Source organism: Mycobacterium sp. M26, from assembly GCF_001494595.1.
Taxonomy (GTDB): domain Bacteria; phylum Actinomycetota; class Actinomycetes; order Mycobacteriales; family Mycobacteriaceae; genus Mycobacterium.
The window spans coordinates 1574918-1802866 of sequence record NZ_LN929907.1 but is presented as its reverse complement, the minus strand read 5'-3'; the positions used below and the strand labels follow the sequence as shown (position 1 = coordinate 1802866).

Here is a 227949-nt window from a genome sequence, read left to right as displayed (position 1 = left end):
CGTGGGCGGATGGCGGGAAGACCGTCTGATCCGTCAAAAGTCCCCCCTTTAAACCACGGATTTCGCGGTCGTGTAACCGCTAGGAAAACAATTCCGCACATTCCGCGCGCATCTGCCACTGAAACCGTACTCTCGTCTAGTTCCACTGACGCGGCGTTTAAGCAGGAGATGCCATGAGCAAAGGCGAGCTCGCGCTCGACCCCGGTGCGGCCGGGAATTCCAACGCAGTAGAAAGCAAGGGCCTCAAGGGCGGCGCGCTCGGACTGTTGTCCAGCATCGTCGTCGGAATGGCGTCGACCGCCCCGGCCTACTCCCTGGCCGCGACACTCGGCCTCGTCGTCGCCAGCGGCGGCGCACTGCTGGCCGGCGTCAAGGCCCCGGCCATCGTGCTTCTGGCGTTCATCCCGATGTACATGATCGCCGTGGCCTATCAGGAACTGAACAAGGCCGAACCGGATTGCGGCACCACCTTTACCTGGGCCTCCCGCGCCTTCGGTCCGCTGGTCGGCTGGATGGGCGGCTGGGGCATCATCGCTGCCGACGTCATCGTGATGGCGAACCTGGCGCAGATCGCCGGCTCGTATTCGTTCACCTTCGTCGGCGGTCTGGGCTGGACGTCGGTGGCCGACCTGGCCAGCAGCACACTGTGGTCCACGGTCGCGGGTGTCATCTGGATCGTCGTCATGACCTACATCTGCTACCGCGGTATCGAGGTCTCGGCGCGGTTGCAGTACGCCCTGCTCGGCATCGAGATGGTCGTACTCGTCGCGTTCTCGGCTGTCGCTCTGTTCAAGGTCTACACCCGGCAGGCCGAGACGTACTCGCTCATGCCGTCACTGTCCTGGTTCTGGCCCGCCGGCCTGGACTTCACCACCGTGATCGCCCCGGCACTGCTCACCGCACTGTTCATCTATTGGGGCTGGGACACCGCGGTGGCGTGCAACGAGGAGTCCGACGACCCGGGCACCACGCCGGGCCGGGCCGCGGTGATCTCGACCTTCCTGCTGCTGGCCACCTACGCACTGGTGGCGGTGGCGGCCATCGCCTTCGCCGGCGTGGGTAAGGAAGGCATCGGCCTGGGCAATGAGGAGAACGCCGCCGACGTGTTCGCCGCGATCGGCCCGGATCTGTTCGGCGACAGCCTGTTAGGCAAGTTCGCCCTGTTGCTGTTGGCGGCGTCCATCCTGACCTCGGCATCGGCATCCACGCAGACGACGATCCTGCCCACCGCGCGTACCACGCTGTCCATGGGCGTCTACCGCGCGCTGCCGACATCGTTCGCCAAGATTCACCGCACCTACCTGACCCCCACGACCTCCACGATCGCTATGGGTCTGGTGTCCATCCTGTTCTACGTGCTGTTCACGCTCGTCAGCCCGAACCTGCTGTCGGCGCTGATCGGCTCGGTGGGCCTGATGATCGCGTTCTACTACGGCCTGACCGGCTTCGCGTGCGTGTGGTTCTACCGAAAGGACCTCACCAAGAATCTGCGCGATTTCGTCATGCGCGGGGTCGTGCCCCTGCTGGGCGGTCTCGCCCTGCTGGTGATCTTCATCTACGGCCTGATCCAGTACGCCAAGCCGGACTGGCTGGTCGACGATGACGGCAACAACGTGACGATCTTCGGGTTCGGCGCGGTGGCCGTCGTCGGTATCGGGGCACTGGTGCTCGGCGTGATCCTGATGGTCGTCTGGTGGCTGATGTCGCCGGACTTCTTCCTGGGCCGCACGCTGTCCCGGCGCTCCAGTGCCGATCTGGTCCTCACCCCGGCCACCGCGGTGGAGCCGACACTCGGCCTGCCGGACTCCGGTGACATGCCGACGGTGATCGCGCCGGACCTGTCGAACCTGCCGCCGGGTGAGACGGCCGTCAACCCCGAGACCGGTGAGGAGTTCACCAAGGGGCCGCAGGCCTAGTTCCTTCCGGCGCCGAGCGTCACACCAGAGTGACAACCGCCGCCGAGCGTCACCCTCGGGTGACGTTCGGCGGCGGTTTTCGTGCGCTCAGCGCAACGTGAAGATGGTTCGGTGCCAATCCTTTTGGGCCACACCGGTGATATCGCTCATCACGTGCTTGATGGTGAGGTACTCCTCGAAGGAGTAGTCACTCATGTCCTTGCCGAAGCCCGAGGCGCCGACGCCGCCGTGCGGCATCTCGCTGATGATCGGGATGTGGTCGTTGATCCACACACAGCCGGCGTTGATCTCGCGCGAGGCACGCTGGGCGCGGTAGACGTCGCGGGTCCAGGCCGAGGCGGCCAGCCCGTACTCGGTGTCGTTGGCCTGCCGCAGCGCGTCGTCGTCGCCGTCGTGCGGCCGGGCCACCAGGACGGGGCCGAAGATCTCGTTGCGGTAGACCTCGCTGTCCTCGGTGACGTCGGCGATCAGCGTCGGCAGATAGAAGGAGCCGGGCAGATCGGGCACCTGGCCACCGGCCACCACCCGGCCACCTTCGGCCGGGGCATTGGCCACCATGGTGGCAACCCGGTCGCGGTGCATGCGCGAGATCAGCGGGCCCATGTCGGTGTCAGGGTCCTGCGGGTCGCCGACGACCATCTTGCTCATCAGCTCCGCCACGCCCGCCACGAAGTCGTCGTAGAGGTTGCGCGCGACGATCGCCCGGGTGGCCGCCGTGCAGTCCTGACCGGAGTTGATCAGCGCGCCCGCCACCGCACCGTTGATTGCGGCGTCCAGGTCGGCGTCCTCGAACACCACGAACGGCGCCTTGCCGCCGAGTTCGAGCTGGGTGCGGTGGCCATGCACGGCCGCCGCGGCCATCACCCGCCTGCCGACGGCAGTGGACCCGGTGAAGGTGACGACGTCGACATCCTTGTGGCCGGCCAGCGCGGTGCCGACATCCGGCCCGGCGCCGGTGACGACGTTGAAGACACCGTCGGGCAGGCCGGCCTCGGTGGCCAGCCGGGCCAGGGTCAGCGTGGTCAACGGAGTGAGCTCGGCGGGCTTGATCACCACCGAGCAGCCGGCGGCCAGCGCGGGCAGCACCTTCCAGACCGCCATCTGCAGCGGGTAGTTCCACGGCGTGATCGTGGCGACCACACCGACGGCCTCCCGACGGATCGAGGAGGTGTGGTCCCCGGAGTACTCCGCGGTGGCCTTGCCTTCGAGGTGGCGGGCGGCGCCGGCGAAGAAGGAGATGTTGTCGATCGAGCCCGGAACGTCGAACTCGGTGGCCAGCCGGACGGGCTTGCCGGTTTGAGACACCTCCTCAGCGGCGATCTCTTCGGCATGGGCTTCGGCGAGTTCGGCCAGCTTGGCCAATACCGAGGAGCGCTCCACCGGGGTGGCGTTCTTCCAGCCGGGCAGCGCGGCCCGCGCCGAGGCCACCGCGGCATCGACGTCGGCCGCCGTCGCCAGGGCCAGTTCGGCCACGGTGTCGCCATTGGCAGGATTGATGACCTGATGGGTGGTTCCGCTGGTAACAACGGCGGCGCCATCGATCCAGCTACTGGGCACAATTCTGGTCTTGTCAGAGGTCCGTGCAGTCACACGGCAACGGTAACCGACCGAGTGAGGCTGTGCTACGCATTCCCGCACTCAAGGTGGGTACTGACGACCAATTTCATCGATCCCGTTGCCTAAAACAACGGATTCCGTGCACAATCATGGGCATGCGTGACTCGGGTGTACCGACCAACCGGTTTCCCGTCCGCACCGTCGGGTCGGGTGCGGCAGCGTCGGCCCAACTCGACGAGATGTCCAAGGCCATCATCGAAAAGTTGCAGCAGGACGGGCGGCGATCCTACGCCGGTATCGGCAAGGCCGTCGGTTTGTCCGAAGCAGCGGTGCGACAGCGCGTGCAGCGTCTGATCGACTCCGGGGTGATGCAGATCGTCGCGGTCACCGATCCGATGCAACTCGGATTCGCCCGGCAGGCGATGATCGGCATCCGCTGCACCGGCGACACCACCAAGGTCGCCGACAAGCTGGCCCAGATTGATGCCGTGGACTACGTCGTGCTCACCGCGGGCACCTTCGATGCGATTGTCGAAGTGGTGTGCGAGGACGACGCCGAGCTGCTCGAGCTGCTCAACACAGAAATCCGCGCGGTACCCGGCGTGACCTCCACGGAGACGCTGGTCTACCTGAAACTGGTTAAACAACAATACAATTGGGGTACCCGATGACAGCATTGAGCGAAGACGTGACGGCGGAACTGTCCGCCAAGGCGGACCGACATCTGTGGGGTCACTTCGCCCGCCATGGCCACGGCATCACGCCGCCGATCATCACGCGAGGCGAAGGCTGCTACATCTACGACAGCCACGGCAAGCGCTACTTCGACGGCCTGTCGGGCCTGTTCGTGGTGCAGGCCGGCCACGGCCGCAAGGAACTCGCCGAGGCGGCCGCCAAGCAGGCCGAGACCCTCGAGTTCTTCCCGCTGTGGTCCTATGCCACGCCGCCGGCCATCGAACTGGCCGACCGGCTGGCCAACTACGCCCCCGGTGATCTGAACCGGGTGTTCTTCACCACCGGTGGTGGTGAGGCCGTCGAGAGCGCCTGGAAGCTGGCCAAGCAGTACTTCAAGCTCACCGGCAAGCCCGGCAAGTACAAGGTGATCTCCCGGGCCATCGCCTACCACGGCACTCCGCAGGGCGCGCTGGCCATCACCGGCCTGCCCGACTTCAAGAAGCCGTTCGAGCCGCTGACCCCCGGTGGGTTCCGGGTGCCGAATACCAACTTCTACCGCGCACCTGCGCCGTACGACACCGACATCAAGGCCTGGGGTCAGTACTGCGCCGACCGCATCGCCGAGGCCATCGAGTTCGAAGGCCCCGAGACCGTCGCGGCCGTCTTCCTCGAGCCGGTGCAGAACGCCGGTGGCTGCTTCCCGCCGCCGCCCGGATACTTCGAGCGGGTCCGCGAGATCTGCGACGAGTACGACGTGCTGCTGGTCTCCGACGAGGTCATCTGTGCCTTCGGCCGGATCGGCTCGATGTTCGCCTGTGAGGACATCGGCTACCAGCCGGACATGATCACCTGCGCCAAGGGCATGACGTCGGGCTACTCCCCGATCGGCGCGATGATCGCCAGCGACAAGCTGTTCGAGCCGTTCAACGACGGCAAGACCACCTTCGGGCACGGCTACACCTTCGGCGGGCACCCGGTGTCCTCGGCGGTGGCGCTGGCCAACCTCGACATCTTCGAGCGTGAGGGCATCAACGACCACGTGAAGACCAACGCACCGGTCTTCCGGGCCACCCTCGAGCAGCTGCTCGAGCTGCCCATCGTCGGCGACGTCCGCGGTGAGGGCTTCTTCTACGGCATCGAGCTGGTGAAGGACAAGAACACCAAGGAGACGTTCAACGAGGACGAGAGCGAGCGGCTGCTGCGTGGCTTCCTGTCAGCGGCGCTGTTCGAGGCCGGCTTGTACTGCCGCGCCGACGACCGTGGCGACCCAGTCGTGCAGCTGGCCCCGCCGCTGATCTCGGGTCCCAAGGAGTTCAACGAGATCTACGAGATCCTGCACCGCGTGCTCGGCGAGGCCAGCCGGCTGCTGTGAGCACCGCCGGCAAGCCCGCGATCGATCCGGTTCGGTGGCAGCCGCCACCTGTGACGCCGCTGCCCGAGTTCGGGCCGGCCGACCTGACGATCGTCGGGCTGCCCGGTGATCAACCCGAGGACATCGTCGTCGACGCGGACGGCGCGCTGTGGACCGGTCTGGTCGACGGCCGCGTCGTCCGCATCGACCCCGATGGCGGGACGACGACGGTCGGAACGACGATGGGCCGGCCGCTGGGGATGACGGTGGCCCGCGACGGCCGGCTGCTGATCTGCACCAGCCCGGGTGGACTGGTCGCGATGGATCGCCACACCGGCGACATCCAGGTACTGGCCGACTCGGTGGGCGGAAGAAAGCTGAACTTCTGCTCCAACGTCACCGAATTGCCGGACGGCTCCATCTATTTCACCGAGTCGACGGCGAAGTTCACCTTCGAGTACTTCAAGGGCGCGATCTTCGAGTCCCGCGGCGACGGCGGCCTGTTCCGGCTCGACCCGGACGGAACGGTCAGCACGGTGCTCGACCACCTGTACTTCGCCAACGGCGTGACGCCGACGGTGGACTCCTCTGCCTTGGTGTTCGCCGAGACCCAGGCCCGGCGGCTGTCGAAGTACTGGCTGAGCGGACCGAAGGCGGGCACCGTCACTCCGCTGGCGACGAATCTGCCCGGGATGCCCGACAACCTGTCGACGGGTGCCGACGGGCGGATCTGGTGTGCGATGGTCTCGGCGCGCAATGCGGCCGCGGACTTCCTGTCCCCGCGTTCGCCGAAACTGCGGACGCTGTTGTGGAAGCTGCCCGACGGGCTGCAGCCGCAGATCGTGCCGACGGTGTGGGCGGTGGCGTTCGACCCCGACACCGGGGCTGCTGTCGCGGGGGTGCATATGAAGCACCCGAGCTTCGGTCTGGTCACCGGGCTGGTGGAACGCGAGGGTCGATTGTGGCTGGCCACGATCGGTCATCCGGCGGTCGCGCACTGCGCGCTGCCAAGCTAACAATTGCATCAATAACCACACCAGTCACAGCGCGGCTCCCGGGTTTCGGTGGCGCAATCCCCTACTCTGCGAGTCGATGGCGACCACGAGAATCCTGCTGCGCAGCGCTGCCGCGCTGGCTGCGGCCGTCTGCGTCGTCGGCACGCCCGCGATCGCGTGGGCCGAGCCGAACGCGGCACCGGACCCCAACACCTGCCCGTACAAGGTGACGACCCCGCCTGCCGTCGACTCCTCCGAGGTGCCCGAGGCCGGTGACCCGCCGCTGCCGCTGCCGGTGCCGGCCAAGCCGGTCGGCGGTGACGCCCTGGCGAGCTGCGGGGTGATCGTCGCCCCGAACACCCCGCCGGTGCCGGGCGATGTCTCGGCCGAGTCGTGGTTGGTGGCCGACCTGGACACCGGCGAGATCATCGCCGCCCGCGATCCGCATGCCCGTCATCGCCCGGCCAGCATCATCAAGGTGCTCACCGCCATGCAGGCGATCAACGAGCTGCCGCTGAACAAGATGGTCGAGGGCACCCAGGACGATGCCAACGCCGAGGGCACCCGGGTGGGTGTCGACGTCGGCGGCCGCTACACCGTCAACGATCTGCTGCATGGCCTGCTGATGCACTCAGGCAATGACGCCGCACACGCGCTGGCCGCCCAGATCGGCGGAATGGACACCGCGCTGCAGAAGATCAACGTGCTGGCCCGCAAGCTCGGCGGTGCCGACACCCGGGCGGCCACCCCGTCGGGTCTGGACGGGCCGGGCATGAGCACGTCGGCCTACGACATCGGGTTGTTCTACCGATATGCCTGGGAGAACCCGACTTTCGCGTCCATCGTCGCCACCCAGAAGTACCCGTTCCCTGGGCATCGGGCCAAGCCCGGCGAGGATGCCGACCATCCGGGCTATGAGCTGGAGAACGACAACCAGCTGCTCTACAACTATCCCGGTGCGCTTGGCGGCAAGACCGGCTACACCGATGACGCGGGGCAGACCTTCGTCGGTGCCGCCGAGCGCGACGGCCGCCGTCTGGTGGCGGTGCTGCTACGCGGCACCCGTCAGCCGATCGCGCCGTGGGAGCAGGCTGCGCGTCTGCTGGACTACGGGTTCGCCACCCCGCCGGGGACGACGGTCGGCAACCTGGTGGATCCGGATCCGTCGCTGAAGCCGCCGAAGCCTGATGAGGATGCGGTCAAAGCGACTGCAGCGCCGCTGATTCCGGCCGCCGACGCGATGCCGGTGCGCATCGGCGTTGCGGTGGTCGGCACGGTGATCGTGTTCTTGCTGATCATGGGTGCGCGCTCGATCAATCGGAAGCCGGTACGGGGGCGGTAGTCGGCTGGGGCGCGGCGCATTTCGCGGGTGGCGCTGTCGGTGCCCACCTTCGAGCGACTCCGCGGATATCGACCACCCGGCACTCGAAAGCGCGAGATTATACCCGATCAAGCCTCGCAGATCAGTTCGAGCTCGTGGCGACGGCCTGAAGTCAAGCCGACCGCGGAACCTCCGGCTTCGAAGCCCTGGCGGGCATCGAGCAGGGCGATGCCTCTGCACGTTGCACCCGGATGGGGTGTTCACATTCTGAACAGGCAGGCGCGCTCGCACTCCGACACGCGTCGAGCCCATGGCGGGATTTCACAGCTCGGAGGCCTGGCGACATTCCGGTACCTCCCGAAGCCCTCCCGAGGGCGTTTCGGCAATCCTGCGATGAAACCTTGGTGTCCTGGCTCTATCGACTGACTCGTCATTCACCCGTAGCGTCTTGACAACCGGTTTTCATCTGGCATGATTTGGACCATGAACAACAAGCAGACCGCCGATGCGGCGGGAGGAACAGCACACACGATTACGAAGCGGCTCCGAGAGCGCGGGGTCCACCTGATTGACCTGGAAAACCTCGTCGGATCGGGCCATGTCACAGAGGTGGCCGCATGCAACGCTCGTGCCATGTACTTCGCCACCGGGGTAGTGGCCCTGGGCGACCACGTGATCGTCAGCACTAGCCATCACAACCTCTTCGTGGCTAAGTCTGTGTGGGGCGACGCTCGGGTTGTAGCGCGATCTGGTCGCGATGGCGCCGATCTCGCGCTCCAGGAGGTGATGGCGACCGAGAATCTCCACCAGCGGTTTGGGCGCTGCCTCTTGGCCACCGGGGACGGCGGGTTCGCCCACCCTGTTGCGGCATTGATTGCCCTCGGGCTGCCAGTTGGGGTAATTGCGCCAAGGGATCGGCTGTCCCGCGCACTCAAATTGGCTGCGTCTGCTAGTTGTGAGATCAACTTCATCCCATCCGACCTCAACACATGGAGTGCATCTTGACCGGGCCAACGATTCGGATGACGGTCAGCGATATCGCGGAACTCGCCGGCGTGCAGCGGTCCACTGTCTCGAACTGGCAGAGGCGTCACGACGAATTCCCCGCACCTCTGCCGGACTCGCCACCCGGGCGACCCCAGTTTGACGCTGCTGCTGTTCGCGATTGGCTGGCCAACCGCTATCCGGACAAGGTGGTAGGCAACGACCGCGCCGGCGAGCTCGTCCGGAACTGGCGGTACACCACCAATGATGTGCAATGTGACGATGCAACGGATCCGTTGACGCTGCTGATCGCGGCAATCCAGGGTGAACGCATCACTTACTGGGATGGTCCCTACGACGAGCGCTACCCGATAACGATCGGTGCGGACAGCCTTGACACCAAGATTCGCGCCACCAAGTCCCAGGCAGGGGCAATCCGCGAGTTCCTCGAGACGGAGATCAGCGCCGACGTTGTCGACAAGGCAGCGTTAGTCGAGCGCGCAGCGCAAGAGTTTGACGAGCTCGATCGTTGGCGACGCACTCCTGAGGCGTCCTCAGCCCAGCGGAACTTGCATAGTCTCTTGGCAGGTCTGGTTCATGAACAGTCGACCAGCGTACTCGACTTCGCTTGCGGGACAGGTGCCCTCTTGCTCGCGACAGGTCAGAAGCACCCAGCGGTGGAACTCGTTGGAATGGAACCAGACTTCGTGAAGGCGTTCATAGCTGATTCCCGATTAGCGCAACGGGCCAATACCGAGATTGTGATCGACGCTGACATCCTTGAAGTCGACACGCTTGAAGGGCGCACGTTCGATGCTGTCGTCAGCATCCCCCCATTTGGACAAAAACTGGAACTTGGAAACGAGAGGATGCGACGATTGCCCCTTGGGCCCGTCCGAGGCTCTGCCGATGCCGCATGGCCGCAACTCGCGCTACAGGCACTTTCGCCAGACGGCGAGGCATTTCTCGTACTGCCGCACAGTCTCGCCTCTGAAGACCGTTCTGACCAGTTCCGCCGCGCGCTGATTCAAAGAGGTCTGCTCGCAGCAGTAGTGACCCTGCCGTCGAATGCCCTTCCTACGAGCAAAAGTGCGCCCCACCTATGGATTTTGTCCAATCGGCGTGAGCCAGTTGCAAACGTTCTTTTCGCTGACTACTCGACGTTGAACCCGTCGGACGCCGACGGGTATGGCGACCTAGCACACACGTTGTGCAATTGGCTCGATGATCCGTCCAGCCAGACCGTCCTTCCAACCGACGATCCACGTTTTGTGGCTGTCACACCCATCAAATTGCTCGGGCCGACAGTGATCCTCGACCCGCAGTACTGGTGTGCTCACGTTGCTACGCCCACATCGGCACCCGAGCTAATTGAGATGGTCGAGGCCGCTGCCGCCACCCTTGACCAGGCTCGACAATCCGTCTTGGCGGCAGGCATTCCAACATCTCGCCTTGTGCCTGATCGTGCCGCGATAGTCACCGTTCGCGAGGCACGAGAAGACATGTGGGTCAAGATGATCCGTAGGGGTGCAGGTCGTCGAGACCACAAGTCAGCGCTTGACGACGTCGCGGGGACCGAGCCGCCCAAGCTACGGATTCAGGACGCCGACTTGATGTGGCGCGGCGAGGACGGCGTGATGCGTTACGCCGACGCGAAGGCGAGCCCCGATCCGCACAGCCAGAGAAATCTTGTAGAGCCAGGTGACGTTCTGGTGTGGGCGACCCCCGATCGGCAAGTCCGTGCCACCGTATCTACCGTCGGCGGCTTTGTTCCTTCACACGAGATCACTGTTCTACGTTGCGATCCGGAGAAACTGAACCCCTACTACCTTGCCTTGAGCCTGGCCGCTGGTCGCAACAGTGTTCACATCACTGCATCAAACACGCCGGGTCTGCGCCCACTGGACCTTTCGTTCCCACTAATTCCAATGGAACAACAGATTCAGCTCGCCAACCACGCACAAGCCGTATACCGTCTTCAGGCGGCAGCCCAGACCGTCGCCTCAGCCGCAGCGGCTTACTGGCAAGCACTTGCCGACGCTACCGGGTCGGGATCAGTTGGGACTTCGATCCCAGGGCCGGAGGAATGATGACCAAGTTTCTCAATAGTGCTGAATGAGAAGGGAGCCGGGCTGCGACTCGGCATGAAACGCCTTGGGGTGGGAGCAGGCAGGCACGGTTTAGGACGCTAGGGCCTATCCCCAAGGCTCGGGACAGGATCCAGCTTGGGGCTCGGGTCGGTCGGCTCCGATCGTATTCTCCCGGCGCTGTCTGCCGGGACCAATGTCCAGGCATTCCATCCACGGTATTGGTCCTTCTAGGCGTTCTCATCCTTGATGTGTTTTGGGCCCGAGGCCTGCCTGTTCGACAACCTTGCCGGATCCGGCCCTGATGGCGCTCACTACTCAAAGAGCTGAAAGGCGAAGCCTCCGACTTCAGCCGCCACCTCCCGGCGTAGCGGCCCAGAAAGGGCGCGCGTTCGAATCTGGGAAGCACGAGACGACTCAGCCGCTATGCGCCACCGTTGGGTCCATTCCACAACCGCGTTCGATGTTGCGATTAAGCATCTCGTCTACCGATCTGGCACGAGCGTTTGAGTAGCTCCTCAGTAACTCCCATGCATGCACCCCGCCGACTCGACGGCTCCAACGACGGTCGCCCTGCACTGACGCAGCAGATGCTGAACCCAGCGGTTAACTCAGAGCGGGCGCGGAAACAATATGCGAGGTGCTGTCCCGAAATTCTTCCCGAATACCCAACGGTCCTGCGCTATCCAGAAGGGGCAATTCGGGACCCATCCTTGTCGGTGGGCCGGAGTACGGTTTCACCCCAACACCTAGAACGTCAGAGGGGATCACATGAACGACATTGCCGCCAGCATTGAACAACCGCACCATAAGTCCACCGCTTCTGGCCGTTATCGCACGTTTCTCCTTACGGTTCTCACCGTGGCGGCAGTCGCGGCTGTTGGCCTGCTCGGCACTTTAACGTGGTATGCAATCACCGACCACATGGCTGATGCCGCAGCAAGGAAGATAGAGGTCGACAATTCGGCACTAGCCAAGACTGTGACAGTCGGCCTGCAGAACTTGATTGACACCAACGAGTCCACGATGGACGGTCACTTTCGGTATGAACAGGACCTCACGCTGTTCCAGGTGGTACCCGGCGGCAGCGAATACCGTGGATTGGTAAACGCGAGATCAGACAAAGGTACCGAAGTGCCGGTTGAAGTCACGGCGTACGCGGACACGGTCAACGGCCCCTTGTTCTACGAAATAGATCCATCGTCGAACATGCGCCTAGCGCAAATTGCCGAGAAAGAGCACCCGAAGACCTGCTCCGCCTACCAAGACTGTTAGTCATCGAATGCGCGACCGACTATCGCCGAGTAGCCGTTCACTCAGAGGGACAACGCCAAGAGTCGCTCGGAGGCGGGCAACATTGTTGTCCCCCGGAAGAACCGCCGACCCCTACCTTCCCCGCCAGAGCCGCGAAAGCCCCAGCGCACCAAGCGCACCCACTCCCGCAGCCCCCAGCCACTGCCGCGTCGAGAGCCCCTCGTCGGGGCCGACCCGCGGGGTGATCACTGCCGGCGCGGGCGCCGGCACCGGCTCGTCGCGCAGGTTCTCCGCCGACGTCGCCGCCCACGCCGTCGAGAACAGCAGCAGCCGCGCGGTGATATAGGCGAATACCATCAGGCCCAGCACCGGGCCGAACGTCGCCCCGGCCGGGCCGTGCACCACCGACCGCAGGTAGATCGAGGCCACCTGCTTGAAGATCTCGAAGCCCACCGCCGCAATCAGTCCGGCCTGCACACTCGAGCGGAAGCTGATCGACTCCCGCGGCATCCGCGCGATCATCCAGGTGAACAGCAGCCAGGACACCAGCCACGACATCACCAGCGACACCGCCCGCAGCACCCCACCCAGCGCGGTCGCATCCGGCACCCCGAACCAGCCCAGCACCTTCTCCATCAGCGCGGGGTCGGCCAGCGCGGTCAGGCCGACCGTGATCGTGATCGCCAGGAACGTCGACAGCAGCACCAGCAAGTCCTTGAGCTTGGTGCGCACGAAGTTGTCCGGGTCGGCCCGCTGATCCCACATCTGGCTCAGCGCCTCGCGCAGATTCGCGATCCACCCCAGCCCCGCCCACGCCGCGGTCGCCAACCCGATCACACCCACCGAGGTGCGCGAGTCGATCGCCGAGTCCATCAACCCGATCAGCTGCTGACCCAGCTCACCGGAAACCGTTGCCTTGATCCGGTTTTCGATCTCCGTCAGCAGGTGCGGACGGCTGGCGAGCATGAAGCCGGCCGCCGCGAAACCCACCATCAGCAACGGGAACAGCGCGAAGATCGTGTAGTAGGTGATACCCGCGGCGTAGAAGTCGCCCTTGGACTTGTCGTAGCGCTGCTGGGCGCGCATGACGTGGTCGAACCACCCGTAGCGGGCCCGCAGCCGGTCGAGGATGCCCGGTGTGGCCGGGTCTGCCATGCCAGCCTCCCGCGGGGATTACGAACTTGTCGGCAAAAACCCTATCCGCTCGTATACCCGTCCGATGGTCTTGGCAGACACCTCGCGGGCACGCTGCGCGCCGACGGCGAGGATGGCCTGCAGTTCGGCGGGATCGGCCAGCAGTTCGTTCACCCGCTGCTGGATCGGCGTCACGTACTCGACGACCGCCTCGGCGGTCTCCTTCTTCAGGTCCCCGTAGCCGCGGCCCTCATACCCCGACACCAGGGCGTCGACGTCGACACCGGTCACCGCGGACTGGATCGACAGCAGGTTGGACACCCCCGGCTTGGCCTGGACGTCGTAGCGGATCTCGCGCTCGCTGTCGGTGACCGCCGAGCGGATCTTCTTGGCCGACACCTTCGGGTCGTCGAGCAGGGCGATCAGCCCGGCGTCGGCGGCCGCCGACTTGCTCATCTTGGCCGTCGGGTCCTGCAGGTCGTAGATCTTGGCGGTGACCTTCGGGATCATCGGGTCCGGGATCACGAAGGTGTCCGGGAAGCGGGCATTGAACCGCTGAGCGACGTCGCGGGCCAGTTCCAGGTGCTGACGCTGATCCTCGCCTACCGGCACCAGGTCGGTGTCGTAGAGCAGCACGTCGGCGGCCATCAGCACCGGATAGGTGAACAACCCGACGGTGGTGGCCTCGGCGCCCTGCTTCTGCGACTTGTCCTTGAACTGGGTCATCCGGGAGGCCTGCCCGAAACCGGTGAAGCAGCCCAGCACCCACGCGAGTTCGGTATGGGCGGGCACATGGCTCTGCACGAAGATCGTCGCCCGCGCCGGGTCGATGCCGAGCGCCAGATACTGCGCGGCAGTGACCAGGGTGCGCTGGCGCAGCGTCTCGGGATCCTGCGGCACGGTGATCGCGTGCAGGTCCACCACGCAGAAGTAGGCGTCGAAGTCGTCCTGCAGATCCACCCACTGCTTGATCGCGCCGAGTGCGTTACCCAGGTGCAGGGAGTCGGAGGTCGGCTGGACGCCGGAGAAGACGACACGACGCGGTGAGGTGCTCATGATGGATCAATCCTGTCACGAGCCGTTTCGCGGCTAGCATCCTGCTCGTGCGCGCACTGGCCGTCCTGTTGTCGTCGTTGGCGTTGGTTCTGGCCGCGTGCGGGGGTGGTGGCGAGGCCAAGCGGCCGGCGTCGACGGCCGTGGTGATCGTCTCCGGCGGTGACGCCACCAGCCCGTTCACCACCCCGGATCAGGCCTGCGCCACCGGGCTGGCCGCGGGGAATTCCGACACGGCGCTGCGCGAGTACCTGCTCGGCAAGGGCTACACGGTCTACACCTCACCGGCGATGGCCGGCCGCGGACAGGTCGTCGACCAGACCGGCTTCGGCGCATTCGGGGTGTGCCCGGTGACCCTGCCGGAGAACATGACCGTGAATTCGACCGGCAGTATCGACACCGCCGGCGAGCACCTGGCCCGCTTCCTGAACTGGCTGCACACCGACAAGGGCGTTAACGAAGTCGACTTCGTGGCGCACTCGATGGGCGGGCTGTATTCGCGCGCCGCGATCCGGGTGCTGACGACCACCAACTCACCGGTGAAGGTGCGCTCGCTGACCACAATCGGCACACCCTGGCAGGGCTCCTACCTGTCGGACTACGCCAACGGGCTGCTGCCGCTGACCGACTGCCTGGGCGACAAGCTGTGCGAGACGGGCATGAAGAGCATGGCCGACGAGGTCAAACGACTGATGGCCGGCTCCGGCCGCGAGGTCAACCAGGCTTATCTGATGGGCAAGGACGGCTGGAACGAATTCCAGTCCGGTGTGCTCGACAAGACCCCGGTGGTGCTGATCGCGGGCAAGAAGTTCAACCCCCCATCCAGCAGCGCCGGCAAGATCAACCCCGCGGTCTGGCCCAACGACGGCATCGTGGCGTTGCAGAGCGCGCTGGCGGTCGACATCGGTGACCCGGTGCTGCCGCACCGCCGCTGCTACACCTTCGACGACACCCACTCGATCTACGTCTCCAACGCCGCGGGACTGGAGTGGAAGACGGCGCTGACGTGGGACCCGCAGGTCTTCGACGTGGTGCGCGAGGCCATCGAGAATGCCCCGAAGGCTCTCGACGGGCCCAATCGGGAAGGCTGCCCGAGCTGATGCGCCGCCTCCTGATCGCGGCGGCCTGCGCGCTGCTGCTGGCCGGCTGCGGCGACAAGGCCACCACCACAACCCGGTCCGACCCGGCGCACGCCGTGGTCCTGGTGTCCGGACTGGCCAGCGACAGCCCGTTCACCACTCCGGAGACTGCCTGCACCACAGGACTTTCCGCGGGCAGCGCGGACACCGCGCTGCGCGAGTATCTGCTGACCGCCGGCCGCACGGTCTATACCGCACCCGCTCACGCCGGCCCCGGACAGGTGCGCAACCAGACGGGTTTCGGCGCCTTCGGATCCTGCCCCGCTCCCCTGCCCGACACCATGACGATCGACAGCACCGGCAGCATCGACCTGGCCGGTGAACACCTGGCCCGCTTCGTCGAGTATCTGCATAAGGAGAAGGGCGTCAACGAGGTCGATCTGGTCGGCCATTCGATGGGCGGGCTCTACGCCCGCTCGGCCATCCGGGTGCTCACCGCAACCGGAGCACCGGTGAAGGTCCGCTCTCTGGTCACCATCGGAACACCCTGGCAGGGTTCGTATCTGGCGGATTTCTCCGACGGCACCGTGCCCTTGGGCGCGTGCGGGGGCGACCAGTTCTGCCAGGACCAGATGCGCGGCTACGACAAGGACATCGCGAAGGTGTACCCGTCGGGCTCCGCACACGAACTCGGAGCCGATTACCTCAAGGGCTGGAACACCTTTCAGTCCGGTGTCCTCGACCCGATTCCCGTGACCCTGATCGCCGGTACCCGCTTCGCACGCCCCGGCGATCCGGTGGTGTGGCCCAATGACGGGATCGTCGCGCTGCGCAGTGCACTGGCCGCCGATGTCGACGATTCGGTGCTGCCGCACCGGCGCTGCCACTCCTTCGACGACACCCACAGCGACTACGTGTCGATGGTCAGCAAGCTCCCGAAAGAGACTGCGCTGCCCTGGGATCCGCGGGTGCTGGATGCGGTCGCCGCCGCGGTGGACAACCCGTCGATCGACGGCAACAACCGCGAAGGCTGCCCGGCCTAGCCGAACTCGACGGTCACCGGCGCGTGGTCCGACCAGCGCAGCGCGTAGGCGGCCGGCTTCTCCACCCGCCCCGTCACCGTGCGGGCCGCCAGGCTTTCACTGGCCAGGTGGTAATCGATCCGCCAGCCCGCGTCGTTGTCGAACGCCTTACCGCGCCACGACCACCAGCTGTACGGGCCGGCCACCTCGGGGTGCAGCCGGCGCATCACGTCCACCCAGCCGGAGTCCATCACCTCGGTCAGCCACTGCCGTTCGCTGGGCAGGAAGCCCGCCTTCTTGACGTTGGCCTTCCAGGCCTTGATGTCATTCTCGGTATGGGCGATGTTCCAGTCGCCGCAGATCACCGCGTCGCGCCCGTCGGCGGCCAGCTCGCTCATCCGCTTGGCCATGCCGGACATGAACCGTTCCTTCTCCAGCTGGCGATCGGTACCGGCTTCGCCGGTGTGGACGTACACGCTGCCCACCGTCACGTCGGCGACGTCGACTTCGAGATAGCGGCCATGCAGCTCGAATTCGGTTGCGGGCAGCCCGATCCGGACCGCAGAGAACGGCGTCCGGGACAGCACGGCGACACCACTGCGCCCTTTGAGGTGCGGGGCCGCGGACGCCAGGTGCCAGCCGTCGGCAGTCGCCGGCGCCAGCGCCTCGGCCAGCTGCTCGTCGTCGGCCCGGGTCTCCTGCAGGCACACCACGTCGGCGGTGGTGTCCGACAGCCAGGCCAGCAGGCCCAGGTTCTCCGGTGAGCGCTCACGCACCGCGGCGCGCACCCCGTTGACGTTGATGGTCGTCACGATCACGGAGAAAACCTACCTTGCGATACCGGCGGTATCACCTTACGGTCGGGGTATGGCACCACGCGAGCCGATTCATCTGGGGGCAGGTCAGCCGATCCTTCTGCTCCATCCGTTCATGATGTCGTCCTACGTGTGGAAGGACGTCGCGCCGACGCTGGCCGGCACTGGCCGCTACGAGGTGTTCGCGCCGTCGATGGCCGGGCATAACGGTGGCCCGGCGACCCGCTCCTGGTTCCTGGACACCGCCACGCTGGCCGACCATGTCGAAGCCCAACTCGACGAACTCGGTTGGGACACCGCCCATATCGTGGGCAATTCGCTGGGCGGCTGGGTGGCCTTCGAACTCGAACGCCGCGGGCGGGCCCGCACCCTGACCGCGATCGCCCCGGCCGGCGGCTGGCACCGCTGGTCACCGGTCAAGTACGAGATCGTCGCCAAGTTCGTCGCCGGCCTCCCGGTCTGGCTGACCGCCCTGCTGCTGCGGGAGCGAGCGCTGAAGCTGCCGCTGGCCCGTCAGGCCGCGAGCGTGCCGATCAGCGCCACCCCGGCGGGTCTGACCGACACCGAGCTCAACGCGATCATCGACGACGTCACCCACTGCCGGGCCTACTACCAGTTGCTGATCAAGGCGCTGCTGCTACCCGGGCTGATGGAACTCACCGAGACCACGATCCCGACCAACCTGGTGATCTGCGAGCGCGACCGGGTGCTGCCGCACCCGCGGTTCACCAAGCACTTCCTCAAGCACATCCCCGCCATCGACGAAGTGACCACTCTTGATGGGGTGGGCCACATTCCGATGTTCGAGGCACCGGAACGCATCGCGGATCTGATCGCCGGCTGGGTCGACGCGCACACCCCACCGGTGCAGCGCGCCGACGAGCGCGGCGCCTGACTCAGCCCTGCGCGGCCTCCAGCGCGGCGTTGAACGTCTTGCTCGGCCGCATCACCGCGGCGGTCTTCTCCGGGTCCGGGTAGTAGTAACCACCGATATCGGCGTGATTGCCCTGAACCTCGTTGAGCTCAGCCACGATCGCGTCTTCCTTGTCCGCCAGCTCCTTGGCCAGCGGGGCGAAGTGTGCGGCGAGTTCGGCGTCCTCGGTCTGCGCCGCCAGTTCGGTGGCCCAGTACAGCGCGAGGTAGAACTGGCTGCCCCGGTTATCCAGCTCGCCGGTCTTGCGCGACGGACTCTTGTTCTCGTCCAACAGCTTTCCGACCGCGGTGTCCAGAGTGGTGGCCAGCACCTTAGCCTTGGCGTTGTCGGTCTTGTTGCCCAGGTCCTCCAGGCTGGCGCCGATCGCGAGGAACTCACCCAGCGAATCCCACCGCAGGTGGTTCTCCTCCACCAGCTGGCTGACGTGCTTGGGGGCCGAGCCACCCGCACCGGTCTCGTACATGCCGCCGCCGGCCATCAGCGGCACGATCGACAGCATCTTGGCGCTGGTGCCCAGCTCCAGGATCGGGAACAGGTCGGTCAGGTAGTCGCGCAGGATATTGCCGGTCGCCGAGATGGTGTCCTTGCCGCGGATCAGGCGCTCCAGGGTGTACCGCATGGCCCACACCTGCGGCAGGATCGTGATCTCCAGACCCTCGGTGTCGTGGTCGGCGAGGTAGGTCTTCACCTTCTTGCGCAGTTCGTTCTCGTGCGGACGCTCGTCGTCGAGCCAGAACACCACCGGCATCCCGGACAGCCGGGCCCGGGTGACGGCCAGCTTGACCCAGTCCCGGATCGGCGCGTCCTTGACGATCGGCATGCGCCAGATGTCGCCTTCTTCGACGTTCTGGCTCAGCAGCACCTCACCGGTCTCGTTGTCGACGATGTCGGCGACGCCGGCTTCGGGGATCTCGAAGGTCTTGTCGTGGCTGCCGTACTCCTCGGCCTTCTGCGCCATCAGCCCGACGTTGGGGACGGTGCCCATCGTCGTCGGGTCGAACTGCCCGTTGGTCTTACAGAAGTTGATGACCTCCTGGTACATCCGGGAGAAGGTCGATTCCGGGTTGACGGCCTTGGTGTCCTTGGTGCGGCCGTCGGCGCCGTACATCTTCCCGCCGAGCCGGATCATCGCCGGCATGGAGGCGTCGACGATGACGTCGGAGGGCGAGTGGAAGTTCGAGATGCCCTTGGCCGAGTCCACCATCGCCAGCTCTGGGCGGTGCTCATGGCATTTGTGCAGGTCTTCGATGATTTCTTCGCGCTGCGAGGCCGGCAATACCTCGATCTTGTCGTAGAGATCGGACAGACCGTTGTTGACGTTGACGCCCAGTTCGTCGAACAGCGCCTGGTGCTTGGCGAAGGCGTCCTTGTAGAAGACCTTCACCGCGTGGCCGAACACGATGGGGTGGCTGACCTTCATCATGGTGGCCTTGACGTGCAGCGAGAACATCACGCCGGTCTTGTAGGCGTCCTCGATCTGCTCCTCGTAGAAGTCGATCAGGGCCTTCTTGCTCATGAACATGCTGTCGATGACGTCGCCCTCGTCAAGCTTCACCTCGGGCTTGAGCACGATCGTCTCGCCGCCGGCGGTCTTGAGCTCCATCCGCACACTGCGGGCCTTGTCCAGCGTCATCGACTTCTCACCGTGGTAGAAGTCGCCATGCTTCATCGTCGCGACGTGGGTGCGCGAAGCCTGTGACCACTGGCCCATGCTGTGCGGGTGCTTGCGGGCGTACTCCTTGACCGCCTTGGGGGCGCGGCGATCCGAGTTGCCTTCGCGCAGAACCGGATTCACGGCACTGCCGAGCACCTTCGCGTAGCGGGTCTTGATCTTGCGCTCGTCGTCGTTCTTCGGGTCGTCCGGATAGTCGGGCACGTTGTAGCCCTTGGCCTTGAGCTCCTTGATGGCGGCCGTCAGCTGCGGCACCGAGGCGCTGATGTTGGGCAGCTTGATGATGTTGGCCGCCGGGTCCTGGGTGAGCTCGCCGAGTTCGGCGAGGTTGTCGGGCACCCGCTGCTCCTCGGTGAGGTAGTCACCGAATTCGGCCAGGATGCGCGCGGCCACCGAGATGTCGCTCGACTTGACGTTGATCCCGGCCGCCTCGACGAAGGTGCGCAACACCGGCAGGAAGGCGTACGTCGCCAACAGCGGCGCCTCGTCGGTGAGCGTGTAGATGATGGTCGGCTGCTGGTCGCTCATGTGCTGTTCTCCAGGCGTCGTCTTCAGTCAGTTGTCGGTAGCGGCTATCAGTATCGCGTCGCTCCCGACGCTACGTCACAGTGCTCAGCGCATCCGCGGAGAGGTCTGCGTCACACTGCCCGCTCCGGTAACCCGCTGGCCAGCTGTCCAGCCGGTGCGATAATCTTGTCCACGGTCATGAGTGCCAGCGTTAAGCCCCGGCTTGCTGGCCGGCAACCCTCCAACCGCGGTGGGGTGCCCCGGGTGATTGACCAGGTTGAGCAGCCGCAACCGGCTGCACGGCAAGCGCGGGTCCGCGACACGACGGGCCCCGGATACAGATAGGGGCTGTTCTGTCGTGAGCACACCTGACGAAGACCCGACCGCAAACTGGTCTTTTGAGACCAAGCAGATCCACGCCGGGCAGACCCCGGACGCGGCGACGCACGCCCGGGCCCTCCCGATCTACCAGACCACCTCGTACACGTTCGACAGCACCGACCACGCGGCGGCGCTGTTCGGGCTGGCCGAGCCGGGCAACATCTACACCCGGATCATGAATCCCACCCAGGACACCGTCGAGCAGCGCATCGCCGCCCTGGAAGGCGGGGTGGCCGCGTTGTTCCTGGCCTCCGGGCAGGCAGCCGAGACGTTCGCGATCCTCAACATCGCCGCGGCGGGCGACCACATCGTGTCCTCGCCGCGCCTCTACGGCGGGACCTACAACCTGCTGCACTACACGCTGCCCAAGCTGGGCATCGAGACCACGTTCGTCGAGGACCCCGACGACCTGGACTCGTGGCAGAAGGCGGTCCGGCCGAACACCAAGGCGTTCTTCGCCGAGACCATCTCCAACCCGCAGATCGACATCCTGGACATCCCCGGGGTCTCGAAGGTCGCCCATGACAACGGTGTGCCGTTGATCGTGGACAACACCATCGCCACGCCGTACCTGATCCAGCCGATCGCCCACGGCGCCGACATCGTCGTGCACTCGGCCACCAAGTACCTCGGTGGGCATGGCACCGCGATCGCCGGTGTGATCGTCGACAGTGGCAACTTCGACTGGACTTCGGGCCGCTTCCCCGGCTTCACCAGCCCCGACCCGAGCTATCACGGTGTGGTGTTCGCCGAACTGGGCGCCCCGGCGTATGCGCTCAAGGCGCGGGTGCAGTTGCTGCGCGATCTTGGCTCGGCGGCCTCGCCGTTCAACGCCTTCCTGGTCGCCCAGGGCCTGGAGACGCTGAGCCTGCGCATCGAGCGCCACGTGGCCAACGCCCAGAAGGTCGCGGAGTTCCTGGCGAACCACCCGGCCGTGGTGTCGGTGAACTACGCCGGGCTGCCCAGCTCGCCGTGGCACGAGCGGGCAAAGAAGCTGGCGCCCAAGGGAACCGGCGCGGTGCTGTCCTTCGAGCTGGCCGGCGGGGTTGAGGCAGGCAAGGCGTTCGTCAACGCCCTCACGCTGCACAGCCACGTCGCCAACATCGGTGACGTGCGCTCGCTGGTGATCCACCCGGCCTCGACCACCCACCAGCAGCTGTCCGCCGAGGAGCAACTGGCCACCGGCGTGACCCCGGGCCTGGTACGGCTGGCCGTCGGCCTGGAGGGCATCGACGACATCCTGGCCGACCTCGAGCGCGGGTTCGCCGCCGCAGCGTCACTGTCCGCGGACGCCTCCGCCCCGCGGGCCGTGGCGGCCCTTTGAGGGAGCCGGACGTGACCATCTCTGATGAGCGAACTGTGACGCTGCCGGCCGAGGGCGAGATCGGCGTCGTCGACATCGGCCCGCTGACCTGTGAGAACGGCGCCGTCATCGACGACGTCTCGATCGCGATCCAGCGCTGGGGCGAGCTGTCCCCCAACCGTGACAACGTTGTGGTCGTCCTGCACGCACTGACCGGCGACTCCCACGTCACCGGGCCGGCCGGACCCGGCCATCCCACCCCGGGCTGGTGGGACGGAATCGCCGGGCCGGGCGCCCCGATCGACACCAACCGCTGGTGCGCGATCGCCACCAACGTGCTGGGCGGCTGCCGCGGCTCCACCGGGCCGAGCTCGCTGGCCCGTGACGGCAAGCCGTGGGGCTCGCGGTTCCCGCTGATCACGGTGCGCGACCAGGTCGCCGCCGACGTCGCCGCGCTGGCGGCCCTGGGCATCACCGAGGTCGCCGCCGTCATCGGCGGGTCGATGGGCGGTGCGCGGGCCCTGGAGTGGATGGTCGGGTATCCCGAGCAGGTCCGCGCCGGGCTGGTGCTGGCGGTCGGGGCCCGGGCCACGGCCGACCAGATCGGTACCCAGAGCACCCAGATCGCGGCCATCAAGTCCGACCCGGACTGGCAGGACGGTGACTATCACGGCACCGGCCGCAGCCCGCAGATCGGGCTGGAGCTGGCCCGCCGGTTCGCCCACCTGACCTACCGCGGTGAGGTCGAGCTGGACACCCGGTTCGGCAACGACGCGCAGGGTGGCGAGGATCCGCTGACCGGCGGCCGCTACGCGGTGCAGAGCTACCTGGAGTATCAGGGCGCCAAGCTGGTCAACCGGTTCGACGCCGGAAGCTACGTGACGCTGACCGAGACCCTGTCGAACCACGACGTGGGCCGCGGCCGCGGCGGTGTGGCGGCGGCGCTGCGGAACTGCCCGGTGCCGACGGTGTGCGGTGGGATCACCTCCGATCGGCTCTATCCGCTGCGGCTGCAGCAGGAGCTGGCCGATCTGCTGCCCGGCTGTGACGGTCTCAATGTGGTCGAGTCGATCTACGGCCACGACGGCTTCCTGGTCGAGACCGAAGCGGTGGGCGAGCTGGTCCGCCGGACGTTGGATATCGCCGACGGGCACGGGGAACGCCGGCGGTGACCGAGTCACGGCGCCAACGTTCACTGTCATTCGGGTCCGAGGCCGCCGCCTACGAACGGGGTCGCCCGTCGTATCCACCGGAGGCCATCGACTGGCTGCTCCCGGCGGGCGCGCGTGACGTCCTCGATCTCGGAGCCGGCACCGGCAAGCTGACCACGCGGCTCGTCGAACGCGGACTCGACGTGGTCGCCGTCGACCCGATCGCCGAGATGCTCGAGCTGCTGAGCTCAGCACTGCCCGACACCCCGGCCCTGCTGGGCACCGCCGAACAGATTCCGTTGCCGGACAACAGCGTTGATGCGGTGCTGGTGGCCCAGGCCTGGCACTGGTTCGACCCGGAGCAGGCGGCGGCCGAGGTGGCGCGGGTGCTACAGCCGGGCGGCCGGCTGGGTCTGGTGTGGAACGTGCGCGACGAACGGTCGGGCTGGGTCAAGGACCTGGGTCGCATCATCGGCCACGAGGACGTTCACTTCCACGAGGCCACGACGCTTCCCGCCCCGTTCACCGATGTGGCCCGCCACCACGTCGAGTGGACGAGCTACCTGACCCCGCAGGCGTTGATCGACCTGGTGGCCTCGCGCAGTTACTGCATCACCTCGCCGACGGAGGTGCGCACCCGCACGCTGGATCAGGTCCGCGAGCTGCTGGCGACCCATCCCGCGCTGGTGAACTCGACCGGTCTGGCACTGCCCTACATCACGGTGTGCATCCGGGCCACGCTCGGCGGCTGAACCCGCGCCGAGCGGCCACTTACGACACGGAATGTCGCGAAAAGCGTGACGCAGGTGGCCATTCGGCCGGGTTACGACGTGCCCAGCGGGTCGATGGTCGAGGCCACGTACATCATGATCACGCTCAGCGTGGTCATGGTGGCGAAGTCCAGGCTGCGCGAGCGCACCGCCAGCAGGCCGGCACGGTCCTCGGAGAGCACCAGCCGCAGCGCGGCGGCCACCCCGACCGCGATGCCGATCAGCAATGACCCGCGCCGCCAGAAACCCGCCGCTACCAGCACGAACGCCAGCAGGAACACCGCGAACACGCTGAGGATCGGCCACTGCGACCGCACCACGCGCCGGGTGAAGGCCACCGCCTCGTCGCGAGTCGGCAGCCTGCGCTTGGCCCGAGCCGTCACCGGGCCCCTTCGGCGGCCTCGACGACGTTGGTCAGCAGGAATGCCCGAGTCAGCGGGCCCACCCCGCCGGGGTTGGGCGAGATGTGTCCGGCGACCTCCCACACGTCGGGGTGGACGTCCCCGGTGAGCTTGCCGTCGACCCGGCTCACCCCGACGTCGACGACGGCGGCACCCGGACGCACCATGTCGGGTGTCAGCATGTGCGGCACCCCAACCGCGGCCACGATGATGTCGGCCTGCCGGGTCAGCGACGGCAGATCGCGAGTTCCGGTGTGGCACAACGTCACTGTCGCGTTCTCCGAGCGACGGGTCAGCAGCAGGCCCAGCGGACGGCCGACCGTGACACCGCGGCCGATGACCACCACGTGCGCCCCGGCGATCGGCACGTCGTAGCGGCGCAGCAGGTGCACGATGCCGCGCGGGGTACACGGCAGCGGAGCTTCCTTGCCAAGCACCAGCCGGCCCAGGCTGATCGGGTGCAGACCGTCGGCGTCCTTGGCCGGGTCGATGCGCTCCAGCGCGGCGTTCTCGTCGAGGTGTCGGGGCAACGGCAGCTGCACGATGTAACCGGTGCACTCCGGGTTGGCGTTGAGTTCGTCGAGGGTGTCCTCGAGCTGCGCCTGACTGACGTCGGCGGGCAGATCCCGGCGGATCGAGGTGATGCCGACCTTCGCGCAGTCGGCATGCTTGCCCCGCACGTAGGCGTGTGAGCCGGGGTCGTCGCCGACCAGGACGGTGCCCAGTCCCGGGGTGCGGCCAGCGGCGGTCAGCGCCGCGACGCGTTCGGTGAGGTCGACGAAAATCTCGTCGCGGGTGAGCTTGCCGTCCAGGGTGATAGCGACCACGGACCGTATTGTTCCATTGAGCGAGCAACGGGCGTTGACAGCACCAGCGCGTACGTGTTGAGCTGCGGATATGACCAGTGCGCCAGATGTGTTCAGCCCAGCCAAGCTCGGCCCCATCACGCTGCGCAACCGCATCCTCAAGTCGGCCACCTTCGAGGCCCGCACCCCCGACGACGTCGTCTCCGACGACCTGATCCGGTTCCACCAGGCCATCGCCGCGGGCGGTGTCGGCATGACGACGGTGGCCTACACCGCGGTGAGCAAGGGCGGGCGCACCAACGGCGGCCAGATCTGGATGCGCCCGGAGGCGGTCCCCGGCCTGCGCCGGCTGGCCGATGCCGTGCACGCCGAGGGCGCCGCGATCAGCGCGCAGATCGGGCACGCCGGGCCGGTGGCCAACTCGCGGTCCAACAAGGCGCCCGCGCTCGCGCCGGTCCGCTTCTTCAACCCGCTGGCGATGAAGTTCGCCAAGCACGCTTCACGTGACGACATCAACGATGTGATCGCCGCACACGCGGCGGCTGCGCGGTATGCGATCGACTCCGGCTTCGACGCCGTCGAGATCCACCTCGGCCACAACTATCTGGCCAGCTCGTTCCTGTCGCCGATGATCAACCGGCGCTCCGACGAGTACGGCGGTTCGCTGGAGAACCGCGCCAGGGTGGCCCGCTCGATCGTGCTGGCGGTGCGCCGCGAGGTCGAACGCCTGGGCGCGGCACCGATCGCGGTGACCGCCAAGCTGAACATGGCCGACGGGGTGCGCGGCGGGATCCGGATCGAGGAATCGCTGCAGACCGCCAAGTGGCTGCAGGACGACGGCGGTCTGGACGCCATCGAACTGACCGCGGGTAGCTCGCTGCTCAACCCGATGTACCTGTTCCGCGGCGACGCCCCGGTCAAGGAGTTCGCCGCCGCGCAGAAGTGGCCGCTGAACTGGGGCATGCGGATGACCGGCACGAAATTCATGCGCGAGTACCCCTACGAGGACACCTACCTGCTGCGCGACGCCCTGCAGTTCCGCAAGGAACTGACCATGCCGCTGATCCTGCTCGGCGGGATCACCAACCGCGAGACCATGGACCGCGCGATGGCCGACGGCTTCGAGTACGTGGCGATGGGCCGGGCGCTGCTGGCCGAGCCGGACCTGCTCAACCGGATCAAGGCCGACGGCGACGCACACACCGTGAAGTCGCTGTGCACGCACTGCAACAAGTGCATGCCGACCATTTACTCGCGGACCGTCTGCGTGGAAACGGGCGCTCCCGCCTGACGGGCGAGCCGCGGCGCTACCGATACAGTTGGTGGCGATGAGTCGACCAGCCGCACCCGCGCTGACCGTTCAGTACGACGGGTCGGAGCGCACCTTCGCCGCAGGGCACGACGTCGTGGTTGGCCGCGACCTTCGTGCCGACGTCCGGATTGCCCACCCGCTGATCTCCCGCGCCCACCTGGTGCTGCGGTTCGACAACGGCCGCTGGATGGCGATCGACAACGGCTCGCTGAACGGCATGTTCGTCAACGGCCGGCGCATCCCGTCGGTCGACATCGCCGACGGGATGACTGTCAACGTCGGCAACCCTGACGGCCCGGTGATCCGCTTCGGCGTCGGACGGCACCAGGGCTCGGTGGGCCGCCCGCCGCAGACGTCGTCGGTGCGGATGTCCGCCCCGCCGTCCTCGCCGTCGTGGCCGGCCAACCCCAGCCAGGGCCCGTCGACCGCCAACGCCTGGCCGCCGCCGCGGACGGCGCCCACCTATCAGCAGCCGCCGGCGTATCCGACCAGCGGTTCACGCGTGCAGCCGGCGTATCCGACGCGGCCGCCCACCGCCTCCGGTCCGGTGGCGCCACCGCCGGCCGCCGCACCGACGCAGATGCGTCCGGCCGAGGGCAAGCCCGCCGGATCGTCGAACCTGGCCACCTCGATGCTGAAGATCCTGCGGCCCGGCGGCGCCCCGGCTGAGGTGCCGCCCGGCGCGGTCAAGATCGGTCGCGCCACCGACAACGACATCGTCATCCCCGATGTGCTGGCCTCGCGGCATCACGCCACGCTGATCCCCACCCCCGGCGGCACCGAGATCGCCGACAACCGCAGCATCAACGGCACCTTCGTCAACGGCACCCGGGTGGATACCGCGTTGCTCAACGAGGGTGACGTGGTCACCATCGGCAACGTCGACCTGGTGTTCGCCGGCGGCACCCTGGTGCGGCGCACCGAGACCGAGGCGGCCACCGCAACCGGCGGCCTCGACGTGCGCGGTGTGACGTGGACGATCGAGCACAACAAGACGCTGCTGGAGAACATCTCGCTGACCGCACGCCCCGGCACGCTCACCGCGGTGATCGGGCCGTCGGGTGCAGGCAAGTCGACGTTCGCCCGTCTGGTTGCCGGCTACACCCATCCAACAAGTGGCACAGTCACTTTCGAGGGTCACAACGTGCACGCCGAGTACGCCTCGTTGCGTTCCCGGATCGGGATGGTGCCGCAGGACGACGTGGTGCACGGCCAGCTGACGGTCAACCAGGCGCTGATGTACGCCGCCGAACTGCGCCTGCCGCCGGACACCACCAAGGAGGACCGCCAGCAGGTGGTGGCCCAGGTGCTGGCCGAGCTGGAGATGACCAAGCACGCCGACACCCGGGTGGACAAGCTGTCCGGCGGTCAGCGCAAGCGCGCCTCGGTGGCCCTGGAACTGCTGACCGGGCCGTCGCTGCTGATCCTCGACGAGCCGACCTCGGGTCTGGACCCCGCGCTGGACCGTCAGGTCATGACGATGCTGCGCCAACTGGCCGACGCCGGCCGTGTGGTGCTGGTCGTCACCCACTCGCTGACCTATCTCGACGTGTGCGATCAGGTGCTGCTGCTGGCGCCGGGCGGCAAGACCGCCTTCTGCGGGCCGCCCAGCCAGATCGGCCCGACCATGGGAACCACCAACTGGGCCGACATCTTCAGCAGCGTCGCCGGTGATCCGGACGCCGCCTATCAGCGCTACCTGGCGCACACCGGGCCGACTCCCCCGCCGCCGCCGGTGGAGAAACCCTCCGATATCGGCGAACCCACGCACACCAGCCTGCTGCGCCAGTTCTCGACGATCGGGCGCCGACAGCTGCGGCTGATCATCTCCGACCGCGGCTATTTCGCGTTCCTGGCGGTGCTGCCATTCATCATGGGTGTGCTGTCGCTGTCGGTGCCCGGCACCGTCGGCTTCGGGGTGCCCGATCCGATGGGCAACGCCCCCAACGAGCCCGGCCAGATCCTGGTGCTGCTCAACGTCGGCGCGATCTTCATGGGCACCGCACTGACGGTCCGCGACCTGATCGGCGAGCGGGCGATCTTCCGCCGCGAGCAGGCGGTCGGGTTGTCGACGACGGCGTACCTGCTGGCGAAGGTGTGCATCTATGCGGCGTTCGCGATCGTGCAGTCCTCGATCGTCACGGCGATCACCATCGCCGGCAAGGGCGCACCCACGCAGGGCTCGCTGACGTTCCTGAGCCCGACGCTGGAGCTGTTCGTGGTGATGGCCGCAACGACGGTGACCGCCGCGATGGTGGGCCTGGCGCTGTCGGCGATGGCGAAGTCCAACGAGCAGATCATGCCGCTGCTGGTGGTGGCGGTAATGAGCCAGCTGGTGTTCTCCGGCGGGATGATCCCGGTGACGGGACGCCTTGTGCTCGACCAGTTGTCGTGGTTCACCCCGGCCCGCTGGGGCTTCGCGGCGTCGGCCTCGACCGTCGACCTCATCAAGCTGGTGCCGGGACCGCTCACCCCGAAGGACCGGCACTGGGAGCACACGGCGTCGGCCTGGTGGTTCGACATGGCCATGCTGGGCGCGCTGTGCGTGGGCTATCTGACGTTCGTGCGCTGGAAGATCCGGCTCAAGTCCGCCTAGCGTTGAGCCAGAACTCACGCACAGGATCTGCGAGTGACCCTGTGCCAGAGTTCTGAATCAACGCAGATGCAAGCTGCTCGTCAGCCGCTGTTCATCAGGCACCCCTAGGGTGCCGCGCATGACGATGAAGACCGTGATGGCCGCCGCAGCAGTGGGACTCGCGTTGGCGCTGGCGCCGGTGGCCGCCGCCACGCCGACCGATCCGACCACCGACACCTTCGGCGGGTGGAACCGGTTGATCGACAACGACGGTGCAGTGATCACCGTGTGGCAGATCAGCGGCCTCAAGCCGAGCACCGACACCATTCCCGGTTACCCACTGGCCGGCAAGCTGTGGGAGGCTACCGCCGCGGTGCGCGCCGCGAAGGGCAGCGTCACGCCGATCATTCCGGACTTCAACGCCCGCTCGGCCAACGGCACCAACTACCCCGTGCTGTGGCAGGCGGCCACGCCGACCGGTATCAGCGGCGCCACGCTGCCGCAGGGCGGAAAATCAACCGGCAAGCTGTACTTCGATGTGACCGGGCCCGCCCCAACGCAGGTCGTCTACAACAACGGCGCCGCCGACCTACTGGTCTGGAAGTAGATCAGTAGACCGTCAGCGCGGCGGGCATACGATCGGTAGGACGCACAGATCCGACAGGATGTTGCCGACCGGGCCCAGAATCGGTCCGCCTGGTCCACCCGGTCCGTTAGCACCCGGCCCACCCGGCCCGACAGGCTTCGGCGGACCAGGTGGGGCCCACCCGGCCCACCTGGTCCGCCGAAGCCTGTCGGGCCGAATTCGCCGGGGCCGCCCCGGTCAAATCCGCCGGGTCCACCCATCCCCATCCCACCGCCACCGGGACCGCAGGGCATTCCGGGCGCGCACATGCCGGGTGGTTCCGCGTGCGCGACGGCGGTGGTGCCGCCTGCGAGAAGAGCGGTACCTGTTGCCACCGCTATGCCCGCTGCACCGAGTATCCGAGCCGTCATTCTGTTGTGGGACATCACTACTCCTCATTTCTCCTGATGGGGTTATTCACCGTGTTGCGCCGAGGTCGCGGGGGCGAAGGTCGCGACGCTCGACCACGTGGACGGCGCAGGCGCGGGAAACGGCGAAACCTGGGCTGACGGTGAACATCCCATCAACGGAAGAGCCAGCCCCACACAGCAGATGACGGGACCGACCGCGCGAACCAACTCACCTGATAGCACCGCACGCTCCTTGACCTTGCAGACCGGATCTCGTCTCGACGCTATGACCAGGCTCTATGTCCGCACTATCAACGACTTAGCAGCGCGATGTGAAACCGGGAATCTGTCCTGCGGGTCAATTACGCACGCGGGTAGCGCATTTCGCGTCGTCCGGTAAGAACCGGGTGGGTGTCGGCCTTACTCGCCGGTGACATCCAGGCCGTGGGCCACGGCGAACGCCAGCGCCTGAGGCACGTCGATCTTCGCGCCGCGGCACTGCGCGGTGGTCCACAATGACGCGTCGATCCGGGCGCCGCGCAGGTCGGCCTGCTCCAACCGCAGCCCGTTGGTCCGGGCCCCGGTGAGGTCGGTACCGCGCAGCACGGCCTTGCGCAGGTCGGCCTGGACCAGGCCCGCTTCCCGCAGCCGACTGCCCGACAGGTCCACCCCGCGCAGGTCGGCACCACCGAGCACCGCCAGCGTGAAGTCCACCTCCTCGAACACCGCCGGACGCAACCGGCAGTTCTCGAACGTCGAGCCCAGCATGCTGCAGTGGCGGAACGTGCTGTGCCACAGCGTGCTCCGCAGGAAACGGCAGTTGCGGAACGCCGAGCCCAGGTGGGTGGACTCGGCCAGGTTCGCGCCGCCGAAATCGCATTCGGTGAACACCACCCGTTCGGTGTGCAGCCCGGACAGATCCTCGTCGCGGAAGTCGTGACCGACGAATTCCTGATCGGCCCAGTGTGGCATCGCTGCCTCTAGGAGGCGCTCAGGCTGGCCAGGGCGTACTCACTGACCACGATCAGCGCGTCGGTGGCCGACTTGCGGTCTCTGGCGTCGACGGTGATCACCGGCGTACTGTCCGGCAACGTCAGGGCCTTGCGCACCTCATCGGTGGGATACCTTGGCGCACCGTCGAATTCGTTGATCGCAATGAGGAACGGTAGCTTGCGGTGTTCGAAGAAGTCCACAGCCGGGAAGCTGTCTTGCAGGCGGCGGACGTCGACCAGGATGATCGCCCCGATCGCACCGTGCACCAGGTCATCCCACATGAACCAGAACCGGCGCTGCCCGGGCGTGCCGAACAGGTAGAGCACCAGGTCGCTGTCGAGGGTGATGCGACCGAAGTCCATCGCCACCGTGGTCGTCGACTTGCCCGGCGTGGCCTCCAACGCGTCCACCGCAGCGGAGGCGTCGGTCACCATGGCTTCAGTGCGCAGCGGCATGATCTCCGACACCGCCCCGACGAACGTGGTCTTTCCGGCGCCGAACCCACCCGCGATGACGATCTTCGTCGAGGCGGCTGCGCGCCCCTCAGAGGGCTCGTAGGCCACGCAGCGTCCTTCCTATGAGTTCACGGCGCTCGTCCACCGAAGAGCGATCGGTCAGTGTTGTGTGTACCCGAAGATATCCCGACGTGACCAGGTCACCGACGAGGACCCGCGCGACACCGAGCGGCAAACCCAGTTTCGCCGAGATCTCGGCCACCGACAGGCTATCGGCACACAGGTGACAGATCCGGCCGCGGACATCACCGGAGGGCCAGTGATGCGCCTGCGCCGAGCGCAGCGTCTCGATCGGTGCCTCCAGGGGCAGTTCGACGGTGGTATCGGTGCGGCCGGACGTCAGCGCATACGGACGAACGAGGTTGGCCTCAGCCTCGGGTGACGGGCGCGGGTCCATGATGCGTCACGACGGCTGGGGGGCACGACGCGACGAGGAGACGACGTTGCCTACTCGCTCGACCAAAACTGCCATCTCGTAACCGATTTGGCCAATGTCACAGTTCGGCGCCGCCAGGGTGGCCAGTTGCGAACCATCACCGACCCGCATGACCAGCAGGTAGCCACCGGCCATCTCGACCACCGACTGCAGCACCTGGCCGCCTTCGAAGAGTTGAGCCGCACCGGCGGCCAGACTGGCCAGCCCGGAGGTGACGGCGGCCAATTGCTCGGCCCGCTCCCGGGGCAACTGCTCACTGGCCGCAATCAGCAGACCGTCAACCGAGACCAGCACCGCATGCGACACCCCGGGAACCTCGCGGGCGAAGTTGGACACCAGCCAGTCCAGCGAGTTGTTCTGCGCGCGTGGCGGATAGGTCATTCCTGGTCTCGTCCGTTCTCGGTGGCACCGGATTGGGTGTTGGCACGGGCGGCTCGGACACCGCCGAAGTGACTGCTGAACGAAGCGCGGACGGCGTCGGGGTCGCGGCGGGGAAGCTCAGGCGCCGCCGGCGCGGGAGGTACCCCGTTGGCCGCCACCGGCACCGGCTCGGCCGCCCCGGGAACCAGCCGCGCACCGGGCTCGCGCACCGGCAGACCGTGCTCGGTATGCGTCGCCACCGGCACGTTGTCCACCTCGCCTGCAGTTGCCCAGCCGTTGTCCCACACCGACTTCCAGTCCTGCGGCACCGCCACGGTCTTCGGGTCGACCAAGAACTCCGAGAGCATCTTCTGGTAGATGAAGTCGGTGTCGGTGTCCTCGGCCTCCGGGGCGGCCAGGTCGGCAGCGAGCACGTCGAGGCCACCGATGTCGATCGGCGTCTCTTCGAGGTCCTTCTCCGCACGCTCCCGCGAGGTGAAGAACGACGAGGTGTTGGTCGGATGGTCGTGGTCGGCCGCCGGCGTCTCGTCGGTGCCCTCGGCGTCGGTGAACCACCGCGAGGGTTCGGGTTCAGGTTCCGGCTCCGGCTCAGGCTCGGGTGCTGGTGCGCCGGTGATGCCGCTGGATCCCGGCGAGCGCTGCGGCAGACCGGACGGGCCGACGGCGGGTTGATCGCCGATCACCGGGGCGGCGAAACGTGCGGCCTGAGCGTCCTCGTCGTGGGTCGGGGGCTCGACGCCAGGCCCGAACGGGCGGGCATCGGGACCGATCGGCGATGCGTGCTCGAGCAACTCCGGGGGCAGATAGAGCTCGGCGGTGGTCCCCGAGGATGGCTGGCCGGCGATGGTGTTGCGCAACCGCACCACCATGCCGTGCATGTGGGCGAGCCGGCCGACGACGAAAAGCCCCATGTGGCGGGTGTTGTCGGGGCTCACCTCGCCGCCGGCGTGCAACCGCATGTTGGCGATCCGCAAGTCGGCGTCGGTCATGCCGATGCCGTCGTCGTGCACCTCGATCAGGACGCCGGCGTTGCTGGTGTGCACCGCGGTGACCCGTACCGGTGAGATCGGCGGCGAGTAGCGCAGCGCGTTGTCGATCAGCTCGGCGAGCATGTGCACCGCGTCACCGGAGACCCGGCCCACCAGCGCGGAGTCCGGCACGGTGCCGATCTCGACGCGCTTGTAGTCCTCGACCTCGGAGACCGCACCGGTGATGGCGCTGGCCAGGGGCAGCGAGTCGCGCTGGTCGCGGGAGACCTGCGCGCCGGCGAGCACCAGCAGGTTGGCACCGATGCGCCGCATCCGGGTGGCCAGATGGTCGAGCCGGAACAGGCTCTCCAGCCGCTCCGGGTCCTTCTCGTTGCGTTCGAGCCGGTCGATGAGCGCCAGCTGCTGGTCCACCAGGGAGCGGTTGCGCCGCGACATCGTCTCGAACATGTCGTTGACCAGGATCCGCAGCCGGGCCTCGTCACCGGCCAGCAGCAGCGCCTGAGTGTGCAGTTCGTCAACGGCGTGCGCCACCTGGCCGACTTCCTCGGAGGTGTAGACCGGCAGCGGCTCGGGCTCGCGTTCGTCGCCGGCACGCACCCGGGCGATCTCCTGCTCGAGGTCGGTATGGGCCACCTTCAGCGCGCTGTCGCGCAGCGTGCGCAGCGGCCGGATCAGCGAGCGGGCCACCAGGAACACGACGATCAGCGCGATCACGAACACGGCCAGGATCAGCAGGGCGTCGCGGATCGCGGCGGTGCGGCGGTCATCGGCGAGCGCCTGAACGGACTTGGTGATCTGCCCGGTGGTGCCGGTGATCACCTCACCGGCGATCTTGTCGGTGGCCTGCAAGGACTGGCGCAGATCGAGGTTGCCGACCAGGACGGCCTCGGGGTTGGACATGATGCTCATCCGGCGCACCATCTCGCCCTGCAGCACCTTGGCATCGGGCGATCCGACTCCGAGCACCTCGCTCATGCCGAACAGCGTCGACGGTTCGGTACCGGCCAGCGTGATCATCGAGGTACGCAGTTCCGGCTCAGCCAGATCACCGCCCTGCTCGACGAGAAGTTCCTGCATGAACATCTGGCCGCGGGCGCCGACCGCACGGCTCAGACCCTGGGTTTCGGCGCGCAGCTTCTCGTCGTCCAGCCGGACCGACCCGTTGATCGCATCCTCGGCGGTCAGCAGGATCGGCGCATAGGTGGTGATGCGCTCCCGCAGCCCGATCTCGTTCGACGAAACCGCGCCGAGCAGCTTCTGGCCACCGGCAAGGATGTTGGTGACGCCGGTTCGGACGTCGGGGGCCACATCGGTGTCGTTGAGTTTCTTCTGGAGCGAGGCCTTGGCGTTTCCGAAGGAGTTGGTGGCCGTCGCGGTGTCGCCGTTGGAGGAGTACGCCACCAGCGCCCCTTCCAGGGCGGCCAGGTAGTTCTCGATCGACGGGATCATCTGCACGCGGTCGGCGGCCAGTTGCAGGTCACGCGCCGAGTTCAGCCCGGCGTAGACCCGCGCCCCGCCGAAGGCCAGGGCCAAGGCCAGCGGCACGGCGACGATCGCAAACACCTTTGCGCGCACCGGCCAGTTACGCAGGGACCATCGCGACGGCCGCTTGATCGGCGCAACCGGCGGCTGATCAGGACCCGGCGGCTCCTGCCCCACCCCGTCCGGGGTGGCGAACATGGTCATCGCACGACGGCCGGGCTAACGACCGCTGCACAACTATTCAGTGTTCTCGCCTGCTTCATTCGGACTTCCTGGTCATCGCTTACCCGTGGCATGCCGACGAGACAGCGAATTACGCCTGGCAATTCGTCGAGTATGACAGCGTTGGTCCAGCTTCTCCATAGTCGTTACTGAACAGAGAGGTTGCCCCGAAGCGCACATGACGCTTATCGGGGTGGTGAGCAAATTGCGCTGCGGCACAACTGAGATCATCATCCGATGTTCCTGGTGATGTTTTACCAGCCGCGTATCGCACCGAATACCGGCAATGCGATCCGGATGGTGGCGGCCACCGGATGCGAACTGCATCTGGTGGAACCGCTGGGTTTCGACCTCTCTGAGCCGAAGCTGCGCCGGGCCGGTCTGGACTACCACGACCTGGCGTCGGTGACCGTGCACCCCGGACTCGACGCGGCCTGGGCCGCGGTCGACGGAGCCCGGGTGTTCGCGTTCACCGCCCATGCCACACGGTCGTTTGCCGACGTCGACTACCAGCCGGGCGACGTCTTGCTGTTCGGGCCGGAGCCGACCGGGCTGGACGAGGCGACGCTGGCCGACCCGCACATCACCGACCGGGTGCGGATCCCGATGCTGGCCGGGCGGCGGTCATTGAATCTGTCGAACGCCGCCGCCGTGGCCGCCTATGAGGCGTGGCGGCAGCACGGCTTCGCAGGTGGTGTCTGAGCCGCCGGAGGGCAGGGTCAGAAATTCACTCCCGCTTTCACGGCTACGCCGAGGCTGAAGTTATCGCGCCAAAGTGCGAGTGAACAGCACGATAACTACAGCCTCGCAGTAACGAGGGATAGCGCTACCAGGTATCCCAGTGGGTCAGCTGCTCGGCGGGCAGTCGCTTGGCCGGCTTGAAGCTGGTGCCCTTGGTGTAGGCGATCGGGAACAGTCCGCCCTGGGTGTACTGCTCATAGGGAATCCCGAGCAGGTCGGCGGTCTTCTTCTCGCCCTCGCCGATCAGGTGCAGCGTGGTCCACGCGGTGCCCAGACCACGGGAGCGCAGCGCCAGCATGAAGCTCCACACGGCCGGCAGCAGCGAACCCCAGAACGAAGCCTGCATCCCGGCGTCGGCACCCTCGGTGCGACCCTCCAGGCACGGGATCAGGAAGACTGGGGCCTTCTCGAGGTTCTCGTTGAGGTAGACCGCCGAGGAGAGCACCGCGTCCATCTGCTGGTCGCGGATGTCCCCGCGGACCGGCTTGGGCAAGTCGAGATACGGCGTGGCGGTGGCGCGGTAAATGTCGGCGATGGCCTTCTTCTTCGCGGGATCCTCGACGAAGACCCACTGCCAGCCCTGCGCGTTGGATCCGGTGGGTGCCTGCAGCGCCAGGTCCAGACATTCGATGAGAACCTCGCGCGGCACCGGCTTGTCGAAGTCGAGCCGCTTGCGCACCGATCGGGTGGAGGTGAGGAGTTCATCAGCGGTCAGATCGAGTGTCATGTCTGGAGACTACATTCGGGTTCATGGCCCCCACCGCCTAGTTCGCGGCCTCCGCGAGCGTGCGTGAACTGCCCGGCGGATCGGCGTGTCACGGTGCCGACACGCACGCTCGCGGCCGTGGTTAGCGGAAGTCCCTAGAGCGTGAACTCACCGCCATGGTGATGCGGCCCATCCGCTCGGCGATCACGGTTACCGCCCCGGTGGCGTTCTGCACCTGACCGCGAATCACCAGGGCTGATGCCGTCTGCGCGAGCTTGCGGTGCCGGTTCCACACTCCCGGGGTGCACAGCACGTTGACCATGCCGGTCTCGTCCTCGAGGTTCATGAACGTCACCCCCTGGGCGGTGGCCGGGCGCTGACGATGGGTCACCGCCCCGGCGATCAGCACCCGGCTGCCGTCGGGAATGTCGAGGAGCCGGTCGGCGGGAATGACGCCCATCGCGTCGAGGTCCTCACGCAGGAACTGGGTGGGATAGCTGTCCGGGGACACCCCGGTGGCCCACACGTCGGCGGCGGCCAGCTCCACCTCCGTCATCCCGGGCAGCGCCGGAACATGCGACGACGACCCCACCCCGGGCAGCCGATCGGGCCGCTGGGTGGCCGCCGCACCGGCCGCCCACAGCGCCTCACGCCGGGTGATCGCAAAGCAGCCCAGCGCGCCCGCGGTGGCCAGCGCCTCGGTCTGCGGCACCGAAAGCTGAACGCGCCCCGTCATATCCAGCAGTGACGCGTACGGACCGTTGACCTCGCGTTCGTCGACGATGCGCTGGGCCAGGTCATCCCCGATATGGCGCACCGCGCCCAGGCCCAACCGCACCTCCAACCCCTGGTTCTCCAGCGTGGCGTGCGCCAGGCTGGCGTTGACGCACGGGCCATGCACGGTGACACCGTGGCGGCGGGCGTCGGCGACCAGCGACTGCGGGGAGTAGAAGCCCATCGGCTGGGCGCGCAGCAGGGCAGCGCAGAACGCCGCCGGGTGGTAGAGCTTGAACCACGAGGAGTAGTACACCAGTGAGGCGAAGCTCAGCGAATGACTCTCGGGGAAGCCGAAATTGGCGAACGCCTCCAGCTTCTCGTAGATCCGGTCGGCCACCTCGCCGGTGATACCGTGTCGCTGCGCCATCCCGGCGTAGAACCGGTCCCGTAGCCGGCGCATCTTCTCGGTGGACCGCTTGGAGCCCATCGCCCTGCGCAACTGATCGGCTTCGGCGGCCGAGAACCCCGCACAGTCCACCGCCAATTGCATGAGCTGCTCCTGGAACAGCGGCACCCCCAACGTCTTTCGCAGTGCCGGTTCCATCGACGGATGGTCATAGACCACCTTCTCCAGCCCGTTGCGCCGTTTGATGTAGGGGTGCACCGAGCCGCCCTGGATGGGCCCGGGCCGGATCAGCGCGACCTCCACCACCAGGTCGTAGAACACCCGGGGCTTCAGCCGTGGCAGGGTGGCCATCTGCGCGCGGGACTCCACCTGGAAAACACCGACCGAGTCGGCCTTCTGCAGCATCTGGTAGACCGCGGGATCCGACAGGTCCAGCCGGGCCAGATCGACCTCGAGACCCTTGTGTTCGGCGACCAGGTCGATGCAGTAGTGCAGCGCCGAGAGCATGCCCAGGCCGAGCAGGTCGAACTTCACCAAACCGATTGCCGCACAGTCATCTTTATCCCACTGGAGCACGCTGCGGTTCTCCATCCGGGCCCACTCCACCGGGCACACGTCGGCGATCGGCCGGTCACAGATCACCATGCCCCCGGAGTGGATGCCCATGTGCCGGGGCAGGTTCTTGACCTGCAACGCCAGGTCGATCACCGATTCGGGAATGTCCTCGACATCGGGTGAATCGGCCAACCCGTTCCACCGACTGATCTGTTTACTCCAGGCGTCCTGCTGACCCTGAGAGAAACCGAGCGCACGGGCCATGTCCCGCACCGCGCTGCGTCCCCGGTAGGTGATGACGTTGGCGACCTGGGCGGCGTAGTCCCGCCCGTAGCGTTCGTAGACGTACTGGATGGCTTTCTCGCGCAGGTCGGATTCGATGTCGATGTCGATGTCCGGTGGCCCGTCGCGGGCCGGGGACAGGAACCGCTCGAACAGCAGACCGTTGGCCACCGGGTCGACGGCGGTGACCCCCAGGGCATAGCAGACTGCGGAGTTGGCCGCCGATCCGCGGCCCTGGCACAGGATGTTGTTGCGCCGGCAGAACTGGGTGATGTCATGCACCACAAGGAAATAGCCCGGGAACGTCAGTTGGGCGATGACGGCGAGTTCCCGCTCGATCTGGGCGTAGGCCTCCGGCGCGGCCGATCGCGGCCCGTAGCGCTGGGCGGCACCGAGCATGGTCAGCTCCCGCAGCCAGCTGTCCTCGGTGTGGCCGTCCGGCACGTCGAACGGCGGAAGCCGCGGGGCGATCAGAGCCAGCTCGAACGAGCACTGCTCGCCGAGATCGGCTGCGGCGGTGACCACTTCGGGGTACTCGAAAAACAGCCGGGACATCTCGTCACCGGAACGCAGGTGCGCCCCGCCCAGCGGGGCCAGCCAGCCGGCCGCCTCGTCCAGCGACTGACGGGCCCGGATCGCCCCCATTGCCATGGCCAGCCTGCTACGCCCGGGTTCGGCGACGTGCGCAGCGGTGGTGGCGACCACCGTCAGACCGAACCGCGGCGCCAGCGCCGCCAGCGCGGCGTTGCGTTCGTCGTCGAGCGGGTCACCGTGATGGGTGAGTTCGATACTGATCCGCTGCGCTCCGAACCGGTCGACCAGATCAGCAAGGGCCCGCTCGGCGGCTTCCGGACCGCCCGTCGAGAGTGCCTGGCGGACATGGCCTTTGCGACATCCGGTCAGAATGTGCCAGTGCCCGCCAGCGGCCTCGGCCAGCGCGTCATAGTCGTAGCGCGGTCTGCCCTTCTCCCCGCCGGCCAGATGCGCGCGGGCGATCTCCCGCGACAGCCGGCGGTACCCTTCGGGTCCGCGGGCCAGGACCAGCAGATGCGGGCCGGGCGGATCGGGATCCTCGGTGCGGGGGGTGTTGCTCAATGACAGCTCGGCACCGAACACGGTGCGCATGTCGAGTTCCTTGGCGGCTTCGGCGAAGCGCACCACACCGTAGAGACCGTCATGGTCGGTGAGTGCGACGGCCCGCAGGTCGAGCCGCACCGCCTCTTCGACGAGTTCCTCCGGGGTGCTGGCCCCGTCAAGGAAGCTGTAGGCCGAATGCGCATGCAACTCGGCGTAGGGAACCCGCGACCGCAGCGAGGATTCGACGGCCGGTTCGAAGGGCTGCCGTTTTCGGGACCAGGCCGGGCTGTCGCCGCCGTCGGCGTGCGGCTCCCCCAGCGACATCCCTGAGCGGCGCGGCTTGCTGTTGAGCACCCGCTCCATCTCGCCCCAGCTGGGCGGGCCGTTATGCCATCCCACCCCGCCAGCCTAATCGAACATATGTTCTAACGACAGGGGTGCGGGGAATCTCTGCGCGAATCTCCCACTTCAACCTATAGCGACCAGGGGGGCTTGCGGCAAGGCCGGGGTCGTACCGCACACTCGCTGATCACACGAAAGAAAATGAGGGGCATGACGTCGCAGGCGCACGATCGTGAACTGGAGTCCGAGCAGACCTACGTCGCCGGTCTCTATGACCGGCTCGACGCCAAGCGCAGGCGGGTCAAGGCCCAGTACCGCGCCGCACTGGGTGGGCCGATCGACCTTCAGGACGGCGGGACGCTGGTGGCTCGCGACGCGGAGGTTCGCACGCTGGCCCAGGCGGCGGCGCGGTTGGACGTCGCTGACCACGGCCTGTGCTTCGGACGGCTGGACGCCCTGTCAGGTGAGCGGCTCTACGTCGGGCGCATCGGGATCTTCGATGAGGACAACGACCACGAACCGCTGCTGATCGACTGGCGGGCACCGGCGGCCCGGGCGTTCTACGTCGCCACCGCCGCCAGCCCCGAGGGTATGCGACGCCGGCGCCAGTTCCACTCCCTCGGCCGACGGCTGGTCGATTTCACCGACGAGGTTTTCGGCCGCCCCGACCCGGACGCCGGTGACGACAACCCGTTCAGCAGTGATGCGGCACTGCTCGCGGCCGTCAACGCGCCCCGCGGCGAGGGCATGCGCGACATCGTGGCGACCATCCAGTCCGAACAGGACGAGATCATCCGGCTCGATCACCCGGGCGTGCTGGTGATCGAGGGCGGACCCGGCACCGGCAAGACGGTGGTCGCGCTACATCGCGTCGCCTATCTGCTCTACACGCAGCGACAGCGCATCGAACGGCACGGAGTGCTCGTCGTCGGACCCAACCAGGCGTTCATGAATCACATCAGCCGGGTGCTGCCTTCGCTGGGCGAATCAGAGGTGGTGTTCATGACGGTCGGCGATCTCCTGCCCGGTCTGCACGTCACCGCCGAGGACTCCCCGGATGTCGCTCGCATCAAGGGTTCTCGCGCGATGCTCGACGTTCTCGCGGCGGCGATCGCTGACCGCCAACGGGTGCCCGAGCAACCATTGGAGATCCCGCTGGGTGATGTGACGATGCAGATCGCCGCTGACACCGCGGGGTGGGCGATCGACGAGGCCCGCGCCAGCGGGCTGCCGCACAACGCCGCTCGTGCGGTGTTCCGTGACATCGTCACCTACGTCCTGACCGAGCGCGGGATCGCCCGGATCGGCCGCGGCTGGCTGACTCGTGACAACCGCGACGCCTGGGAGAAGGTCAGGGCGGACCTGCTCGCCGACCTCGAAGACAACGAGCGGTTCCTCGCGGCCCTCGACCAGCTCTGGCCGGTCCTCGAGCCGCATGAGCTGCTGGCCGAGCTGTATGCCTCGCCCGAGCGGCTCCGCGCCGCCGGTGCCGACCCGGCGCTGTGGCGGGAAACCGGCGACGCCTGGACAACCTCGGATGTGCCGCTGCTCGACGAATTGGTCGATCTGCTGGGCCGCGACAAGGCGGCCGACGATGCCGCCGCACAGGCACTCAAAGAGGAAACCGATTACGCCAGAGGCGTTTTGGAGAACATGGTCGCCCACGAGGATCTCATGGACGACGAAGACCACCTGCTGGCGCAGGATCTGATCGACGCCGAGGGCCTCGCCGAACGCTTCACCGAGCGCGACTACCGCGATCTGGCCGAACGCGCCGCCGCCGACCGGGATTGGACCTACCGGCATGTGGTGGTCGACGAAGCCCAGGAACTCTCCGAGATGGACTGGCGAGTGCTGATGCGCCGCTGCCCGAGCCGGTCGTTCACAGTGGTCGGCGATCTCGCGCAACGTCGTTCGATGGCCGGTGCCACCTCATGGGAGCACATGCTGGAGCCCTACGTCCCGGGCCGGTGGGTGTACCGGCCGCTGTCGGTGAACTACCGCACCCCCGCCGAGATCATGGCGATTGCCGCTGACGTGCTGGCCGACTTCGCACCCGATGTCCAGCCGCCGGAGTCGGTGCGCAGCTGCGGCGTCGCACCCTGGTCCCGCCAGGTCACCGAGGCGGAGATGTCCTCCGCCATCGCCGAGTTCGTCGCCTCCGAAGCCGACCGCGAGGGCACCGCCGTGGTGATCGGGCCTCCGGATGTGCCAGGGGCGGTGGCGCCGTCGGAGACCAAGGGGCTGGAGTTCGACTCTGTGCTGGTGGTGGAGCCGGACCGCATCCTGGCCGACGGACCGCGCGGGGCTGCCGAACTCTACGTCGCGCTCACCCGCGCCACCCAGCGGCTGGGTGTGCTGCATCAGCGGCCGCTGCCGACAGCACTGTCCGGGCTTGTGGTGCGATGAGTTCCGGCGGCGCATCTGGTCAATACCTGTGATGCCCGACAGTGAGGAGCCCGTATGTCCGCCCTGCCACCCGTCGTCGACCAGCAGGCCTGGCGTGCCGCACTCGATGACCTGCGCGCCCGCGAGAAAGCCGCGACCCGTGAACTCGACGCCATCGCCGCCCAGCGCCGCCGGCTGCCGATGGTCAAACTGCCCAAGTACGTCCTGATCGGACCGGACGGACCGGTCAGCCTGGCCGAGGTGTTCGACGGCCGCTCCCAGCTGATCGTCTACAACCACATGTGGACCGACGGGGAGCAGTGGCAGTGCCCGGGCTGCACCGGCTTCACCTCCCAGTTCACCCGCCTGGAGTTCCTGGACAACTACGACGCGCGCTTCGTGATCGTCACCAACGGGCCGATCGAGGAGGCGCTGGCCTACAAGAAGAGGGTCGGCAACCAGATGGACTGGTATTCGTCGTCGGAAAGCTCGTTCGGCACTGACGTCGATGCCGCCCCCGGCGAAGGTTTCGCGGTCAACGTTTTCCTGCGCGACGGCGAAACCGTCTATCGCACATGGCATACCAATGGCCGCGGTACCGAGCAGCTGAGCCACTCTTTCGCCTTGATCGACGTACTGCCGTACGGCCGGCAGGAGGAGTGGCAGGACTCCCCCACCGGCTGGCCGCAACGGCCGACCTACTCCGGCTGGGCGGATTCGCCGACCATCGCCGCCGCCTACGGCGACGGGAGCTGAGGTCTACGCTTCACGTGTGAGCGAGACATCGGGGGTTCCCGAACCCCAACTGCATCCGGCCGAGCCGCACCACGGCGCCATCGGCAGCAGGCTGAACTGGCTGCGCGCCGGCGTGCTGGGCGCCAACGACGGCATCGTGTCCACGGCGGGCATCGTCGTCGGTGTCGCGGCCGCCACCGTGGAGCGCGGGCCGATCTTCACCGCGGGTATCGCCGGGCTGGCGGCCGGCGCCTTGTCGATGGCCGTCGGCGAGTACGTCTCGGTCAGCACCCAACGCGATACCGAGAAGGCGCTGCTGAAAAAGGAGCAGCGCGAACTGGACACCCAACCCGCCGCGGAACTCGACGAACTGGCCGCGCTCTACGAGGCCAAAGGTCTCTCGCCGGCCACCGCCCGCACCGTGGCCGAGGAACTCACCGACCATGATGCGTTCGCCGCGCACATCGACATCGAGCTCGGTATCGACCCCGACGACTTGACCAATCCGTGGCAGGCCGCGATCTCGTCGGCCATCGCGTTCACCGTCGGGGCGATCCTGCCGCTGCTGGCGATCCTGTTGCCGCCGCCGTCGGCACGCATCCCGGTCACCTTCGTCGCCGTGCTCATCGCGCTGGCGTTCACCGGCTGGATCAGCGCCCGCCTGGGCGGCGCCGCCGTGGGTCGCGCGATCCAGCGGGTGGTGATCGGCGGCGCGCTGGCCATGGCGATCACGTTCGGCATCGGCCACCTCGTCGGCGGCGTGGTCGGCTAGCTGTCGGCGCGACGGCGCCGCGATCAGTTCACGTATTCGGCGACGCCGTCGTCGAGCACAACGCGGCTGTTGGAGCCGTCCGCTGCCGCAGCCTCGGTGCGGTAGACGGCCTTGCCCGCCTCGGTGCGCCAGATGGACGTCGTCAGCGTCTCCCCCGGGAAGACCGGGGACGAGAACCGCGCGGCGACCGCCGTCAGCTTCGACGAGTCGTTACCCGCGAGCTCGCCCAGCAATGCCCGGCCGGCGAAGCCATATGTGCACAGCCCGTGCAGGATCGGCGTCGGGAAGCCGGCCATCTCGCGGGCGAACCACGGATCACTGTGCAGCGGGTTGCGGTCCCCGGACAGCCGATAGATCAGCGCCTGGTCCTCGCGGGTGGTCATCGCGACGCGGGCATCGGGCTCCCGGTCGGGGAACTCCGGGGCCGGCGGGCGCTGACCGGGCTGGCCGCCGAAGCCGCCGGCACCACGGATGACGGCCGTGGACAGCGTCTCGACCACCAGTTCGCCGGTGGCGGGGTCGCTGCCCTTGCCGCGCAACATGATGATGCCGTTCGTGCCCTCGCCCTTGTCCTGGATGTCGGCCACCTCACCGACCACCGACAGCGATCCCGACGCCGGCAGCGGCTTGTGCAACCGGATCTCCTGCGAGCCATGCAGCAGCATCCCGAAGTTGAACGAACCGACCTTGCCGACGGCGGCGAATCCGGTGCAACAGATCACCGCGAAAGTCGGCAGCACCTGCTGGGCGATGTCGTGGCTGTTCTCGGTGGTGTAGGCCAGATCGTCGACACCGGCGCCCACGCCGAGCGCGTAGAGCATGGTGTCTCGCTCGGTCCACTCGTAGAGATGGGGTTCGGTCACCGCTCCGATTGCGGTGGGGTCAAGTGCCATTGCGCCGCTCCTGAGTTCTTCGATGAAGGACTCAATAGTCGCACTACCGAAAATCTCGCACGCCAAAGCCACCGACAAGGCAGGCTATTGGCATGCAACGTTCGCGTGTCCGATCTCTTATCGCGGTCCTCGCCGCATTGATGGCGGTCGTCCTCGTCGCCGGCTGTGGCTCGTCGGGGCCCAAGGAACGCACGATCACCCTGACGTTCATCCGGCATGCGGAGTCCCAGGCCAACAAGGACGGGATCATCGACACCTCGGTGCCCGGTCCGTCACTGACCTCGGCCGGCGAGCAACAAGCCAGCGCTCTGGCCAACCGGCTCAAGGGCAATGACTACGACGGCATCTACGCCTCGGAGATGGTCCGCACCCAGCAGACGGCGGATCCGATGTCCAAGGCGCTGGGCGAGCCGGTCAATGTCCTGCCCGGTCTCAACGAGATCTCCGCGGGCTGGTTCAACGGCGAGAACATGGACAAGGCCGCGGCGACCTACATGGTGGCGCCAATGGACTGGGTGCGCGGCTTCACCAACTTCTCCATCCCCGGTTCGGTGAGCGGCACGGAGTTCAACGGCAAGTTCACCTCGGCGGTCCAGCGGATCTACGAGAGCGGTGACAACAAGCCTGTCGCGTTCTCCAGCGCCGCCTCGATCATGTTGTGGACTCTGCTGAACGTCCGCAACGCCAAAGACAGCCTGGCCATGGACCACCCGCTGCCCAACACCGGCCGCGTGGTCGTCACCGGCAATCCCGTCATCGGGTGGACGCTCGTGGATTGGGACGGCATCACTCAGTTCTGAAAATTCAGCGTTCTAGGATTCGGCGTGGCCAACTTCAGCATGCCGCTGCGCGTGCGGTACGTCGAATGCGATATGCAGGGCCGGGCGTTCAACGGCCATTACCTGACCTGGATCGACATGGCGCACACCGAGGCGCTGAGGGAGCTGTTCGGGGGCATCCAGGTTCTGGTGGACCGTGGCATCGACGTGGTGGTCGCCGCGGCCGAACTGCAGTTCCGGATGCCGGCCGGCTTCGACGAAGACCTGGTCGTCGAGGTCACCCTCGACCAGCCGGGCCGGACCTCGCTGCGCAGCACCTACGTCATCCGGCGCGGCCAGGACGTGGTGGCCGAGGCGACCATGATCCATGTCTGCGTCGACGCGACGACGTTCGAGAAGCAGCAGTGGCCGGACTGGTTCCGCGACGAGATGGCCGCCGCATCTTGACCCAGGCCTGCGGGCCGACCACGATGTCCCCATGCGCTATGTCGTTACCGGCGGTACCGGGTTTCTTGGACGCCGGGTCGCAGCCCGGCTGACTGACGTCGACGACGCTGACGTGCTCGTCTGGGAGACCTTCTCCGGCGACGACCCCGGCCCCGTGGATCACGTGGTGAACTGCGCTCCGGGGTGCACCGAGGAGGCCGTCGAGCTGGCCCGCGCGACGGGGGCCTGCCTGCACCAGGTGTCCTCGATTGCGGTGGCCGGCGATTTCCGCGGCCAGTACACCGAGGACGACTTCGACGTGGGCCAGCAGTTGCCCACCCGGCACCACCGGGCCGCATTCACCGCCGAACAAGTGGTCCGCAGCTCCGGTGTGCCGTTCCGGATCTACCGCACCGGCGCCGTCGTGGGCGATTCGCGCACCGGCGAAACTGATCGCATCGCCGGACCCTTGCACTTCTTCCCGGTCCTGGCCCGGCTGGCCACCCTGCCCTCGATCACGCCGATCCTGTTACCCGATATCGGTCGTGCTCATGTGGTGCCGGTGGACTACGTCGGCGAGGCGGTGGTGAAGCTCATGCACGTTGACGGCCACGACGGCCGGACGTTCCACCTCATTGGCGAGGACACCATTGGCCTGCGTGACGTCTATCGCGCGGTCGCGCGCGAGGCGGGCCTTCCGCCGCTGCGGGGTTCGCTGCCGCGGGGTGTCGGGGCGCCGTTCTTGGGCGCGCGGGGCCGGGCAAAGGTGTTGCGCGACATGGCCGCAACGCAGCTCGGGGTGGCCCCGGAGGCACTCGACATGGCCGATACGGCGGCAGAGTTCACCGCCGATCACGCCCGGGAAGTGCTGAGCGCCAAGGGTATTGAGCCGCCCCCCTTCCGATCGTACGGCGCGGCGCTGTGGCGCTACTGGGCCGCGGAGCTGGATCCGAGCCGCGCGCGTACCGGCGATCCGGCCGGTCCGCTGGTGGGCAGGCACGTGATCATCACCGGGGCGTCCAGCGGCATCGGGCGGGCGTCGGCCGTGGCGGTGGCGCAGCGCGGTGCGACGGTGTTCGCACTGGCCCGAAACGGTGCCGCACTCGAGGAATTGGTCGACGAGATCCGCGCTGCGGGCGGTCAGGCGTATGCGTTCAGCTGTGACGTCACCGACGACGAGTCGGTGGACAGCACCATCGCCGAGATCCTGGAGCGCTTCGGACATGTCGACTACCTGGTGAACAACGCGGGCCGCTCGATTCGGCGGTCGGTAACGGCGTCGACCGATCGGATGCACGACTACGAGCGGGTGATGGCGGTCAACTACTTCGGCGCGGTGCGAATGGTGCTGGCACTCCTGCCGCACTGGCGGGCACGGCGTTTCGGGCATGTGGTGAACGTCTCCAGCGCCGGGGTCCAGGCCCGCAACCCGAAGTACAGCTCCTACCTGCCAAGCAAGGCCGCCCTGGATGCGTTCGCCGATGTGGTGGCCTCTGAAACCCTTTCGGACAACATCACCTTCACGACGATCCACATGCCGCTGGTGAAGACCCCGATGATCGAGCCATCCGGGTGGCGTAATCCGGTGCCACCCATCAGCGCCGAGCACGCCGCGGCGATGGTGGTCCGCGCGCTGGTGGACAAACCGGTGCGCATCGACACCCCGTTGGGCACCCTGGCTGATGTCGGCCAGTACTTCACCCCGAAGCTGGCCCGGCGAGTGCTGCATCAGCTCTACCTTGGCTACCCGGACTCCCCCGCCGCGCGCGGCGAGACCCGGCCGCAGCTCGCGGCCAATCCCACCCGCCCGCGGTCGCGCCGCCCGGCCGTACGGGTGCGTGCGCCCCGGCCGGTCAAGCAGGCTGTGCGGCTGGTGCCCGGCGTGCATTGGTGAGGTGGCGCCTGGCCGCCCCGTGAAAACCCGGCCGGTATCGTTACCGCGGTGACGACGGGCGAGGACACCGCAGCGCGGCTGCCCGTGTTCGCCGATGTGGACACCGGCGTGGATGACGCGATGGCGCTGGTCTATCTGCTGGCCAGTCCCGATGCCGAACTCGTCGGAATCGCCTCCACGGGCGGCAACGTCGACGTCGACCAGGTCTGCCGCAACAACCTCGGGCTGCTGGAACTGTGCCGAGCCGGTGACATCCCGGTGTCCCGGGGAGCCGGCGAGCCACTGGCCGACACCATGCGCACCGCCGAGGACACCCACGGCCCGGCAGGCCTGGGCTATGCCGAGCTCCCCACGCACGGCCGCGAACTCACGTCGTATGACTCCGCCGAGGCCTGGGTCCGGGCCGCCCACGCCCGGCCCGGTGAGCTGATCGGTCTGGTGACCGGACCGCTGACCAACCTGGCGTTGGCGGTGCGCGCCGACCCGCATCTGCCGACGCTCCTGCGGCGGCTGGTGATCATGGGCGGATCGTTCGACTATCGCGGCAACACCACACCGGTGGCCGAATGGAACATCAGCGTCGATCCGGAGGCCGCCGCCGAGGTGTTCGCCGCGTGGGGGCGGGCTGTGGAGGCGAATGCGATTGAACCGCATCAGCTTCCGATCGTGTGCGGGCTGAACCTGACCGAGAACATCGCCTTGACCCCGGCGATCCTGAGCCGGCTGGCCGGCGCGGCTGGATCGTCGACGGTGGCGATGAGCGTGCTCGATGCCCGGGGTACCCGATCGGTGGCCGACAATCCGTTGATCCGGGCACTCGAGGACGCGATGCGGTTCTACTTCGAGTTCCATTTCGATCAGGGCGAAGGCTTTCTGGCGCATCTGCACGACCCACTGGCCGCGGCGGTGGCCTTGGACCCCGGTGTTATCGCCACTCGGGCGGCGACGGTCGATGTGGAACTGACCGGCACGCTGACGCGGGCGATGACGATCGCCGACTGGAGCCGCCGCTGGGGCCGGGAACCCAACGCGCACATCGGTGTTGACGTGGACCCGGCAGCGTTCTTCGACCGGTTCATCGAACGGGTCGGACCGTTCGCCCGGGCGCAGGGTCATTCGTAGACCCCTTCCAGATACCACCGGCGCTGCCGGTAACACAGCAGCAGCGCAATGCCCGGTTCCTCCCCGATCAGCACCTGTGCCCGCGCCGTGCGCCCGGGGCGGGACTGCTCGGCCTGGTCCCACCACCGCTCGTCGACCGGCCACGGCCCGGCCCACCACCTCAGCTCGCCCCGGTACTGACCGTCCAGCTGGGCCGGTTCCGCGGTGAACATTCCCCGCGCGGTCACTGTGACCGGATTGCCCTGCGCATCAAGCAGTTCCACCGGGTCGTCGAGGATGACCGTCGGGGCGGGGTCGGGCAGCCGGCCGGGCCAGGGCCGATCAGGATCGGCCCGGGGCACCTGTTCATCGCCGAGTGGAGTCAGCGTGATCCGTTCGGCCGGACCGCGACCGCCAGACAGCATCGGCAGCTGCACGGCTTCCTGGCCGAGGAGACCTTGTACCCGGACCAGGGCCCGGCGGGCCCGCAACCGGTCCTCCTCCCCCACCCCGCCCCAGAGCGGAAGCTGAAGCGCCTCGGCGGATACGACTTCCACCGGCTGCAGCCGCAGCAGCGTCACCGGGGCATTCGGCCGGTCCTGTTGTCTGCGCTGATTGAGCCAGCCGTCGAGCTGCCAGCGCACCCGGTCGGCGGTGGCGTCCTCGGTCAGCGGTTCGGCGCATCGCCACACCCGGGTCAGTTCCCCGCCGTTGGCGGTGACGGCATGGATGGCCAGCCGGGTGCACCCGACACCGGCGGACTCCAGGCTGCGGTGCAGAGTGGCGGCCAGTGTGCGACCGGCGAAGGCGGCGGCATCGACTCGGTCGATGGGTGGGTCGCAGGTGAGCACGGCATCCAGTTCGGCCGGTATCTCACGGCCCGAGGGTCCGCGTACCGGCTCACCGCGGACCAAGCGGTGAGCGGCCACCGCGTCGGCGCCGAACCGGGAGGCCACATCACTGCGGGACAGCTCCGCGAACTGTCCGAATGTGCGGATCCCCATGCGCCACAACAGGTCTGCCAGGTCACCACGACCAGGACCGGACAGGCTCGGCTCGGCAGCCAGTTGCCGGATGGACAGTGCCGAGAGGAACTGCGCATCTCCGCCGTGGTCGATCACCCGGCCGGCCTTGGCGGCGAACACCGCGGTGGCCAGCTGGTCGGCGATCCCGACCTGGCATTCGGCACCGGCTGCGGCGACGGCGTCGACCAGCCGTTCGGCGGCCTGCTGCTCGGAGCCGAAGTAGCGGGCCGCGCCGCGCACCGCCAGCACCAGCAGACCCGGCCGCAGCACCTCAGCCCGCGGCACCACCTCGTCGACCGCGGCCGTTACGCCCTCGAAGAAGCGAGCGTCGCGCGCCGGGTCGGCGGCCACCACATGCAACTGCGGGCAGCGGGCCTGCGATTCGCGCCGCCGCAACCCGCGGCGCACCCCGGCCGCGCGCGCCGCCGACGAACAGGCGATCACCCGGTTGGCCAGGGTGACCGCCACCGGTGCAGTGGCCTCCAGCCCTGCAGCCACCGCCGCGGCCACCGCCGGCCAGTCCATGCACCAGATCGCCAGGACCCGGGCGGTCACATCAGCCGGTCCTGGATCGAACCGACCGGCCACTGGCCCGGACCGACAACCGCACCCGGCTGATCCGCCCGCACCCGGCCACCGGGACACCGCTGCGCCCGGCGGTCACCTCATAGCCGCGCACCCGGGCGTCCAGCCGGATCGAGGCGCCCTGCCAGTCCCCTCGGGTGATAACCAAGGTGCAGCCCTTCTGCCGGGCCCGGGCCACGACCGCCCGCGCACGGGTGGCACTCACCGTCCGGCCGGCCAGGCCGAGGACCACCAGATCCATCCCGTCCATCAACACCGCGGCCACCTCGACCGGATCGGTGCCCGGGTCGGGGACCACCGCGATCCGGCTCAGATCCGCCCCCATCTCCGCGGCGGCGAGCAGGCCGAAATCCGGTACCCCGACCACCGCCACATGACCACCGCCTGCCGTGACCGCCGCGGCCATGCTCACCGGCAGCGACCGGGCTCCGGAGACCACCGCCACCGCCCCGCGCGGCAACCCACCGGGGAGTAGGCCAGCCAGCGATTCAGGGATCGGCAGCAAACTTTCCGACGCCTGAATGACCTCGTCGGCATGCTCGGCGGCCCGGCGCGCGACACCCACCTTGCCGGATACCGCCGCCATCTGCTTGCGCAGCTGTTGTAGCTGCTCAGCGCGGTCAAGCGGGTCTTTTTCCTGGGCAAGCGCCGCCGTCATCGCCCACCTCCAGCTGCGATCGAGATCCACTATGTTCGAAAGTATGTTCGATACTGTGAGTAAACACCCACCCACCGACAGCGTCAAGCGATCTTCAGCCCTTCACGAACGTCGACTTGATGTCGTCACATCGACTGATTCGCGCCAACAACTCGACGTTCGCGCGCAGGATTGAAGGATGAACACCGAACAGGCCGACAAGATCGCACGCGGGACGGGCTTCGTCGCCGCGCTGGACCAGAGCGGCGGCAGCACTCCCAAGGCGCTCAAGCTCTACGGCATCGCCGAGGACGCGTACTCCGGAGACGAGGAGATGTTCGACCTCGTGCACCAGATGCGGACCCGGATCATCACCAGCCCCAGCTTCGACGGTGACCGCATCCTGGCCGCGATCCTGTTCGAGATGACCATGGACCGCGATATCGAGGGCCGTCCCACCGCCGACTACCTGTGGAACGTCAAGAAGATCGTGCCGATCCTGAAGGTCGACAAGGGCCTGTCCGCCGAAGAGAACGGTGCTCAGGTGATGAAACCCATTGGCGGCCTGGACGATCTGCTGGCCCGGGCCGTGGACAAGGGCATCTTCGGGACCAAGATGCGCTCGGTCATCAAGCTTCCCGGCGCCGGACTCGACGCCGTCGTCGACCAGCAGTTCGAGGTCGCCGGTCAGATCCTGGCCGCCGGCCTGGTGCCGATCATCGAACCCGAGGTCGACATCCACAGCGCACAGAAGGCCGCCGCTGAGGACCAGCTCAAAGCCGCCATCATCGATCGCCTCGGTGGCCTGGGCGACGGCCAGCAGGTGATGCTCAAGCTCACGCTGCCCGACACCGACGACCTCTACCGCGATCTGGTCGACCATCCGAACGTGATGCGGGTGCTCGCGCTCTCCGGTGGCTACACCCGCGCCGAGGCCTGCGAACGGCTCTCCCGCAACCACGGTGTGATCGCCAGCTTCTCGCGCGCGCTCACCGAAGGTCTGACCGCCCAGCAGAGCGATGACGAATTCGACAAGACCCTCGATGCGGCGATCGCTGAAATCGACGCTGCCTCAAGGACTTAATTGGAGTTGAGACCGCACTGAGAGCGGCGAATTCGGCGCCGGATCGCTCTCAGTGCATCTCAATGTGACCGCTACTCCCACTCGATGGTGCCGGGTGGCTTGCTCGTGACGTCGAGCACCACCCGGTTCACCTCGGGCACCTCGTTGGTGATGCGGGTGGAGATCCGCTCGAGAACCTCATAAGGCACCCGGGTCCAGTCCGCGGTCATCGCGTCCTCACTGGACACCGGCCGCAGCACGATCGGGTGACCGTAGGTACGCCCGTCGCCCTGCACGCCGACCGACCGGACATCGGCCAGCAGCACCACCGGGCACTGCCAGATCTGCCCGTCCAGGCCCGCCGAGGTCAGCTCCTCACGGGCGATCAGATCCGCCCGGCGCAGCGTGTCGAGCCGGCCCGCCGTCACCTCACCGACGATCCGGATACCCAGCCCCGGGCCCGGGAACGGTTGGCGCGCAACAATATCCTCCGGCAACCCGAGCTCACGGCCGACTGCGCGGACCTCGTCCTTGAACAGCAGCCGCAGCGGTTCGACGAGCTTGAACTTGAGGTCGGCGGGCAGACCACCGACATTGTGGTGGCTCTTGATGTTCGCGGTGCCCGCGCCGCCACCGGATTCGACGACGTCGGGGTACAGCGTGCCCTGCACCAGGAAGTCCACCGGGTGGCCGTCGGAGTCACCCTCGGCCAGCAGGTCGCGCACCGCGCCCTCGAAGGCGCGGATGAACTCGCGGCCGATGATCTTGCGCTTGCCTTCGGGATCGTGCACACCCGAAAGTGCTTCCAGGAAGCGCTCTTCGGCGTCCACCGTGACCAACCGGGCGCCGGTGGCCGCGACGAAGTCGCGCTGCACCTGGGCGCGCTCGCCGGCCCGCAGCAGGCCATGGTCGACGAACACACAGGTCAAGCGGTCGCCGATCGCCCGCTGCACCAGTGCGGCGGCCACCGCGGAGTCCACCCCACCGGACAGCCCGCAGATCGCCTTGCCGTCACCGATCTGGTCGCGCACCTGCTCGATGAGCGTCTCGGCGATGTTGGCCGGCGTCCAGACCGCGCCGATGCCGGCGAAGTCGTGCAGGAACCGGCTGAGCACCTGCTGGCCGTGCGGGGTGTGCATGACCTCGGGGTGGTACTGCACACCGGCCAACCGGCGCGACCGATCCTCGAAGGCGGCCACCGGCGCACCGGAGCTCAGGGCGACGACCTCGAAACCCTCCGGGGCCGACGTCACCGCATCGCCGTGGCTCATCCACACCGGCTGCTTCCCGGGCAGGCCCGAATGCAGCTCGCCACCAAGGACTTCCATCTCGGTGCGGCCGTACTCACTGGTGCCGGTGTGCGCCACGGTGCCGCCGAGCGCCTGAGCCATCGCCTGGAAGCCGTAGCAGATGCCGAACACCGGCACGTCGAGGTCGAACAGAGCCGGGTCGAGCTGCGGCGCGCCCTCGGCGTACACACTGGCCGGCCCACCGGACAGCACGATCGCCTGCGGGTCCCTGGCCTTGATCTCCTCGATCGTCGCGGTGTGCGGAATGACCTCGGAGAACACCCGGGCCTCGCGGACGCGGCGGGCGATCAACTGGGCGTACTGGGCACCGAAGTCGACCACCAGGACAGGACGAGGGGATTCAGCTGTCACTGCCCCAGTCTAGTGGCGACGGTCCGGACCAGCCGCCCGGTCGGCCGAAGGTAGCCTTCGGCCATGAAGAAGGTGCTGGCTGGCCTCACTGTCGGCGTCGCGGCGCTGGCAGGGCGGCGCTACTGGGTGACCCGCGAGGCGCTGGCCGCGGTCCCCCCGGGCTTTCGCAATCCGCTGCTGCTGCTGTTGACGATGGACGTCAGCGCCCGCGCGCTGCCGTGGTCCCGACGGCTTTACGGGTTCAGCACCAAGCCAGGGCCGGGTGTCACCGTGACGCAGCGGCGTATCGACGGGCGGGTGCCCGCTTTGGTGTTCACCCCCGACACCCCCGTCGAGCGCCGGCCGGGGATCCTCTACATCCACGGCGGCGGCATGATCATCGGCTCGCCGGAGAGTGAGGCGATGGGCAGCGGGCGGCTGGCCCGCGACGTCGACGCCGTCGTCGTCTCACCGGACTACCGGCTGGCGCCGGAACATCCGTTCCCTGCCGCCCTCGATGACTGCATGGCAACACTGCACTGGATGCGCGACAATGCCGATGAACTCGGCATCGATCCGGACCGCATTGCCGTCAGCGGATCCAGCGCCGGTGGCGGACTGTCGGCCGCCGTGGCCCAGCGCGCCCACGACGAGGGAGTCCATCTTCGCGCCCAGGTGCTGGTCTACCCGATGATCGACGACCGCACCGCGCTGCGCGACGACCATTACGGGCGGGGCCGCTTCCTGTGGACCCCGGCCTCCAACCAGTTCGCCTGGACGGCCTATCTGGGCCGTCCGCCAAGGGAATCCGACGCTCCGGACTACGCCGCACCCGCACGTCGGGATAACCTGTCCGGCCTGGCCCCGGCATGGGTCGGCGTCGGTGATCTCGACCTGTTCTACGACGAGTCGGTCGACTACGCCGGGCGGCTACAGGCCGCTGGGGTCGAATGCACGCTCGTCACGGTCGCCGGGATGTACCACGGCGCCGACGGGCTGGCCGCCAAACATCCGTCGATGCAGGACTTCCGGCGCGGGGTGGTCGACCACCTGCGCCGGTACCTCAGCCCGCCGAATTGACCGGTGTGATCGGCAGGTGACGCAGTCCGCCGGGCGCGTCGACCGGGACCACCGGGTTCTTCGGTGCGATCGGCTCCAGCCGCCGGTAGGCCTGCCCCTGCCCCGGCCGCTGATCATCCTCGCCGCGGTTGGGCCACAGCGAGGTGGCGCGCTCGGCCTGAGCGGTGATGGACAGTGACGGGTTGACGCCGAGGTTGGCCGAGATGGCCGCGCCGTCCATGACGTGCAGCGTCGGGTAGCCGTACACCCGCTGATAGGGGTCGATCACACCGTGCTCGGCGGTGTCGCCGATCGCCGCACCGCCGAGGAAGTGCGCGGTGAGCGGGATGTTGAACAGCTCGCCCCAGGTGCCGCCGGCCACGCCGTCGATCTTCTTGGCGATGCGCCGGGTGACTTCGTTGCCGACCGGGATCCAGGTCGGGTTCGGCTCGCCGTGGCCCTGCTTGCTGGTGATCCGGCGCAGGCCGAGCACCCCACGCTTGGTGTAGGTGGTGATCGAGTTGTCGAGGTGCTGCATCACCAGCGAGATCATGGTGCGCTCGCTCCAGCGTCGCGGTGAGAGCATCCGCAGCATGCCGCGCGGGTCCTCCCCGGCGTTGAGGAACAGCTGCTTCCAGCGCGGGACGTCGCTGCCCTGTGGGCCGGGTCCGTCGGTCATTAGGGTCTGCAGCAGGCCCATGGCGTTGGAGCCCTTGCCGTAGCGGCACGGCTCGACGTGGGTGTCCGGGCTGGGATGGATCGACGAGGTGATGGCCACCCCGTGGGTGAGGTCCAGGTCGGGGCGGGCCTCCAGCCGCCCGGCGCCGACGATGGACTCCGAGTTGGTGCGGGTCAGCACACCGAGCTTGTCGGAGAGCTTCGGCAGCTTGCCCGTGTCGCGCATCTTGAACAGCAGGTTCTGGGTGCCCCAGGTGCCGGCCGCCAGGATCAGCTGTCCGGCGGTGAATGTGCGAGCGCTCTTGCGGGCCCACCGGCCGGTGCGCACGGTGTGGATCTCCCAGCTGCCGTCGGGCCGCTGCTGGAACCCGGTGACCGTGGTCATCGGAAAGACTTGTGCCCCAGCCTTTTCCGCCAGCCCGAGGTAGTTCTTGACCAGGGTGTTCTTGGCGCCGTGCCGGCATCCGGTCATGCACTCGCCGCATTCGATGCAGCCGGTGCGGGCCGGGCCGACACCGCCGAAGTAGGGGTCCGGCACCGTCTTGCCCGGCGTCTTCTCGCCGCCCGGCCCGAAGAACACTCCAACCGGCGTGGGGGTAAAGGTGTCGCCGACGCCCATCTCGTCGGCCACTTCCTTCATGATGCGGTCGGCGTCGGTGAACGTGGGGTTCTTGACCACGCCGAGCATGCGCTGGGCCTGGTCGTAGTGCGGCATGAGTTCGCCGCGCCAGTCAGTGATGTTCTTCCACTGCGGGTCGTTGAAGAACGGGTCCGGCGGAACGTAGAGGGTGTTGGCGTAGTTCAGCGAGCCGCCGCCCACCCCGGCGCCGGCCAGGATCATCACGTTGCGCAGCAAATGGATTCGCTGGATGCCGTAGCAGCCCAGTCTCGGCGCCCACAGGAACTCCCGCAGCCGCCAGGAGGTCTTGGCGAACTCGTGGTCGGCGAAGCGGCGGCCGGCCTCCAGAACGCCGACCTTGTAGCCCTTTTCGGTCAGGCGCAGCGCGCTGACGCTGCCGCCGAAACCCGAACCGATGATGAGGACGTCGAAATCCGGTTCCATGCCGACCAGTATGAACTTACTGGCCAGTAACCACTAGGTAGGCGACCCTAAGTTCACCCGGCCGTCAGAACTCAGCTGCCGACGGTCAGACCGACCTTCTGGAACTCCTTGAGGTCGCAGTACCCGGCCTTGGCCATCGACCGGCGCAAGCCGCCGACCAGGTTCAGCGAGCCGAACGGATCGTCGGACGGTCCGTTGAGCACCCGATCCAGCGACGGCCGCTCCCCGACCGCCACCTGCAGCAGCGCGCCGCGCGGCAGCGACGGGTGCGCGGCGGCCGAGGGCCAGAACCAGCCGTCACCGAGCGCCTCGGCCGACGCGGACAGCGGGGTGCCGAGTACCACCGCGTCAGCGCCGCAGGCGATGGCCTTGGCCAGGTCACCAGAGGTGTGGATGTCGCCGTCGGCCAGGACGTGAACGTAGGGGGTGCCGAGTACCACCGCGTCAGCGCCGCAGGCGATGGCCTTGGCCAGGTCACCAGAGGTGTGGATGTCGCCGTCGGCCAGGACGTGAACGTAGCGCCCGCCGGTCTCGTCGAGGTACTCGCGGCGCGCGGCGGCGGCGTCGGCGATCGCGGTGGCCATCGGCACGCTGATGCCGAGCACCTCGTCGCTGGTCGTCACCCCGGAGGTCGAGCCGTAGCCCACGATCACCCCCGCCGCGCCGGTGCGCATCAGGTGCAGTGCGGTGCGATGGTCCAGCACACCGCCGGCGACCACCGGAATGTCGAGTTCGGAGATGAACGTCTTGAGGTTCAGCGGCTCCCCGTCGTTGGCCACCCGCTCGGCGGAGATGATCGTGCCCTGGATGACCAGCAGGTCGATCCCGGCCGCCACCAGCGTCGGGGTCAGCAGCTGGGCGTTCTGCGGGCTGACCCGCACGGCGGTGGTCACCCCGGCCTCGCGGATTCGCGCCACGGCAGCGCCGAGCAGGTCGGGGTCCAGCGGTGCGGCGTGCAACTGCTGCAGCAGCCGGATCGAGGTCGACGGCTCAGGCTCCTTGGCGGCCGCCTCGATCACCTGGGCGACCTTGGCCTCGACGTCGGCGTGCCTGCCGATCAGGCCCTCGCCGTTGATCACCCCCAGACCGCCGAGACGGCCCAGTTCGATGGCGAACTCCGGCGAGACCAGCGCGTCGGTCGGGTGCGCCACGACGGGGATCTCGAAGCGGTAGGCATCCAACTGCCAGGCCGTCGAGACATCCTGCGAGGAACGGGTGCGACGGGACGGGACGATGTTGATGTCGTCGAGTTCGTAGGTACGGCGGGCTGTTCTGCCCATGCCGATTTCAACCATGTCACGCATCCGGTGGACCCCTAGCGGGCGTAGTAGTTGGGAGCTTCGACGGTCATCGTGATGTCGTGCGGATGGCTCTCTTTGAGACCCGCCGCGGTGATCCGGACGAACTGGGCGTGCTGCAGCGCTTCGATGCTCGCCGCACCGGTGTAGCCCATGGCCGCACGCAGACCGCCGGTGAGCTGATGGATCACGGTGGCCAGCGGGCCGCGGAACGGCACCCGGCCCTCGATGCCCTCGGGCACCAGCTTGTCCTCGGAGAGCACGTCGTCCTGGAAGTAGCGGTCCTTGGAATACGACTTGGCCGCGCCGCGGCCCTGCATGGCGCCCAGCGACCCCATGCCGCGGTAGCTCTTGAACTGCTTTCCGTTCACGAAGATCAATTCGCCCGGCGCCTCGGCGGTGCCCGCCAGCAGCGAGCCGAGCATGGCGGTGGAGGCGCCCGCGGCGAGCGCCTTGGCGATGTCACCGGAGTACTGCAGACCGCCGTCGGCGATCACCGGCACCCCGTGCGGTGCGCACGCGGCGGTGGCTTCCAGGATCGCGGTGATCTGCGGGGCCCCGACGCCGGCGACGACGCGGGTGGTGCAGATGGAGCCGGGGCCCACCCCGACCTTGACGGCGTCGGCCCCGGCCTCGACGAGGGCGGCCGCCGCGCTGCGGGTGGCGACGTTGCCGCCGATCACCTCGACGCGGTCCCCGACCTCGGCCTTGACTTTGCCGACCATCTCCAGCACCAGGCGGTTGTGGGCGTGTGCGGTGTCGACCACCAGCACATCGACACCGGCGTCGGCCAGCGCCATCGCGCGGTCCCAGGCGTCGTCGCCGACACCGACGGCCGCCCCGACCAGAAGACGGCCGTCACTGTCCTTGGTGGCCAGCGGGTGCTGTTCGGTTTTGACGAAGTCCTTGACGGTGATCAGTCCGGTCAGCCGGCCGTGGCCGTCGACGATCGGAAGTTTCTCGATCTTGTTGCGGCGCAACAGTCCCAGGGCCGCGTCGGCGCTGACCCCCTCCTGCGCGGTGATGAGCGGCGACTTCGTCATCACCTCGGAGACGGGCTTGCTCATGTCGACTTCGAAGCGCATGTCGCGGTTGGTGATGATGCCGACGAGTGAACCCTGGGCATCCACCACAGGCAGGCCGGAAATCCGGAACCGGGCACACATGGCGTCGACCTCGGCCAGGGTGTTCTCCGGCGAGCAGGTCACCGGGTCGGTGACCATGCCGGCTTCGGAGCGCTTGACCATCTCGACCTGGCCGGCCTGTTCGGTGATCGACAGGTTGCGGTGCAGCACGCCCATCCCGCCCTGGCGGGCCATCGCGATGGCCATCCTGGCCTCGGTGACGGTGTCCATGGCCGAGCTGACCAGCGGCACCCGCAGCCGGATCTTCTTGGTGAGCTGGCTGGAGGTGTCGGCGTTGGCGGGCACGACGTCCGAGGCGGCCGGCAGCAGCAGCACATCGTCGAACGTCAGGCCCAGCATCGCGACCTTGTTCGGGTCATCACCGCCGGTGAAGACCGGGTCGTCGACCAGGCCTGACAGACGCGCGGCGAGGCCGTCGATGCGGCCGGTGCTGCCTTCGGCAATGGACATCGGTGAGGCCCCCATCAGCTGGCGGAATGAGAGCCCCATCCTATCGGCTCGGGGTTGCGTTCCCTGGCGCGATACCCGCCGTGCTGACTAGTGTGGAGGCGTGCGCGACCACCTTCCACCAGGCCTGCCGCCAGATCCGTTCGCCGACGACCCGTGCGATCCCTCTGCGGCGCTCGATGCACTGGAGCCCGGCCAGCCTCTGGACCCCCAGGAGCGCGCCGCGGTGGAAGCCGATCTCGCCGACCTTGCGGTCTATGAGGCCCTGCTCGCCCATAAGGGCATCCGCGGGCTGGTGGTGTGCTGCGACGAATGCCAGCAGGACCACTACCACGACTGGGATATGTTGCGCGCCAACCTACTTCAGCTTCTCGTCGACGGCACGGTGCGACCGCACGAGCCGGCCTATGATCCCGAGCCCGACGCCTACGCCACGTGGGATTACTGCCGCGGCTACGCCGACGCCTCACTGAACGAGGCAACCTCGGACTACGACGGCTTCCGCTGACGTCACCTCAGGCGTGATCAGCCGGCGCCGCTCTGGCTGGCTCCACTCCCCCCGAGCTGGGGCAACACCGGCATCGGCACCACAGTGGTGGTAATCACGATTTGCGGCTGGGTCTTGGGCGCCTGAACCGCCGTGGACGGCACCGTCGCGACGGCACTCGGAATCGACGCGGCCGGCGGTGCGGTGATGGCGGGTGCGACCGTGGTCGGAGCTACCGCCGTCGGTGCTGCCGTGGTCGCCGACTGCTCTACCAGCACCGATGTAGTGGTCGCCGCAGCCGGTGACTGCGCGGCCGCGGCCGCACTGGTCGTCGTGGTGGTCGCGGCGGGCGCCGCCGTCGTGGTCACCGCAGTCGTGGTCGTCGGCGTGGTACCGGCCGTCGTGGTCGGGGCGGCGGTGGTCGTCGACGGCGCTGACGAGGTGGTCGGCGCCGAGGACGTGGTCGGCGCGGCCGATGTGGCGGTCGTGGGCGGCACCGTCGTCGTCGGTGCGGTCGTCGTCGACGACGGCGAGGCCGGCGAGGTGGTTTCAGTGCTCGACGTCGGGGTGTCCGACGGTCCCGGACCACCGACCGCGCTGGACTCTCCCGGGGTGGTCGAGATCGTGATCGGCGGCAGGGTCGGCACGCTGGTCGGCGGTACTTCCGGGCCGTCGGACGGCGTCACGACCGCGGGCACCAGCTCGGTGGCCGACGGCGGCACGGTGAAGGTGATGCCCGGCGGGACCGTCGCCTCCGGGTTCTTCTCCACGACCTTGGCGGCCAACTCGTTCCACTGCTCGAGCACCTGCTGCTTCTGCGGCGCGTCTGCGACTCCGGCCACCTGGTTGTTGACCTCGACCAACTTGGCTTGGGCCGCTGGCCAGTCGCCCTGCTCAACCAGCTGCTGAACCTGTTTGAGCTGTTCGGCGGCGGAGGCGAGGGCGACCTGGTCCTCGCGGACATTCGTGGGCTCGCCGAACAACATCGTGTGCAGCCCATAGAGCGCATCGCCAGGTCCGGCGCCGTAGACGACAGCACCGAAGCCGCCGACAGCCAGCACGCCGGCCGCCGCGGCGCCGACGATGCTCAGGCCGCGTCGGCTGCGTGCCGGACCGGAGGCGCGCTGGTTGCGCTTCTCGACGATGCCGGCGTTCAGCGCGGTGACTGCATCGCGTTCGGTGATCAGACCGGTGGCCGGGGGCCAGCGCATCTCGTCGCGCCATTCCCCGAGCAGCGACGCCAGCATGGCATCGCCCTGGTCCTGGGGGGCCACCGGACGGCCGGTGGCCAGGGCCTCGATGAACTGGTCGCTGCGCACGATGGCGTCCAGCGACGGGTCGTCGTTGCGGGAGTTGCGTCCGAAATCAGGCATAGTCGGCACCGCCTGTCGCGGTGATCTCGGTTTTCAGCCTGGCCAGTGCCCGGTGCTGGGCGACCCGCACCGCACCCGGGGTGCTGCCGACGGCGTCGGCCGTCTCCTCGGCGGACAACCCCACCACGATGCGCAGGATCAGGATCTCGCGCTGTTTCTCGGGCAGGATCTGCAGGAGCTTGTTCATCCGCTCCGAGGTATCGGCCTGGACCGCCATCTGTTCGGGACCCGCTTCCAGCGAGTACCGCTCCGGCACCACATCAGTGGGGTCGGACTTGTTACGGGCCGCGGCGCGGTGAGCGTCGGCGACCTTGTGGGCAGCGATGCCGTACACGAAGGCCAGGAAGGGGCGACCCTGATCCTGGTAGCGCGGCAGCGCCTGAATGGCGGCCAAGCAAACCTCCTGTGCGACGTCATCGGCTGAGAGGCCCACTCGCTCCGTGGTCCCCAGGCGAGCCCGGATGTACCGGACCACGATGGGGCGAATGGTCTCTACCACTTCCCGGAGCGCATCCCGACTACCGGCCACAGCCTCAGCAACGGCGGCGTCGAGACGATCTCCTGGAATTGTCATCGACGGCGATATCTCCAACGTTACGAAGCGGGCTCTACCTGGCAGCCATTGAGCTAGACAATATCGGCCCAGCCTGGCGATCGGGCGTTAGCCGGGGCACCACTGACCACCGCGCCGCGTGATCGTGGCGGCACATTCGTCTCGGATTGCCGAGACTTGCTGTGACGTAAGCGTTGTACTTCCGATATCGAAAAGTAGACACGCCAGAGCCCAGCGCAACGGGACCAGTCCGTGGGTCAGCGTGTCGTCCAGCGCCGCATCAGCGACCGCCCGGGAGCGCTCCGGCAAGCCCGCGCTGCAGAGCGCGGCGGCGAGCACGACATCGCTTTTGACGCGGTGCCGGCGCAGCGCCGGCAGGGCCGCCTCGGCAAGCTCGACCCCGTGCTCGGCATGGTTCAGCGCGTCGGTTCCCCGGCCGCCGGCCATGGCCAGTTCGGCGCGCACCCACGCCAGCCGGATCGCCAGCCGCGGCGGCCACGCGTCCGCTCCGTCGAGCGCAGCGGCGGCACGGTCGAGCAGGACCTGGGAGACGGCCAGCCGACCCACGCCGAGGGCGTCGGCCGCCAGTCCGACAAGCGCATCGACGCGCGCCTCGAGGGTGTGCGGACTGTCGTGGGCGACGTGCGCCAGTGCCAGTGCCCGTCCGTCCCAGCCGCGGGCCAGCCGGTGACCGCCGAGCTGACGCAGGAATGAGGCATGCGTACTCATGGCCAGAGACGCCAGCGGTCCGGCCGGCCGGATGCGGCGCAGCGCATCGAGGTCGGCGCGGGCGCCGCTGTAGTGACCTTGAGCGCCGGCGGCGACAGCGCGCAGCCACAGCTCCTCGGGCGTGTGCGCGGTGGGCAGCGGCCAGCATTCCGGATCGCGGCCGAACGCCGCGGCGGTTAACGTGGTGGAAGTCATCTGGGGGCGACGCTATCAATCCGAACCAACAAAGACGTCAGTTAACAGTTTGTGGTCCCCGTGTTACGTGCATGTCAACTACCTATAGATCGCTAGGAAATCCCGGGCGCGCCATCCTGGGTAAATCACGGAAGTGTCACATCGGGCCTGGCGGAGTTAGCACCTCACCCGGCGCCGGTGGGTCGCAATGATGAACGTGATGTAAATTCTCAAGCTGCTGTTATGTGATTGAGCACATGACGCGGCTATTGACTCGCTTTGCAAGCCACCCCTAATTTTGTGGGCACGAGTAGTCATCGGCGACAGGCTCGGATCGGTTCCACAACTCACGCGTTCGAAAGATGCGCGGGGAGAGGGGTTTTCCAATGCCACAGCCGCAGCAGCTACCCGGCCCCAACGCCGACATCTGGGATTGGCAGATGCAAGGACTTTGCCGGGGCGTCGATTCGTCCATGTTCTTCCACCCTGATGGTGAGCGCGGCCGCGCCCGTGCGCAGCGCGAGATGCGCGCCAAGGAGATGTGCCGGCGCTGCCCGGTGATCGCCCACTGCCGTTCGCACGCACTGTCCGTCGGCGAGCCCTACGGCATCTGGGGCGGATTGAGCGAATCGGAGCGCGAACTGTTGCTCAAGCGCGGTATCCGTCGCACCGCCTGATCACAGCAAACATCACAAGAGGCCCATCCCGACCGGGGTGGGCCTCTTGCTGTCACACGGGAAGCGTTGTCCCCGTCTCCTTCTCGGCGAAGGTCCAGAGCCGACGGGCGTCGTCGTAGCTGCACGCATTGCCCGACCGTCCGGCCAACGTCGGTCCGCCCTTGAGGCCGAGCCGGCTATCGATTCCGACGTAGCTGCCGGGCGGGATCGGCTCGCTGATGCAGTACAGCGTGGTCGCAGCACCGGCGTCGATGTCGTTGCCCAACCGGTTGGCCGCCGACTGCACGATGGTGTGGAAAGCGGCCATCACCCGCTTGTCGGAAACATTGGACAGATTGGATGCCACCCAACCCGGGTGGGTGAGCTGACTGATCACCGGCGAGCGCGCCACCCGTAGCCGCCGGTCGAGTTCGAGCCCCCACAGCATCACGGCCAGCTTGGAGCGGGCGTAGGCCGGGAACGACGACCACGTGCTGGTCCGCAGGTGCGGGTCGTCGAACGCGAAGGTGCCCTGTTTGTGACCGTCGGATCCGACATTGATGATCTGCTTGCGGACGCGCTCGAACAGCAGATTGGTCAGTGCGAACGGGCCGAGGAAGTTGGTGCCGAGCATCGTCTCGAAACCGTCGACCGTCTCGCTGCGGGTGGTGGTGACGATGCCGGCGTTGTTGATGAGGATGTCGACGTCACCCTCGAACAGGCCGGGGAACGCCCGCACCGACGCCTGGTCGGCGAGGTCGAGTTTGACGACCTCGGTGCTCCCGCCGATCTCGGCGGCGCGCTGAGCGCCGAACTCGACGTTGCGCACGGCCATGATGACGTGTGCGCCCGCCCGGACCAGGGCGCGTGCGGTGGCCAGACCGACGCCGTTGGTAGCACCCGTCACGATGATGCGCGTGCCGCTGAGGTCACCGAGACGGCTGACCGACCATTCCGAAGTCACGCGGCGAGGATAGCTATCGGATGGTTGACACAACAGGCTTCAGCTGATTACCTACGACCAATACTCAGTAATTCCGGTCACATTGCCTAACTTTGCAATGAAGAGGGGCTAATGGAATGAGTGACAGCGCCCGCGAGATCGAGAACCTGATCTACCGCTACGCCGAGCTCCTCGACGGCGGAGAACTCGACGGGGTCGCCGAGCTCTTCACGCACGGGCGCATCACCGCGATGGAAGAGCCGCCGCCCGAAGCGATCTTCGCCGGGGTCGCCGGGGTCCGACGGATGTACGGCATGGCCACCCGCCTCTATGAAGACGGCACACCCAAGACCCGGCACCACACGACCAACGTCCAGATCTACGTCGACGAGGCAGCCGACCGAGCCGAAGCCCGCTCCTACTACAGCGTCACCCAGGCGACACCCGATCTGCCGTTGCAGATCATCGTCACCGGCCACTATCGCGACACCTTCCATCGACTCGACGGACAGTGGTGGTTCGACACCCGGATCATGTTCGTCGACCAGGTCGGCGACACCAGCCATCATCTGAAGTTCTGAGGGTCGTGAGCACGCCATTCGATGTCACCGAGCTGACGGCGCAGGCACAGCGCAAGGAAGACCTGCAGGACTGGGGCCCGCTGAGCTTTCACACCCCTCTGACGGTGCTCGCCCACAGCTATGCGACGGCCGATCTCAACGACGTCGGTGTCCACATCCTGCGCTCCGGTCTGGTTCACAGCCTGCGGATGCGCCTCCGTGCCCAGGAGTGGTTCCGGCGACACCCGAAAATCCTGGACGAGAAGATCGTCGCACCGATCGTTGTCGTCGGAATGATGCGCAGCGGAACCACCCTGCTTCAGCGACTGCTGGCTGCCGATGACCGATTCCACTGTGCCTACGGCTGGGAAGTGGTCGAGGTTGCCCCAAAGTTGGACCACCAGTGGTCCCCTCAGGACGACCCCCGGATCGCGATCAGCGAGAAACGCGAAGCCGTGTCGCGGGAACTGACTCCGGAGCTTTTCGCCATCCACCCGATGCACGCCCGCGAACCCGAAGAAGAGATCGTCTTTCTCTCGGACGCATTCCTGTCGCACGTCCCGGAGTCCGGCGCCCACGTACCGGAGTACCGGGCCTGGATCGACACCCAGGACTTCACGCCCGCTTACACCTACCTTCATCGGATGCTGCAATTCCTGCAGTGGCAGAAGCGGCAGTGCGGCCGGACCGCGCAACGATGGGTGCTCAAATCTCCCGCGCACCTGGGCTACCTCGACGTGCTGCGGGCCCAGTTCCCGGATCTGCACATCGTCCACATGCACCGTGATCCCCGGGACACGATCGCCTCCGGAGCCAGTCTCAACGCCACGTTGCACGCGATGCACTCCGACCGCGTGGACCGCCGCCAGGTCGGCGCCGAGTGGCTCGAGAGGATGGGCTGGACCAATGACCGCGCGATGGCGGTGCGCTCGCAATGGTCCGACGAGTCGTCGCGCTGCACTGATATCGAATTCATCGACGCCGTGGCCGATCCCATCGGCCAGGTGAGCCGCGTCTATGACGCGATCAATCTTGCGCTGAGCGCGTCCGCCGAGGCCGCCATGCGCCGCTGGCTAAGTGATCGACCCCGTGAGACGAGTCGACCGCCCTACGCCGCCGCAGACTTCCAGCTCAGCGATAGCCAGATCAACGAACGATTCGCCACCTACAACGCCCGGTTCCGTCCCCATGCAGAGAGTTCGAGGTAACGACGATGTTCACCGACGCAGATCATCCGGTAGCCACACCCTCCCAACATGAACAGGAGTTGGCGGCCCTCGATCTCATGGAACACCCGACGGTGCGCGCGGCCTACCAGCAGGTTGCCGAAAACTGGCTCGGCCGCGCCAAAGCATCAGAGGCAATGCGTGGCGTATTCGACGATGCCTTCGCCGAAGTCATGTTCTCGGCGGCGGTGTGGTCGTCGAATCAGGACAAGCTGCGACCGAAAGTCACCTGCATCACCCGCCTTGGTCACCCCGTGGGTGGGCGTGCGATTCCTGGATCACGTTGGGGTATCGACAATCCCGACAGCGTGTACCGCGTCATCCCGATCTCGGGCGACGAGCGCTACGAGATCAGGGGCCGGGTTGGCAAGAATCGCATGACTGAGAACTACTTCACTCTCTGGGACGCCAATATGGGCACTGTCGCGGTCCTCAACGGCCGCACCATGGAGGTCGATTCCGACGGATCGTTCGTCATCACAGTCGATTCCGACCCGGCAGATGATCGGCCGAACCATGTTCAGACCACTGCCGCGGCCCACGAGTTCTACATCCGCGACGTGCTGTTGAATTGGGGCGTCGACGACCCCAACCACCTCACCGTGGAGCGGCTGGGTGGAACACCGGGCACCCCCGCCCGCACGCTGGACGAACAGGCCGACGCGACGGCCGAGATGATGGCCTACTTCGCCAACTTCACCGGCAAACTCAGCCACGGCGTCTACAAGATGCCGCCGAACCACTTCAATCTCGCCTGGTCGGCGGACAAAGTCGGTGCGATGCGCAACCAGGTGTATGTGATGGGTCGCTTCGACCTGGCGCCCGGTGAGGCCTTTGTCGTCGACGTCAGCGACGGCGGCGCCGAATACTTCACCGTTCCCCTGAGCAATATCTGGGGTACGACGTTGGACATCGTCGACCGCACCGGCAGCCTCAACAAGGCCCAATCGGTCGCCAACGACGACGGCACCTATACCTACGTCATCTCCCCCACCGATCCCGGCGTCGCCAACTGGATCGACTCCGACGGGTTGCGTGAAGGAATTCTGACCCTGCGGATGGCCGAGTTCGGGCCGGAGGGGCCGACTCCGGATCTCGGCGCACGCGGACAAGTCGTTGCACTGGACAAGCTCGAGCACGAGGTGCCTGGTCTTCGTCGCGTGTCCGAGCGGGAGCGTGCCGCCGAACTCGCCAACCGTCGCGCAGCGTATCTGCGCCGGCTTCCGGAAGGGACGAACTGATATGAGCCGCTGGTTGATCACGGGGTGCTCCACCGGAATCGGGCGTGAAATCGCGCAGGCGGCCCTGGAAGCAGGACACTCTGTCGTGGTGACCGCGCGCCGTACCGAGACGGTGGCCGATCTGGTCGACGGGTTCGGCGACCGCGCGGTCGCCGTGCCGTTGGACGTGACGGACAAGACGCAGATCGCCGACGCGGTCAAGGCCGCGCACGACGCGTTCGGCGGAATCGATGTCCTGGTGAACAATGCCGGCAACGGCTACCTGTCCGCCGTGGAAGAGGGTGAAGACGACAAGGTCCGAAAGTTGTTCGACACCAATTACTTCGGCGTCGTCGACACGATCAAGGCTGTCCTGCCCGGCATGCGTGCCAACGGATCCGGCTACATCGTGAACATCTCGTCGATGACCGGTCTGGTGGCCAATCCCCCGAATGCGTACTACTCCTCGACGAAGTTCGCTCTGGAAGCGCTGACCGAGGCGTTAGCCCAGGAGGTTAAGCCATTCGGCATCAAGGTGAGCGCTGTCGAACCGGGCGCGTTCCGCACCGATTGGGCGACCCGCTCAATGTGGGAATCCGGCGCGCCGATCAGTGAGTACGAAGACAATGTCGGTACCCGCAAGACTCTGATCAAGGAGTTCGCGAACCATCTGCCCGGTGACCCCCGCAAGGTTGCCGAAGCGGTGCTGATGTTGGCGGCGCTCGACGAGCCGCCGCTACGACTACTTCTCGGTCGTGACGTCCTGAAGGCGGTGCGCGACAAGATCGCAGCGCTGTTGGCGTCGATCGACGAATGGGAAGCGGTCACCAAGAATGTGAACTTCCCACCCGGGCAGTAGAACGGGCATGCCCGATGACCGTCTCGAGCCGGCGCGACCCTTGAATGAGCGACGGTGCGCGTCCCTACGCCTGCAGCGGCTCCAGTTGGTCGGTCGGGATCGATCGCTCCAGCATGCCGTAGGTCGTTTCGCCGTCCCATGTGTAGCGCGCACCGGCTTGTTGCAGTGCCGGGAATGTCCAGTTGGCCATTGCCTCTAGCTTCTCGGGGGACACGCTGCGTGGGTCGGTGATGTCATGGGTGGACAGAACCGTCTGCCCCTCGATATGCACAACGCCGCGTGCGGTTTCCAGCACCACCGAGACATCCTCACCGAGCGGTTGCAGTCTGCGCAGCCACGGTGCGTCGACGACGCGGGCTGGGATCAGTGCTCCGTCTCCGGCGAAGACGTAACCCTCGTTGAAAGTCGGTTGACCGTCCGGCCGCGGCGGATAGGCGATGTACCCGAAACCACGGCCGCTGGGAAACAGCGCGGATTGCCAGCAGTGCCCCCAGAACCCTTCCAGCTTGCGGATGCCCTGCCGCTTAATGCGTAATCCGGTACCGGTGAAGGCATTCTGCTCGGCGCCGACACTCAGCGTCCCGGTAGCGCGGAAGAGCTGCTCGTAGCGCGGTCCCCCCATGAGATCGCCGGTTATCGAGCTGTTCAGCGACTCGGCGGCGTCAGCTTGTAGCGACCCCTGAACCCAAGGCGGCGCAGCGAGCGTGGCCTGCACCTCAAAGCGCACGTCGGCCATCGGCCCAGTCTTACGGCCAGCGACCAGATCTGCTGAGCTGGTCTGCACCAGAGAACCATCGAATACCATTGTCCACGTGTCGAATTCGCGGACACAGGTGAAGGCCAGCGGGCCAGCGCCGAGCACCCGTGGAGCGCCGTCGATTCCGGCAGCGGGAAGACTCGGGGCGTCGTCGCGAATGCGGAACACTCGTCCGTCGGGGAAGGCCACGTTGACCTGCACCGAGTGGGAGTGCCAGTTCGCCCCCACCGCCTCGATGCCAACTCTCGGGAATCCGAGTTCACCTCGATCGTCGAATACCCAGAAGCTCACCGAATCGCGCATCAGTGGATCCGTGGGTGCGGCGTCGAACGTCAACTCCCGTGTCGGATCGATACCACCGGTCAAATCTATTGCCATAGAAATTCATTCACCCTTCTGGACGGCCGCGCTGCCTGGTCCAGGCCTGCGCGTGGGCTGCATAGTCGGCGAAAAGGGGCCGGATTAGCTCGGGATTCAGGCCGAAGCTGTCCGGATCAGCCGCCGAGCGTGGTTCACGGTTTTGCGCGTTGTGCGTCCACCATGCGCGCATTCCAGCGTCGAATTCATCAGTGACCGGGCGTCCGAGCCATGCGTACAGCGCACGCACTTCTGCGATCGGGTCCTGCGCCATCGTGCGAAAGTCGATGTCGAAGAACCGATCATCGGCCCCCTCGTCTCGGAAGGCCACCGCCCGATTCATTCCCACCGACCACTGATAGGCGTTGAGCTCCCCTAGGTAGCGCCGATCCACATGATCGGTGAAGCCACCGACGATATCGGCGTAGACGTCGGCTACCGAGACGAGAACATCGGTGGGATCACGATGGGTCATGACAAACCGGGCGTCCGGGAAGACCCGGGCAAGGTATGTCAGGGACAGCACATGGGCTGGCGACTTCAGCCGCCACGGTCGACGCGGTTGCCCCCACTGCAACAGCTTGAGCACCCGGCGCTGATAGACGTAAGTGGAGGTGAAATCGGCTTGTTCGACCAGCCACTGCGAGTAACTGGGGATCTGCGCGTAGGCCTGGAAGATCTGCGAGGTGAAGTCCAGCGCCATCAGGTCGAGGCATTCCATCGGCCCGTTGGGGTCGGCGGGCACGTGGTGGCGGCTGCCGGCCATCACTTTGGTCACCCCGGGCGGAATGCGCGGGTCATCACCAGCGACGGTCGACGGCGGTGGACACGGTTGCGCGGCTTCCCAGCTACGGAGGTAACGAATCTCGGGATCCTGAGCCAGAAGGAACGACAACGCCGTGGATCCGGTGCGAGGCAGCCCCAGCCCGAACAGGACCGCGTCGAGGGGTTCGTCATCGATTTCGGGGTGACGGCGGTACCAGTCCTCCACCTGCAGCCGCTGACGCAAATGTCCGACGATGCGCGGGTAGACGAAGGCCTCACCCCGCGCGTTGAGTCGCGCCTCCGCGCCCAATGCGCTGACGAGAATGTCGAGTCCTTCGCGAAAGGCATCGTCGCCGAAGTCATCGAGGCCTGTTTTGTCCCGTGCGGCGCGCAACAATTCGGCGGATGATGCCACGCAACCTCCTTCGGACAATTCGAGACAGTACACTGTCATCAATATGAGTAAGCAGTCAAGGGGCGAATCCCGCCGCCCATACGACAGCTCGGCTCGGCGCCGCCAGGCTGAGCACACACGCGACCGGATCATCGCCGCGGGGAGCGAACTCGTGCACGAGTACCGGACATGGGACTGGCGCGATCTCACCTTCCGCGCTGTCGCCGAGCGTGCCGGTGTCGGTGAACGCACCGTCTATCGACACTTCCCCACCGAACGCGAATTGCACGACGCGGTGATGCGCCGGCTCGAGGACGAAGCCGATATCTCCTACGACGACGTCGATCTGACGAACCTGACCGACACCACTGCCCGATTCTTTGCCTCACTGCAACGATTCACCATTGACGAGTCCGTTCGCACACCATCGGATCCCGTTTTCGTCGGCGCCGACGAGCGTCGCCGCCAGGCCCTACAGCGCGCAGTGGCCTCAGCTGCGCCCCACTGGACCCCGGGGCAAGTACGTACGGTCGCCGGCCTGCTCGACGTGCTGTGGAATCTTCCCAGCTACGAGCGACTTGTTGGCGCCTGGCGCTTGTCCGCTGCCGAGGCATCGGACTCGCTGACCTGGTTGATCGACAAAGTCGTCGCGGCTATTCAGTCCGACGACGCACCCAAGGCCGGGCTCTCACGATTCGAATCTGGCACATGACTGGACAAGCCGCCCCGAGAGCCGGCCGGGTTCAGCACCGACACCTCATGGCCGCCGAACGCCGAATTTACTGTGGTGGAGGAGTTTACGGCCATCTCGGTGGGCGCTTCTCAATGAAGGCCTGCACACCCTCCAGTGCGCAGGGGTCCATCATGTTGGCGGCCATCGTCGCACCGGCGTCGTCATACGCGGCGGCGATGCCGGTTTCGATCTGGCGGTAGAACAACGCCTTGCCCACCGCGAGGGCTGCACGAGGTTTGGCCACGATGCGTGACACCAGCGCGCCAATGTCGTCATCGAGCGCCTCGGGGTCGGCCACCCGATTGACCAGCCCGAGTTCTCTGGCCTGCTCGGCGTCGACGAAATCACCGGTCACCAGCATCTCGAACGCGGCTTTACGAGGGACATTGCGCGACAACGCAACTCCGGGTGTGGAGCAGAACAGCCCGACGTTGATCCCGCTGACCGCAAACCGGGCAGCACGGCTGGCTACCGCCAGATCGCACATCGCCACCAGCTGGCAACCGGCGGCGGTCGCGATGCCGTGCACCCGGGCGATCACCGGCACCGGCAGGCGCTGGATCGCGAGCATGACCTCCGTGCAGTCCGCGAACAGCTGCTCGTAGTAATCCAACGACGGCTCGGCGCGCATCTCCTTGAGGTCGTGTCCGGCGCAGAACGCTTTTCCGGCGGCGGCCAGGATCACGGCGCGCACGGTCTCGTCGGTGGCGAGCGGCGCGAGCCGCTCAGCCAGCGCGGCAAGCATCGCCTCGGACAGCGCGTTGAACGACTGCGGACGGTTCAGCGTCAGCGTCACCACGCCGCGGTCGTCACGCTCATGGCAGACCAGCGGTTCGTCGGTCACGACCGTCGGCTCTTCACCAGTCGGACGATGCCATAGGTGACTCCGCCGGCGACCGCGAGCACGCCTAGCCAGGGCAGCAGCAGACCGAAGAGCAGAATCGAGTCGCCGGCCAGCGAGACCAAGGCGTCCCAACCCCGGTGGACCTGACCGAAGAAACCCTGATACTTGTCCGGCGCCGGCCCACCGATGGTCTGGGCGATGAACGTGACATTCAGTGTGCTGTAGGCGATCTGGTCGCCGAGCGCTTCGCGCTGGGCCCGCAGGCTGTCGAGCTCGGCCTGCCGTTCGGAGAGTGCGCCTTCAGCTTTGATGAGGGCGTCGGGGTCTTTGGCGTCGCGCATGATCGCCAGCAGCCGGTCGACCGAGGTCTGCAGCGCCTTGATCCGGGCGTCCAGATCGGCGCGCTGCGCGGTGACGTCGTCGGTGGTGACTTCGACGCTCTCGACGGTCCCGAGCGACTTGAGGTCTGCGATGACCTCGTCGAGCTTGGCCGCCGGAACTCGCAGCACCAGAATCGTCTGAGCCCTGCCGGTTCCCGACCCGGCATCTTCGGAACGCCTGTCGACGCGACCCTGGACGGCGTCGACGGTCGCGGTGGCCTTGTCGGCGGCTTCGCCGGGATTGGTTACCCGCATGGTCATGGACGCCGTCTTGACGACGTCGCGCTGGACGGGGGTCGGCGGAGCCTTCGGTCCGCCCTCCGGCACCGGCGCCTGCACGGCATCAGCGGGAGGGCCGGCGGGAATCTCGGGCGGCCGGACCGGCCCACCGGTACAGCCGGTGAGCACCACCAGCGTTGCCAGCGCGGCCAGCAGCCACGTTCCGATCCGCAGGATGGGCGAGGTCCGGTCCATCTAGCCGAATGTAGCGGGCAGCGCGGACTGACGTGGACGTTAGAATTCTGCCGATCAGTTCGGGAGGGAGCTTTCGCCAATGATGCGTTCACTCGCGGTTGGGGCGGCTGCGTGCGCGGTGAGCGCCGCGTTGACCATCGGGCTCGGCGCCGGGGTGGCCGCGGCCAAACCCGTCGGCGACCGTCATCACCGCCCGGTACCCAGCAAGGTCGATCCCGGCGGTGACACCGACGAGGCGCAGCTGAGCCACCTCCAGCACCTGACCAAAGATCAGAACGGCCGCAAGCAGCTCTGGGACTATCTCCGCAGCACGATCTAGGCGCGCCCTTCGCGGGATCAGGCCGGAGCCGTTTGCATGGAGCCCAGGTAGTAGGTCTCCTGGCCGCTCGGGTATCCGCCGCCATCGGTGGCGATGTGCACGTGGTCGTAGTGGTTGGCGGTCTCGTTGCCGTAGTCGGCGGTCCAACTCGGCGCACCGATGCCCGGGTAGTAGCCCTGCCGCCAGATGACGTGCAGGACGCCCCAGCGTTTGGCGTTGGCCAGGGCGTAGCCGGCGATCTGGTTGCCCAGTTCGATGCCCTCTTTGGTGTGGTAGTTCGGGATCATGACGTCGACGGCCAGACCGTTGGGATGCCACTTCAGCGGATCCTGGCGGTAGCCGTACATGGTGTTGATCTCCAGGAACATCACGCTGATGGCGCGGGCCACCCAGATGGTGTGGATCTGGAGATTGTGTTCGTCGACATCACCAGGTGGCAAAGCGAACTGAAAGCTGGCGGCATCGGCGACGGGGGCGCTGGCGGCGAGCAGCTCAGCTTCGGCGGGGGTGGCCATGTTGGGCGGCGGTGCGGCCGGGGCAGATGTCGGCGAAGCGGCCGGGGTGGCGGCGTGGTGCGAGGTCTCATGGCTCTGGGCGTAGAACATGGCGGCGGAGACGACGACGGACAGCCCGGCCGCCAGCCAGCGACCCGCGTTGCCACCCAAGACTTTCGCCACGGGCAGCAGCTTACTGCTGCGGCGCGTGTGCCCGAGCACCCTTCAGCGATACGCGTCGCTGCGCTTGGCGACGACGAAGACGGTCACCGAATCGGCATCGTCGTCGACGGAGTAGACCACGCGGCACTGCCCGAGGCGCACCCGCCAATCATTCTGGCTGCCAACGAGTTTCTTGGCGCGGGTAAACCGCTGCTCGTCAGCACTCGCAGGCGAGGCCGTCGCCGTCGCGGTCCTGAGGCGGGGTGTAGATCGGGCTGTCGGAGGGGATGTCGCAGTAGCCCGCCGCCTTGGCTTGCGTGCAGTTCTTGAACGGCATGCTGGGCTCAGCACTGGCCGGCGCGGCGATACCGATCGCCATGGCGCCGAACGTGGACGCTACGAGAACCCCGACAACTCGATACACAACTACTCCCCGTCATACACAAGACCGACTGGACAATATGACGATATTGGAGGTCACCCGTATTCAGACCAAAAGTCGGAAATTGGGGCGGGCGTCGAGTGTGAATCGCCATACGCGGCCGGCGGCGTGTCGCGGATGAAACCGCACACTGGCGCAGGGGTCTAGAGACGAGTGTGGGGCTTATGCACGCAGATCGTCGAGATCGCGTACATAAGCCCCACAGTCGAGGCTGCGCTACTACTTAGTGCGCGTGGCCGTGGTGATGGCCGTGACCGGCGTGCTCGTCGACCTCGACCGGCTTGTCCACGACAGCAGTCTCGGTGGTGAGCACCATGCGGGCCACCGACGCGGCGTTGAGCACCGCGGAGCGGGTCACCTTCACCGGGTCGATCACACCGTCGGCGATCAGGTCGCCGTAGCTCAGCGTCGCGGCGTTGAAGCCGTGGCCGGCAGGCAGCTCGGAGACCTTGCTGACCACGACGGCCCCATCCAGCCCGGCGTTGGTGGCGATCCAGAACAGCGGGGCCGACAGCGCCGAGGCGAAGACCTCGACACCGAGTGCCTCGTCACCGGACACCGACGCCCGCAGCGAGTCCAGAGCCTTGCCGGCCTGCACGAGGGCGCTGCCGCCGCCGGCGACGATGCCCTCCTCGACCGCGGCCTTGGCCGCCGCCACCGCGTCCTCGACACGGTGCTTGCGCTCCTTGAGCGCGGTCTCGGTGGCTGCACCGACCTTGATCACCGCAACGCCGCCGGCCAGCTTGGCCAGCCGCTCCTGCAGCTTCTCGCGGTCCCAGTCGGACTCCGAGGCCTCGATCTCGCTCTTGAGCTGCTTGACCCGGTTGTCGATGGCCTCAGCCGTGCCGCCACCGTCGACGATCACGGTGTCGTCCTTGCTGACCACCACACGCCGTGCCGAGCCCAGCACCTCCAGGCCGGCCTCCCGCAGCAGCAGACCCACGTCGGGGTTCACCACCTGGCCGCCGGTGACGATCGCCAGGTCCTCCAGGAACGCCTTGCGGCGATCGCCGAAGAAGGGCGCCTTGACCGCAACAGCCTTGAGCGTCTTGCGAATTGCGTTGACCACCAGGGTGCTCAGCGCCTCGCCCTCGACGTCCTCGGCCACGATCAGCAGCGGCTTACCGGCCTGGGCCACCTTCTCCAGCAGCGGCAGCAGGTCGGGCAGCGAGCTGATCTTGTCGCGGTGCAGCAGCACCAGCGCGTCTTCCAGGACGGCTTCCTGGGAGTCGAAGTCGGTGACGAAGTAGGCCGAGATGAAGCCCTTGTCGAAGCCGACGCCGTCGGTGACCTCCAGCTCGGTGTTCAGGGTCGAGGACTCCTCGACGCTGACCACACCGTCGCCGCCGACCTTGGTCATCGCCTCGCCGACCAGTTCGCCGACTTCCTCGTCACGCGAGGAAACGGTGGCGATCTGAGCGATACCGGTCTTGCCGGCCACCGGAGTGGCCGCGGCCAGCAGCGCCTCGGAGACCGCGTCGGCCGCACGGCCGATACCCGATCCCAGCGCGATGGGGTTGGCACCGGCGGCCACGTTGCGCAGGCCGTGCTTGATGATGGCCTGCGCCAGCACGGTCGCGGTGGTGGTGCCGTCACCGGCCACGTCGTTGGTCTTGGTGGCCACCGACTTGACCAGCTGCGCGCCCAGGTTCTCGAACGGGTCTTCCAGCTCGATCTCACGGGCGATGGTCACACCGTCGTTGGTGACGGTCGGCCCGCCGAAGGCCTTGGCCAGCACCACGTGCCGACCGCGCGGACCCAGGGTCACCTTGACCGCGTCGGCGAGCTTGTCGACGCCGACTTCCATGGCCCGGCGGGCGGTTTCGTTGAACTCAATTTGCTTGCTCATAAGTCCTGCCTTCGCGTCAGCGCGTTCCGCCCCGGAAACCACCAGCGACGAAGGCGGGGTTTCCGGGGCGGTACACGGCTGCTACTTGTTGACGACCGCCAGCACGTCGCGGGCCGACAGGATCAAGTACTCCTCGCCGTTGTACTTGATCTCGGTGCCGCCGTACTTGCTGTAGATGACGGTGTCGCCCTCGGCGACGTCCAGCGGGATGCGCTTCTCGCCATCCTCGTCCCAGCGGCCGGGGCCGACGGCGACGACGGTGCCTTCCTGCGGCTTCTCCTTGGCGGTGTCCGGGATGACCAGACCCGACGCGGTGGTCGTCTCGGCCTCATTGGCCTGAACGAGGATCTTGTCCTCGAGTGGCTTGATGTTCACGGCCACGATGGAGTCCTCCACTGTTAGGGGTGCGGGCCCGGGGCTTTTCCCCGGACCTGTCGGTTTAACCAGGTGTTCGGCATACGTCCAAGCCTTCGCGTCGTCGTCGCGGGTGCCGGCGCAGGGGGTTGGCCGCGTGCCACCTAGCACTCTATACATGCGAGTGCTAGCACTCAAGGGTGACCCTTTGCAGATTCGCCGAGGGCTTAGCCGGTCGCGGCGGCTGACTGTTCGTGAGCCACGCGCAAGTCACCGAAGAAGGCGATGACCAGCGCATTGACCAGGTCGGCCCGCTCCCACTGCAGGAAATGCCCGGCCCCCGGCAGCACCACCGGACCGGTGCGGTTGGTGAAGGCCACCTCGCAGGCGTGCACGAACTCGGGGCCGACGACCTGATCGTCCATTCCGTAGAGAAGCAGGGTCGGGGTATCGACCTTGCGGTCCATGATGGGGGCCTCGCTGACCGCCCTGCCGTAGGCCAGCTGGTAGACCGCCCAGCCGGCACGCAGCCGCTCCTCGGTGGCGAATGGTTCGGTCATGAAGTCGACGTCGGCGTCGTCGAACGTGCCGGGCGAGGCCCACAGCCGGTGGCCGTACATGCCGCCGATGAAGCGGCGCCGTTTGGCCGGGGTATCGAGCTCGGCGGCCAGGGCGTCCGGGGTCTCCCCCTGCAGGCGGCGGTAATCACCGGTCGGCCCGTCGCGCAGCACCGCCGCCGGGTCCAGTCCCGCGGCCACGTAGTCCTCGAAAACCAGCGGCGGCACGGAGTCGAAGAACACCAGCTTGTCGACGAACCCCTCGAACCGGTGGATCAGGTCGATCGCAACGACGCCGCCGACGTCACCGCCCACTACACCGCAGTGCGAGTGGCCGAGCACGTCGTGCACGAGGTGGTAGACGTCGCGGCTGTAGGCGGCGATGTCGTAGACGTCGTCAGCTGACAGGTCGGAGTCGCCATGGCCGCGCAGATCCGGCGCGATCACCTCATAGCCGGCCTCGGCCAGTGCGGCGATATTGCGCCACCAGATTCGTTTGGTCTCGGGATAGCCGTGCAGGAGCAGCAGCGGGTAGCCGCCCTGACCCTCGTGGATGAAGGCCAGCGACAGCCCGTCGCGCCCCGGGCTCGGGGGCACCTCGGCGCGGTGGATGGTGAACGCATCGGGCGCGGGGGTAGCCGGTTGCGCCGGACGTAACCGCAGTTCGTAGTGCATCACCGGTCGAACCGCTCAGGCCCGATGGCGCATCTCCTCACCGGGCTCATCCTTCGCCCGGCTTGTCGAACGCGCGGGGGTCGATGAGCAGGTGATCAGACACGTCGCCGATCATCTCGACGTCAGCGATGCGTTCGGTGAAGTACCAGCCGGTCTCGTCGCGGGCGAACGTGTCGTAGTAGCGGCCGGCCACGATCGGCTGGAATCGCACCGTGTCGGTGGCCTGCACCACCAGGAAGGTCGAACGGGCCGCGGCGGTGTCGCTGTCGAGGTCGACGATCGCGTTGAGGACGAGGTGACGGGTCTTCGGAGTACCGGTGTCGGTGAAGCGACGGGTGGTCATGCCGAACAGCCCGGCGATGTTCTGTGCCCCCGAGACGCTCGGGGTGTTGGGGCCACCGAAGGCCGCCCGGCCCAGCAGCTCGCCGACACCGTCGAAGTCGCCGGAGTCGATGAGTTCGGCGTAGCGGTAGAGCAGTTCGGTGATCTCGAGCTTGTCAGCCGTCGTGCTCATACCACCTGCCCCGCGATCACCGGCAGACCCGGGTCACTTCGAGCATCAAGCGCAGATGGCGATGCGCCCGCGGCAATCAGATGGGCGGCGAAGGAGGCGATCATGGCCCCATTGTCGGTACACAACCGCGGCCGCGGGATGCGTAACGTCAAACCGGCTGCAGCGCAACGCTCTTCGGCGAGCTCGCGCAGCCGGGAATTGGCGGCGACCCCGCCCGCGATCAGCAGGGTGGACACTCCGAGTTCGGTCGCAGCCCGCACGGCCTTGGCGGTCAGGACGTCGGCTACGGCCTCCTGGAAACCGGCGGCCACGTCGGCGGCGTCGTAGTCGGGGTGGCTCTCCACATAGCGGGCCACCGCGGTCTTGAGGCCGGAGAAACTGAACGCGAAGCGCTCGTCCCGGGGGCCGGTCATCCCGCGCGGGAAAACGATGGCCTCCGGGTTGCCGGTGCGGGCCAGGTCGTCGAGCACCTTGCCGCCGGGGTAGCCCAGGCCGAGCAGCCGCGCCACCTTGTCGTAGGCCTCCCCCGCCGCGTCGTCGACGGTGCTGCCGAGTTCGATGATCGGCTCACCGAGCGAGCGCACGTGCAGCAGATGGGTATGGCCGCCGGAGACCAGCAGACCCACGCTCTCCGGTAGCGGACCGTGGTCGTAGACGTCGGCGGCCAGGTGCCCGCCGAGGTGGTTGACGGCGTAGAACGGCACACCCCATGCCGCGGCGTAGGCCTTGGCGGCGGCCACCCCGACCAGCAGCGCCCCGGCCAGTCCGGGGCCGATGGTGGCCGCCACGATGTCGGGCTTGTCGATCTCGGCGGCGGCCAGTGCGCGGCGCATGGTCGGCCCGAGCGCCTCCAGGTGTGCGCGCGAGGCGATTTCGGGCACCACGCCGCCGTAGCGGGCGTGTTCGTCAACGCTGGAGGCCACCTCGTCGGCCAGCAACGCGACCGTGCCGTCACCGTCCAGTCGTGCGATACCGACTCCTGTTTCGTCGCAGGAGCTTTCGATGGCGAGGATGGTCGTCGCCGGCGGGCAGGAGCGCAGCGACTCGGGGTTAGTTGTCATTCCGCGTCCCGTCGCATCGTGTAGGCGTCGGCGCCGCTGGCCTGGTAGTAGCGCTTACGCACACCCATTTTCTCGAAGCCGAGGCTTTCGTACAGGGCGATGGCCGGCACGTTGTCGGTGCGCACTTCCAGATAGACCACCGAGCCGGGATCGATTCCGTCGAGCAGATCGTTCATCATCCGCCGCCCGATCCCTCTGCCCTGGTACGCCGGATCGACGCCGATGGTGTGGATCTCATACTCGAACGGCGGGGTGCGGCCCAGCCGGGAGATCCCGGCGTAGCCGACGAGTTTGTCTTCCACCCGGGCGGCGACATAGCGGTTGTGCCGGGCGCCCAACTCACGGACGAAGGAAAACTCCGGCCACGGATCGTCACCCTCGAAGAGTTGCATCTCCAGCTCCGCACACCGCGCCGCGTCGGTGACCTGGAGCGGACCGTAGATGATGTTCACCGCAGCACGCCTCGCTCGGCGAGGGTCTTGGCGTCCGGCCGGCGCAGATACAGCGGCACCAACGGCTCCGGCTCGGCGGCCCAGTCCGGCACGGCGGTAACGAGTCCCACCGGCGTCGGGTAGGCGATGTCGAGGGTGGGCAGGCCGAACAAGCCCACATGATCGGGAGAGCCGGCTACTGCCCGTACCCCGTCAACCGGCACGTCGGCGGGCGCCGCGACGGCTGGGCCGTCGACGCGGATGCCGTCGCGGTAGCGCGCCCAGTACACCTCGCGGCGGCGGGCATCGGTCACCACCAGCACCTCGCCGGTGGTCAGCACACCGATCGCGTCCAGGCTGCACACCCCGTACACCGGGACGCCGAGAGCATGGCCGTAGGCCGCGGCCGTGGCCATCCCGACCCGTAAGCCGGTGAACGGGCCGGGACCGCACCCGACGACCACCCCGTCGAGGTCGGCCATGCTCAGATCCGCATCAGCCAACGCGGACACCACATTCGGCGTCAGCATCTCGGCGTGTGCCCGGGCGTCGAGGGTGATCCGTTCGGCCAGCAGCGTGGCAACGCCGGTGTCGTCGCGGGACACCACGGCCGCGGTGACCGCCGGGGTCGCGGTGTCGAGGGTCAGGAGAGTGCGGGTCATCGGCGGTTCCATTGCCATGTCGCAGTGCGGATTTCGCTGTCGGGGCGGCGTGCCAGCGTGACGTCCAGGTGATTGTCGGACAAGCGCTCGGCCAGCCCCTCACCCCATTCGACGACGACGACGGCGTCCTCGAGATCGGTGTCGAGGTCCAGCGAGTCCAACTCGGCCAGCAGGTCGGCGCGGTCGTCGTCGAGTAGGCGGTAGATGTCGACGTGAATCATCGCGGGGTCACCGTGCTGGCGGGGCCGGTGCACCCGAGCCAGCACGAACGTCGGTGACGTCACCGGGCCGTCGACGTCCATACCGATCGCAATCCCCTTGGCCAGAGCGGTCTTTCCCGCCCCGAGCGGACCGGACAGCACCACCACGTCACCGGCGCGCAGCTCTTCGCCCAGCCGGATGCCCAAGGAGATGGTGTCTTCCAGGGTCGGCAGTTCGGCGGCGCCGCTGTCCATCCGGGTGTCAGCCACGGGCGCGATCCTTCAATCGGCGGGCGAAGGCCACGAGCTTGGACGGGGTGGCCCGTTCGACGAGGCGCACCAGTGCATCGTTGATGATGTCGGGGTCTTCCAGCTGCACCAGATGACCGGCACCGGGCACGATCACCAGCTCGGTGTCGGGTAGCACCGCGGCCATCTCCTCGGAGTGCTTGACCGGGGTCAGCACGTCGTGGTCGCCGCAGGCGATCATGGTCGGGATGCGGGCCAGTACCGGTAGCGCCGCGCTCTCGTCGTGCACCTCGAGTGCGTGCAGGAACTCCACGAGCGTGGCGATGGGAGTGTCGTGAATCATGCTCTCGGAGAACGCCACAACGCTGGGGCTCATCGAGTCGTCGCCGAACGAGGCGGTGCGCAGGATCGGACGCAGCACCGAGCGTGCCGCCCCGCGGGTGCGGTGCACCAGTTGGGGGGCGTACCGGGCCGCGAAGCGCACCGCCTCCAGCGCCGGGTTCTGCAGGATCTCGCCTATCGGTGAGCGCGGCAGACCTTCGGCGGCCGAGGAGATCAACGCTGCGCCGACGATGCGTGACCCGTAGTGCTGCGGGAACTGCCGGGCGTGGGATAGCACCGTCATCCCGCCCATCGAGTGGCCGACCAGGACGACGGGGCCCCGCGGAACCATCACCTGCAGAATGGTTTCCAGGTCCTGACCCAACTGGGTCACGGTGTAGGTGTCGACGGGCGCGGCGCCGGACTGGCCGTGGCCGCGCTGGTCGTAGAACACCATCCGCACCTGCTGGCCCCACCGTTCCGCGAGCGCTGCGCGCTGGAAATGGAACGATCCCATTCGCAGGCAGAAGCCGTGGGCGAAGACCACGGTCAGCGGCGCGGTGATCGGACCGACTTCGCGGACGACGAGGGGGATTCCGTCATCGGTGGTGACCACGCAGCCGCGGTCAGCATCCAGCAGTGCGAAATCCTCACCGGCATAGGCGTCCTGGATGAATTTGCGATGGCGGAAGGCGCGCGCGGCCGAGACCCCTGCCGCGGTTCCGACGGCGCTGAGCCCGGCGACCCCGGCCATCAGGCCGGCCTTGCGACCCCCACCGAGCCCGGGGTTGTCGGCCTTACGAGCCAGGCGTTCGGCAGTCTTTTCCGCGCGGCGAGCCAGGCGCTCGTCGATGCCCTTGGCCCGCTTGGGCTTCGCCGTGTCGTCGCGATCAGCGGCCACCGGCGTCGACCTCCCGGTAGGTGCGGACCACCCGCCCGCGGGGGCTGGTGACCACCTCGTAGTGGATGGTGCCCAGAAGGTCGGCCCAGTCCTGCGCGGTCGGCTCACCAGATGCTCCGGAACCGAACAGGATCGCCTCGTCTCCTTCGGCCACATCCGGCTGGCCGGGTCCGAGATTCACCACCAGCTGGTCCATGCAGATGCGGCCGACGTTGCGGCGCAGCCGGCCGTTGATCAGCGCGTCGATTCGCCCGCTGAGAGTGCGGTAGACGCCGTCGGCGTAGCCGATCGGCAGCAGTGCCAACGTGGTGTCCTCGTCGGCGATCCAGGTGTGCCCGTAGGACACGCCCTCGCCGGCCTTGACCGATTTCACCATCGCCACTGTGCATTTCAGTGTCATTGCCGGGCGCAGCCCCAGATCACCGAGCTCCGGGATCGGGCTCAGGCCGTAGACCGCGATACCGGGCCGGACCATGTCGAAGCCCAGGTCGGGCCGCGTCATCGCCGATGGTGAGTTCGACAGGTGTGCCACCTCGAAGTCCACCCCGCGCCGTCGCGCCTCGGCGAGCATCTCAGAAAAGCGTTGTGCCTGAAGATCGTTGAGTGGATCGTCCGGGGCGTCGCCGCTGGCCAGGTGCGACATCATGCCGCGCACCCTGATCGCCCCGGACGCGGTCGCCTGCAGCAGCGCCGTCAGCACGTCGGGGTAGTCGGCGGCGCTCACGCCGTTGCGATTGAGACCGGTGTCGAGCTTGATGGTGACCTCGGCGGTGCGGCCGGTGAGTTCGGCGGCGGTCAGCACCTCGGCGACCTGCCGGGAGGAGGACACCGCGACCTGGACGTCGGCGCTGAGGGCCGGTGCGAAATCGGTGCCGGGCGGATGCAGCCACGCCAGCACCGGCGCGGTGATTCCGGCGGCACGCAGGGCCAGCGCCTCGTCGATCGTGGCGACGCCGAGTTCGGCCGCACCCGCGGCCACGGCGGCGCGGGCCACCTGGGGAGCGCCGTGCCCATAGGCGTCGGCCTTGACGACAGCCATGACCTCGGCAGATCCTGCGTGCTCGCGCAGAACCCGCACGTTGTCGGCGATCGCCCCGAGGTCGACGAGCGCCTCGGCACCGGGGCCGGAGACCGCTGCGGGCGTCGACGGGCTCAACGAAGTCGTGTGCATAGGCTCCTCACTGCCGACAATTGTCCCAGAACCGGTCCGATAACCGCCCATCTGGGCGTTGACCTCACGGTTCGGCGCTGGTCGGGCGGTAGAGTCGGCGCTGTGCGGGTGCTGTCGATGGACGACGCGGTACTGGGCAAACGCCCCGATCTGGGCAGTGTGTCCGACCAGCCCGCCCACGCCCGCATCGCGGTCTGGCTGGAGAAATTGATCGTCTCGGGCCGGCTGTCCCCCGGCGACAAACTGCCCGCTGAGGTCGACATCGCCGCGGCCCTGGGGGTGAGCCGCATGACGCTGCGCCAGGCGCTGGGGTCCATCGAAGCCAAGGGCCTGATTCGGCGCAGCCGCGGTCGCTTCGGCGGGAACTTCGTCGAAACACCCCGGCTGGAGTTCGACCACAGCGGTATGCCCGGGTTCACCGAGCAGCTTCGCCGGCTCGACATGGCCGCCGGCGCGCAGGTGGTCAGCGCCGCTACCCGCACCCCCAGCCCGGAGGTGCGCGAGGCGCTGGGGCTCAAGCGGGGCGCGCGCGTGCACGAGATCATCCGGATCCGATCCGCTGACGGTGCACCGGTGCTGCTCGAGGAGACCTACCTGCCGGCCAGTCTGTTCCCCGGTCTGCTGTCGGCCGACCTCACCGGCTCGGTGTACGCGTTGATGGCCGACGAGTTCGGGGTTCCGCTGTGTTCGGCCGACGAGCACATCGAGGCCGCACCGGCCAGCGCGGCCCGCGCCGACCTGCTCGGGGTCGCCGAAGGCGCTCCGCTGTTGCTCGTCACTCGCACCGGCCACGACCGCGACGGGGTGCCGGTGGAGTTCTCGCACGATTACTTCCGGTCCGACCGCACCCGTATCCGGGTGAAGTCATGGGTCGACCGCGACACCCAGGCCCGGGTGGAGACCTCGCCCGCGTCCTAGCGTTTCCGGTCGCGCAGCGCCGGCAGGACGTGCGCCACGAGGTCAGCCGAGAGCGCGGGCACCACAGCGGGCGCCACCGACAACACCGCCTCGCTGGGCGCCGCGCCGACCGCGATGCACCGCATACCGGCGGCCAGCGCACCGCGCACGCCGGGTACCGAATCCTCGAACACGATCACATCCGCCGGTGGGTGACCCAACAGGGCCGCACCGGCCAAGAAGCCCTCGGGGTCGGGCTTGCCGCGTCGGACGTCCTCCTCGGCGACGACGATCTCGATGACCTCCCCGACGGGGCTGCTCGCCAGTACGGCACGCACGTCGTCGCGCTGGGCACCGGTGACGATAGCCATCGGCACGTCGTGCTCGGCGAGCGCCTGCACCAGCCGCACCGTCTCGGCCGTGATCGGGTTGTCCTCGGCTACCAGTTCGCGGTAGCGGCGCTTGCGCAGTTCCAGCAGCGGGTCGACATCCGCTCGGGCACCGGTGATCTGGATGGCCTTCTCGACGATCTCGCGGTCGCTGTGGCCGAGCAGATGGCGGTCGTAGTCGTCCTGCGTCATCTGCCAGTCGAGGTGCTCGGCGAACAGTTCGGCAAAGATCCGAAACAGAATGGGCTCGTCGTCGGACAGCGTGCCGTTGAAATCGAAGATGACGGCGGGGTTGCGCGCGGTGGCCCACGCGGTGATCAGTTCACGGGCCTGAGAGGAAACCGGGTGCGACACGATGCAATAGTCTAGTCTTTTAAACCATGCCGTTCCTCTCCGACTCGGAACTGGATGCGCTGCTCGAGCAGCTACCAGCCTTGGCCGGCCAACCGCGCCGGCTGGAGGAACTGTCGGGCGGCCTGACCAACCGCAACGTCAAGATCACCACCCCCTCGGGGACGTATGTCGCACGCTGTAGCGCCAACACCAAGAACCTGTTGGGTATCGATCGCGACAACGAGTACTACAACAGCAAGGCCGCCGCGCAGGCCGGTGTCGGGGCGCCCGTCGTCGACTACCGGCCCGACCTCGGCATCCTGCTGGTCGGCTTCCTCGAGGGCGTCACCCTGACCAATGCCGACCTGCAGCGCCCCGGGGTGCTGCAGCGGGTGGCGGCCGGTGTCAAGGGCCTGCACTCCGGGCCCCGCTTCCGCGACGACTTCAATATGTTCGAGCGTCAGCCCGCCTACCTGAAAGTGGTTCAGGACAACGGTTTCCGGCTGCCGTCGGACTACTACGACTTCGCCCAGCCATTTGCCGACATCCAGCGGGTGCTGGAAGCCACCGACAACACCACCGTGCCGTGCAACAACGATCTGCTGGCCGGCAACTTCGTCGACAACGGCGAACGGGTGTGGCTGATCGACTACGAATACTCGGGCAACAACGACCCGTGCTTCGAGCTGGGTAACCTCAGCGCCGAGTGCGGGCTGTCCACCGACCAACTCGACGAGCTGGTCACGCTCTACTACGGCCGCCCGCTGCGCCACAAGACCGCCCGCGCCCGCCTGCAGGGCATCGTGGGCAAGTACGGCTGGACATTGTGGGGCTGTATCCAACATGGCTCCAGCGCCATCGAATTCGATTTCTGGGACTGGGCGATGGAGCGCTACGAATCCGCCGTCGCCGAGTTCCGCGGACCCGACTTCGCCCGGCTTCTGCACGACGCACAAGCCGCTGACTGAGTAAGGACACCATGTCGACCCAACAGCTGCCCGACCGCGCCCAGATCGTCATCATCGGCGGTGGCGTCATCGGAACCAGCGTGGCCTACCACCTCACCAAGCTCGGCCACACCGATGTAGTGCTGCTGGAGCAGGGTCAGCTGTCCTGCGGAACCACCTGGCACGCCGCCGGTCTGGTCGGCCAGCTGCGCGCCTCGGAGAGCGGTACCCGGTTGGTGCAGTACTCCACGCAGCTCTACGCCGAGTTGGAGGCCGAGACGGGCTTGACGGCGGGCTACAAGCAGTGCGGCGGGGTAACGGTGGCGCGCACCGAGGACCGCATGACGCAGTTGCGCCGCACCGCCGCCAATGCCGCGGCCTACAACCTGGACTGTGAATTGCTCAGTCCCGAGCAGGCTTTCGAGCGCTACCCGGTGATGCGGGTCGATGACCTGGTGGGGGCGATCTGGCTGCCCGCCGACGGTAAGGCCAACCCGACCGACCTGACGATGGCGCTGGCCAAGGGCGCCCGCCAGCGCGGCGCGAAGGTCGCCGAACACGTTCGCGTGCTCGATGTGCTGACCGACGGCGCCCGGGTGACCGGGGTGCGCACCGACGCCGGTGACATCGAGGCCGAGATCGTGGTCAACTGTGCCGGGCAATGGGCCAAAGCCATCGGTGCGATGGCCGGGGTGAACGTCCCGCTCTACTCGGCCGAGCACTTCTACGTCGTCACCGAGACCATCGCCGGAGTCCATCCGGACCTGCCGATCCTGCGGGACCCGGACGGCTACACCTACTTCAAGGAAGAAGTCGGCGGTCTGGTGATCGGCGGCTTCGAGCCGGAAGCCAAGCCCTGGGTGGCACCGGACAAGATCCCCTACCCGTTCGAGTTCCAACTGCTCGAAGAGGATTGGGAGCACTTCGAGATCCTGATGGAAAACGCCCTGCTGCGGATTCCGGATCTCGAGCACACCGGGCTGAAGAAGCTCTACAACGGTCCGGAGAGCTTCACCCCGGACAACCAGTTCATCCTCGGCGAGGCACCCGAGTGCGCGAACTTCTTCGTCGGCGCCGGCTTCAACTCCGTCGGCATCGCCTCGGCCGGCGGTGCGGGGCGGGCGCTGGCCGAGTGGATCGTCAACGGTGCACCCACCAGCGATCTCACCGGGGTCGACATCCGCCGCTTCGCCCCGTTCAACGGCAACGTCAGCTGGCTGCACGACCGGGTGGCCGAGGTACTGGGCGTGCACTACGAAATCCCCTGGCCCAACCGCGAACTGACCACAGCGCGGCCGTTCCGGCGCTCCCCGGTACACCACCTGCTGGTGGCGGCGAATGCCAACTTCGGCAGCCGGATGGGCTGGGAGCGGGCCAATTTCTTCGCACCCGCCGGCCAGGACCCGGTGATCGAGTACTCGTGGGGCAAGCAGAACTGGTTGCCCTGGTCGGCGGCCGAACAGCTCACCACCCGCAACGCGGTCACGGTGTTCGACCAGACGTCGTTCTCCAAGTACCTGCTGACGGGCCCCGGCGCCGAAGAGGCATTGCAGTGGTTGTGCACCGCCGATATGGCAGTGCCGGTAGGCAAGTCGGTCTACACCGGGATGCTCAACGCCCGTGGCACCTACGAGTCCGATGTCACCGTGACACGAACCGGCGCCACCGAGTTCCTGATCGTCAGCAGCGCAGCCACCACCGAGCGCGATAAGGACCACATCCGCAGGAATCTGCCGCACGCGGCGCAGGCCGAACTGGTCGACGTCACCTCGGCGATGGCGGTGTTCGGCGTGATGGGTCCGCGCTCGCGTGAGTTGCTGTCGACCCTGACCGACGCCGATCTGTCCGACGAGGCGTTCCCGTTCGCCACCAGCCAGGTGATCTCGCTGGGCTACGCCACTGTCCGGGCCACCCGGATCACCTATGTCGGCGAATTGGGTTGGGAACTCTACGTTCCCGCCGAGTTCGCCGTCGGGGTGTACGAGGACCTGATGGCAGCCGGTGAGCGCTTCGGGATCGGCCGCGGCGGGTACTACGCGATCGAGTCGCTGCGGCTGGAAAAGGGCTACCGCGCCTTCGGCCGCGAACTGACGCCGAACGAGAACCCTGTCGAAGCCGGCCTGCTGTTCGCCTGCAAGCTCAAGACCGATATCGACTTCCTCGGCCGCGCCGCGGTGGAGAAGGCCAAGGCCGAGGGCCCGCGTAAACGGGTGGTGAGCTTCTCGGTGGACTCCCCCGAGCCCATGTTGTGGGGCGGTGAGTTGATCCTGCGCGACGGCGCGGTGGCCGGCCAGGTGACCTCCGCCGCGTGGGGCGCGACCACCGGCGCGTGCGTCGGGCTGGCCTACGTGCGGGCCGCCGACGACGCCGTCGTCACCCCGGACTGGATCCGGGCGGGCAACTACACGGTCAACGTCGGCGGTGAGGTCTACCCGATCACGGTGTCACTCAAGCCGATCTACGATCCGGCCAACGAGCGGGTGCGCTGACAAGCCACCTAGTGCGCGAAGTGCTGCTGGTCGAAGTGACCGTTGGGCTTGGTCGCGTCCAGATGTCCAAGGACGGCGTGGAGGTCCTCCCACAGCGAGCGGGCCAGGTCGGCGGAGAACCCTTCCCGGACCACCACCCGCAGTACCGAGACATCCTGCGCCCCTTCCGGCATGGTGTAGGCGGGCACCTGCCAGCCGTAGGAGCGCAGCGCCGCCGACACGTCGAACTCGGTGTAGCCGAAGTCGCCGGAGAGCTTGAACGCCACCACCGGGATCGCCGACCCGTCGGAGATGACCTCGAAGTGCTGGCAGCTGGCAAGCTGATCGGAGAGCCAGCGCGCGGTGCCCGAAAGGCATTGCATCACATGGGTATAGCCGGCCCGCCCCAACCGTAGGAAGTTGTAATACTGCCCGACAACCTGGTTACCGGGCCGGGAGAAGTTGAGGGTGAAGGTCGGCATGTCGCCACCGAGATAGTTGACCCGGAACACCAGGTCCTCGGGCAGGTGATCAGCGTTGCGCCACACCACGAATCCGACACCCGGATACGTCAGGCCGTACTTGTGGCCGCTGACGTTGATCGACACCACCCGCGGAAGCCGGAAGTCCCACTTGAGATCCGGGTGCAGGAACGGGACGACGAAGCCACCGCTGGCGGCGTCGACATGCACGGGGATGTCGAGCTTCTTGTCCTTGGCCAATTTGTCCAGTGCCGCGCAGATCTCGGCGATCGGCTCCAGTTCCCCGGTGTAGGTGGTGCCCAGGATCGCTACCACACCGATGGTGTCCTCGTCGACGTACTCGAGCACCTGCTCGGGGGTGATGACGTAGCAGTCCTCGGTCATCGGGATGTAGCGCGGCTCGACTTCGAAGTAGCGGCAGAACTTCTCCCACACCACCTGGACGTTGGCGCCCATCACCAGGTTGGGGGTGCGGGTCTTCCACCCGTCACCGACCCGCTCCTTCCACTTCCACTTCAGCGCCAGCCCGCCGAGCATCACCGCCTCCGACGATCCGATGGTCGACGCCCCCACCGCGCTCGACGCGTCATCGTCGCGCAGGTTCTCGGCGTGGAACAGGTCGGCAACCATGGCTACACAACGAGATTCGATGGCGGCGGTGGCCGGGTACTCGTCCTTGTCGATCATGTTCTTGTCGAACGTCTCGGCCATCAGCTTCTCGGCCTCCGGGTCCATCCACGTCGTCACGAAGGTGGCCAGGTTGAGCCGGGAGCTGCCGTCGAGCATCAACTCGTCGTGGATGAACCGGTAGGCCGCAGCGGGTTCCATCGCCTCGTCGGGCAACCGCAATGACGGGATCGGATCAGTCGACAGCCGTCCCGTGTACGCCGGGGCGATCGACGGGGAGCGGTACTTGACGTGCGGCATGCTTCCTTCTCTCTACAGTGCGGCGATGGCGGAACGGATATGGGCGAGGATGCGCGACGCGGACGTCGGTACCGAGGCGGGCCCGGGATCGGCGGCTGAGGCGTTGGCGGCGCGGGCATGCACGAACGCCGCCATCGCGGCGGCCTTCGCCGGTGGCAGTCCGGCGGCCAGCAGAGCGCCGATCATGCCCGAGAGCACATCACCGGAACCTGCGGTGGCTGCCCAGGATCCGCCCGCCGGGTTGAGGTAGACCGGCCCGTCGGCACCCGCCACCACGGTGACATTGCCCTTGAGCAACACCGTCGCACCGAAGCCCTCGGCGAGGCGGCGGGCGGCAGCGATCCGGTCCTCACCGGGCGGCGACCCCGCCAGGCGCGCGAACTCCCCGGCGTGCGGAGTCAGCACCGTCGGCGCCTGCCGGTCGGACACCAGGTGCGGGTGGGCGGCCAGGATCGTCAGGGCGTCCGCGTCGACAATCACCGGAAGATCGGTATTGAGCGCGAATGTCACTGCAGCAACGGCATTTTCGTCGGTACCCAGACCCGGACCGACCACCCAGGACTGCACCCGGCCAGCGGCTGCGGCGCTGGGCGCGGCGACGACTTCCGGCCAGTGCGACACCACCTCGGCGGCGGCAGATCCGGCGTAGCGCTTCATGCCGGAGGTGGCCGCCACCGCAGCGCCGGTGCACAGGATGGCCGCACCGGGGTAGGTGGAGGAACCGGCCAGGATTCCGGTGACGCCCTGGCTGTATTTGTCGTCGTGCGGGTAGGGCACCGGCCAGTGAGCCCTGACGTCGGCAGCCTCCAGCGCCAGCACATCGGTGGCCGGCAGGTCCAGGCCGATGTCCACGAGTTCGACGCGCCCGCAGTCGGCCAGCGCATGCACGGGCTTGAGGCCACCGAACGTCACGGTCAGCGCGGCATGAACGGCAGGCCCGGTAATCGCGCCGGTGTGCACGTCGACCCCGCTGGGGATGTCGACCGCGACAACGGGGATGCCCGCTGCGTCGACAGCGGCGAACACCGCGGCGGCCGCAGGCCGAAGCGGACCTTTACCCGAGATGCCGACGACCCCGTCGATCACCAGATCGGTGTCCGCCGCCACGGCGGCGACCACCCGGCCACCGGCGGCGCGAAACGCCGCCAGTGCCGTGGCGTGGGTGTGCTCCGGGTTCAGCAACACCGCCGAGGCGGACGCGCCGCGCCGGCGCAGGAACGTCGCCGCCCAGAGCGCGTCACCGCCGTTGTCACCGGAGCCCACGACGGCACAGATGCGCCGGCCGGCAATCCCCCCGGTCCGGCTCACCAACTCCCGCGCGATCGCGGTGGCCAAGCCGTAGGCGGCCCGCCGCATCAGGACCCCGTCGGCCAGGCTGGCCAGCAGAGGTGCCTCAGCGGCGCGGATCGCCTCGGCCGAGTAGTAGTGCCGCATCGGAACCCAGGTTACGTGCCGAGTCCGGGATATCTGTGGACTCCGACCGGGTACTCGGCCCCCATGAGCGATCCACACCTTCTCCAGGAGCTTCTCGACCTCGAACGCGCCGGGTGGCGCTCGCTCTGCGATTCCACCGGTGACCGGTTCTACGGGGAGCTGATGACCGACGACGCGGTGATGGTGCTGGCCAACGGCGCGGTGATGGACCGCGACGCCGTCGCGGCCGCGCTCGGCCAGGCACCGCCGTGGACGTCCTTCGACCTGTCCGATCCGCGGGTGGTGACGGCAGGCCCGGACGTGGCCGCGCTGGTCTACATCGGCATGGCGCGGCGCGACGACTCCGAGGAACCCTTCGTGGGGGCGATGTCCTCGGTGTATCACCGCACCGCCGACGGCTGGCGGCTGGTGCTGTACCAGCAGAGCGCCGCGGCTACTCGACCGTGACGGACTTGGCCAGGTTGCGCGGCTTGTCCACGTCGTAGCCGCGCGCCCTGGCGACCGCGGCGGCGAACACCTGCAGCGGTACCGTCGACAGCAATGGCTGGAAAAGCGTTGACACGGCCGGGATTTCGAAGAGGTGGTCGGCGTAGGGCCGCACCGTGTCGTCGCCCTCCTCGGCGATGACCACGGTGACCGCACCGCGAGCCTGCACTTCGCGGATGTTGCTCAGCAGCTTGGCGTGCAGGGTCGCGGAGTTCTTCGGCGACGGCATGACCACGATCACCGGCAAATCCTCGTCGATCAGCGCGATCGGGCCGTGCTTGAGCTCGCCGGCCGCGAAGCCCTCGGCGTGCATGTAGGCCAATTCCTTCAGCTTGAGCGCACCCTCGAGCGCCACCGGATAGCCGACGTGGCGACCCAGGAACAACACCGCATGCGACTGGGCGAAGGCCTGGCCGAGCGTGGTGATCGGCTCGACGTGCTCGAGCACCCGGGCCACCTGGTCGGGCATCGACTCCAGCTCGCGGTACTCGCGTTCGACCTCGTCGGGGTACTTGGTACCGCGCGCCTGCGCCAGCGCCAGACCGACCAGGTAGTTCGCGGCGATCTGCGCCAGGAAGGTCTTGGTGGCCGCCACGCCGATCTCCGGCCCGGCCCGGGTGTAGAGCACGGCATCGGCTTCACGCGGAATCTGGCTGCCGTTGGTGTTGCAGATGGCAAGGACTTTCGCCTTCTGCGCCTTGGCATGCCGGACCGCTTCGAGGGTGTCGGCGGTCTCACCGGACTGCGAGATCGCGATCACCAGCGTGCCGCGGTCGAGCACCGGGTCGCGGTAGCGGAACTCGCTGGCCAGTTCCACCTCGACCGGAAGGCGGGTCCAGTGCTCGATGGCGTATTTGGCCAGCAGCCCGGAGTGGAACGCGGTGCCGCACGCGACGATGAAGACCTTGTCGACCTCGCGGAGTTCCTGATCGGACAGGCGCTGTTCGTCCAACACGATGCGGCCGTCCACGAAGTGGCCGAGCAAGGTGTCGGCGACCGCCGTGGGCTGCTCGGCGATCTCCTTGAGCATGAAGTAGTCGTAGCCGCCCTTCTCGGCGGCCGACAGGTCCCAGTCGATATGGAACTCGCGGGCGTTCGCGGCGTCGTCGTTGCCGTCGAAGTCGGTGATCCGGTAGCCGTCGGCGGTGATCACCACGGCCTGGTCCTGGCCGAGTTCGACGGCGTCGCGGGTGTACTCGATGAAGGCCGCGACATCGGAACCCAGGAACATCTCGTCGCGCCCGATGCCGACGACCAGCGGCGTGGACCGGCGGGCGGCGATGATGGTGCCCGGGTCGTCGGCATTGGCGAACACCAGGGTGAAATGGCCCTCCAGCTGGCGCAGCACCGACAGCGTCGAGGCGACGAAGTCACCCGCGGTGGGGCCGTGGTGGTAGGCCCGCGACACCAGGTGGACGGCCACCTCGGTGTCGGTGTCGCTGGCGAACTCGACGCCGTCGGCCTCCAGGTCGTGGCGCAGCGTCGCGAAGTTCTCGATGATCCCGTTGTGGACGACGGCGAACTTGCCGGCCGCGTCCCGGTGCGGGTGGGCGTTGCGGTCGGTGGGCCTGCCGTGGGTGGCCCAGCGGGTGTGGCCCAGGCCAGCGGTTCCGGCCAGCGCGCCGGCGTCGGTTTCGGCGAGCGCTTCCTCGAGGTTGGCCAGCCGGCCGGCCCGGCGGCGCACCGTGAGACCGCCGTGCCCGTCGAGCAGGGCCACACCGGACGAGTCGTAACCGCGGTACTCCATGCGGCGCAGCGCGTCGACCACAACGTCGCAGGCAGGACGATGCCCGACGTAGGCCACGATTCCGCACATGGGTTCAAGGGTAGTGCAGCGCGGGTGGCCCGGAGGGTGGGCTACGGTCATGGGGTGGCCCGGACACGCAAGCTCTTCGCGGCGCTGACTCGTCGCGGTCCGCATCAGGTTTTGCGCGGTGACCTGGCATTTGCCGGCCTTCCGGGCATCGTCTACACCCCGGCGTCGGGGTTCAATCTGCCCGGTGTGGCCTTCGGCCACGATTGGCTCACACCTGTCGACCATTACGTGAAAACCCTGGAGCATCTCGCCTCGTGGGGCATCGTCGCGGCGGCGCCGAACACCGAGCGGGGCCCTGCTCCGTCGGTGCTGAACCTGGCGTTCGACCTTGGCACCACGCTCGACATCATCACCGGGGTCCGGCTGGGGCCCGGTCAGATCAGCGTGCACCCGACCAAACTTGGCCTGGCCGGCCATGGTTTCGGCGCCTCGGCGGCGGTGTTCGCCGCCGCAGGCCTGGCCGGGGCGGGCAAGTCCGCGCCCAAGGCCGCGGCCGCCCTGTTCCCCGCGGTCACCAAACCGCCAGCTCAGCAGCCCGCTGCCGGTTTGAAGGTGCCCGGCTTGGTACTCAGCGCACCCGACGACCCGGAGTCGCTGCGGACGGACGCTCTTGATCTGGCCCAGGCCTGGCCGGGTGCGGTGCTGCATGTGGTCACGAAGGGGAAGTCGGCCGGGCTGGCCGAGAAGCGGCGGTTCTCCCGTGTGCTGGGCCTGCCAGGGTCGGACCGCAAGACCCAAAAGGCGGCGCGGGCCCTGCTGACCGGCTTCCTACTGTTCCATCTCACCGGGGACAAGACGTATCGCGAGTTCGCCGACGCCGAGGCGGTGCTGCCCAAGACGGGGAAACCGGACCCCGAGGCCGAACCGATGACACCCGAGGGGCGGATCGTCGCGCTGCTGAAGTAGCGCCGAGCGGCCACTTACGACACGCATATCGCGATTGTGCGTGGCACAACTGGCCACTCGCGCACCCCATATCGTGCCCCCGCCGACACACCAACCAACCGGTTGGGATATACATCGGTGATGCGTACCGGTGTTTTCCTCGACTATTCGGGCGGCTTCCGCGAAGCCGCCGAGCACATCACCATCCTGGAGAAGGCCGGCGTGAACCTCGCGCTGGTCGCTGAGGCGTACTCCTATGACGCCATCAGTCAGCTGGGTTATCTGGCCGCCAAGACCTCGACGATCGAGTTGGGGTCCGGCGTCGTCCCGATCTACACCCGCACCCCGTCGCTGCTGGCGATGACGGCCGCAGGGCTGGACTACGTCTCCGACGGTCGCTTCCGGCTCGGCATCGGCACATCCGGCCCGCAGGTGGTCGAGGGCTTCCACGGTGTTCCGTTCGACGCCCCGCTGGGTCGCACACGGGAGGTCGTCGAGATCTGCCGCCAGGTGTGGCGCCGCGAGCGCGTGCAGCATCAGGGCAAGAACTACCAGATCCCACTGCCCGCCGATCAGGGCACCGGCCTGGGCAAGGCGCTTCAGCTCATCAATCACCCGGTGCGGGAAAACATCCCGATCCACATCGCGGCACTCGGCCCGAAAAATGTCGAACTGTCCGCCGAGATCGCCGAAGGCTGGCAGCCGGTGTTCTTCCTGCCCGAGAAGGCCGACGATGTCTGGGGCGAGGCACTGCGCGCCGGAAAAGCCAAGCGCGACAGCTCACTTGGCGAGCTCGACGTGATGGTCGGGGTGTCGGTGGCCATCGGCGACAACGTGGAGGACCGGCTGACCTGGGCCAAACCCCATCTGGCGCTGTACATCGGCGGCATGGGTGCGCGGGGGCAGAATTTCTACCACAAGCTGGCCACCCGGTACGGGTACGGCGAGGTTGCCGATCACATCCAGGATCTGTTCCTGGCCGGGCGCAAGGCCGAGGCCATCGCCGCGGTCCCCGACGATCTGGTCCGCCAGGTGTCGCTGATCGGGCCGCGAGGGTACGTCAAGGAGCGCATCGCCGCCTTCGCCGAGGCTGGTGTCACCACCCTGCTCGCCACCCCGGTGACCGCCGACGGCGCCGAATACATCACGTTCGTCGAGGAGTTACAGCAGCTGCTGCCCTGATCGGCGTTGTCACCGAACGCTGTTCATTCGCCGGGCGCAACAGCCGACGCCGCGAAGCCGGGACCACCGGGTGCTGGGGGTCGCTCATTGGCCGACCTGCGGGAGCTCGTCAGCGGCGATCTCGCACGGCGTCGGTTCGTCGTCGGGTTCCGGTTCGGGGCTGGCCGCCGGCGGGTCCGCGGGCGGCGGCGGTACGGGCTGTTCCGCCACCGGCTCCTCGACCGGCGGTGTCACGACCGAGTCGTCGGGCGCGGCATCTGCGGGCTCGTCGACCGGCTCGTCGCCGGGTTCACTCGGTGAATCATCTTGCTGCTTAGGATCATCGGTCTCTCCATCAGGCGAATCCGCAGCGTCGTCGGGACTATCACTGTCAGGCGAGTCGAGGGGCAGCGGATCAGCGGTAGTGCCCATACCGTCTGGCAGCAGACGACCGAGGGTGTCGCCGAGTTGACTGCCGAGCCCCGGGGCGGCCGGTGGTGGTGCGGCCAGCAGTGTGGGCTCCGGCGCGGCGGCGGGCACGGTGACAGGTGCGGACGTCGCGGTGCGCACCGCCGGGCGTGCGGAAGGCGGACCGAGACGGTCGGGGATGGCGAAAAGCACTGGGCTGCAGTCCGCGACCCGATGGATGGCGTCGAGGTAGGCGGACTGCACCGCGGTGGTCGCGGTGCGCATCGCGGTGACCCATTCGGTGCGGATGTCGGCGTCGACGTACGGGACGATCTGCTGGCTGACAAGCTCGCCGGCCTGCTCCAGGCCGGGCGCCCCGGTGGTGACGATCTGCGCCGCCGCCAGCCACTGCGCCCGCTCCCCTGCCCGGCGATCGTCGATCGCGACGGCCGCCCGCACCTTGCCCTCGACGATGCCGAGCAGCGTGTCCCGCAGCCACGCGCAGGCGTCCGCGGCACGGCGTAGGGCCTCGACCACACCCGCACCGCTCCGACAGTGCTGGTCGATGAAAGCCGCTGCCGATGACCGGGATTCACCCTGCCAGGCCGATAGCATCTGTCGCAGGCCATCGTGTTCCAGCCGTAGCGCCTCCTCGGCGGTGTCGGCCAGCATGCGCAGTGCCGCTCCGTCGGCGTCCAGCGCCTCGAGGTCCAGTCCGTCCTCGGTGCCATACCACTGCAGGACCTGTGCGCCGTGCGCGGTGAGATCCGGGTGCCCGTAGCCGACCGCGTGACAGGCCGCCACATAGGTCTGGGTGTCCGACACCGCGGGACGACCTTCGTCCAGCCGGGCGGCCACGACATAGGTCATCGCAGTGCCGCCGCTGCGCTCAGCTCCGCCTCGCGGTAATGCTGTGTCCCCGAACGTAACCCGGCGGCAATCTCGTCGGCGGACCGCGACCATTCGAGGATCCCGGCGCACAGCTGACTCAGCGCGGCATGCAGCCGTTCGCCGCTGACGCCATGCGCACGGCCTGCCGTCGACCCCTGGAAGCGCAGCGCGACACGACGGCCTGCACTGTCCAGGAGACCGGCTGCGGTGGCGAACTGCCGAGCGGCGGCGTCAAGGGCCGCAGCGTCCACCTCTGTGTTGCCCATACCCGTGTATGACGCAGGAGGGCGCCGGTCGGTTCCGTCGCGGCGGAAATCAGCCTTCGGCGCTGACCGATTCGGCCACCCGGACGGCCAGCTGCCGCGCGGTGTCCTCGTCGGCGGCCTCGACCATGACCCGGACCATCTGTTCGGTTCCCGACGGGCGCAACAGGATTCGGCCGGTATCGCCAAGTTCAGCCTCGGCGGCGCGCACGGCGTCCTGCACGGCAGGCGCCTCGGCCACCGTGGCCTTATCCGCCACGGTGACATTGATCAACACCTGGGGCAGGGTCTGCATCGGGGATGCCAGCGCGGCCAGCGACTGCCGGGTCTGTGCCATCCGCGACATCAGCCGCAGGCCGGTGACGATGCCGTCGCCCGTGGTCGCCATGGCGGGCATGACGATGTGGCCGGACTGTTCACCGCCCAGCGAGTATTCCCCGGCGCGCAGTTCCTCCAGGACGTAGCGGTCGCCGACCCCGGTGGTGCGCACGGTGATACCGGCCTCGCGCATGGCCAGGTGCAGGCCGAGATTGCTCATGACGGTGGCGACCAGGGTGTTGGAGGCCAGCTCCCCCGCCTCCTGCATGGCCAGCGCCAGGATCACCATGATGGCGTCGCCGTCGACCACCTGTCCGGCGGCATCGACCGCCAGGCAGCGGTCGGCATCGCCGTCGTGCGCCAGGCCGAGGTCGGCACCGTGGGCGAGGACGGCGGCCTGCAGTTGGTCGAGGTGCGTCGACCCGCAGCCGTCGTTGATGTTCAGACCGTTGGGCTCGGCGTGGATCGCGATGACCCGGGCGCCGGCGGCGTGGTAGGCCCGCGGCGCGGCGGCCGAGGCGGCACCGTTGGCACAGTCGACGACGACCGTCAGGCCGTCGAGTCGGACCGGCGCCGCTGACCGGACATGCTGCAGATAGCGCTCGAGGGCGTCGGTCGCATCCAGCGCCCGGCCGATACCGGCGCCGACCGGACGAAGGCCAGGACCCTGGGCGACCAGTTCCTCGATGCGGTCCTCGGCGGCGTCGTCGAGCTTGTGACCGCCGGGACCGAAGATCTTGATGCCGTTGTCAGGCATCGCGTTGTGCGAGGCCGAGATCATCACCCCGAAGTCGGCGTCGTAGGCGCCGGTCAGATAGGCGACGGCCGGTGTGGGCAGCACGCCGACCCGCAGCGCGTCGACGCCCTCGCTGGTGACCCCGGCGATGACGGCGGCCTCGAGCATCTCGCCGCTGGCCCGCGGATCGCGGCCGATGACGGCCAGCGGGCGCCCGGACCGGGCGGTGACAGCCAGTCGCCGGGCGGCCGCCGCTCCCAGGGCCAGCGCCAGCTCAGCGGTCAGTTCCCGGTTGGCGACGCCTCGGACCCCATCGGTCCCGAACAGTCGACCCATGCGGACAAACCTCTCACAATTACCGCCTCAATCCACAACCGACGAGGTTATCCGCCATCTCGCCGCCAAACCGACATTCGGCCGAGACACGGCGCTGCCCGCACCCCGGGGACCGGGATGCGGGCAGCGTTGGTGCCGGTGAGGCCTAGCGGGTCTCAGCCGCCGACGGCGGGGCCGGCGTGGCACTGGTGCTCGGCGCCGGGGTGGTCGGCGCGGCCGGGCGGTTCTGGCCCGGAGCGGTCTCCGAGTTACCCGGCGAGTTCTGGGTGAAGGTGTAGCTCAGCCCGCCGGTGGCGCTATCGCATGCCGGCAGGGTCTGCACCTGGTTGGTGTCGAGTTCGGGCAGCCGCACCGAGAGGTCCTCACCCGGGCACACGGCGGTGGCTAGCGACTGCGCACCGGCCAGCGACACTTCCTGGATGACGCCCAGCTGCTGGCCGTCGACGCTCAGCGTCACGTTGACCTTGCCGTCCCCCACCACCGACTGAGCCTGCGGAGGTGCTGCGTGCGCGAGGCTGAGGCCACCCGCGACGAGCAGCGATCCACCGAGGAGTGTGCCGGCGGCCGTCTTCGTGATCGTGTTCATATTCGCTCCATTTCTTCCTGTTAGGCAGGGATCCACGAGCTGCGCGAGATTCACACACAGCGCCGAGGAGGACACCGACCCCCCGTAAAGGTCCCGTCTCCCACCTCGGGCAGCCGACCACGCTGTCGGCTCCCTGTGGCGTTGCCGGAGCGCCACCGACTCAAACCAAAACTTAATAATTGGTCCGCCTCGCACCGCTGAACTGCGCAAAGAAGAAGTGAGACAGCGCACAAAAAAAACTCGCCGGGTGCATCCGAAAGGACACACCCGGCGAGCTCGCGTCGAAACGCGCGGCAGATCAGCGCTTGCTGTACTGCGGCGCCTTGCGGGCCTTCTTGAGGCCGTACTTCTTGCGCTCGATGGCACGCGGGTCACGCGTGAGGAAGCCGGCCTTCTTCAGCGCCGGACGATCCTCGGGCTGCACCAGGATCAGCGCGCGGGCGATCGCGAGGCGAAGCGCACCGGCCTGGCCCGAGGGGCCGCCGCCGTCGAGGTGGGCGTAGATATCGAAGCTGTCCACCCGGTCGACGGTCACCAGCGGCGCCTTGATCAGCTGCTGGTGCACCTTGTTCGGGAAGTAGTCCTCGAGGGTGCGGCCGTCGAGGTGGAACTTGCCGGTGCCGGGCACCAGGCGAACCCGCACCACGGCCTCCTTGCGGCGGCCGACGGTCTGGATCGGGCGGTCGATGATGACCGGCTCGCGCGGGGTGCTCTCCACCGGGGCTTCGGTGGACTCAGTGGCCTCGATGACCTCGGTGCCTTCCGGGGTCTCAACGACCTCGGTGACCTCGACGTCGGTCGTCACGTCTGTCGTTTCGCTCACTGGTCCACCTGCTTGATCTCGTACGGAATCGGCTGCTGGGCCGCATGCGGATGATCCGGCCCGGCGTACACCTTGAGCTTCTTCTGGATCTGGCGGCTCAGCTTGTTGTGCGGGAGCATGCCGACGATGGCCTTCTCGACCACGCGGTCAGCGTGCTTCTGCATTTCGTCGCCGAGCGTGCGGGCCCGCAGACCACCGGGGTAACCCGAGTGGCGGTAGGCCATTTTGCTCTGGAGCTTGTCACCGCTGACGGCGATCTTGTCAGCGTTGATGACGATGACGAAGTCGCCACCGTCGACATTGGGCGTGAATGTCGGCTTGTGCTTGCCACGCAGCAGATTGGCTGCTGCGACGGCGAGCCGGCCGAGCACCACGTCGGTGGCGTCGATGACGTACCACGACCTCGTGGTGTCACCCGCCTTCGGCGTGTACGTAGGCACAGCGCTACCTTCTCTTCTTCTCGGGTTAGGTCCCGGTATGACCCGGGTGCCGGTCGGACGCGACGGTCGGGATGAATGTCTCGGCGACCAACACTGACCCGAGACCCCGGCTGACGCCGCGGAGAACCGCGACGTACCGCACGCCAACGAGGCAGCTTACCTGCGGCGATAGACGCAGGTCAAAACGCGCCGGCGCGGTCGTAGGCGACGTTGGCGACGGCCCGGACATACTCGGTGCCGCCGTGGTCGGCCATCGTCGCGCTGATGGTCGCGATCCGCCGTCCGACCCGATCGGTCATGGTGCTCACCGTCAGGGTGCGGCCGTCGACCGGGGGCGAGCGGAAATAGTAAACGCTGAGGTCAGCAAGGGTGTAGGTGTCGCCGGGGCCGGTGTGGGCCTGCCCGGCCAGTGAGCAGACCTCGCCGATGATCGAAGCGATCACCCCGCCCTGGATGGCGCCGAGCACGTTGGCCATCCAGGGTTGCGGTTCCACGGTGACGACGAGTTCGTCGGTGGCGGTCACGCTGAGGGCCAGGAGTTCGGCCAGCGGGCCGCGGGCGAGCTCGCCGCGCCCCAGGGCGCCGAGGATGCGCGGACCATCCCAGCCCGGGTCGATCGCCGAGACCGTGGTGTCCACTGCCGGCGGTTCGGGTATCGGGTCGCTGCGGGTCGCCATCGTGGCGCGGTCCAGTGCCCGCAGTTCGGCGGTGCTGCGACCCACCCTGACGGTGCGCCCGACCCCGGAGCACACGACGTCCTGGTTGCTGTTGGTCACCGTGACCGTGGGGGTTCCGGAGCTGTCGTCGTAGTGCGCCATCGTCGCCGAGGCGCACACCAGGTCACCGACGTGCACCGGGGCACCGGCGGTCAACGCTAGCCAGGACTGCACGGTGGCCACCGGTTCGGAGAACAGGTACCAGAAGGCGCCGCTGGTGGCCGATTCGGCGGTGATCGCGTAAGCCGGCATACCGAGCACGCCGCGGTGGTCCATCAGCGTGGGGTTCAGCAGCTGATCGAGTGCGATGCCGCCCTCGGTGAGCCGTACCGAGCCGATGGTGAAGTGGTTCTGCGGCCTGCTAGCTGTGCTCATCGACTGGCATCCTTGCAGATGACGGAAGGGAAAGCCGATGTCTGATCCCATTGCGCCGTACCAGGACAGCAGCCTGTCGGTGGACCAGCGGACCGAGGATCTGCTGGGCCGGTTGCCGCTGACGGACAAGGTGGGGCTGATGTTCCACACCATGGCCGTGCCGGCCGGCGTCGACGAGGTGGTGCCCCTGTTCGGCGAGCGGACGTTGCGGTCGCTTCTGGACCGCGGCCTGCGCCACTTCAACATCCTGGGCTCGCTGGCCGATGGCCGCGCATTCGCGCAGTGGCACAACAGTGTTCAACGAGCGGCGCTGGCGAAACCGCTGGGTATCCCGGTGACGTTCTCCACCGACCCGCGGCATCACTTCGGTGACAACCCGTTGACGCAGATGATGGCGGGCCCGTTCTCGCAGTGGCCGGAGACGCTGGGGTTGGCGGCCATCGGGTCCGGCGAGCGGGTTCGGGAGTTCGCCGACATCGTGCGCCGCGAGTATGTGGCAGCCGGTATCCGGGTGGCGTTGCATCCCCAGTTGGATCTGGCCACCGAGCCGCGCTGGTCGCGGATCAACACGACGTTCGGCGAGGACGCCGAACTCGCTTCGCACCTCGGTGTGGCCTATGTTCTTGGCCTGCAGGGTGATTCGCTGGGTCCTGAGTCGGTGGCGGCGATGATCAAGCACTTCCCCGGCGGCGGGCCGCAGCAGGACGGCAACGACCCGCACTTCGCCTGGGGCCGTGAGCAGGTCTATCCGGGCGGCAACGCCGACTACCACCTGCGTCCGTTCCTGGCTGCCCTGGACGCCGGGGCCGCGGAGGTCATGCCGTACTACGGGATGCCGGTGGGCACCGACTGGGATGAGGTCGGCTTCGGGTTCAACAAGTCGGTGATCACCGGTGTGCTGCGCGAGCAACTGGGTTTCGACGGGATCGTCTGCACCGATTGGGGGCTGATCACCGACCACCCCGACCTCGGCGACCTCGGGGTGGCGCGAGCGTGGGGTGTGGAGCACCTCGACCCGCCGGATCGGGTGGTGCGGGTGCTCGAGGCCGGGGTCGACCAGTTCGGCGGCGAGGACTGCACCGAGGTGCTGCTGTCGGTGATCCGCGCGGGCCGGATCACCGAGGCGCGCATCGACGAATCCGTGCGCCGGATACTGCGGGTCCCGTTCGAACTGGGTCTGTTCGACCGACCGTTCATCGACGAGGAGACTGCCGCAGTCACCGTGGGACGAAGCGATTTTCGCGAGGCCGGACTGAAAGCTCAGCGTGACTCGCTGACGCTGTTGACCAACTCGGAGGCGCTGCCGTTGACCCGGGGCATGACCGTGTTCGCACCTGAGCTGTCCTCGTTGCACGGTTATGGCGAGAAGGTGGACTCGCCGGCGGACGCCGACGTGGCGGTGCTGCGCCTGAAGGCTCCGTTCGAGCCGCGGTCGGAGGGTATGGCGGCGTTGTTCCACCACGGTTCATTGGAATTCGACGCCGAGGAGGTGCGCCGGGTGCTCGACATCTGCGAGCAGGTTCCGACCGTGCTCGATGTGTACCTCGACCGGCCCGCGGTGCTGACCCCGTTCGTGGCTGCCGCCGCCGCGATCGTCGTCAACTTCGGGGTGAGTGAAACCGCACTGCTCGACGTGCTGTTCGGGCAGGCCGCTCCCCTGGGCACGCTGCCGTTCGACCTGCCGCGCTCGGACGCCGAGGTGGCGGCCAGCCGTACCGATGTGCCGTTCGACACCGCCGATCCACTGTTCCGATTCGGACACGGCCTGCGCTACCCGAAGCGGTAATTCGCTTTCTCCCACGGGAACCGATGTGGTCCGATGGAGGGCATGAATAGCGTCGTGTGGCCGCTGGCCGGCGTGCAGGTGGTGACACCGCGACTGACGCTGCGCTACGTCACCGACGAGTTCGCTGTCGAGCTGGCGATGTTGGCGGCCAACGGTATTCATGACCCGGCCACCATGCCGTTCAGTGAACCGTGGACGGATGTTCCGTCGCCGGAGCTGGAGCGCAACTGCCTGCGCTATTACTGGCGCAATCGCGCCGAGGCCTCGGTGGATAACTGGAATCTCGACCTGGTCGTCGTGGCTGACGGGGCGGTGGCCGGCAACTGCGTGGTCCACGGTGCGGACTTTCCCCGGCGGCGCAGCCTGACGACCGGGTCGTGGCTGGGCCGGGCCTATCAGGGCGCGGGCCTGGGCAAGGAGATGCGGCAGGCAGTGCTGCACCTGATCTTCGCCGGCTTCGACGCCGATGTCGCGGTCACCCGGGCTTGGCATGACAACGCCGCCTCGCTGGCGGTGACCCGGTCATTGCCCTACACCCAGACGGGTACCCGCGAGGAGCTACGACGCGGCTGCCCCGACACCATGCTGGAGTTCGCGATGGTGCCGGGGCAGTGGGCCGCCGCACGCCGCAACGACATCCGGTTGATCGGTGTCGAGGCCGCGCGAGAGCAGCTCGGGACTCAGCGGTAGTCGATGACGATCCGGCCGTCGATCTGGCCGCGCTCCATCCGGCCGAACACCTCGTTGATGTCCTCGAGGCGAGCGGACTCCACCGTCGGGTGGATCAGGCCGCGAGCGTAGAAGTCCAGTGCCTCGGCCATGTCCTGGCGGGTTCCGACGATAGAGCCGCGAATCGTCAAGCCCTTCAACACGATATCGAAGATCGGAGCCGGGAAGTCGCCGGGCGGCAGGCCGTTGAATACGATCGTGCCGCCGCGGCGGGCCAGCCCGATGGCCTGTCCGAAGGCCTGGGGATGCACCGCGGTGACGAGCACGCCGTGCACCCCGCCGGTGGCCTTCTGCACCTCGGCCACGACGTCGGAGGTCTTGGCGTTGACGGCCACCTCTGCGCCAAGGCGTTCGGCCAGAGCGAGTTTGGCGTCGTCGATGTCGACAGCCACCACCCGCAGACCCATCGCCCGGGCATACTGCACGGCGATGTGGCCCAGCCCGCCGATACCGGAGATGGCCACCCACTGGCCGGGCCGGGTGTCGGTGACCTTGAGGCCCTTGTACACCGTGACGCCGGCGCACAGGATCGGCGCGACCTCCAGCGGGTCGACATTGTCGGGGATGCGGGCGGCATAGGCGGAGTTGACCAGCATGTAGCTGCCGAAGCTGCCGTTGACGCTGTAGCCGCCGTTCTGCTGGCTCTCGCAGAGGGTTTCCCAGCCGGTGCGGCAGTACTCGCAGCTGCCGCACGCCGACCACAGCCAGGCGTTGCCGACCTTGTGACCGAGCGCGAGGTCGGTGACACCCGGGCCCAGGGCGACGACGGTGCCGTACCCCTCGTGACCGGGGATGAACGGTGGGGCCGGCTTGACCGGCCAATCACCATGGGCGGCATGCAGATCGGTGTGGCACACGCCGGAGGTCTCCAGCTTGACCAGCACCTCGCCGGGACCTGGTGTGGGCAGGGGAACTTCGCCGACCGCCAGCGGCGCACCGAACTCGGTGACGACGGCGGCGTGCATGGTGTCGGTGTCGGTGGTGGAGATGTCGTTGTCCAGTGTCTGAGTCATGGTGGTGTCCTTATCGTGCGGGTGATGTCAGAAGAAGCCCTGCGCCGTGGTGGCGTAGGAGACGAGGAGGTTCTTGGTCTGCTGGTAGTGGTCGAGCATCATGAGGTGGTTTTCGCGGCCGATGCCGGACTGCTTGTAACCGCCGAACGCGGCGTGGGCGGGGTACTGGTGGTAGCAGTTGGTCCAGACCCGGCCGGCTTTGATGTCACGCCCGGCGCGGTAGGCGGTGTTGCCGTCGCGGCTCCACACTCCGGCACCGAGGCCGTAGAGGGTGTCGTTGGCGATCCGGATGGCGTCGTCGTAGTCGGTGAACGAGGTGACGGCGACGACGGGTCCGAAGATCTCTTCCTGGAAGATCCGCATCGCGTTGTTGCCCGTGAAGATCGTCGGCGCCACGTAGTAGCCGCCGTTGAGGTCGCCGCCCAGTTCGGCGCGCTCCCCACCGGTCAGGACCTGGGCGCCTTCACTCTTGCCGATCTCGATGTAGGACAGGATCTTCTCGAGCTGGTCGTTGGAGGCCTGCGCGCCGATCATCGTCTCGGTGTCGAGGGGATCGCCTTGGCGGACCGCCTTGGTGCGGATGGCGGCCATCGCGACGAATTCGTCGTAGATGTCGGACTGGATCAGGCTGCGCGACGGGCAGGTGCAGACTTCGCCCTGGTTGAGGGCGAACATTGTGAAGCCTTCCAGCGCTTTGTCCTGGTAGTCGTCGTTGGCGGCGAGGACGTCGGAGAAGAAGATGTTCGGGCTCTTGCCGCCCAGTTCGAGGGTGACCGGGATCAGATTCTGGGAGGCGTACTGCATGATCAGCCGCCCGGTGGTGGTTTCCCCGGTGAAGGCGATCTTGGCGATCCGGTTCGACGAGGCCAGCGGCTTACCCGCCTCGACGCCAAATCCGTTGACCACGTTGACCACACCATCGGGCAGCAGATCAGCGATCAACGAGATCAGATACAGCACCGAGGCCGGGGTCTGCTCGGCGGGCTTGAGCACCACGGCGTTACCTGCGGCCAGCGCCGGCGCCAGCTTCCACACCGCCATCAGAATCGGGAAGTTCCACGGAATGATCTGCCCGACCACACCCAACGGCTCATGGAAGTGGTAAGCCACGGTGTCGCTGTCGATTTCGGAGAGCGAGCCTTCCTGAGCGCGGATGGCCGCGGCGTAGTAGCGGAAGTGGTCGACGGCCAGCGGGATGTCGGCATTGAGGGTTTCGCGGATCGGCTTGCCGTTGTCCCACGATTCGGCGACGGCGATCTTCTCGAGGTTGGCCTCGATGCGGTCGGCGACCTTGTTGAGAATCAGCGCGCGCTCGGCCACCGAGGTCTTGCCCCACGCCGGCGCCGCGGCATGGGCAGCGTCCAGGGCGAGTTCGATATCGGCGTCGGTGGAGCGGGCTACCTCGCAGAACACCTTACCGGTCACCGGGGTGCGGTTTTCGAAGTACTGCCCACCCACGGGCGGCGTCCACTGCCCGCCGATGAAGTTGTCGTAGCGCGACTCGAAGGACATCACGGAGCCTTCGGTACCGGGCCTGGCGTACACGGTCATGGCATTCTCCTGCCTGTTCAGACGACGAAATGTGTCGGTCGTCACTCAAGGTAGGGAGTACGGGGTTGCAGCACGGTTGCACGAAACCGTGCAACCTCCGGTGCGGATCAGCCCAAGTCGAGGTCGAGGCCGGCCAGGCGACCGCGGGCCTGTGCCTGCTGCACGGAGCCGGGTGCAGCGCCGTCGTGCAGGGCGCGCCAGCCGTCCCGATCGTCGCGGCCATCCGGGCTGTCCAGCCACCGGCGCAGCGCATCCGGCTGGCCGCAGGCCAGCACCGCGGATCGCAGAGTCATCGTGAGCTCGGTGCGGATCCGCGCCACAGCAGGCGACATCGATTGCGGGAGAAGCGGTCCCGCATAGCGATCCAGCGCTGCGCGGATATCGCCGGCGTCGATGGCCTGATACACCTCGTCGATATCGGTGTCGATCGGCACCAGGAGTCGGTAGGGCCGGGAGTCGATGACGTCGCCGCCGACGACTTTGCGCAGCCGGGACATCTCGGCGCGCACGGTCACCACGTCGAGGTCCTTGTCGTCGAGCAGCATCGCCAGGTGGTCGGCGGACAGCCCTTCGGGGTGGCGGCTGAGCAGCACGAGGATGTCGGCATGCCGGCCGGTCAGAGCCGTCGAGCGCGGGTGGCCCACCTCGTCGGTGACCACCCACCGCGGGCGCTCGGATCCCAGCACCGTCAACCGCGGCGGCCTCGGGGCAGCCGGCTGGGGCGAGCCGGTGAGCCGCAGCAGGGCCAGGTGGTTCTCGACGGCAACGACGGTGGCGCGGACCAGGGCCAATGCCTGCGGCGTGGCGACCCGCGGACCACCGGTGAGGTCGATCGCACCGATCTGGGCTCCGGTGTCGGGGTCGTGCACCGGGACCGCGGTGCAATTCCACGGCTGCACCATCCGGGAGAAGTGCTCGGAGCCCAGGATCTGCAGTTCGGAGTCGAGAGCCAGCGCAGTGCCGGGGGCGTTGGTGCCGGCGCCACGCTCGCTCCAATCAGCACCAGGAACGAAGTTCATCCCCTCGGCGCGCCGGCAGGCAGTGCGGTCACCTTCCACCCACAGCAGGGTTCCGTCAGCCGCAGTCACCGCGACCACCACTCCGGAACCGGCCGCGTCCTCGACGAGCAGTCGCCGGATCACCGGCAGGGTCGGCGCCAGCGGGTGGGAGTCTCGCAGCCGGGCCAACTCGTCGCCGACGGGTGACGGCCGCGCCGCCCGGTCCGGGTCGACACCTTTGGCCAGGCTGCGCTGCCAACTTTTGGCAACGATGGGCCGGAGGCTGGATTCCAGATAGGAGCCGTCGACCTCGCCGGTGACGAACAGTTCATGGACCGCACGCAGCGCCGCTGAAGGCCGAGGGCTCGACCCCCCGCTGGATATTCTGGATGTGCCCATCGGCGATCACACTCCTCGCGCGGCCGCCCCGGCCGTCGCGCGTGCGGCCACCATACGCCATATTTCTGTGCTGCGGGGCCGTGCGGTTCCGGGGCCTCTCCTCCACCGGAACCGCACGAAGTTCAGTACCCGGCGCCTCTCAACCCCACAGCCGGGCGGCGCGCCGGTCGGCCTCGGCGACATCGCAGGCACCGTCACGGACCGCAGCGCCCAGCCGAATGAGGATGTCGTTCAAGGCGGCAGCGGACTGCTGCCAGCGGGCCTGCTCGGCCTGGTAGGCGGTGGCGGCCTCGCGGGTCCACACCTGCTGCAGCGGCGCAATCTGGTGCCGAAGGTCCTCCAGTGCGGCACCGAGGCGGGCCGAGGTCTGTTGGATGTCGGCGAGGACAGTGGCATCGATCTCGGCGAAATTGTAGGACAGGATGGGTTCCACGATTGCCCCTTCTACAGTTCTGCCGTCACATCGCCGATGCGCGCGGCGTGCTGGTATGCGGCCTGCCGCAAAGTCTGTTCACTGTGCCGGACGGTCTCGGCGATGGCCGTCAAGGCTTCTGACAGCCGAGTGGACTCGGTGTTCCACTGCGCAACAACATCTCTGAATCGGGCTGCCGCCAAACCGCCCCACACGGATGGCGGCACGGACTGCATGCGGGCGATGAAGCCGGTCAGCAGAGACCGGATCTCGTCGTTGCGGGCCTGGGTGGTGGCCGCGATCGTGCGCATCATGTCGAAGTCAGTGTTGAGTGCGGTCACCGTGGCATCCTGTCCAATTCTTGATCTTCACAATGGTTTTGACGGCTATGGACGTCGTTCGGTTCCATTGATTTGTCGTGCGGAGGCGATGGCGCGATCGCAGACCGGACCGATGGCCTCGGGGCTGCCGTGCCCACGTTGGCAGCCGATGCTGATGCGGGTGGGGCCGTCGAGAAGCACGAACCAGCGGATCTCACGCCCCGATCGCGTTTCCTGGTAGGTCAGCACCTGCCGACCGGCTCGCCGGCCATCCGGATCGAAGTCGGTGAACACGCCGGGCGCTTCGTGCCTGATCGCCTCGTCGAGCACATGCGCGACCGTGTCGTGGGTCTGGCCCGGGGCATAGGACTGAGTGATGTGCAGGGCGTCGGACGGATCGGTGACGGAGGTGAGTTCCACCCGGTGCGAACCTGGCCCTGCGGTGACGCGGCGTAGCCGCCAGTCCGCGGGAATCTGCACGACGATACGGCCCTCCACCAGGTTCACCGTCCGCCCGATAGGGGCCTCGTCAGGGCGGGCGGTAACGAAGACGACAGCCAGGAGGATCGTCACCGCGACCGCGAAAGCGGCAATCGCGGCCGGTCGCTGTGGGTGCCGGCGCGGAGCCGCGCTCCGGGTATCGGGCGGCAGGGCGGCCGGCACCGAATCTTCGATCCGGTGCAGCTCGGTGGGGATACCGTTGTCAGACAGCATGGTTCGTAGGATCTGCGCCAGATCACCTGCGCCAGGCACCCCGTGCGGGGCATCGATGAGGACCCGGGAGGGGCTGCTGGTGGCCATGATCCGGGCGACGATCGAGGCCGGATCGGCGGGCCCGGCGAGCACGTCGGGTGTGGCGAACCCGCGGCAGATTGCCACCACGTCGGTGCCGAGTTCGATCAGCACTGCGGTAGTCCCGAGCCGGGCAGGTGTCGATCGCGGCTGCGTCGCGACGGTCGCCGCCGCCCCGCTCGCCCACTCGGCGAGCCGGGTGACGCGGCGGGCCGGCCACCAGGAGGGGTGGACGAGTGTGATGGCCTCGCAGGGCATGTCACTCGATGCCGACAGAATGTGCCGCCACAAGTGCTCGACTGATACCGGGCACTCGTCTAGCAGCACCGTGGTGTCGTCGATACCGGCGAGGGCGGCGCAGACCAGCGGGGGCTCGGCAAGATCGTCGCCATGCGGGAGGCGGCGTACCGCCGCCGGTCCGACCTCGAGGACGGTCACGGCGGGCTCCAGTACACCTGAATGCGTTGGGCAGCATCCGCTCTGATCAGCAGACCGCGGCCCGGTGGCTGTGGGGTGGGCCGGTGCCCACCGATCACCAGTCCCTCGTCGGGCGAGCCGCTCATCAACAGCGTGGGGCAGCGATTGTCGCGCAGATGGGTCAGCAGCGGGTCGTACAGCGCGCGGGCAAGACCGGCCCAAGGACGGGCGATGATTAGATGCAGCCCGATATCCGAGGCGTGCGGCAGCAGGTCGCTGACGGCGGCCAGACCGTCGGCACCGGGACCGGCGACCAGGTCGTGGTCGTCGACGACGATGAAGACGTCCGGACCGTCCCACCAGGACCTGGTGCGCAGTTGATCGACGGTGAGGTCGGCGGCCGGAAGTCGGTTGCGCAGCATTGTGAGCAGAGCCGGTAGGGAGTCGGCCAGTGCCGCGGGCGAGAACGCATACCCGTGCAGGTAGGCCGGGTCGACCAGGCCGAGCAGTCCGCGGCGGAAGTCGACGAGGTAGAGCTGAGCCTGTCGTGGTGTGGCACCGCGCACGATATCGAGGCACAGGGTCCGCAGCGTGGCCGACTTGCCGCAGTCGCGATCGCCGACGATCACTAGGTGCCCATCGTGTGAGAACTCCAGGACGGTCGGAGTCAGCTCCGGTTCGCCGATACCGATCAGCACTCCTGACCCGGCGGCGCCGTGGTCGACGACCTCGGCGTAGTCGACGCGGGCGGGAAGGAGCCGCACCGGCGGAGACTGCCAGCTGGCCGGTGCGGTGACGTCGCAGTCCGCGGAGGTGGCGATGGCGAAGTGGTGACCGTCGCGGGTGAGGCCGCGGCCCGGCATCCCGAGCGGGACGAGAGCTGCCTGCTTGCGGTTCATCTCGGAGTCCAGCGGATCGCCGAGACGCAGCTCCAGGCGCGTACCGATCTGATCCTTGAGTCCCGGGCGGATGTCGGCCCAGCGCCCGGCGGTGAGGATGAGGTGCACGCCGAAGGACAGGCTGTGCGCGGCCAGTGCGGTAACCCTGGGTTCGAGCTCGCCGAACTCCTCACGGAGGGACTGCCATCCGTCGATGACGAGGTAGACGTCACCGAACTCGTCAACCCCGCCCGCTTCCCGCGACCGTACGATCGTCTCGACATGCCGCAGTGTTGCGTGCACCAGCTCAGGGTGGTGTCGGGGAGCGACCGTCCCGACGTGCGGCAGGACACGAAGCGCTTCGAGCCCACCGCCGCCGAAGTCGAGGCAGTAGAACTGAATTCGCTGTGGATTGTGTCGCGCCGCCAACGCTCGGATCACGGTGCAGACTGCCTGCGACTTGCCGCTTTGCGGCGTACCGACGATCGCCACGTGCCCGCCTGCGCCGCGGGTATGGACGGTTAGCGGCACGCGGCACTGGTCGAAGGGACGGTCGATGAGGCCGATGGTCGCGCTGAGCTCCGGGTGACCGGCCTGGGTCAGATCGGACAGTCGTGGCGAGCTGGACAGCGGCGCCAGCCAGATCTGCCGGGCTGGAGTTCCCTGGCCGCTCAGCTGGTCGAGGATCGTATCCAGCACCGTGCGAGTGCCTCCGAGGGAGGGCGCAGGATCGGCTGCCGGAACCGAGGTGAACTGCCGGACAACGGCTTCGGACGTCACGGGCAGGGTGTCGACCACCGGCACTCCGAGATAGGTCGTTTGGAACCTGCTCACGCGTCCGTCGCCATCGCGCAGGAACGCCGCGCCCGGCGCGGCGGGAAGGTCGACCGCGTCGGGCACGCCGAGCACCGCCCGGGACTCCGCGGCGCTGGATGTCTTCAAACAGATCCGGTACGACAGATGGGATTCCAGCCCACGCAACCGGCCCTCGTCGAGTCGCTGGCTGGCGAGCAGCAGGTGGACGCCCAGTGATCGGCCCACCCGTCCGATCGTGGCGAACAGATCGGCGAAATCGGGCTGCCGGGCCAGCAGTTCGGTGAACTCGTCGACCACCACGAACAGGGCCGGCAACACCGGTAGCCGCGGATCATCCTGGCGCGCTTGCCGATAGGCGTCCAGATTGACCGCATCGCCGGCACGAGCGAACAGCTGCTGTCGGCGGTGGATCTCACCGGCGAGGGCGTCCTGGGCGCTACCCACCAGGTGGTCGTCCTCGGAAAGATTGGTGATGATCGCCGCCACATGGGACAGGCCACTGAGCCCTCGAAACGTGGCACCGCCCTTGAAGTCGATGAGGACGAGGTTGAGCTCGTCCGGCGGATGCAGGCAGGCCATCCCGGTGACCACCGTGCGGAGGAGTTCGGACTTACCCGATCCGGTGGCCCCGACACACAGACCGTGGGGTCCGTGGCCGCCTGCGGCAGGCTCTTTGATGTCGAGTTCGACGATCTCTCCGTCGGGCGTGCGCCCGAGCGGTATCCGTAGGGCGGTGTGGTTTTCGTGTGCCGGCCACGGCGGTGCCGAGCCGCTCCCGAACCGGGCACCCCAGCGGTGGGCGTCGTCGGCATCGGGACGGGTGGCTCGATAGCGAGCGAGCCAGCGGGCACAGTCCCGCGCCTGCTCGACTGTCAGCGCGTCGGGACGGGCGCACTCCTCGCCGGCCACGATGAGCCGGCCGGTCTCGATGAGGATTGACAGCGCCTCGACGTCAGCCGTCGAACCCATGCTCACAGTGGTCATGGCGGCGCGGTGCCGAGGTGCCCGCCCGTCCGATCGGTCGGTGACCACGAACAGGTGAGGACGGTGCGTGTCAGCGGCAACCGCCTCGAGGTCTTCGGCACGCTCGTAGACCATGGGTGTACCGGATCGGGGATGGCGGGTGTGCGGCAGCCACTTGAGCCAGTCCCACTCGGCACGCCGTGCCGGGTCGACCAACGCCGCAATCAGAATCACGTTGGGCGCGTGCAACACAGCGAGTTGGCAGACCATGGCGCGCATCAACGCCCGTGAGTCCTGCGGCGGGCCGGCGACCGCGATCACCGGGACACCCGTGATGGCAAGGGCGATGGGAACCTCGCCGACGATGCAGTGATGGTGCACCCAACGCCGGAATGCCTCGGCCGTGACGGGATCGAGGTCCGCGGCCGGCGCGGTCGGCGGAAGAACGATGGGACGGCACTGGCGTTGTGCGCCAACACCGATGCGCACGTGCCCGACATCGCGGTCAGCGGCTCGACGCTCCCACATCCGCGGTCCACCGACGAGTGACCACAGCGCGGTCGGCGCCGGATGCATCCAGGTGAGGACGTCCCGCTGGCGTTGTGCGGCCGCGTCCAGCTGGGCACCGAGATCGTCGAGATGCTCAAGATATCGCCGCCGTTGGTCGTCCAGTCGGGCGCTGTCCCGGTCACGCCCGCCGCGCAGGGCCATCGTGAGTGTTGAGATCAGGGCCAACACCGGCAACAGCAGGGTCACCGGACTGACGGTGGCCCCGGATCTGACGCTCCAGACGACTACACCGACCGCCGCGAGCACCCCGACGGCGATCAGTGCCGTAGTCCGGGCTGATCCGGCGACGTGCTCCGGGACGGGCGGCGCCGCGACGACGACCTCGCCGGTGGGGATGGCCGGTGGTGTCAGTCGCGCATCCCCGGTGAACTCGATCGTCGTCGCGAGCATGAACGGACGGTAGGCACCCGGTCGCGTCCCGGCAATTCACCTGTGGACAGCGGAGTTCACGCTCCCCACGGTGTGACTAGCGTCCGCTAAATGGCTGCCATGACCGCAATGTGCCGGGTGTCGATCAGGTCCGAGACAAGCGAAACAGACGTCGAGCTGCCGGCGGATCTGCCCGTCGGCGAACTGCTGCCGGGCATCGCCGATCTCCTCGGCGGGGACTCGGATGCCGGGAGCCTGCGGCTCGCCCGGCCGGACGGGACGGTTCTGGACGTCGCGGCCGCACTCAGGGAATGCGGAGTTCATGACGGGTCTGTGCTGTTCATCATCCGCCCCGATCTCGCGGCTCCGCCGCCGGTCCTGGACGTGTGCGCGACGGTTGCGCGCGCGTCGCAGGACCGTGGCCGTCCCTCACCAGGATCGATGTCAACGGCGCTGGTCGTGTTGTGGTCGGCGATCACCATGTCGGTAGTGATCGGCATGGGCTCGGGTGATAGCGGGTACTGCATCGTCTTCCTTTGCCTAACAGCGCTTCTCGCTCTGGCAGCAGCCATCAGATTGCGTGACCGGCAGATCGTGTCATCCGCATTCGGGGTGATCGCAGCGGCGGTGGCCGCCGCGGCGGCGTGGTTCACCGTTCCGGGAGTGTCCGGGTTCCTTCTGGCGTCGTCGGCACTGGCGGGCGTGGCCCTCATCGGCTGGCGGGCTCTGGACCACAGCGGAACTGTCCTCCTGTCGCTATCGGGTGTCGGGCTGGCCTCGGCGACGATGTCCGCGGCTGTGGTGTCGGGGTGGCTGCCGGCGCCGGCGGCCGGACCGTTGTTGGCGACCAGCGCAGTAACAGTGCTGGCACTGTCGCCGCAGTGGGCGGCTCGCGCAGGCGGACTCACTCCGTCGGCGCCGGCGCCCGATCTCAGGGCCGCCACCGCGAGGGCGCACCCCAGGCTGACCGGCCTGGTCGTGACTTCGGCCGGTACCGCCCTGCTCGGGTCCTCACTCACCGCCGTGTGGGCGGATGAAGCCGGCGCAGCGGCGATCTCCACCGGCGTGCTGTCTCTGGTTCTGTTGCTGCGCAGCCGTATTCAGCGTTCCATCACGGAGTCCTGGACCGTGCGGGGCGCCGCGGCCGGTGCCGCAACGGTGTGCGCAGCACAGCTGGCGATCAGCGTGCCCGGGACCGCCGACTGGCTGTGTGCGGTGATCGCCGCCGCGGCGCTCGCCGCGGTCGTGCTGGGGCCGTCGACGTCGCTCCTCTCTGCTACTGCGTCCCGCGCCTTGGCGGCTCTCGACGTTGCCGCTGGTGCGGCAATGGTGCCTGCCGCATGCGCGGCAGCGGGTGTGTTCCCGGCGCTCGGCGGACTGCTGTGAAAGTCCCAGCGGTGTCGGTGATCGTCGCGCTCGTCGCGCTGCCCTGCGCTCCCCCGGCGTCCGCCGTCGCACCACCGCCGATCGACAGTTCGCTCCTGCCACCGCCTGCGGTCGCCGCTCCGACGGAGCCGACCGAACAACGCACACCGTGCGCGGTGCTCTCGCAGACAGCGCGGGATGTCCGCGCACACCAACTCGATGGTGTCGACCTACCGTCATTGTGGCAACTGACGCGGGGCGCCGGTCAGCGCGTAGCCGTGATCGACACTGGTGTACAACCACATTCGCGGCTCGCCGCGGTAGTGAATGGCGGCGACTATGTGTCGATCGGTGACGGGCGGCAGGACTGTGACGGGCACGGCACCCTGGTCGCCGGAATCATCGCCGCACAGCCCGACGACACGGACCGCAGCGGGTTCGCCGGGATTGCTCCGGATGCCACCGTGATCGCAATCCGCCAGTCGAGCACCATGTTCGGGCCGGTATCCGACCCGTCGGTCCGCGGATCCGGTGATGTCGAGACCCTGGCGAAGGCGGTGCGCACCGCGGCTGACATGGGCGCCTCGGTCATCAACATCTCTTCGGTGGCCTGCGCCGACGGGATGCTCGACGACCGCGTGCTGGGCGCGGCGCTGTCCTATGCGGTGGACGTGAAGGACGCGGTGGTGGTGGCCGCGGCGGGCAATGTCGGCGGACCGGGTCAATGCTCGGGGCAGAACACCGGCGGCCAGACCACGGTCATCTCCAGTCCCGCCTGGTACGACGACTACGTGCTGACGGTGGCCTCCGTCGATAGTGACGGCAATCCGTCGTCGTTCAGCCTGCACGGACCGTGGGTGGACGTCGCTGCGCCCGGGGAAGCGATTGTCTCCCTGGACCGGAGCGGTTCCGGGATCGCCGACACCATGCCCGGGTCATACGGTCCGCAGCCGATCTCGGGCACCAGCTATGCCGCCCCGATGGTCAGCGGCCTGGCGGCACTGGTGCGGGCGCGCTTCCCGCAGCTCACGGCACGGCAGGTGATGGCCAGGATCGAGTCCAGTGCCCACAAGCCCTCCCGGGGCTGGGATTCGGCGGTGGGCACGGGCGTCGTAGATGCTCTGGCCGCGCTCAACGATCAACCGGCACCGTCACCGGCGCCGGCTCCTGCCTCGTTTGACGTGCCTGCCGAGAGCCCCGCGAAGGACAGCTCGGCACGGGGAGTTCTCGGCATGGGTGCGGCGTTGTGTCTGATCGGTCTCGCGGCGGCGGCCTCGACGCGGCTACGGCGTGGCAGTCCCGACGACATCCCGCGCTGCTAGTGCGGCCTGCCTGCTGAGTTCAGGTCCGGCGGGCAGGGCGGCGATGATCGCCCACGGGATGGGCGCCGGCGGATCCTGAAGTCCGATCGCAGCTGCCGCAGCCGAATCCCGCACGGGGAAAACAACTCCCGTATCCGAGATGAGGTAGCGACCCGCGGTGGCGGTGTTCGCCGACACGTCCACGCCGCGGCCTGGCGGGACGGCCACCACGTCGACGTTGGGGCCGTCCCCGTCAGCGGTGGTCACTGGCACGGCAGTGCCGGCCTGCGGCGCTGCCGTGCCGGCGGCGATCCTGACCTGGCCCTGCCGCCAGGTCGCACATACCTCAGTCGGCTGCTCAAGGAGTGCGGGGGCGGCGTCGGGATAGCCGGCTACCGGCAGCGCATCGACCAGCTCGGTGCCGGCGATCACCTCCGGCGACACGGACGGGATATCCGCCCCGGCTGCCGGGTCGGCGAACCGGATCAGGTCGGCGGCAAGCCGTCCAATCCGTTGAATGCCGTTCGGCACAACGACATAGAACTCATCATTGCCGGCCCGAATCGTCCGCAGCACTCCCCCGAGACGCACGCCAGCGACGTCGGCGGACGATCCGGTGATCGTCGGCGGTCTGATCGCCGGGGCTTCGGGAATGAGGGCCAGCAGCGTGGGCGATACCGGTCGCGGGCGCACCCCGTCGAGATGTAATGCGCGTGCTGTCGCCGGGTTGTCCGGGTCGATCCGGGCACGCCGACCGCCGTACAGCAGATACATCGCGCGGTCGCCGTGTGCCGCCGACGCCACCACCGCGGTGCCGGGCTGCAGGTCGGGTGGGCCATCGGCCGCGGTGACGGTGATGGCGGTCCGTCCGTCGGCGTGATCGCACACGGTCCAGCTCTGATCCTGTGGCGCGATCGGCTCGCCCACCGCGTCGGGCGCCCCCGGGATGCCCAACACCGGACCTCGCGAAATGTCCTCCAGTGCAGCGTCGCTGACGAGCCGCGGGGCCACCGGAGCGCCGAGGATGAGCTCGGCGGACACCCGGTTGCTCACCGGTCGCAGTGAGCCGTCCAGGCGCACGAACATCGCCCCGGATTGGCGCGACATGACCAGTTGGCTGTCGCCGGGAATCCCGGGCAGGACGGGGAAGGCGGTGACCACGATCCCGATGCCGAGCGCCAGCATGCATCCGCCGGCCAAGGCACGGCGATGGCTGCGCAGCGGATCCTCACCCGCCGGCATAGGCCGCCCCAGGAGCGCGTATTCCATTCGGCGCCAGAGGAATCGATCACCACTGGATTGCAGGCGAAGGGAACCGTGGCGCCGCACGCACCTACGGTAGGACAGATGCGGTTCGCACGATGTCGGCTCTCAACAGGCCGGTGACCTAACGCCAGCGGGCCCACACGTAGGGCACCAATGCCCGGAGGAAGTCGAGATCGGGCCCCTGTCGAGCCGCGGCGAAGGCTTCCTCGAAGTACTCCTCGGCGACCAGCAGAATGCCCTCGGCGTATTGCCGGGTGAACTCGATACTGCCGTAATCGTCCATCAGGGCCCGGATGGTGCGCACCATCTCGTCGGAGCGCTCCGCGCGGGCCAGGCCCAGGTAGTCGCGCACCAGGTCGCGGTCGGCGCCGGTGGCGGTCGCGGTCAGGTGCACCAGGGTCAGCGTCCGCTTGCCTTCGTAGATGTCGCCGAGAATCTCCTTGCCGTAGGTCTGTTCGTCACCGATGAGGTTGAGCAGATCATCCCGAATCTGGAACGCGGCACCGAAGTGGAAGCCGAACCGGACTATCGGGCCGAGGTCGGCAAGGCCGCCGGAACCGACCATGGCTCCGACCCGCAGCGGGTGGATGGTGGTGTACCAGCAGGTCTTGTGCATGATCAGATTGAGGTAGTCGGCCGGTTGCAGATCGGCGATGTTGTCGTACTGCCAGCCCGCCTCGATGGCCTGGCCTTCCAGCGTCCGCATGGCCATCGTGTCGAACTCGGCCCACACCAGGTCGGCAAGGTCGCGGTCCAACCGGCGGGTGGCACGGCGCAATACCTGGCCCGCAACGACGGCGAGCGCATCACCTGCGTTGAGTGCCGACGCGACGCCATAATGAGCAGCCAATGTCGGCCTGCCTCGGCGTATTTCGCTGCCATCGACGATGTCGTCGTGCACCAGGAAGGCGTTGTGAAGTAGCTCGATGGCCACGGCGAATCCCCATACGTCCTCGAGCTGCGCCCCGAATGCTCTTCCCGCCGAGAGACACAGAGCAGGACGCAGCGCCTTGCCGATCCTTGAGGGATACTCGCGTAGCGGTTCGTAGAGCCAGCGGGACGGCTCGCCGTCGGGCAGCGCGTCCAGCATGGAGCGCCTGATGTGCCGCGCGACATCACGAAGCCGGTCGTCAACCGAATCGACCAGGTCCGAGCGGTCTTCGGTGGCGGTCATGAGGAGGGACGCACGGTGAGCGCCACCGGCAACCACAGGTCCGGGTGTCCCGTCACAACAAGGGTGCCCCGATAGATCCCTGGCGGATCAAACGGTGCCACGTGAATCTTCAGTGCGACACCTCGGCTGGACCGCGCCGGTACGGGGACATCCGTGGGATCGCACTGCGTAGCGGCCGCGGCAATCACGCCACCACTGTGAGAGATCAACTCACCGCAGCGCAGCTGCACCACACCGAAATCCTCACCGGAGTTGTTGTGCAACCAGACTTCCCCAGACGCCCAGCCGTCACCGGTGATGTCCATATCGACGCTGCCCGCCGCCCCACGACCGTCGACGCCCAGAGCAATCCCCGCGCCTGCCCGACCCGCCGACGGTGCAGCACCGAGAAGGAATTGGCCGAACATCGACCACCACGCCCGAGTCAGGCGTTCCAGGTCGGGTCCTGCGCTCTGTTCGCGGCCGGGCGATGCAGTCTCGGCGTGGCCATTGGTGGTGGGCCGCGCACCCGCCTCGACTGCCCGGACAAATCGATCGACCAGTTGACTGGCAGCCCGGAAACCCTCGGCCTGAATAGCACTCAACGCCCTGGCGTTCGCGGTGGGACTGAATACCGAGGCCCACGGCAGATCCGCAATGGCACCGTCGTCGCCGAAACCACCCTCCACCTGGGTTCCTTCCCCGGTATTCACCCGCTGACCGGGCGTGTTTCCAGGTATGCTATGCCTCGATCCGGGCTAGGAGGGGGCGATGGCGCCGCTGCAGGATTTGCTCGCCGTCTACGGGGCGATCGACCAGTCCGTCGTGGCCGCAGATGACCCGCAGTGGTCGGCCCTTGTCGAGAAGTACTTGCCCGGTACCACCGGGCCCGGCCGCCAGGGTTGGTATGCCGAGATTCAGGGGCTGATTCGCCGCCTCTCGCCCGACGGTGCCGAGGTTGACTTCCCGGCGTTCACCGATGCCGTGACCAGTCTCGCCGATACCGTGCGCAAGGTCAGCCCGGTCGCTGCGCTCGATCTCGGCGGAAGCTCATCATCTGACGACCAACCGGAACCGACGGCGGCCGAGTTCGCCGGGGACTGGACGCTGGGCGGAGATGAAGCGCCGGTGTTCACCCCCGCGAACCGGGCGCAGCTGTTCTATGCCGGGGCGGTGTTGAAGGCGCTTCTACCCATTGCCCCACCGGCGGCAGCCATCGCGCTCAACGGGGCACTCCCCGATGCGCTCGATACCTTCCTCGGCTTCGCCGGTGATCCCACCGCAGAGGAACTGGCGGGATTCGACAAGTCCGCGATGACCACCGAGGTCACCCGCCGGATCGACCGCACCCAGCAACTCAACTCACTGCTGTCGACAAATGTGTTCTCCGGCAACGCGTCCTGGCCCACCCTCCTCCTCGACGGGTCCGACGCGATCCGGGCTGATGTGATGGCGGTTCCGCTGGTGTTCGCCGCCGACTCGATGTCGGTGACCGTCGATGGCCAGGCCGCTTCGACGGCCAGTGCGGCAGTGACCGAGATCGACGGGAACTTCTGCGCGGTGCTGCGCACCGACACGACCCGCGCGGGTGTGACCGTAGGCGCCATCAAAGCCATCGTCGATCCGCGCAACTGGGATCAGCTGAGCCGGTTCTTCGTCAAGATGCCCCCGCGCGACCCTGATGCGCGGGGCGCGAGTCAGGTCCTCGAGCATGTCAGCACGCTGCCGGACAAGTTCGTGCTGAAGACGGCACTGAAGTACTGGAAAGAGGATTTCGGCACGGCAGCACAGCCCGCGGACGTCGCCGGAATCATCAACTACGAACTGTCCGACCAGCGTGCGGGCACCGGTGACAGCGGTCTGGTCCTGGTCGACAACGGGTACCTCCACATCGAACCGGCCCAGAGCGCGGACGGTACGCCGGCGGTTCGGGTGCGCACCAGCAAGATGGTTGCCATTCAAGGCTGCAGCGTCACCGCCACCGCCATGCTCATCAACGTGCTCGGCTGGTCGACGATGGGCAACGCCATGTTGTTCGACTCGGCCAAACGGGCGCCGAAGAACTACCAACGACCCCTTGTCGGCTGGAGCACCTCACCCGAGGGCGTGGCGAATGCTGCCCCGGCAGCCGGAAATGCCAACGCGCCCGACCCTGCCAAGCAGGCACCCCAGCTACCCGCAGGCGCACTGGGCGGCCTGATCGGTGAGCTTGCCGGGATGTGGGCCGAAGCCATTACCCAGAGCGCTAACTCGGCCTCGAAGCTTGCCGTCAAATGGTCCAAGAACGAACTGACCGTTGCCGACCTCATCACCGAGAGTTCCCAACTCGGCGGCTTCCTCGCCAGCCAGCCGTGGCGCTACCTCGCCGAAGCCCAGCAACGACTTTCAGTGCCGCCGACCACCGGGCAATCTGACGATAACCCCGGAGGGAAGACACCGTGACGAACCCGAAGACCGAGCAGCTGACCGCCTCGGATCTGATCAAGAGTTACGGCGTCGTCGCGCAGTACTGCGCCGACATCTACGCCCGGATGGCCAACCAGACCGCCAAGGTCATCACCGACGCCGGTGAGGAACTCGGCACCGGCACCTACACGCTCGACGACTACTACAAGACCGTGAGTTCGTTGGCGAACATCGCACTGCTGGGGTGGAGTGAGTTGTTCGCCTCCACCCTGACCGTCGGCGGCTTTCGTACCACGCCGGTGACAACCTGGTCGCCCTGGTACCCGGTGCCCGGTGATCAGAGCCGCGCTCACCGCCTCACCGTCAGCCCGCTGTCCCGCTCGGTGTCCGACGATCCCATTTCCAAGACCCGATTGGGGCTGGAAGCACGCAAAGCCGACGGCTCGGCCGAGCTGTGCGCCGCCTGGGTGCTGCCTGCGGGCACCACCGCGTTCCGGCTGGTGCTCAACCAGGCCGGCATTCATAGCGGATGTTATGCGGGGAAGGCTGAAATCGCGGCGGTGCCGGACACATCGGGTGCTGCGGCCGCGGCTCCAACGGTGCTGGACGTCGAAGTCGACGTGTGAACAGTTCGGACCCGACAGCACCGGACTCGAACGACCGGGCCAGGATCGAAGAGCTGCTGGACCGTGCCGTCGAAGCAGTCAACCAGGGTGATCACGCCGCCGCGAGCAGGCTTGCCGAGCAGGTCCTCGCCGCCGACCGGGACAGTCAGGACGCCGAAGACCTGCTCAGCGCTCCCATCGACGGTGGCGAAATACGGCGCCTGACAATCATGTTCGCCGATCTGGTGGACTCGACGGTGCTGTCCACCCAGATCGAGCCCGAGACCTACCGGTTGGTGGTCGGACGATACCGCGACGTGGTTCGTCAGGGTGTCGAGCGCTATGAGGGCCATATCGCATCGACCAAGGGGGACGGCCTGCTCGCCGTCTTCGGCCATCCCAACGCCCACGAGAACGATGTCCGCCGTTCAGTTCAGGCCGGCCTGGATATCGTGCGCAACGTCGTGCGGCTCTCGTCGAGTGTCCGCAAGAAGTTCGGTTTCGACATCCACGTCCGGGTCGGCATCCACCGCGGGTTGGTCTATCTGGATACCGTCCAGGACGACGTCTACGGCCTCGGTGCCAACCTCGCCGCGCGGATGTGCGGTCTGGCACCGCCGGACGCCGTTGTGGTGTCCAACGCGATCCAGCGGCTGGTCGGAGCCGAGTTCGATCTCGAGGCTCAGCCTGCTCAGCACGTCAAGGGCATCAGCGGTCCGGTCGAATTCCATCTCGTCACGGCCGAGCGACCGCAATCGACGCCGATCGGTAACGGCCCGATTGTCGGTCGGGACGAAGAACTGGCCAGCCTCAGACAACTCTGGACACAGGCTGTGGCGTCCGAGCCGACGCCGCCGGGCATCGGATTCGTCGGTGAGGCCGGGATGGGCAAGAGCCGACTGGCCGCCGCAGCCGCAGGTTTGGTGGACCGGTCAGGCGGAATCACCCTGGAGATCCACGGCTCGCCGTTCCACCGCGAGGTCGGTCTGCACCCGATTCGCGTGCTGCTGGAAACCCGTTGCGGGATAACACGATCGACATCGCAAGCCGAGAAGCTGCGACTCCTGGCATCCGAGATCGCGGCGCGAAGGTTGGATCCGGAAAGCGTGGTGCCCCTGCTGGCACCCGTTCTCGGCATCTCCGAGCAGACCGGATATCAGCCCGCACCTGCCGATGCGGGAAAGCTGTACGCCAGAATCCGGACTGCGGTCTGTGACTACCTCATGAGCTGCGTGGGTGATGGCCCGGGACTTGTCCTGGTCGAGGACCTGCACTGGTTCGATTCGTCGACCCTCGATGTGGTCGAGCATCTGCTCCGTCGCGAGAAGTCAGGCGTGATGCTGATGGTGACGACACGTGATGTCGACCAGCTGCGCACCCTGGCGGAGTCGACCGGCCTGACAACGTTCGAACTGGCACCGCTGAGTGCAGCGCAGACCGACGAACTGATCGACGCACTCCACGCCGGGATGTCGAAGCAATCTCGGGCCGAAGTGCATCGCCGCTGCGATGGCGTGCCTCTGTACATCGAAGAGATCGTCACGAAACTCGATCAGCAACAAGATGATTCGGCGACCTGGCACAGGGTTCCCGACGCCCTCTACGAACCCCTGTTCGCCCGGCTGCGGGCCAGTAAGAACGCGGTCCAGGTGGTGGCCGCGGCGGCTATCGTCGGGCGCGAGGTGGATCGCGGACTATTGCTGGCTGTGCTGGATATGCCGCCGGACGCGGTCGATGCTGCCCTGTCGGAATTGGTGGCCACCCGCGTCCTGGTCCCGATCGCCGACGACACCTACCGGTTCCGGCACGAACTGCTGCGCGAGGTGGCCGTCGAGTTCTCACCGCCGAGCCAGCGCCAGCGTCTGCACGGACGAGTCGCCGACGCGCTCACCGACATCACCTACGAACAGCCGGATTGGAATCTGGTCGCGATCCACTGCGAGGAGGCGGGTCGTTTCGCCGAAGCCGCGCACGCCTACCGGCAGATCTCCGGTGAGGCCCGGCGGCGCGGCGCACTCCTGGAGGCGCGCCATCAACTCACCCGGGCGATCACGAATGCCGAGAAGCTTCCGGCAGGCCATGAGCGGGATCGGCGACTGGCCACCCTTCTGGTGCGGCGAGGATTCCTCATCTCGTCGATCGCCGGCACCACGAGTGCGGAGGCCGCTGCCGACTTCGAGCAGTGCCTGGAGTTGAGCGACTCACAGTTGACCGACGACCTGCGCGCCACCATGCAGGCCCTGGTGGGCTATTACCTGTCCCGCGGGCACATGAACCGGGTGAGTCAGCTGCTGAGCACCGGTCGCCTACTGTCCTCGGCCGGCCCGGACTGGATGCAACACGCGACCGAGGCGGGCTTTGCCACCGCATCCTGGTACGAGGGGGATTTCAGCACGGCGCGAGCACAGCTCGAACAGCTGGCCAGCACCACCAACGCCGCCGACAGCGCCGAGATCGAGACCCTGTGGTTCATCCCCCACGAACCGGGTGCGTCGTTGTGGACCCTGCTCTCGATGGCCCGCTTCGTCCAGGGTGATCTGGCCGGCATGGAAGAGGCGCTGGATCGGGCCCATGCCCGTTGTGCTGCAGTCGGTTTCCCGCATGGTCCGTTCAGCCTGGCGTATGCCCATTCGATGGAAGTGTGGATGCGGTATGAGTGCGGCCAGTACCGGGCCGCAGCCCAACGGGTGTCGGACCTGTCCGACATCGCGCGCCGGCATGGGTTCGATTCCTGGCGGCTGTTGGCCGGCGCCGAACACGTCCTGGTGAATGCGACGACCTTCCTCGCCACCGGTGCCAGCGCCCGCGAGTCCGTCGAGGCCCACATCGTTGCCGTCTCCGCCGTCGTCCAAGCCATGCTGGATGCCGACATTCCGACGTTCGTCTCGGTCTACTACGCGGCGTTGGCCAAACTGCTGACGGTGATCGACCAGCCACAGCAGGCGCGCGAACAACTCGACGCCGGACTGGCCCTGAGCGCCGAGCTCGGTGTCGGACACCACGACCCCGAACTGATGCGGCTGCGCGCACTGACCGTCGAGGGAGACCAGCGGCTGGCCGAACTCCAAGATACCGTCGAACTCGCACAGCGACGGGGCGCCGCGGTCTTTCGGCTACGGGCAGCCACCGACCTGTTCGAGCTCGGCGGCACGGCTTTTCGCGGACAGCTCGTCGACGCGCTGGCGGCGATCCCGGCGGGGAACTCGTGGCCTGACGTGTCACGCGCCGAGGCACTGCTCGGGTGAGCCGCGGCAGGGAGCGCGTCGCGATACTCGGCGGTGGCATGGCCGGTCTCAGCGCGGCGTGGCGCCTCAGCGAGCCGGGCTGGCAGCAGCGCTACGAATCGATCACCGTCTATCAGCGTGGCTGGCGCCTCGGTGGCAAGGGCGCATCGAGCCGGGGCCCGCATGGCCGTATCGAGGAGCACGGCCTGCATGTCTGGCTCGGCTGCTACGACAACGCCTTCGCCGTTCTGCGCGAGTGCTACCGCGAGATCGACAGGGCCACCAGCGATCCGAACTGTCCCATTCTGGACTGGGACGACGCATTGATCCCCGCCGATACCATCGGACTCGGCGAACAGTGGGGCGATGACTGGCTGATCTGGCTGGGCAAGTTCACTCAGAATGGTGAATTTCCCGGCGAGCCAGGGCTTTCCGGGCGGGAGATGACGGTCCCCGATTTCCTGCACCGGGCTGCCCGCATGGTGCTGGATTTCGCCGACTCGATACGCGACGTCGGACCGGTCGGCCTGTCGTTGACGACGTCTTCTGACGCGAAACCGCCCACACGGTGGTACGAGGTATTGCGAACCGGGCTGCTGGCCGCATTCCTGGCGCTCTTCGAGCCGCAGACCACCGATCGCGCACCCACTGATGTGCTGGACGACGTACTCGACAAGCTGCGTTCGGGTTTGGATTACGACGGCCGCGCCGACCACAGGCGATCGTGGCTCTTGATCTCGATGGTGACAGCGACCATCAGGGGAATGTTCGTCGACAAGGTGGCCACCGACCCCCGTGGCTTCAAGGCGCTCAACGACGAGGACTTCACCGACTGGATCATGCGCCACGGGGCGCATCCCGACATCGTTGACTTTCCACTGCTGCGCGGACTTTACGACTTCGTGTTCGGTCACGTCGACGGCGACCATGACCGTCCGCAGATGGGCGCCGGGACAGCGGTTTTCCTCATCGGACTGGCGCTGTTCCAGTACCGCGGATCGATCTTCTGGAAGATGACGGCAGGGATGGGCGATGTGGTCATCGCGCCGGTCTACCAAGCACTGCGTCAGCGCGGTGTGCGGTTCGAGTTCTTCCACCGGGTCGACGGCCTGCACCTCGATGACGACCGCCGGAACGTCGGGCGCATCACCTTGGGCCGACAGGCCCGACTGCGGGCCGATCTCGACCAGTACGAGCCGCTGACCCGGGTGGCGGGCCTACCCGTCTTCCCGTCGGCACCACTGATCGGCCAACTCGACGAGGCCGACCGCTACCGGGTCGTGGACTGGCACCTGCTCGAAACACCCTGGAGCGCAGCCGATGACGTCGAGACAGTCGAACTGCACCGAGGTGTGCACTTCGATCGGGTGGTGGTGGCGATGTCGGTCGGAATGCTGCCGTTCGTGGCCGAGGAGCTGATCGAGCACAACCCCGACTGGCGGGAGATGGTCGCCCATATCCGCACCGCGGCAACGCAATCGTTCCAACTGTGGCTGCGCCCGGACGAGAAGGCCCTCGGGTGGACCGAACACGGCGTGACGACAAGCGGTTACATCCCGCCCTTCGAGACATGGGCATCCATGGGCCAAACGTTATGGGCCGAGCAGTGGCCGGACTCGGAGCGCCCCCAGACGATCGCGTACTTCTGCGGGACGTTGCAGGCCGAGGATCCGCCCCGCGCCTACGATCCCGACTACCTGCCTCGCCACCGACGCCGCGTCATCGCCGATGCCGTCGCACACCTGGACCGCAATGTGGCGATCTTCCTTCCCGGCGCCGTCGATAACGGTCGGTTCTGCTGGGAGTTGTTGTGCGGACTCGACGGCGCCGACCCGGACAACGGCGCGCAGGCCCTGGCCACCCAGCACATCAGTGTCAACGTGGACCCATCCGACCGCTACGTTCAGGCGGTCCCCGGCAGCGACCGGTATCGGCTGCGGCCCGATGAGAGCGGTTACGACAACCTGGTCGTGTGCGGTGACTGGACCGACTGCGGGTGGAACGCCGGATGCATCGAAGCGGCGGTGATCTCGGGGCTCGAGGCAGCCAATGCCCTGCTGGGCCGGGGACGATTTCACCGTATCCGCGGCTGGCATCTGCCCTAGCCCTCCTTGGACCGCCGCTCCCGGTAGGCCGCGACGTGCTGGCGGTTTCCGCAGTTGCCGGTGTCGCAGAACATTCGCGACCGGTTGCGCGAGAGGTCGAGTAGCACCGCGTCACAATCCGAGGCCGCGCAGATCTTCAGCCTCCGCAGCTCGCCGGCGCGCACCAGGTCGGCCAGCGACATGGCCATCTCGGCTCCCATCCGCTGCGCCAGGGGGTCGTGGATCGACGCCAGGTGCAGATGCCACTCCGGCATCTCGGGGTGGCGGGTCAGCCAGGGTGAGGCCTGGGTGTCCGACAGCAGGGCGTTGATCTGACCCACCGCGCGCACCTCGTCGTCAGCGGCAGCCCAGATCCGGCCCAGCCGCGTGCGCAGGGTGTGCACCGAGACCAGCTCGGCGTCGTCGTGATCGCGCCGACCGGTCCATCCCCAGGCACCCAGAAACTCGTCCAGCGCCTGCTGGTCACCCAACTGTTCACCGTCGCTGCGGTCGCTGTTGATCAGAGCACAGGCAGCCCGCAACGTGAATTCGGTGTCATGACTGAAAAGCATTTGACTCATGACTCCTTCTGGACGTAGTGTCATGACCAATCATCATTTTACTCATTACACGCGGGGAGGTGCCTCATGTCGACCATGGTGCGCGGTCAAGACCACTTCCGGCTCGGTTTGCTGTTCGCAGTCGGGTCGGCGTTCACCTTCGGCATGTCCGGCCCCTTCGCCAAGGCCCTCATGGGAGCAGGCTGGTCGCCGACTGCCGCGGTGACGGCCCGGCTGGCCGGCGGCGCGCTCGTGATGGCCATCTTCGCGACGATCGTCAAACCGGACTGGATCCGCGAGGCCCGTGAGCACGCCCGCGTCGTCGTGGCCTACGGCCTGGTGCCGATCGCCGGCGCCCAGCTCTGCTACTACAACGCCGTCTCACACCTGTCGGTCGGTGTGGCCCTCCTGCTGGAATACACCGCACCGATCCTGGTCGTCGGCTGGATCTGGGGCACCACCCGCCGCCGTCCCCGCGGGCTGACCCTGGCCGGGGTCGGGCTCGCCATCGCGGGCATCATGCTGGTCCTGAACGTCTTTAGCGGGAACGCGCACATCAACGCCGTCGGCGTGGCGTGGGGACTGGCCGCGGCCATCTGCGCGGCCTGCTACTTCATGATGTCCGACGAGGTCAGTGCCGACGGCAACGGGCTCAGCTCGATCACCCTGTCGGCCGCCGGCCTGGTGGTCGGCACCGTCGCCGTCGCGGGTCTGGGCCTGTCCGGCATCATGCCGCTCACCTTCACCGCCAACGACGCTGTCGTGGCCGGATTGACAGTGCCCTGGTGGGTGCCGGTCATCATGCTTTCCGTGGTCGCCACAGCCATTGCCTACACCCTGGGCATCAGCGGGGTGGCCAGGCTGCGGCCCAGCTTCGCGTCGCTGGTGGGCCTGGGCGAGGTGCTCTTCGCGGTGCTGTGCGCCTGGGTGCTGCTCGGGGAGTCGGTCAGCGTGACCCAGGGCGTGGGCGGCATCGTGGTGCTGCTCGGCCTGGCGCTGGCCCGCCAAGGCGATCGAAGTGCCGAGGTCACGGCCGCAACCTGGCCCGATGCGGGTCCGATCGAGGAGATCGCGGCAGGCGCCCGACGCTGACCCGAGCGGCTCGCCAGCAAAGGTCGGGAATGAAACTCACTTAGCTTGCGTAACATTACGGCGTGACGATCTCCCGTATTCTGCGCGGCGCCGCCGTGACCGCCCTGGTCTCCGGAAGTGCCCTCGTCAGCCCCGCTGTCCTGCCCGCCGCCCACGCCGACGGCTGCAGCGACATCCAGGTGGTCTTCGCCCGCGGCACCAGCGAACCGCCAGGGATCGGCCGCGTGGGACAGGCCTTCGTCGATTCGCTGCGCGGCAAGGTCGGCAACCGCTCGATCGGCGTCTACGCCGTCAACTACCCGGCCAGCTACGACTTCCTGGCCGCAGCCGACGGCGCCAACGACGCCAGCGCGTTCATCCAGAACGTGGTCAACACCTGCCCGGACACCAGGCTGGTGCTGGGCGGCTACTCGCAGGGCGCGGCCATCATCGACGTCATCACCTCGGTGCCGTTCCCCGCCGTCGGGTTCAACAACCCGCTGCCCCCCAACGTGCCCGACCGGGTGGCGGCGCTGGCCGTGTTCGGCAATCCGACCACCAAAGTGGGGCTGCCGCTGACGTCCAGCCCGGTCTACGGCGCCAAGGCCATCGATCTGTGCAACGCCGGCGACCCGGTCTGCTCGGATGGCAATGACGTCCCCGCACACCGCAACTACAGCCAGGTCGGGATGACCAACCAGGCGGCCTCCTTCGTCGCGGGCCTGCTCTGAGACCGCGGCAAGGGTTTTGGGCACCGTGTTCGGATGTGTGAGGATGAGCCAGTTGCTCTCGACCAAGGGGATGTTTGCGCGTGTTTGAGCCGTTCATGACGCCTGCCCGCCGGCTCGCCGTTGCCGGCGTGACGATGGTTGCCGCCGCCGCGGCACTGTCTGCCACTGCGCCGACCGCCGCTGCTGACCCCTGCCCGGACGTGCAGGTGGTGTTCGCCCGCGGTACCAGCGAGCCCGCCGGTATCGGCCGGGTGGGCCAGGCCCTGACCGACGGGCTGCAGGCCCAGCTCGGCGGCCGTACCGTCGGCACCTACGCGGTGAACTACCCCGCCACCTACGACTTCCTGGCCGCCGCCGACGGCGCTACTGACGCGACCAACCACATCCTGGCCACCGCGGCAGCCTGTCCGTCGACCCGCTTTGTCCTGGGCGGATATTCCCAGGGCGCCGCGGTGGTGGACATGCTGCTGGGCATTCCGCCGCTGGGCAACAAGGTCGGCGAGATCGGCTCCGCGCCCCCGCTGCCGTCGAGCGTGGCCAACAGGGTGGCCGCCGTCGCCGTGTTCGGAAACCCCGCGACGAAGTTCGGCAATCCGGTGTCAGCGGCGGGTGCACCGTTCGCCGGCAAGGGCATTGACCTGTGCAACGACGGTGATCCGATCTGCTCGCAGGGTCGCAATCCGTTCGCGCACACCGACTATGAGAGCACCGATCTGCCCAACCAGGCAGCGGGCTTCATTGCCGGCCTGTTGTAGATCTGTAATTTATTTGCTGACAAGGCCCCTCAGGCCTCACGTACCATGGCTCTATGCAGATGAAGCGGCTCCTCAGCAGCGCTACGGCGGTATTGTCCGCCGCGGCTGTGATGTTGCTCGCTCCAGCGATGTCACCGTCGGATTCGCCGGCCACGCTCGCCAAGGCCAGTGCAGCGCCGTGTCCTGACGTCGAAGTGGTCTTCGCCCGAGGGCGTTTCGAACCGCCGGGTACCGGCCGCATCGGTCAGGCTTTCGTCGATTCGCTGCGCGGCAAGACATCCAAGAACGTCGGCTTCTACGCGGTGAACTACCCGGCCGACTATCAGGTCGATGTTGGCGCCAACGATATGAGCAAGCACATCCAGTACATGGCCAACAACTGCCCGGACACGCGACTGGTACTCGGTGGGTACTCGCTGGGCGCCGCGGTCACCGACCTCGTGTTGGCCGCACCATCTCCGGTGTTCGGGTACAAGAACCCGCTGCCGTTGGGCATGGACGGCCACGTGGCGGCGGTGGCGCTGTTCGGCAACGGCACCCGCAAGGTGTTCGGCCCGGTCTCTGATGTCAGCCCGCTGTGGGGTGACAAGACCATCGACGTGTGCACACCCGATGACCCGATCTGCAACGACAACATGGATCCGGAAAGCTGGGCCGGCAACTGGAATTCCCACCTGCAGGCCGCCTACATCGACTCCGGGCTGGTCGATCAGGCCGCCGATTTCGTGGCCGGCCGGCTCTGATCAGAGCGTGCGCAGATCGCGGGTGATCGCGATGCGCGCTGCCAGCTCATCGTCGGGCGGATAGTCCACCCCGGCCAGGGTGAGGCCCCGCGCCGGCGCGGCCGCAAAGGCACTGGACCGCTGCGGTTCGCTCAATAAGGTTGCACACCAAGCAGGTTCGCGGCGGCCCTCACCGACTGCCAGCAGTGCACCGACCAGCGAGCGAACCATCGACCAGCAGAACGCGTCAGCGGTGACGTGGGCGGTGATGATGTCGCCGTCGCTCTGCCAGTCCAGCCGCTGCAGGTCGCGGATGGTGGTGGCACCGGGACGGTGCCGGCAGAACGCAGCGAAATCGTGCAGTCCCACCAACTCCCGCGAGGCAGCGACCATCGCCGGCACATCGAGGTGGCGGGGCCACGGCGTGACGTAGCGCGCCAGGTGCGGCTCGACGCCGTACGGCGCCAGCGACAGCCGGTAGACGTAGTGGCGGCGCAGCGCGGAGAAGCGCGCATCGAAACCTGCTGGTGCACGCGTGATCTCGCGAACCCGAACGTCCTCGGGCAGGAACCTGGCCAGTCGGCGGATCAGGGGCAGAAACTCCGGGTCACCGGGGCGCGGATGACGCGGGTAGGCATACCCCAACGCATCGGCGGGGACGTCGACATGGGCTACCTGCCCGGTGGCGTGTACCCCGCTGTCGGTACGGCCGGCAGCGAATAGGCGCACCGGCACCCGAAACACCGTCGACAATGCATCGTCGAGCACACCGGCGACCGTGCGGTGCCCGTCCTGAGTCGCCCAGCCGGTGAAATCGGTTCCGTCATAGGCGATATCGAGCCGAAGACGGACTGGGTGAACGGAGTGAGGGGATAAAACGGAGTGCCCGCCACCGGAATCGGTGGCGGGCACATCCGTACTCACAGTGTCAGGACTTGTCAGCGTCCGAATCCTCGGCAGCTTCTTCGGCCTGCTCCTCGGCGACCTCGTCGGCAGCCTCGGCGGTCTGCGCGTCAGCGATCGCGGCGTCTTCAGCCTGGATCTCCTCGACGCTCTCCTCCGCCGGAGCCTCCTCGACCGGAGCCTCTTCGACCGGAGCAGCAGCGGCCTTCGGAGCGGCCGCCTTGCGTGCCCGGTTGGCTTCCGAGGTCACCGTCTTCTCGCGCACCAGCTCGATGACGGCCATCGGAGCGTTGTCACCCTTACGCGCCTCGACCTTGATGATCCGGGTGTAGCCGCCCTCACGGTCGGCGAAGAACGGACCGATCTCGGCGAACAGGGTGTGCACCACGTCCTTGTCGCGGATCTTCTTCATCACCTCACGCCGGTTGTGCAACGTGCCCTTCTTGGCATGGGTGATGAGCTTCTCGGCGTAGGGCCGCAACGCCCGTGCCTTGGGCTCGGTCGTCTTGATCCGGCCGTGCTCGAAGAGCGAGGTGGCCAGGTTGGCCAGCAGCGCCTTCTGGTGCGAGGACGACCCGCCGAGACGGGGACCCTTAGTGGGCTTGGGCATTGCGACTATCTCCTATGTGGGGCCGACCCCCGTATCAGGTAGGGCCGGGACGGACGTTGGGCGGGAATGTGCCCGGTTAGAGTTGTTCGGTTTCGGCGTAGTCCTGGTCGGCGTCCAGGTCATAGCCCGCATCGCTGTTCCAGGTGCCGGTGGCCACGTCGTAGCCGGCGACCTCGGACGGATCGAAGCTGGCCGGGCTGTCCTTGAGCGACAGGCCCAGCTGGTGCAGCTTGATCTTGACCTCGTCGATCGACTTCTGGCCGAAGTTACGGATGTCCAGCAGATCGGACTCCGTGCGGGCGACCAGCTCGCCGACGGTGTGCACACCTTCGCGCTTGAGGCAGTTGTACGACCGGACGGTCAGGTCCAGATCGTCGATCGGCAGCGCGAACGCCGCGATGTGATCGGCCTCGGCAGGCGACGGGCCGATCTCGATGCCCTCGGCCTCGACGTTGAGTTCCCGTGCCAGACCGAACAATTCGACCAGGGTCTTACCGGCCGACGCCAGGGCGTCACGCGGGCTGATCGAGTTCTTGGTCTCGACGTCCAGGATCAGCTTGTCGAAGTCGGTGCGCTGCTCGACGCGGGTGGCCTCCACCTTGTAGGTGACCTTCAGCACCGGCGAGTAGATGGAATCGACCGGGATACGGCCGATTTCAGCACCGGAAGCCTTGTTCTGGACGGCAGGCACGTAGCCGCGGCCACGCTCGACGACGAGCTCGACCTCGAGCTTGCCCTTGTCGTTCAGGGTCGCGATGTGCATGTCGGGGTTGTGCACGGTCACACCGGCCGGCGGGACGATGTCACCGGCGGTGACCTCACCCGGGCCCTGCTTGCGCAGGTACATGGTGACCGGCTCGTCCTCCTCGGACGAGACGACCAGGCCCTTGAGGTTCAGGATGATGTCGGTGACGTCTTCCTTCACCCCGGGAACGGTGGTGAACTCGTGCAGCACACCATCGATGCGGATGCTGGTCACTGCCGCGCCGGGAATCGACGACAGCAGCGTGCGCCGCAGCGAATTGCCAAGGGTGTAACCGAAACCCGGCTCCAGCGGTTCGATGACGAACTGGGAGCGGTTTTCGGCGATGACCTCTTCGCTCAGTGTGGGTCGCTGAGAAATCAGCATGGTGTTTCTATCTCCTTCTCGGCACCCGCTATTTGATGCCGTTAGGTGATCCGCGGAACGGATGTCCCGCGGACGTCTTCATTACTTCGAGTAGTACTCGACGATCAGCTGCTCAGCGAGAGGCACCTGGATCTGCTCGCGGGTGGGCAGCTGGTGCACGAGGATGCGCTGACGCTCCCCGACCACCTGCAGCCAGCCCGGGATCGGGCGATCGCCTGCGGTCTCACGCGCCACCTGGAACGGCAGCGTGTTCAGCGACTTCTCCTTGACGTCGATGATGTCGTACTGCGACACCCGGTAGCTCGGGATGTTCACCTTGACACCGTTGACGGTGAAGTGGCCGTGGCTGACCAGCTGACGGGCCATCCGGCGGGTACGCGCCAGGCCGGCGCGGTACACGACGTTGTCCAGCCGGCTTTCCAGGATCTGCAGCAGGTTCTCGCCGGTCTTACCCGAGTGCCGCACGGCCTCTTCGTAGTACTTGCGGAACTGCTTCTCCATGACGCCGTAGGTGAAGCGAGCCTTCTGCTTCTCCTGCAGCTGCTGGCGGTATTCGCTCTCCTTGATCCGCGCGCGGCCGTGCTGGCCGGGCGGGTAGGGGCGCTTTTCGAACGACTGATCGCCGCCGACGAGGTCGACACCGAGGCGGCGCGACTTGCGGGTGACGGGTCCGGTATAACGAGCCATTTTCTAGATCCTCCCTAGACCCGGCGCCGCTTGGGCGGACGGCAACCGTTGTGCGGCTGCGGGGTGACATCGGAAATGGCGCCAACCTCGAGGCCGGCAGCCTGCAGCGAGCGGATCGCCGTCTCGCGACCCGAACCCGGGCCCTTCACGAACACGTCGACCTTCTTGACGCCGTGCTCCTGAGCCTTGCGGGCCGCGTTCTCGGCGGCCAGCTGCGCGGCGAACGGAGTCGACTTACGCGAGCCCTTGAAGCCGACGTGGCCGGACGACGCCCAGGCGATGACGTTGCCCTGCGGGTCGGTGATCGACACGATCGTGTTGTTGAACGTGCTCTTGATGTGCGCGGCGCCGTGCGGGACGTTCTTCTTTTCCCGACGCCGGGTCTTCTGCCCCTTCTTGGGAGCAGAGCCCTTCTTTGCTTGTGCCATCAGGGATTACCTGGCCTTCTTCTTGCCGGCGATGGTGCGCTTGGGGCCCTTGCGGGTACGCGCATTGGTCTTGGTCCGCTGGCCGCGCACCGGCAGACCGCGGCGGTGCCGCAGGCCCTGGTAGCAGCCGATCTCGATCTTGCGGCGAATGTCGGCCTGCACCTCGCGGCGAAGGTCACCCTCCACCTTGAGATCGTTGCCCTCGATGTAGTCGCGCAGCTGGGTCACCTGATCGTCGGTGAGGTCCTTGCTGCGCAGATCCCGGTCGATACCGGTCGCCGCAAGGATTTCCTGCGAACGCGTACGGCCGATGCCGTAAATGTAGGTCAGCGCGATCTCCATGCGCTTGTCGCGCGGGAGATCAACGCCCATGAGACGTGCCATCAGGCAGTGATTCCTTCTTCTAATGCGGAGGTCTGTTCCCAGTCCGTTCCCGACGGCGTCGGGGTCCGGCCTCCGACCGGACGTGTCCAGGCGGCCAATCCGCCTGGTGGTACTGGGAGGTCTGCATTCAGTTGTGTTGGCCGATCAGCAGGCTGGCTGGGCTTAGCCCTGCCGCTGCTTGTGGCGCGGATCAGAGCAGATCACCATGACCCGCCCATGCCGGCGGATCACCCTGCACTTGTCGCAGATCGGCTTGACGCTCGGGTTCACCTTCACGGCTGTTCGATCCTTCTGGTTCTCGTCGTTGTCGTGGCTGATCGAAGTGGGGGCGCTAGATATTCGGTAGCGACTCGCTGCGCTCGTCGCTACTTGTACCGGTACACAATGCGACCCCGGGTCAGGTCGTAGGGAGACAACTCCACCACCACCCGGTCCTCGGGAAGGATGCGGATGTAGTGCTGCCGCATCTTGCCGCTGATGTGAGCGAGCACCTTGTGACCGTTCTCCAGCTCAATGCGAAACATCGCATTGGGCAGGGGCTCAACCACGCGGCCCTCGACCTCGATGGCACCGTCTTTCTTGGCCATAACCTCTCAGATCCTGCATTGTCGGTTCTGCTTGCACCCGCCGCGTGTGCGACAGGTCCGTTGCAGTCGGGGCAGCATTCGCCCCGACTGCAAAACGTGAGCCGGTGACAGGAAATTCCAGGACTGGGCACGCAAGAGTCGGCGCGGGCACCGCACCGTTGGTCTACGATACCCGTTTCCCGGCGCTACTCCAAAACGCGTGCTGAGCCGGTGACCACACCCTAATGCGCAGGTGAACGACGCGCGACCGGAATCCGCGCGGCAAAGCCCAACCTGAATAGCACTGGACGGGCAGCGCATACTGGACAGTGATGACTGGACCTCACCCCCAGCCCAAAAAACCCGTCATTCTCTCCGTCGACGACGACCCGGCCGTATCCCGTGCCGTGGCCCGGGATCTGCGACGCCATTACGGCGAGAGATACCGGATCGTGCGGGCCGAATCCGGGCCCGATGCGCTGGAAACGCTGAACGAACTGAAACTGCGCGGCGAAACCGTGGCCGTTTTCGTCGCCGACTACCGGATGCCGCAGATGAGCGGCATCCAGTTCCTCGAAGAGGCGATGGACGTCTACCCGATGGCCCGCCGAGTGCTGCTGACCGCCTACGCCGACACCCACGCCGCGATCGACGCCATCAACGTCGTCGACCTGGACCACTACCTGCTCAAGCCGTGGGACCCGCCCGAGGAGAAGCTCTACCCGGTGCTCGACGCACTGCTCGAGGCCTGGCACGCCACCGGCGACCGCGCGATCCCGCACACCAAGGTGATCGGTCACCGCTGGAGCGAGCGGTCCTGGGAGGTGCGCCAGTTCCTGGCCCGCAACCAGCACTCGTTCCGCTCGTTCATGGCCGACGAACCCAAGGGCCGCCAGTTGCTCGATGCCGCCGGCCTGGACGGCTTCCAGTTGCCGGTGGTCATCACCGAACAGGGTGAGACGCTCGTCGACCCCACCGACGCCGAACTGGCGGGCATGCTCGGCCTGGCGACCGTTCCCTCGCTGGAGATGTATGACCTGGCCGTCATCGGCGGCGGCCCGGCCGGGTTGGCGGCCGCGGTGTACGGCGCCTCCGAAGGCCTCAAGACGGTGCTGATCGAGGAGACCACTACCGGCGGGCAGGCCGGACGCAGCTCACGTATCGAGAACTACCTCGGATTCCCGACCGGGATCTCCGGTGCCGAGCTCACCACGTCGGCCCGCCGGCAGGCCGAGCGGTTCGGCGCCGAAGTGATCACCACCCGCAAAGCGGTCAAGCTGATCGCCGGCGACGCCGGTACCGCACGCACCATCACCTTCTCCGACGGCGGCGAAATCGCCGCTCGCTCAGTCATTCTCGCCACCGGTGTGGACTACCGGCAGCTGCGGGTCACCGGGTGCTGGGACAACCCCGACGACGCGTCCTGCAACTACGTCGGCCGGGGCGTCTACTACGGGGCATCGGTCTCGGACTCCTCGGAATGTGAAGGCGAGGACGTCTACCTCGTCGGTGGCGCGAACTCGGCAGGCCAGGCCGCCCTCTTCATGGCCGAGCGGGCCAAGTCGGTGACCATGCTGGTGCGCGGCCCCTCGCTGGAGGCGTCGATGTCGCACTACCTGATCGACCGGATCGAGAAGCACCCGAAGATCACCGTGCGCACCTGCACCGAGGTGGTCGACACCCTCGGTGAGGACGACCACCTGACGGGCCTGGTGCTGGAGAACAAGCAGACCGGCGAGCGCGACACCGTGGCCTCTACCCGGATGTGCTGCTTCATCGGTGCCGAGCCCCGCACCGACTGGCTCAAGGAGGTCGTCGCCGTCGACGACCACGGATTCATCCTGGCCGGACCGGATCTGCGCGACGTCGCGGGCTGGACTCTGGACCGCCCACCGCATCACCTGGAAACAAGTGTGCCGGGTGTGTTTGTTGCAGGAGACGTGCGCTCCGAGTCGGCCAAACGCGTGGCCGCCGCGGTGGGCGAAGGATCGATGGCGGTGATGCTCGTGCACCGGTATCTGGCAGAGGCCTAGACAGGGCCTAGAAAGGCACAGCGACATGGGCCAGAACTGCATGCCCGACGAACTTCGGACGTTGTTCCTGTTCGAGAAGCTGTCCGACGAACAGCTACAGACGCTGTGCGACAACGGCCACATCGCCACCTTCGAACCGGGTCCCGTGGTCGTCGAGGGCGACCCGGCCACCTGTTTCTACGTCCTGCTCGACGGCGAACTGGTGATGTCCAAGCGGTCCGGGGGCGTCGACATCGAAACCAACCGCACCTCGCAGCGCGGGGTGTACTGCGGTGCCTGGTCGGCCTATATCCCCGATGAGGAGCAGCTGTATCAGGCGTCGGTGCGCGTCACCAAGCCGTCCCGGTTCTTCGTGCTCGACGCCGAGGCCTTCGCCCGGTTCATGCGCGACGAGTTCCCGATGGCAGTCCATCTGCTCGAAGGGCACATGGTCGGCGGCCGGCGGCAGAGCCAGATCATCGGCCAGCGCCAGAAACTGCTGGCCCTGGGCACCATCACCGCCGGGCTGACCCACCAGCTCAACAATCCCGCTGCCGCCACCGCCCGCGCCGTTGCCGACCTGCGCGAAGGCGTCGGCAAGATGCGCTACAAGCTGGCCATGCTCGCCGACGGCAAGTTCACCCCGGAAGCCCTGCGCGTGCTGGTCAGCATCCAGGACGAGGTAGCCGAGCAGGTGGCCAAATCCAAGGTCCAGCAGCTGACCGCCCTGGAGACCACCGACCGCGAAGATCAGGTCGGCGACTGGCTGGAAGACCACGGCATCGCCAGCGCCTGGGACTACGCGCCCACCTTCGTCGAGGCCGGACTCGACGTGGGCTGGCTGGAACGCATCGAGGCGTCCATCGATTCGGTGGACTGCTCGGCGACGCTGCAGAGCGCCATCGGCTGGCTGAAGTACACCATCGACACCGAGCTGCGGATGAACGAGATCGCCGACGCCAGCGAACGCATCTCGGGTCTGCTGGCCGGGGCGAAGAAGTACTCCCAGATGGACCGCGCCGAATACCAGGTGGCCAATGTGCACGAGTTGCTGCACAGCACGTTGAAGACGCTCTTCGGCGACAAGATCGGCCCCGACAAGCCCATCAAGCTGGTCAAGGACTGGGACAAGTCACTGCCTGAAATCGGTTGTTACCCAGGCGGTTTGAACGAAGTATGGGATGTCGTGATCAACAACGCCATCCAGGCGATGGGTGGCCGGGGCACACTGACGATCCGCACGGCCCGCCAAGCCGACGACATGATCCGGGTCGAGATCAGCGACGACGGCCCCGGGATCCCCGAAGAGATCATCGACCGGATCTTCACCGCGTTCTTCACCACCAAGCCGTTCGGCGAGGGCGACGGCCTCGGGTTGGACCTGGCCCGCCGGATCGTCGTCGAGAAACACCAGGGCGATATCCGGGTGACGTCCGAACCCGGCAACACCTGCTTCACGATCCTGTTGCCACTGGTGGCTCCGGCCCCGGTGGCCGCGACGCCGGCGGAATTACCCGCCCCGGAATAGTTGGCGACCGGTGTGAGGTTGCACGACCAATGAGCGACGACGCCACACCTTCCCTCGGGCGGTATGCCGCCTTCGGAATGGGCTTCAGCCCTGAGCAGGCCGCACAGATCGAAGCACTCGGTTACGGAGCGGTGTGGGTGGCAGGTTCTCCCCCGGCCGAACTCGACTGGGTCGAACCCATCCTGGCCGCGACGACCACGCTGAAAGTCGCCACCGGCATCGTCAACATCTGGAGCGCACCGGCCCACGCCGTCGCCGCGTCCTTCCACCGCATCGAATCCGCCTACCCCGGGCGGTTCCTGCTCGGTATCGGGGTCGGCCACCCGGAGGCCGACCAGACCTACCGCGCCCCACTCGATGCGCTCAACGACTACCTCGACGTCCTCGACGCGCACGGCGTGCCCAAGCAGCGCCGCATCGTCGCCGCGCTGGGACCGAAGGTGCTGGAGCTGGCGGCCGAACGCAGTGCCGGCGCCCACCCTGTCCTGGTGACCCCCGAGCACACGGCCCGCGCCCGCGAGGTGATCGGCCCCGATGCCTTCCTCGCCCCGGCGGTGCCAGTGGTACCGACCACCGACACCGACGCGGCACGCGCCGTCGGCCGCTCGATGCTCGAGCTCTACCTGGGCCTGAAGAACTACCTCAACAACTGGAAGCGGCTGGGCTTCACCGACGACGACATCGCGCGGCCCGGCAGCGACCGCCTGGTGGATGCCCTGCTGGTCCACGGCACCCCAGGGGCCATCGCCGCCCGGCTGGCCCAGCACCTCGATGCCGGCGCCGACCACGTGCCGGTCCAGGTGATCGCACCACCGGACCGGGTGGTGCCGGTTCTCGCCGACCTTGCCGGCCCGCTCGGGCTGAGCTGATCCGAAAGGACAATCGATGACCGACACCAAACCCGATCTCGGCCGCTTCGGGGTATTCGGCCGTGGCGTCGCGCCGGAGCAAGCCAAGGAGATCGAAGCCCTGGGCTACGGAGCGGTGTGGGTGGGCGGCTCACCGCCGGCCGAATTGGATTGGGTGGAGCCGATTCTGGAGAAGACCACGACGTTGAAGGTGGCCACGGGAATCGTCAACATCTGGACCGCGGCGCCCGGACCGGTCGCCGAGTCCTTCCACCGCATCGAGTCCGCCTACCCCGGCCGGTTCCTGCTGGGCATCGGTGTCGGGCACCCCGAGGCACATCAGGAGTATCAGAAGCCGATCGACGCGCTCACCAACTACCTGGACAAGCTCGATGAGTACGGGGTGCCCAAGAATGCCCGCGTCGTGGCCGCCCTGGGCCCGAAGGTCCTGACGCTCTCCGCTCAGCGCAGCGCCGGGGCACACCCGTACCTGACCACCCCCGAGCACACCGCGGAAGCCCGCGCCCTGATCGGCTCGGAGGCCTTCCTGGCCCCCGAGCACAAGGCGATCCTGACCACCGACGCTGACAAGGCGCGGGCCGTCGGCCGCAAGGCCCTCGACATCTACCTGAACCTGCAGAACTACCTGAACAGCTGGAAGCGGTTGGGCTTCACCGACGCCGACGTCGCCCGTCCGGGCAGCGACCGGCTGGTCGATGCCGTCGTCGCCTACGGCACCCCGGAGGCCATCGCCGCGCGCCTGACCGAACATCTCGACGCCGGCGCCGACCACGTCCCGGTCCAGGTGCTCACCTCCCCCGACAAGCTCGTCCCCGCACTGGCCGAACTGGCCGGACCGCTCGGCCTCTAACCCCGAAGGAGAATGTCGTGACCGACCCCGCTCTGCTCAAGCCCAACCTCGGCCGATTCGGGGTGTGGACCGGTGGCGCACCGAAGCCCGAGCAGGCCGCCGAGATCGAGAAGCTGGGGTACGGCGCGGTCTGGGTCGGTGGCTCACCGGCCGCCGGACTGGACTTCGTCGAACCGATTCTGGCGGCCACCGAGAACCTGTCGGTGGCAACCGGGATCGTCAACATCTGGAGCGCACCGGCCGACGAGGTCGCCGCCTCGTACCACCGGATCGAGGAGGCCTACCCGGGCCGGTTCCTGCTCGGGGTCGGCGTCGGCCACCCGGAGCACACCCAGGAGTACCGCAAGCCCTTCACGGCGCTGGTGGACTATCTCGATGAGCTGGACGCCCGGCAGGTGCCGACGAGCCGGCGCGTGATCGCCGCGTTGGGACCCAAGGTGTTGCAGCTGGCGGCCGAGCGCAGCGCCGGTGCCCATCCCTACCTGACCACCCCCGAACACACCGCCCAGGCGCGCGATCTGGTGGGCGGGTCGGTATTCCTGGCTCCCGAGCACAAGGTGGTGTTGTCGACCGACGCGGAGGCTGCGCGCGCCCTCGGCCGGGACAGCGTCGGCTTCTATCTGGACCTGAGCAACTACGTCAACAACTGGAAGCGGCTGGGCTTCACCGACGCCGACGTAGCCAAGCCGGGCAGCGACAAGCTGATCGACGCGGTGGTGGCCCACGGCACCGCCGACGCGGTGGCCGCGCGCCTGACCGAACACCTCGATTCCGGGGCCGACCACGTGACAATCCAGGTGTTGGGCGGCTGGGACAAGCTCATCCCGACGCTGACCGAACTGGCCGGTCCGCTGGGTTTGACCGCAGCTCACTGATCGCCGGTGCGCGCCCGTTAGGGTGACACCATGCGGTTGTTGGTCACGGGCGGTGCCGGGTTCATCGGCGCCAATTTCGTGCACAGCACCGTGCGGGAGCGCCCCGGCGCGACGGTGACCGTGATCGACGCGCTGACCTATGCCGGTAGCCGGGAGTCCCTGGCCGGCGTACAGGACCAGATCCGGCTCGTCGAAGGCGATCTGACCGACGAGGCCCTGGTCGACCGGCTGGTCGCCGAATCCGACGCGGTGGTCCATTTCGCCGCCGAGACCCACGTCGACAACTCACTGGCCGATCCGTCGACCTTCCTGCGCAGCAATGTGATCGGCACCTTCTCGGTTCTGGAGGCGGTTCGCAGGCACGGGGTGCGGCTGCATCACGTGTCCACCGACGAGGTCTACGGCGACCTGCCCCTGGATGGCGACAGCCGGTTCACCGCGTCGACGCCCTACAACCCGTCGAGCCCGTACTCGGCGACCAAGGCCTCGGCCGACCTGCTGGTGCGGGCCTGGGTGCGCTCCTACGGCGTACGCGCGACGATCTCGAACTGCTCCAATAACTACGGGCCCTATCAGCACATCGAGAAGTTCATCCCGCGCCAGATCACCAATATCCTTACCGGGCGCCGGCCCAAGCTCTACGGCGCGGGCGCCAACATCCGGGACTGGATCCATGTCGAGGACCACAACACCGGGGTGTGGCGGATCCTGGAGGACGGCGAGATCGGTCGGACCTACCTGATCGGCGCCGATGGTGAGCGCGACAACCTGTCGGTGCTGCGGTTGATCCTGCAGCTGATGGACCGCGATCCCGACGATTTCGACCATGTCGCCGACCGGGCCGGCCACGATCTGCGCTATGCGATCGACTCCAGTGCGCTGCGCGCCGAACTCGGGTGGGCTCCCAAACACACCGACTTCGCCGACGGGCTGTCGACCACCATCGCGTGGTACCGCGACAACCCATGGTGGTGGGGTCCGCTGAAGGAACAGGTCGAGGCGACCTACGCCGAACGCGGCCACTGAGACCCGGCCGGTCATCCTGCTGCTTTTCCACTCTTGCGGTTCGCCGAGCCCCGTTACTAGGATGTCCTAGTATTCACCCGGACAGCCGAGGGACAGCCATGAGCACAGCGATCCAGCACTTCATCGACGGCAAGCGCAGCAGCCTCACCAGCACGCGCACCGCGGACGTTTTCAATCCCAGCACCGGCGAGGTGCAGGCCCAGGTTCTGCTCGCATCGGCCGCTGACGTGGACACCGCGGTGGCCTCGGCGGTTGAAGCGCAGAAGGAATGGGCGGCCTGGAACCCGCAGCGCCGGGCCCGTGTCCTGATGAAGTTCATCGAGTTGGTCAACGCCAACGTCGAGGAGCTGGCCGAGCTGCTGTCGATCGAGCACGGCAAGACCGTCGCCGACTCCAAGGGCGACATCCAGCGCGGCATCGAGGTCATCGAGTTCGCCATCGGTATCCCGCATCTGCTCAAGGGCGAGTTCACCGAGGGCGCCGGCGGCGGCATCGACGTGTACTCGATCCGCCAGCCGCTGGGCGTGGTCGCCGGCATCACCCCGTTCAACTTCCCGGCGATGATCCCGCTGTGGAAGGCCGGCCCCGCCCTGGCATGCGGTAACGCCTTCATCCTCAAGCCGTCCGAGCGCGACCCCTCGGTGCCGGTGCGGCTGGCCGAGCTGTTCCTCGAAGCCGGCCTGCCCGCCGGGGTGTTCCAGGTGGTGCAGGGCGACAAGGAGGCCGTCGACGCGATCCTGACCCATCCCGACATCAAGGCCGTCGGCTTCGTCGGCAGCTCCGATATCGCGCAGTACATCTACTCCACCGCCGCGGCGCACGGTAAGCGTTCGCAGTGCTTCGGGGGCGCCAAGAACCACATGATCGTGATGCCCGACGCTGACCTGGACCAGGCCGTCGACGCTCTCATCGGCGCCGGCTACGGCAGCGCCGGTGAGCGGTGCATGGCCATCAGTGTCGCGGTGCCGGTCGGCGAAGAGACCGCAAACCGGTTGCGCGGCAGGCTTGTCGAGCGGATCAACGAGTTGCGCGTCGGCCACAGCCTGGACCCCAAGGCCGATTACGGCCCGCTGGTCACCGCCGCCGCCCTCAAGCGGGTGCGGGACTACATCGACGCCGGTGTCGCCGCCGGTGCCGAGATCGTGGTCGACGGCCGCGAGAAGGGCAGCGACGAGCTGACCTTTGACGACGCAAGCCTGGAGGGCGGCTTCTTCATCGGCCCCACCCTGTTCGACCATGTCACCACCGACATGTCGATCTACACCGACGAGATCTTCGGACCGGTGCTGTGCATCGTGCGGGCCCACGACTACGAGGAGGCTTTGCGCCTTCCCTCCGAGCATGAGTACGGCAACGGGGTCGCGGTGTTCACCCGTGACGGCGACACCGCGCGTGACTTCGTCTCCCGGGTGCAGGTCGGCATGGTCGGCGTGAACGTGCCGATCCCGGTGCCGGTGTCCTACCACACCTTCGGCGGCTGGAAGCGTTCCGGCTTCGGCGACCTCAATCAGCATGGGCCGCACTCGATCCTGTTCTACACCAAGACCAAGACCGTCACGGAGCGGTGGCCCTCGGGTATCAAGGACGGCGCCGAGTTCGTCATCCCCACAATGAAATAGAGGGGCAATGAGTCCATTTGCCCTCGACGAGGACGAACGCGTCATCGCCGAAACGGCGGCCGCATTCGCCGCCAAACGTCTTGCCCCGCAAGCACTGCAATGGGATCACGACAAGCACTTTCCCGTTGACGTGCTGCGGGAGGCGGCCGAACTCGGGATGGCGGCGATCTATTGCGGTGAGGACGTGGGCGGCAGCGGACTGCGGCGGATTGATGCCGTGCGCATCTTCGAACAGCTCGCCACCGCCGATCCGGCCATTGCCGCGTTCATCTCGATCCACAACATGTGCGCCTGGATGGTCGACACCTACGGCACCGCCGATCAGCGCAAGTCCTGGATTCCGAAGCTGGCGTCGATGGAGGCCATCGCCAGCTACTGCCTCACCGAACCGGGCGCCGGCTCGGATGCGGCGGCGTTGCGCACCAAGGCTGTTCGGGACGGCGAGCATTACGTGCTCGATGGCGTCAAGCAGTTCATCTCCGGGGCGGGCCGCTCCGACCTCTATGTGGTGATGGCCCGCACCGGTGGTGACGGTCCGCGCGGAATCTCCGCCTTCCTCGTCGAAAACGGCACTCCGGGACTGAGTTTCGGGGCCAACGAGGAGAAGATGGGCTGGAGTGCCCAACCCACCGCCCAGGTCATCATGGAGGGTGTCCGGGTTCCCGCCGATGCCATGCTCGGTGGGCCCGAGGGTGAGGGCAGCGGCTTCGGCATCGCCATGAACGGACTCAACGGCGGGCGGCTGAACATCGCGGCCTGCTCGCTGGGCGGTGCGCAAGCCGCATTCGACAAGGCCGCAAGCTATCTGGCCGACCGGCAGGCCTTCGGCGGGGCATTGTTGGACGAACCGACTATCCGGTTCGCCCTGGCCGACATGGCCACCGCGCTGGAAACCTCGCGGCTGCTGCTGTGGCGCGCGGCCAGTGCCCTCGATGACGATGATCCGGACAAGGTGTCGTTGTGCGCGATGGCCAAGCTGCACGTCACCGACGCCTGTTTCACCGTCGCCGATCAGGCGTTGCAGCTGCACGGCGGCTACGGCTATCTCCGGGAGTACGGGATCGAGAAGATCGTCCGCGATCTGCGCGTGCACCGAATCCTGGAGGGCACCAACGAGATCATGCGCGTGGTCATCGGGCGGGCGGTCGCGAGCGGTGCTCGCAATCCGGCCGAAGCAGCCCGGGCACGCGCGACCGCATAGGCAAAGGAGCCTGCATATGACGACCGTCGCGTTCCTGGGACTGGGCAACATGGGTGGCCCGATGGCGGCGAACCTGATCAACGCCGGATACACCGTCCACGGGTTCGACCCGGTCCCTGCGGCCCGGCAGGCCGCGCAGGACAAGGGTGTGCAGCTGTTCGACACCGGCGCGGCCGCGGTGGCCGACGCCGATGTGGTGATCACCATGCTGCCCAACGGCACGCTGGTGAAGAGCTGCTATGAGGAGGTGCTGCCCGCCGCGGCTGCGGGTGCACTGTTCATCGACAGCTCCACCATCTCGGTGGACGACGCACGCGCGGTGCACCAGCAGGCCCTCGACAGCGGTTTCGCCCAGCTCGACGCCCCGGTCTCCGGTGGCGTCAAGGGTGCGGTGGCCGGCACGCTGGCGTTCATGGTCGGCGGTGAGCCCGACGCCCTGGAGCGTGCCCGGGCTGTGCTGGAACCGATGGCCGCCAAGGTGATTCACTGCGGCTCCTCCGGCGCCGGCCAGGCGGCCAAGTTGTGCAACAACATGGTGCTGGCGGTGCAGCAGATCGCCGTGGGCGAGGCCTTCGTGCTGGCCGAGAAGCTGGGACTCTCGGCGCAGTCGCTGTTCGACGTCATCACCGGCGCGACCGGCAACTGCTGGGCGGTGCACACCAATTGCCCTGTGCCCGGCCCGGTTCCGACGTCACCGGCCAACAACGATTTCAAGCCCGGTTTCGCGACCGCGCTGATGAACAAGGACCTCGGCCTGGCGATGGCCGCGGTGTCGTCGACCGGGTCGTCGGCTCCGCTGGGCACCCACGCCGCCGAGATCTATGCGGCGTTCGCCGTGGAACACTCCGACCTGGACTTCAGCGCGGTCATCCAAAGCCTGCGCTAACCCCCGCCGAACCCGACAAACGGGCGCGAAAGTTCACGTGGATCGCGCCATTTCGTCGATCTGGGCGCGGGCTCAGAAGTCGCCGGCGTGATGGCGCAGCGTCTCGATCGAGGACACCAGCGCCTGGGCCTCTTTCGGTGACATCCCGATTTCGGCGAACACCTGCTCGTTGAGCGTCGCGGTGGCGTCCTCGACCGTCGAGCGGCCCAGGTCGGTGATCTGCACCAGGGTGGTGCGGCCGTCGGTCGGATGCGGCACCCGCATGACCAGACCGTCGGCCTCCAGCCGCCGGATGGCATGGGTGACGCTGGTGACGTGGACCTGCAGCCGGTCGGAGGCCTTGGTGATGGGCAGCGCCCCGGTCCGGCTGAACGCGAGCAGCCGCAACAGCTCGAACCGGGAGAAGCTCAGGTCGTAGGGACGCAACGCGTTCTCGACGCGGGCCAGCAGGATCTGGTGGGCGCGCATCACCGACGTGACCGCGACCATCCCCTCAGCGACATCACCCCAGCCCGCACGCTCCCAGTTGGCGCGCGCCGCAGCAATGGGGTCTCGCTTCTCCGGTGCCGGCATGGGCCCATAGTGCCCTACGCCAGCGGCTCACAGGCTGCGCTGCAGCAGGACGTCTCCGGTGTCCGCCGAGACCACCTGCACGGCGGCGATGTCGCCGATGGGCATCGAGGTGCTCCCGGACGGCGAGGCGGTGGCGCCTTCCAGCGCCATCCAGGTGGCCAGCTGGACCCGCGAACCGTCCCGCCCGATTGCATACATGGCCAGCTTGTCGCCCCCGGAGTCGTCGTGGGCAGCCGCCGATTCCTCCCGGTAGGTGCACGTCATCTCCACATGGGTGCCCCATCCCTCGCTGCGCAGCACCACGGTCGCGTCGAACTCCGAGGGCACCGCGGTCGGCGTCATGTTCAGCGCCACGGTGTTCGTGTCAGTGGGTGCCACCCCGATCTGGGCGGGTTTGATCGCCAGCACCACTCCGACCGCCAGCACCGCCGCGGCGGCCGCACTCACCGTCCAGGTGATCCAGCGGGTCCGGCGACGGCGCCGGTGAACCTTGGCCAGCACGTCGTCGAGCAACTCGGCCCGGATCGGGGGCGGTTCCAGGCCGCCCTCGTCGATCGCGGCGACGTCGTCCGGCCCGATCATCGCCAGCAGTGCGGGCATCCCGCTGAGCTCGGCCACCGCGGCACGGCACGGCCGGCACCCACTCAGATGGGCCTCGTACTCGCGGCGTTCACTGCTCGACAGCGAGCCCAGCACGTAGGCGGCGTCCCAGAGTTCGTAGGGGTCGACGTCGGTCACCTCGTCACCCCCATCTCCTGCAGTGTGAGCCGCAGCGCGCGCACCGCATAGTGCAGCCGCGACTTCACGGTCCCCTCGGCGATCTGCAGATCCGCGGCGATCTGCGCGGTGCTCCAGCCCAGATAGTAGGACCGCCGGATCACGGCGCGGTGATCGGCGGACAGCTGAGCCAGGGCGTCGCCGAGCAGCAACCGGTCCAGTGCGGAGTTGACCTCGTCGGGGCCGGCCCGGTCCGGGGCGCCGGGGGTGTCCAGCGAGTCGGTCTCCTTGCGGAAGCGCGCACTGCGCCGCTCGTCGATGATCATGTTGCGGGCGACGGTGAACAGCCAGGCCCGCGCGGAGCGGTCGGCGTCCTCGGCCACCTCGGGATGCTGCCAGGCGCGCAACAGGGTCTCCTGGACCACGTCCTCGGCCCGAGCAGGGTCACCCGTGAGCCGCACCGCGTAGCGCCACAGCGCCGCGGCATGGTCGCGGTAGAGCACCCGCATCAGCGCAGCCTCCGGATCGTCCATCACCAACCTCCGGAAGAGACACGAAACCGGCGTGCGCCCGGTTCAAGTGTGCGCCCGGAATGTGCGTCAGGCGGTGAGGATGCGCGGACCGTCTTCAGTGACGGCCACGGTGTGCTCCCAATGCGCGGCCCGGGTACCGTCTGCGGTGACGACGGTCCACTCGTCGGCCAGCTTCCTGACCTTGACCGTGCCCAGGGTCAGCATGGGTTCGATCGCCAGCACGGATCCGACCACCAGGTGCGGGCCGCGGCCGGGCTTGCCTTCATTGGGCAGGAACGGGTCCATGTGCATCTGTCTGCCGATGCCGTGTCCGCCGTAGCCTTCGACGATGCCGAAGCGGCGGCCGTAGGTCCGTTCGGCGGCGCGGGTGCCCTGTTCGATGGCGTGCGAGACGTCGGTCAGGCGGTTGCCGGGGATCATCGCGGCGATACCGGCTTCCATCGACGCCTTGGTGGCCGCCGACAGTGCCTCGTCCATCGGGATCAGCGGGCCGATGCCGAAGGTGATCGCGGCGTCGCCGTGCCAGCCGTCGAGGATCGCACCGCAGTCGATGGACACCAGGTCACCGGAGGCCAGCTTCTCGTCGGCCCTCGGGATGCCGTGGACCACGCGGTCGTTGACCGACGAACAGATGCTCGCTGGATAGCCGTGGTAGCCCAGGAAGGACGGGATGGCACCGGCCTCCCGGATCACCGTCTCGGCGGCGTCGTCGAGATCCTTGGTGGACATGCCCGCGGCGGCGACTTCCCGGACCGTCCGCAGTGCCGCGGCCACCACCGCGCCAGCGGCCGCCATCGCGTCCAGTTCACCGGCCGTGCGGGCCGGCACGGTCTTGCGGTGAGGCAGTCCAGGCAGGGAGACCATCGTGGTTCAGCGGCCCAGGACTCAGCGGCCCAGTGCGTGCAGCGCCCGGGCGAAGACCTCGTCGAGGGAGCCGACGGCATCCACGGTCTTGAGCTCGCCGGAGTAGTAGTCCAGCAGCGGGGCGGTCTCGTCGCGGTAGACCTTCATCCGGTTGAGGATGACCTCTTCGGTGTCGTCGGCGCGGCCGCGGCCCTTGAGCCGTTCGACCAGCTCGGCCTCGGGCACCCGGAACTCGACCACCGCATCGAGCTTGAGGTCGCGGCGGGCCAGCATCTGCTTGAGGGCCTCGGCCTGCTCGACCGAGCGCGGGAAGCCGTCGAGGATGAATCCGCCGGCGACGTCGGCGTCGTTGAGCCGGTCGTCGACCAGGGCGTTGGTGAGCGTGGCGGGCACCAGGTCACCGGCGTCGAGGTACTTCTTGGCCTCCAGCCCCAGCTCGGTGCCGGTGCTGATGTTGTGCCGGAACAGGTCGCCGGTCGAGATCTGCGGGATTCCCAACTTGTCCGCCAGCTTGACCGCCTGCGTTCCTTTGCCCGCGCCGGGCGGTCCAAGCAAAACGATTCTCACTTCAGGAACCCTTCGTAGTTGCGCTGCATGAGCTGGCTCTCGATCTGTTTGACGGTATCCAAACCGACGCCGATCATGATCAGAACCGCTGTGCCGCCGAACGGCAAGTTCTGGACGCCGCCACTGTTCCCCATCTGCAGGAACACGTTAGGCAGAACGGCGATCACACCCAGGTAGATCGAGCCCGGAAGGGTGATCCGGTTGAGCACGTAGCGCAGGTAGTCGGCGGTGGGCTTACCCGGGCGGATGCCGGGGATGAAGCCGCCGAACTTCTTCATCTCGTCAGCCCGCTCATCGGGGTTGAACGTGATCGAGACGTAGAAGTAGGTGAAGAAGATGATCAGGCCGAAGTAGATGCCGATGTAGACCGGGTCGGCCGGGTTGGTCAGGTAGTTCGCGACGAAGCGGTCCCACCAGTTGTTGCTCGGGGTGGTCCGGCCACTCTGGATCAGCTGAGTGATCAGGTGCGGGATATAGATCAGCGACGAGGCGAAGATGACCGGGATGACGCCGGCCTGGTTCACCTTCAGCGGCAGGTAGGTCGAGGTGCCGCCGTACATTTTGCGGCCGACCATGCGCTTGGCGTACTGGACGGGGATACGGCGCTGACCCTGCTCGACGAACACCACGCCGATGATGATCAGCAGTGCGGCCGCGCAGACCGCGGTGAACACCAGGCCGCCGCGGCTGTCCAGGATGCTCTTGCCTTCAGCCGGGATACGGGCGGCGATACCGGCGAAGATCAGCAGCGACATACCGTTGCCGACACCGCGCTCGGTGACAAGCTCGCCCATCCACATGACCAGGGCGGCGCCGGCGGTCATGACCAGGACGATGATCACCAGGGCGAAGATGCTCTGGTCGGAGATGATGTCCAGGGTGCAGCCCTGCAGCAGGCCACCATTGGCGGCCAGCGCCACGATGCTGGTGGCCTGCAGGATGGCCAGCGCGATCGCCAGATAACGCGTGTACTGCGTCATCTTGGCCTGACCGGCCTGGCCTTCTTTCCGCAACTGTTCGAAGCGCGGAATGACCACCGTCAGCAGCTGCACGATGATGCTGGCGGTGATGTAGGGCATGACGCCCACCGCGAACACCGTCAGCTGCAGCAGCGCGCCGCCGGAGAACAGGTTGATCAGCGAGTAGATCTGCGCGCCGCTGCCGCCACTGACCTGCTCGATGCACTGGTGGACGTTCTTGTAGTTGACGCCCGGGGACGGCAGTGAGGCACCGACCCGGTACAGGATCACGATGCCCAGGGTGAACAGGATCTTTCGCCTCAGGTCGACTGTCCGCAGCGATGAGATGAAAGCCGAGAGCACTCTTCCTCCTGGGCAGCCGGACGGCATGTCACGGCGTGCCATTGGGGCTGGCCTGGCCAGCGGTTGGGTAGTCCTGCCTTGCGGCGATCGCCGCCAGCTTAAAAGCCTGCAACACCGCGCGCTCAAACAGTCTACGAGAGTAACAGTTGGCCCAGGCAGGACGGCAATCCACACAGCCGCGCCGCGGGTCTGCAGCGGGACGGACCGCGCGCACAGCCAACGCGCAGCCACCGCGGCGTACAGTCGCTAGTGGTTACCTTGGCTAAGTATAAGTCGTACCAGTGAGGTTGAGACGATGACGCGCACCGACAACGACACGTGGGACCTGGCATCCAGCGTGGGTGCGACCGCCACCCTGGTGGCCGCCGCCCGCGCCGCTGCATCCAAAGAGGACCGGCCACTGATCAACGATCCCTACGCCGAACCGCTGGTTCGCGCGGTAGGCATCGACTTCTTCACCAAGATGGCCGGCGGTGACCTCCCCAACGCGGAAAGCCAGATGGCCGTGGGCATCGCCCGGATGACCGACAACATGGCCGTCCGGACCCGCTTCTTCGACGGGTTCTTCACCGAAGCGGCCGGCCCTGCCCGGATCCGGCAGGCCGTGATCCTGGCCTCCGGACTCGACTCGCGCGCTTACCGCCTGGACTGGCCGGCGGGGATGCTGGTCTTCGAGATCGACCAGCCCGACGTGATCGCGTTCAAGACTGAGACGCTGGCCGAGCAGGGGGCGGTACCCCGCTGCGAGCGGCGCCCGGTCGCGATGGATCTGCGCGACGACTGGGCGGGTGCCTTGCGGGAAGCGGGTTTCGACCCGCAGGCACCCACCGTCTGGAGCGCCGAGGGACTGCTGGCATACCTGCCGCCGGAGGCGCAGGATCGCTTGCTGGACACTGTCACGGCCCTGTCGGCTCCGGGCAGCCGGATAGCCATCGATTGCGCGCCGCCCACTCCTGCCGAGGACCAACAGAAGACCCGCGAGGAGATGCAGACCCACGCCGCCGCCTGGCGCGAGCAGGGGATGGATCTCGACTTCGGCACCCTCGTCTACCTGGGTGAGCGCAACGAGCCGAGTGACTACCTCCGCGAACATGGCTGGCAGACCGCCATTGCCACGGTGAACGAGCTGCTGACGGCCGCCGGCCGGACCACCCTCGGCGGCGACGATCCGATGAGCCGGCTGTACTACATCAGCGCCACCCTGGGCGGTCGCCGATGAGCCGCAGCGACGGCGACTCCTGGGACCTGGCCACCAGCGTCGGGACCACGGCCACCATGGTCGCCGCGGCCCGCGCCGTGGCCAGCCGCGAAGAGAATGCCCTCATCGACGACCCGTTCGCCGCGCCCCTGGTGCGCGCGGTCGGCATCGACCTGTTCACCAAGATGGTCGACGGGGACATCGATATGGCGGCCGTGGACACCGAGGGCACCGCCCGGGTGATGACCGACGTGATGGCGGTGCGGACCCGCTTCTTCGACGACTTCTTCCTGGAGGCGACCGGCGACGCCGGGATCCGGCAGGTGGTCATCCTGGCGTCCGGTCTGGACTCGCGGTCGTTCCGGCTGGAGTGGCCTGCGGGCACGGTGGTCTACGAGATCGACCAGGCCAAGGTCATCGACTTCAAGATCGAGACGCTGGCCGCTCTCGGCGCCTCCCCCACCGCCGACCTCCGTGCGGTGAGCGTCGATCTGCGGGAGGACTGGCCGGCAGCCCTGCGGGCCAAGGGTTTTGACGACACGAAGCCGACGGCGTGGAGTGCCGAGGGGCTGCTCGCCTACCTGCCGCCGGACGCCCAGGACAGGCTGTTCGACAACATCACCGCCTTATCTGCGCCGGGCAGTCGGCTGGCCACCGAATACCACCCGGACGGTGGGCGCGGGCTGGCCGACCGGTCCCAGGCGATCAGCAGCCGGTGGCGAGACCTCGGGCTCGATCTCAACATGGCCGACCTGTTCTACACCGGTGAGCGCAATGCGGTGGTGGACTACCTGGAGGCGCGCGGCTGGCAGGTCAGCACCCGCAGCCGCCCGGATCTGTTCGCGAGCCACGGCCGCGACTTCCCGACCGGCGATCTCAGCGTCTCGTTGAGTAACTCCTTGTCCGTCACGGCAATTCGAAAGTAGGTCAGGATGACTCGCACCGATGACGACACCTGGGACCTGACCTCCAGCGTCGGCGCCACCGCGACCATGGTGGCCGCCGGCCGGGCCATGGCCACCAGGGACGAACGGCACCTCATCGACGACCCGTTCGCCGAGCCCCTGGTCCGCGCGGTGGGGATCGACTTCTTCACCAGGATGATCGACGGCGACCTGGACATCTCACCGTTCGGCGATGACGGCCCCGACCGCGTACAGGCCATGATCGCCGGAATGGCCATGCGCACCAAGTTCTTCGACGAATACTTCGTCGCCTCGGCCGGCACCGGGATCCGGCAGGCGGTCATCCTGGCTGCTGGCCTGGATTCGCGCGCCTACCGGCTGCCCTGGCCTACCGGTTCGGTGGTGTACGAGATCGACCAGCCCCAGGTCATCGAGTTCAAGGCCGGCGTCTTCGAGGATCTCGGCGCACAGCCGATCGCCGAGCTGCGCACCGTCGGCATCGACCTGCGCGAGGACTGGCCCACCGCACTGCGTGCGGCCGGCTTCGATCCGTCGGCCCCTACCGCCTGGCTGGCCGAGGGCCTGTTGATCTACCTGCCACCACAAGCCCAGGACGCACTGTTCGACACCATCACCGAACTGAGCGCACCCGGCAGCACAGTGGCGACCGAATATGTGCCCGGCATCATGGATTTCGATGTCGACAAAGCCCGGGAGATGGCGGCGAACATGCGCCAGCAGGGTTTCTCCCTCGATATGCCGTCGCTGATCTACCCCGGACCCCGCAGCCATGTCATGGAGTATCTCGGCGCCAAGGGGTGGCAGGTCACCGGCGTCCCGGGCGATGAGTTGTTCCGGCGCAACGGATTACAACCTCCCGACCGGGAGGGATACGATCCCTTGGGCGAGATCGTCTACGTCAGCGCCAGTTTGGCCTGATCGGCCACCCGGCCCGTCAGCCTGTCCCCCGGTTGGCGGACACGCACACCATCAATACTCCCGTCTGTCTTGACGAGTTCTCGGCGGCCCCAGCGCAGCACAGTTGTCAACGTGAGGCACGAGAGCCGATCCGCAGGGGCAACCAGGCTCCTGCGCCGTTCCGACAGATGGAGACAGCACGATGAAGCTCATCACGGCAATCATCGAACAGGTATCGGTCGAGGGTCTCGCCAACGCGCTTCCCACGGCCGGTGTGGAGTCGCTGACGATCAGCGAGGTCCAGCAGTACCAAGGCGAGGAAATCGCCGTCGAGGTGTACCGCGGCGTGAAGCTGCCCAAGTACTTCTCGCGACAGTTCCGAGTCGAACTGCTGGTCGCCGACACCGAGGTCGACCGGATCATCGACAGCGTCACGCTCGCCAGTGACACCGGCCTTCTCGGTACCAGCAAGCTGTGGGTCGTCGACGCCGATCAGGTGATCACCATCCCGCAGGTCGCACCAGCGCTGGTCTAGCGTGAAGCGTGCGGCGCGGCGCGGCCGGCATTCCACTTCGGCCTCGCCGCGCCGGACGTTTCAGAAGCGACTGTCCCCGATCCACAACGCACTGGTCCCGGTCAGCGCCCGTTCGCCGCGCTCCACGACACCGCGGACCGTCTGGCCGAGCAGCGCCGCAATGGCATCGGGTAGCGATGCCGCCGCGGGCTGAGAAGATGCTTTGGGCCGCAGGAGATCCCGCAACGAGGATCCCGGGAGCGCCACCAGCTCGACATCGGCGTCAGCATCCAGGCCGACGTGCTCCTTGGCTCGGCGCACCGCGGTGCGCAGCCCACCGAGTTCGTCGACCAGGCCGCGGTCGATCGCATCGGCGCCGGTCCAGACCCGGCCACGCGCCACCGTATCGACCGCCTCGACCGACAGACCCCGCGCGTGTGCCACCCGTTGGATGAAGTCGGTGTAGAACAGATCGGCCTCTGCCTCGACCATCGCGTGCTGCTCCTCGGTGAAGGGTGCGTTCGGCGACCACGCATCGGCATTGTCGTTGGTGCGCACCGAATCCGAGCCGACACCGAGACGCTCCTTGAGGCCGCGCGCGATCAGCTTGCCGGTCAGCACCCCGATCGACCCGGTGATAGTTCCGGGGTTGGCGACGATGGTGTCGGCATCCATGGAGATGTAGTAGCCCCCGGACGCGGCCACCGCACCCATCGAGGCCACCACCGGCTTGCCCTTGGCACGTACGCGGGCCACCTCGCGCCAGATGGTCTCCGAACCGGTCACCGATCCACCGGGGCTGTCGACGCGTAACACCACCGCTGCGATATCGGCGTCGCTACCGGCCTGGCGCAGCGCAGCGGCGATGGTGTCCGCACCGGCGCTGGGCCGGCCCAGCGGGGAGAGGTTCGGGCCGCCCCGACCGTTCACGATCGCCCCGGCCACCGTGACGACGGCGATCTTGGGCTTCTTGCGGCCCGGCAACGACGGCATGCCCGGCCCACCCCGGCCGGCCTGGGCATAGCGAGACAGGAACAGCCGGGGCGGCCCGTCGTCGGAGTCGGCGTCACCGGTCTCCGGCGAGATGCCCTCTACGTTTGCCAGTTCGGCGATCCGGCTGTAGGCCTCGTCGCGGAATCCGATGCGGTCCACCAGGTGCCCGTCGACCGCGTCATCCCGCAGCAGCGGTGCCCGGTTGGCCAGGGCGTCGACTGCTGCGACGTCGATTCCCCGGGACTCCGCGATGGCCTGCCAGACCTGGCTGTGCAGGCTTTCGATCAGGCGGGAGTCGGCTTCCCGGTGGGCGTCGGTGTAGTGATCCTCGGTGAAGACGTTCACCGCCGACTTGTACTCACCGCGGGTGATGAACTGGGCCTCGATTCCGGCCTTGTCGAGGGCGTCGCGCAGGAACAGCGCGTTGGTGGCGAACCCGACCAGGCCGACCGTGCCCGACGGCTGCAACCACACCTCGGTGAACGCCGAGGCTAGGTAGTACGCCAGGGTGCCCGGATAGGTCTCGGCCCATGCCACCGACGGCTTCCGCGCGGTGAAGGCGGCAATCGCGTCCCGAAGCTCCTGGACGGGACCGGCAGGGGCGGCCGAAAGCTGCACGCGGGCAATCAGACCCGCGACCCGGTCGTCCTCAGCGGCGCGATGGATTGCGGCGACGGCGTCGGCGAGCAGCAGTGGGCGCCCACCGCCGGTGATGAAGGTCAGTGGGTCGAAGCCGGCGGTCTCGGCAGGTACGGTCTGCAGATCGAGTTCGAGGATGACGCCGTCGGGCACGCCGTGATGGCGTGCAGTGTCAACCTTGCGGGCCAGCGCCCGGACGTCGTCCACACCCGGCAAGCCCGTCAGAAGAGAGAACATTCTTTGAGCCTACCGACGGCCCGTGCGCCGCTTCGGTCACCGCGGCAACGTTCACAGGTTGGTTAGGGTGGGTGCAGTGGACATCCTGATCTCCGGTGCCAGCATTGCCGGACCGACAGCGGCGTACTGGTTGGCCAAGGCCGGGCACCGGGTAACCGTGATCGAGCGCGCTGATGTGCTGCGCACCGCCGGCCAGAACATCGATGTCCGTGGGCCGGGTCGAGAAGTGTTGCGCCGCATGGGTTTGGAGGCCGCGGTGGCGGCACAGACAACCGGTGAGGTTGGTCTGCGGTTCGTCGATGAGAACCGGGTACTTGCCGAATTCCCGGCCGGGCGTGACGACAGCTCCGGTGCCACCGCCGAGATGGAGGTGCTACGCGGGGCACTGGCCCGCACCCTGGTGGACTCCGGCGATGGCATGGTGTCCTATCGGTTCGGCGAGCGCATCGAGCGCCTGGAGCAGCGCCCCGACGGCGTGACCGCCATCCTTGCCGGCGGTTCTGTTCACGACTGCGACGTGGTGATCCTCGCCGAGGGTGCCCGATCACGGACCAGGGGCCTGGTGTTCGACGATGTCAGCCTGCGGGAACTGGGGCTGTACACGGCGTTCGGCACCATTGCCCGCGACAGCTCCGATGACGACTGGTGGTCCTGGTACAACGCCGTCGGCGGCCGGACGATCACCATCCGGCCGGACAACGTCGGCACCACTCGCGTCGCGCTGTCCTTTCTGTCCGACGACCCGGGTTTGGTTGAACTGAACTCTGACGGGCAGCGCAGCGCGGTGCACGAGGTGTTCGGCGACGTCGGGTGGAAAGCACCCCGCATCCTCGGCGCCCTGGCCACCTCCGATGAGTTCTACCTCGATTACCTGACCCAGGTGAAGGCACCGCGGTGGGCCCGCGGCCGGGTGTTCCTCTGTGGTGACGCCGCATGGTGCGCGACCCCGGTCAGCGGTATCGGTACCACGCTGGCGCTGACCGGTGGCTACATCCTGGCCGGTGAAATCAGTTCGGCCCCTTCCCTTGTGGCTGCAGCAACTGGATACGAAGACCGGATGCGCCCCCTCGTCGACCGGGCGCAGAAACTGCCCCCCGGCACTCCCCGCCTCGCGCATCCACGCAGCCGTGCGGCACTGGCTGTCACCCGCGGGGTGCTGCGAGTCGCCGGATCACGTCCCGCCCGGGGACTGGCCGGCAAGCTCAGCTCACCGCAGGGGCAAGCCGACGACCTGCCCGGCTATCCGGCACTGGCGTCCTGACACACAAAAATCCCGCACGCGCCAGGCGTGCGGGATTTTGTGTAGGACCGGATCTACAGCTCGGTGGCCGTGCCACCCGCGGCGGTGATGGCCTCACGGGCGCTGCCGCTGAACTTGTGTGCGGTCACGTCGATCTTGGCGGTGAGCTTGCCGTCACCGAGAACCTTGACGAGCACGTTCTTGCGAACCAGGCCCTTGGCCACCAGCTCGTCGACGCCGACGGTGCCGCCCTCGGGGAACACCCGGTTGATGTCACCGACGTTCACCACGGCGTACTCGGTGCGGAACCGGTTGCGGAAGCCCTTGAGCTTGGGCAGCCGCATGTGGATCGGCATCTGCCCGCCTTCGAAGGTCACCGGCACGTTCTTGCGCGCCTTGGTGCCCTTGGTACCGCGGCCGGCGGTCTTACCCTTGGAGCCCTCGCCGCGACCGACGCGGGTCTTCGGCGTCTTGGAGCCGGGAGCCGGCTTCAAGTCGTGCAGCTTGATGACACTCATTTGACTTCCTCAACCTCGACGAGGTGGTGGACGACCCGGATCAGTCCGCGGGTCTGCGGGTTGTCCTCCCGGACCACCGACTGGCGAATCTTCTTCAGGCCCAGCGTCCGCAGGCTCTCACGCTGCTTCCAGCGCGCACCGACGGTGCCGCGCACCTGGGTGATCTTCAGTTCTGCCATGGTTATGCGCTTCCCTCACGCGCTGCCGCAGCGGCCAGCGCTTCGCTTTCCCGACGCGCGCGCAGCATGCCGGCCGGCGCGACGTCTTCGATGGGCAGCCCGCGACGGGCGGCCACCTCTTCGGGACGCTGCAGCAGCTTGAGCGCGGCAACGGTGGCGTGCACCACGTTGATCGCGTTGTCACTGCCCAGCGACTTGGCCAGCACGTCGTGCACGCCGGCGCATTCCAGCACCGCGCGGCAGGCACCGCCGGCGATGACGCCGGTACCCGGGCTGGCCGGACGCAGCATCACGACACCGGCCGCAGCCTCGCCCTGGACGGGATGGGTGACGGTGCCACCGATCAGCGGGACGCGGAAGAAGTTCTTGCGAGCCTCTTCGACACCCTTGGCGATGGCGGCCGGAACTTCCTTGGCCTTGCCGTAGCCGACACCGACCAGGCCGTTGCCGTCGCCGACGATCACCAGGGCGGTGAAGCTGAACCGGCGACCACCCTTGACGACCTTCGACACGCGGTTGATCGTGACGACGCGCTCCAGGTAGTTGCTCTTCTCGCCGCCGTCGCGTCCGCCACGGCCGCCGCGGTCACCACGGTCGTCACGACGGCCGCGGCCACCGCGATCGTCACGTCCGCCGCGCTGCTCGTCGGTGCGGGTGCCGGCACTCGGGCCACCGGTGTTGGTCACCGGGGCGTCTGAAGTCTGGTCCGCCATTATGCGGTCCCTCCGTTGTGTGCAGTCATCATCAGAATTTCAGTCCGTTCTCGCGGGCGGCATCGGCCAGCGCCGCGATACGGCCGCCGTAGGTGTTACCACCGCGGTCGAACACGACGGCCTCGATGCCGGCGGCCTTGGCGCGCTCGGCGATCAGCTGGCCGACGCGGACGCTGTGGGCCTTCTTGTCGCCTTCGACGGCACGGACATCGGCCTCGATGGACGACGCAGCGGCCAGGGTGGTACCGGTGCCGTCGTCGACGAGCTGCACGTGGATGTGCCGCGAGGAGCGGTTGACCACGAGCCGCGGACGCGCGGCGGTCCCGACGACCTTCTTGCGCAGCCGGGCGTGCCGGCGCAGCCGGGACGCCCGGCGGGCCGCCGAAGCGGTGGTGCCGACCGGCGTGCGATCGGTAGCGGTCTGTGCTTGAGCCATGACTTACTTACCTGTCTTTCCGACCTTGCGGCGGATCTGCTCACCCTCGTAGCGCACACCCTTGCCCTTGTACGGGTCCGGGCGACGCAGCCGACGGATGTTCGCCGAGATCTGGCCGACCTTCTGCTTGTCGATACCCGAGACCGAGAACTTCGTGGGGGTCTCCACCGCGAAGGTGATGCCCTCAGGAGCCTCGATGACCACCGGGTGGCTGTATCCGAGCGCGAACTCCAGATTGCTGCCCTTGAGCTGGACGCGGTAGCCGACGCCGAAGATCTCCATCTTCGTGACGTACCCCTCGGTCACACCGGTGACCAGGTTGGCGACCAGCGTGCGGGACAGGCCGTGCAGCGAGCGGCTACGACGCTCGTCGTCCGGCCGGGCCACCACGATGGCACCGTCGTCGTTGCGCGACACCGTGATCGGCTCGGCGACCTCCAGGGCCAGCGTGCCCTTGGGGCCCTTGACCGACAGGTTCTGCCCGTCGATCGTCACATCGACACCGGCAGGAACCGGCACCGGCTGCTTTCCAATACGCGACATGGTTCTACGTCTCCTATCCCGCTACCAGACGTACGCGAGGACTTCGCCGCCCACGCCCTGTCGGGCTGCCTGGCGGTCGGTGAGCAGGCCCGAGGACGTGGAGATGATCGCCACACCCAGGCCGCCGAGCACGCGCGGCAGATTGGTGGATTTCGCGTAGACCCGCAGACCGGGCTTGGACACCCGGCGCAGACCGGCGAGACTGCGCTCGCGGTTGGGGCCGTACTTGAGCGAGACGACCAGCGACTTGCCGACCCGGGCATCCTCGGTGCGGAAGTCGCTGATGTAACCCTCGCTCTTGAGGATCTCGGCGATGTTCGCCTTGATCTTCGAGTGCGGCAGGGTCACCTCGTCGTGATACGCCGAATTGGCGTTGCGCAGACGTGTCAAGAAGTCTGCGATCGGGTCCGTCATAGTCATGACTGGGCCTGTCTACCTTCCTCGCAACGGTTCCCGAACGGGCCTGCTGCGCTGTTCATCAAAAAGGGTCTGGGGGTCTTTACCAGCTGGACTTCTGCACACCGGGCAGTTCGCCGGCGTGGGCCATCTCGCGCAAGCAGATACGGCACAGGCCGAACTTGCGGTACACGGCGTGCGGACGACCGCACTTGTTGCAGCGGGTGTAGGCCCGCACGGCGAACTTAGGCTTCTTGTTGGCCTTGTTGACCAGTGCCTTCTTTGCCATCTGCTCAGTTCTCCTTGAACGGGAAGCCGAGGGCCCGCAGCAGCGCGCGGCCTTCTTCGTCGTTCGTCGCCGACGTGACGACGGTGATGTCCATGCCCCGGGGCCGGTCGATGGAGTCCACGTCGATCTCGTGGAACACCGACTGCTCGGCGAGCCCGAAGGTGTAGTTGCCGTGGCCGTCGAACTGCTTGGGCGACAGGCCGCGGAAGTCGCGGATACGCGGCAGAGCGATCGACACGAGGCGGTCGAGGAACTCCCACATCCGGTCGCCGCGCAGGGTCACCCGCGCACCGATCGGCATGCCCTCGCGCAGCTTGAACTGGGCGATGGACTTACGCGCCTTGCGGATCTCCGGCTTCTGGCCGGTGATCAGCGCCAGGTCGTTGACCGCGCCGTTGATCAGCTTGGCGTCGCGGGCGGCGTCACCGACACCCATGTTGACGACAACCTTGACCACGCCGGGGATCTGCATGACGTTGGCGTAGTTGAACTCGTTGTTCAGCGCGTCCTTGATCTCGGCGCGGTAGCGCGCCTTCAGCCGCGGCTGAACCTTCTCTGCAGTGGTCATCGTCAGATGTCCTTACCGTTGCGCTTGGAAATTCGAACGCGCTTGCCCGACTCTTCGTCGGCGCGGTAGCCGACGCGGGTGGGCTTGCCGTCGGAGTCGATGACCATCACGTTGGAGACATGGATGGACGCCTCCTGGGTGACGATGCCGCCCGAGGACGCGCCACGCTCGTTAGCCGACTGCGCGGTGTGCTTCTTGATCCGGTTGACGCCCTCGACCAGAACCCGGTTACGGGTCGGGAATGCCTGCAGGACCTTGCCCTTGGCGCCCTTGTCCTTGCCGGCGATGACCAGCACGGTGTCGCCCTTTTTGACCTTCATTTACAACACCTCCGGGGCCAGCGAGACGATCTTCATGAACTTCTTCTCGCGCAGCTCGCGGCCGACCGGGCCGAAGATGCGAGTGCCACGCGGGTCATTGTCGTTCTTGATGATGACCGCAGCGTTCTCGTCGAACTTGATGTAGCTGCCGTCGGCCCGGCGACGCTCCTTGACGGTGCGCACCACGACGGCCTTGACCACGTCGCCACGCTTGACGTTGCCACCGGGGATGGCGTCCTTGACGGTCGCCACGATGACGTCGCCGATACCGGCGTAGCGCCGCGACGAGCCACCCAACACGCGGATGCACAAGATCTCCTTGGCGCCCGTGTTGTCGGCGACTTTGAGTCGCGATTCCTGCTGAATCACTAGATCTCCTCGGATCTGGTAACTGTGTGCACGCCAAAACCCGGTTGGACAGGCCAAAGGAACTTGACGTGCGCGGTCTTTGTTTCCGAAGGGGCACGCAGGGCCAACCTGATCCGTCGAAAAACGGTTCCGGCCAGCCGAGGTCTGCCCTAGGCAACCCCTAAATACTAGGTGACGAGCGGGAAAGCTCCAAATCAGCGCTGATCACGCCAGCGACCAGGCTCGCCCCCGTCGAAACTTTACTTACTGACAAGAACTGCGAGTGGACGTGTCGACAGCTACAGGCTGGCCGCATCGCCGAATTTCGCCGGAGGCTGCCACCAGCCGTTCCGCCGGGACGGACGCAGCCGTCCGTCCCATCCGCGCCGCACGAGGCTCAGATACGTACGGTCGAGGATCCCCTGGTCACTATCCTCTTTGATCACCCGGATCACGTCCCAGCCGAGCCGGGCAACCTCGGGCAGCAACCGCTGGTCCCGGACGTACTGCCTGCGGTCGGTGCGATGCTGATCGCCGTCGTACTCGGAAGCAACCTTGACGTCCTCCCAGCCCATGTCGAGCGTGCGCAGCACCCGCCAACGTCCGTCGAAGACGGCAATCTGCGTGGTCGGCCGCGGAAACCCGGCGTCCAGGTACAACAACCGCAACCGGGTCTCTTGCGGGGACGCCGCACCGCCGTCGACAAGTGGCAGCAGTTCGAGCAACTGCCGCACGCCGCGAGCCCCCTTGTATCGCTTCGTCAGCGCGATGACTTCCTCGTCGAGGAAGGCCGTCGCCCGCTTGAGAGCGTCGAGGCGGATCAATGCCTCCTGCCGCGGGAGGTGCCGGCCCAGGTCAAACGCGGTGCGGGCCGCCGTGGTGACCGGGATGCACTCGTGCGTGGTGATCTCGTCGGGCTGCAACCGTTCGGCCCGGGCGATCATCCCCTGAGGTGGCCTGGTGTTGTTCCAGATCAGCTCGACAGGAGTGTCGGCGTCCACCCAGGAAGCGCCATGCAGTGCCGAGGCGGCAATCCCGGCGACGACGCCCTGACGCCCGGACCGCAACCATGCTCCGTCGATGACGTCGACCAGGTCCGGTGAATAGCCCTTGGGTAGATAGACATCGCGATGCATGCGCACGTAGCCACGGCGCAACTCGTATTCAGTCACGGTATGCGCGCGCCGTGCCTGACTGCCGACGATCAGCCTTCTCATGGCGGGGATAGTCGCAATCAGGGCCGACAGTTCTCGCCGAAGCTGTCGCTGTCGTGCAGAAACGCGAGTGGAAGTGTCGATAACTCCAGGCTCGGCGTCAGGTCCGGCTGACCACGCAGCGAAACCCGATATGTGTGGTTGAACTGTCCTGGGACTGCGGCGAGCGTGCGGCCGGCCGGTAGCGGTGGCAGTACTCCGGTGCGCACAGGTGCGAACCGCCCTTGAGCGCCTGGTTCACGGACGGATCCGGGTCCACCGGTGGCGGGCAGCAGGCGCTTTTCTGTTCCGGCGCGGCCTGTCCCCCGAGTCGCTGCGCTCCTGCCCCGAGGTGATGCGCAGCGAACCGTGTCGTGGTCCACTCCCACACGTTGCCGATCATGTCGACCAGGCCGAAGCCGTTGGCCGGGAAGGTGCCCACCGGCGACGTTCCGACCCAGCCCAGGGCACCGTCATTGCGGTACGGAAAGCGGCCCTGCCAGGTGTTGGCCATCAGGGCACCGTCGAGGGTCGGCTCCTCACCCCAGGCATAGGTGGTGTCGCTGCCGGCGCGCGCGGCGTACTCCCATTCGGCCTCGCTGGGCAGCCGCCGACCGGCCCACGCCGCATAGGCTGCCGCATCCGGATACGCCACCTGCACCACCGGGTGGTCGTCCTTGCCGACGATGTCGCTGCCCGCGCCGAACGGCTGACGCCAGTGGGCGCCGGGGGCCCAGTCCCACCACTGCCGCCAGTCGCTCAGGTTCACCGGACCCGGCGTGGGCCGGAAGATCAGCGACCCGGGCAGCAGGTCGGCTTCGGCGACACCGGGGTACAGCGCGGGGTCCAGGGGGCGCTCGGCGACGGTGACGTAGCCGGTGTCGGCGACGAATTCTGCGAACGCGGCGTTGGTCACCGGATGGCGCTCGATCGCGAACGGGGCCACCGTCACGGTGTGGATCGGTGCCTCTTCGGGATAGAAGCTGACCGAACCCATGCGGAACGATCCGCCGGGCAGTTCGACTAGCTCGCCGAGCACCATGTCAGGGTATGACGACGCTGAAGTCGCCGGTCAGCACATCAGCGGCAGCATCGAAACCGGTTGTGCCCGAGGGGGCTTCGACGTGGATCGCCACCAGATAGTTCTTCGAGTTGGTCCAGATGTGGGCGATACGGTCCTGGTACTGGATCGACTCGTCGGGGTCATCGGCCCAGGTGCCCATCAGCTTCTGCCCGCTGAAGCCGCACAGGTCGGCGGGCAGCAGGCTCAGCGTGCTGATCGGGTACTTGGCCATCAGGTCGTCGGAGTACCGGGTGAACGCGGCGGCCGGGTCCAGCGGGGTGGCGGCGATGGTGATCTCGGCGAGCATGTCGTCCGGACCGGTCAGCCGGGCACCGACGTCACCGGAGCCGGGCGTGGCGGCCCAGCCGTCGGGCAGGGCGATGGTGATCCTGGGGGCCGCCGGATCGGCGACAGTGGCCACCGCGGTCGGGCCGGAGAACTCCTGCGGACACACCGTCGCGTTCGCCGGGACGGGTTGGCGGGCGGTCTCGAGCACGCCCGGTTCGGAGGACTCCGGGGTATCGGTGGCCGTGGCCAGCGCCGATGTGCTGGTCGTGGTAGTTGCACTGGCCACCGACGATTCCGCCCGCACGGCGGTGCCCCCACTGTCGCGGGCGCAGCCGGCAACAACGGATGCGGCCAGTACCACCACCGCCGAGGCGGCCCACACCAGCCGAGTCACCTACCCAGTATGACGCGGCCGTCAGTCCCTGGCGAAAGCCGCCGCGAGTTGACGCTCGGCGTCGACGTACGGGCTGCCCGAGACATCGACCACCACACGCTGGATCGTTCCGCCGCGGAACTCGAAGGGTGCCCGGTAGGCCGTCGACACCGGCTGGCCCAGATTGCGGCCCACACTGACCCCGCCGCCGGCCAACCCGAACGTGAACGGGTGGGCTTTGACCCCGGGCAGTGTCGCCACCGCCGCACCGTCGACATAGAGAGTGACGTCGCCGACGGGTGTGTGGGTGCCCTCCACCCCGGTGCGGGCGTAACCCACCCCGAGGATGTGGTGTCCGGTCGGCACCGGGTCGGGTGCGATGACCCGCTGCTCGAGTTCGCCGAAGAAGTTGTAGACGAATTGCAGCCGGCCGTCGGCGACGAACAGCACGTACCCGCCGTGGCCGGCGCCCTGCTTGAGCAACACCCCGCTGACATCGGGGCCGTCGACCACGACGTCGGCGAGCACCGAGAAGGAGCGACCGCCGATCATCACGCAGGCACCCATCGACACCGGTGCGGTGTGCGGGTAGTACACGTAGCTCGACCGGTCACCGGCCAGGCCGGGCCGCCAGCGACCGACCATCTCGAAGACGTTGAGGTCCGAGAGCGGAAGCCCGTTGTATTTCTGCGCTTCGGCGAACCAGAGCGCCTTGAGCTCCTCGAGTTTCTCCGGATGCTGCGCCGCCAGATCGCGGGTCTGGCTGCGGTCCTCGGCGATGTGGTAGAGCTCCCAGCGGTCGTCGTCGAAGTGCGACCAGCCCGACGGTGCCGCCGGGTGAACGGTGTTGGCGAACCAGCCGTCGTGCCAGATTCCCCGGGTGCCCAGCATGGTGTAGAACTGGGTGTGCTTTCCGGTGACGAACTCCGGATCATCCAGTGCGCCTTTGAAACTCACCCCGTCGAGCGGCTTCTGCGCGATGCCCTTGACCGTCTGCGGCGGTTCGATCCCGAGTAGCTCATACACCGTGGGGGTGATGTCGGCGACGTTGACGTAGTTGTCCCGTACCGCACCGTGTGCGGCGATTCCGTTGGGCCAGGACACAATTGCGGTGTCGGCGATTCCCCCCTCATGGGAGGCGTAGCGCTTGTACAGCTTGTACGGAGTGTTGAACGCCATCGCCCACCCGATCGGGTAATGGTTGTAGGTGGTCGGCAACCCCAATTCGTCGATGACACGCAAGCTGTCCTCGACCGTGTCGATGTAGCCGTTGAAGAACTTGGCCTCGTTGACCGATCCGTTCGGGCCGCCCTCGCCACTGGCCCCGTTGTCGGAGATCACCACAATGATGGTGTTGTCCAGCTGGCCGGACTCTTCGAGATAGTCCAGCACCCGGCCGATCTGGGCGTCGGTGTAGGACAGGAAGCCGGCGAACACCTCGGCCATCCGGGTGAAGAGCCGTTTCTCGTCGTCGGACAACGAATCCCACGGCCGCACCGTGTCCTGCAGCGGCCACGGTTCCCCATTCGGTCCGGTGACGTCGCTGTACGGATTGACCCCGGACAGCTCGGTGTCGGGTGGCACGATGCCCAGCTTCTTCTGGTTCTCCAGCACGATCTCCCGGTACCGCTCGTAGCCCATGTCGAAGCGGCCGGCATAGCGGTCGGCCCACTCGGTGAACACATGATGCGGGGCGTGGCCGGCACCGGGGCACAGGTAGGTGAACCAGGGTTTGTCCGGGGCGACCATCGTGGAGTCGCGGATGAACTCGATGGCCTTGTCGGCGAGATCCTTGGAGAGGTGATAGCCCTCTTCCGGGGTGGCGGGCGCCTCCACCGGATGGTTGTCGTAGACCAGTTCGGGATACCACTGGTCGGTCTCCCCGCCCATGAATCCGTAGAACCGCTCGAATCCGCGCGACAGCGGCCAATGCCGCCGGGTGGCAGCAAGATTGGATTCCTCGATCGGGGTCAGGTGCCATTTGCCGACGCAGTAGGTGTTGTAGCCGTGCTCGGCGAGCACCTCGGAGATCAGGGCCGTGTCGTCGGGAATGCGGCCGCTGTTGCCGGGGAACCCTTCGGTGAACTCCTCCACCATCGCCATGCCGACGGTCGTGGCGTTACGACCGGTGAGCAGCGAGGCCCTGGTCGGCGAACACAGCGCGGTGGTGTGGAACTGCGAGAGCCGCACACCGCGTTCGGCGATCCTCGACATCGCCGGCATGTCGACCAGCCCGCCGAAGCAGTCCCAAGTGGCGATGCCGACGTCGTCCCAGACCACGTAGAGGACGTTGGGCGCCTCCGGTGGCGCCTTCGGAGCGGCGTACGGACCCCAGTCGGGTTCGGAATCCCGAATGTCGAGCGCGATCTTGCCGGCGAACTCCGTTGCCATTCATTACCCCTATCGTCGAGGCGACCCTACCTGCGCCGGGTAGGAATCTGCTGAGTGATCCGGTCCGCCGACTCAGGCTTCCGGCACCGGTTCATTGACCCGGTACAGGCGCCAGTTCGGTTGGCCGACGCCGTCATTGGGGATCTCCAGCTCCAGGGTGGCCACGTCGGCACCGGTGTCGTAGAGCGTCGGGTAGCGCTGATTGAGCGCGTCGGACACGCCGCGGCCGGTGGGCGGCACGGCGAGCAGATACTTGATGCCGTTGCCCGACGGGTTGTTGAGCAGCCGGACGAAGTCCGGATCCGAGGGCACCACGAACATCCGGGGGTTGCGGGAGGCGGCGACGACGGCGAAGCCGTACACCGTGTCGGTGATGACCGAACTGTGCGGTAAATCGAGGTCATCCAGGTAGCCGGCGATGGCGCGCTCAGTGGAGAAGGTCCGCGCGATGCGATGCTCGACGGCCTTCTGCGGACTGGTGCTGTCGGGAGCCGGATTGATCACCGCCCCCAGCGCATACTCCTGCGGCGCATACCGCGGCAGGCTCATCCCCCACCCGGTAACCGGCACACTGATCGCGAGCGCCAGCGCCACCCCGGCATAGCCGGCGCGGGTGCGGGTCGACAGGGCGTGCGTGGGCGGTAGCGCGTTGCGGCCGCGCCGCTTGGGTGTGACGAACGCGCCGTCGGGAACGGCCAGCATCGCCAGGCACGCCGAGAATGGAATAGCGATGATGTAAAAGCGCAGAAACGGGAATGTGGAGCCCGCGGCGAAGGTCAGCGCCTGAAACGTCAGTGCCGCTCCGTAGATCGCCAGCGGCGGGATGAGCATGGTCCATTTCGGCCTACCCCAGCGGATGAACCCGGCCCACACGCCGATCGGGATCAGGGTCGGCGCCAGCAGCAGGGTGCACGTGCCGGCGAACACCAGGCCGTCGACCGGTCCGGCCGCCACCGTGCCGGATTGTTTGAGGATCGCGGAATTGCCGTATTGCGAGGTGAATTGGGCGAAGGCCTCACCGGTGATCAGCCAGCTGGCCGCCGCCCACCCGATGAACGCGACGAAGCCGGGCGCGCTGACCAGGATCAGGTCCAGCAGGGCACGACGGAACCGCGGTGGCCGACGGGCCCGCAGATAGGTGGTGGTGCCCACCACGAAGCCGGCGGCGGCCACGCAGGCCACCGCGTCGTAGCGGGTCAGGTAGGCCAGCCCCATCGCGATACCGCCGGCGGCAACGAGGTGGTGGACGTCGTCGTCGACCATCCACAGGATGAGCCGGCGCACCGCCCAGGAGATGAAGAAGATGAACGGCGCCTCGCTCATGCCGTTGGACCCGTAGAAGATGATCATCGGATTCAGGGCAAACAGTGTGGTGATGGTCAGCGAATACCACCGCGGCAGACCACGGTCGGTACCCATCGACAGGATCTGCACCACGGCGCCGGCCATGAACGCCGCTGACATGATCGAGCCCGCGAACGCGCGCGCGGCCAGATCCGGGAAGATCGGACTGGCCGCGATCACCGGAATCTGCACCATCGCGGTCAGCGGGGTGAAGATGAAGCCAATGGCCGCCAGATGCGGCGAACGGCTGAACAACACGCTCTGCGCCGCCGACACCCGCGACAGCGCGTCGCCCAGGATGAACCCGTTGGCGACCTGCAGCCAGTAGCCCACCGCCAGGTACACCACGAAGGCCGCGGCGAAGGCCACCGTCTTGAGGCGGCGGTCGGCCAGGACGGTCATGAGGTCGCCGGCCCGGGATCCGGTTTCTGGGACAGACCGTGAAACGTCTTCTCCCAGTAGGACGGATTACGGATCAGCTGGTAGGTGCCCTTGGCCGCGGCGATGCTCATCATCACGAAGAAGGCCGGCACGGTGAGCGCGGCCACCAGCAGGTCCGAGCGATCGTCTTCGCGCAGTGCGATCAGATTCATGTACAGGGTGGCGCCGTTGCCCAGGATCAGCGCAGCCAATGCGGGGAAATAGATGTACCAGGGGAAGACGGCCTCCACCACGGCCGGCTGTCCCAGGAACCAGAGCGCGGTGATGAACCAGAACAGCAGGTTCAGCACGGCGATGATCGGGGTTCCCGCCATCACCAGGTTGAACCGGATGAAGCTGCGTAAACCGATGGTGCGCAACAGCTGTCGCGGTCGTCTGATGTGGACCAGCCAGGTCTGCAGATAGCCCTTGTACCATCGCGAGCGCTGCCGGACCCAGTTGATCGGGTCACTGTTGGCTTCCTCCAGCGTCGAGGAGTCCAGCACCGCGGTCTGATACCCCGATGCCGCGATCCGCAGGCCCAGGTCGGCATCCTCGGTGACGTTGAACGGATCCCACGCCCCGATCCGGTCCAGCACGTCGCGGCGCAGATGATTGGAGGTGCCGCCCAACGGAATCGGCGAGTTGCTGCGCATCATCCCGGGCAGCAGATAGCCGAACCACAGCCCGTACTCGGCGGTGAACCATCCGGTGAGCAGGTTCTGGTGGCCGTTGTGATAGGCCAGTTTGGCCTGCACACAGGCGATGTTGTCGGGCAGTTCGCGGAAGGCGGCCACCACGCGGCGCAACTGCAGCGGTTCGGGCAGATCCTCGGCGTCGTAGATGGTGACGATCTCACCGGTGGCGAACTCCAGCCCGTAGTTGCACGCCTTGGGTTTTGTCCGTGGTTCGGCGGGCGGGACGAGCACGATGGTGATGGTCTCGGAGTCGGCGCAACTCTCGGCGGCCGTGATCGTCACGTCGTCGTCGGCTTCGAGCAGCAGGAGCACCTGGAGCTTGTCCGCCGGATACTCCAACGCCGCCATCGCACCGAGCAGGTCGGCCACCACCTCCGGCTCGTTGTAAGCCGGGACCAGGATCGTGTACGCGGGCAGCTGGTCGTCGGGGATGGCGCGGGCCTTCTCGTCGGAGATCACCAGCGCCGCCGAGGCCAACCCCTGTTTGAAGATCAGCACCCGGTCGAGCATCGTGAAGACGTAGCCGAAGGTGCACAACCCGATCAGCGCGACCGCGGTCTGCATGGGCAGCCATATCGCGAAGCCGATGGTGACGATCAGCATGGCCCACAGCACGGCGCGCTGCCAGCCCATCACCGGATTGGCCGCCGACCGCATCGGATCGTCTTCGCGCAGACCCTCGACGGCACGATGCAGTGCCCGCTGCTTCTCCTCCTCGGTGGCCTCGTCGTGGCTGCGCACGTTGCGCCAGTTCATCCCAGTGTCTCCGAACCCTTGAGCTGGGCATCGACCAGGCCCTTGCCGAACTGGGTGAGCATGTCGGCGTCCTTGAACTCCGGATCCTTGTTGCTGGTGACGGCGTTGCCACGCAGCAGCACGGTGAACAGGGTGCCCAGCGTGGGCAGCAGCGCCCCGTTGGGCTCGGGGAAGGGGGCCTCGGCCTCGTGGTTGTCGACCGCCCCGATCAGGATGCGCTGGGCGGAATCCTTGTTGCGCCAATGGAAGACCAGAATGTTCCAGGTGACCAGCAGCTGGTCGTCGACGACGCTGAACATGAAGCCGGTGACCCCGTGCCCGAGCTCGACCGGATAGGGCTCGCTCAACCGACTGGAGGCCACGTCGTACAGGACGTTGGAGGGATAAACATTGAACGAGAACGGCCGCCAGGTGTTGGTTGAGTCGACGATCACCGTCCGGGGCCGGGCGAACTTGTCCCACTTGGGGTTTCCGGTGTCGGCGACCATCGTCTGGCGCAGCAGGGTCGAGTCCCGCCCGTAGAGCCTGCGGACCCAGTCGTATTCGGTCTGTTCGGTGATGTGCCAGCCGACCGGCGCCGACAGTGGCCGGCCGAACGTCATCCACGACACCCAGGTGGTCGGCGGATTGGTCGGGCCGGGGAGTTTCACCAGGGACAGCGCGACGGCGACCGCCAGCACCAGCGGTAGGCCGGCCCAGACATCCTTGGCGGCAAGGGGTTCCAGCCGCCGATCGAGCACGCGTTTGCGGGCGCCCCGGCGGGCCAGGAAGAACAGGGTCAGCCCGACCGCGGCGATCGCGGTGACCGCCGGAATCATCTGGTAGGCGAACAACGGTGCGGTGGGCCGCAACACCGCGATCCCCATCAAGACGATCAGGCCGACCGCCCAGGAGCCGATAGCCCCGACCAGTCCCCTACTTCGGGTGCGCCCCACCGCGATCGCGGTGGCGGCGGCGGCGATGATCAGCACCCCGGCGCCGGCGGCCACCCGGCTGCCGCCCAGAAGGATCACGGTGATCTGGTACGGCAGCGGGAAGACGGCCAGCAGCAGTGCCCATACCCAGGCGAACCGGATCACCGGCCGCAGCCCGAACAACACCACGCTGGCGCTGACGACGAAGAACCACATCGCCAGCAGGTCCAGGCGCAGCAGGTAGAAGTAGTTGGCGTAGCGCTGCAGCAGCACGCCGTGCACCATCAGGGCCACACCCATCCCGATGATGCCGACGATGACGTCGGTCTGGCGATCGTGGATCGGCAGTTCGGTGCGCTCGCGGCGGGCGACGCCGATGGCCGCCATGATGCCGGCGACCGGCACCACCCAGACGTAGCCGTTGAGGCTGCCCGCTCTGGTCGATTCGAGCCCCGCCTCCAGGGAACGGTGAAAGGCGAAGACGGTCAGCACGGCGATGTAGGCCCACCGCAACACCAGCCGGTAGACGGGCCGCAGCCCGTGCAGCCACGGGGTGGGTGGCTCCGCCAGGTGCGGCGGTGTCGCTGCCGTCGCCGTCATCGTCAGCCGCCGGATTCGCCTCTGCCGGAACGCAGCAGGATCAACCCGGTGCCGATCGCGGCCAGGGCGACGATGCCGCCGCCCAACGCCCAGGCCCAGGTCCTGCGATCCGCTACGGTCGCGGCCGGGGGCTGCGCCACCCCGGGCTGCGTGCCCAAGGTGACCGGGCTGTGCCCCGGCGTAGCGACGATCGCCGCTCCGTTGAGCCGCGACCACCGGCGCGGGTCGCTGCTGAGCCAGCGCAGCAACTCGTCGAGCTGGTCGGGGGCACCGTTGGAGGTGGCCACCAGCAGTGTGCGCTGTCCGTCGAAGACCGTCTGCAACGAGCCGAACTGGATCGCCGGATCCAGCGTCAGCGTGGTGGGTTCACCGGCATCGTCGACCCCTTCCAGCGACAGCCGTCCCGTGGTCGGGCTGACGGGAAGGGGGATGCGGGGGAACTTCCACCCGTCGGCGGCCACGACGATCGCAGGCAGCCGGCTGTTCACCGCGGCTTGGGCGTCGGTGACCGCGACGTCGATCGGCAGCGCGCTGAGGCGTTGCAGACCCACGATGATCGTGGTGGCCCGCACCGTATCGGCGAAGGCGTCGGTGCCGATACCCACCTGAACCCTCGGCATCAGCGCCTGCGGCAGCGACTGGAAGCCGCTGGGCACGGGCGGGATCGCCGGTTCGCTCTGCACCACGCTGTCGCCGTCGATGGTCAGGGTGAGCGGCTGGAACTCCCCGCACCGCCCGGTGTTGCCCGCGATGTTCAGTGCCACCCCGAGATTGGTGTAGCGCTGCAGCAGACGGTCGGGCACCGACACCCAGCGATCGATCACCCCGTTGTTGTCGGTGGGCCAGCGGTCGATGGTCTCACCGCCGACGACGGCGACCAGCCGGGCGCTGATGGCGTCCGGCACCGGGGTATAGGAGCCCATCAGGTGGACGCGGACGTTATGTGCCGAGCGGCCCAGCCGGGTCTGGTCGAGTCCCACGGTGACCTGAGGCGCCAGCGCCACCGCGGTGACCGCGTTCTGGCCCAGTTCGCGCAACGTGGTGACGTTGCCGGGAAGCTGCGCGGTGATGCGCAGTGGTCCGGCAACGGCCTTCGAGCTCAGCGCCAGCCGGGAGATGTCCGAGGACAGCAACCGGGTCTGGTTGGTCAGTTCGTTGGCCGGTCCCGAGATCCGCAGGGCCGGGATGACACCATCACCGCCCTGCAGTGACAGGCCGGTGTCCGGCCCTTCCTGGATGACGATGCCGCGCTCGAACGGGAACTGCGGCGCCGCCGGTCCCGAACCGATCGTGGTCACCGCGACGGCGGTCGTCTGGGTGCCGTAATGCGCGACGGTGGCCGCAGCCAGACGCACCGCGGCCTCGGACTCGACCTTGCTCGGGTTGGCCGGGATGGAGATGGTCAGCTTGCGCAGCACCGGCGGCAGGAAATCGGCGACCGTGGTGGGCGGCAGTTCGACCCCGTCGAACGTCACCGATCCGTTGACCAGCCGCAGCGGATTCGTCGGATCCAGGCAGTACCCCTGCACCGGAACCAGATAGGTGCGCAGCGTGACCGTCACCGAGTTGTCGATGATCTCCGCCCCGGCGAGCGGAATCACGATGGGCGCCTGGTCGGTCGGCGGAAGCGGGATGCGAGCGATGGTGCGCTCGTCCTGGGTGACGCTCAACGTTCCGGACGCGACGTTGATCGGCACCTCGACGGTCGCATTGAGCGCGATGGGAACCAGGCCCTGCGGTACCGGGAAGGTCAGCGTGGCGGTGCCCTGGTCGCCGTAGAAGGCCAGCGGGGCACTGGTGCCCATATCGACGAGAGCCAGGGTCGGTGCGGTCGATAGCGGCGCGGGAGGAGGATCCGGCTCAGCCCGGGTCAGCGGCGCGGTCCACAGCGCCAGGGCGAGGATGGCGACGATCCACGCCGACCTGCGCGGCGATCTGTTCTGCACCATGGGCATGTCTGCGACCTTGCTCGGTGGGCGTCAATTTCACATCAGTCTCACACACAACTTCGGCCCCGTGCGCGCGATCCCATCAGCGATCCGCTTAACCCGTCTTGCGCGCACTCAGCAGAATCGCCAACGCCCCGAGGGCTGCCACGGCGACAACCCCGCCGGCCACCCACCAGGCCCACGAGTACTTGTCGCCCCCGCTGTCCGGCGGGGCTTGCGGTGCGGCCATGCTGGCGGGCTCATTGGCCACTGTCACGGGAAGCTGTCCTGGAACCGAAATGACCGCTCTGCCATCCAAACCCGCCCAGCGGCCCGGCCTTTCGGTGAGCCAGCCGAGCAGGTCGTCGACCTGTGCGGGCAACCCGTTCGACGTCGCGATCAGCAGAGTGCGCTTGCCGTCGAACACCGTCTGCAGCGAACCGAACTGGATCGCCGGATCCAGCGTCAGGGTCAGCGGCTTGTTGTCGGTGTCGCGCGCCTCGATGTCGATGCGGCCCTTGTCGGTGGTGACCGGAAGTGAGATGGATTTATCTGACCACCCGTCGGCCGAGATCAGGATCGCCGGATCGGTACCGGCGATCGCCTGCTTGAGACTGGTGACGGTCGTCATCAACGGAATCGGGCTGAACCGCTGGATTCCCACCACGATCTGAATGGCCCGAACGGTGTCCAGGAATGGATCGGGATCGCCGATGCCGATCTGCGTGCGCGGCATCAAGGTCTGGGGAATCGACCGGAATCCCGGCGGCAGAGGCGGATTCGCGGGGTTCACCGTCACGACGGTGCCGCCGTTGATCCTCAGATGGATGGGCAGGTAGTCACCGCAGCCGCCGTGGTAGCCCGTGGTGTTGATGGTGACCACGACGGTGGTGCTGCGCCCCAGCAGCTTGTCGGGGATGTCGATCCAGCGATCGATCACCCCTTCCCGCTCGGCGGCCCAGCGGTCCAGGGTCTGCCCGCCGACCGACACCTTGACCTCGGCGCCCAGAGAGTCGGGAACCGGGGTGTAGGAACCGAGCAGATGAATCCGCACACCCTGCAAGGGGTGCCCGAATCGGGCCTGATCCAAGGTGATGCCGACCTCCGGCCACATCGCCACCGAGGTGAGCTCGGCCTGGTCGAGCTGGACGAGTGTGGTGGTGTTGCCGGCCAGTTTGAGCCGGTACTGCAGTGGGCCGGCAACGGCCTTGGGGCTCAGCGCGAACCGCAGCGAGTCGTCGGCGAGTAACCGGGCCTGGTTGGTCAGCTCATCACCCTGGCCGCTGACCAACAGCGACGGAATCCCACCGCCCTGCAGTGAAAGCCCTTTGTCGGGCGACTCTTTGAGGACGACCTGCCGTTCCAGGGGCAGCGACGGGGCGGGCAGTGTGGTCGCGCCGTCGGGCAGCGCGGTGACGAACACGTCCGGGCTCTGGCCGCCGTACTTGGCGGTCACGGCGGCCGCCAGTTGCACGGCGGCATTGGATTCGGCCTGCGACGGCCGTGGCGGAATCGCGATGGTCAGCTTGCGCAGCACCGGAGGCATGAACGCGGCCACGGTGGTCGGGATCGGCTCGGCGCCGCCGAACGTGATGGAGCTGTTGATGAGCCGCAGCGGATACAGCGGGTCCCAGCAGTATTCGTCGAGCGGGATAGCGGTCACCGTCAGTGTCACCGACAGGTAGTTGCCCGACACCTCGGCACCGGCCAGCGGGATGACCACGGGCACCTGATCGGTCAACGGCAGGTCGATCCGGCTGATCGGCCGGTCGTTCTGGGTGACGGTGAGATTGCCCAGCCGCAGATTGATCGGAAGCTGAAGAGTCGCGTTGAGCGACACCGGCGTCAGGCCCTGGGGCACCGGGAACGACAGCGTCGTACTCGTCGTGTTGTCCGCGCCGTAGAACGTCAGCGTCGGGCTCTCGCCGAGATCGGCCAACGACAGCGTCGGCGAGTCGGCCACCGCGCCACCCGGCGTCGGATCGGTGGTCGGCTCAGCGTGCACCCCCGACGTACCCCCCGCGAGGAGCATCGCGGTGACGCCGGCAATCGCCGCCATCCGTTTAGCGAAACTGCTCTTCATCGGATGAATCGTAGGCACTCACCTGCTGGTGACCGCGCCGAACCGCCGAATTATCGCCTTCGTTAGTTACCGACGAAAATGCCCACCGCCGCAATCGGCGATGGGCATCTCCACGATCGTGGTGAAAGCGAGTGGCTACTTGGCCTTCTCGAGCACGTCCACCAGGCGCCAGCGCTTGGTCGCCGAGAGCGGACGGGTCTCCATCAGCGAGACCCGGTCGCCGATGCCGGCGACGCCGTCCTCGTCGTGGGCCTTGACCTTCTTGGTCGTGCGAATGATCTTGCCGTACTTGGGGTGCTGCACGCGCGACTCGAGTTCGACGACGATGGTCTTCTCCATCTTGTCGCTGACCACGTAGCCGATCGCGGTCTTGCGTCGACCACGGGGCTTCTCAGCCGCCGGGGTGTGCTTGGGTCCCTTGGTTTCTGCCATCACGATTCCTCACCAGCGGGTCCGGAGGCCAGACCCAGTTCACGTTCCCGCAGCACCGTGTAGATGCGTGCGATTTCCTGCCGGACCGTGCGAAGCCGGCGGTTGTTGTCCAGCTGCCCGGTGGCCATCTGGAAACGCAGATTGAACAGCTCTTCCTTCGACTCGCGCAGCTTGTCGACCAACTCGTCGTCGGTCAGTTCGCGCAGTTCGCCGGCGCTGACGCCCACTGCCATCAGAACTGCTCCTCTCGGGTCACGATGCGTGCCTTGATCGGCAACTTGTGGATCGCGCGGGTCAGTGCTTCGCGCGCGATCTGCTCATTGGGGTAGCTCAGCTCGAAGAGCACGCGGCCGGGCTTGACGTTGGCCACCCACCACTCCGGGGAACCCTTACCGGAACCCATGCGGGTTTCGGCGGGCTTCTTGGTCAGCGGACGGTCCGGGAAGATGTTGATCCACACCTTGCCGCCACGCTTGATGTGCCGGTTGATGGCGATACGAGCGGACTCGATCTGCCGGTTGGTGATGTAAGCGTGCTCCAGGGCCTGGATGCCGTAATCACCGAACGTCACCGACGTGCCACCGCTGGCAATACCACGCTGCTTAGGGTGGTGTTGCTTGCGGTGCTTGACTTTACGGGGAATCAACATGACTTAGTTCTCCGTGCTCTCAGCGGCGGGCTCGACGGCCGAAGCCTCGACCGTCTCCGCCGGGCCTTCGCTGGCGGCGCGGCCAGCTTCGGTGCTCGTCGCGGTGGTACCCGACGCACCGCTGCGGCGCGGGCGGGTGCCCGACGGACGCTCACGGCGCGGCCGGTCGGCGGCGGGTGCGGCGGCGGCCAGCTCACGCTTGCCACCGACGATGTCGCCCTTGTAGATCCACACCTTGACGCCGATCCGACCGAAGGTGGTCTTGGCCTCGTAGAGGCCGTAATCGATGTCGGCGCGCAGGGTGTGCAGCGGCACGCGGCCTTCGCGGTAGAACTCCGAGCGGCTCATCTCGGCGCCGCCGAGGCGGCCCGAGCACTGCACGCGGATGCCCTTGACGTTGGGCTGCCGCATGGCCGACTGAATGGCCTTGCGCATCGCGCGGCGGAACGCCACACGGTTGCTCAGCTGCTCGGCCACGCCCTGGGCGACCAGCTGCGCCTGCGACTCGGGGTTCTTGACCTCGAGGATGTTGAGCTGAACCTGCTTGCCGGTCAGCTTCTCCAGGTCGGCGCGGATGCGGTCGGCCTCGGTGCCGCGGCGGCCGATCACGATGCCCGGACGCGCGGTGTGGATGTCGACCCGAACCCGGTCACGGGTGCGCTCGATCTCCACGTCGGCGATGCCGGCGCGCTCCAGACCGGTGGCCAGCAGGCGCCGGATGGCCACGTCTTCCTTGACGTAGTCGGCGTACTGCTTGTCGGCGTACCACCGGGACTTCCAATCGGTGGTGATACCGAGCCGGAAGCCGTGGGGATTGATTTTCTGGCCCACTACTCCGAGCCCTCCTTCGTCTGATCAGCCGTCTTCTTGGCAGCCTTGCTGGCCTGCGCACGACGAGCGCGGGCGGCGCTGGCCGACGTGCCGGCGTCCTTCTTGCTGGGACGGCTCTCCACGATCACGGTGATGTGGCTGGTGCGCTTGCGGATCCGGTAGGCGCGACCCTGCGCGCGCGGCCGGATGCGCTTGGCCGTCGGGCCCTCATCGGCATAGACGGTGGCGACCACGAGGGAGGCCGGATCCAAGCCGTTGTTGTTCTGCGCGTTGGCGGCAGCGCTGGCGATCACCTTGGCGACCGGCTCGCTGGCGGCCTGCGGGGCCCAGCGCAAGATGTCGAGCGCCTCTTCGACGGACTTCCCGCGAACCAGGTCGATCACCCGGCGCGCCTTGCTGGCCGAGACGCGCACGAAGCGGGCCTTGGCGGTAGCAGACGGATATTCGGTAACGGTGCTCATCGGCGCTTGCTCTTCCGGTCGTCCTTGATGTGACCCTTGAACGTCCGCGTCGGGGCGAACTCGCCCAGCTTGTGGCCGACCATGGCCTCGGTGACGAACACCGGCACGTGCTTGCGACCGTCATGGACGGCGAAGGTATGACCGATGAAGTCCGGGATGATGGTCGAACGACGCGACCAGGTCTTGATGACCTGCTTGGTGTTCTTCTCGTTCTGGACGTCGACCTTCTTGAGCAGATGGTCGTCGACGAACGGACCCTTCTTCAGGCTGCGTGGCATTGCTTACTCTCCTGCCTAGCGCTTCTTGCCGGTGCGCCGGCGTCGGACGATGAGCTTGTCGCTCGGCTTGTTGGGCTTGCGGGTGCGGCCCTCGGGCTTGCCCCACGGGCTGACCGGGTGGCGACCACCGGAGGTCTTGCCCTCACCACCGCCGTGCGGGTGGTCGACCGGGTTCATCACGACACCACGGACGGTCGGGCGCTTGCCCTTCCACCGCATACGGCCGGCCTTGCCCCAGTTGATGTTGGCCTGCTCGGCGTTGCCCACCTCACCGACGGTGGCGCGGCAGCGCACGTCGACACGGCGGATCTCACCCGAGGGCATACGCAGGGAGGCGTAGCTGCCTTCCTTGCCCAGCAGCTGGATGCTCGAGCCGGCCGAACGGGCCAGCTTGGCTCCGCCACCCGGGCGCAGCTCCACGGCGTGGATCACGGTGCCGGCGGGGATGTTGCGCATGGGCAGGTTGTTGCCGGGCTTGATGTCGGCGTTGGGACCCGACTCCACAATGTCGCCCTGCTTGAGACCCTGCGGCGCAATGATGTAGCGCTTCTCGCCGTCCAGGAAGTGCAGCAGTGCGATGTTCGCAGTGCGGTTGGGGTCGTACTCGATGTGTGCGACCTTGGCGTTGACGCCGTCCTTGTCGTTACGACGGAAGTCGATCACCCGGTAGGCGCGCTTGTGGCCACCGCCCTTGTGCCGAGTGGTGATTCGGCCATGTGCGTTGCGACCACCGGTGCTGTGCAGCGGACGGATCAGCGACTTCTCCGGAGTCGAGCGAGTGATCTCGGCGAAATCGGAGACGCTGGCACCGCGGCGACCGGGGGTCGTCGGCTTGTACTTGCGAATTCCCATGTTCTGGTTCCTGAGTCCTTGTTCGTTCCCGGGCTAGGCCGGTGCTCCGAAGAGGTCGATCGGCTTGCTGCCGGGGGCCAGGGTCACGATCGCGCGCTTGGTGCTCTTGCGCTTGCCGAAGCCGGTACGGGTGCGCTTGCGCTTGCCCTGCCGGTTGGCGGTGTTCACCGAGTCGACCTTCACCTTGAAGATCTTCTCGATGGCGATCTTGATCTGCGTCTTGTTCGAGTCCGGGTGGACGACGAACGTGTAGACGTTGTCCTCGATCAGCCCGTACGACTTCTCCGAGATCACCGGAGCCAGGATGATGTCGCGGGGGTCGGTCACGGTAGCCATCAGGCGGACACCTCCTGCTTCGCCTTCGCGTGCTCGATGTAAGCGTTGAGGGCCTCCACGCTGAACACCACGTCGTCGGCATTGAGGACGTCGTAGGTGTTGAGCTGGTCCGGCGAGATCACATGCACACCAGGCAGGTTGCGCACGCTCTTCGCACCGACCTCGTCGCTGCGGCCGATCACGATCAGCACCTTCTTGTTCTCGGTCAGCGAGCCCAGGAACGCCTTGGCGCTCTTGGTCGACGGGGTCTGGCCCTCGACCAGCTCGGTGACCGCGTGGATACGCTCATTGCGGGCCCGGTCGGACAAGGCGCCACGCAGTGCGGCGGCGATCATCTTCTTCGGGGTGCGCTGGCTGTAGTCGCGCGGCTGCGGGCCGTGGACGGTGCCACCACCGGTGAACTGCGGCGCGCGGGTCGAGCCCTGACGGGCGCGGCCGGTGCCCTTCTGCCGGTACGGCTTCTTGCCACCGCCGGACACCTGGGCGCGAGTCTTGGTCGCGTGCGTGCCCTGTCGCTTGGCCGCCAGCTGCGCGGTCACCACCTGGTGCATGAGCGCCACGTTGGCTTCCACGTCGAACAGCTCGGCCGGCAACTCGACGCTGCCGTCCTTCTTGCCGCCCGGGGTATGGACGTCAATCTTGAGAGTCATTACTTCTCACCTCGTTTGACCGCGGTGCGAACCATCACCAGGCCGCCGGTGCGGCCGGGGACCGCACCCTTGATCAACAGCACGCCGTTCTCGGCATCGACCTTGTGCACCAGCAGGTTCTGCGTGGTGATGCGGTCGCTGCCCATCCGGCCCGACATCCGGGTGCCCTTGAAGACGCGGCCCGGGGTGGCGCAGCCACCGATCGAACCGGGCCGGCGGTGCACCGCCTGGGCACCGTGGCTGGCGCCCTGGCCACGGAAACCGTGGCGCTTCATGGTGCCCGCGTAGCCCTTGCCCTTGGACGTGCCGGTGACGTCGACGTAGGTGCCGTCGGCGAAGATCTCCGCCGTCAGCTCCTGGCCGACCTCGTACTCGGCTGCCGCGGCCTCGTCGTCGAGCCGAAGCTCGGCGAGGTGGCGGCGCGGGTTGATGCCGGCGGCGCTGAACTGGCCGGTGACCGGCTTGGTCACCTTGCGCGGGCTGATCTCGCCGTAGGCGAGCTGCACCGCGCTGTAGCCGTCACGCTCGGGCGTGCGGATGCGGGTCACGACGTTCGGACCGGCCTTGACGACCGTCACGGGAACGACGCGGTTGTTCTCGTCGAAGACCTGGGTCATGCCCAGCTTCGTACCCAAGATTCCTTTACGTGCCATGTCTTCGCCGACCCCTACTGGATGTTCACGTCGACGCTGGCCGGCAGATCGATGCGCATGAGCGCGTCGACCGTCTTCGGCGTCGGGTCGAGGATGTCGATGAGCCGCTTGTGAGTACGCATCTCGAAGTGCTCCCGCGAGTCCTTGTACTTATGCGGGGAGCGGATGACGCAGTACACGTTCTTCTCCGTCGGCAGCGGCACCGGGCCGACCACACTGGCGCCGGTTCGGGTGACCGTCTCCACGATCTTGCGCGCCGAGGCATCAATGGCCTCATGGTCGTAGGCCTTGAGCCTGATGCGGATCTTTTGTCCCGCCACGCTTCTCCTACCTTCACTCCTGCTTGGTCCCCGCAAGGGGACACGGTGGTCGTGCGCTGCCGTTCCGGCCTGGGGCCGAGACTCAGCGCTGGCTGTCGCCGCCGCTCTTTACCTGTCCTGGTACACCGGCCCCCGCGGTCGGGCGTGTCGCCCTCACGCAGCCTGCGAGGCGCGTGGAAAAACCATCGCGCTCCGAGGTTGGGACCGGACGCGCCCGTTCGGGCGCCGGTCGTATACCTTGTGCGGGACGCTCCCGATGGGGGCGAATCCGGCTCAAGGCAACCCGAACAGTATGCCCTAGATCGCGGCACCAGCCAAATTCGCTCGAGCACCAGCCAAATCTCGCCGGAGCGCGATCGGAATTCCTGCACTGCCTGCTCAGCGCGGGTGCGCCCGGGCTGCGGCGATGCGGCCGGACGACTGATCTTACTGCGGAGTAAGGTCGGCCGGCATGGTGGCGACGACCGGTACCTACCGGATCTGGCAGCGACTGTCCCGATACCCCGGCGGACGGGTGGCGTTCTCGGCGGCCGCGGCCGTGCGAGTGCCGTTCTTCGCCACGCTGCTGCCTCACATCGTGCGGATGGAACCGGGCTACGCCGAAGTCAGCATCCGCAAATGGCTCCTCACCTATAACCACCTGCGCACCGTGCACGCGATCGCGATGTGCAATGCCGCCGAGCTGGCGATGGGCATGCTGATGGAGGCCACGGTCCCCACCACCCACCGCTGGATTCCCAAGGCCATGGACGTCCAGTACCTGCACAAGGCCACGACCGCGCTGCGCGTCTGCGCCCGCATCGATCCGCCGGACTTCGCCGCGATCACCCAGGGCACCGAGGTGGTGGTGCCGATCAGCGCCTACGACCGGTTCGGGACCGAGGTGTTCCACGCCGAGATCACCACCTGGGTGACGCCGTCCCGGTCCTACTGACAGTCACTGCCATGTCGGCATAGCATGCCGACATGTACCGAGTCATCCAGTGGGCCACCGGCGGTGTCGGCAAGGCCGCAATCCAGGGCGTCCTGCGCCACCCCGAACTCGAACTCGTCGGCTGCTGGGTTCACAGCGACGACAAGAACGGCCGCGATGTCGGCGAGCTGATCGGCGAGGGTCCGGTCGGGGTCGCCGCGACCACCGACGTCGACGCCCTGCTCGCTCTGGACGCGGACTGCGTCATGTACTCCCCGCTGCTGCCCGACGACCAGGTCGTCGCCCGCATCCTGCGGTCCGGCAAGAACGTCGTGACGCCCGTCGGGTGGGTCTACCCGGACCGTCAGAGCCCCGCCGTCCAGGCCATCGAGGAGGCCTGCCAGGCCGGTGGCGTCACCCTGCACGGGTCGGGCATCCACCCCGGTGGCATCACCGAACGATTCCCGTTGATGGTGTCGTCGCTGTCGTCGGCCATCACCCACGTGCGTGCCGAGGAGTTCTCCGACATCCGCACCTACAACGCTCCCCTGGTGGTGCGTGAGGTGATGGGTTTCGGCCTCACTCCCGAGCAGGCGATGAGCGGGCCGATCGCGTCACTACTGGAAGCCGGGTTCAAGGCGTCGGTGTGGATGGTCGCCGACGAACTGGGCTTCCGGTCCGAGCCCACGATCCGCTCCACTCAGGAGGTGGCGGTGGCGGTGCACGGCACCGACGAACTCGTCGTCCCCATGGAAGCCGGCACCGTGGCCGCCCGCCGGTTCCGCTGGCAGGCAATCGTTGACGACAAGCCGGTGGTCACCGCGGCGGTCAACTGGCTGATGTGTGAGGTCGAGCTCGATCCCCCGTGGACGCTGGGCGAGCAGGGTGAGCGCTTCGAGGTCGAGATCACAGGTGATCCCGATGTGTCGCTGACCTTCAAAGGGCTGCAACCGGAAACGGTCGAGGAAGGGCTCAAGCGCAATCCCGGTGTGGTGGCCACCGCCAACCACTGCATCAGCGCCATCCCCTACGTCTGCCAGGCCGGGCCCGGCATCAAGACCTACCTGGACCTGCCGCTCATCGCCGGCCGGGCCGCCCCGGACCTCGCCCGCTGATGGAACCCCTTGCCGACCTTCGGTTCTCACACCTTGTGGTGGGCGTGACCGATATGGACCGGGCACTGACGTTCTATCGGGAACTGCTGGGCATGGAGGTGGTGTTCGACCAGACCATGTCCGGCGAGCCCTTCGACGCGGCGATCGGTGGCGCCTCGGGCAATCAGGGCCACGTGGTCGGCGGACTCGTCGGTGGCGTGATGCTGGAACTGTTGTCGCTGGGCGATCAGCCCCGCCCGCCGCGGCGGTCCATCGTCGGCAACCAGAACATCTCCCTGTCGGTTACTGACCTGGACCAAACCTACCGCCGGGTGTGCGCCGCGGGGTTCGAACCCGATCAGGCGCCGTTCGACATCGCCGGAGTGCGGATGTTCTTCGTCAAGGATCCTGACGGCACCGCCGTCGAGTTCATCGAGTTCCCCGCACCGGCCCGCACATCCCTGGAGTTGCACCGTGGTACCTGAGGATCGCCCGCCGTACTGGCATTCCACGTCGCTGACCGGCCTGCGGGCGATCGTCACCGGCGCGGCCAAGGGCGTCGGCCGCGGGATCACCGCGGCCCTGCTGGAACGCGGCGCCGCGGTCCTGCTGGTCGACCGCGATCCCAAGGTCACCAAGGTGGCCGACCAGTTCGTCGCAGAAGGACAGCACGCCACGGCACTGGTCGCCGATCTGTGCGACCGCGCCAGCTACCGCCTGATCGTCGACACCGCGGTCGACTACCTCGGGGGGCTGGACGCGCTGATCAACAACGCCATCGTGAGCAATGAGCCAAAGCCGTTCAGCGACATCACGATGGAGGACTACGACCTGGTGTTCGACATCGGGCCGCGGGCCACCTTCTTTCTGATGCAGGCCGCCTACCCGTTACTGAAGGCCTCCGCCCGGGGTTCGGTGGTCAACCTCGGTTCCGGCAGCGGCACCGGCGGGCAGACCTGGTTCGGCGCCTACGCCGGAGCCAAGGAAGCCATCCGCGGGATGTCGAAAGTCGCTGCGCTGGAATGGGGTCCGGACAACATCCGGGTGAACGTGATCTGCCCGTTCGCCAACTCCGACGGGGTCCGCGGGTGGCGCGAGTCGTTCCCGGACGTCTACGCCAAAGTCGTGAAAGGCATTCCGCTGCAACGGGTCGGTGACACCCACCACGATATCGGCGCGACCGTCGCCTTCCTGGTCAGCGATGACGCGGCCTATGTCACGGCGCAGACCATCCACGTCGACGGCGGGATGGGATCGTTCCGGTGACCGACACCCCCTCGTTGCGCGACAGGCAGCGGGCCCAGGTGTTGTCCGACATCCGGGCTGCGGCCTACCGCCTGTTCGCCGCACGGGGATTCAGCAACGTCACCACCGAGGACATCGCCGCCGAGGCCGCGGTGTCACCCCGGACGTTCTTCCGTCATGTCGCCACCAAGGAGGAACTGCTGCTCGGCCCGGTCCAGCGCGGCGGCCCCGCGATCATCGCCCTGCTGGAGCGGCGGCCCGCCGACGAGCCGGCCGACGTGGCATTGGCGGCCGCGATCGTGACCCGGGTGGGCTCCTTCGACGATGCGGACCTGCAGAACTGGCTCGCAGCGATCCTGACCGCACCCGACCTGCTCGACCGGGTGACCCTGCTGCCCGCCGCCGACCGCATCCGGCTGGCCGAACTCATCGCCGAGCGCATGGGGGCCGACCCCGCCGATGACAACCGGCCTGGATTGCTGGTCCAGTTGTCCTTGGCGGCAGCAGATTTCGCATTTCAACGGTGGGTGCGTGACGGCCACACCCGGCGACGGTCACTGTCCCGGGACGTCAGTGAGGCACTGGCCGTGGTCGAACATCCGCGCTGGCGCAGTTAGCGCGATCCCTTCACAGTGGCCCAGAACGGGCACTGGTGACGGGCGGCGAAGTCGGTGACGATCGAGAGCTTCCCGGTCTGCAACGACAGTCGCGCGCCGGTTGCCGCGTCGGCGCCGAGCGGGGGCCACTGCGGCGCACCGGTGACGCCGGGCACGCCGGTCTTCACGAACTGGCTCCAGTACCCGATCATCTGGTCGGACAGCTGACGCTGCGCCGGATCGAGCGGTGGGGCGCCACCGATATCGAACAGGTAGCGCAGCTCGAGGCCGTGGCTGGCGCCGACCGGGAACGGCACCGCACGGAACGGGTCGGGCGAGGGCGCGGTGCGGTCGTTGAACTCGTAGGCGTACACCGGTGCACTGTGCGCCAGCCCGGCCGCCATTGTGTTTGCGGGACAGGCGAATACGCCATCAGTGACGGCCGCGGAATAGGCTCGGCCGGTGCTACCGTCGTAGCGCTCCAGCGGATAGCGTGCGGCCACCGCGGATGCATCCGGGCCGAAGGTGTCGGCCAGCAGCTTCGGATAGGGCGGCAACCCGCGCTCCTGCAGATACTGCACGGCGACGAACAATGTGAACTCGTCGGTGTTGGTGCCGATCAGCACCGGTACCCGCGGCACCCGGTCGAGCGCGAACGCCGTCATCGGATCCACCGGCACCCGGTCGGTTCCGGTCACCGGGCCGGTGAGCCGGTCGGCACCGAAGCCGACGTACAACGGTGGCCGCTGCAATCGGTCGGCGGGCAGGGCGCGCAGGCAGTCGGCGGCAGCGGCCTCGTCGGCGCACCCCACCCCGGCGGCGTACTCCAGGCTGACCCGCTGCGCGGTGGGACGATCCGCCTGCGCCTGGCAGGGACCGCTCTGCAGGATCGCCGCCCGGAACAAGCCTTGCGAACCCGGTGCGACAAGGTGGTCGCACACCGACATCGCACCCGCTGACTCGCCGGCGATAGTCACCTTCGCCGGATCTCCGCCGAACGCGGCGATGTTGTCGTGCACCCAGTGCAGCGCGGCCTGTTGATCGGCCAGCCCGTAGTTGCCCGCATTCCCGTTGCGGCTCAACGCCGGATGCGCGAGAAAGCCCAGGGTGCCCAGCCGATAGTTGATCGTGACGACGACGATGTCGCCCTGAGTGGCCATCCACCGGGCGTCGTAGATGTCGGCGCTGCCGTTGAGGAACCCGCCGCCGTGAATCCAGACCATCACCGGCCGCGGCGTTGTCGGGGTTGCCCCGTCCGGGGTCCAGACGTTGAGGTTCAGGCAGTCCTCACCGGTGGCGCGCCCGTAGTCCGGGTCACTCTTGGTGTCCTGGGGGCAGCGCAGCCCGGGCTTGGTGGCATCGCGCACGCCCTGCCACGGCAGCGCAGGCGCCGGCGGATGCCAGCGCAGCGGCCCGACCGGTGGTGCCGCGTAGGGGATGCCGTCGAACACCCGGTAACCGGGGGCCACGACGCCACGGACCGCTCCCCCGGCGGTCTGCACCACCGCCGGTCGGGGAGCTACGGCCGGCGTCGTCACCGGCGTGGATTCCCCGTCACCCCGGGCACACCCGGCGACAAGGGCCAGGCTCATCAGAATCGCGAGGGCCGCCCGGAATCGAGGACGCGATCGGTACGGCACGGAAACCGAGCCTACGCGGAGCCGGACCCTATCCCCCCTGCCCGCCGGGCCCTATCCCCCGGTCGCTTCGCTCCTGCCCGCCGGGCCCTACCCCCCGGTCGCTTCGCTCCTGCCCGCCGGGAGGGCCTTCGGACCCTAATCGCCCGAACCCTCTTCCCCTATCGGCTGTGATCGCCCACACTACTAACCTGACACCCGTCAAGTTTTGTGCACAGTGATCGAGGAGACCCCGTATGACCACCCGGATCATGGATCCCGCAGCCCGCGTCCTGGCCGATCCGCAGGCCTACACCGACGACAGGCGGTTCTATGAGGCCATGGCTCACCTGCGGGCGCACGCCCCGGTGTCCTGGGTCGATGTCGAGGGCTATCGGCCGTTCTGGGCGGTCACCAAGCACTCCGACATCATGGACATCGAGCGGCAGAACGACCTGTTCACCAACTTCCCCCGCCCGCTGCTGGCCATCACCGAGGCCGACGACAAGCTGCTGGCCGACCTGCAGGCGGGCACCGGGCTGCGCACGCTGATCCACATGGACGATCCGCACCACCGTGACGTGCGCAAGGTCGGCGCCGACTGGTTCCGGCCGAAGGTCCTCAAGGCGCTCAAGGCGCGCTGCGACGAGCTGGCCAAGATCTGGGTCGACAAGATGGCCGAGAAGGGGCCGGAACTCGACTTCATGACCGAGATCGCGGTGAACTACCCGCTCTACATCATCCTGACCATGCTGGGCCTGCCGGACTCGGACTTCCCCCGGATGCTCAAGCTCACCCAGGAGATGTTCGGCGGCAACGACGAAGAGTTCCAGCGCGGTGGCGATGTCGAGGACATGCTCGCGGTGCTGATGGACTTCTTCAACTATTTCTCGGCGCTGACCGCCTCGCGGCGGGAGAACCCGACCGACGACCTGGCCTCGGCGATCGCCAACGCGAAGATCAACGGCGAGCCACTGTCGGATATGGACACGCTGTCCTACTACGTGATCGTGGCCAGCGCCGGGCACGACACCACCAGCGCCGGTATCGCCGGCGGGATGCGTGCACTGCTGGAACATCCGGACCAGTTGGCCCGGCTGCAGAACGACATGTCGCTGATGGGCACCGCGGTCGAGGAGATGATCCGCTGGGTCGTTCCCGTGAAGGAGTTCATGCGGACCGCCCAGGAGGACACCGAGGTTCGCGGGGTGAAGATCGCCAAGGGCGAAGCGGTCTATCTGGCCTACACCTCGGCCAACCGCGACGAAGAAGTCTTCGACAACCCCGAGACCTTCGACGTCGGGCGAGATCCGAACAAGCATCTGTCGTTCGGCTACGGCGTGCACTTCTGCCTGGGAGCGTCGCTGGCCCGGATGGAGATGAACAGCTTCTTCACCGAGCTGATCCCGCGGATCAAATCCATTGAGCTGGCCGGTGAGCCGGAGCTGATGGCCACCACCTTCGTCGGCGGCCTCAAGCACCTTCCGATTCGGGTGGAACTGAGCTGACCTCGGCCGCGGGTTTGCGGTGGACGGCCAGAAAACCGTCCACCGCCTTGCGGGCGCACTCGCGATAGTCGAAGTCGGTCAGGGTGCTGATCCGGCCGGCCACCAGCGGACCGATCAGCAGCATGATTGCTTGCGCGCGGTCGACGTCACCGAGTTCGGCGACGGCCTCGGGGCTGTCGAAGATCGCTTCGAACGGCGCACCGTACTGCTGGGCGATGCGCTCCCGCAGGGTCCGGATCTCCGGGCTGTCGCCATCGGCGCTGCCGGGCATCCGCTCCATATCCGGTCCCAGCGCCAACCAGTAGCTGGCGGTCAACAGCACCGGGGTGTTGGCGATGAGCTCGGCCTGCGCCTGCACCAGGGCCACCAGCCGGTCGCGCAGTGTGCCGCCGTCCTGGGGCATCGGTGCGGGCGGGATGAGGCTGTTGAAAGCGGCTGCCAGCAGGTCATTGCCGCTGGGAAAGTGCCGGTAGAGCGTGGCGCGGGCGACGTTGGCACCGCGCGTGACGGCATCGACGGTGACAGCGTTGGGACCCCCGGTGCGCAGCAGTGCGGTCGCCGCGTCGAGCAACCGGGCACGGGAGCGTGCCGGTCGCGGGTCGCTGCGTTGGCCCGCCATGATGCATTCCTTCCCGGGCAATCCCCACCCTGATCCAGCCCGACAAGGGTACCGAGTGCCGTGCGGCGCGGTATGACCCGTGGCCGTCGTCTCGGCCAGCACGCCGCCGGCACCCGCCACTACACTTCTGCTGGTGCGGCTGCTGTTCGTCAATCCCAACACCACGGCCACGATGACTGCCGCGATCGCCGAGGCCGCCCGCGCGGCAGCACACCCGGGTACCGACATCCGGGCCGTCAACCCACCCGACGGGCCGGCCAGCATCGAGAACGACGATGACGAGCGCCGTTGTGTACCAGGTCTTCTCGCCGAAATCGCCGCTGCCGCTGCCGGTCCTGACGACGCCCGCCCGGATGCCTATGTGATCGCCTGCTTCGGCGATCCGGGTCTGGTGGCGGCACGCGCCGCGGTGCGCGCCCCGGTGCTGGGGATCGCGCAAGCCGCGATGCACGCGGCCGCCCTGCTGTCCGGCGGGTTCTCGGTGGTGACGTCCATGTCGGCGACGGTGCCACGAGCGTGGGAACTGGCGCAAAGCTATACGGCGGGGTCCTGCCTGGGTGTCCACGCCTGCGACATCCCGGTGCTTCAGATCGATTCGGATCCCGGCAGTTTCGTCCCGATCGCCGAGCTCTGTGAGCAAGCGCTGCGCGCCGACGGCAGCACGGCGGTGGTCCTGGGCTGCGCGGCGATGGCCCGTTTCGCCCATCCGCTGCGGGAGCGCCTCGGCGTGCCGGTGATCGATGGCGTCGAAGCGGCGACACGACTGGCCGAGGCACTGGTCCCGCTGTCGGCCTGAGTCAGCGGACGAACTCCGCCGCGCGGTGCCCGATCATCGCGATGGTCGCGTGCGGGCCGCGACTGGGGACGCGCGGCAGGATCGACCCGTCCACCACCCACAGTCCGTCGACACCACGCACCCGGCAGCGCGGATCCACGACGGCATACTCGTCACCGTCGACTCCCATCGGGGCGGTACCGCAGAGATGCTGCGACGTCGACCACATCGGCTCACCGAGTTCGGTTGCCGTACTGGCGATCTCGGCAGCGACCTGGTGACCGCGCCGTAGTTTGGCGACATCAGCGGGGTCGCTGTCGTAACGATGCTCGATCAGCAGGGGCTGGACGGGGTCGGCTGACACCAGGCTGACCGTGCCGTGCGACCGCGGTCGCATCAGTGCGACGCCCAGATGCGGCCAGTCCGGCTTCCCGGCTGTCCCGTCGCCGACCATGGAGATGAAACCACCGGTGTAGGGCCTGATTTCGACGTCGCCGTCGATCAGCAGCACTTCCAGCACCGGACGTCCGGCGGCCACTGTCCATGTCGTGGGGATCACCCATTCCGGGTGATCCCAGGTGCGCAGGCCCACCGGAAGATCGGCGAGCACGGGGATACCCGCGGTACGCAGCGACGCAGCGGGACCGATCCCGGAGAGCATCAGCAGGTGCGCTGATTCGATGGCACCGGCCGACAGGACCACCCGGTCGGCCGACAGGCTGACCCGACCGTCGGGGCTGAGGGCATCCACCCCGGTCACCCTGGTCCCGGACATCCGCAGACGCAACACGGTGTGGCGGGTCAGGACATCGAGGTTGGGCCGGTCCAGAGCCGGCTCCAGGAACGCCGCACCGGGCCCGGTCCGGACACCGCCGACGATGTTCAGCGGGACGGCACCGATTCCGGGCGGCGTGTTCTCACCGACAGGTTCGGCATTGAGATCGGGCAGCCAGCGATACCCGGCATCCTGGGCCGCGTGCACGAACATTGCTGTACTACCGACGAATTCACCGGTGCGCGCGATCCGGATAGGACCCCCGTCGTGCCGTTCGGGAAAATCGAGGTCAGTCTCGATGGCCCGATAGTGTTCGCTGACCTGTGCCCAGGACCAGCCGGGTAGCGCGGGGCCGTCGAAGTCAGCGGGCAGTGCGCGGCAGAAGTACCCGCCGTTCACCGCCCCTGAGCCGCCGACGGTACTGCCCCGGACGATATCGGCGGTGCGGACCGGGTCCTCGGCGGTCGAAGTCAGCGGGCAGTGCGCGGCAGAAGTACCCGCCGTTCACCGCCCCTGAGCCGCCGACGGTACTGCCCCGGACGATATCGGCGGTGCGGACCGGGTCCTCGGTCAGGGTGGTCCGATACCGGCGGGCCAGCGGGCTGGCCGCACCGATCGGCAGCTGCAACCCGTTGGCGGTCAGATCCCGGACACCGCGCTCAGCCGGGCCGTAGCCGGCCTCCAGCACCGTGACGTGACAGGCCGAATCGGCCGAGAGCCGTTCGGCGAGGACGGATCCGGCGCTACCCGCGCCGACGATGAGGACGTCGCTGTGCGTGATGTCGGCAACCCGGCCCGTCGGTTAGGTCTTGATCTGTGGCTTCAGCGGCCGCAGAGTCCGCTCCCGAACCACGCCCGTCCACAGACCGGCACCGTAGGCGAGGTCATCGAGCCGCTTGAGCAACAGGTAGGCGACCAGGCCGACCGGCTTTCCCTCACCATCACCACCGCGGTTGCGGGCAAACCAGTCGAGCACCCCGTCGAGGACGGCAGCCACCAGCACCGCCTGCCGGCAGCGCCGTGAGATCAGTGCCGCCGCCAGCGCCAGCGGCCAGTAGTGCCGACAGGTTGCCGCGGCCAGCTGTCGGGCCGCGGCGCCGATCCCGCGCAGGGTCAGGACGACCACATCCCGGATCCCGGCGTCGGTGTTCTGCATCGTCCTGGCCATCCGCCGGGTAGTGACACCGGCGAACACCAGTGAGGCCAGATAACCCGACGCCGAGCCCAGCGCCATCAACAACCACACCAGCAGACTCCACGCGGACACCACGACGGGGGCGGTCTTGTCCGGGTGGCGGATGGACAGCGGCGCTGCGGAACTTCCATAGAAGGCCTTGCGGGCCAGCCAATCTCGGATGTGGGTGCGGTGCTCATGGGCCACCAGGGCGATGGGCTCATAGCGCAGTCTGGAGCCCGACTCGACCAGCCGCCAGCACAGGTCGACATCCTCCCCGGAGGGCAACGTCTCATCGAAGCCGCCGAGTTCGAGCAAGGCAAGACGGCGGCAGATGATCGCGGCACTGGGGACATAGGACACCGGGCCGTAGGGCACCACCGGCGCTTCGCGCTCCCCCAGATCGAGCGACGACCGGACCGCCTCGTAGCGGGCGACCAGTTCATCACTGTGTCCCAGTCCGACGATCCGCGGCGCCACCAGTGCGACAGCGGGGTCGCAGAAGTGACCCAGCAGTGCCTCCAGCCAACCCCGGTGCGGCACCACGTCAGAGTCCAGGAAGGCCACAAAATCCGTTGAGCACAAGGATAGTCCGGTATTGCGTGCCGCGGCAGGGCCCTTGCTGCGGTCATGCCGCACCACCTCGACCTCACAGCGGGCGGCCTCGAGATCGGCGGCGTTCACCGGGGTTTGCGAGCCGTCGTCGACGACGATGACGCGCATCGCCCGCAGCGACATCACCAGCCGATACAAGCCGAAAGCGTTGTCACGCACCGGAATCACCACGGTCACATCACGATGCGAGGGCCCACCTGCGGGCCGTGGATGTGCCACGGTGGCGTCCAGCAGCGTCCGGGCCAATTGCGCACTGACTGCATCGCGAACCTCGAGGCGGCCGCCGTCGAGCAGCGTCTGCGCGGCCGGGGCCAGCCGGAGCAGCCGGGTGGGCGATCCGCCCAGCAGTGCCGAGCCCGAGGCGAGCGTACGGACCCGTCGATCGACCTGGACGGCAAACCCGTCGGGTAGCCGGGGCTGACTCATGAGAGCATCCCGTCGGCGGCCGGGGCCCAGCGCTCAACGCGCCGGCGACAGTCGGCGGCCATCTGCGCGAAGATCCGCGCGCCGTCGATTGCCGTCGCCGTCGTCGGGTCACCCAACACGCCCACCTCGCTCACCGCGGCCACTCCCCCGTTCCGCATCTGGGGCAACAGGGTAGCCAGCGGCTCCCCGTTGCCGCGACACCACGCCTCGGTCCGGACGTCGGCGGGTGAAAGATTGAGCATCACAGAGGTTTCCGTGTGCCCGGCGTGGGCGTCGCCACCCTCGGCTACACACGGACTCCAGGCGGCATCGCGGCCCTCCCGGCGCAGCAGTGCGACTGCGGTGCGCATTGCCTCCACATTGCCGCCGTGGCCGTTGACGAAGACGATCCGGTCAGCCCAGTGGCAGGCCGACCGGCCGTACTCGACCAGGACGGCGGTCAGCACCTCGGTGCCGATCGACACCGTGCCGGGAAACCCTTCGTGCTCGCCGGAGGCTCCGTAGGCGATCGCGGGGGCCAGCAGATACCGGCCGGACTCGGACGCCTGGCCGAGCTCGTCGGTGACCGCACGGGCCACAGCGGTCGCGATCCGGGTGTCGGTATCCAGCGGAAGGTGCGGGCCGTGCTGTTCGGTCGACCCGACCGGAATCAAGATCGTTGGCGACGTGCCGCGGAGTTGCCCCGATGTCGAGCTCCCCAACTCGCTCCGCAACGCCACGCGCCGATGGTAGGCCGAATTCACCTGGTATGCGCCAATTGTTCGCCAGAGATAGGGATTTCTTTCGCTTTCGGACCCGTCAATGCCCCCGCAGGGTTCACCGCCGTCCCGTGCGTCACGCCAGCACCACCGGGCCCGATGCCCGCCGAGTCAGTCCGACGACGGCGGGACACCCAGCGCACGGGTGAACCCGGGGGGCATCAGGACGTCCTCGGCGGTCAGATCGTGCACCGAGGCCTTGCCCAGGCCGCGCAGAACCGAGTCGATGCCACCGGACAGGATGTCCAGAACGTTCTCGACGCCGGCCTGGCCGTTGGCTCCCAGACCCCACAGGTAGGCCCGGCCGATCATCACCGCGCGTGCACCCAGGGCCAGCGCCTTGACCACGTCACTGCCCCGGCGGATGCCGCCGTCGAGCAGGACCTCGATCTGATCGCCCACCGCCTCGGCGACCGCGGGCAGCGCCCGGATGGCCGCCGGGGTGCCGTCGATGTTGTTGCCGCCGTGGTTGGAGACCGAGATCGCCGAAACACCGGCGTCCACAGCACGTTTGGCGTCATCGACGCGAATCACACCCTTGAGCATGAACGGCCCGCCCCAGTACTCGCGCAGCCAGGCGATGTCCTCCCAGGTGGGAGGAGGGGTGCCCATCCACTGCCCGTAGGCCTCGAAGAACGGCGGGCCGGCCTCGCCACGGGCGGACTGGTTCGGCACGCTCAGTGCCGGCGGGCGCAGGGTCTTGGCCCACTCCAGGAACCACCGGGGACGTGTCAGCGCCTCCGGGGACATCTTGATCATCGTCTTCAGATCCATCTTCTCGGGGATCTTCGGGCTGCCCCAGTCCCGGCCGTGCGAGAAGCTCCAGTCGGTGGTGACGATCAGACCGACCGCCCCGGCCGCCCTGGCCCGGTCCGCGCGCGCCGCGATGGCGTCGCGGTCGCCGAGCCAGTAGATCTGGAAGAACGTCTTCGGGTTGGCCGCGACCACTTCCTCGATGGGCTTGCTGGCGAACGAGGACAGCCCCATCGCGGTTCCGCGGGCCGCCGCCGCACGGGCCACGGCCACCTCACCGTCGGGGTGCACCGCCTGCACGCCGGTCGGCGAGATCAGCACGGGGAGTGAAATGTCCTGTCCCATCACCGTTGTCGCCATATCGCGCTTCTCCAGCGCGCCGATGACGTGCGGGGCGAAGCCGAGCTCACCGAACGCCTCCACATTGTCGGAGACGGTCAGGCCCTTCTCGCTGCCGGCCAGCAGCGCGGAGTATGCCGACTTCGGCAGGCGCTTCTTGGCGCGCTGCTGCGCAATCGCGACCGTTTCGAACCAGGTGTCACGTGCCATGTCTAGATCGGACTTTCGTTGCAGGGTTTGGCCGGGGGCCGGGTGGAAAGGGTCAACATGATCGGCTTGCCGCGGGAGTGGTCGGCGCTGGGCCGCGGCTTGTCGCGCTCACCGGCCAGCGCCGGGGCGCCATAGCCCTCGACGCATTCGGGATCCGGACCGTCCAGCGGCAGGCCGGTGAAGAACTTGGCCGCCATGCAGCCACCACGGCAGCTGTCGTAGTGACCACAGCTGCCGCAGGCGCCGGCCGACTGCGGCTCACGCAGCTCGCGGAACAGCGGCGCGTTCTTCCAGACGTTGTCGAATCCACTGTCACGGACGATGTTTCCGGCCAGGAATCGATCGTGGATCGCGAACGGGCAGGCATAGACGTCGCCGACCGGATCGATCAGGCACACCACCCGCCCCGCGCCGCACATGTTCAGGCCGGCCAGCGCGCCGGGCGCACCGAGGCCCGACAGGTGGAAGAACGAGTCGCCGGTGAGCACCCCGTCGCCCTTGGCGACCAGCCAGTTGTAGAGCTGGACCTGTTGGTCGGCGGTGGGGTGCAGCTCGTCCCACACGTCGGCGCCGCGACCCGAGGGACGCAGCCGGGTGATCCGCAAGGTGGCGCCGTAGCGGTCGGCCAGTGCCTTGAAGTCGTCGAGCTGGTCGACGTTGTGGCGGGTGACCACCACCGAGATCTTGGCGTCCTTGAAGCCCGCCGCGGCGAGGTTCTCCAGGGCGCGCACCGCCATGTCGAACGAGCCGTCGCCGCGCACGGCGTCGTTGACCTCAGCGGTCGCGCCATCCAGGGAGATCTGGACGTCGACGTAATCGCTGGCGGCGAGCTGGGCGGCCACCTCGGGGGTGATCCGCACGCCGTTGGTGGAGAACTTCACCCCGACGTGATGCGCGGTGGCGTAGTCGACGAGCTCCCAGAAGTCCGGTCGCACAGTAGGTTCGCCGCCGCCGATGTTGACGTAGAACACCTGCATGCGTTCGAGCTCATCGATGATGGCTTTGCACTGTTCAGTCGACAGCTCGCGGGGATCACGCTTACCCGAGGAGGACAGGCAGTGCACGCAGGCCAGGTTGCAGGCGTAAGTCAGTTCCCAGGTGAGGCAGATCGGCGCGTCCAGACCGCGCTCGAACTGCTCGATCAGCCGGGGTACAGGTGCCACCGAGGTCATTGGGATTCCTTGCAGATCAACATGTTCGAGGACACGAGGACGCCGAGGGCGTGGAGGTAGGGCGCTTCGTCGGCGGCTTCGACACCGGCGGCACGCAGTGCGCTGCGGACGTCCGGGTGGTCGGGCAGCGACTCGATGACAGCCAGGATGGTGCGGTTCTTGAGGAACGACAGCTTCCGGGTGCCGAAGTGGTAGAGCAGTGCGCCGAACGGTTCGGGTCGCACCGCCACCTGCGGGTGCAGACGCCAGCTGCGGGCCGGGTCGAAGCTCGACCCGGCCACAGCCGGATCGCCCACGGCGTGGGCGGGCACGGTCAGTAGACCCCGCACATCCCGTCGATCGAGACCTCTTCGACGAGCGTCTCGGTCACCAGCTCGGTGTCAACCTCGGTGTTCTGGCTCGGCTCCATGAAAACCACCCTTTCTCTGCCCTGGGTTCTCGACAATTGTGATCGAGATCGCAAGAATATGGCATCGAGTGCCGAAAAGAAAGGGGTGGGTCGATGGCGGGTGATTCGGCGGGTGCGCCGGGGGCCCGGGTCGGCCGGCGGCGCTCGACCACCCAGGACCACATCACCGATGTCGCGCTGGACCTGTTCGCCACCTACGGCTTCGGCGAGGTCAGCGTCGACGACGTCGCCCAGGCCTCCGGAATCGCACGGCGCACATTGTTCCGCTACTACTCGTCGAAGAACGCCATCCCCTGGGGTGACTTCGACTCCCACCTGCAGCACTTCCGCGATCTACTCGACGGGGCTGCCGCCGAACTGCCGATCGCCGGCGCGCTGCGCTCAGCGCTGCTGGCGTTCAACACGTTTGACCCGTCCGAGACGCAGCGGCACCGGCAGCGGATGCGGGTGATCCTGCAGACCCCGGAGCTGCAGGCCTACTCGATGACCATGTACGCAGGCTGGCGCGGCGTGGTCGCGGCGTTCGTTGCCGGCCGGACCGGAACCTCTCCCGGCGATCTGGTGCCGCAGTCGATCGCGTGGCTGATGCTCGGGGTGGCGCTGTCGGCCTACGAGTACTGGCTGGCCGACTCCTCGGTGGCGCTGCCGCAGGCGCTCGGTGACGCGTTCGACGCCGTCGCCCACGGCCTGGACGGACTGGACGCCGGAAAATAGTTCCGCCGGACCCGTCGGAGTTCGGCCCCGCGCGACGACGATAGGGGTGTGAGCGCCGAATCCGACCCCACCGATGCCCCGCATCGGCTGCTGGCGTTGTACGACCACGCGCTGCCCGTGGTGTACGGCTACTTCGTGCGCCGCTGCCCGGACCGGGCCACCGCGGAGGATCTGACCTCCGAAACGTTCCTGGCCGCCATGGACGCCGCGCGCCGACCCGAACCACCGCCCATCGCCGTGCCGTGGCTGTTGGGTGTGGCCCGGCACAAGCTCGCCGACCACTACCGGCGCCGCGCCACCCGCGAGACGGTCACCGTTGCCGACGTCCCCGACGCCGAAGCCACCGACAGCTGGGATGCCGAACTGGACCGGATCGTGGCCGAGAGCGTGCTGGCCCGGCTGCCCGACACCCACCGGACCGTGTTGGCGCTGCGCTACATGGACGACTGTTCGGTACCGGAGTGCGCCCAGTTGATCGGCCGCACCGTCCATGCCACCGAAGCGCTACTCGTGCGGGCCCGCCGGGCCTTCAGAAACCTCTACCCGGAAGGAGGCGTCCGATGACCGATCCCTTATCCGTCTTGAACGCCGAAGATCCTCCGGTGCAGCCGAATCCGGAGTTCGCCGCCCGGCTGCGGCAGCGGCTGGAGTCGGCACTGTCCCTGCCCCCCGGAACACAAGGAGTCGAGATGAGCGGAACCACGACCGCACTGGCGGAGCTGACCGATGACGCGCCCGCCACCGTCGAGCGGCCCCGCCCCGCGGCGTTGCCGTACCTGACGGTCGGCGATGCCCGTGCCGCCATCGCCTGGTACCGCGACGCCCTGGGCGCCGAACTGCTCGGCGATCCGATCCTCATGGACGACGGCCGCATCGGCCACGCCGAGCTGGCACTCGGCGACGGCGTGCTCTACCTGGCCGACGAATTCGCTGACATGGGCCTGCGCGCCCCGGCGCCGGGCTGGACGTCGGTCAGCCTGATGGTGCACGTTCCCGATACCGATGTGGCACTGAACCGTGCCCGCCGCCAGGGCGCCACCGTCGAACGTGAGCCGTATCAGGCGCACGGGTCACGTGCTGCGACCATCCGGGATCCGTTCGGTCACCGGTGGATGATCAGCGGGCCGCTGGCCGAGCTGATCGGTCCCGGTGACATCGGATATCTCAGTGTGCAGACCCCGGACGTGCAGCGGGCGCGGGCGTTCTACGGCCAGGTGCTGGGATGGACGTTCGATGCGGACGACACTGTCACCAATACCGTTGAGCGCATTGGCCTTTCACGCGGTACGAGCACCCTGGTGTGCTGCTACGCAGTCACCGACCTGGCGGCAGCCCAGAGCGCGATCACCGGTACCGGGGGCCGGGTGGAGGGGGCGCGCCGCTTCGATACCGGCGACGGCATCGACGCCACCGACCCGGCGGGCATGCCATTCGCGGTGTACGTCCCCGACGCTGCCCAGCGCCGGCCGGCGCTCAACGGCGCGGGCCCCGGGGAACTGTCCTACGTCACCTACGAAGTCGGCGACTCGGCGGTGTTCCGTGATTTCTTCGCCGGGGTGTTCGGGTGGACGTTCGAGCCCGGCCGGGTCGCCGACGGCTGGCAGATCGACCAGACCCGGCCGATGGCCGGTGTGGCGGGCGGGGCCGCGCGGCAGTCGGTGGTGCCGATGTGGACGGTGGCCGACATCGAGGCGGCTGCGGCACGAGTCCGCCAGGCCGGCGGCACCGTGCTCACCGACCCGGCGCAGCAGTCCTACGGGGTGATGGCCGAGTGCATCGACGACCAGGGTGGCCGGTTCTACCTCGGGCAGTTCTAGCGAGGGTGAATCGTCGGCGTCGAGTGTGCGTCAGGTGCGGGATTTCAGCGAGAATCCCGCCCTGGCTGCACACTCGACGTCGTGGTCAGCCCAGCACGTCGGCAATCGGTGCCCCCGAGGCGATCTTGGCGCGGCTCTTCATGACCTTGCCCGGCATTCCGCCGCCGACCACTCCAGCCACCACGCCGTCGCGCTCGTAGTAGGCCAGGAACTTGCGGCCGTCGTCCTCGACAATGTGCACGGTGTCGGTGGCCTCCGGCTCGCCCAGGCACTGGATCTTCACGTCGTACTGGTCGCTCCAGAAGTAGGGCACGACGATGACCTCTGGTGCCTCCTTGCCCAGGATGGCAGGCACCACCGCACGGGCCTGCTCGGCGACGTTGCTCCAATGTTCCACCCGCGCTTGGTGTCCGGTGGCGTCGCGCCACGACGCAACGTCACCCAGTGCCCACACGCCTGCGGCACTGGTGCGGCCCGCCTCGTCGCACACCACGCCGTTGTCCACCTCGATGCCGCTGCCGTCGAGCCAGTCGGTGGCGGGCCGTGACCCGATACCGACGACCACCAGGTCGGCGGGCAGCTCACTGCCGTCACTGAGCACGACGGTGCTGACATGCCCGCCCTCGCCACGCACCTCGGCGACTCCCAGTCCGGTACGCACGTCGACACCCTCGGCGCGATGCAGCCGGGTGACCAGGTTGCCCACCTGCTCGCCGAGCACCGAGGCCAGCGGTGCCGGCTGCGGCTCCACGAGAACCACGTCCACACCCAGCTTGCGGAGGCTCGCCGCGACCTCGCAGCCGATGAAGCCCGCGCCGATGATGACCGCCTTGCGCGCCGAGGCCGCATGCGCGCGCAGCGCCAGCGCCTCGTCGATCGAGCGCAGCACCCGGATGCCCTCCAGGTCGGGGAAGGACGGGATGCGCTTGGGCACCAGGCCCGTCGCAATCACCAGCTCGTCGTAATCCAGCACCGAGCCGTCAGCCAGGGTGAGGGTCTTGGCCGCGGTGTCGAGCGACCGGGCGGCGCTGCCGAGCCGCAGCGTGATGTTGTTGTCCTGGTAGAACGAGGCGGGCTTGAGCGCCACATCGTCGAGGTCGGCATGCAGCACGTCCTTGGACAGCGGCGGCCGGTCGTAGGGCAGGTGCACCTCGTCACTGACGATGGTGATCGGGCCGGTGTACTCGGACTTGCGCAACTGTTCGGCGGTCCGGGCGGCGGCCAGTCCGCCGCCGACGATGACAATGCCATTCTCGCTACTGCTCACGTGCTGTTCTTACATGATCAGCGCCCGAAAGTGTCAGCCAGCCCGCCCTTGCCGACCGACCGGTTAGCCGGTCATGACGGGGAACGGTCGATCAGGTTCGACAACACCACGATGCTCTCGCTGCGCTCGATGTCCGCACTCGAGCGGATCCGTTCCAGCGCCGCCTCCAGGTGCCGCATGTCCCGGGCGAGCACGTGCAGAATCGCATCCGAGGTGCCGGTGACGGTGGCTGCGCTGATCACTTCAGGAATATCAATCCAGGCCTGCCGCAACTGATCTGGCGCGATGGTGCCGTGGCAGAACACCTGGACGTAGGCCTCGGTGTTCCACCCGAGCGCACTGCGGTCGATCACGGTGGTGAAGCCCCGAATGACTCCGTTGTCGAGCATCCGGTCCACCCGCCGCTTGACGGCCGGTGCGGACAGATTCACCCGCGCACCGATCTCGGCGAACGTCGCCCGGGCATGCTCACCGAGTTCGGCCAGGATGCGTTCGTCGGTGTCGTCCAGACGGTCCATTCGGCCACTCCCCGTAGTTTGCGCAACAAATCACCGCTATCCTAGCTCTGACGCAAGAAAGTCGCGGTGTACGCGCAATGAGAATCGATTGATTGCGCCAAATGCCGCCCATATCGTTGATTCATGACGATATCCCCCGATGTCGCCGCCGCCACCCTGGCGCCGCGCACTCAACGCCTCTGCCACTACGTCATGACCAGGCCGACGTACTTCACCGTCGAGTACGCCATCAATCCGTGGATGGACACCACCATCCCCGTCGACGTGCAGCGCGCCGTCGACCAGTGGGAGACCCTGCGCAGCACCTACCTCGACCTGGGTCACTCGGTGGATCTGGTCGATCCCGTGCCCGGCCTGCCGGACATGGTCTATGCCGCCAACGCCGGACTGATCGTCAACGGCGCCGCTATCGTCGCGCGGTTCAAGCACGCCGAACGCGACGGCGAATCCGCCGCCTACGCCCACTGGATGGATCAGCGGGGACACTCCCCCGTCCATGCCCGGCACACCAACGAAGGCCAGGGCGATCTGCTCGTCGTCGGCTCGATGATCCTGGCCGGCACCGGTTTCCGCACCGATCCGCAGGCACATGCCGAGGTGGCCGAGCTCACCGGCATGCCGGTGATCACCCTGGAACTCGTCGACCCGCGCTTCTACCACCTCGACACCGCACTGACGGTCCTCGACGACACCACCATCGCCTACTACCCGCCGGCGTTCAGCGACGCCGCCCGAGCTCAGCTGCAGCAGCTGTTCCCGCACGCCATCGAGGTCTCCAGCACCGACGCCTACGTGCTGGGCCTCAATGCGGTGTCAGATGGCAAGCACGTGGTCCATCCCGCGCAGGCCACCGGTTTCGCCGAGCAGCTGTACAAGGCCGGGTTCCATCCCATCGGCATCGACCTCTCCGAGCTGCTCAAGGGCGGCGGTTCGGTCAAATGCTGCACACTGGAGGTGTTTTCGTGACCATGGCCGATACCGTCGCACTGCCGTCGGCGACCGCAGCCGCTATCGCCATCGACGACGCCTACGCCGCGCACAACTACTCCCCGCTGCCGGTGGTGGCGGCCAGTGCCCGCGGCGCCTGGATCACCGACGTCGAGGGCCGCCAGTATCTGGACTGCCTGGCCGCGTACTCCGCGGTCAACTTCGGCCACCACAACGAGGAGATCATCGCCACCGCGCACCGCCAGCTCGACGCGGTGACCCTGGTCAGCCGGGCGTTCCACTCCGACCGGCTCGGCCCGTTCTGCGCCGCACTGGCCGAACTGTGCGGCAAGGACATGGTCCTGCCGATGAACAGCGGCGCTGAAGCCGTCGAGAGCGGCATCAAGGTGGCCCGCAAGTGGGGCGCCGACGTGAAGGGCGTTCCCGAAGGTATGGCCAATATCGTGGTGGCCGACAACAACTTTCACGGTCGCACCATCAGCATCGTCAGCTTCTCCTCCGACGAGAGCGCGCGCGGCGGATTCGGGCCGTTCACACCGGGATTCCGCTCAGCACCGTTCGGCGACGCCGACGCGGTGGCCGCGGCCATCGACGAGCACACCGTCGCGGTCCTGGTCGAGCCGATCCAGGGTGAAGCCGGCATCATCGTCCCGCCCGATGACTACCTGCCCCGGCTTCGTGCGCTGTGCACCGACACCAATGTGTTGTTGATCGCCGACGAGATCCAGTCCGGGCTGGCCCGCACCGGTCACACCTTCGCCTGCGACCACTGGGGTGTGGTGCCCGACATCTACCTGCTCGGCAAGGCACTCGGCGGCGGGGTGGTCCCGCTGTCGGCGGTCGTCGCCGACCGCGACGTACTCGGTGTCCTCAACCCCGGCGAACACGGTTCCACCTTTGGCGGCAACCCGTTGGCCGCCGCTATCGGCACGACCGTGGTGGGGATTCTGCAGCGCGGCGAATTCCAGTCGCGTTCGGCCGAACTGGGCCTGCATCTGCATGCGCGGCTGCGCTCACTGATCGGACAGGGAGTGCTGGCGGTGCGCGGCATGGGCCTGTGGGCCGGTGTGGACATCGACGCTCGCCTGGGTACCGGAAAGCAGCTCAGCATCGCTCTGGCCAAGCGGGGCGTGCTGGTCAAGGACACCCACGGCTCGACCCTGCGGTTCGCCCCACCCTTGGTGATCACCGCCGAGGAGATCGATTGGGCTGTTGATCAGTTCGCGAGCGCTTTGAGCGAGGCGGGCTCATAATCGGCTAAATCGGCCGCGACTCAGGAGGCGCCCATGACGGCCCCGTCGATCTCCCTCACCGAGCAGATGCTGCGCCGGCGGCCCGTCATCGGGGCGCCTGTCGCCCACGGCGCCTCCGACCACCTGAAGCGGACCATCGGTACGTTCCAGCTGACGATGTTCGGCGTCGGCGCCACCGTGGGCACGGGCATCTTCTTCGTGCTCTCGGTCGCGGTGCCCAGCGCCGGGCCCGCGGTGGTGGTCTCGTTCATCGTCGCCGGTATCGCCGCTGGCCTGGCGGCGATCTGTTACGCCGAACTTGCTTCGGCGGTACCGGTTTCCGGCTCCACCTACTCCTACGCCTACACCACCCTGGGCGAATTCGTCGCCATGGGTGTGGCCGCATGCCTGTTGCTGGAGTACGGGGTGTCGATCGCAGCAGTCGCCGTCGGATGGAGCGGCTACCTGAACAAGCTGATGGACAACCTGTTCGGGGTTCAGATTCCCCACGTTCTGACCGCTGCGCCATGGGATTCCGATCCGGGTTGGATCAACCTGCCCGCCATCGTGCTGATCGTCATGTGCGCACTGCTGCTCATCCGGGGCGCCAGCGAGTCCGCGACGGTGAACACCATCATGGTCGTCATCAAACTGGGTGTGCTGGCCCTGTTCGCGATCATCGCCTTCACCGCCTTCCAGGCCGACCGGTTCGCCGACTTCGCGCCCTTCGGCGTCGCGGGCATCGGCTCGGCAGCGGGCACGATCTTCTTCTCCTACATCGGCCTGGACGCGGTCTCCACGGCCGGCGACGAGGTCAAGGATCCGCAGCGCACGATGCCCAAGGCGATCATCGCAGCCCTGGTGGTGGTCACCAGCGTCTACGTCCTGGTCACGATCGCCGCCCTGGGCACCCAGCCCTGGCAGGAGTTCGAGAACCAGGAGGAGGCCGGTCTCGCCACGATTCTGGACAACGTCACCGGAAGCACCTGGGCCAGTACGGTTCTGGCCGCCGGGGCGGTCATCTCGATCTTCTCGGTGACCCTGGTGGTGATGTACGGCCAGACCCGCATCCTGTTCGCGATGGGCCGCGACGGTCTGCTGCCCGCCCGGTTCGCCAGAGTGAACCCGAAAACCATGACACCGGTGGGCAATACAGTCATCGTCGCCGTGGTGGTGTCGATCCTGGCCGGCTTCGTGCCGCTGGACAAACTGGCCGACATGGTGTCGATCGGCACCCTGGTGGCGTTCATGATCGTCTCGCTCGGCGTCATCATCCTGCGGGTCCGCGAGCCCGACCTGCCCCGCGGATTCAAGGTGCCCGGCTATCCGGTGACACCGGTACTGTCGATCCTGGCCTGCGGGTACATCCTCTACAGCCTGCACTGGTACACCTGGATCGCCTTCAGCGCCTGGGTGGCTGTCGCCCTGGTCTACTACCTGCTGTGGAGCCGGCATCACAGCGCGCTGAACGACGGCGGTGACGGCGTGATCGCCAGTGCAGCACCCGGCGTGGACGACGTCGAGGTGGTCAACCCGCCCCGGGACGAGTCGTGACGGTCGTCGTCGGCTACCTGGCCGGGAAGAGTGGCACCGCCCCACTGAACCTGGCGGTGGGTGCGGCGCGGACCCTGCGCACGTCGCTGACGGTGGCGACCATCGTCCCCAAACCGTGGACGACGCCGTCGCCGGCCCGGATCGACGCCGAATATGCCTCGTGGGCAGGACAACTCGGCGCCGACTCCGCCAAGGAGGCCCAGCGCTATCTCGAGACGGTCGCGGACGGGATGGACGTGACCTACCACAGTCATGCCCACCGCTCGGTGTCCGGCGGGCTGATCGAGGTGGTCGAAGAACTCAGTGCTGAGGCGCTGGTGCTGGGGTCATCATCCAACGGCCAGTTCGGGCAGGTGGTCGTCGGTTCGACCGCCGACCGGTTGCTGCACTCCTCACCGGTTCCGCTGGCAATCGCACCGCGCGGCTACCGTGCCGCCCGCGGCGGGGTGCTGACCCGCATCACCTGCGGCTACCCCGGCACTCCCGAGTCCGTTCAGGTAGTCAAGCGCATCGCCGATCTGGCCGCCCGCCTGGAGGTTCCGTTGCGGGTGATCACCTTCGCCGTGCGCGGGCGCACCATGTATCCGCCGGAAGTCGGCCTGCACGCCGAGGATTCAATCCTCGCGGCGTGGGAGGACAGCGCCCGTGAGATGCTCGCCAAGCTGCGTACCGACGGCGTGGTCGGTTCGGACGCGGTGCTTCAGGTGGTCAGCGGCAACGGCTGGGATCAGGCGCTGGACGCCGCCGAGTGGCAGGACGGCGACATCCTCGCGCTGGGCACCTCGCCGCGCGGCGATATCGCCCGGGTGTTCCTCGGCTCGCGCGGCACAAAGATCATGCGGCACAGCCCCGTTCCGGTACTGGTACTTCCGGGCTAGTACTTCATCACGCCGCGGTCGACGCGGATCTGCGACCCCGACAGCGTCGAGGAGCCATCACCGGCCAGCCACACCACCACGTCGGCCACCTCGTCGACCGACATGAAATCGGACCGCTTGCCGGTGGCACCCTGTCCGACCGGCAGATACGGCATCGGCGCGAACGCGTTCAGATAGCTCGGATGTGCCCCGAAAACCTTGAGCATGGCGTCGTTTTCGGTCATCGGCGTGGCCACCGAGTACGGGTGGATGGAGTTCACCCGGATCCCGTACTCGCCGGCTTCCAGGGCAAGGGAGTTCGTCAGGGCCGTCAGACCATGCTTGGACGCGGCGTAGTGGCTGTTGCCCGGGGTGGCCTTCACGCCGGCCGAGGAACTGACCACGATGATCGATCCGCCGTTGCCCGCCTCGATCATCGCCGGGACCACGGCGCGCAACGTGCGCCAGGTGCCGGTGAGGTTGGTGTCGATCACCGAGTTCCACTGCTCGTCGGTGAGTTCCCACAGCCGGCCCCACGACAGGATGCCGGCGTTGGCGACCAGGATGTCGAGCCGGCCGAACTGCTCGACGCCGTCGGCCACCAGTTGACGCAGGGCTGCGTCGTCGCGGACGTCGACCTCTCGGGCCAGCACCTTGCGGCCCTCGGCTTCCACCAGCCGGACCGTCTCGGCGAGGTCCTCCGAGGTGGTCCCCGGGTAGGGAACGGTGTCGGAAACCGGCCCGCAGATGTCGGAGACGATGACGTCGGCGCCTTCGCGGGCCAGCCGCACCGCATGCGCGCGGCCCTGGCCGCGCGCGGCACCCGTCACGAATGCCACTCGTCCTTCGAGGGTGCCCGTCGCTGCTGCCATCAGAGGTCCTTTCCCTACGCCCACGTCAGGCTAGCAAGACAACTGAAACGTGTTCTAGATGGTCCTGCTCCTGGCTACGGTTGCCACCATGACGACGAACCGAAAGATCCTGTGCGGGGTGTACGCGCTGATCGCGCTGGTGGCCCTGATCGCGACCTGGATTCAGAACGCGGCCTACTTCGGCGAAGGCGCCGGGTTCTTGAAGAACTTCCTGGCGGACCTGACGGTCACCGCCGCAGCCCGTTCGATCACCGCCGATATCGTGCTGTTCTTCCTGGCCGCGGTGTTTTTCATGGTGTACGAGGCACGCCGGGTCGGGGTGCCCTACGTCTGGGCCTACATCGTGGGCGGCATGCTCATCGCGATCAGCGTGACCTTCCCGCTGTTCCTGATCGCCCGGGAACGCGCCCTTGCCGGCGCCGACCAGTCCGGCCCGAAGCGCCTCGACCTGATCCTGTTGGGCGCCTTTGCAGTGCTGGCTGTCGTTCAGGTGGTCGCGATCTCGACGACCTGAACCGGGCCGGGACCGCTGATTCAGTAGTCGATGGGATCCCGGATGATGGGGCAGGTCATACAGTGGCCGCCGCCGCGGCCGCGCCCCAGTTCGGCGCCCACGATCGTGATGACCTCGATACCGGCTTTGCGCAGCAGCGAATTCGTATGGGTATTGCGGTCGTAGGCGAACACCACACCCGGTGAGACAGCCACCAGGTTGTTGCCACTGTCCCACTGCTGACGCTCGGAGTCGTAGGCCGAGCCGCCGGTCTCGACCACCCGCAGTTCGGGCAGCCCGAGCGAGTCCGCCACCACTTCGACGAACGGCTTGGTCGCCTGGATGACCTCCAGGCCCGGTGCGGTATCGCTGGGTTCCAAGATGAAGGTCTGAATGCTGTCGACGATGTCAGGGTAGATCGTCACCACATCGCGGTCGGCGAAGGTGAACACCGTGTCCAGGTGCATCGCGGCGCGCAGCTTCGGCATTCCCGCGACGATGACCTTGTCTGCCCCGCCCTCGGCGAACAAGGTCGCCGCCACCTGGGTGATGGCCTGCCGTGACGTGCGCTCGCTCATCCCGATCAGCACCACGCCGTTGCCTGGGACCAGCACGTCGCCACCCTCGATAGTGGCCATTTTCCAGGTCTTTTCAGGATCACCCCACCACACCTTGGAGCCGACGAAGTCGGGATGGAACTCGTAGATCGCTTTCATCAGCAGCGTCTCGTCGTGCCGGGCCGGCCAGAACAACGGATTGAGCGTCACGCCGCCGTAGATCCAGCAGGTGGTGTCGCGGGTGTAGAGCGTGTTCGGCAACGGCGGCAACAGGTATTCGGTGACACCGGTGGCCTCACCGGCCAGTGCGCGAAAGCCCGCGCCGAGATCGGTAGGCAGATCCCGGGTGGACATCCCGCCGATCAGAAACGCCGCGAGCTGCCGAGGCTCCAAAGACTCCAGATGCGAGCGGGTTTCGGCGACCAGCCCGAGCCCGACCTCGTTCGGCACGATGACCCGGTCAAGCAGCCACCCCCTTGCGGCCAGATTGCTCATCGTCTCGGCGAGGACATCGTGCAGTTCGATGACCTCGACACCGCGGTCGCGCATCTTGGAGACGAAGTCGTAGTGATCGCGACGCGCGTTCTGCACCCACAGCACGTCGTCGAATAGCAGGTCGTCACAGTTGGACGGGGTGAGGCGCTCGTGAGCCAAGCCCGGTGAGCACACCAGGACCTTGTGCAGCTGGCCCACCTCGGAGTGCACACCGTAGGCGGCGGACGGAGTGGTCATCGCGACAGTTCCCTTCGTCTAGAGCTGCATCGCACCGGTGGCCAGCGAGGTGATTCCCGCGATGGCACCTACCACGATGATGGCGAACAGCACCGCCTCGGCGGGGCGGAAGACCCGAAGTCCCCGTTCCCGCCGGGCGATGACGTAGAGGATCGCCCCCGGTGCGTACAGGATGCACGACAGGAGCAGATGGCTGAGCCCGGCGGCATAGACCAGGAAAACGGTGTAGACGGTGGCCAGGCCGGCGACCACCATGTCGCCGGTGCGCGACCCGCCGTTCTCGTAGGTCTCCCGTGTGATCGTCAGCTTCAGCGCGTACCCGGCGGCCAGCAGATACGGGATGAGCGACAGCGCTGCGGTGAGATCGAGCATGAAGTTCAGCGCATCGTTGGTGAACAGCAGCAGGATCAGTAGCAGCTGTACCAGGCAGCCGGCCATCACCAGGGCCGAGATCGGCGCGCCGTGGGAATTGGTGCGCGCCAGGAACTTCGGCATGTCGTCGGTCTTGGCCGGGATGTAGAGGACCTCGGCAGCCATCAGGGTCCAGGCCAGATAGGCGCCCAGCACCGAGACGATCACCCCGACCCGGATGAACACCGAACCCCAATGCCCGACAATGGATTCCAGAACCGAGGCCATCGAAGGCTGATCCACTCTGGCCAGCTCGTCCTGAGGAAGCACACCGTAGGACACCAGCGTCACCAGCATGAAAACGGACAGGACACTGACGAATCCGATCACCGTGGCGCGCCCGACGTCCTCCCGCTTGCGTGCGAACCGGGAGTACACACTGGCACCCTCGATACCGAGGAAGACGAAGACGGTGATCAGCATGGTGCCCTTGGCCTGCTCGAACACCGAACTCCACGAATAGGTTCCGTCACCGCCCCAGAAATTGTCGGCGAACACCCCACCCTTGAAGGCGACCAGCGCGACGAGGATGAAGACGACGATCGGAACGATCTTGGCCACCGTGGCGATCCGGTTGATCACCGCCGCTTCCTTCACCCCGCGCAGGATCAGGAAGCAGAACAGCCACACCCCGGCCGACGCGCAGATGACGGCGGGCAGGGTGTCACCGGCGCCCAACGCCGGGAACAGCGCACTGGTGGTCGCCATGATGAGCACCCAGTACGACGTGTTGCCCGCGCACGCCGACGCCCAGAACCCGAACGCGGAGTTGAAGCCGACGTAGTCACCGAAGCCCGCTTTGGCGTAGGCGAAGATACCGGCGTCGAGATCCGGTTTGCGGGTGGCCAGTCGTTGGAAGACGAAGGCCAGCATCAGCATTCCGGTACCGGCGATCGCCCAGGCGATCAGGGCTCCGAGCACCCCGGTCTCGGCGCCGAAGCGGCGGGGAAGCAGAAAGACTCCCGAGCCGATCATCGACCCGACCACCATGGCGGTCAGGGTGGGGAGGCTGACCTTGTCGTCCTGCGCCGTCTGTGACTCCGTCGTCGCCATGGCCACTCCTTTGCCGCACCGCCGCGCGGGGGAAACCCGCGCCGCAGGCCGCAATGCTAACGGTGCCGCAACGGGCGCATGGGATTTCGGCAGAGGCCGTCAGAGTTGGCCGCGTGAGGTATCAATCCGACAGCAGATTGCCCGTTCTGCTCTCCAGCGGAGTCTCGCCGGCGATCTTGCCGATCACCCGTCCGGGCCAGGCATAAGGCTGGCTATGTCGGGCGAAGAGCCGGCCATCGGTCTCGGCCAGCAGCTCCGTCTCCTCGCCCAGCGGATCGATCACGGTGGCGACAAGTTCACCCGTGCGGACCTGATCGCCCAGCCGTCGGTGATAGGCGACCAGCCCCGTGACCGGCGAGCGGACTTGCGCCATCGCCGTCAACGGTGTTGCCCGGCAGGACAGCGCCGGTTGTTCGCCCGGCCCGTCGACGAAGCCACGTCCGGCCAGCATCCGTAACAGAGCCGAGGCTTGGTCGGCAGCGCGTTGCGGATCGACGTCGTCATTGGAGCCCAGCTCGAGCGTGGCACCCAGGCAGGCCGGCGGAATAGGCACATCGGGATACTGCGCGGCCAGCGCCCACCAGGGGCTGGAGCAGGACTCGTCGAACGGGCGACCGCCCGACTCCTCGGCGAGCAGCACCGCTCGCGCGTCGATCGCTGCGGCGATGTCTTCGGCCGCAGGCCACAGCGCAGGGCCGACATACATGTGCGGCTCGGCCTCGTTGTCGGCGTGCAGATCGAGCACGAGGTCGGCGGCGTGGGCGAGTGTCAGCAATGTGTGGCGCAGATGCGCCAGCGCCCCGTCCGGCTGAATCTCCGCGAGCCGCGCGGACATTGCGGCCCGGATGGTGCGGACATTCGACTCCGCATCCGGTCCCAGCGACAGGCTTCCGAGGTCGGAGAGATCGGCATAGTTCCGATTGAAGTTCTCCCCCGTGCCGCTCTCGAGCCGGCCGGACAGAAAGCTGGTTTCGGTCTGCGCCAAGCCGATCGGGTTTGCCTGCGGTACCAGCAGGATTTCACCATGGACCCCACCGCGCGCCTCCGCCTCTTCCAGATACCCGGCCAGAGTGCGCAAGACCAACATGCCGGGAAACTCGTCGGCGTGGAGTCCGGCCTGCAGATACGCCGTGCGGCCCGTGCCGGCCGCACCGAAACGCAGCACGGTCAGGCGATGAGGCGAGCCCGGCAGATCGTAGTTCTGACGTATCACCATTGCACCTCGCCTGTTCTCACTCCGTCTGCGGAGCGTCGCCGGCCGGCAGTTCGAAGATCTCCGTCTCGTAATACGCCGCGCAGGCGCTATGCAGGCGCGCTTTGAGCTTGCCTTCGGCCGCCAGCGCCCCGGTGATCAAGCGACTGCTGGGGGGAAGGTCGCGCAGTTCGATCCCCTGCGCGTCGAGGAATGCCGTCACACCGGCCTCGCCCAGTTCCGGAAGCTCCGCGGCCGCCTCGATGACAGCGAGCGGCGAGGTGTAGCGCGGCCCGGCAGCGGCGATGGCAGGAGCATACGTCGCTGCTGCGTCCGCATCAGAGAGCAGCGTGATCAAGGTGTTTCCGTCGAAATACATGGCCATTCGTCCTATCGGTCTCATCCGTTGCGATCACGAATGCTTTCAATGTCGAGATCCCCGGTGCCATCCTCATGCGATTGATAGCGCAAGGAAACATACGCTTCCTGTGTAGCACCAGGTTCGGTCGCCGGGCCGGCATTGCCGATGCAGTCCTCGATCAGTTCGGCCACCAGCGTGTCGAGTGCGAGGGCCGAAACCGGGGCAGGCGCCACTCGGGTGACGGTGCCGGCCGCCATATCGATGACATCCCCCGGGCCGGCAAAGCACAGCTTGATGCCGGTCGCGACGAAATCGTCCCCGGCAAGCTCGGTCTTGAGCGGATCGATCTCGACCAGAACCGCACCGCGCGCACCGATCGCAGTGAGTTTGCCGCTGCTGCAGTTGGCGATGACGCCACTGTCTTCCAGAAGACCGAGTCCGAAGCGGGCGCCTTCCTCGGCGCAGGCAACGGCAAGCCGGCCCAGACGACGCGCGGACGCCAGCTTCTGGTCGACGATGGCGCCGCCGAAAAAGCCCAACCCCTCCTGGATCACCAATCCTCGCCGTCCCATATCGGCCGCAACGCCGAAGCGCAGCGCTTCGTAGGACGTGCCGCCGCCGATCATGTAGCCGGACAGCGCCGACGCCGCGCCGCTGACCCCGACGATCATCGCGCCGGCCGCTTGCGCCCGCGCGATGGCCGTCAGCAGCGGGGTGACCTCGCCTCGGTAGAGCAAGGATTCAACCAGCCTGATCTGGTTGCCGCCGGTCATCACGATGGTGCGCAGGGCGGCGATCTGTTCGACCAGCGCCTCGTCCCGCATCAGGCGATCGACGTTGTCGATGGTGATCCGCAGATCGGTGGCCTCGATGCCCTGGCCGCGCAGCGCGGAGACATAATCCTGCACCGCTGCACGGGGCTCGGCGGAAGCGGCGGCAAGCACACCCACCGGCCCTGCGCACCGGGACGCCAGTTCCGCCAGGAGCGGGCTGCCGGGTTCGAGCGGCGCCGAACCCAGCATCATCACGCGCGCCTTCTTTCCCGGCTTCATCCCGTAGTCGCGGGACAGCGCCGCCCGCCGGTTCTCGGCCAGCTGCGCGGCGTTGAGCTGGCGGGTCTGCATGCTGGCCCGAAAATCGACGGCGGTCATGCGGAAGTCACGCCCGGCCCCGGGAATGTAGGCGGCCGCCTGACCGCCTGCCCGGGAGATTTCGACGCTGGTGGCGCACCCCGCCTTGGGCTCGATCGCCCGGGCGCGATCCGACGGGTAGGAGTCGGGGTCCCCCAGCACCAACCGTGCCATGAGGTCGTAGAGCGTGTAGGCGCCGAAGACATTGCGCAGCGAGCGCGCCGGCGCCCGGTAGGTGATGTCGCGCCGCTTCACCGGCCGTTTGCCCGGACCGGGGATGACCTCGCCCGTTTCCAGATGGATGGTGTCGCCGTTGTCGGCATAGCTGAAGCCGATGTTCTCGATCAGCCCGCGGCGGCGACCGGCCTTCACGTCGTCCAGATCGAGCACGAAGACGCCGTACTCGCCGACGACTCGGCCGATGGTGCCCTCGACGAACAACGCCGTGTTCTCATCGATCCCGAAGCCGCGTTTGGCACCCGAAGCCAGCATGCCGACAGCCAGCCGGCCGAACCGGCCCCGCTTGATGAAGTGCTGATCGACCATGCCCCACGGAAAGAAGCCGAGGCCGGGCGCCAGCAGCATTCCGGCGCGGTCCGGATCGTCGACCACCCCGTAGGTGGCGGCTTCCAGCGAGGTGCCGCCGGAAATCATCACGTCGGACATGACGGCGGCACCGGCGCTCGAACCCGCGGTCAACCCACCGCGATGTTGCACTGCGCGGATCGCTGTCAGCGCCCGGCTCTCCTGGCCGCCGGGCGCCAGCGCTCCGGTGATCAGCGCCTGGTCGCCGCCGGTGAAGTAGACGCTGCCGTACTCCTCGATGAGATCGGCGATCGCCTGGTCCTGCGCGGCCGCGACCGCCCCGGCGCCGTGCACCCCGGCGAGAACGGCATCGAACCCGTGGGCGCGAAACACCTCGACGGTCTCCGGTCCGACCTCCTCGGGCACCGACGACGCCGTCGCGAAAACGACGATGCGCCCGCCGGCGAGACGTCGCATCTCGTCGTAGACAGCGGCGTTGTCGTCCTCCAGACGGCCGCCGATGACTGCAAGTCTCGGTGTGGCGATCCCACCGATGAGCGATTGAGCCTCTGCCATGTCTCCCTATGTTGTCGCCGGAACGATCAGCACACCGCGATCATCCGACGTGAGAACAAAACCATCGGGAACCCCGAAGGTGGACGCTGCCAGCCGCGCTGCGACGGGTTCCGGCCCGTCGGCGGTGAACGTCGGGGTGAAGTGGACGATGCGCTTCCAGCTGCGCGTGATCCCCTCACAGAAGAACAGCACCAGATCGTCGGGTCGGGCCTGCGTCAGCGCGGCCTCGAGCGCGTCTCCCTCCTCTTCGATGATGGTGATCGCGTCGGGCGCAACGCCCTCTTCCAGCAGGGCGGCCCGCATCAGATTCGGCATTTCGTCGGGCGCGCGGCCGCGCAGATCGTCGTCACGGTGACAGATGTAGGAGTCGAAGTGGCCGGCGACCTTCGCGGCGATCGCCCTCACGTCCTCATCGCGCCGGTCACCCGGGCAGGTCACGCCGACAATCTTGCGGCCGCGCGGTGTGAGCCTGTCGACCAGGTCGACCATGGCGCCCACTGCCGCCTCGTTATGACCATAGTCAAGGATTACCCGGAAACCGTGTTCGTCGAACACGTTCATCCGGCCGGGGCTCTGGAAGAAGCTGTTCTCGAAGGTGCGTAGTCCGGTGCGGATCTGATCCAGTGTCTTGCCCAGCGCATAGGCCATGCCGGCGGCGAACATCGCGTTCTCGACGTTGTGCAGCGCCTTGCCCTCCAGCGTCGCCCGGACCAGGTGGGTCCAGATCAGCGGCATCTGGGTGCCGTTGTCGTAGATGACGATCTGGTCGCCGTTCACGCCCTTCTCGAGCACGACCGCCTGCTTACCGAGCCCGATGTGTTCACGCACCAGTTCATGCTCGGGATTGCGGGTGACGTACATGATGTGAGTGGCCGGCGAGAAGGCCGCCATTTTCAGCGTCTGCTCGTCGTCGGCGTTCAGCACCACCGTGCCGCGGGTGACTTCCGGGATGACGCGTTTGACTCGGGCCAGACCCTCGAGCGTGTCGACGCCGCCGAGCCCGAGATGATCCGACGTCACGTTCAGCACCGCGCCCACATCGCAGAAGTCGAATCCCAGGCCAGACCGGACGATGCCGCCGCGCGCCGTCTCCAGAACCGCGATGTCGACCGAAGGATCGCGCAGCACCATTTTGGCCGACACCGGCCCGGTCATATCGCCCTTGACGGTGACGTTTCCGTCGATCACGACCGCGTCGGTGGACGTCTGCCCGACGACATGGCCGGCCATCTTCAGGATGTGCGCCAGCATGCGCGAGCAGGTGGTCTTGCCGTTGGTCCCGGTCAGGGCCGCGATAGGAACACGCGCCTGGGTGCCCGGTGGGAAGAGCATGTCCATGATCGCCCCGCCGACATCGCGCGGCGTGCCCTCGGACGGCGCGATATGCATGCGCAACCCGGGCCCAGCGTTGATCTCGCAAATGCCGCCGCCGGCCTCGCGATAGCTCTTGGTGATATCGGTGGTCAGGAAATCGACGGCGCCGACGTCGAGCCCGATCGCCTGGATCGCCCGCTCGGCCATCAGCTTGTTGTCGGGGTGGATCGTGTCGGTGACATCCACCGCGGTGCCGCCGGTCGAAATGTTCGCGGTCTTGCGGAGATACACCTCCTCGCCCTCGACAGGGACGGTCGCCTCGGTGTAGCCCTTCTCTTCGAGCAGGCGCTTGGCTTGGTCATCGAGTTCGAGTCGTGTCAGCACGTTTTCGTGCCCGACACCGCGTCGCGGATCCTGGTTGACGATGTCCACCAGCTCGGCGATGGTGTGGCGACCGTCGCCCTTCACATGGCCCGGCACTCGGCGTGCGGCCGCGGCGAGCTGGCCGTTGACCACCAGAAGCCGGTGATCATCGCCGGACAGCATGGTCTCCACCAACACCGCAGATCCTTCGGCGTCGGCGGTCTCGAACGCGGCCGCGATCTCGCTCTCGGCGGTGATGTTGGTGGTGACGCCGCGGCCGTGATTGCCGTCGAGCGGCTTGATGACCACGGGGTAGCCGATGCGGTCGGCGGCCCTGATCGCTTCGTCCGCGGTGTAGACCACCTTCTGTCGCGGTACGGGCAGACCGAGATCGGCAAGGATCGTGTTGCAGAGGTTCTTGTCCGAGGCGATCTCGACAGCGATATGCGACGTTCTCGACGTCAGCGCCGCTTCGATCCGCTGCTGATACTTGCCCTCCCCGACCTGGATCAGGCTGGCGTCGTTGAGTCGGTAGACGGGGATGTCGCGGGCATGCGCCGCCCGCACCAACTCCATGGCGGAGGGTCCCAGCGAGTGCCGGTCGGCATAGACCAAAAAATCCTCGACAATCCGGTCCAGGTCGGGAGTTTCGTCATCGGAGCGGGCGATCGCGGCGAGCATGTCGCAGGCAACCTCGCCGGCCTCGATGCCGATGTCCTCGTTGCCATAGCTGTAGAGCACCTCGACCACATCGGGCTCGGCCGTCGACTCCGACCACGCGAGGGTCCCGTCGACACCGGCGGCATGCTGGAGCGCCAGCGCCAGCCGGGCGACCAGATCACCGATCGACAGCGCCTCGCCGGCGTCCACGGCGGCACGCCAGTCGGACTGCTCCAGCGCGAAACCCGGCAAGACCGTTGCCAATCTGTCGATCACGCCAGCCCCCACATCCTTGAGGGTGTCGGCATAGCTCGGCTTGATGTCCACCTTGAGCCGGATCAGCGGCTCCAGCGCATGGACGTTCGGGCCGACGTAAACCGAAACAGAGTCGATATTCACTGGGGCCATCCTCACCAATCGTCGGCCGTCCACACGCGAGAAACGCAGTCAGGCTTCAGCCACGCAACGCAATGGAGCGTATTCCAACATGCACGACGCTCATCTGCAGAACACAAGCATCACGATCAACGGGCTCAGAGTTCAGACAGGATCTGCTGACGTTTGGCGGCGTACTCCGATTCGGTGATCGTTCCGGTGGCGCGCAGGGTTTCGAGTTCCTGTAACCGCATGGCCGTCGTCGGCTCGGGCTGCGGGGCCATGAACGGTGCCGGCATCGGCGGCGGCACCGTGGCACCGGGGGCGGCGGTTGGGGCGGCCGGCTGCGGACCGGCTGCGTGCCGCACGATGTCCATCACCTGCTGTCGAACCACCGGGTTGGAGCGGATGTCGATGGTGCCGTCCATCGGAATTCCGTTGGCGCGCAAGATCTGCAGGATTTGCATCAGCGGGCCGACCTGCCCGCGAAGGTCGTAGGTCCGGTTGTCGGTCGAGGAGGTGAACTGCGCCGGCACCACACCCGCGATCAGGGCACTCGCATTCCAGTCGATCTCGTACTTCTGGGTGGTCGGATCCACCAGAGCGACCAGGTGATGCGCGTTGAGGATCTGCATCCGGGTCGGGCTGGACGCCATGGTTTCCTGCGCGTCGAACCCGGGGTAGCCGGGGACCTCGAAGTGCAGGTTGACCTTGATCATCTGCTGGTCGTTGACGAACCAGGACGTATCGGAGATGCCGTTGATCTGGGCCAGGGTCAGCACACCGGTCTGGGTGAGGTGCTGATGGTTGGCCGCGGACTTGGTGCCGGCATTGGTCAGCCAGAGCGCCACCAGGACGTCGGCGGCGGTGATGAGCAAACCGACCCAGAACATCCAGTTGATATAGGGCTGGGCCATCGGACCCAGCGCGAAGTAGACGATCAGGAAGATCGGGCCCACCAGCCCGCCGCACAGCAGAACCATGAACTGTGCCTTGAGATACCGCGCCAACATGTCGCCTCCAATGTCGCAGACAGATTAACGCCATCTCATCCGCCAGGACGGGTTTGCTGCCATCGGCCGTTACGGGGCCAGGAGCTGCCCGACGGTCGGTAGCTGCGGGAGGTCGCCGAAGAATTCCATGCCGTCGGCGGGCGGGGGCGCGGTGGGCGTCGCGGGATGCGCGAATGCCGTTGTGGGCGTGGGCGCGACGACTGGCACGCGGCGGGGAACGGCGTCCGCACTGGATTCGCTGACCATCACCACTGCGGTCACGATCGCGCTGAGCACCGCGATCAGACCGGCACCACCGATCATCACCGGCATCGAATACGTCCGCTGCCCGACGTCGTCGTCGTCCACGTCCTGGGTCCCCCGACTCGAGAGTGGCCAGAGCCTAGCACCCGGGAATCGGCCCGACATGCGAAAACGGCGCCCACCCGAAGGTGAGCGCCGCTTCCGTGTTGGTCAGGAGCGGCGGCTACGTTCGAGAAGAAGGTGGTGCTGGGCTGACGATTGAGGAGACGCCACACCGATCTTGCGGGTACCGGCACGCAGTTCTCGTAGGCGGGCAATGGTCGTCTTGTAGTCCAAGCCGCTGTCGATGAGCCGACATCCGACAACGGTGCCGGTACGGCCGATGCCTTTCCTGCAGTGGACGTAGACGATCCGTCCCGCCTCGAGCTCATTCTGGATATCGTCCAAAATGCGGTCACAGCGCGACGAACTCAATGTGCTCATGTCAGGGATCGGCCGTGACAGATAGTTCACGGCGCGGCCCGCCATCACCTCTATGGCTTGCAGTTGAGCCACATAGGGACTGAGGCCATCATCCGCAGACGTCAGATCAACAATTGTGTCAACGCCAGCCCGCAACAGAAGCTCCAATTTGGCTGTCGCCGTACCGACGGTCCGCGAACCTGGGTACTCACCGGCAAGCAGTCGGCCGGGCTCCACCCACCATGCATGCAACGTCTGATCGTGCGGCCAAGCGCCGTCGCCATTCATCTCCGCATTGCCTTCGGCGCCGACCGCATTGATGTCGCCAACGATGTAGCGACGGCGGCCAGGTTCGCCATGAGCCGCTCCTTCGTCGCTTATGTTGCGATTTACAGGCTGGTAGCCAGCTCCCGACGCGTAGTTCAGGGTAGCCACCCGAGGAGCTAGTGCAGTAGGTTTGCCGTCTGACGCGCAAGGTCAGCGACATCAGGGTACGACTGCCACAAAGCGTGGCGACCGTCGAGGGCGACGTCGCGGACAGTGATTCCCGATTTCCGGCAAGCCTCGACCAGCTTCGTGACGTCCGCTGGCTGACTCAACTGACTCTGGTGGCCGTGCACCACTTGGAGACAGAAATCGTGAAGGCGCCCCGCCTTCAGAAGGTCCCGCTGGAGCCTGCCCCGGCTCAGCCCATATCCAAGCAACGCTAGGTCGGTTCGAGCAGCCGACACTGCAGACTGACGGTTGTTGAAGCCGCTCCGGCCGCGCAGCGCGTATTCCTCAACGTAGGTGTCCTCCGACTTTGCCAAGGACAGCAACCGCAGTGGATTGCGGCTCCGCATCGCCACCGGCTCAACTGCAACCATGTGGCCAACCCGAACGAGACCAGGGTCGGCCGCCGCGGCAGCGGCAATGCTCGTGCCCAACGAGTACCCAACAAGGGTCAGATTCTGATGGTGCAGCGTCGGATCGAATTCGCTGGCAGCACGAACAATCCGTCGCGCGACCGTCGTGAAATCACCCCTGAGCAGACCCAATCGATCGCCGCGGTCCAGGCGAGAACCCCCATGACCAGGCGTATCAACAACCGTTAAACGAGCCCTCCATTCTTCGGCCATCAACGCTAACCGGTGCAACTCGAAAGGGTCGATACAAGCGGCAAGCCCTAGAAACACCAGCGCGTTTCGCGAAGCACAGGACGGACCGAGCGTCGCAACCTTCAGATCACCGATCTGACGGATCTCGATCATGGCTTCTCGCCACGAGAACGCCACTTGACCAATGCCATCCGGACGTCCTCGGCAACGAAGAACTCTCTGGTTTCCGAATGGGCCGCGAGGAAATCAATGAAGGGATTGAAGTCTTCCCAAGCACTCAATGCCCGGGGTAATCGATCCAGATCGAAGTGTTGCCAGCGTTGCCTTTCCCTTGTGTCCGGGAAGTCCTGATACACCTCTTCCAGATGGATCTGCCAGGTCGCCATTGCAGGCGATAACGTATTCGAGTACACGTTGAGGCTGTTTTTGCCGGTAACCCTTCGGATGCTGTCCTCCAGTGCCGGTCCCAATCCCCGATGCAACCCTCCTAGGCTCACCAACGCTCGGATCCAGTCGAAGGCTTCCACCGAGGTGAGCGCGGAGTTGAGCAACGCCGCAAATGCTGCACTGGCCTCAAAAACGCGCTCCCAACTCGGGTTAACCTGCTGGTACCGGCGGGGATTCAACAACTCTTCACACATGCGGTCGGAAAGCGCGGTGCCGGGTCCGGTCAATCGACTCAAACTCAGCGGCTTGGCATCCAGCCAGAGCGCCGCGGCGGCCATGTATAACGGAGCGTGAGCCGCATTATCACTGGTCAGAGCCCACAAAGGCAGGTCTGGATCGACCGAGTGAATCCAGTCGAGGACGCCTAGGCCCGTACTTACGATGTATGGCTTGCCGTCGGGTCCAAGAACCTCCGTCCGGGTGTGGTCGAGATCCCACCGAATTCCGCCCAAGGCAAAATCTGCAATAACCCCGTCGAACTCAGCCCTCTCGTCGGGATCCATGAGTGTCTCGATTGCCGGCCTGGCGGATGCCATGATGCGAAACTCGAGGTCACTCGAGCGGTAATGGCGGGCGAACTCACGATAGGCCCGGGCTTTGCGCTGATCGTCCTCGACGATCATGTACACCCTCATGTCATCTCCTTTTCAACCCCACGCCCCTGGTACCCACGCACGGGCGGTAAGTCATACCAGGACGCCACTATCCGTTTCCTGCCGCAGTCGTGCGGCTCCTGACGGAGGTCGCCATTGAACGTATCGATGAGCCACTCTCGAAGCGCGGCCAATGTCGTGCCCTCTGCGCACCATCGATCAGAGGGAATCGGAGGCAGACTGTCGGCGAGTGCAACGTGGTACCCCAAGCTTTGGCCCGATCCGGTAGTGAATCCGAGAACCGAGATCGATCTGGGGAGGTCGAGATTGTCTGTCTTATTCAACGCCTGTCCGGCATTGTGAACCAATGCAGTGATCATCCGGACAGCAATGGCATGGTTCTCCTTTCTCATGTCGGGTGGCCAACTGAAGTCACAATCGATATCCCTTGGACCCAGCCCATAGGGGGAGGCGATCTTTTCGGCTAGATCGGCTAAATCGAGCATTGGTGCGGCATAGATGCCTATATCCGTACTGAAGTGAGTGAGGAAGGCTTCCAGCGCAGCGAGTTCTACCTTGTCGCGATACGGCACCCCGGGGAACTTGCGAACCCGCTCGGCAGCGATTTTGGCGCCGTTCAGATCGTCATGTACCACGTTGCCCAGTTCGCGACGAGCGGCAACCACAGCCTCACGGCCCACGAACGCGGCGGCCGCCACGACCCGATCGTGATCTCGAATCTTGCTCCCTAACAGAAGAGTCAGCGCCGAAGTCGCGTAGGCAAGCGGAATCATCACAGGAGCCCAGCGACCGAAGTGAACTCCGATCGCAGCGATCGCTGCGACTGCGCACATGGACAACAGCGGTGCGAATGCTCGCACCCGGTGCATGGCAGGCGGCATCTTGCTCGTTTCGGTATAGTTCGCCGGGTCAAGGAACGTGCTGGCCAATCCGGAATTCACGTAGAGAACAGCAGCAGCGAATGCGACCACCTTTACCCAGCTGACATCACCACCTGGTGGGGCGATCGACACGGCGGCCACGTTCAGGGGACAGGCCAGAACACCGAGCACTCCGGTTACGTTGAGCAGCTTGGTGCGGTGGTGTCTGTCCGCTACGTCACGCATCCACCGCACAGTCTTCCACTTCGGTTCATCCGCCGTCTCGTGGACGAAACGATGAAGGTAGATCTCCAGCACAATCTGGAGAAGCGCCGGAGACAGCATCACCCAACACCACCATCGAGCCTGCAACAGCGCCACACCTGCCGAAATCATCAGCAGCAAGACGGCCCGAGTGGCGTACGGGCGGACTCGGTCATAATGCCGCACTCGCGCGACGGCGACCTTTTCGTGCCACTCGCTGAACGGTGCCCGGGTCACCGAGTCGACAACAAGCTGCAACCAGGGCGATTCTGTCCGGGAATCGTCATCGGGCATCTGCCACCAGTGGGCGACATCAACATCGCGCCAGGTATGCCTGTCGACAAACTGCGCCCTAAACCAACGCATCAGAACCAACTCGCTCAGTCCGATCACCCCGTCCCAGCACAATCACATCGGATGCAGCAACTATCGGCTGCGAGCCCGGTATGCCATTGCCTACACGCAATGACTGACCGTACGACACCGGTATCTCTTACTCCATGCAGCACGCTCACCCCGAACCCCTCAAGCGGACGATCAACTGCAAGCGTCCGCCGGTTGCATGCACTTGCTCATCACGAGCCAAACAAGATCCTTTACGCCGACCAGCTCTAAGCCCCAGGGAAATCGAAGTGCTGAAGCATTGGCTCAAACATGAGAGCAAGTCGGCAACTGGCCAGACGCTCTACATCACGGCTAGCACCGTCCGGACTCACTTACAGCGGATCCGTCGGAAGTACGCTGAAGTCGGCCGCCCGGCACCCACCAAGGCCGCCTTGGTGATCCGAGCAATCCAAGACGGTCTAGTGGAAGTAGACGAGCTCTAGCAACGGTCCATCTTGGCGGAAGTTCACTGACGATACGATTCGCGCCCAAGCAGTCTGAGGTAGTGGCCGACCCATCTCTCGCGTACAGCTTCAACTGGCTCCAGCCACTGGGTGTCGACGGGCGGAAAGGAGTAGCCAAGGTAGTCGAGCAACATCTCTACTGGAATCCACGATCGTCCGCGAAACTCTCTCTCGCGGGCGCTCTCCCACCAATTGGTGAACTCATCGTCGATACCATCTCGAAGCGCTCTGAAGGCCAGAATCTCGCCAATACTGGCCTTGTTCAGCGCAGAATCAAAGATCGGCCAATCGCGGGGACTGAAATACCTTCCGGCGGCCAAGTCATGGAGTGCGCACGCGACAAGGGTTGTCCGTTGTGCCGCCGAATGGCCCATCAGTGCAGCCCGACCGAGGAACTCTCCGGCGGCGTCCCTGTCGAGACGCCCACTCCGAGCGAGGTTCCTATGCAATGCTCCGGCGAGTTCCAGCCCATACCGAGGGTTCACCTTGGGTATTCGCGACCGAAGGTTGTCGAAGTACTCGTCGTCGAGGTAGCCGTGTACCATTCGATCCGTCAACCGGTTGGTTCTCATCTGGTCGGCGTCCATACTTGACATGACGGCTTCGGCATCGCGGAATCGCCGAGCGATCGAGTAGGTCACGCCGACCTGGCGCGAATACAGTCGACGCCGATAAGGAATCTCCCGATCGGAGGCATGGTCTCGCAGCGCGGCAAGCTGGTCCGCGGCTTCTGTGTAGCGCTCACAGTCGCGCAGCCGGTAAGCCCGCCACACCAACGCGTCGTTCTCGACAAGGACGGATTTGGTCGCGATACCCGCCAACTCATCGACGGCAGCCGACGCTGCGCCCGGCATCGAAACAACTTCGATGAGCTGAACCAACGCCTTTACGTCCTCGAATCTGACGCTATCGCTTGATGGAATCAACGGCAGCAAGCGGGCATTTGAAGGGGCGTTTCGGCGGGCCGCTATCAGCCCGTCGATGGTCGGGTCGACCGCATCGGGGACGCTCACACCAAACTCGGCTGCGAGTGTGATGGCCAAACCTACCGCCGAGAGGTTCACCTGGTCATCTGAGTCGCTCCGCGCCTGCCGGGCAACACCCAACGCGTGAGCGAGCGCCAATTCGGCCCGCTGCTTCCAATCCTCCGCGGTCCATCCCCCGTCGATGAACGGTCCAGCAGCACGGACTGCTCTGCGAATCTCGTCGTGGACACGGTATGGGTAGTCATTGCCATGATTATCGAGTACTACCGCTCGGCGTATCAGCCGTTGGATGGCGCCACGGGTGACATCCTCACCAGTGACGCTGTGCACAAACTCGACATCAAAGTATGGAAGCAAGCTGGCCGCCTGCAGCGCAGACCTTTCGTCTGCCGGCAGATCCTCGAGTAGACGCTGAACGACATCTTCGAAAGAACCTGAAAGATCTTCGCGAGTAAGCACAGACGCGCTGCCCGCGGATTTGACTCGGGCCAACTCAAAAACGGCGTCGATGTGTACCGGCCAGCAGCCGGTCAGCTCGACAAGGTTCTCGACCAGACCGGCTGCGAACGGCAAAGAAGAGGCTTCTGCCTGTCGTTGAATCCACTGTCTGGCATCGTCTCTCGAGAGGGTCTCCAGCAGATGAGGTCGCGGATTCGTCTCGCGGTCCGGCACCAGACATGGCCAGGTAGAAGCACCCGTGAAAGCAAGGCTTGTCCTCTCTGGCCGATACCAGTCAAGTTCATTGCGCCCTGTCATTACGAAGAGCGCATGTGGCAGTGCGGCGATCAATTGATTGAGGAGTCGCTCCCCCGCCCTTGTATTGCCGATAGTCTGAACACGTTCGACGTGGTCGACAAAGATGACGAGCAATGGGCGCCGGGCCGGCTCAGTCTCCTTGATCGCAAGGTCGATCAAGAAAAGAAGGTCACCCGCAAGGTCCGGTTGCACGCTTCCAGGCTCAGCCGCCAAGCACGCTTCCAACGTCTCGGCAAGATCTGGATAGGAGGTGAGTGTCTTCTTGGCCCGAACACGGCGCGCGATCCCGACCGCCAGATCGCGAATTCCTTGTGCACCTACCCCGGCGCCGAATCCTACACTCGCCTCGATCGCCAACTCGGCCATCATCTTTGGCAAGTCATTAGCATAGCCAGAACCCGACACGTCAGTGGGCAAATCTTGGCCCGGCCGGACCTGTGCAGCATAAGCAGCGAAAGCGATGTCAAACGCACGCCACATCTTCCGAGGTAGTTCTTTACCAGCCTCGCGGTGCAAACTGGCGCGGACAGAGAGCAGCAAGGTGAGCGGATCGAGGTTACCGCCGGAGTCATTGAGATCCCACCGCGCAGTCACGATCGGCCGATCTAAGGGCGGGACGTTCCCCCAGTGAGCTGGTGCTGGGCCTTCACTATCCTCGGAGTCCGCGCGAATCCAGTTCTCGAGTCCAAGCGACAGTTGAGTCTTTCCTAGACCACCGAAACCGTAGTACAGCAACACATTGTCGAAAACATCGTCGCGTATCGAGTCATGCATCAGGTCGAGGTCTCGTGCCTGTAGACTCTGAGCGAAGGCTTCGCTCTCACTCTGGCGGTCGGTGAAGAATTGTGACAGCGCCAGCGGCTTTTTTCGCTTCCTGCGTCCACTGCCATAACCCGCGCTCTGAGTCACTACTCACGCCCTCCTCTCCCGGCTGCACACAGAAATCCTCGCGAATGCATCAGTTCGGCGACAGTCCTGACGACAGATCGTCTCACTACCACGCGTACGGATTGGGGAGATTGACCACCGTAGGGTAGTCATGCCGGTTGCTTCGATGAGCCAGGCAAGCGTCGCGCCATACCCCCTTCTGCTAGTTCCCGAGTAGCCGACCGGCTACCATCTGTAGCTCAGCCTTCAACTCAGCAAGGACGTCGGCCACAGTTGTTCGGTAATCGGGCGCATTGATCTCCAGCCACTTAGTAGCGACGTACTGACACACGATCTCGGCGTGCTCCTTGCCCGCCGATTCCCTCGCGAGTCGCTCGTAGACGGGATCGTTGATGAAGTCGGCAGCATGCAACTCAAGCCAGCAAACGATGCGTTCGTAGTCGCGGTCAACGATCGCGCTGAACTCATCAAGCTGACTCGTCGTCAACCCTTCGCTGAGCTTCGCGCCCACCCGAAGGGAGAGTTCCTCCCACAGATGATGGAGCAGACTAGCCTTGTCAGGCTCGGACAAGCCCGAAAGACCAGCATCGACAAGTAGACTGTCATCAAATTGATCCATCTGGCTCCTTCGGAATCCACACTGACTTGCGGTCGCCGAACACCCGCCAACGATCGTTTAGGATCCGACCACTTGTGGCGGGACCCTGCGCCCGCGTTCGCTCGCTTCTCGGATCCAAAACATAATCGCGTGGAGAGTCTCTCCGATTGCTTCGGGGCAATCGGAAAGTCAATCAACCCAGGATTCCGAAACAACCCCGGCCAGAGGACAATCCACGGAAGACACTGGCTACCCAACTGGACCTGCCGATGTCATCAACCGCCTCAATGTGGTTCAGGCTGGACTTCACAAATGGACAACACAGCATCCACTCGATGGAACATCCGCCCGGCGGGAGGCGCTACTCGACAGCTTGTGACATCACATCGGTCGGCACGGCAACCGCGTAGCTGCACTCACTTAGGCGCGCTCACCTTGGTACCGATCGTGCCAGGATGCGACAATCCGCTTGCCGTCGGCGCCGTGACTCTCCTGAACAAGATCCCCGTTGTAGTCGTCGTGCAACCAATCCCGCAGTGCGGCCAGCGTGTCACCCCGCAGACACCACTCATCCACAGGTATCAGCGGTAGCTGTTCCGAGACTGCGACGTGATAGCGCAACCGATGACCCGATCCAGAGGTGAAACATTCCAGCACAATCGCTTTCGGGATATCCGAATGCCGCTCCTCAGCCAGCTGTTGCACTGCATTGAGGACGAGTGCGGTCGCCATCCGAACCGCGATTTGATGGTCCTCGCTGCGCATCGCAGCCGTGTCCCAACGGATGTCACAGCGGATACTCGACGGTCCCAGCCCGTAGGGTGACGCGATCTGTTCGACGAGGTTGCGAAGATCGATACGAAGTCCGGCGGTGAGCTCGACCCGAGTGCTGAAGTGAGTTAAGAAGGCTGACAACGCCTGTAGTTCGGTTCGATCGCGCACGTCGACTCCCGGCAACACGCTCGCCCGTTCGGCAGCAACCTTCGCATCGTTAAGGTCGTCGTGCACAACGCGTCCGAGCTCCCGTCTTCCTGCGAGCACAGCTTCGCGACCGACGTGAGCAGCTGCCGCCACGACACGGTCGTGGTCACGAACGGTAGCTCCCGCAAGGAGCGTCAATCCTGCGGTCAACATCGCTACAGGCGCAATGTCGCTTTCCCACCGATTCACACAGATACTCACCGCCACGACAGCAAGAACACCAACCAAAGCAATAAGCGACGCAAGGGGCCGCAGCCAGTGCATCGCGGGTGGCATTGTGCTTGTCTCGGAGTAATACGGTGGATCTAGAAATCCCTGCGACAAACATGAATTCAGGTACAGAACCCCGGCCGCGAGGCCGGCGATCTTCACCCACCCCGCCGTCTCGGCCGAAGCAACAAAGCACACTGCGACGAGATTCAACGGACAGGCCAGGACGGCGGCAAGGCCGCCGGCATTCAGTGCCATGGTGTGACGATTCTCGCGAGCAGCTTCCACGATCCACCGCGACAGGACAGAGCGTGGATCCCCGGCATCCGGCAGAGCGTAGTTGTGCAGGGACACGTCAAGAATGAACTGAACTACGGCGGGAACCAGCAAAAACCACCCCCACCAAGGGATGTCGGCCATCACCAACGCGAGTGCGATCGCAATAAGGCAGATAGCTCTCGATAGCGGCGGCCGCACACCGTCGTAATGCACGACTCGGTAGTTGGCAATGCGGCGGTGCCACTCACTGAAGGGAGCAGGTGCAAGCATGTCTGCCAACGGCTGCAGCCAACGCGACCTCGTCCGGTTCTCGTCATCGGGCAGCGTCCACCAATGAACGAGGTCCTGATTGCGCCTGGTCTGGGCTGACCTGATGTAGGTCCGAAGCCATCGCCTCATCGATCACTCACACGCTGGCGAGACCTCCAGTTCACCATCAGAAGCCGTGACCACGACACTACGGCTGTCCGACCGCGCAAGCAGACTGAGGAAGACCCGCTCGATGTTGCGGTGCAGGTGACGGGCACCATAAGCGGGGTCGTAACCGCTGGACGCCAAGTGTTCGACGACATCGCGGTTGTAGCGGACGATCCAGCCAAGCTCGGCGAGCCTCTCCTGAACACGCGCTAGTTCGACAGCCGCGATATCGGTAATCGCAGCCATGCTCAACGCATCGAACACGATCAACTCGTCGACCCGATTCAACAGTTCTGGCGCCATCGCCTCCCTGACAGTCCGAGTGATTCGCTCACGCGCGCGATCACGATCACCGGACTGGCTGCCGAAACCTAGCGCTGGAGCACCGGCCGCACTGGCGCCGAGATTCGACGTCATGACGATCACGGTCGACGAGAAGTCCGCCGTCGTGCCGCGTGAGTCTGTCAGGCGACCTGCGTCGAACACCTGGAGAAAGGTGTTCCATACAGTCGGGTGCGCCTTCTCTATCTCATCAAGGAGGACAACACATTCGGGCATCTGCGCAACACGGGTGGTGAGCCACGTCTCGGGCTCGGTGGATCCAACGAAGCCCGGCATCGGCCCAACAAGGCGGCTTACCGCCCAGTCGTGTGCATACTCGCTCATGTCCAAACGGATCAGCCGATCCTCGCTGCCGAACAGGGCTGCAGCGATCCCCCGCGCCAGCTCCGTCTTGCCAACGCCGGTTGGTCCGACAAAGAGAAACACCCCGTCGGGGCGCTCAGGCCGCAGATCTAGGCGAGCGAGAGTGAGCGCAAGACGCGCCGCTACCGCTTGAATCGCAGTCGGTTGGCCAAGTACGCGAGCGCCCAAACGTGAGCACAAATCCTTTGTGTCACTGCTTGTTACATCGTCGGTCGCAAATCCAGCAAGGTGTTCGACGTCAGCTCTGGTGTCCCCAAGGACGCGACACCGGCTCGCCGCCGCGTCCACTCGGTCAATCGCGAGCCCAGGGTGGGCAGTTCGCTCGTTGGGTCGAGCCGGCTGGAGTGCAAGTCGTCTCAATCCAACAGAGATGCTGACACCATGGTGGTCCTCGATCGTCTTCACTGCACGGTCAAGGACGACTTC

Annotated in this window: 219 protein-coding genes, 2 pseudogenes and 1 riboswitch (2 of these 222 only partly in view); of the genes and pseudogenes, 84 read left to right on the top strand and 137 right to left on the bottom strand. The window is 67.1% G+C overall.

What is annotated here, in order from left to right:
• Both BN3385_RS08555 and BN3385_RS08550 read left to right on the top strand, forming a co-directional pair.
• Window positions 1-29 carry the final stretch of a carboxymuconolactone decarboxylase family protein gene (locus BN3385_RS08555; protein WP_059016504.1) on the top strand. The gene continues 565 nt to the left of window position 1, outside the view, so only the last 29 of its 594 coding nucleotides appear in the window; its start codon lies beyond the left edge, outside the window; the stop codon is at window positions 27-29.
• Between the two features lie 144 nt (window positions 30-173).
• A complete protein-coding gene (locus tag BN3385_RS08550) occupies window positions 174-1916 on the top strand; it encodes an APC family permease (protein ID WP_059016109.1) in 1743 nt (580 codons plus the stop codon).
• An 87-nt stretch (window positions 1917-2003) separates the two neighbouring features.
• Here BN3385_RS08550 and BN3385_RS08545 read toward each other — a convergent pair whose 3' ends face one another.
• Window positions 2004-3473, bottom strand: a complete 1470-nt coding sequence (locus BN3385_RS08545) for a gamma-aminobutyraldehyde dehydrogenase (protein ID WP_197415178.1) — start codon at window positions 3471-3473, stop codon at window positions 2004-2006.
• 155 nt (window positions 3474-3628) lie between these two features.
• Here BN3385_RS08545 and BN3385_RS08540 point away from each other — a divergent pair, with 155 nt between their 5' ends.
• From BN3385_RS08540 to BN3385_RS08510, 7 genes are all read left to right on the top strand, one after another.
• Entirely contained in the window at window positions 3629-4144 is a 516-nt protein-coding gene (locus tag BN3385_RS08540) for an Lrp/AsnC family transcriptional regulator (RefSeq protein WP_059016503.1), read from the top strand.
• Window positions 4141-5520, top strand: coding sequence for an aspartate aminotransferase family protein (locus BN3385_RS08535; RefSeq protein ID WP_059016107.1), 1380 nt, complete (start codon window positions 4141-4143; stop codon window positions 5518-5520). The genes BN3385_RS08540 and BN3385_RS08535 overlap by 4 nt, the downstream gene beginning before the upstream one ends.
• Complete coding sequence (locus BN3385_RS08530; RefSeq protein WP_059016106.1) at window positions 5517-6515, top strand: SMP-30/gluconolactonase/LRE family protein; 999 nt, start codon at window positions 5517-5519, stop codon at window positions 6513-6515. The genes BN3385_RS08535 and BN3385_RS08530 overlap by 4 nt, the downstream gene beginning before the upstream one ends.
• A gap of 76 nt (window positions 6516-6591) precedes the next feature.
• A complete protein-coding gene (locus BN3385_RS08525; protein ID WP_059016105.1) occupies window positions 6592-7836 on the top strand; it encodes a D-alanyl-D-alanine carboxypeptidase family protein in 1245 nt (414 codons plus the stop codon).
• A 462-nt stretch (window positions 7837-8298) separates the two neighbouring features.
• Complete coding sequence (locus tag BN3385_RS08520; RefSeq protein ID WP_156432640.1) at window positions 8299-8820, top strand: PIN domain-containing protein; 522 nt, start codon at window positions 8299-8301, stop codon at window positions 8818-8820.
• 17 nt (window positions 8821-8837) lie between these two features.
• Window positions 8838-10889 (top strand): SAM-dependent methyltransferase, encoded by a 2052-nt coding sequence (locus BN3385_RS08515; protein WP_059016103.1) that lies wholly within the window; start codon window positions 8838-8840, stop codon window positions 10887-10889.
• Window positions 10890-11657: 768 nt separating this feature from the next.
• Window positions 11658-12161 (top strand): hypothetical protein, encoded by a 504-nt coding sequence (locus BN3385_RS08510; RefSeq protein WP_059016102.1) that lies wholly within the window; start codon window positions 11658-11660, stop codon window positions 12159-12161.
• Window positions 12162-12272: 111 nt separating this feature from the next.
• Here the strand turns inward: BN3385_RS08510 and yhjD are convergent, their stop codons facing one another.
• Complete coding sequence (gene yhjD, locus BN3385_RS08505; protein ID WP_059016101.1) at window positions 12273-13295, bottom strand: inner membrane protein YhjD; 1023 nt, start codon at window positions 13293-13295, stop codon at window positions 12273-12275.
• A gap of 18 nt (window positions 13296-13313) precedes the next feature.
• A complete protein-coding gene (gene trpS / locus BN3385_RS08500; protein WP_059016100.1) occupies window positions 13314-14330 on the bottom strand; it encodes a tryptophan--tRNA ligase in 1017 nt (338 codons plus the stop codon).
• A gap of 47 nt (window positions 14331-14377) precedes the next feature.
• Here trpS and BN3385_RS08495 point away from each other — a divergent pair, with 47 nt between their 5' ends.
• Window positions 14378-15427: an alpha/beta hydrolase gene (locus BN3385_RS08495; protein WP_059016099.1), complete on the top strand. Its 1050-nt coding sequence runs from the start codon at window positions 14378-14380 to the stop codon at window positions 15425-15427.
• Complete coding sequence (locus BN3385_RS08490; protein WP_059016098.1) at window positions 15427-16449, top strand: alpha/beta hydrolase; 1023 nt, start codon at window positions 15427-15429, stop codon at window positions 16447-16449. Before BN3385_RS08495 ends, BN3385_RS08490 begins: the two co-directional genes overlap by 1 nt.
• Here the strand turns inward: BN3385_RS08490 and BN3385_RS08485 are convergent.
• On the bottom strand, window positions 16446-17246 hold the full coding sequence (locus BN3385_RS08485; RefSeq protein WP_059016097.1) for an exodeoxyribonuclease III: 801 nt from the start codon (window positions 17244-17246) through the stop codon (window positions 16446-16448). The two genes, BN3385_RS08490 and BN3385_RS08485, sit on opposite strands and share 4 nt — an antisense overlap.
• Before the next feature lie 49 nt (window positions 17247-17295).
• On the opposite strand from BN3385_RS08485, the gene ephH reads away from it, so the two are divergent.
• On the top strand, window positions 17296-18138 hold the full coding sequence (gene ephH / locus BN3385_RS08480; protein ID WP_059016096.1) for an epoxide hydrolase EphH: 843 nt from the start codon (window positions 17296-17298) through the stop codon (window positions 18136-18138).
• A gap of 1 nt (window position 18139) precedes the next feature.
• On the opposite strand, the gene BN3385_RS08475 is transcribed toward ephH, so the two are convergent.
• Window positions 18140-20377 carry an NADP-dependent isocitrate dehydrogenase gene (locus tag BN3385_RS08475; RefSeq protein WP_059016095.1) on the bottom strand — a complete coding sequence of 746 codons (2238 nt, stop codon included), beginning with the start codon at window positions 20375-20377 and terminating at the stop codon, window positions 18140-18142.
• Between the two features lie 173 nt (window positions 20378-20550).
• A riboswitch (SAM riboswitch) is annotated at window positions 20551-20671 on the top strand.
• 43 nt (window positions 20672-20714) lie between these two features.
• Here BN3385_RS08475 and BN3385_RS08470 point away from each other — a divergent pair.
• The 3 genes from BN3385_RS08470 to BN3385_RS08460 are packed head-to-tail and all read left to right on the top strand — an operon-like array spanning window position 20715 to window position 23943.
• Entirely contained in the window at window positions 20715-22061 is a 1347-nt protein-coding gene (locus BN3385_RS08470; protein WP_059016094.1) for a bifunctional o-acetylhomoserine/o-acetylserine sulfhydrylase, read from the top strand.
• A gap of 11 nt (window positions 22062-22072) precedes the next feature.
• A complete protein-coding gene (gene metX / locus BN3385_RS08465; protein ID WP_059016093.1) occupies window positions 22073-23212 on the top strand; it encodes a homoserine O-acetyltransferase MetX in 1140 nt (379 codons plus the stop codon).
• A complete protein-coding gene (locus BN3385_RS08460; protein ID WP_059016092.1) occupies window positions 23209-23943 on the top strand; it encodes a class I SAM-dependent methyltransferase in 735 nt (244 codons plus the stop codon). Before metX ends, BN3385_RS08460 begins: the two co-directional genes overlap by 4 nt.
• Before the next feature lie 71 nt (window positions 23944-24014).
• Here the strand turns inward: BN3385_RS08460 and BN3385_RS08455 are convergent, their stop codons facing one another.
• A complete protein-coding gene (locus BN3385_RS08455) occupies window positions 24015-24344 on the bottom strand; it encodes a DUF3017 domain-containing protein (RefSeq protein WP_156432639.1) in 330 nt (109 codons plus the stop codon).
• Window positions 24341-25189: a bifunctional methylenetetrahydrofolate dehydrogenase/methenyltetrahydrofolate cyclohydrolase gene (locus BN3385_RS08450; RefSeq protein ID WP_059016091.1), complete on the bottom strand. Its 849-nt coding sequence runs from the start codon at window positions 25187-25189 to the stop codon at window positions 24341-24343. Before BN3385_RS08450 ends, BN3385_RS08455 begins: the two co-directional genes overlap by 4 nt.
• A 70-nt stretch (window positions 25190-25259) precedes the next feature.
• Here BN3385_RS08450 and BN3385_RS08445 point away from each other — a divergent pair, with 70 nt between their 5' ends.
• From BN3385_RS08445 to BN3385_RS08435, 3 genes are all read left to right on the top strand, one after another.
• Window positions 25260-26459: an NADH:flavin oxidoreductase gene (locus BN3385_RS08445; protein ID WP_059016090.1), complete on the top strand. Its 1200-nt coding sequence runs from the start codon at window positions 25260-25262 to the stop codon at window positions 26457-26459.
• A 37-nt stretch (window positions 26460-26496) separates the two neighbouring features.
• The gene (locus BN3385_RS08440) at window positions 26497-29076 is read left to right on the top strand and encodes an FHA domain-containing protein (protein WP_059016089.1); all 2580 of its coding nucleotides are present in this window, start codon (window positions 26497-26499) and stop codon (window positions 29074-29076) included.
• Window positions 29077-29194: 118 nt separating this feature from the next.
• On the top strand, window positions 29195-29662 hold the full coding sequence (locus tag BN3385_RS08435; protein WP_059016088.1) for an MPT63 family protein: 468 nt from the start codon (window positions 29195-29197) through the stop codon (window positions 29660-29662).
• A gap of 788 nt (window positions 29663-30450) precedes the next feature.
• Here the strand turns inward: BN3385_RS08435 and BN3385_RS08430 are convergent.
• Genes BN3385_RS08430 through BN3385_RS08410 form a run of 5 tightly spaced genes read right to left on the bottom strand, consistent with a single transcriptional unit; the run spans window position 30451 to window position 35030 of the window.
• The gene (locus BN3385_RS08430; protein ID WP_059016087.1) at window positions 30451-31002 is read right to left on the bottom strand and encodes a pentapeptide repeat-containing protein; all 552 of its coding nucleotides are present in this window, start codon (window positions 31000-31002) and stop codon (window positions 30451-30453) included.
• 8 nt (window positions 31003-31010) lie between these two features.
• On the bottom strand, window positions 31011-31586 hold the full coding sequence (locus tag BN3385_RS08425) for a GTP-binding protein (protein WP_059016086.1): 576 nt from the start codon (window positions 31584-31586) through the stop codon (window positions 31011-31013).
• Entirely contained in the window at window positions 31567-31935 is a 369-nt protein-coding gene (locus BN3385_RS08420; protein ID WP_059016085.1) for a DUF742 domain-containing protein, read from the bottom strand. Before BN3385_RS08420 ends, BN3385_RS08425 begins: the two co-directional genes overlap by 20 nt.
• A 6-nt stretch (window positions 31936-31941) precedes the next feature.
• On the bottom strand, window positions 31942-32355 hold the full coding sequence (locus tag BN3385_RS08415; RefSeq protein WP_059016084.1) for a roadblock/LC7 domain-containing protein: 414 nt from the start codon (window positions 32353-32355) through the stop codon (window positions 31942-31944).
• The gene (locus tag BN3385_RS08410; RefSeq protein WP_059016083.1) at window positions 32352-35030 is read right to left on the bottom strand and encodes a sensor histidine kinase; all 2679 of its coding nucleotides are present in this window, start codon (window positions 35028-35030) and stop codon (window positions 32352-32354) included. The genes BN3385_RS08415 and BN3385_RS08410 overlap by 4 nt, the downstream gene beginning before the upstream one ends.
• A 255-nt stretch (window positions 35031-35285) precedes the next feature.
• Between BN3385_RS08410 and BN3385_RS08405 the strand changes: the two genes are divergently transcribed.
• The gene (locus tag BN3385_RS08405; protein ID WP_059016082.1) at window positions 35286-35750 is read left to right on the top strand and encodes a tRNA (cytidine(34)-2'-O)-methyltransferase; all 465 of its coding nucleotides are present in this window, start codon (window positions 35286-35288) and stop codon (window positions 35748-35750) included.
• 124 nt (window positions 35751-35874) lie between these two features.
• Here BN3385_RS08405 and BN3385_RS08400 read toward each other — a convergent pair whose 3' ends face one another.
• The gene (locus BN3385_RS08400) at window positions 35875-36516 is read right to left on the bottom strand and encodes a nitroreductase family protein (RefSeq protein WP_059016081.1); all 642 of its coding nucleotides are present in this window, start codon (window positions 36514-36516) and stop codon (window positions 35875-35877) included.
• Between the two features lie 121 nt (window positions 36517-36637).
• Entirely contained in the window at window positions 36638-39931 is a 3294-nt protein-coding gene (locus tag BN3385_RS08395) for an error-prone DNA polymerase (RefSeq protein WP_059016080.1), read from the bottom strand.
• Between the two features lie 144 nt (window positions 39932-40075).
• On the opposite strand from BN3385_RS08395, the gene helR reads away from it, so the two are divergent.
• The 3 genes from helR to BN3385_RS08380 are packed head-to-tail and all read left to right on the top strand — an operon-like array spanning window position 40076 to window position 43769.
• Window positions 40076-42283: an RNA polymerase recycling motor ATPase HelR gene (helR, locus tag BN3385_RS08390; protein ID WP_059016079.1), complete on the top strand. Its 2208-nt coding sequence runs from the start codon at window positions 40076-40078 to the stop codon at window positions 42281-42283.
• A 54-nt stretch (window positions 42284-42337) separates the two neighbouring features.
• Window positions 42338-43018 (top strand): DUF899 domain-containing protein, encoded by a 681-nt coding sequence (locus BN3385_RS08385; RefSeq protein WP_059016078.1) that lies wholly within the window; start codon window positions 42338-42340, stop codon window positions 43016-43018.
• Between the two features lie 16 nt (window positions 43019-43034).
• Window positions 43035-43769 (top strand): VIT1/CCC1 transporter family protein, encoded by a 735-nt coding sequence (locus BN3385_RS08380; protein WP_059016077.1) that lies wholly within the window; start codon window positions 43035-43037, stop codon window positions 43767-43769.
• A gap of 23 nt (window positions 43770-43792) precedes the next feature.
• Here the strand turns inward: BN3385_RS08380 and BN3385_RS08375 are convergent, their stop codons facing one another.
• Window positions 43793-44662 (bottom strand): MaoC family dehydratase, encoded by an 870-nt coding sequence (locus BN3385_RS08375; protein WP_059016076.1) that lies wholly within the window; start codon window positions 44660-44662, stop codon window positions 43793-43795.
• 92 nt (window positions 44663-44754) lie between these two features.
• On the opposite strand from BN3385_RS08375, the gene BN3385_RS08370 reads away from it, so the two are divergent.
• The 4 genes from BN3385_RS08370 to BN3385_RS08355 are packed head-to-tail and all read left to right on the top strand — an operon-like array spanning window position 44755 to window position 48883.
• On the top strand, window positions 44755-45462 hold the full coding sequence (locus BN3385_RS08370; protein WP_059016075.1) for a histidine phosphatase family protein: 708 nt from the start codon (window positions 44755-44757) through the stop codon (window positions 45460-45462).
• A gap of 24 nt (window positions 45463-45486) precedes the next feature.
• Window positions 45487-45888: an acyl-CoA thioesterase gene (locus tag BN3385_RS08365; protein ID WP_059016074.1), complete on the top strand. Its 402-nt coding sequence runs from the start codon at window positions 45487-45489 to the stop codon at window positions 45886-45888.
• Window positions 45889-45919: 31 nt separating this feature from the next.
• On the top strand, window positions 45920-47761 hold the full coding sequence (locus BN3385_RS08360) for an SDR family oxidoreductase (RefSeq protein ID WP_059016073.1): 1842 nt from the start codon (window positions 45920-45922) through the stop codon (window positions 47759-47761).
• Window positions 47762-47809: 48 nt separating this feature from the next.
• Window positions 47810-48883, top strand: a complete 1074-nt coding sequence (locus BN3385_RS08355) for a nucleoside hydrolase (RefSeq protein ID WP_286141690.1) — start codon at window positions 47810-47812, stop codon at window positions 48881-48883.
• On the opposite strand, the gene BN3385_RS08350 is transcribed toward BN3385_RS08355, so the two are convergent.
• Together BN3385_RS08350 and imuA' are read right to left on the bottom strand one after the other, a co-directional pair.
• Entirely contained in the window at window positions 48874-50412 is a 1539-nt protein-coding gene (locus BN3385_RS08350) for a DNA polymerase Y family protein (protein WP_059016500.1), read from the bottom strand. The two genes, BN3385_RS08355 and BN3385_RS08350, sit on opposite strands and share 10 nt — an antisense overlap.
• 31 nt (window positions 50413-50443) lie before the next feature.
• On the bottom strand, window positions 50444-51130 hold the full coding sequence (imuA', locus tag BN3385_RS08345; RefSeq protein ID WP_059016072.1) for a DnaE2-dependent mutagenesis accessory factor ImuA': 687 nt from the start codon (window positions 51128-51130) through the stop codon (window positions 50444-50446).
• A gap of 178 nt (window positions 51131-51308) precedes the next feature.
• Here imuA' and BN3385_RS08340 point away from each other — a divergent pair, with 178 nt between their 5' ends.
• Window positions 51309-52193 carry a fructose bisphosphate aldolase gene (locus tag BN3385_RS08340; RefSeq protein WP_059016071.1) on the top strand — a complete coding sequence of 295 codons (885 nt, stop codon included), beginning with the start codon at window positions 51309-51311 and terminating at the stop codon, window positions 52191-52193.
• A gap of 71 nt (window positions 52194-52264) precedes the next feature.
• On the opposite strand, the gene guaA is transcribed toward BN3385_RS08340, so the two are convergent.
• Entirely contained in the window at window positions 52265-53833 is a 1569-nt protein-coding gene (gene guaA / locus BN3385_RS08335) for a glutamine-hydrolyzing GMP synthase (RefSeq protein ID WP_059016070.1), read from the bottom strand.
• A 63-nt stretch (window positions 53834-53896) separates the two neighbouring features.
• On the opposite strand from guaA, the gene BN3385_RS08330 reads away from it, so the two are divergent.
• Window positions 53897-54892, top strand: coding sequence for an alpha/beta hydrolase (locus BN3385_RS08330; RefSeq protein ID WP_059016069.1), 996 nt, complete (start codon window positions 53897-53899; stop codon window positions 54890-54892).
• Here BN3385_RS08330 and BN3385_RS08325 read toward each other — a convergent pair.
• From BN3385_RS08325 to guaB, 3 genes are all read right to left on the bottom strand, one after another.
• Window positions 54876-56612, bottom strand: coding sequence for a GMC oxidoreductase (locus tag BN3385_RS08325; protein ID WP_059016068.1), 1737 nt, complete (start codon window positions 56610-56612; stop codon window positions 54876-54878). The two genes, BN3385_RS08330 and BN3385_RS08325, sit on opposite strands and share 17 nt — an antisense overlap.
• 71 nt (window positions 56613-56683) lie before the next feature.
• The gene (locus tag BN3385_RS08320; RefSeq protein ID WP_156432689.1) at window positions 56684-57907 is read right to left on the bottom strand and encodes a GuaB3 family IMP dehydrogenase-related protein; all 1224 of its coding nucleotides are present in this window, start codon (window positions 57905-57907) and stop codon (window positions 56684-56686) included.
• Window positions 57908-57927: 20 nt separating this feature from the next.
• Window positions 57928-59505 carry an IMP dehydrogenase gene (gene guaB / locus BN3385_RS08315; RefSeq protein WP_059016499.1) on the bottom strand — a complete coding sequence of 526 codons (1578 nt, stop codon included), beginning with the start codon at window positions 59503-59505 and terminating at the stop codon, window positions 57928-57930.
• A 100-nt stretch (window positions 59506-59605) separates the two neighbouring features.
• Here guaB and BN3385_RS08310 point away from each other — a divergent pair, with 100 nt between their 5' ends.
• A complete protein-coding gene (locus BN3385_RS08310) occupies window positions 59606-60010 on the top strand; it encodes a DUF5319 domain-containing protein (RefSeq protein ID WP_059016066.1) in 405 nt (134 codons plus the stop codon).
• Between the two features lie 17 nt (window positions 60011-60027).
• On the opposite strand, the gene BN3385_RS08305 is transcribed toward BN3385_RS08310, so the two are convergent.
• The 3 genes from BN3385_RS08305 to BN3385_RS08295 all read right to left on the bottom strand — a co-directional run bounded on the left by BN3385_RS08305 (window position 60028) and on the right by BN3385_RS08295 (window position 62839).
• Window positions 60028-61362, bottom strand: coding sequence for an anti-sigma-D factor RsdA (locus BN3385_RS08305; protein ID WP_059016065.1), 1335 nt, complete (start codon window positions 61360-61362; stop codon window positions 60028-60030).
• Window positions 61355-61936: a sigma-70 family RNA polymerase sigma factor gene (locus tag BN3385_RS08300; RefSeq protein ID WP_059016064.1), complete on the bottom strand. Its 582-nt coding sequence runs from the start codon at window positions 61934-61936 to the stop codon at window positions 61355-61357. The genes BN3385_RS08305 and BN3385_RS08300 overlap by 8 nt, the downstream gene beginning before the upstream one ends.
• 87 nt (window positions 61937-62023) lie before the next feature.
• Complete coding sequence (locus BN3385_RS08295; RefSeq protein ID WP_059016063.1) at window positions 62024-62839, bottom strand: hypothetical protein; 816 nt, start codon at window positions 62837-62839, stop codon at window positions 62024-62026.
• Window positions 62840-63204: 365 nt separating this feature from the next.
• On the opposite strand from BN3385_RS08295, the gene BN3385_RS08290 reads away from it, so the two are divergent.
• Window positions 63205-63495, top strand: coding sequence for a WhiB family transcriptional regulator (locus tag BN3385_RS08290; RefSeq protein ID WP_059016062.1), 291 nt, complete (start codon window positions 63205-63207; stop codon window positions 63493-63495).
• Between the two features lie 52 nt (window positions 63496-63547).
• On the opposite strand, the gene BN3385_RS08285 is transcribed toward BN3385_RS08290, so the two are convergent.
• Window positions 63548-64438: an SDR family NAD(P)-dependent oxidoreductase gene (locus tag BN3385_RS08285; protein WP_059016061.1), complete on the bottom strand. Its 891-nt coding sequence runs from the start codon at window positions 64436-64438 to the stop codon at window positions 63548-63550.
• A 116-nt stretch (window positions 64439-64554) separates the two neighbouring features.
• On the opposite strand from BN3385_RS08285, the gene BN3385_RS08280 reads away from it, so the two are divergent.
• From BN3385_RS08280 to BN3385_RS08265, 4 genes are read left to right on the top strand one after another with little or no spacing between them, the layout of a single operon-like run.
• Complete coding sequence (locus BN3385_RS08280) at window positions 64555-64998, top strand: nuclear transport factor 2 family protein (protein WP_059016060.1); 444 nt, start codon at window positions 64555-64557, stop codon at window positions 64996-64998.
• A gap of 5 nt (window positions 64999-65003) precedes the next feature.
• A complete protein-coding gene (locus BN3385_RS08275; RefSeq protein ID WP_059016059.1) occupies window positions 65004-66185 on the top strand; it encodes a sulfotransferase family protein in 1182 nt (393 codons plus the stop codon).
• 5 nt (window positions 66186-66190) lie between these two features.
• Window positions 66191-67444 carry a DUF1214 domain-containing protein gene (locus tag BN3385_RS08270; RefSeq protein ID WP_059016058.1) on the top strand — a complete coding sequence of 418 codons (1254 nt, stop codon included), beginning with the start codon at window positions 66191-66193 and terminating at the stop codon, window positions 67442-67444.
• 1 nt (window position 67445) lies between these two features.
• Complete coding sequence (locus BN3385_RS08265) at window positions 67446-68282, top strand: oxidoreductase (protein WP_059016057.1); 837 nt, start codon at window positions 67446-67448, stop codon at window positions 68280-68282.
• A 64-nt stretch (window positions 68283-68346) separates the two neighbouring features.
• Here BN3385_RS08265 and BN3385_RS08260 read toward each other — a convergent pair whose 3' ends face one another.
• Window positions 68347-69417 (bottom strand): DUF7064 domain-containing protein, encoded by a 1071-nt coding sequence (locus tag BN3385_RS08260; protein ID WP_059016056.1) that lies wholly within the window; start codon window positions 69415-69417, stop codon window positions 68347-68349.
• A 10-nt stretch (window positions 69418-69427) separates the two neighbouring features.
• The gene (locus BN3385_RS08255; RefSeq protein ID WP_059016055.1) at window positions 69428-70576 is read right to left on the bottom strand and encodes a sulfotransferase family protein; all 1149 of its coding nucleotides are present in this window, start codon (window positions 70574-70576) and stop codon (window positions 69428-69430) included.
• Window positions 70577-70619: 43 nt separating this feature from the next.
• On the opposite strand from BN3385_RS08255, the gene BN3385_RS08250 reads away from it, so the two are divergent.
• Window positions 70620-71267, top strand: coding sequence for a TetR/AcrR family transcriptional regulator (locus BN3385_RS08250; RefSeq protein ID WP_059016054.1), 648 nt, complete (start codon window positions 70620-70622; stop codon window positions 71265-71267).
• Between the two features lie 85 nt (window positions 71268-71352).
• Here the strand turns inward: BN3385_RS08250 and BN3385_RS08245 are convergent, their stop codons facing one another.
• Window positions 71353-72132 (bottom strand): enoyl-CoA hydratase, encoded by a 780-nt coding sequence (locus tag BN3385_RS08245; protein WP_059016053.1) that lies wholly within the window; start codon window positions 72130-72132, stop codon window positions 71353-71355.
• Window positions 72129-72986: a DUF4349 domain-containing protein gene (locus tag BN3385_RS08240; RefSeq protein ID WP_082690335.1), complete on the bottom strand. Its 858-nt coding sequence runs from the start codon at window positions 72984-72986 to the stop codon at window positions 72129-72131. Before BN3385_RS08240 ends, BN3385_RS08245 begins: the two co-directional genes overlap by 4 nt.
• A gap of 79 nt (window positions 72987-73065) precedes the next feature.
• Here BN3385_RS08240 and BN3385_RS08235 point away from each other — a divergent pair, with 79 nt between their 5' ends.
• Window positions 73066-73305, top strand: coding sequence for a hypothetical protein (locus BN3385_RS08235; RefSeq protein ID WP_156432637.1), 240 nt, complete (start codon window positions 73066-73068; stop codon window positions 73303-73305).
• A 17-nt stretch (window positions 73306-73322) separates the two neighbouring features.
• Here the strand turns inward: BN3385_RS08235 and BN3385_RS08230 are convergent, their stop codons facing one another.
• The 13 genes from BN3385_RS08230 to alr form a co-directional block, all read right to left on the bottom strand.
• On the bottom strand, window positions 73323-74021 hold the full coding sequence (locus BN3385_RS08230; RefSeq protein WP_156432636.1) for a VldE C-terminal domain-containing protein: 699 nt from the start codon (window positions 74019-74021) through the stop codon (window positions 73323-73325).
• Window positions 74022-74024: 3 nt separating this feature from the next.
• Window positions 74025-74123, bottom strand: a complete 99-nt coding sequence (locus BN3385_RS29415) for a type II toxin-antitoxin system RelE family toxin (RefSeq protein ID WP_502688043.1) — start codon at window positions 74121-74123, stop codon at window positions 74025-74027.
• Window positions 74124-74178: 55 nt separating this feature from the next.
• Window positions 74179-74340: an excalibur calcium-binding domain-containing protein gene (locus BN3385_RS08225; protein ID WP_082690334.1), complete on the bottom strand. Its 162-nt coding sequence runs from the start codon at window positions 74338-74340 to the stop codon at window positions 74179-74181.
• Between the two features lie 286 nt (window positions 74341-74626).
• A complete protein-coding gene (groL, locus tag BN3385_RS08220; protein ID WP_059016050.1) occupies window positions 74627-76252 on the bottom strand; it encodes a chaperonin GroEL in 1626 nt (541 codons plus the stop codon).
• Between the two features lie 81 nt (window positions 76253-76333).
• The gene (gene groES / locus BN3385_RS08215; protein WP_036346100.1) at window positions 76334-76636 is read right to left on the bottom strand and encodes a co-chaperone GroES; all 303 of its coding nucleotides are present in this window, start codon (window positions 76634-76636) and stop codon (window positions 76334-76336) included.
• Window positions 76637-76833: 197 nt separating this feature from the next.
• A complete protein-coding gene (locus BN3385_RS08210) occupies window positions 76834-77838 on the bottom strand; it encodes an alpha/beta fold hydrolase (RefSeq protein ID WP_059016049.1) in 1005 nt (334 codons plus the stop codon).
• 46 nt (window positions 77839-77884) lie between these two features.
• The gene (locus tag BN3385_RS08205) at window positions 77885-78352 is read right to left on the bottom strand and encodes a nuclear transport factor 2 family protein (protein ID WP_059016048.1); all 468 of its coding nucleotides are present in this window, start codon (window positions 78350-78352) and stop codon (window positions 77885-77887) included.
• Window positions 78349-79413 (bottom strand): tRNA (adenosine(37)-N6)-threonylcarbamoyltransferase complex transferase subunit TsaD, encoded by a 1065-nt coding sequence (tsaD, locus tag BN3385_RS08200; RefSeq protein WP_059016047.1) that lies wholly within the window; start codon window positions 79411-79413, stop codon window positions 78349-78351. The genes BN3385_RS08205 and tsaD overlap by 4 nt, the downstream gene beginning before the upstream one ends.
• Window positions 79410-79805: a ribosomal protein S18-alanine N-acetyltransferase gene (gene rimI / locus BN3385_RS08195; RefSeq protein WP_231748706.1), complete on the bottom strand. Its 396-nt coding sequence runs from the start codon at window positions 79803-79805 to the stop codon at window positions 79410-79412. Before rimI ends, tsaD begins: the two co-directional genes overlap by 4 nt.
• Before the next feature lie 56 nt (window positions 79806-79861).
• A complete protein-coding gene (gene tsaB, locus BN3385_RS08190) occupies window positions 79862-80506 on the bottom strand; it encodes a tRNA (adenosine(37)-N6)-threonylcarbamoyltransferase complex dimerization subunit type 1 TsaB (protein WP_059016496.1) in 645 nt (214 codons plus the stop codon).
• Entirely contained in the window at window positions 80503-80961 is a 459-nt protein-coding gene (gene tsaE / locus BN3385_RS08185) for a tRNA (adenosine(37)-N6)-threonylcarbamoyltransferase complex ATPase subunit type 1 TsaE (protein WP_059016495.1), read from the bottom strand. Before tsaE ends, tsaB begins: the two co-directional genes overlap by 4 nt.
• Window positions 80962-80968: 7 nt before the next feature.
• A complete protein-coding gene (locus BN3385_RS08180) occupies window positions 80969-82030 on the bottom strand; it encodes an alpha/beta fold hydrolase (protein WP_059016494.1) in 1062 nt (353 codons plus the stop codon).
• A 136-nt stretch (window positions 82031-82166) separates the two neighbouring features.
• Window positions 82167-83348, bottom strand: a complete 1182-nt coding sequence (gene alr / locus BN3385_RS08175; RefSeq protein WP_059016045.1) for an alanine racemase — start codon at window positions 83346-83348, stop codon at window positions 82167-82169.
• Window positions 83349-83450: 102 nt separating this feature from the next.
• Here alr and BN3385_RS08170 point away from each other — a divergent pair, with 102 nt between their 5' ends.
• Window positions 83451-84266 carry a GntR family transcriptional regulator gene (locus BN3385_RS08170; protein WP_059016044.1) on the top strand — a complete coding sequence of 272 codons (816 nt, stop codon included), beginning with the start codon at window positions 83451-83453 and terminating at the stop codon, window positions 84264-84266.
• Here the strand turns inward: BN3385_RS08170 and BN3385_RS08165 are convergent.
• Window positions 84263-84988, bottom strand: coding sequence for an HAD family hydrolase (locus BN3385_RS08165; protein ID WP_059016043.1), 726 nt, complete (start codon window positions 84986-84988; stop codon window positions 84263-84265). The genes BN3385_RS08170 and BN3385_RS08165 overlap by 4 nt on opposite strands.
• Before the next feature lie 26 nt (window positions 84989-85014).
• Between BN3385_RS08165 and BN3385_RS08160 the strand changes: the two genes are divergently transcribed.
• The gene (locus tag BN3385_RS08160; RefSeq protein WP_059016042.1) at window positions 85015-85935 is read left to right on the top strand and encodes a choline/ethanolamine kinase family protein; all 921 of its coding nucleotides are present in this window, start codon (window positions 85015-85017) and stop codon (window positions 85933-85935) included.
• Between the two features lie 11 nt (window positions 85936-85946).
• Window positions 85947-88403 (top strand): GcvT family protein, encoded by a 2457-nt coding sequence (locus BN3385_RS08155; protein WP_059016041.1) that lies wholly within the window; start codon window positions 85947-85949, stop codon window positions 88401-88403.
• 8 nt (window positions 88404-88411) lie between these two features.
• Here BN3385_RS08155 and gad read toward each other — a convergent pair whose 3' ends face one another.
• Both gad and BN3385_RS08145 read right to left on the bottom strand, forming a co-directional pair.
• A complete protein-coding gene (gad, locus tag BN3385_RS08150; protein ID WP_059016040.1) occupies window positions 88412-89791 on the bottom strand; it encodes a glutamate decarboxylase in 1380 nt (459 codons plus the stop codon).
• Between the two features lie 12 nt (window positions 89792-89803).
• A complete protein-coding gene (locus BN3385_RS08145; protein ID WP_059016039.1) occupies window positions 89804-91225 on the bottom strand; it encodes a bifunctional ADP-dependent NAD(P)H-hydrate dehydratase/NAD(P)H-hydrate epimerase in 1422 nt (473 codons plus the stop codon).
• Between the two features lie 63 nt (window positions 91226-91288).
• Between BN3385_RS08145 and BN3385_RS08140 the strand changes: the two genes are divergently transcribed.
• The gene (locus tag BN3385_RS08140; RefSeq protein WP_059016038.1) at window positions 91289-91672 is read left to right on the top strand and encodes a nuclear transport factor 2 family protein; all 384 of its coding nucleotides are present in this window, start codon (window positions 91289-91291) and stop codon (window positions 91670-91672) included.
• Here BN3385_RS08140 and glmS read toward each other — a convergent pair.
• Window positions 91659-93527 carry a glutamine--fructose-6-phosphate transaminase (isomerizing) gene (gene glmS, locus BN3385_RS08135; protein ID WP_059016037.1) on the bottom strand — a complete coding sequence of 623 codons (1869 nt, stop codon included), beginning with the start codon at window positions 93525-93527 and terminating at the stop codon, window positions 91659-91661. The genes BN3385_RS08140 and glmS overlap by 14 nt on opposite strands.
• 54 nt (window positions 93528-93581) lie before the next feature.
• Between glmS and BN3385_RS08130 the strand changes: the two genes are divergently transcribed.
• Both BN3385_RS08130 and BN3385_RS08125 read left to right on the top strand, forming a co-directional pair.
• A complete protein-coding gene (locus BN3385_RS08130; protein WP_059016036.1) occupies window positions 93582-94433 on the top strand; it encodes a dienelactone hydrolase family protein in 852 nt (283 codons plus the stop codon).
• A gap of 117 nt (window positions 94434-94550) precedes the next feature.
• Entirely contained in the window at window positions 94551-95594 is a 1044-nt protein-coding gene (locus BN3385_RS08125; protein ID WP_082690333.1) for an LLM class F420-dependent oxidoreductase, read from the top strand.
• A gap of 84 nt (window positions 95595-95678) precedes the next feature.
• Here BN3385_RS08125 and BN3385_RS08120 read toward each other — a convergent pair whose 3' ends face one another.
• The 7 genes from BN3385_RS08120 to BN3385_RS08090 all read right to left on the bottom strand — a co-directional run bounded on the left by BN3385_RS08120 (window position 95679) and on the right by BN3385_RS08090 (window position 101465).
• Window positions 95679-96851, bottom strand: coding sequence for a hypothetical protein (locus BN3385_RS08120; RefSeq protein ID WP_059016034.1), 1173 nt, complete (start codon window positions 96849-96851; stop codon window positions 95679-95681).
• Complete coding sequence (locus tag BN3385_RS08115) at window positions 96848-97138, bottom strand: hypothetical protein (protein ID WP_059016033.1); 291 nt, start codon at window positions 97136-97138, stop codon at window positions 96848-96850. Before BN3385_RS08115 ends, BN3385_RS08120 begins: the two co-directional genes overlap by 4 nt.
• A 49-nt stretch (window positions 97139-97187) precedes the next feature.
• Window positions 97188-98525, bottom strand: a complete 1338-nt coding sequence (gene glmM / locus BN3385_RS08110; RefSeq protein WP_059016032.1) for a phosphoglucosamine mutase — start codon at window positions 98523-98525, stop codon at window positions 97188-97190.
• 145 nt (window positions 98526-98670) lie between these two features.
• Window positions 98671-99111, bottom strand: a complete 441-nt coding sequence (locus tag BN3385_RS08105) for a hypothetical protein (RefSeq protein ID WP_059016031.1) — start codon at window positions 99109-99111, stop codon at window positions 98671-98673.
• Between the two features lie 298 nt (window positions 99112-99409).
• Complete coding sequence (rpsI, locus tag BN3385_RS08100; protein ID WP_231748705.1) at window positions 99410-99859, bottom strand: 30S ribosomal protein S9; 450 nt, start codon at window positions 99857-99859, stop codon at window positions 99410-99412.
• 71 nt (window positions 99860-99930) lie between these two features.
• On the bottom strand, window positions 99931-100374 hold the full coding sequence (rplM, locus tag BN3385_RS08095) for a 50S ribosomal protein L13 (protein WP_059016030.1): 444 nt from the start codon (window positions 100372-100374) through the stop codon (window positions 99931-99933).
• Between the two features lie 179 nt (window positions 100375-100553).
• Window positions 100554-101465, bottom strand: a complete 912-nt coding sequence (locus BN3385_RS08090) for a PaaI family thioesterase (RefSeq protein WP_059016029.1) — start codon at window positions 101463-101465, stop codon at window positions 100554-100556.
• A gap of 37 nt (window positions 101466-101502) precedes the next feature.
• Here BN3385_RS08090 and BN3385_RS08085 point away from each other — a divergent pair, with 37 nt between their 5' ends.
• Entirely contained in the window at window positions 101503-103251 is a 1749-nt protein-coding gene (locus BN3385_RS08085; RefSeq protein WP_059016028.1) for a glycoside hydrolase family 3 protein, read from the top strand.
• Between the two features lie 42 nt (window positions 103252-103293).
• Window positions 103294-103941 (top strand): GNAT family N-acetyltransferase, encoded by a 648-nt coding sequence (locus tag BN3385_RS08080; protein WP_059016492.1) that lies wholly within the window; start codon window positions 103294-103296, stop codon window positions 103939-103941.
• On the opposite strand, the gene adhP is transcribed toward BN3385_RS08080, so the two are convergent.
• The 7 genes from adhP to eccCa all read right to left on the bottom strand — a co-directional run bounded on the left by adhP (window position 103932) and on the right by eccCa (window position 113499).
• Entirely contained in the window at window positions 103932-104993 is a 1062-nt protein-coding gene (gene adhP, locus BN3385_RS08075; RefSeq protein ID WP_059016027.1) for an alcohol dehydrogenase AdhP, read from the bottom strand. The two genes, BN3385_RS08080 and adhP, sit on opposite strands and share 10 nt — an antisense overlap.
• Window positions 104994-105020: 27 nt before the next feature.
• Complete coding sequence (gene exaC / locus BN3385_RS08070; RefSeq protein WP_059016026.1) at window positions 105021-106544, bottom strand: acetaldehyde dehydrogenase ExaC; 1524 nt, start codon at window positions 106542-106544, stop codon at window positions 105021-105023.
• A 107-nt stretch (window positions 106545-106651) separates the two neighbouring features.
• A complete protein-coding gene (locus tag BN3385_RS08065; RefSeq protein WP_059016025.1) occupies window positions 106652-107941 on the bottom strand; it encodes a helix-turn-helix domain-containing protein in 1290 nt (429 codons plus the stop codon).
• Window positions 107942-108080: 139 nt separating this feature from the next.
• Window positions 108081-108374, bottom strand: a complete 294-nt coding sequence (locus BN3385_RS08060) for a WXG100 family type VII secretion target (protein WP_059016024.1) — start codon at window positions 108372-108374, stop codon at window positions 108081-108083.
• Window positions 108375-108385: 11 nt separating this feature from the next.
• A complete protein-coding gene (locus tag BN3385_RS08055; RefSeq protein WP_156432635.1) occupies window positions 108386-108694 on the bottom strand; it encodes a WXG100 family type VII secretion target in 309 nt (102 codons plus the stop codon).
• Between the two features lie 45 nt (window positions 108695-108739).
• Window positions 108740-109903 carry a type VII secretion-associated protein gene (locus BN3385_RS08050; RefSeq protein WP_059016023.1) on the bottom strand — a complete coding sequence of 388 codons (1164 nt, stop codon included), beginning with the start codon at window positions 109901-109903 and terminating at the stop codon, window positions 108740-108742.
• Window positions 109900-113499 carry a type VII secretion protein EccCa gene (eccCa, locus tag BN3385_RS08045; RefSeq protein ID WP_059016022.1) on the bottom strand — a complete coding sequence of 1200 codons (3600 nt, stop codon included), beginning with the start codon at window positions 113497-113499 and terminating at the stop codon, window positions 109900-109902. The genes BN3385_RS08050 and eccCa overlap by 4 nt, the downstream gene beginning before the upstream one ends.
• A 90-nt stretch (window positions 113500-113589) precedes the next feature.
• Between eccCa and BN3385_RS08040 the strand changes: the two genes are divergently transcribed.
• Window positions 113590-114864, top strand: a complete 1275-nt coding sequence (locus tag BN3385_RS08040; protein WP_059016021.1) for an EsaB/YukD family protein — start codon at window positions 113590-113592, stop codon at window positions 114862-114864.
• Window positions 114819-116165 (top strand): type VII secretion-associated serine protease mycosin, encoded by a 1347-nt coding sequence (mycP, locus tag BN3385_RS08035; RefSeq protein WP_059016020.1) that lies wholly within the window; start codon window positions 114819-114821, stop codon window positions 116163-116165. Before BN3385_RS08040 ends, mycP begins: the two co-directional genes overlap by 46 nt.
• Here the strand turns inward: mycP and eccB are convergent.
• Genes eccB through BN3385_RS08020 form a run of 3 tightly spaced genes read right to left on the bottom strand, consistent with a single transcriptional unit; the run spans window position 116127 to window position 119252 of the window.
• Entirely contained in the window at window positions 116127-117473 is a 1347-nt protein-coding gene (eccB, locus tag BN3385_RS08030) for a type VII secretion protein EccB (RefSeq protein WP_286141682.1), read from the bottom strand. The genes mycP and eccB overlap by 39 nt on opposite strands.
• Window positions 117474-117531: 58 nt before the next feature.
• Window positions 117532-118584, bottom strand: a complete 1053-nt coding sequence (locus tag BN3385_RS08025) for a polyprenyl synthetase family protein (RefSeq protein WP_059016018.1) — start codon at window positions 118582-118584, stop codon at window positions 117532-117534.
• On the bottom strand, window positions 118581-119252 hold the full coding sequence (locus BN3385_RS08020) for a hypothetical protein (protein WP_082690395.1): 672 nt from the start codon (window positions 119250-119252) through the stop codon (window positions 118581-118583). The genes BN3385_RS08025 and BN3385_RS08020 overlap by 4 nt, the downstream gene beginning before the upstream one ends.
• Before the next feature lie 82 nt (window positions 119253-119334).
• On the opposite strand from BN3385_RS08020, the gene BN3385_RS08015 reads away from it, so the two are divergent.
• Genes BN3385_RS08015 through BN3385_RS08000 form a run of 4 tightly spaced genes read left to right on the top strand, consistent with a single transcriptional unit; the run spans window position 119335 to window position 126903 of the window.
• Window positions 119335-121005 carry a hypothetical protein gene (locus tag BN3385_RS08015; RefSeq protein WP_059016016.1) on the top strand — a complete coding sequence of 557 codons (1671 nt, stop codon included), beginning with the start codon at window positions 119335-119337 and terminating at the stop codon, window positions 121003-121005.
• Window positions 121002-121595: a hypothetical protein gene (locus BN3385_RS08010; protein WP_059016015.1), complete on the top strand. Its 594-nt coding sequence runs from the start codon at window positions 121002-121004 to the stop codon at window positions 121593-121595. The genes BN3385_RS08015 and BN3385_RS08010 overlap by 4 nt, the downstream gene beginning before the upstream one ends.
• Window positions 121592-124819, top strand: coding sequence for an ATP-binding protein (locus BN3385_RS08005; protein ID WP_059016014.1), 3228 nt, complete (start codon window positions 121592-121594; stop codon window positions 124817-124819). The genes BN3385_RS08010 and BN3385_RS08005 overlap by 4 nt, the downstream gene beginning before the upstream one ends.
• On the top strand, window positions 124816-126903 hold the full coding sequence (locus tag BN3385_RS08000) for an FAD-dependent oxidoreductase (protein ID WP_059016013.1): 2088 nt from the start codon (window positions 124816-124818) through the stop codon (window positions 126901-126903). The genes BN3385_RS08005 and BN3385_RS08000 overlap by 4 nt, the downstream gene beginning before the upstream one ends.
• Here BN3385_RS08000 and BN3385_RS07995 read toward each other — a convergent pair.
• Window positions 126900-127454: a CGNR zinc finger domain-containing protein gene (locus BN3385_RS07995; protein WP_059016012.1), complete on the bottom strand. Its 555-nt coding sequence runs from the start codon at window positions 127452-127454 to the stop codon at window positions 126900-126902. The genes BN3385_RS08000 and BN3385_RS07995 overlap by 4 nt on opposite strands.
• Window positions 127455-127529: 75 nt before the next feature.
• Between BN3385_RS07995 and BN3385_RS07990 the strand changes: the two genes are divergently transcribed.
• The 4 genes from BN3385_RS07990 to BN3385_RS07975 all read left to right on the top strand — a co-directional run bounded on the left by BN3385_RS07990 (window position 127530) and on the right by BN3385_RS07975 (window position 130742).
• The gene (locus BN3385_RS07990) at window positions 127530-128534 is read left to right on the top strand and encodes an EamA family transporter (RefSeq protein WP_197415143.1); all 1005 of its coding nucleotides are present in this window, start codon (window positions 127530-127532) and stop codon (window positions 128532-128534) included.
• Between the two features lie 62 nt (window positions 128535-128596).
• Window positions 128597-129244, top strand: a complete 648-nt coding sequence (locus BN3385_RS07985; RefSeq protein ID WP_231748661.1) for a cutinase family protein — start codon at window positions 128597-128599, stop codon at window positions 129242-129244.
• A gap of 134 nt (window positions 129245-129378) precedes the next feature.
• Window positions 129379-129999, top strand: a complete 621-nt coding sequence (locus BN3385_RS07980; protein WP_059016489.1) for a cutinase family protein — start codon at window positions 129379-129381, stop codon at window positions 129997-129999.
• A gap of 53 nt (window positions 130000-130052) precedes the next feature.
• Window positions 130053-130742, top strand: coding sequence for a cutinase family protein (locus BN3385_RS07975; protein ID WP_059016010.1), 690 nt, complete (start codon window positions 130053-130055; stop codon window positions 130740-130742).
• Here the strand turns inward: BN3385_RS07975 and truA are convergent, their stop codons facing one another.
• The 8 genes from truA to infA all read right to left on the bottom strand — a co-directional run bounded on the left by truA (window position 130743) and on the right by infA (window position 135449).
• Complete coding sequence (gene truA / locus BN3385_RS07970; protein ID WP_502688058.1) at window positions 130743-131681, bottom strand: tRNA pseudouridine(38-40) synthase TruA; 939 nt, start codon at window positions 131679-131681, stop codon at window positions 130743-130745. It abuts the gene before it with no gap.
• Window positions 131650-132234, bottom strand: coding sequence for a 50S ribosomal protein L17 (rplQ, locus tag BN3385_RS07965; protein ID WP_059016008.1), 585 nt, complete (start codon window positions 132232-132234; stop codon window positions 131650-131652). Before rplQ ends, truA begins: the two co-directional genes overlap by 32 nt.
• 76 nt (window positions 132235-132310) lie before the next feature.
• Window positions 132311-133363, bottom strand: a complete 1053-nt coding sequence (locus tag BN3385_RS07960; RefSeq protein WP_059016007.1) for a DNA-directed RNA polymerase subunit alpha — start codon at window positions 133361-133363, stop codon at window positions 132311-132313.
• Window positions 133364-133444: 81 nt separating this feature from the next.
• Entirely contained in the window at window positions 133445-134050 is a 606-nt protein-coding gene (gene rpsD, locus BN3385_RS07955; RefSeq protein WP_059016006.1) for a 30S ribosomal protein S4, read from the bottom strand.
• Between the two features lie 14 nt (window positions 134051-134064).
• On the bottom strand, window positions 134065-134478 hold the full coding sequence (gene rpsK / locus BN3385_RS07950) for a 30S ribosomal protein S11 (protein WP_059016005.1): 414 nt from the start codon (window positions 134476-134478) through the stop codon (window positions 134065-134067).
• A gap of 6 nt (window positions 134479-134484) precedes the next feature.
• Complete coding sequence (gene rpsM / locus BN3385_RS07945; RefSeq protein ID WP_059016004.1) at window positions 134485-134862, bottom strand: 30S ribosomal protein S13; 378 nt, start codon at window positions 134860-134862, stop codon at window positions 134485-134487.
• Window positions 134863-135024: 162 nt separating this feature from the next.
• The gene (gene rpmJ, locus BN3385_RS07940) at window positions 135025-135138 is read right to left on the bottom strand and encodes a 50S ribosomal protein L36 (RefSeq protein WP_003879483.1); all 114 of its coding nucleotides are present in this window, start codon (window positions 135136-135138) and stop codon (window positions 135025-135027) included.
• 89 nt (window positions 135139-135227) lie between these two features.
• Window positions 135228-135449 (bottom strand): translation initiation factor IF-1, encoded by a 222-nt coding sequence (infA, locus tag BN3385_RS07935; protein ID WP_005140011.1) that lies wholly within the window; start codon window positions 135447-135449, stop codon window positions 135228-135230.
• A 311-nt stretch (window positions 135450-135760) separates the two neighbouring features.
• On the opposite strand from infA, the gene BN3385_RS07930 reads away from it, so the two are divergent.
• The 9 genes from BN3385_RS07930 to mmsB all read left to right on the top strand — a co-directional run bounded on the left by BN3385_RS07930 (window position 135761) and on the right by mmsB (window position 146294).
• A complete protein-coding gene (locus BN3385_RS07930; RefSeq protein ID WP_059016003.1) occupies window positions 135761-137461 on the top strand; it encodes an NAD(P)/FAD-dependent oxidoreductase in 1701 nt (566 codons plus the stop codon).
• Between the two features lie 25 nt (window positions 137462-137486).
• A complete protein-coding gene (locus BN3385_RS07925; RefSeq protein ID WP_059016002.1) occupies window positions 137487-138968 on the top strand; it encodes an ATP-binding protein in 1482 nt (493 codons plus the stop codon).
• 29 nt (window positions 138969-138997) lie between these two features.
• Window positions 138998-139837, top strand: a complete 840-nt coding sequence (locus BN3385_RS07920; protein WP_059016001.1) for an LLM class F420-dependent oxidoreductase — start codon at window positions 138998-139000, stop codon at window positions 139835-139837.
• Between the two features lie 16 nt (window positions 139838-139853).
• The gene (locus BN3385_RS07915; RefSeq protein WP_059016000.1) at window positions 139854-140687 is read left to right on the top strand and encodes an LLM class F420-dependent oxidoreductase; all 834 of its coding nucleotides are present in this window, start codon (window positions 139854-139856) and stop codon (window positions 140685-140687) included.
• A 17-nt stretch (window positions 140688-140704) separates the two neighbouring features.
• Window positions 140705-141562 carry an LLM class F420-dependent oxidoreductase gene (locus tag BN3385_RS07910; RefSeq protein WP_059015999.1) on the top strand — a complete coding sequence of 286 codons (858 nt, stop codon included), beginning with the start codon at window positions 140705-140707 and terminating at the stop codon, window positions 141560-141562.
• A 30-nt stretch (window positions 141563-141592) separates the two neighbouring features.
• Window positions 141593-142588, top strand: coding sequence for a dTDP-glucose 4,6-dehydratase (rfbB, locus tag BN3385_RS07905; protein WP_059015998.1), 996 nt, complete (start codon window positions 141593-141595; stop codon window positions 142586-142588).
• Between the two features lie 98 nt (window positions 142589-142686).
• Complete coding sequence (locus BN3385_RS07900) at window positions 142687-144207, top strand: CoA-acylating methylmalonate-semialdehyde dehydrogenase (protein WP_059015997.1); 1521 nt, start codon at window positions 142687-142689, stop codon at window positions 144205-144207.
• A 7-nt stretch (window positions 144208-144214) separates the two neighbouring features.
• On the top strand, window positions 144215-145408 hold the full coding sequence (locus BN3385_RS07895) for an acyl-CoA dehydrogenase family protein (RefSeq protein ID WP_059015996.1): 1194 nt from the start codon (window positions 144215-144217) through the stop codon (window positions 145406-145408).
• 16 nt (window positions 145409-145424) lie between these two features.
• On the top strand, window positions 145425-146294 hold the full coding sequence (gene mmsB, locus BN3385_RS07890; RefSeq protein WP_059015995.1) for a 3-hydroxyisobutyrate dehydrogenase: 870 nt from the start codon (window positions 145425-145427) through the stop codon (window positions 146292-146294).
• Between the two features lie 72 nt (window positions 146295-146366).
• On the opposite strand, the gene BN3385_RS07885 is transcribed toward mmsB, so the two are convergent.
• From BN3385_RS07885 to secY, 6 genes are all read right to left on the bottom strand, one after another.
• A complete protein-coding gene (locus BN3385_RS07885) occupies window positions 146367-146867 on the bottom strand; it encodes a MarR family transcriptional regulator (RefSeq protein WP_059015994.1) in 501 nt (166 codons plus the stop codon).
• A gap of 27 nt (window positions 146868-146894) precedes the next feature.
• Entirely contained in the window at window positions 146895-147605 is a 711-nt protein-coding gene (locus tag BN3385_RS07880) for an anti-sigma factor family protein (RefSeq protein ID WP_059015993.1), read from the bottom strand.
• On the bottom strand, window positions 147602-148117 hold the full coding sequence (locus tag BN3385_RS07875) for a sigma-70 family RNA polymerase sigma factor (RefSeq protein ID WP_059015992.1): 516 nt from the start codon (window positions 148115-148117) through the stop codon (window positions 147602-147604). The genes BN3385_RS07880 and BN3385_RS07875 overlap by 4 nt, the downstream gene beginning before the upstream one ends.
• A gap of 66 nt (window positions 148118-148183) precedes the next feature.
• On the bottom strand, window positions 148184-148981 hold the full coding sequence (map, locus tag BN3385_RS07870) for a type I methionyl aminopeptidase (protein WP_059015991.1): 798 nt from the start codon (window positions 148979-148981) through the stop codon (window positions 148184-148186).
• Window positions 148982-149002: 21 nt separating this feature from the next.
• Window positions 149003-149548, bottom strand: coding sequence for an adenylate kinase (locus BN3385_RS07865; protein WP_059015990.1), 546 nt, complete (start codon window positions 149546-149548; stop codon window positions 149003-149005).
• Window positions 149545-150870, bottom strand: coding sequence for a preprotein translocase subunit SecY (gene secY / locus BN3385_RS07860; protein WP_059015989.1), 1326 nt, complete (start codon window positions 150868-150870; stop codon window positions 149545-149547). The genes BN3385_RS07865 and secY overlap by 4 nt, the downstream gene beginning before the upstream one ends.
• A 295-nt stretch (window positions 150871-151165) precedes the next feature.
• Between secY and BN3385_RS07855 the strand changes: the two genes are divergently transcribed.
• From BN3385_RS07855 to BN3385_RS07840, 4 genes are all read left to right on the top strand, one after another.
• On the top strand, window positions 151166-152089 hold the full coding sequence (locus BN3385_RS07855) for a class I SAM-dependent methyltransferase (protein WP_059015988.1): 924 nt from the start codon (window positions 151166-151168) through the stop codon (window positions 152087-152089).
• Complete coding sequence (locus tag BN3385_RS07850; RefSeq protein ID WP_059015987.1) at window positions 152086-152994, top strand: SAM-dependent methyltransferase; 909 nt, start codon at window positions 152086-152088, stop codon at window positions 152992-152994. Before BN3385_RS07855 ends, BN3385_RS07850 begins: the two co-directional genes overlap by 4 nt.
• A 6-nt stretch (window positions 152995-153000) precedes the next feature.
• Window positions 153001-153912 carry a class I SAM-dependent methyltransferase gene (locus BN3385_RS07845; RefSeq protein ID WP_059015986.1) on the top strand — a complete coding sequence of 304 codons (912 nt, stop codon included), beginning with the start codon at window positions 153001-153003 and terminating at the stop codon, window positions 153910-153912.
• Between the two features lie 181 nt (window positions 153913-154093).
• The gene (locus BN3385_RS07840) at window positions 154094-154426 is read left to right on the top strand and encodes a P-II family nitrogen regulator (protein WP_059015985.1); all 333 of its coding nucleotides are present in this window, start codon (window positions 154094-154096) and stop codon (window positions 154424-154426) included.
• 60 nt (window positions 154427-154486) lie between these two features.
• On the opposite strand, the gene sppA is transcribed toward BN3385_RS07840, so the two are convergent.
• Window positions 154487-156274: a signal peptide peptidase SppA gene (gene sppA, locus BN3385_RS07835; protein ID WP_059015984.1), complete on the bottom strand. Its 1788-nt coding sequence runs from the start codon at window positions 156272-156274 to the stop codon at window positions 154487-154489.
• Between the two features lie 67 nt (window positions 156275-156341).
• Between sppA and BN3385_RS07830 the strand changes: the two genes are divergently transcribed.
• Window positions 156342-157535, top strand: coding sequence for an FAD-dependent monooxygenase (locus BN3385_RS07830; RefSeq protein ID WP_059015983.1), 1194 nt, complete (start codon window positions 156342-156344; stop codon window positions 157533-157535).
• Window positions 157536-157588: 53 nt separating this feature from the next.
• Here BN3385_RS07830 and rplO read toward each other — a convergent pair whose 3' ends face one another.
• The 30 genes and pseudogenes from rplO to rpsJ form a co-directional block, all read right to left on the bottom strand.
• On the bottom strand, window positions 157589-158032 hold the full coding sequence (gene rplO / locus BN3385_RS07825; RefSeq protein ID WP_059015982.1) for a 50S ribosomal protein L15: 444 nt from the start codon (window positions 158030-158032) through the stop codon (window positions 157589-157591).
• On the bottom strand, window positions 158029-158211 hold the full coding sequence (gene rpmD, locus BN3385_RS07820) for a 50S ribosomal protein L30 (protein ID WP_059015981.1): 183 nt from the start codon (window positions 158209-158211) through the stop codon (window positions 158029-158031). Before rpmD ends, rplO begins: the two co-directional genes overlap by 4 nt.
• A gap of 2 nt (window positions 158212-158213) precedes the next feature.
• Complete coding sequence (gene rpsE / locus BN3385_RS07815) at window positions 158214-158924, bottom strand: 30S ribosomal protein S5 (RefSeq protein WP_059015980.1); 711 nt, start codon at window positions 158922-158924, stop codon at window positions 158214-158216.
• A gap of 31 nt (window positions 158925-158955) precedes the next feature.
• Window positions 158956-159360, bottom strand: a complete 405-nt coding sequence (rplR, locus tag BN3385_RS07810) for a 50S ribosomal protein L18 (protein WP_059015979.1) — start codon at window positions 159358-159360, stop codon at window positions 158956-158958.
• A 3-nt stretch (window positions 159361-159363) separates the two neighbouring features.
• Complete coding sequence (gene rplF / locus BN3385_RS07805; RefSeq protein WP_059015978.1) at window positions 159364-159903, bottom strand: 50S ribosomal protein L6; 540 nt, start codon at window positions 159901-159903, stop codon at window positions 159364-159366.
• 21 nt (window positions 159904-159924) lie between these two features.
• Entirely contained in the window at window positions 159925-160323 is a 399-nt protein-coding gene (rpsH, locus tag BN3385_RS07800; RefSeq protein WP_059015977.1) for a 30S ribosomal protein S8, read from the bottom strand.
• A gap of 79 nt (window positions 160324-160402) precedes the next feature.
• Window positions 160403-160588: a type Z 30S ribosomal protein S14 gene (locus BN3385_RS07795; protein ID WP_005143893.1), complete on the bottom strand. Its 186-nt coding sequence runs from the start codon at window positions 160586-160588 to the stop codon at window positions 160403-160405.
• Between the two features lie 4 nt (window positions 160589-160592).
• On the bottom strand, window positions 160593-161156 hold the full coding sequence (gene rplE / locus BN3385_RS07790) for a 50S ribosomal protein L5 (RefSeq protein WP_059015976.1): 564 nt from the start codon (window positions 161154-161156) through the stop codon (window positions 160593-160595).
• Window positions 161157-161158: 2 nt separating this feature from the next.
• On the bottom strand, window positions 161159-161476 hold the full coding sequence (gene rplX / locus BN3385_RS07785) for a 50S ribosomal protein L24 (protein ID WP_059015975.1): 318 nt from the start codon (window positions 161474-161476) through the stop codon (window positions 161159-161161).
• A complete protein-coding gene (gene rplN, locus BN3385_RS07780) occupies window positions 161477-161845 on the bottom strand; it encodes a 50S ribosomal protein L14 (protein ID WP_003892852.1) in 369 nt (122 codons plus the stop codon). It abuts the gene before it with no gap.
• A 278-nt stretch (window positions 161846-162123) separates the two neighbouring features.
• Entirely contained in the window at window positions 162124-163041 is a 918-nt protein-coding gene (locus BN3385_RS07775) for a hypothetical protein (protein ID WP_059015974.1), read from the bottom strand.
• A 97-nt stretch (window positions 163042-163138) separates the two neighbouring features.
• Window positions 163139-164056, bottom strand: a complete 918-nt coding sequence (locus tag BN3385_RS07770; RefSeq protein ID WP_059016488.1) for a formylglycine-generating enzyme family protein — start codon at window positions 164054-164056, stop codon at window positions 163139-163141.
• 4 nt (window positions 164057-164060) lie between these two features.
• On the bottom strand, window positions 164061-164762 hold the full coding sequence (locus BN3385_RS07765; protein WP_059015973.1) for a hypothetical protein: 702 nt from the start codon (window positions 164760-164762) through the stop codon (window positions 164061-164063).
• Window positions 164763-164783: 21 nt separating this feature from the next.
• Window positions 164784-167132: an arylsulfatase gene (locus BN3385_RS07760; RefSeq protein ID WP_059015972.1), complete on the bottom strand. Its 2349-nt coding sequence runs from the start codon at window positions 167130-167132 to the stop codon at window positions 164784-164786.
• Window positions 167133-167204: 72 nt separating this feature from the next.
• Window positions 167205-168878 (bottom strand): glycosyltransferase family protein, encoded by a 1674-nt coding sequence (locus tag BN3385_RS07755; RefSeq protein ID WP_059015971.1) that lies wholly within the window; start codon window positions 168876-168878, stop codon window positions 167205-167207.
• On the bottom strand, window positions 168875-170350 hold the full coding sequence (locus BN3385_RS07750) for a glycosyltransferase (protein ID WP_059015970.1): 1476 nt from the start codon (window positions 170348-170350) through the stop codon (window positions 168875-168877). Before BN3385_RS07750 ends, BN3385_RS07755 begins: the two co-directional genes overlap by 4 nt.
• Window positions 170347-171864: a hypothetical protein gene (locus tag BN3385_RS07745; protein WP_059015969.1), complete on the bottom strand. Its 1518-nt coding sequence runs from the start codon at window positions 171862-171864 to the stop codon at window positions 170347-170349. Before BN3385_RS07745 ends, BN3385_RS07750 begins: the two co-directional genes overlap by 4 nt.
• Before the next feature lie 2 nt (window positions 171865-171866).
• The gene (locus tag BN3385_RS07740; protein WP_197415175.1) at window positions 171867-173813 is read right to left on the bottom strand and encodes a DEAD/DEAH box helicase family protein; all 1947 of its coding nucleotides are present in this window, start codon (window positions 173811-173813) and stop codon (window positions 171867-171869) included.
• A gap of 94 nt (window positions 173814-173907) precedes the next feature.
• Complete coding sequence (locus BN3385_RS07735; protein ID WP_156432633.1) at window positions 173908-175875, bottom strand: hypothetical protein; 1968 nt, start codon at window positions 175873-175875, stop codon at window positions 173908-173910.
• A 135-nt stretch (window positions 175876-176010) separates the two neighbouring features.
• Window positions 176011-176307, bottom strand: coding sequence for a 30S ribosomal protein S17 (gene rpsQ / locus BN3385_RS07730; RefSeq protein WP_059015967.1), 297 nt, complete (start codon window positions 176305-176307; stop codon window positions 176011-176013).
• A complete protein-coding gene (gene rpmC / locus BN3385_RS07725) occupies window positions 176307-176540 on the bottom strand; it encodes a 50S ribosomal protein L29 (RefSeq protein WP_059015966.1) in 234 nt (77 codons plus the stop codon). Before rpmC ends, rpsQ begins: the two co-directional genes overlap by 1 nt.
• Window positions 176540-176956 carry a 50S ribosomal protein L16 gene (gene rplP / locus BN3385_RS07720; protein WP_059015965.1) on the bottom strand — a complete coding sequence of 139 codons (417 nt, stop codon included), beginning with the start codon at window positions 176954-176956 and terminating at the stop codon, window positions 176540-176542. The genes rpmC and rplP overlap by 1 nt, the downstream gene beginning before the upstream one ends.
• A 3-nt stretch (window positions 176957-176959) precedes the next feature.
• Window positions 176960-177787 carry a 30S ribosomal protein S3 gene (gene rpsC, locus BN3385_RS07715; RefSeq protein WP_059015964.1) on the bottom strand — a complete coding sequence of 276 codons (828 nt, stop codon included), beginning with the start codon at window positions 177785-177787 and terminating at the stop codon, window positions 176960-176962.
• 32 nt (window positions 177788-177819) lie between these two features.
• Window positions 177820-178248 (bottom strand): annotated as a pseudogene (gene rplV, locus BN3385_RS07710) (50S ribosomal protein L22); the annotation flags it as partial.
• Window positions 178245-178526 carry a 30S ribosomal protein S19 gene (gene rpsS, locus BN3385_RS07705; RefSeq protein WP_003892827.1) on the bottom strand — a complete coding sequence of 94 codons (282 nt, stop codon included), beginning with the start codon at window positions 178524-178526 and terminating at the stop codon, window positions 178245-178247. The pseudogene rplV and the gene rpsS, both read right to left, overlap by 4 nt.
• A gap of 15 nt (window positions 178527-178541) precedes the next feature.
• Window positions 178542-179378, bottom strand: a complete 837-nt coding sequence (gene rplB / locus BN3385_RS07700) for a 50S ribosomal protein L2 (protein ID WP_059015962.1) — start codon at window positions 179376-179378, stop codon at window positions 178542-178544.
• A gap of 33 nt (window positions 179379-179411) precedes the next feature.
• The gene (rplW, locus tag BN3385_RS07695; protein WP_059015961.1) at window positions 179412-179714 is read right to left on the bottom strand and encodes a 50S ribosomal protein L23; all 303 of its coding nucleotides are present in this window, start codon (window positions 179712-179714) and stop codon (window positions 179412-179414) included.
• Complete coding sequence (rplD, locus tag BN3385_RS07690) at window positions 179714-180364, bottom strand: 50S ribosomal protein L4 (protein ID WP_059015960.1); 651 nt, start codon at window positions 180362-180364, stop codon at window positions 179714-179716. The genes rplW and rplD overlap by 1 nt, the downstream gene beginning before the upstream one ends.
• Window positions 180364-181017 carry a 50S ribosomal protein L3 gene (gene rplC / locus BN3385_RS07685; protein ID WP_059015959.1) on the bottom strand — a complete coding sequence of 218 codons (654 nt, stop codon included), beginning with the start codon at window positions 181015-181017 and terminating at the stop codon, window positions 180364-180366. Before rplC ends, rplD begins: the two co-directional genes overlap by 1 nt.
• A 14-nt stretch (window positions 181018-181031) precedes the next feature.
• A complete protein-coding gene (rpsJ, locus tag BN3385_RS07680) occupies window positions 181032-181337 on the bottom strand; it encodes a 30S ribosomal protein S10 (protein ID WP_003883485.1) in 306 nt (101 codons plus the stop codon).
• A 451-nt stretch (window positions 181338-181788) separates the two neighbouring features.
• Here rpsJ and BN3385_RS07675 point away from each other — a divergent pair, with 451 nt between their 5' ends.
• The 5 genes from BN3385_RS07675 to BN3385_RS07655 are packed head-to-tail and all read left to right on the top strand — an operon-like array spanning window position 181789 to window position 185206.
• Complete coding sequence (locus tag BN3385_RS07675) at window positions 181789-182271, top strand: hotdog fold domain-containing protein (protein WP_059015958.1); 483 nt, start codon at window positions 181789-181791, stop codon at window positions 182269-182271.
• A gap of 32 nt (window positions 182272-182303) precedes the next feature.
• Window positions 182304-183365 carry an NAD(P)H-dependent amine dehydrogenase family protein gene (locus BN3385_RS07670; protein WP_059015957.1) on the top strand — a complete coding sequence of 354 codons (1062 nt, stop codon included), beginning with the start codon at window positions 182304-182306 and terminating at the stop codon, window positions 183363-183365.
• The gene (locus tag BN3385_RS07665) at window positions 183365-183829 is read left to right on the top strand and encodes a VOC family protein (protein WP_059015956.1); all 465 of its coding nucleotides are present in this window, start codon (window positions 183365-183367) and stop codon (window positions 183827-183829) included. Before BN3385_RS07670 ends, BN3385_RS07665 begins: the two co-directional genes overlap by 1 nt.
• Window positions 183819-184610, top strand: a complete 792-nt coding sequence (locus BN3385_RS07660) for an SDR family NAD(P)-dependent oxidoreductase (RefSeq protein ID WP_059015955.1) — start codon at window positions 183819-183821, stop codon at window positions 184608-184610. Before BN3385_RS07665 ends, BN3385_RS07660 begins: the two co-directional genes overlap by 11 nt.
• On the top strand, window positions 184607-185206 hold the full coding sequence (locus BN3385_RS07655; RefSeq protein ID WP_197415142.1) for a TetR family transcriptional regulator: 600 nt from the start codon (window positions 184607-184609) through the stop codon (window positions 185204-185206). The genes BN3385_RS07660 and BN3385_RS07655 overlap by 4 nt, the downstream gene beginning before the upstream one ends.
• On the opposite strand, the gene BN3385_RS07650 is transcribed toward BN3385_RS07655, so the two are convergent.
• Window positions 185203-186777, bottom strand: a complete 1575-nt coding sequence (locus tag BN3385_RS07650; RefSeq protein ID WP_059015953.1) for a carboxylesterase/lipase family protein — start codon at window positions 186775-186777, stop codon at window positions 185203-185205. The genes BN3385_RS07655 and BN3385_RS07650 overlap by 4 nt on opposite strands.
• 281 nt (window positions 186778-187058) lie before the next feature.
• Between BN3385_RS07650 and BN3385_RS07645 the strand changes: the two genes are divergently transcribed.
• Window positions 187059-188309 (top strand): cytochrome P450, encoded by a 1251-nt coding sequence (locus BN3385_RS07645; RefSeq protein WP_059015952.1) that lies wholly within the window; start codon window positions 187059-187061, stop codon window positions 188307-188309.
• Here BN3385_RS07645 and BN3385_RS07640 read toward each other — a convergent pair.
• On the bottom strand, window positions 188275-188928 hold the full coding sequence (locus BN3385_RS07640) for a TetR/AcrR family transcriptional regulator (RefSeq protein ID WP_059015951.1): 654 nt from the start codon (window positions 188926-188928) through the stop codon (window positions 188275-188277). The two genes, BN3385_RS07645 and BN3385_RS07640, sit on opposite strands and share 35 nt — an antisense overlap.
• A 79-nt stretch (window positions 188929-189007) precedes the next feature.
• Here BN3385_RS07640 and BN3385_RS07635 point away from each other — a divergent pair, with 79 nt between their 5' ends.
• A complete protein-coding gene (locus BN3385_RS07635; RefSeq protein WP_231748660.1) occupies window positions 189008-189724 on the top strand; it encodes an aspartate/glutamate racemase family protein in 717 nt (238 codons plus the stop codon).
• Window position 189725: 1 nt separating this feature from the next.
• On the opposite strand, the pseudogene mftG reads toward BN3385_RS07635, so the two are convergent.
• From mftG to mftA, 7 genes and pseudogenes are all read right to left on the bottom strand, one after another.
• Window positions 189726-191259: pseudogene (mftG, locus tag BN3385_RS07630) on the bottom strand (mycofactocin dehydrogenase MftG).
• A 21-nt stretch (window positions 191260-191280) separates the two neighbouring features.
• A complete protein-coding gene (gene mftF / locus BN3385_RS07620) occupies window positions 191281-192693 on the bottom strand; it encodes a mycofactocin biosynthesis glycosyltransferase MftF (protein WP_059015949.1) in 1413 nt (470 codons plus the stop codon).
• Complete coding sequence (gene mftE / locus BN3385_RS07615) at window positions 192690-193436, bottom strand: mycofactocin biosynthesis peptidyl-dipeptidase MftE (protein ID WP_059015948.1); 747 nt, start codon at window positions 193434-193436, stop codon at window positions 192690-192692. The genes mftF and mftE overlap by 4 nt, the downstream gene beginning before the upstream one ends.
• A 126-nt stretch (window positions 193437-193562) precedes the next feature.
• A complete protein-coding gene (gene mftD, locus BN3385_RS07610) occupies window positions 193563-194753 on the bottom strand; it encodes a pre-mycofactocin synthase MftD (protein ID WP_059015947.1) in 1191 nt (396 codons plus the stop codon).
• 2 nt (window positions 194754-194755) lie between these two features.
• A complete protein-coding gene (gene mftC, locus BN3385_RS07605) occupies window positions 194756-195925 on the bottom strand; it encodes a mycofactocin radical SAM maturase (protein WP_059015946.1) in 1170 nt (389 codons plus the stop codon).
• Window positions 195922-196254, bottom strand: a complete 333-nt coding sequence (gene mftB, locus BN3385_RS07600) for a mycofactocin biosynthesis chaperone MftB (RefSeq protein WP_059015945.1) — start codon at window positions 196252-196254, stop codon at window positions 195922-195924. Before mftB ends, mftC begins: the two co-directional genes overlap by 4 nt.
• On the bottom strand, window positions 196239-196334 hold the full coding sequence (mftA, locus tag BN3385_RS07595; RefSeq protein ID WP_156432632.1) for a mycofactocin precursor MftA: 96 nt from the start codon (window positions 196332-196334) through the stop codon (window positions 196239-196241). Before mftA ends, mftB begins: the two co-directional genes overlap by 16 nt.
• A gap of 93 nt (window positions 196335-196427) precedes the next feature.
• Here mftA and mftR point away from each other — a divergent pair, with 93 nt between their 5' ends.
• Genes mftR through BN3385_RS07580 form a run of 3 tightly spaced genes read left to right on the top strand, consistent with a single transcriptional unit; the run spans window position 196428 to window position 198865 of the window.
• A complete protein-coding gene (gene mftR, locus BN3385_RS07590; protein ID WP_059015944.1) occupies window positions 196428-197048 on the top strand; it encodes a mycofactocin system transcriptional regulator MftR in 621 nt (206 codons plus the stop codon).
• Window positions 197049-197096: 48 nt separating this feature from the next.
• Window positions 197097-197612 carry an RNA polymerase sigma factor gene (locus BN3385_RS07585; protein WP_059015943.1) on the top strand — a complete coding sequence of 172 codons (516 nt, stop codon included), beginning with the start codon at window positions 197097-197099 and terminating at the stop codon, window positions 197610-197612.
• Window positions 197609-198865, top strand: coding sequence for a VOC family protein (locus BN3385_RS07580; RefSeq protein ID WP_059015942.1), 1257 nt, complete (start codon window positions 197609-197611; stop codon window positions 198863-198865). Before BN3385_RS07585 ends, BN3385_RS07580 begins: the two co-directional genes overlap by 4 nt.
• Window positions 198866-198950: 85 nt before the next feature.
• Here the strand turns inward: BN3385_RS07580 and BN3385_RS07575 are convergent, their stop codons facing one another.
• Both BN3385_RS07575 and BN3385_RS07570 read right to left on the bottom strand, forming a co-directional pair.
• The gene (locus tag BN3385_RS07575; protein ID WP_059015941.1) at window positions 198951-200132 is read right to left on the bottom strand and encodes an NAD(P)/FAD-dependent oxidoreductase; all 1182 of its coding nucleotides are present in this window, start codon (window positions 200130-200132) and stop codon (window positions 198951-198953) included.
• Window positions 200133-200203: 71 nt separating this feature from the next.
• Entirely contained in the window at window positions 200204-200650 is a 447-nt protein-coding gene (locus BN3385_RS07570) for an Rv2324 family transcriptional regulator (RefSeq protein WP_059015940.1), read from the bottom strand.
• Window positions 200651-200773: 123 nt separating this feature from the next.
• On the opposite strand from BN3385_RS07570, the gene ddaH reads away from it, so the two are divergent.
• From ddaH to BN3385_RS07550, 4 genes are read left to right on the top strand one after another with little or no spacing between them, the layout of a single operon-like run.
• Window positions 200774-201616, top strand: a complete 843-nt coding sequence (ddaH, locus tag BN3385_RS07565; protein ID WP_059015939.1) for a dimethylargininase — start codon at window positions 200774-200776, stop codon at window positions 201614-201616.
• 2 nt (window positions 201617-201618) lie between these two features.
• Complete coding sequence (gene rocD / locus BN3385_RS07560; RefSeq protein WP_231748703.1) at window positions 201619-202851, top strand: ornithine--oxo-acid transaminase; 1233 nt, start codon at window positions 201619-201621, stop codon at window positions 202849-202851.
• A gap of 33 nt (window positions 202852-202884) precedes the next feature.
• Window positions 202885-204384, top strand: a complete 1500-nt coding sequence (locus tag BN3385_RS07555) for an amino acid permease (RefSeq protein ID WP_059015937.1) — start codon at window positions 202885-202887, stop codon at window positions 204382-204384.
• Window positions 204381-205262 carry a universal stress protein gene (locus tag BN3385_RS07550; RefSeq protein ID WP_059015936.1) on the top strand — a complete coding sequence of 294 codons (882 nt, stop codon included), beginning with the start codon at window positions 204381-204383 and terminating at the stop codon, window positions 205260-205262. Before BN3385_RS07555 ends, BN3385_RS07550 begins: the two co-directional genes overlap by 4 nt.
• Here the strand turns inward: BN3385_RS07550 and BN3385_RS07545 are convergent.
• Window positions 205259-206113: a mycofactocin-coupled SDR family oxidoreductase gene (locus tag BN3385_RS07545; protein ID WP_059015935.1), complete on the bottom strand. Its 855-nt coding sequence runs from the start codon at window positions 206111-206113 to the stop codon at window positions 205259-205261. The two genes, BN3385_RS07550 and BN3385_RS07545, sit on opposite strands and share 4 nt — an antisense overlap.
• Window positions 206114-206201: 88 nt before the next feature.
• Between BN3385_RS07545 and BN3385_RS07540 the strand changes: the two genes are divergently transcribed.
• Complete coding sequence (locus tag BN3385_RS07540) at window positions 206202-206627, top strand: DUF2834 domain-containing protein (protein WP_082690394.1); 426 nt, start codon at window positions 206202-206204, stop codon at window positions 206625-206627.
• Between the two features lie 20 nt (window positions 206628-206647).
• On the opposite strand, the gene BN3385_RS07535 is transcribed toward BN3385_RS07540, so the two are convergent.
• The 12 genes from BN3385_RS07535 to BN3385_RS07470 form a co-directional block, all read right to left on the bottom strand.
• Entirely contained in the window at window positions 206648-207895 is a 1248-nt protein-coding gene (locus BN3385_RS07535; protein ID WP_059015933.1) for an arginine deiminase, read from the bottom strand.
• Between the two features lie 18 nt (window positions 207896-207913).
• Window positions 207914-209359: a basic amino acid/polyamine antiporter gene (locus tag BN3385_RS07530; protein WP_059015932.1), complete on the bottom strand. Its 1446-nt coding sequence runs from the start codon at window positions 209357-209359 to the stop codon at window positions 207914-207916.
• A gap of 121 nt (window positions 209360-209480) precedes the next feature.
• The gene (locus BN3385_RS07525) at window positions 209481-210572 is read right to left on the bottom strand and encodes a succinylglutamate desuccinylase/aspartoacylase family protein (RefSeq protein ID WP_059016485.1); all 1092 of its coding nucleotides are present in this window, start codon (window positions 210570-210572) and stop codon (window positions 209481-209483) included.
• 19 nt (window positions 210573-210591) lie between these two features.
• The gene (locus BN3385_RS07520; protein ID WP_231748657.1) at window positions 210592-210936 is read right to left on the bottom strand and encodes a hypothetical protein; all 345 of its coding nucleotides are present in this window, start codon (window positions 210934-210936) and stop codon (window positions 210592-210594) included.
• Window positions 210937-210950: 14 nt separating this feature from the next.
• On the bottom strand, window positions 210951-213143 hold the full coding sequence (locus BN3385_RS07515; protein WP_059015931.1) for a cyanophycinase: 2193 nt from the start codon (window positions 213141-213143) through the stop codon (window positions 210951-210953).
• Between the two features lie 6 nt (window positions 213144-213149).
• Window positions 213150-215879 (bottom strand): cyanophycin synthetase, encoded by a 2730-nt coding sequence (cphA, locus tag BN3385_RS07510; protein WP_059015930.1) that lies wholly within the window; start codon window positions 215877-215879, stop codon window positions 213150-213152.
• Between the two features lie 134 nt (window positions 215880-216013).
• A complete protein-coding gene (locus BN3385_RS07505) occupies window positions 216014-216868 on the bottom strand; it encodes an SHOCT domain-containing protein (RefSeq protein ID WP_059015929.1) in 855 nt (284 codons plus the stop codon).
• A 69-nt stretch (window positions 216869-216937) separates the two neighbouring features.
• Complete coding sequence (locus BN3385_RS07500; protein WP_059015928.1) at window positions 216938-217216, bottom strand: hypothetical protein; 279 nt, start codon at window positions 217214-217216, stop codon at window positions 216938-216940.
• 105 nt (window positions 217217-217321) lie between these two features.
• Complete coding sequence (locus tag BN3385_RS28065; protein ID WP_231748656.1) at window positions 217322-218008, bottom strand: protein-tyrosine phosphatase family protein; 687 nt, start codon at window positions 218006-218008, stop codon at window positions 217322-217324.
• A gap of 8 nt (window positions 218009-218016) precedes the next feature.
• A complete protein-coding gene (locus BN3385_RS27530) occupies window positions 218017-218823 on the bottom strand; it encodes an alpha/beta fold hydrolase (protein ID WP_082690325.1) in 807 nt (268 codons plus the stop codon).
• Window positions 218820-219752, bottom strand: coding sequence for a DNA-binding transcriptional response regulator (locus tag BN3385_RS07475; RefSeq protein ID WP_059015923.1), 933 nt, complete (start codon window positions 219750-219752; stop codon window positions 218820-218822). The genes BN3385_RS27530 and BN3385_RS07475 overlap by 4 nt, the downstream gene beginning before the upstream one ends.
• Complete coding sequence (locus BN3385_RS07470; RefSeq protein WP_059015922.1) at window positions 219749-221248, bottom strand: hypothetical protein; 1500 nt, start codon at window positions 221246-221248, stop codon at window positions 219749-219751. The genes BN3385_RS07475 and BN3385_RS07470 overlap by 4 nt, the downstream gene beginning before the upstream one ends.
• Window positions 221249-221355: 107 nt before the next feature.
• Here BN3385_RS07470 and BN3385_RS07465 point away from each other — a divergent pair, with 107 nt between their 5' ends.
• A complete protein-coding gene (locus tag BN3385_RS07465) occupies window positions 221356-221682 on the top strand; it encodes a response regulator transcription factor (protein ID WP_156432630.1) in 327 nt (108 codons plus the stop codon).
• A gap of 23 nt (window positions 221683-221705) precedes the next feature.
• Here BN3385_RS07465 and BN3385_RS07460 read toward each other — a convergent pair whose 3' ends face one another.
• The 4 genes from BN3385_RS07460 to BN3385_RS27525 form a co-directional block, all read right to left on the bottom strand.
• Window positions 221706-224354 (bottom strand): hypothetical protein, encoded by a 2649-nt coding sequence (locus BN3385_RS07460; RefSeq protein ID WP_156432629.1) that lies wholly within the window; start codon window positions 224352-224354, stop codon window positions 221706-221708.
• A gap of 181 nt (window positions 224355-224535) precedes the next feature.
• A complete protein-coding gene (locus BN3385_RS07455) occupies window positions 224536-224952 on the bottom strand; it encodes a DUF5663 domain-containing protein (RefSeq protein ID WP_059015920.1) in 417 nt (138 codons plus the stop codon).
• 399 nt (window positions 224953-225351) lie between these two features.
• The gene (locus BN3385_RS07450; RefSeq protein WP_156432628.1) at window positions 225352-226680 is read right to left on the bottom strand and encodes a hypothetical protein; all 1329 of its coding nucleotides are present in this window, start codon (window positions 226678-226680) and stop codon (window positions 225352-225354) included.
• Between the two features lie 123 nt (window positions 226681-226803).
• Window positions 226804-227949: the 3' portion of an AAA family ATPase gene (locus BN3385_RS27525; protein ID WP_082690324.1), read on the bottom strand. 897 nt of this gene lie beyond the right edge of the window; 1146 of the gene's 2043 nt are visible here — the last part of the coding sequence; the start codon falls outside the window, past its right edge; it ends in the stop codon at window positions 226804-226806.

What these genes read in the sequence shown, in the direction of transcription:
- BN3385_RS07745 (WP_059015969.1), bottom strand. Translation starts at nt 171,864, where the DNA reads ATGACGGCGACGGCAGCGACACCGCCGCACCTGGCGGAGCCACCCACC.
- BN3385_RS07570 (WP_059015940.1), bottom strand. Translation starts at nt 200,650, where the DNA reads ATGGACCGTCTGGACGACACCGACGAACGCATCCTGGCCGAACTCGGT.
- BN3385_RS07530 (WP_059015932.1), bottom strand. Translation starts at nt 209,359, where the DNA reads ATGGCGACGACGGAGTCACAGACGGCGCAGGACGACAAGGTCAGCCTC.
- BN3385_RS08475 (WP_059016095.1), bottom strand. Translation starts at nt 20,377, where the DNA reads ATGAGCGACCAGCAGCCGACCATCATCTACACGCTCACCGACGAGGCG.
- BN3385_RS08415 (WP_059016084.1), bottom strand. Translation starts at nt 32,355, where the DNA reads ATGACCTATCCGCCACGCGCGCAGAACAACTCGCTGGACTGGCTGGTG.
- BN3385_RS27530 (WP_082690325.1), bottom strand. Translation starts at nt 218,823, where the DNA reads ATGATCGAGATCCGTCAGATCGGTGATCTGAAGGTTGCGACGCTCGGT.
- BN3385_RS07665 (WP_059015956.1), top strand. Translation starts at nt 183,365, where the DNA reads ATGGAACCCCTTGCCGACCTTCGGTTCTCACACCTTGTGGTGGGCGTG.
- helR (WP_059016079.1), top strand. Translation starts at nt 40,076, where the DNA reads ATGAGGGGCATGACGTCGCAGGCGCACGATCGTGAACTGGAGTCCGAG.
- rpsE (WP_059015980.1), bottom strand. Translation starts at nt 158,924, where the DNA reads ATGGCGGACCAGACTTCAGACGCCCCGGTGACCAACACCGGTGGCCCG.
- BN3385_RS08225 (WP_082690334.1), bottom strand. Translation starts at nt 74,340, where the DNA reads ATGGCGATCGGTATCGCCGCGCCGGCCAGTGCTGAGCCCAGCATGCCG.
- BN3385_RS07505 (WP_059015929.1), bottom strand. Translation starts at nt 216,868, where the DNA reads ATGTTGGCGCGGTATCTCAAGGCACAGTTCATGGTTCTGCTGTGCGGC.
- trpS (WP_059016100.1), bottom strand. Translation starts at nt 14,330, where the DNA reads ATGAGCACCTCACCGCGTCGTGTCGTCTTCTCCGGCGTCCAGCCGACC.
- BN3385_RS07845 (WP_059015986.1), top strand. Translation starts at nt 153,001, where the DNA reads ATGACTCGCACCGATGACGACACCTGGGACCTGACCTCCAGCGTCGGC.
- tsaB (WP_059016496.1), bottom strand. Translation starts at nt 80,506, where the DNA reads ATGACCCGCACTCTCCTGACCCTCGACACCGCGACCCCGGCGGTCACC.
- BN3385_RS08350 (WP_059016500.1), bottom strand. Translation starts at nt 50,412, where the DNA reads ATGGACTGGCCGGCGGTGGCCGCGGCGGTGGCTGCAGGGCTGGAGGCC.
- BN3385_RS08405 (WP_059016082.1), top strand. Translation starts at nt 35,286, where the DNA reads ATGTTCCTGGTGATGTTTTACCAGCCGCGTATCGCACCGAATACCGGC.
- exaC (WP_059016026.1), bottom strand. Translation starts at nt 106,544, where the DNA reads ATGACCGTGTACGCCAGGCCCGGTACCGAAGGCTCCGTGATGTCCTTC.
- sppA (WP_059015984.1), bottom strand. Translation starts at nt 156,274, where the DNA reads ATGTTCTCTCTTCTGACGGGCTTGCCGGGTGTGGACGACGTCCGGGCG.
- rpmD (WP_059015981.1), bottom strand. Translation starts at nt 158,211, where the DNA reads ATGGCAGAACTGAAGATCACCCAGGTGCGCGGCACCGTCGGTGCGCGC.
- rplX (WP_059015975.1), bottom strand. Translation starts at nt 161,476, where the DNA reads ATGAAGGTCAAAAAGGGCGACACCGTGCTGGTCATCGCCGGCAAGGAC.
- rpsD (WP_059016006.1), bottom strand. Translation starts at nt 134,050, where the DNA reads ATGGCTCGTTATACCGGACCCGTCACCCGCAAGTCGCGCCGCCTCGGT.
- rpmC (WP_059015966.1), bottom strand. Translation starts at nt 176,540, where the DNA reads ATGGCAGTGGGCGTCAGCGCCGGCGAACTGCGCGAACTGACCGACGAC.
- rplB (WP_059015962.1), bottom strand. Translation starts at nt 179,378, where the DNA reads ATGGGAATTCGCAAGTACAAGCCGACGACCCCCGGTCGCCGCGGTGCC.
- BN3385_RS07960 (WP_059016007.1), bottom strand. Translation starts at nt 133,363, where the DNA reads ATGCTGATTTCTCAGCGACCCACACTGAGCGAAGAGGTCATCGCCGAA.
- gad (WP_059016040.1), bottom strand. Translation starts at nt 89,791, where the DNA reads ATGCCGCACGTCAAGTACCGCTCCCCGTCGATCGCCCCGGCGTACACG.
- rpsQ (WP_059015967.1), bottom strand. Translation starts at nt 176,307, where the DNA reads ATGGCAGAAACCAAGGGACCCAAGCACACCCCGGCGGCTGAGAAGCCC.
- BN3385_RS08535 (WP_059016107.1), top strand. Translation starts at nt 4,141, where the DNA reads ATGACAGCATTGAGCGAAGACGTGACGGCGGAACTGTCCGCCAAGGCG.
- BN3385_RS08040 (WP_059016021.1), top strand. Translation starts at nt 113,590, where the DNA reads ATGGCTGCCATGACCGCAATGTGCCGGGTGTCGATCAGGTCCGAGACA.
- BN3385_RS08240 (WP_082690335.1), bottom strand. Translation starts at nt 72,986, where the DNA reads ATGGACCGGACCTCGCCCATCCTGCGGATCGGAACGTGGCTGCTGGCC.
- BN3385_RS08180 (WP_059016494.1), bottom strand. Translation starts at nt 82,030, where the DNA reads ATGGCCGGGGTCGCCGGGCTCAGCGCCGTCGGAACCGCGGCAGGGGTC.
- BN3385_RS07675 (WP_059015958.1), top strand. Translation starts at nt 181,789, where the DNA reads ATGGTGGCGACGACCGGTACCTACCGGATCTGGCAGCGACTGTCCCGA.
- BN3385_RS08115 (WP_059016033.1), bottom strand. Translation starts at nt 97,138, where the DNA reads ATGGGCAACACAGAGGTGGACGCTGCGGCCCTTGACGCCGCCGCTCGG.
- BN3385_RS07855 (WP_059015988.1), top strand. Translation starts at nt 151,166, where the DNA reads ATGACGCGCACCGACAACGACACGTGGGACCTGGCATCCAGCGTGGGT.
- BN3385_RS07465 (WP_156432630.1), top strand. Translation starts at nt 221,356, where the DNA reads ATGCAGCACGCTCACCCCGAACCCCTCAAGCGGACGATCAACTGCAAG.
- BN3385_RS08295 (WP_059016063.1), bottom strand. Translation starts at nt 62,839, where the DNA reads ATGACTTCCACCACGTTAACCGCCGCGGCGTTCGGCCGCGATCCGGAA.
- BN3385_RS08540 (WP_059016503.1), top strand. Translation starts at nt 3,629, where the DNA reads ATGCGTGACTCGGGTGTACCGACCAACCGGTTTCCCGTCCGCACCGTC.
- BN3385_RS07555 (WP_059015937.1), top strand. Translation starts at nt 202,885, where the DNA reads ATGACGGCCCCGTCGATCTCCCTCACCGAGCAGATGCTGCGCCGGCGG.
- BN3385_RS08210 (WP_059016049.1), bottom strand. Translation starts at nt 77,838, where the DNA reads ATGCACTACGAACTGCGGTTACGTCCGGCGCAACCGGCTACCCCCGCG.
- BN3385_RS08550 (WP_059016109.1), top strand. Translation starts at nt 174, where the DNA reads ATGAGCAAAGGCGAGCTCGCGCTCGACCCCGGTGCGGCCGGGAATTCC.
- BN3385_RS08385 (WP_059016078.1), top strand. Translation starts at nt 42,338, where the DNA reads ATGTCCGCCCTGCCACCCGTCGTCGACCAGCAGGCCTGGCGTGCCGCA.
- BN3385_RS07760 (WP_059015972.1), bottom strand. Translation starts at nt 167,132, where the DNA reads ATGGCAACGGAGTTCGCCGGCAAGATCGCGCTCGACATTCGGGATTCC.
- BN3385_RS08290 (WP_059016062.1), top strand. Translation starts at nt 63,205, where the DNA reads ATGCCACAGCCGCAGCAGCTACCCGGCCCCAACGCCGACATCTGGGAT.
- BN3385_RS07545 (WP_059015935.1), bottom strand. Translation starts at nt 206,113, where the DNA reads ATGGCAGCAGCGACGGGCACCCTCGAAGGACGAGTGGCATTCGTGACG.
- rplP (WP_059015965.1), bottom strand. Translation starts at nt 176,956, where the DNA reads ATGTTGATTCCCCGTAAAGTCAAGCACCGCAAGCAACACCACCCTAAG.
- BN3385_RS08300 (WP_059016064.1), bottom strand. Translation starts at nt 61,936, where the DNA reads ATGACAATTCCAGGAGATCGTCTCGACGCCGCCGTTGCTGAGGCTGTG.
- BN3385_RS08280 (WP_059016060.1), top strand. Translation starts at nt 64,555, where the DNA reads ATGAGTGACAGCGCCCGCGAGATCGAGAACCTGATCTACCGCTACGCC.
- BN3385_RS07775 (WP_059015974.1), bottom strand. Translation starts at nt 163,041, where the DNA reads ATGAGAAGGCTGATCGTCGGCAGTCAGGCACGGCGCGCGCATACCGTG.
- BN3385_RS07640 (WP_059015951.1), bottom strand. Translation starts at nt 188,928, where the DNA reads ATGGCGGGCCAACGCAGCGACCCGCGACCGGCACGCTCCCGTGCCCGG.
- tsaE (WP_059016495.1), bottom strand. Translation starts at nt 80,961, where the DNA reads ATGGACAGCGGCGCCGCCGAACTGCCGACCCTGGAAGACACCATCTCC.
- groL (WP_059016050.1), bottom strand. Translation starts at nt 76,252, where the DNA reads ATGAGCAAGCAAATTGAGTTCAACGAAACCGCCCGCCGGGCCATGGAA.
- BN3385_RS08160 (WP_059016042.1), top strand. Translation starts at nt 85,015, where the DNA reads ATGCCGTTCCTCTCCGACTCGGAACTGGATGCGCTGCTCGAGCAGCTA.
- BN3385_RS08360 (WP_059016073.1), top strand. Translation starts at nt 45,920, where the DNA reads ATGCGCTATGTCGTTACCGGCGGTACCGGGTTTCTTGGACGCCGGGTC.
- BN3385_RS07930 (WP_059016003.1), top strand. Translation starts at nt 135,761, where the DNA reads ATGACTGGACCTCACCCCCAGCCCAAAAAACCCGTCATTCTCTCCGTC.
- BN3385_RS07580 (WP_059015942.1), top strand. Translation starts at nt 197,609, where the DNA reads ATGACCGATCCCTTATCCGTCTTGAACGCCGAAGATCCTCCGGTGCAG.
- rplO (WP_059015982.1), bottom strand. Translation starts at nt 158,032, where the DNA reads ATGAGTGTCATCAAGCTGCACGACTTGAAGCCGGCTCCCGGCTCCAAG.
- BN3385_RS07520 (WP_231748657.1), bottom strand. Translation starts at nt 210,936, where the DNA reads ATGGCCATGTATTTCGACGGAAACACCTTGATCACGCTGCTCTCTGAT.
- BN3385_RS08140 (WP_059016038.1), top strand. Translation starts at nt 91,289, where the DNA reads ATGAGCGATCCACACCTTCTCCAGGAGCTTCTCGACCTCGAACGCGCC.
- ephH (WP_059016096.1), top strand. Translation starts at nt 17,296, where the DNA reads ATGGCACCACGCGAGCCGATTCATCTGGGGGCAGGTCAGCCGATCCTT.
- mmsB (WP_059015995.1), top strand. Translation starts at nt 145,425, where the DNA reads ATGACGACCGTCGCGTTCCTGGGACTGGGCAACATGGGTGGCCCGATG.
- alr (WP_059016045.1), bottom strand. Translation starts at nt 83,348, where the DNA reads ATGCACACGACTTCGTTGAGCCCGTCGACGCCCGCAGCGGTCTCCGGC.
- BN3385_RS08445 (WP_059016090.1), top strand. Translation starts at nt 25,260, where the DNA reads ATGACCAGTGCGCCAGATGTGTTCAGCCCAGCCAAGCTCGGCCCCATC.
- infA (WP_005140011.1), bottom strand. Translation starts at nt 135,449, where the DNA reads ATGGCCAAGAAAGACGGTGCCATCGAGGTCGAGGGCCGCGTGGTTGAG.
- BN3385_RS08025 (WP_059016018.1), bottom strand. Translation starts at nt 118,584, where the DNA reads ATGACCGCCACCGAAGACCGCTCGGACCTGGTCGATTCGGTTGACGAC.
- BN3385_RS08435 (WP_059016088.1), top strand. Translation starts at nt 29,195, where the DNA reads ATGACGATGAAGACCGTGATGGCCGCCGCAGCAGTGGGACTCGCGTTG.
- BN3385_RS07975 (WP_059016010.1), top strand. Translation starts at nt 130,053, where the DNA reads ATGCAGATGAAGCGGCTCCTCAGCAGCGCTACGGCGGTATTGTCCGCC.
- eccCa (WP_059016022.1), bottom strand. Translation starts at nt 113,499, where the DNA reads ATGCTCGCGACGACGATCGAGTTCACCGGGGATGCGCGACTGACACCA.
- BN3385_RS08420 (WP_059016085.1), bottom strand. Translation starts at nt 31,935, where the DNA reads ATGGACCCGCGCCCGTCACCCGAGGCTGAGGCCAACCTCGTTCGTCCG.
- BN3385_RS07990 (WP_197415143.1), top strand. Translation starts at nt 127,530, where the DNA reads ATGTCGACCATGGTGCGCGGTCAAGACCACTTCCGGCTCGGTTTGCTG.
- BN3385_RS08340 (WP_059016071.1), top strand. Translation starts at nt 51,309, where the DNA reads ATGAACACCGAACAGGCCGACAAGATCGCACGCGGGACGGGCTTCGTC.
- BN3385_RS08105 (WP_059016031.1), bottom strand. Translation starts at nt 99,111, where the DNA reads ATGAACACGATCACGAAGACGGCCGCCGGCACACTCCTCGGTGGATCG.
- BN3385_RS08120 (WP_059016034.1), bottom strand. Translation starts at nt 96,851, where the DNA reads ATGACCTATGTCGTGGCCGCCCGGCTGGACGAAGGTCGTCCCGCGGTG.
- BN3385_RS08370 (WP_059016075.1), top strand. Translation starts at nt 44,755, where the DNA reads ATGCAACGTTCGCGTGTCCGATCTCTTATCGCGGTCCTCGCCGCATTG.
- BN3385_RS08410 (WP_059016083.1), bottom strand. Translation starts at nt 35,030, where the DNA reads ATGACCATGTTCGCCACCCCGGACGGGGTGGGGCAGGAGCCGCCGGGT.
- BN3385_RS07850 (WP_059015987.1), top strand. Translation starts at nt 152,086, where the DNA reads ATGAGCCGCAGCGACGGCGACTCCTGGGACCTGGCCACCAGCGTCGGG.
- BN3385_RS07755 (WP_059015971.1), bottom strand. Translation starts at nt 168,878, where the DNA reads ATGACCGTCCTGGCCGACCGCCGCCTCAAGACGGTGGCCTTCGCCGCG.
- BN3385_RS07900 (WP_059015997.1), top strand. Translation starts at nt 142,687, where the DNA reads ATGAGCACAGCGATCCAGCACTTCATCGACGGCAAGCGCAGCAGCCTC.
- BN3385_RS07475 (WP_059015923.1), bottom strand. Translation starts at nt 219,752, where the DNA reads ATGAGGGTGTACATGATCGTCGAGGACGATCAGCGCAAAGCCCGGGCC.
- rplD (WP_059015960.1), bottom strand. Translation starts at nt 180,364, where the DNA reads ATGACTCTCAAGATTGACGTCCATACCCCGGGCGGCAAGAAGGACGGC.
- BN3385_RS08400 (WP_059016081.1), bottom strand. Translation starts at nt 36,516, where the DNA reads ATGACACTCGATCTGACCGCTGATGAACTCCTCACCTCCACCCGATCG.
- BN3385_RS08525 (WP_059016105.1), top strand. Translation starts at nt 6,592, where the DNA reads ATGGCGACCACGAGAATCCTGCTGCGCAGCGCTGCCGCGCTGGCTGCG.
- ddaH (WP_059015939.1), top strand. Translation starts at nt 200,774, where the DNA reads ATGACGATATCCCCCGATGTCGCCGCCGCCACCCTGGCGCCGCGCACT.
- BN3385_RS08265 (WP_059016057.1), top strand. Translation starts at nt 67,446, where the DNA reads ATGAGCCGCTGGTTGATCACGGGGTGCTCCACCGGAATCGGGCGTGAA.
- mftD (WP_059015947.1), bottom strand. Translation starts at nt 194,753, where the DNA reads ATGGCACGTGACACCTGGTTCGAAACGGTCGCGATTGCGCAGCAGCGC.
- BN3385_RS08155 (WP_059016041.1), top strand. Translation starts at nt 85,947, where the DNA reads ATGTCGACCCAACAGCTGCCCGACCGCGCCCAGATCGTCATCATCGGC.
- BN3385_RS07735 (WP_156432633.1), bottom strand. Translation starts at nt 175,875, where the DNA reads ATGAAGAGCAGTTTCGCTAAACGGATGGCGGCGATTGCCGGCGTCACC.
- BN3385_RS07645 (WP_059015952.1), top strand. Translation starts at nt 187,059, where the DNA reads ATGACCACCCGGATCATGGATCCCGCAGCCCGCGTCCTGGCCGATCCG.
- BN3385_RS07535 (WP_059015933.1), bottom strand. Translation starts at nt 207,895, where the DNA reads ATGACCACTCCGTCCGCCGCCTACGGTGTGCACTCCGAGGTGGGCCAG.
- rplQ (WP_059016008.1), bottom strand. Translation starts at nt 132,234, where the DNA reads ATGCCCAAGCCCACTAAGGGTCCCCGTCTCGGCGGGTCGTCCTCGCAC.
- BN3385_RS08250 (WP_059016054.1), top strand. Translation starts at nt 70,620, where the DNA reads ATGAGTAAGCAGTCAAGGGGCGAATCCCGCCGCCCATACGACAGCTCG.
- rpsH (WP_059015977.1), bottom strand. Translation starts at nt 160,323, where the DNA reads ATGACTATGACGGACCCGATCGCAGACTTCTTGACACGTCTGCGCAAC.
- BN3385_RS08440 (WP_059016089.1), top strand. Translation starts at nt 26,497, where the DNA reads ATGAGTCGACCAGCCGCACCCGCGCTGACCGTTCAGTACGACGGGTCG.
- rplF (WP_059015978.1), bottom strand. Translation starts at nt 159,903, where the DNA reads ATGTCGCGTATTGGAAAGCAGCCGGTGCCGGTTCCTGCCGGTGTCGAT.
- BN3385_RS08520 (WP_156432640.1), top strand. Translation starts at nt 8,299, where the DNA reads ATGAACAACAAGCAGACCGCCGATGCGGCGGGAGGAACAGCACACACG.
- mftR (WP_059015944.1), top strand. Translation starts at nt 196,428, where the DNA reads ATGGCGGGTGATTCGGCGGGTGCGCCGGGGGCCCGGGTCGGCCGGCGG.
- BN3385_RS08205 (WP_059016048.1), bottom strand. Translation starts at nt 78,352, where the DNA reads ATGAGCACGACGGCTGACAAGCTCGAGATCACCGAACTGCTCTACCGC.
- rfbB (WP_059015998.1), top strand. Translation starts at nt 141,593, where the DNA reads ATGCGGTTGTTGGTCACGGGCGGTGCCGGGTTCATCGGCGCCAATTTC.
- yhjD (WP_059016101.1), bottom strand. Translation starts at nt 13,295, where the DNA reads ATGGCAGACCCGGCCACACCGGGCATCCTCGACCGGCTGCGGGCCCGC.
- BN3385_RS08430 (WP_059016087.1), bottom strand. Translation starts at nt 31,002, where the DNA reads ATGCCACACTGGGCCGATCAGGAATTCGTCGGTCACGACTTCCGCGAC.
- BN3385_RS07740 (WP_197415175.1), bottom strand. Translation starts at nt 173,813, where the DNA reads ATGGTGCAGAACAGATCGCCGCGCAGGTCGGCGTGGATCGTCGCCATC.
- BN3385_RS08085 (WP_059016028.1), top strand. Translation starts at nt 101,503, where the DNA reads ATGTCTGATCCCATTGCGCCGTACCAGGACAGCAGCCTGTCGGTGGAC.
- rplR (WP_059015979.1), bottom strand. Translation starts at nt 159,360, where the DNA reads ATGGCTCAAGCACAGACCGCTACCGATCGCACGCCGGTCGGCACCACC.
- BN3385_RS07885 (WP_059015994.1), bottom strand. Translation starts at nt 146,867, where the DNA reads ATGCCGGCACCGGAGAAGCGAGACCCCATTGCTGCGGCGCGCGCCAAC.
- rplW (WP_059015961.1), bottom strand. Translation starts at nt 179,714, where the DNA reads ATGGCTACCGTGACCGACCCCCGCGACATCATCCTGGCTCCGGTGATC.
- BN3385_RS08510 (WP_059016102.1), top strand. Translation starts at nt 11,658, where the DNA reads ATGAACGACATTGCCGCCAGCATTGAACAACCGCACCATAAGTCCACC.
- BN3385_RS07455 (WP_059015920.1), bottom strand. Translation starts at nt 224,952, where the DNA reads ATGGATCAATTTGATGACAGTCTACTTGTCGATGCTGGTCTTTCGGGC.
- mycP (WP_059016020.1), top strand. Translation starts at nt 114,819, where the DNA reads ATGCGCGGCAGCGGGTGTGTTCCCGGCGCTCGGCGGACTGCTGTGAAA.
- rimI (WP_231748706.1), bottom strand. Translation starts at nt 79,805, where the DNA reads ATGCAACTCTTCGAGGGTGACGATCCGTGGCCGGAGTTTTCCTTCGTC.
- rpsS (WP_003892827.1), bottom strand. Translation starts at nt 178,526, where the DNA reads ATGCCACGCAGCCTGAAGAAGGGTCCGTTCGTCGACGACCATCTGCTC.
- BN3385_RS07980 (WP_059016489.1), top strand. Translation starts at nt 129,379, where the DNA reads ATGGTTGCCGCCGCCGCGGCACTGTCTGCCACTGCGCCGACCGCCGCT.
- BN3385_RS07895 (WP_059015996.1), top strand. Translation starts at nt 144,215, where the DNA reads ATGAGTCCATTTGCCCTCGACGAGGACGAACGCGTCATCGCCGAAACG.
- BN3385_RS07670 (WP_059015957.1), top strand. Translation starts at nt 182,304, where the DNA reads ATGTACCGAGTCATCCAGTGGGCCACCGGCGGTGTCGGCAAGGCCGCA.
- BN3385_RS08080 (WP_059016492.1), top strand. Translation starts at nt 103,294, where the DNA reads ATGAATAGCGTCGTGTGGCCGCTGGCCGGCGTGCAGGTGGTGACACCG.
- mftA (WP_156432632.1), bottom strand. Translation starts at nt 196,334, where the DNA reads ATGGAGCCGAGCCAGAACACCGAGGTTGACACCGAGCTGGTGACCGAG.
- BN3385_RS08330 (WP_059016069.1), top strand. Translation starts at nt 53,897, where the DNA reads ATGAAGAAGGTGCTGGCTGGCCTCACTGTCGGCGTCGCGGCGCTGGCA.
- mftF (WP_059015949.1), bottom strand. Translation starts at nt 192,693, where the DNA reads ATGAGTCAGCCCCGGCTACCCGACGGGTTTGCCGTCCAGGTCGATCGA.
- guaB (WP_059016499.1), bottom strand. Translation starts at nt 59,505, where the DNA reads ATGTCCATTGCCGAAGGCAGCACCGGCCGCATCGACGGCCTCGCCGCG.
- tsaD (WP_059016047.1), bottom strand. Translation starts at nt 79,413, where the DNA reads ATGACAACTAACCCCGAGTCGCTGCGCTCCTGCCCGCCGGCGACGACC.
- rplE (WP_059015976.1), bottom strand. Translation starts at nt 161,156, where the DNA reads ATGACCACTGCAGAGAAGGTTCAGCCGCGGCTGAAGGCGCGCTACCGC.
- BN3385_RS08375 (WP_059016076.1), bottom strand. Translation starts at nt 44,662, where the DNA reads ATGGCACTTGACCCCACCGCAATCGGAGCGGTGACCGAACCCCATCTC.
- BN3385_RS08065 (WP_059016025.1), bottom strand. Translation starts at nt 107,941, where the DNA reads ATGGGCACATCCAGAATATCCAGCGGGGGGTCGAGCCCTCGGCCTTCA.
- BN3385_RS07650 (WP_059015953.1), bottom strand. Translation starts at nt 186,777, where the DNA reads ATGAGCCTGGCCCTTGTCGCCGGGTGTGCCCGGGGTGACGGGGAATCC.
- rpsK (WP_059016005.1), bottom strand. Translation starts at nt 134,478, where the DNA reads ATGGCACAAGCAAAGAAGGGCTCTGCTCCCAAGAAGGGGCAGAAGACC.
- glmM (WP_059016032.1), bottom strand. Translation starts at nt 98,525, where the DNA reads ATGGGTCGACTGTTCGGGACCGATGGGGTCCGAGGCGTCGCCAACCGG.
- mftC (WP_059015946.1), bottom strand. Translation starts at nt 195,925, where the DNA reads ATGACCTCGGTGGCACCTGTACCCCGGCTGATCGAGCAGTTCGAGCGC.
- rocD (WP_231748703.1), top strand. Translation starts at nt 201,619, where the DNA reads ATGGCCGATACCGTCGCACTGCCGTCGGCGACCGCAGCCGCTATCGCC.
- BN3385_RS08145 (WP_059016039.1), bottom strand. Translation starts at nt 91,225, where the DNA reads ATGCGGCACTACTACTCGGCCGAGGCGATCCGCGCCGCTGAGGCACCT.
- BN3385_RS08515 (WP_059016103.1), top strand. Translation starts at nt 8,838, where the DNA reads ATGACGGTCAGCGATATCGCGGAACTCGCCGGCGTGCAGCGGTCCACT.
- BN3385_RS08305 (WP_059016065.1), bottom strand. Translation starts at nt 61,362, where the DNA reads ATGCCTGATTTCGGACGCAACTCCCGCAACGACGACCCGTCGCTGGAC.
- rpsM (WP_059016004.1), bottom strand. Translation starts at nt 134,862, where the DNA reads ATGGCACGTCTCATGGGCGTTGATCTCCCGCGCGACAAGCGCATGGAG.
- BN3385_RS07875 (WP_059015992.1), bottom strand. Translation starts at nt 148,117, where the DNA reads ATGGACGATCCGGAGGCTGCGCTGATGCGGGTGCTCTACCGCGACCAT.
- BN3385_RS07795 (WP_005143893.1), bottom strand. Translation starts at nt 160,588, where the DNA reads ATGGCAAAGAAGGCACTGGTCAACAAGGCCAACAAGAAGCCTAAGTTC.
- BN3385_RS07515 (WP_059015931.1), bottom strand. Translation starts at nt 213,143, where the DNA reads ATGGCAGAGGCTCAATCGCTCATCGGTGGGATCGCCACACCGAGACTT.
- BN3385_RS07540 (WP_082690394.1), top strand. Translation starts at nt 206,202, where the DNA reads ATGACGACGAACCGAAAGATCCTGTGCGGGGTGTACGCGCTGATCGCG.
- BN3385_RS08260 (WP_059016056.1), bottom strand. Translation starts at nt 69,417, where the DNA reads ATGGCAATAGATTTGACCGGTGGTATCGATCCGACACGGGAGTTGACG.
- BN3385_RS08235 (WP_156432637.1), top strand. Translation starts at nt 73,066, where the DNA reads ATGATGCGTTCACTCGCGGTTGGGGCGGCTGCGTGCGCGGTGAGCGCC.
- BN3385_RS07995 (WP_059016012.1), bottom strand. Translation starts at nt 127,454, where the DNA reads ATGCTTTTCAGTCATGACACCGAATTCACGTTGCGGGCTGCCTGTGCT.
- adhP (WP_059016027.1), bottom strand. Translation starts at nt 104,993, where the DNA reads ATGACTCAGACACTGGACAACGACATCTCCACCACCGACACCGACACC.
- BN3385_RS08325 (WP_059016068.1), bottom strand. Translation starts at nt 56,612, where the DNA reads ATGGAACCGGATTTCGACGTCCTCATCATCGGTTCGGGTTTCGGCGGC.
- BN3385_RS08090 (WP_059016029.1), bottom strand. Translation starts at nt 101,465, where the DNA reads ATGAGCACAGCTAGCAGGCCGCAGAACCACTTCACCATCGGCTCGGTA.
- rplC (WP_059015959.1), bottom strand. Translation starts at nt 181,017, where the DNA reads ATGGCACGTAAAGGAATCTTGGGTACGAAGCTGGGCATGACCCAGGTC.
- BN3385_RS08015 (WP_059016016.1), top strand. Translation starts at nt 119,335, where the DNA reads ATGGCGCCGCTGCAGGATTTGCTCGCCGTCTACGGGGCGATCGACCAG.
- BN3385_RS08490 (WP_059016098.1), top strand. Translation starts at nt 15,427, where the DNA reads ATGCGCCGCCTCCTGATCGCGGCGGCCTGCGCGCTGCTGCTGGCCGGC.
- BN3385_RS08320 (WP_156432689.1), bottom strand. Translation starts at nt 57,907, where the DNA reads ATGGTTGAAATCGGCATGGGCAGAACAGCCCGCCGTACCTACGAACTC.
- BN3385_RS07920 (WP_059016001.1), top strand. Translation starts at nt 138,998, where the DNA reads ATGAGCGACGACGCCACACCTTCCCTCGGGCGGTATGCCGCCTTCGGA.
- BN3385_RS08270 (WP_059016058.1), top strand. Translation starts at nt 66,191, where the DNA reads ATGTTCACCGACGCAGATCATCCGGTAGCCACACCCTCCCAACATGAA.
- imuA' (WP_059016072.1), bottom strand. Translation starts at nt 51,130, where the DNA reads ATGACGGCGGCGCTTGCCCAGGAAAAAGACCCGCTTGACCGCGCTGAG.
- BN3385_RS07915 (WP_059016000.1), top strand. Translation starts at nt 139,854, where the DNA reads ATGACCGACACCAAACCCGATCTCGGCCGCTTCGGGGTATTCGGCCGT.
- glmS (WP_059016037.1), bottom strand. Translation starts at nt 93,527, where the DNA reads ATGTGCGGAATCGTGGCCTACGTCGGGCATCGTCCTGCCTGCGACGTT.
- BN3385_RS07925 (WP_059016002.1), top strand. Translation starts at nt 137,487, where the DNA reads ATGGGCCAGAACTGCATGCCCGACGAACTTCGGACGTTGTTCCTGTTC.
- BN3385_RS07840 (WP_059015985.1), top strand. Translation starts at nt 154,094, where the DNA reads ATGAAGCTCATCACGGCAATCATCGAACAGGTATCGGTCGAGGGTCTC.
- map (WP_059015991.1), bottom strand. Translation starts at nt 148,981, where the DNA reads ATGGTCTCCCTGCCTGGACTGCCTCACCGCAAGACCGTGCCGGCCCGC.
- BN3385_RS07750 (WP_059015970.1), bottom strand. Translation starts at nt 170,350, where the DNA reads ATGAACTGGCGCAACGTGCGCAGCCACGACGAGGCCACCGAGGAGGAG.